The 230,686-nt window shown below is 63.3% G+C and carries 202 protein-coding genes, 3 tRNA genes, 1 other RNA gene, 1 pseudogene and 2 riboswitches (2 of these 209 cut by a window edge); of the genes and pseudogenes, 93 read left to right on the top strand and 114 right to left on the bottom strand.

The annotated features are described in order from the left end of the window. Both lysA and argS read right to left on the bottom strand, forming a co-directional pair. On the bottom strand, positions 1-862 hold the 5' portion of the coding sequence (gene lysA / locus ACSKT0_RS16680) for a diaminopimelate decarboxylase (protein WP_437774060.1). It extends 560 nt beyond the left edge of the window; only the first 862 of its 1,422 coding nucleotides appear in the window; it begins with the start codon at positions 860-862; its stop codon lies beyond the left edge, outside the window. Positions 863-942: 80 nt separating this feature from the next. Next, entirely contained in the window at positions 943-2,592 is a 1,650-nt protein-coding gene (gene argS, locus ACSKT0_RS16685) for an arginine--tRNA ligase (protein ID WP_437770766.1), read from the bottom strand. A 219-nt stretch (positions 2,593-2,811) separates the two neighbouring features. Here argS and ACSKT0_RS16690 point away from each other — a divergent pair, with 219 nt between their 5' ends. From ACSKT0_RS16690 to ACSKT0_RS16715, 6 genes are all read left to right on the top strand, one after another. After that, a complete protein-coding gene (locus tag ACSKT0_RS16690; protein ID WP_437770767.1) occupies positions 2,812-3,231 on the top strand; it encodes an FMN-binding protein in 420 nt (139 codons plus the stop codon). Between the two features lie 4 nt (positions 3,232-3,235). Continuing rightward, a complete protein-coding gene (locus tag ACSKT0_RS16695; protein ID WP_437770768.1) occupies positions 3,236-4,108 on the top strand; it encodes an FAD:protein FMN transferase in 873 nt (290 codons plus the stop codon). Next, positions 4,105-5,628 carry an FAD-dependent oxidoreductase gene (locus tag ACSKT0_RS16700; protein WP_437770769.1) on the top strand — a complete coding sequence of 508 codons (1,524 nt, stop codon included), beginning with the start codon at positions 4,105-4,107 and terminating at the stop codon, positions 5,626-5,628. The genes ACSKT0_RS16695 and ACSKT0_RS16700 overlap by 4 nt, the downstream gene beginning before the upstream one ends. Before the next feature lie 87 nt (positions 5,629-5,715). After that, positions 5,716-5,788: transfer RNA gene (locus tag ACSKT0_RS16705), tRNA-Arg, on the top strand. Between the two features lie 176 nt (positions 5,789-5,964). Then, a complete protein-coding gene (locus tag ACSKT0_RS16710) occupies positions 5,965-6,981 on the top strand; it encodes a M4 family metallopeptidase (RefSeq protein WP_437770770.1) in 1,017 nt (338 codons plus the stop codon). Between the two features lie 33 nt (positions 6,982-7,014). After that, positions 7,015-7,326 (top strand): protealysin inhibitor emfourin, encoded by a 312-nt coding sequence (locus ACSKT0_RS16715; RefSeq protein ID WP_437770771.1) that lies wholly within the window; start codon positions 7,015-7,017, stop codon positions 7,324-7,326. Here ACSKT0_RS16715 and ACSKT0_RS16720 read toward each other — a convergent pair. Then, positions 7,323-8,291: a GlxA family transcriptional regulator gene (locus ACSKT0_RS16720; protein ID WP_437770772.1), complete on the bottom strand. Its 969-nt coding sequence runs from the start codon at positions 8,289-8,291 to the stop codon at positions 7,323-7,325. The genes ACSKT0_RS16715 and ACSKT0_RS16720 overlap by 4 nt on opposite strands. Positions 8,292-8,372: 81 nt before the next feature. Here ACSKT0_RS16720 and ACSKT0_RS16725 point away from each other — a divergent pair, with 81 nt between their 5' ends. The 3 genes from ACSKT0_RS16725 to hrpA are packed head-to-tail and all read left to right on the top strand — an operon-like array spanning position 8,373 to position 13,605. After that, on the top strand, positions 8,373-8,537 hold the full coding sequence (locus ACSKT0_RS16725; RefSeq protein WP_236811764.1) for a hypothetical protein: 165 nt from the start codon (positions 8,373-8,375) through the stop codon (positions 8,535-8,537). Positions 8,538-8,597: 60 nt separating this feature from the next. Then, positions 8,598-9,584 (top strand): helix-turn-helix transcriptional regulator, encoded by a 987-nt coding sequence (locus ACSKT0_RS16730; RefSeq protein ID WP_437770773.1) that lies wholly within the window; start codon positions 8,598-8,600, stop codon positions 9,582-9,584. 13 nt (positions 9,585-9,597) lie between these two features. Further along, positions 9,598-13,605 carry an ATP-dependent RNA helicase HrpA gene (hrpA, locus tag ACSKT0_RS16735; protein ID WP_437770774.1) on the top strand — a complete coding sequence of 1,336 codons (4,008 nt, stop codon included), beginning with the start codon at positions 9,598-9,600 and terminating at the stop codon, positions 13,603-13,605. 248 nt (positions 13,606-13,853) lie between these two features. Here the strand turns inward: hrpA and ACSKT0_RS16740 are convergent, their stop codons facing one another. From ACSKT0_RS16740 to ACSKT0_RS16750, 3 genes are all read right to left on the bottom strand, one after another. After that, a complete protein-coding gene (locus ACSKT0_RS16740; RefSeq protein WP_437770775.1) occupies positions 13,854-14,282 on the bottom strand; it encodes an HIT family protein in 429 nt (142 codons plus the stop codon). Then, the gene (locus ACSKT0_RS16745; protein ID WP_437770776.1) at positions 14,279-15,475 is read right to left on the bottom strand and encodes an NAD(P)-dependent alcohol dehydrogenase; all 1,197 of its coding nucleotides are present in this window, start codon (positions 15,473-15,475) and stop codon (positions 14,279-14,281) included. Before ACSKT0_RS16745 ends, ACSKT0_RS16740 begins: the two co-directional genes overlap by 4 nt. Before the next feature lie 77 nt (positions 15,476-15,552). Then, a complete protein-coding gene (locus ACSKT0_RS16750) occupies positions 15,553-16,407 on the bottom strand; it encodes a sulfurtransferase (RefSeq protein WP_437770777.1) in 855 nt (284 codons plus the stop codon). A 115-nt stretch (positions 16,408-16,522) separates the two neighbouring features. On the opposite strand from ACSKT0_RS16750, the gene ACSKT0_RS16755 reads away from it, so the two are divergent. Beyond that, positions 16,523-17,611 (top strand): PLP-dependent cysteine synthase family protein, encoded by a 1,089-nt coding sequence (locus tag ACSKT0_RS16755; protein ID WP_437770778.1) that lies wholly within the window; start codon positions 16,523-16,525, stop codon positions 17,609-17,611. Between the two features lie 19 nt (positions 17,612-17,630). On the opposite strand, the gene ACSKT0_RS16760 is transcribed toward ACSKT0_RS16755, so the two are convergent. Further along, complete coding sequence (locus ACSKT0_RS16760; RefSeq protein ID WP_437770779.1) at positions 17,631-18,287, bottom strand: MBL fold metallo-hydrolase; 657 nt, start codon at positions 18,285-18,287, stop codon at positions 17,631-17,633. Positions 18,288-18,395: 108 nt separating this feature from the next. On the opposite strand from ACSKT0_RS16760, the gene ACSKT0_RS16765 reads away from it, so the two are divergent. Continuing rightward, positions 18,396-18,878: a Fur family transcriptional regulator gene (locus ACSKT0_RS16765; RefSeq protein WP_437770780.1), complete on the top strand. Its 483-nt coding sequence runs from the start codon at positions 18,396-18,398 to the stop codon at positions 18,876-18,878. Here the strand turns inward: ACSKT0_RS16765 and ACSKT0_RS16770 are convergent. The 5 genes from ACSKT0_RS16770 to ACSKT0_RS16790 all read right to left on the bottom strand — a co-directional run bounded on the left by ACSKT0_RS16770 (position 18,875) and on the right by ACSKT0_RS16790 (position 24,362). Continuing rightward, complete coding sequence (locus tag ACSKT0_RS16770) at positions 18,875-19,792, bottom strand: metal ABC transporter permease (protein ID WP_437770781.1); 918 nt, start codon at positions 19,790-19,792, stop codon at positions 18,875-18,877. The two genes, ACSKT0_RS16765 and ACSKT0_RS16770, sit on opposite strands and share 4 nt — an antisense overlap. After that, entirely contained in the window at positions 19,793-20,626 is an 834-nt protein-coding gene (locus ACSKT0_RS16775; protein ID WP_437770782.1) for a metal ABC transporter ATP-binding protein, read from the bottom strand. A 120-nt stretch (positions 20,627-20,746) separates the two neighbouring features. Next, entirely contained in the window at positions 20,747-21,703 is a 957-nt protein-coding gene (locus tag ACSKT0_RS16780; protein WP_437770783.1) for a metal ABC transporter solute-binding protein, Zn/Mn family, read from the bottom strand. A gap of 125 nt (positions 21,704-21,828) precedes the next feature. Then, complete coding sequence (locus ACSKT0_RS16785; RefSeq protein WP_345452788.1) at positions 21,829-22,899, bottom strand: hemolysin family protein; 1,071 nt, start codon at positions 22,897-22,899, stop codon at positions 21,829-21,831. Beyond that, on the bottom strand, positions 22,896-24,362 hold the full coding sequence (locus ACSKT0_RS16790) for a hemolysin family protein (RefSeq protein ID WP_437770784.1): 1,467 nt from the start codon (positions 24,360-24,362) through the stop codon (positions 22,896-22,898). Before ACSKT0_RS16790 ends, ACSKT0_RS16785 begins: the two co-directional genes overlap by 4 nt. A gap of 541 nt (positions 24,363-24,903) precedes the next feature. On the opposite strand from ACSKT0_RS16790, the gene ACSKT0_RS16795 reads away from it, so the two are divergent. The 5 genes from ACSKT0_RS16795 (at position 24,904) to ACSKT0_RS16815 (ending at position 31,201) form a co-directional block, all read left to right on the top strand. Next, positions 24,904-28,704: a multifunctional oxoglutarate decarboxylase/oxoglutarate dehydrogenase thiamine pyrophosphate-binding subunit/dihydrolipoyllysine-residue succinyltransferase subunit gene (locus ACSKT0_RS16795; RefSeq protein ID WP_437770785.1), complete on the top strand. Its 3,801-nt coding sequence runs from the start codon at positions 24,904-24,906 to the stop codon at positions 28,702-28,704. A gap of 135 nt (positions 28,705-28,839) precedes the next feature. Beyond that, positions 28,840-29,439, top strand: a complete 600-nt coding sequence (locus ACSKT0_RS16800; RefSeq protein WP_236811788.1) for a GDSL-type esterase/lipase family protein — start codon at positions 28,840-28,842, stop codon at positions 29,437-29,439. Between the two features lie 118 nt (positions 29,440-29,557). Next, positions 29,558-30,406, top strand: a complete 849-nt coding sequence (locus tag ACSKT0_RS16805) for a DUF4097 family beta strand repeat-containing protein (protein ID WP_437770786.1) — start codon at positions 29,558-29,560, stop codon at positions 30,404-30,406. Then, complete coding sequence (locus ACSKT0_RS16810) at positions 30,406-31,020, top strand: PadR family transcriptional regulator (protein WP_234747938.1); 615 nt, start codon at positions 30,406-30,408, stop codon at positions 31,018-31,020. The genes ACSKT0_RS16805 and ACSKT0_RS16810 overlap by 1 nt, the downstream gene beginning before the upstream one ends. Positions 31,021-31,126: 106 nt before the next feature. Further along, complete coding sequence (locus ACSKT0_RS16815) at positions 31,127-31,201, top strand: 50S ribosomal protein bL37 (RefSeq protein WP_369299106.1); 75 nt, start codon at positions 31,127-31,129, stop codon at positions 31,199-31,201. A 79-nt stretch (positions 31,202-31,280) separates the two neighbouring features. On the opposite strand, the gene rsrA is transcribed toward ACSKT0_RS16815, so the two are convergent. Then, the gene (gene rsrA / locus ACSKT0_RS16820) at positions 31,281-31,538 is read right to left on the bottom strand and encodes a mycothiol system anti-sigma-R factor (protein ID WP_028264789.1); all 258 of its coding nucleotides are present in this window, start codon (positions 31,536-31,538) and stop codon (positions 31,281-31,283) included. Next, a complete protein-coding gene (locus ACSKT0_RS16825; RefSeq protein WP_437770787.1) occupies positions 31,535-32,374 on the bottom strand; it encodes a sigma-70 family RNA polymerase sigma factor in 840 nt (279 codons plus the stop codon). The genes rsrA and ACSKT0_RS16825 overlap by 4 nt, the downstream gene beginning before the upstream one ends. A gap of 215 nt (positions 32,375-32,589) precedes the next feature. Here ACSKT0_RS16825 and ACSKT0_RS16830 point away from each other — a divergent pair, with 215 nt between their 5' ends. The 7 genes from ACSKT0_RS16830 to ACSKT0_RS16860 all read left to right on the top strand — a co-directional run bounded on the left by ACSKT0_RS16830 (position 32,590) and on the right by ACSKT0_RS16860 (position 39,800). After that, positions 32,590-33,105 carry a DoxX family protein gene (locus tag ACSKT0_RS16830; RefSeq protein WP_437770788.1) on the top strand — a complete coding sequence of 172 codons (516 nt, stop codon included), beginning with the start codon at positions 32,590-32,592 and terminating at the stop codon, positions 33,103-33,105. 6 nt (positions 33,106-33,111) lie between these two features. Further along, positions 33,112-34,506, top strand: a complete 1,395-nt coding sequence (aroA, locus tag ACSKT0_RS16835; RefSeq protein WP_437770789.1) for a 3-phosphoshikimate 1-carboxyvinyltransferase — start codon at positions 33,112-33,114, stop codon at positions 34,504-34,506. Positions 34,507-34,508: 2 nt separating this feature from the next. Beyond that, positions 34,509-35,624, top strand: a complete 1,116-nt coding sequence (gene rsgA, locus ACSKT0_RS16840; RefSeq protein ID WP_437770790.1) for a ribosome small subunit-dependent GTPase A — start codon at positions 34,509-34,511, stop codon at positions 35,622-35,624. Between the two features lie 59 nt (positions 35,625-35,683). Continuing rightward, on the top strand, positions 35,684-36,496 hold the full coding sequence (gene hisN, locus ACSKT0_RS16845) for a histidinol-phosphatase (RefSeq protein ID WP_236811797.1): 813 nt from the start codon (positions 35,684-35,686) through the stop codon (positions 36,494-36,496). Between the two features lie 161 nt (positions 36,497-36,657). Then, positions 36,658-36,770: riboswitch (SAM riboswitch) on the top strand. Positions 36,771-36,805: 35 nt separating this feature from the next. Continuing rightward, positions 36,806-38,230: an aminotransferase class V-fold PLP-dependent enzyme gene (locus tag ACSKT0_RS16850; RefSeq protein ID WP_437770791.1), complete on the top strand. Its 1,425-nt coding sequence runs from the start codon at positions 36,806-36,808 to the stop codon at positions 38,228-38,230. Between the two features lie 50 nt (positions 38,231-38,280). Beyond that, complete coding sequence (locus ACSKT0_RS16855) at positions 38,281-39,057, top strand: class I SAM-dependent methyltransferase (RefSeq protein WP_437770792.1); 777 nt, start codon at positions 38,281-38,283, stop codon at positions 39,055-39,057. Between the two features lie 29 nt (positions 39,058-39,086). Further along, the gene (locus tag ACSKT0_RS16860) at positions 39,087-39,800 is read left to right on the top strand and encodes a metal-dependent transcriptional regulator (protein ID WP_345452761.1); all 714 of its coding nucleotides are present in this window, start codon (positions 39,087-39,089) and stop codon (positions 39,798-39,800) included. Positions 39,801-39,856: 56 nt separating this feature from the next. On the opposite strand, the gene ACSKT0_RS16865 is transcribed toward ACSKT0_RS16860, so the two are convergent. Then, on the bottom strand, positions 39,857-41,308 hold the full coding sequence (locus ACSKT0_RS16865; RefSeq protein ID WP_437770793.1) for an MFS transporter: 1,452 nt from the start codon (positions 41,306-41,308) through the stop codon (positions 39,857-39,859). Positions 41,309-41,382: 74 nt separating this feature from the next. On the opposite strand from ACSKT0_RS16865, the gene ACSKT0_RS16870 reads away from it, so the two are divergent. Together ACSKT0_RS16870 and ACSKT0_RS16875 are read left to right on the top strand one after the other, a co-directional pair. Then, on the top strand, positions 41,383-41,757 hold the full coding sequence (locus tag ACSKT0_RS16870) for a hypothetical protein (protein ID WP_236811805.1): 375 nt from the start codon (positions 41,383-41,385) through the stop codon (positions 41,755-41,757). Positions 41,758-41,878: 121 nt separating this feature from the next. Beyond that, entirely contained in the window at positions 41,879-42,019 is a 141-nt protein-coding gene (locus ACSKT0_RS16875) for a hypothetical protein (protein ID WP_234747959.1), read from the top strand. Between the two features lie 64 nt (positions 42,020-42,083). Here the strand turns inward: ACSKT0_RS16875 and ACSKT0_RS16880 are convergent, their stop codons facing one another. Both ACSKT0_RS16880 and ACSKT0_RS16885 read right to left on the bottom strand, forming a co-directional pair. Beyond that, positions 42,084-43,082 (bottom strand): S1C family serine protease, encoded by a 999-nt coding sequence (locus ACSKT0_RS16880; RefSeq protein WP_437770794.1) that lies wholly within the window; start codon positions 43,080-43,082, stop codon positions 42,084-42,086. Between the two features lie 111 nt (positions 43,083-43,193). Beyond that, positions 43,194-43,664: a MarR family winged helix-turn-helix transcriptional regulator gene (locus ACSKT0_RS16885; RefSeq protein WP_437770795.1), complete on the bottom strand. Its 471-nt coding sequence runs from the start codon at positions 43,662-43,664 to the stop codon at positions 43,194-43,196. Between the two features lie 123 nt (positions 43,665-43,787). On the opposite strand from ACSKT0_RS16885, the gene ACSKT0_RS16890 reads away from it, so the two are divergent. The 6 genes from ACSKT0_RS16890 to ACSKT0_RS16915 are packed head-to-tail and all read left to right on the top strand — an operon-like array spanning position 43,788 to position 50,361. Further along, on the top strand, positions 43,788-44,729 hold the full coding sequence (locus tag ACSKT0_RS16890) for an SDR family NAD(P)-dependent oxidoreductase (protein ID WP_437770796.1): 942 nt from the start codon (positions 43,788-43,790) through the stop codon (positions 44,727-44,729). 1 nt (position 44,730) lies between these two features. Continuing rightward, positions 44,731-45,624, top strand: a complete 894-nt coding sequence (locus tag ACSKT0_RS16895) for an amidohydrolase family protein (protein WP_437770797.1) — start codon at positions 44,731-44,733, stop codon at positions 45,622-45,624. 1 nt (position 45,625) lies between these two features. After that, complete coding sequence (locus ACSKT0_RS16900) at positions 45,626-46,855, top strand: acyl-CoA dehydrogenase family protein (protein WP_437770798.1); 1,230 nt, start codon at positions 45,626-45,628, stop codon at positions 46,853-46,855. Between the two features lie 38 nt (positions 46,856-46,893). Next, the gene (locus tag ACSKT0_RS16905; protein WP_437770799.1) at positions 46,894-47,349 is read left to right on the top strand and encodes a MaoC family dehydratase; all 456 of its coding nucleotides are present in this window, start codon (positions 46,894-46,896) and stop codon (positions 47,347-47,349) included. A gap of 44 nt (positions 47,350-47,393) precedes the next feature. Continuing rightward, a complete protein-coding gene (locus ACSKT0_RS16910) occupies positions 47,394-48,761 on the top strand; it encodes an MFS transporter (RefSeq protein ID WP_437770800.1) in 1,368 nt (455 codons plus the stop codon). A 40-nt stretch (positions 48,762-48,801) separates the two neighbouring features. Then, positions 48,802-50,361 carry an acyl-CoA synthetase gene (locus ACSKT0_RS16915; RefSeq protein ID WP_437770801.1) on the top strand — a complete coding sequence of 520 codons (1,560 nt, stop codon included), beginning with the start codon at positions 48,802-48,804 and terminating at the stop codon, positions 50,359-50,361. A gap of 45 nt (positions 50,362-50,406) precedes the next feature. Here ACSKT0_RS16915 and ACSKT0_RS16920 read toward each other — a convergent pair whose 3' ends face one another. After that, positions 50,407-51,336: a PaaX family transcriptional regulator gene (locus ACSKT0_RS16920; RefSeq protein ID WP_437770802.1), complete on the bottom strand. Its 930-nt coding sequence runs from the start codon at positions 51,334-51,336 to the stop codon at positions 50,407-50,409. Between the two features lie 173 nt (positions 51,337-51,509). Here ACSKT0_RS16920 and ACSKT0_RS16925 point away from each other — a divergent pair, with 173 nt between their 5' ends. The 3 genes from ACSKT0_RS16925 (at position 51,510) to ACSKT0_RS16935 (ending at position 55,174) form a co-directional block, all read left to right on the top strand. Further along, the gene (locus ACSKT0_RS16925; RefSeq protein WP_437770803.1) at positions 51,510-52,880 is read left to right on the top strand and encodes an MFS transporter; all 1,371 of its coding nucleotides are present in this window, start codon (positions 51,510-51,512) and stop codon (positions 52,878-52,880) included. Between the two features lie 72 nt (positions 52,881-52,952). Then, complete coding sequence (locus tag ACSKT0_RS16930) at positions 52,953-54,704, top strand: CocE/NonD family hydrolase (RefSeq protein ID WP_437770804.1); 1,752 nt, start codon at positions 52,953-52,955, stop codon at positions 54,702-54,704. Beyond that, a complete protein-coding gene (locus ACSKT0_RS16935) occupies positions 54,701-55,174 on the top strand; it encodes a DUF3237 domain-containing protein (protein ID WP_437770805.1) in 474 nt (157 codons plus the stop codon). Before ACSKT0_RS16930 ends, ACSKT0_RS16935 begins: the two co-directional genes overlap by 4 nt. Before the next feature lie 345 nt (positions 55,175-55,519). Here ACSKT0_RS16935 and ACSKT0_RS16940 read toward each other — a convergent pair whose 3' ends face one another. Next, positions 55,520-55,843 (bottom strand): hypothetical protein, encoded by a 324-nt coding sequence (locus ACSKT0_RS16940; protein WP_437770806.1) that lies wholly within the window; start codon positions 55,841-55,843, stop codon positions 55,520-55,522. Between the two features lie 230 nt (positions 55,844-56,073). On the opposite strand from ACSKT0_RS16940, the gene ACSKT0_RS16945 reads away from it, so the two are divergent. From ACSKT0_RS16945 to ACSKT0_RS16955, 3 genes are read left to right on the top strand one after another with little or no spacing between them, the layout of a single operon-like run. Then, a complete protein-coding gene (locus tag ACSKT0_RS16945) occupies positions 56,074-57,126 on the top strand; it encodes a permease (protein WP_437774061.1) in 1,053 nt (350 codons plus the stop codon). Then, positions 57,116-57,883 (top strand): TIGR03943 family putative permease subunit, encoded by a 768-nt coding sequence (locus tag ACSKT0_RS16950; RefSeq protein ID WP_437770807.1) that lies wholly within the window; start codon positions 57,116-57,118, stop codon positions 57,881-57,883. Before ACSKT0_RS16945 ends, ACSKT0_RS16950 begins: the two co-directional genes overlap by 11 nt. After that, positions 57,873-59,126 (top strand): hypothetical protein, encoded by a 1,254-nt coding sequence (locus tag ACSKT0_RS16955; protein WP_437770808.1) that lies wholly within the window; start codon positions 57,873-57,875, stop codon positions 59,124-59,126. The genes ACSKT0_RS16950 and ACSKT0_RS16955 overlap by 11 nt, the downstream gene beginning before the upstream one ends. Positions 59,127-59,259: 133 nt before the next feature. Here the strand turns inward: ACSKT0_RS16955 and ssrA are convergent. The 14 genes and pseudogenes from ssrA to ACSKT0_RS17025 all read right to left on the bottom strand — a co-directional run bounded on the left by ssrA (position 59,260) and on the right by ACSKT0_RS17025 (position 71,881). Next, positions 59,260-59,628: a transfer-messenger RNA gene (gene ssrA / locus ACSKT0_RS16960) on the bottom strand. 151 nt (positions 59,629-59,779) lie between these two features. Continuing rightward, positions 59,780-60,250 (bottom strand): SsrA-binding protein SmpB, encoded by a 471-nt coding sequence (smpB, locus tag ACSKT0_RS16965; protein ID WP_028264808.1) that lies wholly within the window; start codon positions 60,248-60,250, stop codon positions 59,780-59,782. A 64-nt stretch (positions 60,251-60,314) separates the two neighbouring features. Further along, positions 60,315-61,706, bottom strand: a complete 1,392-nt coding sequence (locus tag ACSKT0_RS16970; protein WP_437770809.1) for a peptidoglycan DD-metalloendopeptidase family protein — start codon at positions 61,704-61,706, stop codon at positions 60,315-60,317. 38 nt (positions 61,707-61,744) lie between these two features. Then, positions 61,745-62,659 carry a permease-like cell division protein FtsX gene (ftsX, locus tag ACSKT0_RS16975; RefSeq protein ID WP_437770810.1) on the bottom strand — a complete coding sequence of 305 codons (915 nt, stop codon included), beginning with the start codon at positions 62,657-62,659 and terminating at the stop codon, positions 61,745-61,747. Beyond that, positions 62,656-63,420, bottom strand: coding sequence for a cell division ATP-binding protein FtsE (gene ftsE / locus ACSKT0_RS16980; protein WP_059387583.1), 765 nt, complete (start codon positions 63,418-63,420; stop codon positions 62,656-62,658). The genes ftsX and ftsE overlap by 4 nt, the downstream gene beginning before the upstream one ends. A gap of 177 nt (positions 63,421-63,597) precedes the next feature. Then, entirely contained in the window at positions 63,598-65,709 is a 2,112-nt protein-coding gene (locus ACSKT0_RS16985; RefSeq protein WP_437770811.1) for an acyltransferase family protein, read from the bottom strand. A gap of 177 nt (positions 65,710-65,886) precedes the next feature. Then, positions 65,887-67,002 carry a peptide chain release factor 2 gene (prfB, locus tag ACSKT0_RS16990; protein WP_437770812.1) on the bottom strand — a complete coding sequence of 372 codons (1,116 nt, stop codon included), beginning with the start codon at positions 67,000-67,002 and terminating at the stop codon, positions 65,887-65,889. 67 nt (positions 67,003-67,069) lie between these two features. Beyond that, a complete protein-coding gene (locus tag ACSKT0_RS16995) occupies positions 67,070-67,534 on the bottom strand; it encodes a pilus assembly protein TadG-related protein (RefSeq protein WP_437770813.1) in 465 nt (154 codons plus the stop codon). 11 nt (positions 67,535-67,545) lie between these two features. Beyond that, entirely contained in the window at positions 67,546-68,064 is a 519-nt protein-coding gene (locus tag ACSKT0_RS17000; protein WP_437770814.1) for a hypothetical protein, read from the bottom strand. Next, positions 68,045-68,467, bottom strand: coding sequence for a TadE family protein (locus ACSKT0_RS17005; RefSeq protein WP_437770815.1), 423 nt, complete (start codon positions 68,465-68,467; stop codon positions 68,045-68,047). The genes ACSKT0_RS17000 and ACSKT0_RS17005 overlap by 20 nt, the downstream gene beginning before the upstream one ends. Before the next feature lie 4 nt (positions 68,468-68,471). Beyond that, complete coding sequence (locus ACSKT0_RS17010) at positions 68,472-68,735, bottom strand: hypothetical protein (protein WP_437770816.1); 264 nt, start codon at positions 68,733-68,735, stop codon at positions 68,472-68,474. Positions 68,736-68,860: 125 nt separating this feature from the next. Further along, positions 68,861-69,799 (bottom strand): type II secretion system F family protein, encoded by a 939-nt coding sequence (locus ACSKT0_RS17015; protein ID WP_437774062.1) that lies wholly within the window; start codon positions 69,797-69,799, stop codon positions 68,861-68,863. Between the two features lie 5 nt (positions 69,800-69,804). Further along, positions 69,805-70,658 (bottom strand): annotated as a pseudogene (locus tag ACSKT0_RS17020) (type II secretion system F family protein). Beyond that, the gene (locus ACSKT0_RS17025) at positions 70,658-71,881 is read right to left on the bottom strand and encodes a CpaF family protein (protein ID WP_437770817.1); all 1,224 of its coding nucleotides are present in this window, start codon (positions 71,879-71,881) and stop codon (positions 70,658-70,660) included. Before ACSKT0_RS17025 ends, ACSKT0_RS17020 begins: the two are co-directional and overlap by 1 nt. Before the next feature lie 291 nt (positions 71,882-72,172). Here ACSKT0_RS17025 and ACSKT0_RS17030 point away from each other — a divergent pair, with 291 nt between their 5' ends. The 3 genes from ACSKT0_RS17030 (at position 72,173) to ACSKT0_RS17040 (ending at position 77,029) form a co-directional block, all read left to right on the top strand. Continuing rightward, the gene (locus ACSKT0_RS17030) at positions 72,173-74,491 is read left to right on the top strand and encodes a GH25 family lysozyme (RefSeq protein WP_437770818.1); all 2,319 of its coding nucleotides are present in this window, start codon (positions 72,173-72,175) and stop codon (positions 74,489-74,491) included. A 74-nt stretch (positions 74,492-74,565) separates the two neighbouring features. Continuing rightward, complete coding sequence (locus tag ACSKT0_RS17035) at positions 74,566-75,576, top strand: glycosyltransferase family 2 protein (RefSeq protein WP_437770819.1); 1,011 nt, start codon at positions 74,566-74,568, stop codon at positions 75,574-75,576. Position 75,577: 1 nt separating this feature from the next. Beyond that, positions 75,578-77,029 (top strand): oligosaccharide flippase family protein, encoded by a 1,452-nt coding sequence (locus ACSKT0_RS17040; protein ID WP_437770820.1) that lies wholly within the window; start codon positions 75,578-75,580, stop codon positions 77,027-77,029. A gap of 94 nt (positions 77,030-77,123) precedes the next feature. On the opposite strand, the gene ACSKT0_RS17045 is transcribed toward ACSKT0_RS17040, so the two are convergent. The 3 genes from ACSKT0_RS17045 to ACSKT0_RS17055 are packed head-to-tail and all read right to left on the bottom strand — an operon-like array spanning position 77,124 to position 79,231. Then, the gene (locus ACSKT0_RS17045) at positions 77,124-78,020 is read right to left on the bottom strand and encodes a glycosyltransferase family 2 protein (protein ID WP_437770821.1); all 897 of its coding nucleotides are present in this window, start codon (positions 78,018-78,020) and stop codon (positions 77,124-77,126) included. 3 nt (positions 78,021-78,023) lie between these two features. Next, the gene (locus ACSKT0_RS17050; protein ID WP_345453005.1) at positions 78,024-78,443 is read right to left on the bottom strand and encodes a DUF2304 domain-containing protein; all 420 of its coding nucleotides are present in this window, start codon (positions 78,441-78,443) and stop codon (positions 78,024-78,026) included. After that, positions 78,440-79,231, bottom strand: a complete 792-nt coding sequence (locus tag ACSKT0_RS17055) for a glycosyltransferase family 2 protein (protein WP_345453097.1) — start codon at positions 79,229-79,231, stop codon at positions 78,440-78,442. The genes ACSKT0_RS17050 and ACSKT0_RS17055 overlap by 4 nt, the downstream gene beginning before the upstream one ends. 278 nt (positions 79,232-79,509) lie before the next feature. Between ACSKT0_RS17055 and ACSKT0_RS17060 the strand changes: the two genes are divergently transcribed. Then, positions 79,510-81,558: a DUF6541 family protein gene (locus ACSKT0_RS17060; protein ID WP_437770822.1), complete on the top strand. Its 2,049-nt coding sequence runs from the start codon at positions 79,510-79,512 to the stop codon at positions 81,556-81,558. A 178-nt stretch (positions 81,559-81,736) separates the two neighbouring features. Here ACSKT0_RS17060 and ACSKT0_RS17065 read toward each other — a convergent pair whose 3' ends face one another. The 5 genes from ACSKT0_RS17065 to glf all read right to left on the bottom strand — a co-directional run bounded on the left by ACSKT0_RS17065 (position 81,737) and on the right by glf (position 87,690). Further along, complete coding sequence (locus ACSKT0_RS17065) at positions 81,737-82,813, bottom strand: ABC transporter substrate-binding protein (RefSeq protein WP_437770823.1); 1,077 nt, start codon at positions 82,811-82,813, stop codon at positions 81,737-81,739. 94 nt (positions 82,814-82,907) lie between these two features. Further along, positions 82,908-83,642, bottom strand: coding sequence for an ABC transporter ATP-binding protein (locus tag ACSKT0_RS17070; protein WP_437770824.1), 735 nt, complete (start codon positions 83,640-83,642; stop codon positions 82,908-82,910). 19 nt (positions 83,643-83,661) lie between these two features. After that, positions 83,662-84,549 (bottom strand): ABC transporter permease, encoded by an 888-nt coding sequence (locus tag ACSKT0_RS17075; RefSeq protein WP_437770825.1) that lies wholly within the window; start codon positions 84,547-84,549, stop codon positions 83,662-83,664. Further along, complete coding sequence (locus ACSKT0_RS17080) at positions 84,536-86,506, bottom strand: glycosyltransferase (protein WP_437770826.1); 1,971 nt, start codon at positions 86,504-86,506, stop codon at positions 84,536-84,538. The genes ACSKT0_RS17075 and ACSKT0_RS17080 overlap by 14 nt, the downstream gene beginning before the upstream one ends. After that, positions 86,503-87,690, bottom strand: a complete 1,188-nt coding sequence (gene glf / locus ACSKT0_RS17085; protein ID WP_437770827.1) for a UDP-galactopyranose mutase — start codon at positions 87,688-87,690, stop codon at positions 86,503-86,505. Before glf ends, ACSKT0_RS17080 begins: the two co-directional genes overlap by 4 nt. A gap of 211 nt (positions 87,691-87,901) precedes the next feature. Between glf and ACSKT0_RS17090 the strand changes: the two genes are divergently transcribed. After that, positions 87,902-92,023: an FtsK/SpoIIIE domain-containing protein gene (locus ACSKT0_RS17090; RefSeq protein WP_437770828.1), complete on the top strand. Its 4,122-nt coding sequence runs from the start codon at positions 87,902-87,904 to the stop codon at positions 92,021-92,023. Between the two features lie 22 nt (positions 92,024-92,045). Here ACSKT0_RS17090 and ACSKT0_RS17095 read toward each other — a convergent pair whose 3' ends face one another. Then, the gene (locus ACSKT0_RS17095; protein ID WP_437770829.1) at positions 92,046-92,543 is read right to left on the bottom strand and encodes a hypothetical protein; all 498 of its coding nucleotides are present in this window, start codon (positions 92,541-92,543) and stop codon (positions 92,046-92,048) included. Between the two features lie 228 nt (positions 92,544-92,771). On the opposite strand from ACSKT0_RS17095, the gene ACSKT0_RS17100 reads away from it, so the two are divergent. Beyond that, complete coding sequence (locus ACSKT0_RS17100; RefSeq protein ID WP_003804966.1) at positions 92,772-93,020, top strand: WhiB family transcriptional regulator; 249 nt, start codon at positions 92,772-92,774, stop codon at positions 93,018-93,020. Positions 93,021-93,150: 130 nt separating this feature from the next. On the opposite strand, the gene ACSKT0_RS17105 is transcribed toward ACSKT0_RS17100, so the two are convergent. From ACSKT0_RS17105 to ACSKT0_RS17120, 4 genes are read right to left on the bottom strand one after another with little or no spacing between them, the layout of a single operon-like run. Beyond that, positions 93,151-94,620 carry a sensor histidine kinase gene (locus ACSKT0_RS17105; protein WP_236811889.1) on the bottom strand — a complete coding sequence of 490 codons (1,470 nt, stop codon included), beginning with the start codon at positions 94,618-94,620 and terminating at the stop codon, positions 93,151-93,153. Positions 94,621-94,650: 30 nt separating this feature from the next. Further along, the gene (locus tag ACSKT0_RS17110; protein WP_437770830.1) at positions 94,651-99,504 is read right to left on the bottom strand and encodes an NAD-glutamate dehydrogenase; all 4,854 of its coding nucleotides are present in this window, start codon (positions 99,502-99,504) and stop codon (positions 94,651-94,653) included. Positions 99,505-99,561: 57 nt separating this feature from the next. Next, positions 99,562-100,875 carry an AAA family ATPase gene (locus tag ACSKT0_RS17115; protein WP_437770831.1) on the bottom strand — a complete coding sequence of 438 codons (1,314 nt, stop codon included), beginning with the start codon at positions 100,873-100,875 and terminating at the stop codon, positions 99,562-99,564. Continuing rightward, positions 100,872-101,516, bottom strand: coding sequence for an SAF domain-containing protein (locus ACSKT0_RS17120; protein WP_437770832.1), 645 nt, complete (start codon positions 101,514-101,516; stop codon positions 100,872-100,874). Before ACSKT0_RS17120 ends, ACSKT0_RS17115 begins: the two co-directional genes overlap by 4 nt. A 152-nt stretch (positions 101,517-101,668) precedes the next feature. Between ACSKT0_RS17120 and ACSKT0_RS17125 the strand changes: the two genes are divergently transcribed. Then, the gene (locus ACSKT0_RS17125; protein WP_059387549.1) at positions 101,669-101,884 is read left to right on the top strand and encodes a helix-turn-helix domain-containing protein; all 216 of its coding nucleotides are present in this window, start codon (positions 101,669-101,671) and stop codon (positions 101,882-101,884) included. 46 nt (positions 101,885-101,930) lie between these two features. On the opposite strand, the gene ACSKT0_RS17130 is transcribed toward ACSKT0_RS17125, so the two are convergent. After that, the gene (locus ACSKT0_RS17130) at positions 101,931-102,503 is read right to left on the bottom strand and encodes a hypothetical protein (RefSeq protein WP_437770833.1); all 573 of its coding nucleotides are present in this window, start codon (positions 102,501-102,503) and stop codon (positions 101,931-101,933) included. Between the two features lie 144 nt (positions 102,504-102,647). On the opposite strand from ACSKT0_RS17130, the gene ACSKT0_RS17135 reads away from it, so the two are divergent. Beyond that, a complete protein-coding gene (locus ACSKT0_RS17135; RefSeq protein ID WP_437770834.1) occupies positions 102,648-103,433 on the top strand; it encodes a LysM peptidoglycan-binding domain-containing protein in 786 nt (261 codons plus the stop codon). Between the two features lie 69 nt (positions 103,434-103,502). Continuing rightward, on the top strand, positions 103,503-104,015 hold the full coding sequence (locus ACSKT0_RS17140; RefSeq protein ID WP_437770835.1) for an Rv3235 family protein: 513 nt from the start codon (positions 103,503-103,505) through the stop codon (positions 104,013-104,015). A 139-nt stretch (positions 104,016-104,154) separates the two neighbouring features. On the opposite strand, the gene secA is transcribed toward ACSKT0_RS17140, so the two are convergent. The 7 genes from secA to mtrA form a co-directional block, all read right to left on the bottom strand. Continuing rightward, positions 104,155-106,899 (bottom strand): preprotein translocase subunit SecA, encoded by a 2,745-nt coding sequence (gene secA, locus ACSKT0_RS17145; RefSeq protein ID WP_437770836.1) that lies wholly within the window; start codon positions 106,897-106,899, stop codon positions 104,155-104,157. Positions 106,900-107,033: 134 nt separating this feature from the next. Beyond that, positions 107,034-108,275 (bottom strand): winged helix-turn-helix domain-containing protein, encoded by a 1,242-nt coding sequence (locus ACSKT0_RS17150; RefSeq protein WP_437770837.1) that lies wholly within the window; start codon positions 108,273-108,275, stop codon positions 107,034-107,036. 32 nt (positions 108,276-108,307) lie between these two features. Continuing rightward, positions 108,308-109,033: a ribosome hibernation-promoting factor, HPF/YfiA family gene (hpf, locus tag ACSKT0_RS17155; protein ID WP_234748144.1), complete on the bottom strand. Its 726-nt coding sequence runs from the start codon at positions 109,031-109,033 to the stop codon at positions 108,308-108,310. Between the two features lie 125 nt (positions 109,034-109,158). Beyond that, positions 109,159-110,100, bottom strand: a complete 942-nt coding sequence (locus tag ACSKT0_RS17160) for a ComF family protein (protein ID WP_437770838.1) — start codon at positions 110,098-110,100, stop codon at positions 109,159-109,161. A gap of 142 nt (positions 110,101-110,242) precedes the next feature. Beyond that, complete coding sequence (locus tag ACSKT0_RS17165; RefSeq protein ID WP_437774063.1) at positions 110,243-111,904, bottom strand: LpqB family beta-propeller domain-containing protein; 1,662 nt, start codon at positions 111,902-111,904, stop codon at positions 110,243-110,245. Between the two features lie 71 nt (positions 111,905-111,975). After that, entirely contained in the window at positions 111,976-114,006 is a 2,031-nt protein-coding gene (gene mtrB, locus ACSKT0_RS17170; protein WP_437770839.1) for an MtrAB system histidine kinase MtrB, read from the bottom strand. After that, entirely contained in the window at positions 113,978-114,652 is a 675-nt protein-coding gene (gene mtrA / locus ACSKT0_RS17175) for an MtrAB system response regulator MtrA (RefSeq protein WP_236811907.1), read from the bottom strand. The genes mtrB and mtrA overlap by 29 nt, the downstream gene beginning before the upstream one ends. Positions 114,653-115,026: 374 nt before the next feature. Here mtrA and ACSKT0_RS17180 point away from each other — a divergent pair, with 374 nt between their 5' ends. Genes ACSKT0_RS17180 through ACSKT0_RS17205 form a run of 6 tightly spaced genes read left to right on the top strand, consistent with a single transcriptional unit; the run spans position 115,027 to position 121,134 of the window. Then, on the top strand, positions 115,027-116,076 hold the full coding sequence (locus ACSKT0_RS17180; protein WP_437770840.1) for a glycerophosphoryl diester phosphodiesterase membrane domain-containing protein: 1,050 nt from the start codon (positions 115,027-115,029) through the stop codon (positions 116,074-116,076). Continuing rightward, positions 116,073-116,759 (top strand): DUF4129 domain-containing protein, encoded by a 687-nt coding sequence (locus ACSKT0_RS17185; RefSeq protein ID WP_437770841.1) that lies wholly within the window; start codon positions 116,073-116,075, stop codon positions 116,757-116,759. Before ACSKT0_RS17180 ends, ACSKT0_RS17185 begins: the two co-directional genes overlap by 4 nt. Before the next feature lie 59 nt (positions 116,760-116,818). After that, positions 116,819-117,925: a DUF4350 domain-containing protein gene (locus tag ACSKT0_RS17190; protein ID WP_437770842.1), complete on the top strand. Its 1,107-nt coding sequence runs from the start codon at positions 116,819-116,821 to the stop codon at positions 117,923-117,925. A 26-nt stretch (positions 117,926-117,951) separates the two neighbouring features. Beyond that, a complete protein-coding gene (locus tag ACSKT0_RS17195; RefSeq protein WP_437770843.1) occupies positions 117,952-118,995 on the top strand; it encodes an AAA family ATPase in 1,044 nt (347 codons plus the stop codon). A 55-nt stretch (positions 118,996-119,050) separates the two neighbouring features. Beyond that, entirely contained in the window at positions 119,051-120,343 is a 1,293-nt protein-coding gene (locus ACSKT0_RS17200; protein WP_437770844.1) for a DUF58 domain-containing protein, read from the top strand. A gap of 56 nt (positions 120,344-120,399) precedes the next feature. Then, positions 120,400-121,134 (top strand): DUF4166 domain-containing protein, encoded by a 735-nt coding sequence (locus ACSKT0_RS17205; protein ID WP_437770845.1) that lies wholly within the window; start codon positions 120,400-120,402, stop codon positions 121,132-121,134. A gap of 15 nt (positions 121,135-121,149) precedes the next feature. Here the strand turns inward: ACSKT0_RS17205 and ACSKT0_RS17210 are convergent, their stop codons facing one another. Together ACSKT0_RS17210 and ACSKT0_RS17215 are read right to left on the bottom strand one after the other, a co-directional pair. Next, positions 121,150-122,187 carry a hypothetical protein gene (locus tag ACSKT0_RS17210; protein ID WP_437770846.1) on the bottom strand — a complete coding sequence of 346 codons (1,038 nt, stop codon included), beginning with the start codon at positions 122,185-122,187 and terminating at the stop codon, positions 121,150-121,152. 4 nt (positions 122,188-122,191) lie between these two features. Beyond that, positions 122,192-122,578 (bottom strand): chorismate mutase, encoded by a 387-nt coding sequence (locus ACSKT0_RS17215; RefSeq protein WP_059387536.1) that lies wholly within the window; start codon positions 122,576-122,578, stop codon positions 122,192-122,194. A gap of 78 nt (positions 122,579-122,656) precedes the next feature. On the opposite strand from ACSKT0_RS17215, the gene ACSKT0_RS17220 reads away from it, so the two are divergent. After that, a complete protein-coding gene (locus ACSKT0_RS17220; RefSeq protein ID WP_437770847.1) occupies positions 122,657-123,316 on the top strand; it encodes an NADPH-dependent F420 reductase in 660 nt (219 codons plus the stop codon). Positions 123,317-123,396: 80 nt separating this feature from the next. Here ACSKT0_RS17220 and ACSKT0_RS17225 read toward each other — a convergent pair whose 3' ends face one another. The 5 genes from ACSKT0_RS17225 to mnmA form a co-directional block, all read right to left on the bottom strand. Beyond that, a complete protein-coding gene (locus tag ACSKT0_RS17225) occupies positions 123,397-125,106 on the bottom strand; it encodes an ABC transporter ATP-binding protein (protein WP_437770848.1) in 1,710 nt (569 codons plus the stop codon). Next, on the bottom strand, positions 125,103-126,137 hold the full coding sequence (locus ACSKT0_RS17230; protein ID WP_437770849.1) for an ABC transporter permease: 1,035 nt from the start codon (positions 126,135-126,137) through the stop codon (positions 125,103-125,105). Before ACSKT0_RS17230 ends, ACSKT0_RS17225 begins: the two co-directional genes overlap by 4 nt. 1 nt (position 126,138) lies before the next feature. Beyond that, the gene (locus ACSKT0_RS17235) at positions 126,139-127,227 is read right to left on the bottom strand and encodes an ABC transporter permease (RefSeq protein WP_437770850.1); all 1,089 of its coding nucleotides are present in this window, start codon (positions 127,225-127,227) and stop codon (positions 126,139-126,141) included. A 115-nt stretch (positions 127,228-127,342) separates the two neighbouring features. Then, on the bottom strand, positions 127,343-128,971 hold the full coding sequence (locus tag ACSKT0_RS17240; protein WP_437770851.1) for an ABC transporter substrate-binding protein: 1,629 nt from the start codon (positions 128,969-128,971) through the stop codon (positions 127,343-127,345). Between the two features lie 258 nt (positions 128,972-129,229). Continuing rightward, positions 129,230-130,351 carry a tRNA 2-thiouridine(34) synthase MnmA gene (mnmA, locus tag ACSKT0_RS17245; RefSeq protein ID WP_437774064.1) on the bottom strand — a complete coding sequence of 374 codons (1,122 nt, stop codon included), beginning with the start codon at positions 130,349-130,351 and terminating at the stop codon, positions 129,230-129,232. 237 nt (positions 130,352-130,588) lie between these two features. Here mnmA and ACSKT0_RS17250 point away from each other — a divergent pair, with 237 nt between their 5' ends. Beyond that, positions 130,589-131,827, top strand: a complete 1,239-nt coding sequence (locus ACSKT0_RS17250; RefSeq protein ID WP_437770852.1) for an NAD(P)/FAD-dependent oxidoreductase — start codon at positions 130,589-130,591, stop codon at positions 131,825-131,827. On the opposite strand, the gene ACSKT0_RS17255 is transcribed toward ACSKT0_RS17250, so the two are convergent. Together ACSKT0_RS17255 and ACSKT0_RS17260 are read right to left on the bottom strand one after the other, a co-directional pair. After that, positions 131,806-133,074, bottom strand: coding sequence for a cysteine desulfurase family protein (locus tag ACSKT0_RS17255; protein ID WP_437770853.1), 1,269 nt, complete (start codon positions 133,072-133,074; stop codon positions 131,806-131,808). The two genes, ACSKT0_RS17250 and ACSKT0_RS17255, sit on opposite strands and share 22 nt — an antisense overlap. Positions 133,075-133,141: 67 nt before the next feature. Next, positions 133,142-133,807, bottom strand: a complete 666-nt coding sequence (locus ACSKT0_RS17260; protein ID WP_437770854.1) for a helix-turn-helix transcriptional regulator — start codon at positions 133,805-133,807, stop codon at positions 133,142-133,144. A 90-nt stretch (positions 133,808-133,897) separates the two neighbouring features. Here ACSKT0_RS17260 and ACSKT0_RS17265 point away from each other — a divergent pair, with 90 nt between their 5' ends. Continuing rightward, a complete protein-coding gene (locus ACSKT0_RS17265; protein WP_437770855.1) occupies positions 133,898-134,317 on the top strand; it encodes a hypothetical protein in 420 nt (139 codons plus the stop codon). 9 nt (positions 134,318-134,326) lie between these two features. On the opposite strand, the gene ACSKT0_RS17270 is transcribed toward ACSKT0_RS17265, so the two are convergent. Next, complete coding sequence (locus tag ACSKT0_RS17270) at positions 134,327-135,292, bottom strand: diacylglycerol/lipid kinase family protein (RefSeq protein WP_437770856.1); 966 nt, start codon at positions 135,290-135,292, stop codon at positions 134,327-134,329. Between the two features lie 150 nt (positions 135,293-135,442). Between ACSKT0_RS17270 and ACSKT0_RS17275 the strand changes: the two genes are divergently transcribed. The 5 genes from ACSKT0_RS17275 (at position 135,443) to ACSKT0_RS17295 (ending at position 139,455) form a co-directional block, all read left to right on the top strand. Continuing rightward, positions 135,443-136,393: a J domain-containing protein gene (locus tag ACSKT0_RS17275; RefSeq protein WP_437774065.1), complete on the top strand. Its 951-nt coding sequence runs from the start codon at positions 135,443-135,445 to the stop codon at positions 136,391-136,393. 44 nt (positions 136,394-136,437) lie between these two features. After that, positions 136,438-136,905: a tRNA (cytidine(34)-2'-O)-methyltransferase gene (locus ACSKT0_RS17280; protein ID WP_345452900.1), complete on the top strand. Its 468-nt coding sequence runs from the start codon at positions 136,438-136,440 to the stop codon at positions 136,903-136,905. 232 nt (positions 136,906-137,137) lie between these two features. Continuing rightward, a complete protein-coding gene (gene sigK, locus ACSKT0_RS17285; protein ID WP_437774066.1) occupies positions 137,138-137,734 on the top strand; it encodes an ECF RNA polymerase sigma factor SigK in 597 nt (198 codons plus the stop codon). A gap of 1 nt (position 137,735) precedes the next feature. Next, complete coding sequence (locus tag ACSKT0_RS17290) at positions 137,736-138,614, top strand: anti-sigma factor (RefSeq protein ID WP_437770857.1); 879 nt, start codon at positions 137,736-137,738, stop codon at positions 138,612-138,614. Between the two features lie 79 nt (positions 138,615-138,693). Continuing rightward, positions 138,694-139,455: a MerR family transcriptional regulator gene (locus ACSKT0_RS17295; RefSeq protein WP_437770858.1), complete on the top strand. Its 762-nt coding sequence runs from the start codon at positions 138,694-138,696 to the stop codon at positions 139,453-139,455. 90 nt (positions 139,456-139,545) lie between these two features. Here ACSKT0_RS17295 and ACSKT0_RS17300 read toward each other — a convergent pair whose 3' ends face one another. The 6 genes from ACSKT0_RS17300 to ACSKT0_RS17325 form a co-directional block, all read right to left on the bottom strand. Next, positions 139,546-140,919 (bottom strand): GntT/GntP/DsdX family permease, encoded by a 1,374-nt coding sequence (locus ACSKT0_RS17300; RefSeq protein WP_437770859.1) that lies wholly within the window; start codon positions 140,917-140,919, stop codon positions 139,546-139,548. Next, positions 140,916-141,461 carry a gluconokinase gene (locus ACSKT0_RS17305; RefSeq protein WP_437770860.1) on the bottom strand — a complete coding sequence of 182 codons (546 nt, stop codon included), beginning with the start codon at positions 141,459-141,461 and terminating at the stop codon, positions 140,916-140,918. Before ACSKT0_RS17305 ends, ACSKT0_RS17300 begins: the two co-directional genes overlap by 4 nt. 74 nt (positions 141,462-141,535) lie before the next feature. Further along, positions 141,536-142,315, bottom strand: coding sequence for a PIG-L deacetylase family protein (locus tag ACSKT0_RS17310; RefSeq protein WP_437770861.1), 780 nt, complete (start codon positions 142,313-142,315; stop codon positions 141,536-141,538). Positions 142,316-142,319: 4 nt separating this feature from the next. Beyond that, the gene (locus tag ACSKT0_RS17315; protein ID WP_437770862.1) at positions 142,320-143,273 is read right to left on the bottom strand and encodes an electron transfer flavoprotein subunit alpha/FixB family protein; all 954 of its coding nucleotides are present in this window, start codon (positions 143,271-143,273) and stop codon (positions 142,320-142,322) included. 14 nt (positions 143,274-143,287) lie between these two features. After that, the gene (locus ACSKT0_RS17320; RefSeq protein WP_345452890.1) at positions 143,288-144,088 is read right to left on the bottom strand and encodes an electron transfer flavoprotein subunit beta/FixA family protein; all 801 of its coding nucleotides are present in this window, start codon (positions 144,086-144,088) and stop codon (positions 143,288-143,290) included. A gap of 276 nt (positions 144,089-144,364) precedes the next feature. After that, on the bottom strand, positions 144,365-146,020 hold the full coding sequence (locus tag ACSKT0_RS17325; protein WP_437770863.1) for a trypsin-like peptidase domain-containing protein: 1,656 nt from the start codon (positions 146,018-146,020) through the stop codon (positions 144,365-144,367). Between the two features lie 331 nt (positions 146,021-146,351). Here ACSKT0_RS17325 and ACSKT0_RS17330 point away from each other — a divergent pair, with 331 nt between their 5' ends. Both ACSKT0_RS17330 and ACSKT0_RS17335 read left to right on the top strand, forming a co-directional pair. Continuing rightward, on the top strand, positions 146,352-148,436 hold the full coding sequence (locus ACSKT0_RS17330; RefSeq protein ID WP_437770864.1) for a TPM domain-containing protein: 2,085 nt from the start codon (positions 146,352-146,354) through the stop codon (positions 148,434-148,436). A gap of 101 nt (positions 148,437-148,537) precedes the next feature. Next, on the top strand, positions 148,538-149,326 hold the full coding sequence (locus tag ACSKT0_RS17335) for a PspA/IM30 family protein (RefSeq protein ID WP_437770865.1): 789 nt from the start codon (positions 148,538-148,540) through the stop codon (positions 149,324-149,326). Between the two features lie 58 nt (positions 149,327-149,384). Here the strand turns inward: ACSKT0_RS17335 and ACSKT0_RS17340 are convergent, their stop codons facing one another. The 7 genes from ACSKT0_RS17340 to ACSKT0_RS17370 all read right to left on the bottom strand — a co-directional run bounded on the left by ACSKT0_RS17340 (position 149,385) and on the right by ACSKT0_RS17370 (position 155,028). Further along, positions 149,385-150,521: an acyl-CoA dehydrogenase family protein gene (locus ACSKT0_RS17340; protein ID WP_437770866.1), complete on the bottom strand. Its 1,137-nt coding sequence runs from the start codon at positions 150,519-150,521 to the stop codon at positions 149,385-149,387. A 65-nt stretch (positions 150,522-150,586) separates the two neighbouring features. Next, positions 150,587-151,519 carry a cytochrome b/b6 domain-containing protein gene (locus ACSKT0_RS17345; protein WP_437774067.1) on the bottom strand — a complete coding sequence of 311 codons (933 nt, stop codon included), beginning with the start codon at positions 151,517-151,519 and terminating at the stop codon, positions 150,587-150,589. 90 nt (positions 151,520-151,609) lie between these two features. Continuing rightward, positions 151,610-152,581: an electron transfer flavoprotein subunit alpha/FixB family protein gene (locus tag ACSKT0_RS17350; RefSeq protein WP_437770867.1), complete on the bottom strand. Its 972-nt coding sequence runs from the start codon at positions 152,579-152,581 to the stop codon at positions 151,610-151,612. 12 nt (positions 152,582-152,593) lie between these two features. Beyond that, entirely contained in the window at positions 152,594-153,361 is a 768-nt protein-coding gene (locus ACSKT0_RS17355) for an electron transfer flavoprotein subunit beta/FixA family protein (protein WP_437770868.1), read from the bottom strand. A 184-nt stretch (positions 153,362-153,545) separates the two neighbouring features. After that, the gene (locus ACSKT0_RS17360; protein WP_437770869.1) at positions 153,546-153,917 is read right to left on the bottom strand and encodes a VOC family protein; all 372 of its coding nucleotides are present in this window, start codon (positions 153,915-153,917) and stop codon (positions 153,546-153,548) included. A gap of 80 nt (positions 153,918-153,997) precedes the next feature. After that, positions 153,998-154,285 carry a hypothetical protein gene (locus ACSKT0_RS17365; protein WP_437770870.1) on the bottom strand — a complete coding sequence of 96 codons (288 nt, stop codon included), beginning with the start codon at positions 154,283-154,285 and terminating at the stop codon, positions 153,998-154,000. A 666-nt stretch (positions 154,286-154,951) separates the two neighbouring features. Beyond that, positions 154,952-155,028, bottom strand: a tRNA-Met gene (locus ACSKT0_RS17370). An 872-nt stretch (positions 155,029-155,900) separates the two neighbouring features. On the opposite strand from ACSKT0_RS17370, the gene ACSKT0_RS17375 reads away from it, so the two are divergent. Then, complete coding sequence (locus ACSKT0_RS17375) at positions 155,901-157,211, top strand: ISL3 family transposase (protein ID WP_437770871.1); 1,311 nt, start codon at positions 155,901-155,903, stop codon at positions 157,209-157,211. A gap of 242 nt (positions 157,212-157,453) precedes the next feature. Here the strand turns inward: ACSKT0_RS17375 and ACSKT0_RS17380 are convergent. From ACSKT0_RS17380 to ACSKT0_RS17390, 3 genes are all read right to left on the bottom strand, one after another. Continuing rightward, positions 157,454-157,530: transfer RNA gene (locus ACSKT0_RS17380), tRNA-Met, on the bottom strand. Between the two features lie 187 nt (positions 157,531-157,717). Beyond that, positions 157,718-160,714, bottom strand: coding sequence for a UPF0182 family membrane protein (locus ACSKT0_RS17385; RefSeq protein WP_437770872.1), 2,997 nt, complete (start codon positions 160,712-160,714; stop codon positions 157,718-157,720). A gap of 133 nt (positions 160,715-160,847) precedes the next feature. After that, complete coding sequence (locus ACSKT0_RS17390) at positions 160,848-161,876, bottom strand: YlbL family protein (RefSeq protein ID WP_437774068.1); 1,029 nt, start codon at positions 161,874-161,876, stop codon at positions 160,848-160,850. Between the two features lie 418 nt (positions 161,877-162,294). Between ACSKT0_RS17390 and ACSKT0_RS17395 the strand changes: the two genes are divergently transcribed. Further along, positions 162,295-163,740: a zinc-dependent metalloprotease gene (locus tag ACSKT0_RS17395; RefSeq protein WP_437770873.1), complete on the top strand. Its 1,446-nt coding sequence runs from the start codon at positions 162,295-162,297 to the stop codon at positions 163,738-163,740. A 15-nt stretch (positions 163,741-163,755) separates the two neighbouring features. Here the strand turns inward: ACSKT0_RS17395 and ACSKT0_RS17400 are convergent, their stop codons facing one another. From ACSKT0_RS17400 to nudC, 3 genes are read right to left on the bottom strand one after another with little or no spacing between them, the layout of a single operon-like run. Further along, positions 163,756-164,385, bottom strand: a complete 630-nt coding sequence (locus tag ACSKT0_RS17400) for a M48 metallopeptidase family protein (protein ID WP_437770874.1) — start codon at positions 164,383-164,385, stop codon at positions 163,756-163,758. Next, positions 164,385-166,517, bottom strand: a complete 2,133-nt coding sequence (locus tag ACSKT0_RS17405; protein WP_437770875.1) for an ATP-dependent DNA helicase UvrD2 — start codon at positions 166,515-166,517, stop codon at positions 164,385-164,387. Before ACSKT0_RS17405 ends, ACSKT0_RS17400 begins: the two co-directional genes overlap by 1 nt. Then, positions 166,514-167,500 (bottom strand): NAD(+) diphosphatase, encoded by a 987-nt coding sequence (nudC, locus tag ACSKT0_RS17410; protein WP_437770876.1) that lies wholly within the window; start codon positions 167,498-167,500, stop codon positions 166,514-166,516. The genes ACSKT0_RS17405 and nudC overlap by 4 nt, the downstream gene beginning before the upstream one ends. Positions 167,501-167,643: 143 nt before the next feature. Between nudC and ACSKT0_RS17415 the strand changes: the two genes are divergently transcribed. Then, complete coding sequence (locus ACSKT0_RS17415; protein ID WP_437770877.1) at positions 167,644-168,846, top strand: macrolide 2'-phosphotransferase; 1,203 nt, start codon at positions 167,644-167,646, stop codon at positions 168,844-168,846. Between the two features lie 19 nt (positions 168,847-168,865). Here the strand turns inward: ACSKT0_RS17415 and ACSKT0_RS17420 are convergent, their stop codons facing one another. The 3 genes from ACSKT0_RS17420 to ACSKT0_RS17430 form a co-directional block, all read right to left on the bottom strand. Beyond that, positions 168,866-172,393 (bottom strand): ATP-dependent helicase, encoded by a 3,528-nt coding sequence (locus ACSKT0_RS17420; RefSeq protein WP_437770878.1) that lies wholly within the window; start codon positions 172,391-172,393, stop codon positions 168,866-168,868. Further along, the gene (locus ACSKT0_RS17425) at positions 172,390-175,656 is read right to left on the bottom strand and encodes an ATP-dependent helicase (protein WP_437770879.1); all 3,267 of its coding nucleotides are present in this window, start codon (positions 175,654-175,656) and stop codon (positions 172,390-172,392) included. The genes ACSKT0_RS17420 and ACSKT0_RS17425 overlap by 4 nt, the downstream gene beginning before the upstream one ends. An 86-nt stretch (positions 175,657-175,742) precedes the next feature. Then, on the bottom strand, positions 175,743-176,159 hold the full coding sequence (locus ACSKT0_RS17430) for an MGMT family protein (protein ID WP_437770880.1): 417 nt from the start codon (positions 176,157-176,159) through the stop codon (positions 175,743-175,745). A gap of 88 nt (positions 176,160-176,247) precedes the next feature. Here ACSKT0_RS17430 and ACSKT0_RS17435 point away from each other — a divergent pair, with 88 nt between their 5' ends. From ACSKT0_RS17435 to ACSKT0_RS17450, 4 genes are all read left to right on the top strand, one after another. Next, the gene (locus tag ACSKT0_RS17435; RefSeq protein ID WP_437770881.1) at positions 176,248-176,958 is read left to right on the top strand and encodes a 3'-5' exonuclease; all 711 of its coding nucleotides are present in this window, start codon (positions 176,248-176,250) and stop codon (positions 176,956-176,958) included. A gap of 356 nt (positions 176,959-177,314) precedes the next feature. Beyond that, a complete protein-coding gene (locus ACSKT0_RS17440) occupies positions 177,315-178,268 on the top strand; it encodes an ABC transporter substrate-binding protein (RefSeq protein ID WP_437770882.1) in 954 nt (317 codons plus the stop codon). Between the two features lie 12 nt (positions 178,269-178,280). Further along, positions 178,281-179,054 carry an amino acid ABC transporter permease gene (locus ACSKT0_RS17445; RefSeq protein ID WP_437770883.1) on the top strand — a complete coding sequence of 258 codons (774 nt, stop codon included), beginning with the start codon at positions 178,281-178,283 and terminating at the stop codon, positions 179,052-179,054. Next, complete coding sequence (locus ACSKT0_RS17450; protein WP_236811991.1) at positions 179,051-179,788, top strand: amino acid ABC transporter ATP-binding protein; 738 nt, start codon at positions 179,051-179,053, stop codon at positions 179,786-179,788. The genes ACSKT0_RS17445 and ACSKT0_RS17450 overlap by 4 nt, the downstream gene beginning before the upstream one ends. A gap of 101 nt (positions 179,789-179,889) precedes the next feature. Here ACSKT0_RS17450 and ACSKT0_RS17455 read toward each other — a convergent pair whose 3' ends face one another. The 10 genes from ACSKT0_RS17455 to hemE all read right to left on the bottom strand — a co-directional run bounded on the left by ACSKT0_RS17455 (position 179,890) and on the right by hemE (position 191,230). After that, positions 179,890-181,200 (bottom strand): glycoside hydrolase family 3 N-terminal domain-containing protein, encoded by a 1,311-nt coding sequence (locus tag ACSKT0_RS17455; RefSeq protein WP_437770884.1) that lies wholly within the window; start codon positions 181,198-181,200, stop codon positions 179,890-179,892. A gap of 63 nt (positions 181,201-181,263) precedes the next feature. Further along, a complete protein-coding gene (gene hemL, locus ACSKT0_RS17460) occupies positions 181,264-182,586 on the bottom strand; it encodes a glutamate-1-semialdehyde 2,1-aminomutase (RefSeq protein ID WP_437770885.1) in 1,323 nt (440 codons plus the stop codon). Positions 182,587-182,648: 62 nt separating this feature from the next. After that, entirely contained in the window at positions 182,649-183,725 is a 1,077-nt protein-coding gene (locus ACSKT0_RS17465) for an LLM class flavin-dependent oxidoreductase (RefSeq protein ID WP_437770886.1), read from the bottom strand. After that, entirely contained in the window at positions 183,725-184,705 is a 981-nt protein-coding gene (gene hemB, locus ACSKT0_RS17470; RefSeq protein ID WP_284751590.1) for a porphobilinogen synthase, read from the bottom strand. The genes ACSKT0_RS17465 and hemB overlap by 1 nt, the downstream gene beginning before the upstream one ends. After that, on the bottom strand, positions 184,702-185,595 hold the full coding sequence (locus tag ACSKT0_RS17475) for a uroporphyrinogen-III synthase (RefSeq protein WP_437770887.1): 894 nt from the start codon (positions 185,593-185,595) through the stop codon (positions 184,702-184,704). Before ACSKT0_RS17475 ends, hemB begins: the two co-directional genes overlap by 4 nt. Positions 185,596-185,614: 19 nt before the next feature. Beyond that, positions 185,615-186,601 (bottom strand): hydroxymethylbilane synthase, encoded by a 987-nt coding sequence (gene hemC, locus ACSKT0_RS17480; protein WP_437770888.1) that lies wholly within the window; start codon positions 186,599-186,601, stop codon positions 185,615-185,617. Next, a complete protein-coding gene (locus ACSKT0_RS17485) occupies positions 186,598-187,773 on the bottom strand; it encodes a ferrochelatase (RefSeq protein ID WP_437774069.1) in 1,176 nt (391 codons plus the stop codon). The genes hemC and ACSKT0_RS17485 overlap by 4 nt, the downstream gene beginning before the upstream one ends. 65 nt (positions 187,774-187,838) lie before the next feature. After that, the gene (hemQ, locus tag ACSKT0_RS17490) at positions 187,839-188,540 is read right to left on the bottom strand and encodes a hydrogen peroxide-dependent heme synthase (protein ID WP_437770889.1); all 702 of its coding nucleotides are present in this window, start codon (positions 188,538-188,540) and stop codon (positions 187,839-187,841) included. Positions 188,541-188,612: 72 nt separating this feature from the next. Beyond that, entirely contained in the window at positions 188,613-190,097 is a 1,485-nt protein-coding gene (hemG, locus tag ACSKT0_RS17495) for a protoporphyrinogen oxidase (RefSeq protein WP_437770890.1), read from the bottom strand. Between the two features lie 5 nt (positions 190,098-190,102). Further along, entirely contained in the window at positions 190,103-191,230 is a 1,128-nt protein-coding gene (hemE, locus tag ACSKT0_RS17500) for a uroporphyrinogen decarboxylase (protein WP_437770891.1), read from the bottom strand. A gap of 148 nt (positions 191,231-191,378) precedes the next feature. Between hemE and ACSKT0_RS17505 the strand changes: the two genes are divergently transcribed. Next, complete coding sequence (locus tag ACSKT0_RS17505) at positions 191,379-192,707, top strand: glutamyl-tRNA reductase (protein ID WP_437770892.1); 1,329 nt, start codon at positions 191,379-191,381, stop codon at positions 192,705-192,707. Positions 192,708-192,721: 14 nt separating this feature from the next. On the opposite strand, the gene ACSKT0_RS17510 is transcribed toward ACSKT0_RS17505, so the two are convergent. Together ACSKT0_RS17510 and moeB are read right to left on the bottom strand one after the other, a co-directional pair. Beyond that, positions 192,722-193,699, bottom strand: coding sequence for an SDR family NAD(P)-dependent oxidoreductase (locus tag ACSKT0_RS17510; protein ID WP_437770893.1), 978 nt, complete (start codon positions 193,697-193,699; stop codon positions 192,722-192,724). Positions 193,700-193,746: 47 nt separating this feature from the next. After that, positions 193,747-194,946, bottom strand: coding sequence for a molybdopterin-synthase adenylyltransferase MoeB (gene moeB, locus ACSKT0_RS17515; RefSeq protein WP_437770894.1), 1,200 nt, complete (start codon positions 194,944-194,946; stop codon positions 193,747-193,749). Between the two features lie 85 nt (positions 194,947-195,031). Between moeB and ACSKT0_RS17520 the strand changes: the two genes are divergently transcribed. Genes ACSKT0_RS17520 through ACSKT0_RS17530 form a run of 3 tightly spaced genes read left to right on the top strand, consistent with a single transcriptional unit; the run spans position 195,032 to position 196,301 of the window. Next, entirely contained in the window at positions 195,032-195,688 is a 657-nt protein-coding gene (locus ACSKT0_RS17520) for a TetR/AcrR family transcriptional regulator (RefSeq protein WP_415983880.1), read from the top strand. Positions 195,689-195,737: 49 nt separating this feature from the next. Then, positions 195,738-195,962 (top strand): DUF3107 domain-containing protein, encoded by a 225-nt coding sequence (locus ACSKT0_RS17525; RefSeq protein ID WP_059387503.1) that lies wholly within the window; start codon positions 195,738-195,740, stop codon positions 195,960-195,962. A gap of 36 nt (positions 195,963-195,998) precedes the next feature. Beyond that, positions 195,999-196,301 (top strand): hypothetical protein, encoded by a 303-nt coding sequence (locus ACSKT0_RS17530; RefSeq protein WP_437770895.1) that lies wholly within the window; start codon positions 195,999-196,001, stop codon positions 196,299-196,301. A 31-nt stretch (positions 196,302-196,332) separates the two neighbouring features. On the opposite strand, the gene ACSKT0_RS17535 is transcribed toward ACSKT0_RS17530, so the two are convergent. From ACSKT0_RS17535 to thiO, 4 genes are all read right to left on the bottom strand, one after another. Continuing rightward, positions 196,333-196,665: a 4a-hydroxytetrahydrobiopterin dehydratase gene (locus tag ACSKT0_RS17535; protein ID WP_437770896.1), complete on the bottom strand. Its 333-nt coding sequence runs from the start codon at positions 196,663-196,665 to the stop codon at positions 196,333-196,335. A gap of 60 nt (positions 196,666-196,725) precedes the next feature. Further along, positions 196,726-197,532, bottom strand: a complete 807-nt coding sequence (locus ACSKT0_RS17540; RefSeq protein ID WP_345449114.1) for a thiazole synthase — start codon at positions 197,530-197,532, stop codon at positions 196,726-196,728. Between the two features lie 3 nt (positions 197,533-197,535). Further along, complete coding sequence (gene thiS, locus ACSKT0_RS17545) at positions 197,536-197,772, bottom strand: sulfur carrier protein ThiS (protein WP_345449115.1); 237 nt, start codon at positions 197,770-197,772, stop codon at positions 197,536-197,538. Next, positions 197,769-199,073 (bottom strand): glycine oxidase ThiO, encoded by a 1,305-nt coding sequence (gene thiO / locus ACSKT0_RS17550; protein WP_437770897.1) that lies wholly within the window; start codon positions 199,071-199,073, stop codon positions 197,769-197,771. The genes thiS and thiO overlap by 4 nt, the downstream gene beginning before the upstream one ends. Beyond that, positions 199,065-199,184: riboswitch (TPP riboswitch) on the bottom strand. Its footprint overlaps the gene before it by 9 nt. A gap of 26 nt (positions 199,185-199,210) precedes the next feature. On the opposite strand from thiO, the gene thiE reads away from it, so the two are divergent. The 4 genes from thiE to ACSKT0_RS17570 all read left to right on the top strand — a co-directional run bounded on the left by thiE (position 199,211) and on the right by ACSKT0_RS17570 (position 204,319). Further along, positions 199,211-199,900, top strand: coding sequence for a thiamine phosphate synthase (gene thiE, locus ACSKT0_RS17555; RefSeq protein WP_437770898.1), 690 nt, complete (start codon positions 199,211-199,213; stop codon positions 199,898-199,900). A 37-nt stretch (positions 199,901-199,937) separates the two neighbouring features. After that, positions 199,938-201,452 (top strand): RNB domain-containing ribonuclease, encoded by a 1,515-nt coding sequence (locus ACSKT0_RS17560; RefSeq protein WP_437770899.1) that lies wholly within the window; start codon positions 199,938-199,940, stop codon positions 201,450-201,452. Between the two features lie 288 nt (positions 201,453-201,740). Further along, positions 201,741-203,447: a DEAD/DEAH box helicase gene (locus ACSKT0_RS17565; RefSeq protein WP_437770900.1), complete on the top strand. Its 1,707-nt coding sequence runs from the start codon at positions 201,741-201,743 to the stop codon at positions 203,445-203,447. 8 nt (positions 203,448-203,455) lie between these two features. After that, complete coding sequence (locus ACSKT0_RS17570) at positions 203,456-204,319, top strand: DNA-methyltransferase (protein ID WP_437770901.1); 864 nt, start codon at positions 203,456-203,458, stop codon at positions 204,317-204,319. 73 nt (positions 204,320-204,392) lie between these two features. On the opposite strand, the gene ACSKT0_RS17575 is transcribed toward ACSKT0_RS17570, so the two are convergent. Beyond that, on the bottom strand, positions 204,393-205,238 hold the full coding sequence (locus tag ACSKT0_RS17575) for a PHP domain-containing protein (RefSeq protein ID WP_437770902.1): 846 nt from the start codon (positions 205,236-205,238) through the stop codon (positions 204,393-204,395). A gap of 80 nt (positions 205,239-205,318) precedes the next feature. Here ACSKT0_RS17575 and ACSKT0_RS17580 point away from each other — a divergent pair, with 80 nt between their 5' ends. The 5 genes from ACSKT0_RS17580 (at position 205,319) to ACSKT0_RS17600 (ending at position 212,634) form a co-directional block, all read left to right on the top strand. Next, positions 205,319-206,902: an aminopeptidase P family protein gene (locus ACSKT0_RS17580; protein ID WP_437770903.1), complete on the top strand. Its 1,584-nt coding sequence runs from the start codon at positions 205,319-205,321 to the stop codon at positions 206,900-206,902. A gap of 399 nt (positions 206,903-207,301) precedes the next feature. Beyond that, positions 207,302-208,309: a lysophospholipid acyltransferase family protein gene (locus tag ACSKT0_RS17585; RefSeq protein WP_437770904.1), complete on the top strand. Its 1,008-nt coding sequence runs from the start codon at positions 207,302-207,304 to the stop codon at positions 208,307-208,309. Next, complete coding sequence (locus ACSKT0_RS17590; protein ID WP_437770905.1) at positions 208,306-209,088, top strand: ABC transporter ATP-binding protein; 783 nt, start codon at positions 208,306-208,308, stop codon at positions 209,086-209,088. Before ACSKT0_RS17585 ends, ACSKT0_RS17590 begins: the two co-directional genes overlap by 4 nt. Beyond that, entirely contained in the window at positions 209,048-211,528 is a 2,481-nt protein-coding gene (locus ACSKT0_RS17595; RefSeq protein WP_437770906.1) for an FtsX-like permease family protein, read from the top strand. Before ACSKT0_RS17590 ends, ACSKT0_RS17595 begins: the two co-directional genes overlap by 41 nt. 254 nt (positions 211,529-211,782) lie before the next feature. Continuing rightward, entirely contained in the window at positions 211,783-212,634 is an 852-nt protein-coding gene (locus ACSKT0_RS17600) for a HesA/MoeB/ThiF family protein (RefSeq protein WP_437770907.1), read from the top strand. Here the strand turns inward: ACSKT0_RS17600 and ACSKT0_RS17605 are convergent, their stop codons facing one another. Next, a complete protein-coding gene (locus ACSKT0_RS17605) occupies positions 212,635-213,462 on the bottom strand; it encodes a general stress protein (RefSeq protein ID WP_437770908.1) in 828 nt (275 codons plus the stop codon). A gap of 76 nt (positions 213,463-213,538) precedes the next feature. Here ACSKT0_RS17605 and ACSKT0_RS17610 point away from each other — a divergent pair, with 76 nt between their 5' ends. Genes ACSKT0_RS17610 through ACSKT0_RS17620 form a run of 3 tightly spaced genes read left to right on the top strand, consistent with a single transcriptional unit; the run spans position 213,539 to position 216,652 of the window. Next, positions 213,539-214,822, top strand: coding sequence for a magnesium transporter MgtE N-terminal domain-containing protein (locus tag ACSKT0_RS17610; protein WP_236812034.1), 1,284 nt, complete (start codon positions 213,539-213,541; stop codon positions 214,820-214,822). A 49-nt stretch (positions 214,823-214,871) separates the two neighbouring features. Then, positions 214,872-215,513: a DUF1003 domain-containing protein gene (locus ACSKT0_RS17615; protein ID WP_437774070.1), complete on the top strand. Its 642-nt coding sequence runs from the start codon at positions 214,872-214,874 to the stop codon at positions 215,511-215,513. An 11-nt stretch (positions 215,514-215,524) separates the two neighbouring features. Further along, the gene (locus tag ACSKT0_RS17620) at positions 215,525-216,652 is read left to right on the top strand and encodes an Mrp/NBP35 family ATP-binding protein (protein WP_437770909.1); all 1,128 of its coding nucleotides are present in this window, start codon (positions 215,525-215,527) and stop codon (positions 216,650-216,652) included. Positions 216,653-216,656: 4 nt separating this feature from the next. Here the strand turns inward: ACSKT0_RS17620 and ACSKT0_RS17625 are convergent, their stop codons facing one another. From ACSKT0_RS17625 to sigE, 3 genes are read right to left on the bottom strand one after another with little or no spacing between them, the layout of a single operon-like run. Further along, positions 216,657-217,040, bottom strand: a complete 384-nt coding sequence (locus ACSKT0_RS17625; RefSeq protein ID WP_345449128.1) for a twin-arginine translocase TatA/TatE family subunit — start codon at positions 217,038-217,040, stop codon at positions 216,657-216,659. A gap of 31 nt (positions 217,041-217,071) precedes the next feature. Next, the gene (locus ACSKT0_RS17630) at positions 217,072-217,953 is read right to left on the bottom strand and encodes a hypothetical protein (protein ID WP_437770910.1); all 882 of its coding nucleotides are present in this window, start codon (positions 217,951-217,953) and stop codon (positions 217,072-217,074) included. Positions 217,954-217,989: 36 nt separating this feature from the next. Further along, entirely contained in the window at positions 217,990-218,634 is a 645-nt protein-coding gene (gene sigE / locus ACSKT0_RS17635) for an RNA polymerase sigma factor SigE (RefSeq protein ID WP_437770911.1), read from the bottom strand. A gap of 271 nt (positions 218,635-218,905) precedes the next feature. Between sigE and ACSKT0_RS17640 the strand changes: the two genes are divergently transcribed. Continuing rightward, positions 218,906-219,538 (top strand): O-methyltransferase, encoded by a 633-nt coding sequence (locus tag ACSKT0_RS17640; RefSeq protein WP_236812041.1) that lies wholly within the window; start codon positions 218,906-218,908, stop codon positions 219,536-219,538. Between the two features lie 75 nt (positions 219,539-219,613). Here ACSKT0_RS17640 and ACSKT0_RS17645 read toward each other — a convergent pair whose 3' ends face one another. The 4 genes from ACSKT0_RS17645 to ACSKT0_RS17660 all read right to left on the bottom strand — a co-directional run bounded on the left by ACSKT0_RS17645 (position 219,614) and on the right by ACSKT0_RS17660 (position 222,474). Next, complete coding sequence (locus tag ACSKT0_RS17645; protein WP_009357720.1) at positions 219,614-219,781, bottom strand: DUF3117 domain-containing protein; 168 nt, start codon at positions 219,779-219,781, stop codon at positions 219,614-219,616. A 230-nt stretch (positions 219,782-220,011) separates the two neighbouring features. After that, on the bottom strand, positions 220,012-221,304 hold the full coding sequence (locus tag ACSKT0_RS17650) for a hypothetical protein (RefSeq protein ID WP_437770912.1): 1,293 nt from the start codon (positions 221,302-221,304) through the stop codon (positions 220,012-220,014). Further along, entirely contained in the window at positions 221,301-221,636 is a 336-nt protein-coding gene (locus ACSKT0_RS17655; protein WP_437770913.1) for a DivIVA domain-containing protein, read from the bottom strand. Before ACSKT0_RS17655 ends, ACSKT0_RS17650 begins: the two co-directional genes overlap by 4 nt. A gap of 37 nt (positions 221,637-221,673) precedes the next feature. Beyond that, positions 221,674-222,474 (bottom strand): TIGR00730 family Rossman fold protein, encoded by an 801-nt coding sequence (locus tag ACSKT0_RS17660; protein ID WP_059387487.1) that lies wholly within the window; start codon positions 222,472-222,474, stop codon positions 221,674-221,676. 235 nt (positions 222,475-222,709) lie between these two features. On the opposite strand from ACSKT0_RS17660, the gene ACSKT0_RS17665 reads away from it, so the two are divergent. From ACSKT0_RS17665 to ACSKT0_RS17680, 4 genes are all read left to right on the top strand, one after another. Then, complete coding sequence (locus ACSKT0_RS17665; protein ID WP_437770914.1) at positions 222,710-223,465, top strand: amino acid ABC transporter ATP-binding protein; 756 nt, start codon at positions 222,710-222,712, stop codon at positions 223,463-223,465. 50 nt (positions 223,466-223,515) lie between these two features. Beyond that, positions 223,516-224,415: a glutamate ABC transporter substrate-binding protein gene (locus tag ACSKT0_RS17670; RefSeq protein WP_437770915.1), complete on the top strand. Its 900-nt coding sequence runs from the start codon at positions 223,516-223,518 to the stop codon at positions 224,413-224,415. 62 nt (positions 224,416-224,477) lie between these two features. Further along, on the top strand, positions 224,478-225,125 hold the full coding sequence (locus ACSKT0_RS17675) for an amino acid ABC transporter permease (RefSeq protein ID WP_437770916.1): 648 nt from the start codon (positions 224,478-224,480) through the stop codon (positions 225,123-225,125). Next, positions 225,122-225,976 carry an amino acid ABC transporter permease gene (locus ACSKT0_RS17680; RefSeq protein ID WP_437770917.1) on the top strand — a complete coding sequence of 285 codons (855 nt, stop codon included), beginning with the start codon at positions 225,122-225,124 and terminating at the stop codon, positions 225,974-225,976. The genes ACSKT0_RS17675 and ACSKT0_RS17680 overlap by 4 nt, the downstream gene beginning before the upstream one ends. Positions 225,977-226,078: 102 nt before the next feature. On the opposite strand, the gene dapE is transcribed toward ACSKT0_RS17680, so the two are convergent. Next, positions 226,079-227,203 (bottom strand): succinyl-diaminopimelate desuccinylase, encoded by a 1,125-nt coding sequence (dapE, locus tag ACSKT0_RS17685; RefSeq protein ID WP_437770918.1) that lies wholly within the window; start codon positions 227,201-227,203, stop codon positions 226,079-226,081. Positions 227,204-227,288: 85 nt separating this feature from the next. Here dapE and dapD point away from each other — a divergent pair, with 85 nt between their 5' ends. Both dapD and ACSKT0_RS17695 read left to right on the top strand, forming a co-directional pair. Next, positions 227,289-228,314, top strand: coding sequence for a 2,3,4,5-tetrahydropyridine-2,6-dicarboxylate N-succinyltransferase (dapD, locus tag ACSKT0_RS17690; RefSeq protein WP_437770919.1), 1,026 nt, complete (start codon positions 227,289-227,291; stop codon positions 228,312-228,314). 11 nt (positions 228,315-228,325) lie between these two features. Continuing rightward, on the top strand, positions 228,326-229,168 hold the full coding sequence (locus ACSKT0_RS17695) for a hypothetical protein (protein ID WP_437770920.1): 843 nt from the start codon (positions 228,326-228,328) through the stop codon (positions 229,166-229,168). Positions 229,169-229,224: 56 nt separating this feature from the next. Here the strand turns inward: ACSKT0_RS17695 and ACSKT0_RS17700 are convergent, their stop codons facing one another. Then, positions 229,225-229,836, bottom strand: coding sequence for a hypothetical protein (locus ACSKT0_RS17700; RefSeq protein ID WP_437770921.1), 612 nt, complete (start codon positions 229,834-229,836; stop codon positions 229,225-229,227). A gap of 63 nt (positions 229,837-229,899) precedes the next feature. Continuing rightward, complete coding sequence (locus ACSKT0_RS17705) at positions 229,900-230,526, bottom strand: TetR/AcrR family transcriptional regulator (RefSeq protein ID WP_437770922.1); 627 nt, start codon at positions 230,524-230,526, stop codon at positions 229,900-229,902. A 115-nt stretch (positions 230,527-230,641) separates the two neighbouring features. Between ACSKT0_RS17705 and galE the strand changes: the two genes are divergently transcribed. Further along, positions 230,642-230,686, top strand: the start of a protein-coding gene (gene galE / locus ACSKT0_RS17710; protein WP_236812050.1) for a UDP-glucose 4-epimerase GalE. 969 nt of this gene lie beyond the right edge of the window; 45 of the gene's 1,014 nt are visible here — the first part of the coding sequence; its start codon is at positions 230,642-230,644; the stop codon falls past the right edge of the window.

The following is a 230,686-nucleotide window of genomic DNA, read 5'->3' on the forward strand; positions in this document are numbered from 1 at the left end:
CGATTTCGGCCGGCGGACGGGGGGTGTCCACGGGCGTGTAGGCGATGCCGTAGCCGCCACCCAGGTCCAGTTCCGGCAAGACGATGGAGTACTTCGCTTGCATCGCGGCGAGGAATTCCAACAGCTTCACGGCTGCCAGGGCGAAGCCGTCAGGCTCGAAGATCTGGGAACCGATGTGGCAATGCAGGCCCAGGAGTTCCACATTCGAGTACGAGGTGGCGGCAGCGACGGCTTCCTCGGCGGCCGAGAGGCCTGCTGACTCCGTGGTATCCCCGGCCATGGAAAGACCGAATTTTTGGTCCTCGTGGGCCGTGGCGATGAATTCGTGGGTGTGGGCGTGGACGCCGGGAGTCAGCCGCAGCATGACCTTCGCCGTCTCGCCGCGGCCGGAGGCAATCTTGGCAACCCGCTCAAGCTCATCGAGGCTGTCCACCACGATGCGTCCGAGCTTCATGTCCAGCGCCCGGTTGATCTCGGCATCGGACTTGTTGTTGCCGTGCAGCCCCAAGTTGGCGCCGTCGATGCCGGCGCGGGCCGCGACGGCGAGTTCGCCGCCGGAGCACGTGTCCAGGCGCAGGCCTTCCTCCGCCACCCAGCTGGCCACGGCAGTGCACAAGAAGGACTTTCCGGCGTAGTAGACGTCCACTCCCCCGCAGATGTCCTCAAAGGCTGCATCAAAGGCATCCTTGAAGGAGCGGGCGCGGGCACGGAAATCGCCCTCGCTCATGACGAACAGCGGGGTTCCGAACTGCGCCTTGAGCTCACTGACGGGAACGCCGTCAATGGTGAGTTCGCCGTCGTTGTTCCGCCGGACGCCTTCGGCCCACATCGGCGAGTGAAGCGCGTTCACGTCCTCCGGCATTGTGAGCCATTCGGGGGCAAGGGGCGAGGCTGCGGCATTGTTGGGGCTCTGCTGCACGGTATTGGGCTCGCTCACGGGGATCACATCCGTTCCGGGGCTGAAACGCCGAGGAGTTCAAGTCCGTTGGCAAGTACCTGGCTCGTGGCGTCGTTGAGCCACAGCCGTGTGCGGTTGACGTCCTGGACCGGCTCGTCGCCGAGCGGTGAGACGCGGCAGGCGTCGTACCAGCGGTGGTAGGCACCGGCGATGACCTCGAGGTGGCGGGCCACACGATGCGGTTCGCGGAGCTCCGCAGCCTTGGCAACGATGGACGGGTAGCTGCCGAGGTAGGACAGCAGCTCGTTCTCGGTGGCGTGGTCCAACAGGGACGCGTCGAAGGCGCTGTGGTCGACGCCGGCCTCGATCGCGTTGCGTGCCGTGCCGCGGGAGCGGGCGTGCGCGTACTGGACGTAGAACACAGGGTTTTCGTTGCTGTTCTTCTTCAGCAGTTCCGGATCCAGCGTCAGTGGCGAATCGGCGGGGAAGCGCGCGAGCGAGTAACGCACGGCGTCCTTCCCGAGCCACTCGATAAGGTCCTTGAGCTCGATGATGTTGCCGGCACGCTTGGACAGCTTGGCGCCGTTGACGGAGACCAGCTGGCCGATCAGGACCTCGATGTTGACCTCGGGGTCGTCGCCCGCACACGCGGCGATGGCCTTGAGCCGGTTGATGTAGCCGTGGTGGTCGGCCCCGAGCAGGTAGATCTTCTCCGTGAAGCCGCGGTCCTTCTTCGACAGGTAGTACGCGGCGTCGGCGGCGAAATACGTGGGTTCGCCGTTGGCGCGGATCATCACGCGGTCCTTGTCATCGCCGAAGTCCGTGGTGCGCAGCCAGACTGCCCCGCCGTCGTCGAACACGTGGCCCTGCTCCCGGAGGCGGGCAACGGCGGATTCGATCGCACCGCCGTCGTGCAGTTCCTGCTCGGAGAAGAAGACATCGAAAGCCACGCCGAACCCGGCCAAGGTGTCCTTGATGTCCTTCATCTGGGCCTTGTAGGCGGCGGAACGGATCACGGGCAGTGCTGCCTCGTCGGTCAGCTCGCGGATTGCCGGATGGGCCGTGAGGACCTCGTCGCCGAGTTCCCGGATGTACTCACCCGGGTAGCCGCCCTCAGGAACACCGCGTCCGTGCAGGCGGGACAGCACCGAGTTCGCAAAAACGTTCATCTGCGAGCCGGCGTCGTTGATGTAGTACTCCGCGGTGACGTCCGCACCGGAGGCGCGGAGGACGCGGGCAATGGAATCGCCCAGGGCGGCCCAACGCGTGTGGCCGATGTGCAGCGGTCCCGTCGGGTTGGCCGAGACGAATTCCATGTTGACCACATGGCCTGCGAGCGCCTGGTTGGTTCCGTAGGAGCTTCCCGCCTCGACGATGACCTTGGCCAGCGCGCCGGCGGCGGCTGCATCCACGGTGATGTTGAGGAAGCCCGGGCCCGCGATGTCCACGGCTGTGACGCCGTCGATCGCTTCCAGTCGCTTGCCCAGGATCGTCGCGAACTCACGCGGGTTGGTCCCGGCATGCTTGGCAAGCTGCAAGGCAATGTTCGTGGCCCAGTCGCCGTGCTCCCGGTTCTTCGGTCGCTCCACGCGCACATCCTCGGGGAGGGCAGATTCGGAAAGCGCAAGCTCGCCGGCGGCGACAGCGTCTTTCAGGCAGGCGGATATGGCGGCTGAGAGTTCTTCGGGAGTCACCTGTCTAGCCTACCGGTGGGGCTTGCAAGTGGTGGAATTCTTATGCTTAGCAATGCGCACACGCGGGCACCAGCGCGCACCCAGCCGACGCCCAGCTTCGGCCAGTAGAGCTCCCAGACTGAACCGATAGGCTGAAATCAACGTCAATGGTGTGATCGGCCCACGGCCCGGAGCAATGTGCATTGACCCTTTTCGAGTCCAGTTGAAACGAGCAGAACCATGACCACGCCACTCCGCAAGGGCCTCCTGGTGGGCGCCGCCGGCCTCTCCCTGGCCAGTTCGGTGGCAGCTTGCGCCCCCTCGGCCCAAGGCAGCACCCCGCAAAAGACCTCCACGATCTCCGGCCCGTACAAGGACGGTACCTACAGCGCGGACGGTGACTACATTTCACCCAACGGCGGTGAAACCGTGGGCGTCAAGCTGACCTTGGCCGGTAACACCATTTCCGCGGTGGACATCACCGTCCATGCCAACAACACGAACACCAAGGAATTCCAGGGGCAGTTCAAGAACGGCATCGCCGCGCAGGTGGTCGGCAAGAAACTGGACGAGATCAACGTCTCAAAGGTCGCCGGCTCCTCGCTGACGAGCGAAGGGTTCAACAAGGCCGTGGAAACCATCAAGTCCGAGGCCAAGTAGGCGCATGACGCACACGGGCTGGAGCGTTTTCAGCTTCGACGGTATCGGGACCAGATGGGAAATCTCGACGCCGGAGGAACTCCCGGACGCGGTGCGCGCCAGCCTGCTCGGGGTCGTGGAGGACTACGACCGAAGCTATTCGCGTTTCCGGGACGACTCCCTGGTTGCAGCGCTCGCCCGTGAAGCCGGCACTGTCACCCTCCCGGCCGGGGCAGGAGAGCTGGAACAGCTATTCAAAAAACTGTACCGCCTCAGCAACGGCGCCATGACGCCGCTCATCGGCGGCAGCCTCGAGCGCCTGGGCTACGGTGCGGGCTATGCCTTGCGGCCCCTCGGCCACCCGGTGCCAGCGCCGCGTTGGGAAGACGTCCTCGAGTGGAACGGTACAGAGATCTCCGTTTCCGTTCCCGTGGTCCTTGACATCGGCGCTGCCGGGAAAGGCCAGCTGGTGGACCTTGCGGCTGCGGTCCTGCGCTCAGCGGAAATTACGGAGTTCCTTGTCGATGCCAGCGGCGACATGCTCCATTCCGGGGCGGAACCCTTGGGCGTGGCCCTCGAACACCCCTACGACCCCACCCAGGCGATCGGCGTCGTCGAACTCCACGACGGCGCGCTGTGCGCTTCCGCAGCCAACCGCCGGGCGTGGGGCGACGGACTGCACCATGTCCTCGACGGGGCGACCGGTCGCCCGATAGAGACGGTAGTGGCCACGTGGACCATGGCTGTTACCGCAATGGAAGCCGATGCCCTGGCGACCGCGCTTTTCATGGTGGATCCGACGCTGCTTGAGGGAGAATTCGATTTCTCCTGGCTCCAGGTTTATTCGGACGGACATGCCGCCTATTCGGCCGGCTTCGAAGGGACACTGTTCTCATGATTGCCATCAAAGCGCGCGTGGATGCCTGGCTCGGGCGTTTCACGATGTACCGGCTGATCCTCTGGGTCCTTGCCGCGCTCGCGGCGTACAGCCTGGTGTTGGACGCCTTGGGCTGGCTAAGCTTCGGGCTGCCTGAAATGCTGGTCCACCTCGTGCTGTGCCTGGGTCTGACGTACGCATCCAACCGGCTCGTGGCGAGGCTCTTCAAGGTCCAGCCGCATTCGGAGTCCTCGCTCATCACGGGCTTTCTGCTGTACTTCCTGTTCTGGCCCACCGAGCTGATTCCCTCGGTGCAGATCCTCGATCTCGCGGGGGTCGCCGTGGCATGCGTCCTGGCCTCGGCATCCAAATATGTCCTAGCCTTCCGCGGCCGGCACATTTTCAATCCCGCCGCGGCGGGCGCCTTCATCGCCGGGCTCACCGGTTTGAACATCGCCACTTGGTGGGCAGCAACCCCGGCCATGCTGTGGCTCCTGGTCCCCGGCGTGCTGCTGGTGCTCTACCGGACGCTGAAGGTGCTCATGGCCTGCGTTTTCGTCGTGGTTGCGCTGTCGGTGGTTTGCGCCATACTCCTCCGGGGCGGCATGACCTTCGGCTCCGCTGTGTGGCAACCGATCGCGCAGCAGCCGCTTCTCTTTTTCGTCGGCTTCATGCTCACCGAGCCCCTCACCCTGCCTCCCCGCCGATGGCAGCAAGTGGCACTGGCCGCCGTCGTGGCCCTGTTGTTTGCGGTGCCCTACAACCTGGCGGGCGTCGTCGCCAACTCGCCCGAGCTCGCGCTGCTCATCGGGAACCTCCTCGCCTTCCTCGTGGGACAGCGCGGCGGAATCATGCTGACGTACAGGGGTTCGCGTCCGCTGACGCCCTTCACCACCGAATTCCGTTTTGAGCCACGACGGCCCGTCCGTTTCCTCCCGGGGCAGTTCATGGAACTCAACCTTCCGCACTCGCGCTCGGACGGGAAGGGACGGCGACGGGTCTTCAGCATCACCAGCCCGCCGGACTCGCCCGAAATGACATTCGGCGTCGGCACGGCGGAACCAGTCTCCGCCGCCAAGCGCGCGTTGCTCGCGCTTGAGCCTGGAGAGTGCATCAGTGGAACAGCGGTGGGCGGCGACTTTGTGTTACCCCCCGACGCCGGCAAACCCGTGCTGCTCATCGCGGCGGGAATCGGGATTGCACCTTTCCTTTCCCAACTGGCGTCCAGCGACTCCGCACGACGGGACATCGTCGTGCTGTATCTCGCCCCCAGCGTCGCCGAACTTGCCGGGAGCGATGTCCTGGAGGCCTCGGGCGCACGGGTCATCGCCCGTCTTTCGGACGGTTCCCCACCGCCGTCGTTCATGCACGACGCCGGGCGGAGCCGCATCGACGGCGACACCCTGCGGAAGCTCATCCCCGATGTCGCCAAGCGGGACGTGTACGTCTCCGGGTCCCCGGCGAACGTGGACACCCTTCGCTCCGCCGCCCGCCATGCCGGAGCCCGACGAATCCACGTGGACGCTTTCGCGGGCTACTGACGGCTCGCCCCCGCCCGTTTTCCATTGCGGCGCGGTGACCTGCTAAGCTCATGGACGTCCCTCCGGCAACGGACGGGAGCCCCGGATGCCCTCGTAGCTCAGGGGATAGAGCGTCTGCCTCCGGAGCAGAAGGCCGTAGGTTCGAATCCTATCGAGGGCACAAGAGAAAACCCCGCCAGTTCAAGGAACCGGCGGGGTTTTTCCTTGCCTGTCCGCGTTGCCGGGGACATGCCGCACCGGGCCCGCTAAAAAGTCGGTGGCCGCTCCTAAGCTGTTCGTACCCGTCCAACAGGTACGAAAGGGTTCGCCGTGATTTGTTCCATCATTCCTCCCTATATGCTGCGAAGGCTGGCGGCCCAGCACGAGCCCCGCCTGCGCGTGATTGCGCGCGCGGCCAAGGAATCCCTGCTGCACATCAAGAACCTCCAGGCGGTCCGGGCGCTTCCGGTGCCGGTCCCTGTGCCCACGGCGCGCCAGGCGAAGCCCGGCCCGCCCAAGCGGACCATCTACGACGCCGGCTCCACCGAGGCTTTGCCGGGGAAGCTTGTCCGCAAGGAGAAAGGTCCGGCGACGGGCGACGCTGCCGCCGATGAAGCCTACGACGGACTGGGCGAAACCCACGCGCTTTATGCCGAGGCGTTCAGCCGGAATTCGATCGACGGCGCCGGGCTGAAACTCGATGCCACTGTCCACTACGGCGAACTGTACGACAACGCCTTCTGGAACGGCAGCCAAATGGTCTTCGGTGATGGCGACGGCGAGATCTTCCAGAGGTTCACGAAGTCGCTCAGCGTGATAGGGCACGAGCTCGCCCACGGTGTCACCCAGTACACGGCAGCCCTCGCCTACCGGAACCAGGCCGGAGCCCTCAACGAGTCCATGTCGGATGTTTTCGGGGCACTGGTGGAGCAGTATGCCAAAAAGCAGTCTGCAGCCGAGGCCAGCTGGCTGATCGGCGAGGGTTTGTTCACCGACGCCGTCCAAGGCGCCGCCCTCCGATCCATGAAAGCACCAGGGACCGCGTATGACGACGACGTGCTCGGGAAGGATCCGCAACCGGACTCCATGGACAAGTACGTCCGCACCACCGCGGACAACGGCGGGGTCCACATCAACTCAGGCATCCCCAACCGGGCGTTCTCCCTTGTTGCCCAGGAGCTGGGCGGTAATGCCTGGGAGGCGCCGGGACAGATCTGGTACAACACGCTGAGCAGCGGCTCACTGCCTGCGACGTGCACCTTCGGACGCTTCGCAAAAGCCACAGTGGCGTCTGCAGAGGAGCTCTTCGGGGCCGGTTCGAACGAGCATGACGCAGTCCGCGAGGCGTGGGAAACTGTGAAGGTAAAGCTCTAGCAGCACCCTCCGGAGCAGTGGAAGCCGCAGAACATGAAAATCACTGTCCAGCGCAGCGGTGGCGTCGCCGCGATCACACGCGTCTGGACCGTGGATGCCGCCACTTCCGAAGACAAGAGACGCTGGATGCCGATCGTGGAGGCCTGCCCTTGGGACCAGGTGCCATCCCGCGCACTAGCGGCCGCGCAGGCAGCCGGGAGAGCGGCCGGGCAGGCCGACCGGTTCATGTATTCGATCCGCGCCGGACAACGCCGGGCCACGCTTCCGGAAACCGATGTCACCGGGCCATGGCACACCCTCGTGGAGAACGCCAAGGTAGAGGGACACGAGACCCTCCGCCGCTAGCCGACCTCCGCCAACTGGCCACGGAAAGCCCTGCGGTACGACTGCGGGCTCGTGTCCAGGACCTTGGCGAAGTGGTGCCGCAGCAGCACGGAATGTCCGAACCCGGCTTCGCGCGCAACCTCGTCGATGTTCAGCTCCGTGGTTTCCAGGAGTTCCTGTGCCCGGAGCACGCGCTGCGAGTTGAGCCACGCCGCCGGTGTGGCACCTGTTTCGGCCCGGAACCGGCGCGCGAAGGTCCGGGCGGACATGTGCAGCCGGGCGGCCAGTTCGTTGACGCTGTGGTCCCGATCGAGGTTCTCCACCATCCAGCGCAACAATGCCTCCATTGGCGCGGAGCCGCACGTGGGCATGGGCCGGTCGATGAACTGGGCCTGTCCGCCGTCGCGGTGCGGCGGAACCACCATGTCGCGGGCAATGGCAGCAGCAACGTGGGCGCCAAGCTCCACGCGAATCAGATGCAGGCAGGCGTCAATGCCGGCGGCCGTGCCGGCACTTGTGATGATCGTTCCGTCCTGGACGTAGAGCACATTTTCGTCCACGTGAATCTGCGGGTACCTGCTGGCGAGGTCCTGTGAATAATGCCAGTGCGTGGTGCAGCGGCGCCCGTCAAGGAGGCCTGCGCGGGCAAGCGCGTACGCCCCGGAACAAATTGACATGACCCACGCCCCGCGCGCGTGCGCCGCCCGTAGCGCAGCCAATACAGACTCCGGCACGTCCTCATCCCGTCCGTACGGAGCCATGATGACCAGGTCGGCATCGGCCGTGGCTTCCAGGCCCAGGCCGACGTGCATCGACAGCCCGGACTTCATCTTCACGTCTCCGGGGACCGGAGTGCAGACCCTGAAGTCAAAGCCGGGAACGCCGCTCCCACGGTCCGCGCGGTCAATGCCAAAGACCTCGCAGGCGGTCCCGAATTCGAAGATCGAGAAGTTGGGAACAACAATGATTGCCACCGTTTTCAACATAGATCCAGTGTGGCAGAAAATTGCCTAACTGGGTCGTTTCTGCCACTGTTTCTTGAGGTGCACCAGGACCACGATGGAGTCATGGAATTCATCGGAGTCTTGCTCTTCATCATCCTCATCATCACCGCCGCCGCTTCCATCTCCGCTGTCCTTAGGGACGGCCGCGGCCGGCTTCCCGACCGTTCCGAGCCCTGGACGGCGAGGGATCTGCCTAACAACTCATGCTGGACACTGCGCGCGTTCTAAGCACGGTGTGCCCCTGAACACGGACGACTTTTGTCCGCATCTTGGGCTAGATTCAATGCCATGATCCAGACGTCCGCCAGGCTGCTGCAATTGCTGTCCTTGCTGCAGGTCCGGCGTGAATGGACCGGCCCGGCATTGGCCAAGCGGATGGGTGTCACCGAGCGCACCGTCCGCCGGGACATCGACAAGCTCCGGAACCTCGGCTACCCCATCCACGCTTCGCCGGGCATAGCCGGCGGCTACCAGCTGGGCGCCGGGGCGCAGCTCCCGCCGTTGCTGCTCGACGACAATGAAGCACTCGCCGTCGCTCTGGGGCTCAACTCCGTGGCGGCGGGTCCGGTCGCCGGTATCGGCGAAGCGTCGGTTCGAGCCTTGGCCAAGCTCGAGCAGGTGCTGCCCGCGCGTCTCCGCCCGAAGTTCGCGATGCTCAAGGCCGCGGTCACCACGTTGCCCAGCAACGCGGCGTCGGTAGACCCCCAGCAACTCACCGTGGTCTCTGCGGCGATCGCGGACAAGCGACAACTCAGTTTCGACTATGTCAAGGCTGACGGCGACGCTGGCCGGCGTCTAGTGGAGCCATACCGGCTGGTGGACACCGGGCGGCGCTGGTACCTCGTCGCGTGGGATGTGGACCGGGAAGACTGGCGCACGTTCCGTGCCGACCGCATCGCCACGCTTCCGGCGGAACGGAAGAAGTATGTGCCGCGCCCCCTGCCGGCCAAGGACCTCGCGGACTACGTCCAGCGCTCCGTGACCCGCTCGCCGTACCGTTACGACGTCGTCGTGCGCCTCCACGCCCCCATCGGCGAGGTGGCCGCCGTCGTCGGTCCGCAGCTCGCGAGCTTGAGCGACGACGGCGGGAACGCCACCCTGCTCCGTGCCGGCTGGGACAGCCTGGCGCAGCCGGCGGCGCACCTCGCAGCGCTGGACATGGACTTTGAGATCATCTCCCCGGAGGAATTCAAGGAGTACGCCCGCACCATGGCCGGGCGATTGGAAAAAGCCGCCGGGAAGCACGCACTGCAAGGCGACGCGCCGCCACAGTAGACTGTCAGCAGCCATGACACTTCAAATTTCCTACCCCGCAGAGCTGCCCGTCTCCGAGCGCCGCGAGGACTTGATGGCGGCCATCGCCGCAAACCAAGTGACCATCATCGCCGGCGAAACCGGTTCCGGCAAGACAACCCAGATCCCCAAAATGTGCCTGGAACTCGGCCTCGGGGACAAGGGCTTGATCGGCCACACCCAGCCGCGCCGCCTTGCCGCGCGTACCGTTGCCGAACGCATCGCCTTCGAAATGGGCGTGGAGATAGGCCAGGAAGTGGGCTTCCAGGTCCGTTTCACCGGCGAAGTCAGCAGGGCTACCAAAATCAAGCTGATGACCGACGGCATCCTGTTGGCCGAGATCCAGCGGGACAAGCTCCTGCGCAAGTACAGCGCCATCATCATCGACGAGGCACACGAGCGCAGCCTCAACATCGACTTCATCCTGGGCTACCTCAAGCGGATCCTGCCGCAAAGGCCGGACCTGAAGGTCATCATCACCTCGGCCACCATCGATCCCCAGCGTTTCGCGAAGCATTTCGGCAGCGAAGACGAACCTGCGCCTATCATCGAGGTCTCGGGCAGGACCTACCCGGTGGAAATCCGCTACCGTCCGCTGTCCCAACCAGCCGGCGGCAGTGCCTCCGGCGAAGATGAGGACGCTTCCGACGACGAGCTTGAGGAGGACCGCGATCCCCTCGACGCCGTGTGCGACGCCGTCGACGAGCTCGCCCTTGAGGCTCCGGGAGACATCCTGGTGTTCTTCTCCGGCGAGCGCGAAATCCGCGACGCGGCGGAAGCCCTGAACGGCCGGATCCAAGCCAACCGCAGGCTGGCGGGCACGGAGGTCCTCCCGTTGTTTGCCCGTTTGAGCCTGCAGGAGCAGCACAGGGTCTTCAACCCGGGCGGCAAACGGCGGATCATCCTTGCCACCAACGTCGCGGAAACTTCCCTGACGGTGCCGGGCATCAAATACGTCATCGACACCGGCACGGCCCGCATCTCGCGTTACTCGCACCGCACCAAAGTGCAACGGCTGCCGATCGAACGTGTTTCGCAGGCATCGGCAAGCCAGCGTTCCGGCCGCTGCGGTCGCGTGTCCGAGGGTATCGCCATCCGGCTCTATTCCGAGGAAGACTTCGAGTCCCGCCCACCGTTCACTGATCCGGAGATCCTGAGGACCAACCTTGCCGCGGTCATCCTGCAGATGACCGCCATGGGCGTTGCCCGCGGCCCCAAGGACGTCGAGAACTTCCCCTTTGTTGAGCCGCCGGACTCCCGTGCCATCAACGACGGCGTCACGCTGCTGCGCGAACTCGGCGCCCTCAGCGCCGCGCGCACGGGCGACGGCGGCGCTCCCCCGGCCATCGACGGCGGCAACGCGCGCACGGGGGGCGGCGCAGAAAACCGGGGCGGCCTGACCGCCGTCGGGCAGAAATTGGCCCAACTCCCGGTCGACCCCCGGCTCGGCAGGATGATTGTGGAAGCCGGAAAGCGCGGCTGCGTCAAGGAAGTCATGATCCTGGCAGCTGCCTTGACCATCCAGGATCCGCGCGAGCGCCCGAGCGATAAGCAACAGCTTGCCGCCGAGAAGCACGCGCGCTTCCGGGACGAGAACTCGGACTTCACCGGATTCCTGAATCTGTGGAACTACATCCAGGAAAAGCAACAGGAGCTCTCCTCCACGCAGTTCCGCCGGCTGTGCAGGAACGAGTTCATCAACTACCTGCGCGTCCGCGAATGGCAGGATCTCTTCCAACAATTGCGCCAGCTCGCCAAGCCGCTGGGAATCACCATCGACAACAAGCGCGAGGCCGACCCCGTAGGCAACAACGAGGGAATCCACATCAGCCTGCTCTCGGGGCTACTGAGCCACATCGGCATGCTGGATGAACGCAAGCGCGAATACGCCGGAGCACGAGGCAGCCGATTCGCCATCTTCCCGGGCTCGGCGCTGTTCAAGAAGTCGCCCGCTTTCGTGATGGCCGCGGAATTGGTTGAAACAAGCCGGCTCTGGGCCCGGGTCGCGGCGAAATTCGATCCCTTGTGGGCCGAGCAAGTTGCACCCGATCTCGTGAAGCGCTCCTACAGCGAACCCCACTGGTCCACCCGGACGGGCTTGGTCATGGCGCACGAGAAGGTGATGCTCTACGGAGTTCCCATCATCCCGAACCGCCGCATCAACTACGGCAGGATCGACCCCGAGCTCTGCCGCGAACTCTTCATCCGGCATGCCCTGGTAGAAGGCGACTGGAAGACCCACCACAAATTCTTCCACCGCAACCGCGCCTTGCTCCACGAGATCGAGGAACTCGAGACGCGGATGCGCCGCCGGGACATCCTGGTGGATGACCACACGTTGTTCGAGTTCTACGACGCCAGGATCGGCAAGGACGTGGTTTCCGAACGCCACTTCGACAAATGGTGGAAGGAAGCCCGCCAGCAGGACCCCACCTTGTTGGACTTCGACCAATCGCTGCTCATCAGCGAGGACGCCGAAGCGCTGGACGATTCCGCCTACCCGAAAACCTGGCTGCACAAGGGCTTTGAGCTGCCCCTGAGCTACGAGTTCCATCCGGTAGCTCCCGGTTCCCCGCCCAATCCCTCGGACGGCGTCACAGCCGAGGTTCCCGTGCTGTTCCTCAACCAGCTCGACGACGCCGCCTTCCGATGGCAGATACCCGGCCAGCGGGTGGAGCTCGTTACCGCCTTGATCAAGTCGCTGCCCAAACAGATCCGCAAGAACTTCGTGCCGGCCCCGGACGTGGCCCGGCGAGCGGCTGCTGCCTTGGAAACCGACTTCGATCCCGCCACGGACGATCTTGAAACCTCGCTCGAGCTGGTGCTGCGCCGTATCCGGGGACACATCATTCCTCCGGGATCGTGGAATTGGGACGCTGTGCCGGCGCACCTCCGCGTCAGCTTCAAGGTAGTGGACAGCCGCGGCAAGGTGCTCGACGAAGGCAAGGACCTCGCCGCACTCCAGGAACAGCTTGCCCCGGCTACCCGCCGGGCCATCGCCGAATCCCTCGGGGCAACACCGGCGACGACGGCACGCGCCAACGGTCCGAAGGGCGCCCCAAATGCCGGCGGTACCGGATCAAGCGGCGGAAACGGCCGCGGCGGGACGACCCAGCAGTCCGCCGGTTTCCTGTCCGAGCAAACCGGGCTGACCGAGTGGACTTTCGGAGCTATCGAACGCCAAGTGACGCGCACGGTGAAGGGGCACGATGTCACGGGCTTTCCCGCTCTCGTGGATGAGGGAAAATCCGTTGCGTTGCGCGTGTTCCAGACCCGGGCGGAGCAGGAACCGGCAATGCGCGGCGGCGTTATCCGGCTGCTCGCCCTGCGCGTTCCCGCCCCGGACCGCTACGTCCTGGAACATCTGAACAACACGGAGAAGTTGACGTTCAGCCAGAACCCTCACGGCTCGGTGAGCGCCTTGATCGCGGACTGCGTCCTGGCGGCCGTCGACAAGCTGACTCCGGCCGAACTTCCTTGGGACAAGGCGGCGTTCGATGCCCTGTACGAACTGGTCCGCGCGGAACTGATCGACACCGTCTTCACGGTGACCGCCGTCGTCGAACGCATTTTGGGGAGCACCCGGCGGATAGAGAAGCAACTCAAGGGCAGCACGAGCCTCGCCTTGATCAGCGCGCTCAACGACATGAAGAGCCAGCTGGAGCAGCTCGTGTTCCCCGGTTTTGTGGCACGGACGGGCTACGCCCAATTGAGCCAGCTGCCCCGGTATCTGGCCGGAATCGAGAAGCGCCTCGAAAAGCTCCCGAACAATGTCCAGCGCGACGGGCTGAACATGTCGGTAGTTCAGGCGTTGGAAGACGACTACGACGACGCCGTCTCCGCGCTGCTGCCGGGCCGACGGGCAGGAGCTGAGTTAACACGGGTGCGCTGGATGATCGAGGAGCTGCGCGTGAGCCTTTTCGCCGTCGAGCTCGGCACGGCCTACTCCGTCTCGGAAAAGCGCATCCGGACGGTTCTCAACCAGGCGCTGGCACCCGCGTAACCGGGGCGCCGACGCTCGCTCACCTATACACGCCTTCCCCCCGACGCTCGCTCACCTATACACGCCTTCCCCCGACGCTCGCTCACCTATACCGCCGCATTCCTGCCAGAGGTGAGCGAGCGTTTGAGAAAAACACCACATAGGTGAGCGAGCGTTTGAGAAAAACACCACATAGGTGAGCGAGCGTCACCCCGGAACCGGGTCGCCGGACCGCAAGGGTGCTGCCACTTCGGCGGCTTCTCCGGGCCTCAATCCGCCGGAACGAACTCTCGGTGCCCGGCGGCGACGAGGCCGGCGCGGAGTTTCGCCGCGTTCGCGTCGAGCCGCGCAGGGTCCGGGTTGTGCTCTACGGTTCCGAAGTCGAAATCGGCCAGGGAGGTTGCCGGGAAGACGTGCACGTGGAAGTGCTCCACTTCGAATCCCACTACGGAGAGGCCTGCCCGTGGTGCGCCAAACGCCTCCACTTGTGCCTTGCCGATTGTCTGCGCGACGGACATGACTTTGTTGAGGAGCTCAGGGGGGACGTCGGTCCAGCGGTCCACCTCTTGGCGCGGCACCACGAGCGTGTGGCCGTCTGTAAGCGGGGCGATGGTCAGGAAGCCGACGACGTCGTCGTCCTTCCAGACAAAACGTCCGGGAATCTCGCCGTTGATGATCTTGGTAAACAGGGTGCTCATACGTCTGCCTTTTCCGAAGCGGGCTGAAGGGTCTTGGTATCGAGGACGAAACGGTATTTGACGTCGCCGGCAACCATGCGGTCGTAGGCTTCGTTGAGTTGCCGGGCAGTAACGACTTCGACGTCGCTTACTACGCCGTGCTCGGCACAGAAGTCCAGCATTTCCTGGGTCTCGGCAATACCGCCGATCAACGAGCCTGCATAGGAGAGGCGGCGCCGGATCAGCGCGCCGGGGCTGACGGGGGGCATGTCCGTGGGAGGGAGCCCCAATTGGAAGAGGGCCCCGTTCAGCCGCAAGGTGCGAAAGTACGGGTTGAGGTCATGGGGCGCCGCCACAGTGTCGATAATGACGTCGATGGTGCGGTTGGCGCCTTCCATTGCCTCGGGATCCTTCGAGAGGATCACGTCGTCGGCGCCAAGTTCTATTGCCGCCTCGAACTTGGCCTCCGAGGTGGTGAAGACCACTACGTGCGCCCCCATGGCCTTCGCAATCTTGACCGCCATGTGGCCCAGCCCGCCGAGTCCGACGACGCCTACGACGTCACCCTCCTCGACGTCGAAGTAGCGCAGCGGCGAGTAGGTCGTGATACCCGCGCAGAGCAACGGCGCCGCCGCTGCAGGGTCAAGGCCCTCTGGCACCCGGAGCACGAAGCGGCGGTCAACCACCACCGAGGTGGAGTACCCGCCCTGGGTGATGGAGTTGCCGTTCCGCGCGTCCTTCACCCCATAGGTGCCGACGTTTCCGCGTTCGCAATACTGCTCCAGGCCTTCGAGGCAGCTGCCGCACTCGCGGCAGGAGTCCACCATGCAGCCGACGCCCACCAGGTCTCCCGGCGCGAAGTCGTCGACGGCGGAGCCAACGCTGCGGACCCGGCCCACGATTTCGTGGCCGGGGACCAGCGGATAGTCCTGGGCCCCCCATTCGCCCCGTGTCGCGTGGACATCGGAGTGGCAGAGGCCGCAGAAATCGATCTCGATCTCGACGTCGTCTTCCTTGGGAACGCGGCGGGCCACGGTCAGCGGGACAAGACCGCTGTCCGCAGAAGTGGCGCCGTATGCGGCCGCCAGTGTCGGCGTGCCGTGCGCACCGGGTGTTGATGGCGCGCCGGGTGTTGATGAGGCGGCCTCCGCTGTCTCGTCAGCCACGACGAGCGGCTTGCCAAGGGGTGGAGGAACGGGGCGTCCGGGAGTCATGCCTCGACGCTACCCCTGCGGGCTGATTTATTGCCACTCTGCGCTGCCACGCCCTCCGGCTTCGCTTCGGCCATGGTTCACTGACCCGCAGATCCCAGCGGCGCTGCTCCAGTGAGCACCTGGTTGGAGTCGAGCGAGGACCACTGCGAAAAGGAGCCCGGGAAGAGTGCCGCCCTGAATCCGGCGATTTCCAGGGCAGCGATCTCGTGGGCTGCCGTTACGCCGGAGCCGCAGTAAACCGCTACCTTGCTGCCCTCGTCGATGCCCAGGGCCGCAAATCTATTGCGGAGCTGGGCTGCGCGGAGGAACGTGCCGTCCGGTCCGAGGTTTCCGGCTGTGGGGGCGCTCAGCGCGCCGGGAATGTGTCCCGCGCGGGGATCAATGGGTTCGATTTCGCCGCGGTAGCGCTCCCCGGCCCGGGCATCGAGAAGAATTCCGTGGTTGTGCCACTCCGCTGCCTCGTCCATGGTGATCGCATCCATGTGGCCGTGTCCCAGCACCACATCGCCAGGAACCGGCGGCTGCTCGTCCTGCGCCAACGGGTGGCCGGCCGCGCGCCAGGCCCCCAATCCGCCGTCGAGCAGGAAGACGGAGTGGAAACCGGCGTCCCGAAGCAGCCACCACAACCGCGCCGCGGCGGTGCTGCCGCTGTCGTCGTACGCAACCACGGTATCGCCGTCGTTGATGCCCCAGGCCCGGGCGCTCCGCTGCAGCGCAGCGGTGGGCGGCAACGGGTGCCTGCCCCGGCCCTCGGCCGATGGATCGGCGAGTTCGTTGTGCAGGTCCACATAGACCGCGCCGGGAATGTGGGCCTGGCGGAAGTGCGAATGGCCGTGCGGATCGCCCAACACCCACCGAACGTCGAGCAAAACAGTCCGCTTACCCGCGTCCATGCGGTCCTTGAGCGAGGCTACGTCAATGATCGTGGCCATCAAATCTCCTTCGTTTCGCTGTGTCTACCAAACGACGTGGAAGCTGCCGCCGTGCAGCTGCCAACCGGCTACCAGCCTATCCTTGGGCGGCCGTCGCCGCCGGTAGGCTGGATCGGTGAGCACTCTACGCAACCAGGACCGGGCATGGGCCAGCGAGGCAATCCGACGCATCGAAGCCGAGAATAACCGCTCGGCGGACACGCACCTCTACGCGGTGCCACTCCCGGAACACTGGGGTGTCCAGCTCTACCTCAAGGACGAGTCCACGCACCGTTCGGGCAGCCTCAAGCATCGCTTGGCCCGCTCGCTCTTCCTCTACGGCCTGGTCAACGGCTGGATCACGGAAGGGACCACCATTGTTGAGGCTTCCAGCGGGAGTACCGCTGTGTCCGAGGCGTACTTCGCCAGGCTGATCGGGCTTCCGTTCATCGCCGTGATGACCCGCACTACCAGCCCCGAAAAGATCGCCCTCATCGAAGAGTTCGGTGGCGCCTGCCTCCTCGTGGACCACGCCTCGGAGGTCTATGCGATGGCCGAGGAGGTTGCCCGGACTTCCGGCGGTTACTACATGGACCAATTCACTTTTGCTGAGCGCGCCACCGACTGGCGGGGCAACAACAACATCGCGGAATCGATCTTCGAGCAGCTGGCCCTCGAAGAGCATCCGGTGCCCGAGTGGATCGTGGTGGGCGCCGGCACCGGCGGAACCAGCGCCACCATCGGCCGGTACTTGCGGTACCACTGCCACTCGACCCGGCTGGCAGTGGTCGATCCCGAAAATTCCGCGTTCTATCCCGGATGGCGCGACGGCGTCCCGGACTACTCGACGGGCATGCCCTCCAGGATCGAAGGCATCGGACGGCCGCGCATGGAGCCCAGCTTCGTCCCGGCCGTCATCGACACCATGATCCAGGTTCCCGATGCGGCCTCGGTGGCCGCTATGCGGCACCTCCGCAGGCTGGCCGGGCTGCACGCCGGGCCTTCCACGGGAACCAACCTGTGGGGCGTTTGCCAACTGATTGCCGAGATGGTGGCCCAGGGAAAGCGCGGCAGCATTGTGTCGCTCATGTGCGACGCCGGCGATCGCTACGCGGGGAGCTACTACAACCCGGACTGGCTAGCCGAGCGTGGACTGGATCCGGCCCCGTACGAGGCCGTGCTGGCTGACTTCTTCGAGACAGGCATCTGGCCGCCCAGGATGTAGGCGCCCGCGGCGGACTGAGCTAGACCTCCACCGATTCCCGCGGCGACAACCTGGCATAGCTGGTACCGTACTTCGCGCCGATCCTGGTCACATGGGCCTCCACCAATCCGCGTCCCAGTTCGTTGAGCAGGCCATCGTGGACCGGATAGGCCTTGGGCGCGCGGACCGCGATCACGAAGTCAACCACCTCGCCCACTTTTGACCACGGCGCATGGATTGGCACCAGCAGGGTTTGTACGGCGATGCCATCAGGGACAACGAACGAGTCCCCCGGGTGGAAGACGTTTTCGTCCACGAGGTAGCCGATGTTGGCCACGACCGGAATCTGCGGGTGGATGAGGGCATGTTGGCCTCCGAAGGAACGAATCGCGAAGCCCCCCGCTTCAAAGGACGTCCCGGGTTCGACGGCGTGTACCCGATCGCCGCCGTCGCCCGCCTTCACGGCCAGCTGGGAAGCGACTCCCGAGGGTGCGTGCACCTGCAGTCCGGGGTTTCCCTTGAGGGCCCCGACGACGGCGTCCGCGTCAACGTGGTCAGCGTGCTCATGGGTGATCAGCACCGCGTGGGCGCCGGCGAGGGCTTCCTCGGACTCGGAAAAAGTCCCGGGGTCGATCACGAGGACCTGGCTGTCCTTTTGCAGGCGGACACAAGCGTGGGTGAACTTGGTGAGCTTCATGCAGCCAGCCTAGGGCGGGCCTCCAATGGTGTCCACGAACCGACGTCGGAGCGTGGCCTGCTGGTAACGTTGGTATTTGCGAACATCCACATCGAAATGAGTCCACGAATGTCACAGGGCGCCCATGCCGCCACGTCCGGGCCCGCAGCCCGGTCGCTTCCGGATGCGAAGGATCCCGCCGTCAAGGAGCAGCGCGTCACCAAGCAACGCCTTGCGGTCAGCGCCGCCCTGGACGAACTTGACGACTTCGTGAGCACGCAGGAACTGTACCGGCTGCTCCAGAACCAGGGCGTTTCGGTGTCGCTGGCAACGGCGTACCGCATTCTGCAGTCGCTTGCCGACGACGGCCTTATCGATGTGCTGAGAAATGCCGATGGCGAAGCCGTCTACCGCCGCTGTGCCGTCACGGGCCACCACCACCACCTGCTGTGCCGCAATTGCGGCAAGGCCGTCGAAGTGGAAGCTCCAGCCGTCGAGACGTGGGCGGCCCGGGTGGCTGCCGAGAACGGCTACACCGAAGTGGCGCACACGGTGGAGATTTTCGGTCTCTGCCCTGAGTGCACTGCTAAGAAGGCTGCGGGCCTGCTCTAGCCGGCTACCGCCTGGTCCTGGACGGCCTGGCCCACGGCGGCGTGGGGACGGACGATCCTGCCGTTGATTCCCCGTTTGGCCCGTACGTTGCCGATGATCCGGCACACCACATAGATCAGGAACGACAAAGTGGTGACATACGGGCTGATCGGAATCCGGCTGCCGAGCGCCAGGAGAATTCCACCCACTGTGGCGGTAATCGCAAAAACCACGCTCAACAAGACCACGAGCCGCGGCGAAGTAGTCACCCGCAGGGCAGCAGCCGCGGGCGTGATCAACAATGCCAGGACCAGAAGCGCGCCGACTATCTGGATGGACAGGGCAACGCTGACGCCGAGCAACACCATGAAGGCAATCGCCAAGCCACGGACAGGCACTCCCCTGGCTTCCGCCATCTCGGGGTCCACGCTCGCGAAGCTGAGCGGGCGCCAAATTGCGGCCAGTGCGAGCATGACCACCACAGCCGTGCCTGCCAGGACCTGGAGCTGGACAGTATCCACCGAAACGATCTGGCCGGTCAGTAGCCCGAACTTGTTGGCAGCCCGGCCCTGGTAGAGGGCCAGGAACAAGATGCCAAGGCCCAGCCCGAACGGCATGATGACGCCAATGATCGAGTTCTTGTCCCGCGCCCGGACGCCCATGAGTCCCAGAAGCAGCGCAGCCGCGACGGATCCCGCGAGCGAACCTAAAATGATGTCCGCCCCGATGAGCAGGGCGAAGGAGGCACCGGCGAAGGACAACTCCGAAATGCCGTGCACCGCGAAGGCGAGGTCCCGCTTCATGACGAAAGTGCCGATGAGCCCGCCGAGCAGGCCTAGGACTGCACCGGCCCAGATGGAATTCTGGACGAGCGCCAGCAGTTCGCCATAGTTTTCAAAGTTGAAGATGGTGTGCAGGATGCTTCCGAGATCCATTTAGTGACCTTCCTCCACACCCGCGTGGGCGTCATCGTGGTAGTGGGTCGTCGCGTCCGGAAGCCCGACGACGACGATCCTGCCGTTCGCGCGGATGACCTCAACGCGGCTGTTGTACAGCTCGGACAGGACCTCGGTGGTCATGACCTCCTCCGGTGTTCCGACCCGGAACCTGCCGCCTGCAAGGTAGAGAACCCGGTCGACGTAGTCGATGACCGGGTTGATCTCGTGGGTCACGAACACGACGGCGCTGTTCCGCTCGTGGCATTGCTGGTTGATGAGGGCACTCACGGCCTGCTGGTGGTGCAGGTCCAAGGACAGCAGCGGTTCGTCACAGAGCAGGAGTTCAGGCGCCGCGGCAAGGGCTTGCGCAACACGGAGCCGCTGTTGCTCGCCGCCGGACAATTGGCCAAGCGGCACGCGGGCGTAGTCGCTCGCCCCCACCAAGTCCAGGAGCGAGTCGACGCGTTCATTGACGGCTTTGGCCTTGATCCGCAGGCCCCAGCGGTGGCCGTCGACGCCGAGGGCAACCAGGTCCCTGGCACGCAAGGGCGTATCCGGAGCAAAGGACTTCTGCTGCGGAATGTAGCCGATCTTCCGGCTGCCACGTTCCACGGGACGTCCGGCCACGGTCACCGTCCCCGAGTGAAGCTGCTGCAAACCGAGGAGGACTTTGAGGAAGCTGGTCTTGCCGCTGCCGTTGGGGCCGAGCACAGCGAAGAACTCACCCGCCTGGATGTCCACGTCGAGGTCCTTCCAGAGGGCCCGTTGGCCAAACTGGAGGCCCGCGCCGCGAAGGCTCACTACCGGTGTCAAAAAGATTCCTCGATCCATGGGGTTCGCGAAGCGATGGTGCTGGTGGCCTGCTCTTGGATGAATAGAGAGGGCCCCGCAGCCGCCCTGTATATCTTAGGACGATTGCGGGGCCGGTCTGTTCTTATTTTCCGGCGCCGTTTACTTGTTCAGGGCAGCGGCAACGTTGCCCACATTGTCCGTCATCCAGGCGATGTAGTCCTTGCCCTCGGGAAGTGTCTCGGTGAAACCGATCACCGGAACACCGGCGGCGGTTGCGGCGGCCTTCAGCTTTTCCGTCTCGGCGCTTGCAGTCTGTTCGTTGTACGCCACGAAGCGAACGGACTTCGACGAAATCAGATCGCTCGTTTCTTTGACTGCTGCCGGGGGAACGTCCGAGCCGACCTCAATGGCGTGGCTGAATTCCTCCGGCGTCTTGTTCTCCAAGCCTGCAGCTTCAAGCAAATACCCGGGAACAGGCTCCGTGATGGCGACCGGAGCGGAACCCTTGGATGACTTGATTTCAGCGACTTTTGCGCTGAGTCCGGTCAGCGAGGACTTGAACTTGTCGGCGTTGGCAGTAAAGGTCCTGGCATCGGCCGCATTCAGGCTTCCAAGCTTCGCAGCGACGGCGTCGGCCACTTTCGCCATGGCGTCGAAATTATACCAGACGTGCTCGTTGAACCCTTCCGGCACCGCTGAGGCGGATGTGCTGCTCGTCGCCGCGGGAAGGAGCCCCGAAACGTTGACCGCAGTGATCGTCTTGTCCGCAGCCACCTTGCTGTCATCGGCCAGCTTGCTGAAGAAGTCGTCGTAGCCCGCGCCGTTGTCGATCACCAATTGGGCTTTGGAGACGGCCAGTTTGTCCTGGGTGCTTGCCTCGTAGGAGTGCGGATCCTGGCTGGTCTTGTTGATGATGGACGTGACAGACACCTTGTCACCGCCGACGCTCTTGGCGATGTCGCCGTACACGCTGGTGGAGGCGACGACGTCGATCACTCCGGAGGACGACGACGGCGCCGTCGCGGCGGGTGCCGAGCATGCGGCAAGCAGGACGGCAACGGCCGCGCACGCAGCAGGCACTGCGGCAAGGGAAAGACGGGCGGCGGTACGGCGCACGGGAAACCTCGGATCTACCGAATCAAGCACAACAGGGGGACTCAAATGAGTGTACCCACAAATGGGAATGATTCCTATTTAGAATTCCAGCCGGGTCCTGCCGGCCCCTTGGGGCCGGCAGGAGGCTACGCTGACTCGGGTCCGCCCAGCCGCCGGATTCCCCTGGCCTGGGTGGCGTCACGGATCTCGCCCACAAGCTGCTCGATAACGTCCTCCAGGAACAACACTCCCAGGGTCGCGCCGCCGGTCCCCACGACACGGCCCAAGTGCGAGCCGGTCCGCTGCATCACTGCCATGGCATCTTCAATTTCGTCCTCGGGTGCGAGGTTCACGAGGGACCGGATCCGGCTTTCCGCGATCGGATAGCGGCGTCCTTCCTCGGGGATGGACAGCACATCCTTGATGTGCAGGTAACCGGTCAACTCGCCGTCGTCGTCCAACACGGGGAAGCGGGAGAAACCGGTGCGGCTGACCGCCTTCTCGAGTTGCCGCGGCGTAGAGCCGGGCTTGAGCGTTACCAGTTTGTCCAGCGGCACCATGATGTGCGCCGCGGTGTGCTCGGAAAATTCCAAAGCGCCGCTCAGCAAGCCGGCGTCGTCGTCAACGAGCCCGTGGCGGGTCGATTCCTGCACGATCGACTGCACTTCTTCGAGCGTGAAGGAGGAGGTCACCTCGTCCTTGGGCTCGATTTTCATCAGTCGAAGGATGCGGTTTGCCAGCCAGTTCAGAGTCCAGATGACGGGCTTCACGAAACGGGCCACGTGGACCAATGGCGGCGCCAGCAGCAACGCGGCCTTGTCTGCGACCGAAACAGAGATGTTCTTGGGTACCATCTCGCCAAAGGTCACATGCAGGAAGGTGACCGCAAGCAAGGCAACCGCAAAAGCGATAACGTCTGCCAACTCAACAGGGACACCTACGGACTCCAGCGGCGCCCCCAGCAAATGGTGGATGGCAGGCTCGGCCACGAGGAGAATCAGCAAGGAACACACGGTGATGCCGAGCTGGGCACACGCCAACATCAGCGAGACGTGTTCCATCGCGTACAGAGTCGTCTGCGCGCGTTTGGAACCGCGTTGGGCCAAAGGCTCAATCTGGCTGCGGCGTGCGGACATCACGGCAAACTCCGCGCCGACAAAGAAGGCGTTGCCGATCAACAGCACCACGAGCCACAGGATTCCTACCCAGTCGCTCATGCGGCACGTCCTTTGCGACTGGTTTTGGCCATGGGGTTGCCAACGGTATCGCCTGCCGAACCGCCGGAGCCCTTACTCAACCGTTTGCCCGCCTGCTTCCTGCTTTGCCATCCGCTCGAATCGCTTTGGGTAGCGCCTTTATCGTCGTCGCCGTCATCGTCGGTGTCGGGCGCCGTGGGGTGGAAGCAAATGCGGTCGATCCGGCGACCGTCCATACGGGTGACGGCCAAGGTGCCGCCTCCGGCCTCCACGACGTCGCCTACCAACGCGATCCGTCCAAGTTGGCTCATGACGTAACCACCCACGGTCTCGTAGGCGGGGTCGTCGGGAACCGTGAGGCCCGGGATCTGCTCACTGACCTCGTCCGGGCGCAAGAGTCCAGGGAAATACCAGTCCCCCGAGGCGCTCTGCAGCAGTCCAGGACGGACTTTGTCGTGCTCATCCGCAACTTCGCCGACGATTTCCTCCACCAGGTCCTCAAGGGTCGCGATCCCCGCGGTTCCGCCGTACTCGTCAAGCACGACCGCGAGTTGCAGGTTGCCCTCGCGAAGTTCCAAAAGCAGAGCGTCAAGGTGGATGGTCTCGGGAACGCTGAGGACCTCGGACATGATTGCTCCGGCTTCCAGCCGGCTCCTGCGTTCCGACGGGACGGACACGGCTTTCTTGATGTGCACCACGCCCCGGATGTCATCGGCCGATTCGCCGATGACCGGGAAGCGCGAATATCCGGTCCGCCGCGCCGCTTCGATGATGTCCGATACCGGCTGGTCGGCGTCGATGGTTTCCATGCGGATGCGGGGCGTCATGACGTCCGCCGCCGTACGTGCCGAGAAGTTCAGGGTCCGGGCAACAAAGTTGGCCGTGCCGGCGTCGAGGGTTCCCAGCTCTGCTGAACGGCGCACGAGGGAGGCCAGTTCAGAAGGCGAGCGGGCACCCGAGATCTCTTCTTTGGCCTCGAGTCCCACGAGGTTGAGCACCTTGTTCGAGAAACCATTAAGCACAACGATTGCGGGCTTGAACACGGCTGTGAACATCAGTTGCGGGCGGGCCAACGCCCGGCCCAGCGGGAATGCCAAGGCCAGGGCCATGTTCTTCGGGACGAGTTCGCCGATCAGCATCGACAAAACGGTGGCGAAGGTCATGGCCAGGATGAGTGACAAGGACTGCGCAGCGGCCTCAGGCAGCCCGGCCCAAAGCAGCGGTCCGTGCAGGAGGGAGCCGACGGATGGCTCCATGACGAAGCCGGTCAACAAGGTGGTGAGGGTGATCCCCAATTGGCAGCTAGAGAGCTGGGTGGAGAGGGATTTCAGGCATTTGAGCAACGCCGCGGCGGCATGGTCGCCGCCGTCGACCGCTCTTTGGACCGTTGACTGGTCCAGCGCCACGAGCGAAAATTCGACCGCGACAAAGAAGCCGGTACCCAGAATAAGGAGCACGCCGGCCAGAAGGAAAAGCCACTCCATCAGAGGCCGCCGGATGGTGCAAGCGGCTGGAGCAGGGCGCCAGGAAGACTAATGGCTGGTTGACCCGGCGGAGGTTGGTCGGACGCTGCGGAAGAACTATCCGCCGGCCTGCCGGCCTGGAGCTCCGGGGTGCGATGGGCATGTGTACGGGCATTGCCGGCTCTGTGGGCGCGTTGCTCGGAGATAGCCGAACGGCTTCCCCTGCAGCTCCCAGGCCGGCACCTAGAATTACTGTCCATAAGAATTCAAGTCTACAGTCCGGCCGCGGCGCGGCTTCACGCGACTTCACCGGCCGGGTTCGAGATCTGCGGCGCTAAAACGGCAGGAAAAACCCGGGAAAGAAGATGCACCTCGGGGCATGGAAGCCGGGGCATATCGCCATCGGCATGATTTAGATCACCACTATTGGCAGATAGCCGTCGCTCGTCACTAGACTGGCTAGGGTCTGAGTTCGCGGGACCCAGACCCTGGCTCGCCTTTGCACCTCCTGCAGTTCCCGGGCCAGCTGGAAATCAACACTCATGGAAGAGGCGTATTTCAAGTGCCAGAGCAGCCAAGCCACCGTCTACCCGAGGAATTTGGCGGAAACGAGTGGCTCGTTGACGAACTGTACGAGCGGTACCAGCAGGACAAGAATTCGGTCGACGCCAAATGGTGGCCGCTTTTCGAGTCCTTCGACACCGCTGACGGCACTTCCTCCAACGGAACCTCCGCAGCCCCTGCAAACCCTCCCACTCGTGAAATTCCTGTCGTGGCACAGGCCGCCGCAACGGCAATGACGCCGGCCGCGCCTGTGGTTGCCCCGGCAGCCCCCGCACCTGCTCCGGTTGCTCCCGCAGCACCGGCCAAGAAGGCTCCGGCCACTGTCGCCAAGGACGGCGCGCAGAAGCCATCCGACGGCAGCCAGTCCCAGCCGATCCCGGCGCAGCTCCCCAAGAGCACCAAGGCTCCCACTCCCCCGGAAGAGGACGTCGTCTCCGTCCTCCGCGGTCCGGCCAAGGCCATTGCGTCCAACATGGTCTTGAGCCTTGAGGTTCCTACTGCCACGAGCGTCAGGGCCGTTCCAGCCAAACTCCTGATCGACAACCGCGTCGTCATCAATTCCAACCTCGCCCGCGCCCGTGGCGGCAAGGTCTCCTTCACCCACCTCATCGGCTACGCAGTGGTCCGCGCCCTGTCCCAGTTCCCGTCGATGAACGTGTACTACGACGAAGTAGATGGCAAGCCCGTTGCCGTGCAGCCCGCACACGTCAACTTCGGCATCGCCATCGACATGCCCAAGCCCGATGGCACGCGCCTCCTGATGGTTCCCAACATCAAGAAGGCCGAAACCATGAACTTCGCGGAGTTCTGGCACACCTACGAAGACCTCATCAAGCGTGCGCGCAACGGCAAGCTCACGGCGGACGACCACGCGGGGACCACAGTATCCCTGACAAACCCGGGTGGCATCGGTACCGTGCACTCCGTGCCCCGGCTCTCCAAGGGCCAGTCGGCCATCATCGGCGTCGGAGCCCTCGACTACCCGGCTGAGTGGCAGGGCGCCAGCGAGAAGATCATCGCCCAGAACGCCATCAGCAAGATCCTCACGCTGACGTCCACGTACGACCACCGCGTCATCCAAGGCGCCGGAAGCGGCGAGTTCCTCAAGCTCGTCCACCAGCTCCTCCTCGGTGCCCAGAACTTCTACGACGAGATCTTCGAAGCACTCCGCATCCCCTACGAGCCCGTCCGTTGGAGCCCCGACCTCCAAGTCGACCCCGCCGACGAGATCAACAAGGTTGCCCGCATCCAGCAGTTGATCCACTCCTACCGGGTCCGCGGCCACCTCATGGCCGACACGAACCCGCTCGAATACGTCCAGCGCAAGCACCCGGACCTCGACGTGCTGACGTATGGCCTCACCCTGTGGGACCTGGACCGCGAGTGGCCTACCGGCGGATTCGGCGGCAAGCCCATGCTCAAGTTCCGCGACATCCTCGGCGTCCTCCGCGACGCTTATTGCCGCACTACGGGCATTGAGTACATGCACATCCAGGAGCCTGAAGAACGCAAGTGGTTCCAGGACCAGGTGGAGCACCCGTACTCCAAGCCGAGCCGCGAAGAGCAGCTTCGCATCGTCTCCAAGCTCAACGCAGCAGAGGCCTTCGAGACCTTCCTGCAGACCAAGTTCGTGGGCCAGAAGCGGTTCTCCCTCGAAGGCGGCGAATCGCTGATTCCGCTGCTGGACACCATCATTTCCGACGCCGCCGACGACGGACTCGACGAAGTAGCGATCGGCATGGCCCACCGTGGCCGCCTCAACGTGCTCACCAACATCGCGGGCAAGACGTACGCCCAGGTGTTCCGCGAGTTCGAAGGCACCCAGGACCCCCGCTCCGTGCAGGGCTCGGGCGACGTCAAGTACCACCTGGGCACGGAAGGAACGTTCACTTCGGACAACGGCAATGAGACCAAGGTCTACCTCGCCGCCAACCCGTCCCACCTTGAAGCGGTTGACTCTGTGCTTGAAGGCATTGTCCGGGCCAAGCAAGACCGGCTGGACCTTGGCGAAGCGTTCCCCGTGTTGCCGATCATGGTCCACGGCGATGCCGCCTTTGCCGGCCAGGGCGTTGTGGCGGAAACCCTCAACTTGTCCCAACTGCGTGGTTACCGTACCGGTGGAACCATCCACATCATCGTGAATAACCAGGTGGGCTTCACCACCGCACCGTCGTCGTCGCGATCCTCGACGTACTCCACCGACGTGGCCAAGATGATCCAGGCTCCGGTCTTCCATGTGAACGGTGACGACCCCGAGGCCGTCGTGCGCATCGCGCAGTTGGCCTACGAGTTCCGCCAGCGCTTCCACAAGGACGTCATTGTGGACATGGTGTGCTACCGCCGCCGTGGACACAACGAGGGCGACGACCCCTCGATGACGCAGCCGCTCATGTACAACCTCATCGAAGCCAAGCGCTCCGTCCGCAAGCTCTACACGGAATCCCTCATCGGCCGTGGCGACATCACCGAGGACGAAGCCGAACAGTTGCTGCGCGACTACCAGGAACGCCTCGAACGCGTCTTCGCGGAGACCCACGCGGCGCAGACTTCGCCTATCCCGATCATCACGGCGGATTCCGCAGCGGTTTCGGACATCGAGCGTCCCATCGCCCAGCAGGCGGACTTCGGCACCAACGCGCCGGCCACCACCGCCATTTCAGCCGAAATGCTGCAGAGGATCGGCCAGGCGCACCTCGACATTCCGGACGGCTTCACGGTCCACTCCAAGCTCAAGCAACTGCTTGAGAAGCGCGAGCAGATGTCCCGCGAAGGCGGCATCGACTGGGGCTTCGGCGAGATCGCGGCTTTTGGTTCGCTTGTCATGGAAGGCGTACCCGTCCGCCTTGCCGGCCAGGACTCCCGCCGTGGCACGTTCGTGCAGCGTCACGCCGTCTTCCACGACCGCGCCAACGGGCGCGAATGGATGCCGCTGGGCAACCTGAGCGACGAGCAGGCCAAGCTGTGGATCTACGACTCCTTGTTGTCCGAATACGCAGCCATGGGCTTCGAATACGGCTACTCCGTGGAACGCCCAGACGCATTGGTGTTGTGGGAAGCCCAGTTCGGTGACTTCGTCAACGGTGCACAGACCATCATCGACGAATTCATCTCCTCGGCCGAGCAGAAGTGGGGCCAGCGTTCCTCGCTCGTGCTCATGCTGCCTCACGGCTACGAAGGCCAGGGGCCGGACCACTCGTCCGCGCGCATCGAGCGCTTCCTGCAGCTTTGTGCTGAGGACAACATGATCGTGGCGAACCCCACCACTGCCGCCTCGCACTTCCACTTGTTGCGCCGGCAGGCCTACAGTCGTCCGCGCAAGCCGCTCATCATCTTCACCCCGAAGCAGCTTTTGCGCCTCAAGGGTGCGGCTTCTGCGGTGGAGGACTTCACCACGGGCGGCTTCAAGCCGGTTATCGGCGAACATGAGCCCCTTCAGGCACAGAACGTTGACCGCGTGATCCTGGTTTCCGGCCGTCTCTATTACGATCTCCTGTCGAACCGCCAGAAGACCGGCGACACCTCGACGGCAATCATCCGCCTGGAGCAGCTGTACCCGCTGCCCCAGGCCCAGATCGAGGCGGAACTGGCCAAGTACCCGAACGCCGACATCGTCTGGGCGCAGGACGAACCCGCCAACCAAGGTCCATGGCCGTTCATCGGCTTGAACCTGCCGCAGGCACTGGACCGCAAGGTCCGGCTCGTTTCGCGTCCGGCATCGGCCTCCACGGCAGCCGGTTCCATGAAGCGCCACAGCGCCGAACAGGCCACGTTGCTGAAGCAGGCATTCGAACGCAAGTAAGACGGCAGCTGCCCGGCTGGAGGTTCAATACCCGCTTCCAGCCGGGCAGTTCTGTTTAATGGAACAAGTGTCCGGTGATACAGCCGCCCGGCCGGGCACAGTGCAAGGACCGCAACGTTTGGTGAAGAGGTAACTGTGGAAGACAGGAAGCTGCGCATCGCAGCTGTTGGTGATGAACTACTCGCCGGGCTCGGTGATCCCAGGGCCTTGGGCTGGCTCGGACGGGTTCTTGCACGGACTCCACAGGACTCCGTCCTTGTGGAAAGCTACTCTCTTCCCTGCCCCATGGAGGGCACAGAAGGCCTTGCGGCGCGCTGGCTCGACGAAGCCGGGAGACGCTTCAGCAACGTCCACGAAAACCGCTTGGTCATCGGCCTGTCCGGCCGCGACATCGAATTCGGTGTCTCCACAGCACGCAGCCGCCTCAATCTGGCCAATATCCTGGACGGGGCGTCCCAAAGCAACATCGAAGTATTCGTCGTCGGTCCGCCGCCCACGCTGGACCCGGCCAAAAACCGTCGGATCGCGGATCTCAACGCGGCATTTGCGGACGTCACCACCCGCCGCAACCATCACTACGTCGACACGTTCTCGCCCTTGCTCAACCACGAACAATGGCGCACGGACCTCGCCGCGAATGGCGGCACCCCCGGCCAGGCGGGCTATGGACTCATGGCCTGGCTCGTGTTGCACCGCGGTTGGTTCCAGTGGCTGAGGATCGCCCAGCCGGAATAGCCGGGGCCTTAGACAGCCCCTCTCGCGCAGCGCCCATTGCCAACTTCGATATCGCGATATATCGTGTTTACATAAACGCGATATATCGCAATGTCCACAGTGCAGCAATGGAGGGGTCATGTCAGAAGAAAACTGGACCGTTACCGGTCCGCAGACCATCGACGTCGACGGCGTCCGCTCACTCAAGCTGGGGATCGTCAAGGGCCGCTTCGACGTCGTCACCCACGACGAAGCAATCACCAGGATCGAAGTCTCGGAGATCGCCGGCGATCCACTGAGCGTCAGCCTCATTGACGGCCGGCTCGAAGTCCGCCACCAGTTGCACGGCCCCCAGGGCTGGTTCCGCAACCTGATGGGGACCGTCAACAACACCAGCACCAACACGATCGTCATCAGCATCGCGCTGCCAGCCGGCGTCGACGTCGAAGCAGGAACCGTGGGCGGCGACGGCATGGTGTCGGGCGTCAGCGGTCATATCCGACTCAATACAGTTTCCGGGTCAGTCCTCGCGGACGGCACGCGGGGCGAGCTCCACGTCAACACCGTCAGCGGTGAAGTCATCGCCCGGAACCACGACGGCGTCATGACCGCCAAGAGCGTCTCGGGCGAAGTCACGGCTTCGGGCCGCTTCAAGAATATCCGGGCCAATACCGTCAGCGGCGACCTCAGCTTCGACCTTCACGGCTACACCCAGGACTTCGGAGCCAATTCCGTTTCCGGCGACCTCACCATCCGCCTGCCTCATGATGTGGGCGTGGACATCGTGGCCAAAACGGCCGGTGGCACTGTGATGATCGATGACCAGCTCTACGCGCAGTCAGGCGGAAGGGTCCAGACCATCGTTGGCCCCGACGAGCGGCTCATGGTGGCACGTACCAATTCCGTGTCTGGAAAGACCTCCATCATCCATGGCAGTGCGCCAACACCTGGAACAACGCACTCAGTCCCCGGAGAAGAGGAAGCCTGATGCCGCCCGTCTTTGCCCACGGAGCACTTAGGCTCTACCTGCTAGCACTCCTGGAATCTGGTCCCAAGCACGGCTACGAGCTCATCAAGGCCCTCGGCGAACGCTTCGGCGGGACCTACTCCCCCAGTGCAGGAACCATCTACCCGCGCCTTGGCAAACTCGAGGAGGAGGGCCTTGTAGCCACCAGCAGCGACGGGCGCCGCACCAACTATTCGATCACCGCGGCCGGACTGGCGGAGCTCAACAGCCGGCGGCAGGAACTGGCCGACGTCGAGGACAACATTTCCGCCTCGGTGCGGCGGTTGGCCGACAATCTTCGCGACGATATCCGCAGCAACATGCGCGGCTTGCGTGCAGACCTGGCCGCGACTGCCGAAGCCGCGCGAGCCAATGCGAAGTCCGCGGAATTCCAGTCATGGGCCGGAAGCTACTCTCCGGAGGGACACCGCATCCTGAAGGAAGCCGAAATGATGGTCCAGTCCTTCCGCGATGACATACGCGTGGAGCTACGGCAGCACGCCGGCTCCAAGGCCCTGACTCCGATTGCCCTCGAAACCGTGCGCACCGTCCTGGACCAGGCCAGGATCTCCATCCGGAATTCCCTGCGCGGCTGAGTCCGGATTCCCGCCGGCCTGGCCGGCACGGTTCGCGGGGCGGCCCCGTGATGTGGGAGACTGGAGGGCAGCTTTATTGAGTATCAAGAATCTAAGGAGGCCAGCTATGAGCAAGCGTGCACGTAAGCGTCGTGACCGTAAGCGCGGCGGCGCAAACCACGGCAAGCGTCCCAACACCTAAGCCAGCGGCTTAGCGTAAGACTTAATGCGGAGGGCCCCGGAAACCATCAGGTTTCCGGGGCCCTTGCCGTTCAAGCCTCTTAGACGTCCACGGACTTCATAGCGTGGATCCTGTCCAGGATCGAGTTCTTGAGATTCTCAGGAGCCGCTTCCGTACAGGAGCGCTTTACCACGGTGCGGATGACGCACTCAAGGTCGTATTGCTCGGTGCACTCCGGGCAGTCTTCCAGATGCACTTTGATCTCCGCGATGTCCTCGCGGGTCAACGCACCATCGAGGTATTCGTAGATACGCTGCATCCGAGCATCGTCGCAGTCGCCCAATCCTTGGCAGCTCATTTCCTTTTCTCCTGTTTTTTGCTTGTGGCCGCGCCCACGGCCAAGGCCTTTTCTTCCGCGCCGGCGCGGATTCCCCGCTCTGCGGCATAGTCCGCCAGCAGATCGCGCAACATTTTCCTGCCGCGATGAAGCCGGGACATGACCGTCCCGATCGGGATATTCATGATGTCTGATATTTCCTTGTATGCGAATCCTTCGACATCAGCGAAGTACACCGCGAGCCGGAATTCCTCCGGAATGGACTGCAAGGCGCTCTTTACGTCCGAGTCCGGCAAATGGTCCAGTGCCTCCGCCTCCGCAGAGCGCAGCCCCGCGGACGTATGGGATTCCGCCCGCGCCAGCTGCCAGTCCTCGATGGTGTCCGAATTCGACTGCAACGGTTCGCGCTGCCGCTTCCGGTAGAGGTTGATGTACGTGTTGGTCAGGATGCGATACAGCCACGCCTTGAGGTTGGTGCCCGGCTTGTACTGGTGGAAGGCTGAGAAGGCCTTGGTGTAGGCCTCCTGGACCAGGTCCTCGGCGTCGGACGGATTCCTGGCCATGCGCATGGCAGCCGAATAGAGCTGGTCGACATACTGCATGGCGTCGCGTTCGAAGCGCGCCCTCCGTTGCTCGGGGGTCTCGGTTGCGAAGTCCACTGCAATCTCGACGTCGGCCTCAACAGTGGCGTCGCCGTCGGACGTTGCGTCCGTGACGTCGGTCGCTGCTTTGTACATGGCCGCTGCGGCCGGATCCATGGTGCTCATTGCATCCAAGTCTACTGTCACCCTCCGGGAGTCCCTTGGCAGCTCCCGCCCAAGCGCCAAGTGTTCCTCGCGGTCTTTAACCAAGGCCAAAAAACCATCTCCACTCAAACGACATGACCGCGCGGCACAATGCACGCGCCACAATCCAAGGTCCAGCCCATACCGCACCTTCTCTTGACAACGGCAGGCTTCGGGCAAATATTCCGCAAAGATGCAAGACTAGATCCGACTGCACCCCGTGAACACCGCACCACTTGAACGCAACACCACTTGAACACTGTGGCAAGCCATCCAGGAGGCAAAACATGTCCCTCGTCCGTTTTCTCGCCAGGCCAATGTTGGCTTCCAGTTTTGTCGTCGCAGGGCTGGACAAGCTCAAGAACGCGGATGACACTGCCAAACAGCTCTCTCCGCTGCTCCGCCGCGCTTCCGAGTCGCTGCCTTTCCCGGCGGACGAGAAAGTGCTGGCGCGGGTCATCGGCGGCGCGCAAGTGGGCGCCGGCGCCTTGCTGGCCCTCGGCAAATGTTCCCGGTTCTCGGCAAGCCTGCTTGCCGGCATTTCGGTCCTGAATACCTTTGTCGAATGGCGTTCTGCCGACATCAGCACCAAGGAAGGCCGGCTCGCCCGCCGCGCCCAGTTGCTCAAGAACATTTCGCTGACAGGTGGCGTATTCCTTGCCGCCGTCGACACCGCGGGCAAACCGAGCCTCGCATGGCGCGCCGAACACCTTGCCATGGACGCCAAGAAGGCCACGGGCAAGCAGTTCAAGAAGACAGACCGGGCCGTCCGCAAGGCCGTAGACAACGCAGTTGGAGCATAAGGAAGCATGCCAGGAACCCCCTCGACGCAGACAGACGATTCAGGGAGCACCACAGCCTCCGCACTCCCCCTGTGGCCGGCACCCTTCGCCAGCCACCCCGTGGATGCCACGGTCACGGTTCCTGGTTCGAAGTCGCTGACCAACCGCTATCTGGTCCTGGCGGCATTGGCCAACGGCCCAAGCAGGCTGCGGGCACCCTTGCATTCACGGGATTCGGCACTCATGGTCGAGGCCCTCCGCCGGCTTGGCGCCACCATTACCGAGGTTCCCGGCGATGGACACTACGGCCCGGACCTTGAAGTCACTCCGATCGACCCCGTGGCTGTCGCGTCGGAGACCGCCATCGACTGTGGCCTGGCCGGCACGGTCATGCGTTTCGTGCCGCCGCTCGCGGCCCTGCGCAACGGCGCTTCGGTGTTCGACGGCGATCCCCACGCACGCCAACGTCCCATGGGCACCATTATCGAGGCCCTCCGGACACTCGGGCTGGAAGTCAGCGCACTGGACGGGCACGCGGCGAGCTCCCTGCCGTTCAAAGTATCCGGCACGGGCTCTGTCCGCGGTGGCCACCTGGTGATCGATGCGAGCGCCTCGTCGCAGTTCGTCTCCGCCCTGTTGCTGGTCGGTGCCCGGTTCGATGAGGGCCTTCACCTGGAACATGTCGGCAAACCCGTACCGAGCCTTGACCACATCAACATGACCGTCTCGGTCCTGCGCGGCGTCGGAGTGCAGGTGGATGACTCCGTGCCGAACCATTGGCGCGTCGCCCCCGGTACCATCCAGGCGTTCGACGAGAGGATCGAGCAGGATCTCTCTAACGCGGGTCCCTTCCTCGCCGCGGCGTTGGCCACGAAGGGAACTGTCCGGATTCCCAACTGGCCGGCCAACACCACGCAAGTCGGGGACCTCTGGCGGGACATCCTCGCCGCCATGGGTGCCACTGTCACGCTGGACAACGGCACGCTGACAGTCACCGGCGGACCGGAGATCCTTGGCGCGGACTTCGACGAAACCAGCGAACTCGCCCCTACCGTTGCGGCATTGTGCGCCCTGGCAACCAGCCCTTCCCGGCTCACCGGCATCGCTCATTTGCGGGGCCACGAAACGGACAGGCTGGCTGCTTTGGTCGCCGAAATCAACCGGCTTGGCGGCGACGCCGAGGAAACCAGCGACGGCTTGGTGATCCGGCCCGCGGCGCTGCACGCCGGCGTCGTGCGCAGCTATGCCGACCACCGCATGGCTACCGCGGGCGCCATCCTTGGGCTCGCCATCGAGGGTGTCCAGGTCGAAGACATCGCGACGACTTCCAAGACCATGCCCGAATTTCCGCAAATCTGGGCATCGATGCTCAGTTCCGGCCCAGCGGGCGCGGACACCGTTTCAACGGAGACAAGCAACTAACGATGGCCCGCGACGCAAGCTCCTGGGATGAGTCCGATGTCCGGATCCGCCCCAACAAGAAGGGCACACGCCCCCGCACGAAAGACCGCCCGAGCCACGACGACGCCGTGATCGGGCGCATCATCACAGTCGACCGCGGCCGTTACACCGCGATCGTGGGCGAAAGCTCGGACAACGAACGCATTGTGATTGCCGCACGCGCCCGGGAACTGAGGCGCTCCCCCGTGGTTCCCGGAGACTTCGTGGCCCTCGTCGGCGATGTGTCCGGAGCCCCGGACACCCTCGCTCGCCTCGTGCGCGTCCAGGAGCGAAAGACCCTCCTGCGACGAAGCGCCGACGACACGGATCCGATCGAACGGGCCGTCGTCGCCAACGCCGATCAGCTCGTGGTGGTGGTTGCGGCCGCCAATCCGGAGCCGCGCACCGGATTCATCGACCGCGCCTTGGTGGCAGCGTACGACGCCGGAATCGAGCCGTTGCTGCTCGTCACCAAAGCGGACGTCAAGGATCCGACGGAATTGCTCGCCAACTATGTGAGCCTTGGTTTCCCCATCATCATCAGCCGCACGGCCGACGCCGGCGCCTCCGGCATCGATGCCCGTTCAGACGACGGCCTCTCCGCCCGCCTTGATGGCGACGCCGTCGGCCAATTGCGGGACTACCTCGACGGCAAGGTCACTGTGCTCCTGGGCCATTCCGGCGTCGGGAAGTCCACGATGGTGAATGCCCTCACCGGCGCCGAGCGCGCCACGGGCGGGGTCAACGCCGTGACGGGTCGGGGACGGCACACTTCGTCCTCTGCCCTCGCACTGAAGCTCAGCGATGCCCCCGGGGGCAGCTGGATCATCGATACGCCCGGCATCCGCTCCTTCGGCCTCGCCCACGTGAACCCGGACCGCATCCTGCATGCCTTCCCGGATCTGGAACCCGGAACGGAGATGTGCGAGCGAGGCTGCAAGCACGATGCCTCCGCGGTTCGATGCGGACTGGATTCCTGGGTCGCCGACGGCCACGCCGGCGAGGCAGGTCCGGCCCGCTTGGCGTCGTTGCGCCGGCTCCTCGGCGCGGACCCGCGCATGGAAGCCCAGGAGACCAAGGAATTGGGTACGGTCAACTAACTGCGCGCCTGCCGTCCTACCTCCCCGGCTCACCGGCGAACAGACGGTAGTTTGGAACCATGACCCAACCCGATTCGAGCTACAACGACGACCTGCGGCTGGCACACGTCCTGGCCGACTCCGTCGATTCCCTGACAATGGAGCGGTTCAAGGCACTGGACCTCCAGGTCGAGACCAAACCCGACCTGAGCCCCGTCACCGATGCCGACAAAGCAGCAGAGGAAGCAATCCGTGGGCAGCTCTCCCGTTCCCGCCCCCGCGACGCCGTCCTCGGGGAAGAATTCGGCAGCACGGGCCACGGCTCGAGGCGTTGGATCATCGACCCCATTGACGGGACCAAGAACTTCGTGCGTGGCGTACCCGTCTGGGCTACGCTGATCGCCCTCGTGGACGAGGGCGAGGTAGTAGTGGGGCTCGTGAGCGCTCCGGCGCTCGGCAAGCGTTGGTGGGCGGCCAAGGGCTCGGGCGCCTACATGGGCCGGTCGCTGGCCGCAGCCACCCGGTTGAAGGTTTCCAACGTGTCGCGGCTCGAAGACGCCTCGCTTTCCTACTCCGAGCTTTCCGAGTGGAAGCAGCACGATAAGCTGGACAACTTCCTGGGCCTCGAGAACGATGTCTGGCGCAGCCGTGCGTATGGCGATTTCTGGTCCTACTGCCTCGTGGCCGAGGGCGCCGTGGACATCGCTGCCGAGCCGGAACTCCAGGTCTACGACATGGCGGCTTTGGTGCCGATCGTGACGGAAGCCGGCGGGCGCTTCACGTCCCTGGACGGTGCGGATGGTCCCTTCGGCGGAAACGCCGTGGCCACTAACTCGATCCTGCACTCCGAGGTCCTCAAGAGGCTCAACCCCGAGCTCGACGACCTCCTCTAGTCCACTCTCTCCACTGAATAAACGACGGCGGACGCCCACTTTTGGGGGCGTCCGCCGCTTTTTCTTCGGCAGGAGGCACATTTTTCCGGCGGTGTAATAATCCGCTTAACAATCGCCGGTCACATTGGAATGAGCCTTGCCGGTGTCCTACGCTCTTTACAGGTCACGAGTGCCAGCGCGAAACCCCGGTTTGCTGGCCGGCAACCCTCCATCGCGGCGGGGTGCCCCGGGTGACGACCCGGCCGGTCCGGAACGGATGCGGCAAGCGCGGACCCCCTGCACGCAGGGGTCCCTCTTGAGTGAGGTCCCATGAGCACAGCCACATTTACTTCCCAGGCTCTTTCGCTGAACAACGAATCTGCACAGCACCGCGGTGAAACCCTCCCCCGGGCATCGCGCCCACTCGCTGCGGTCACCGGCGCGGAGTTGCAGGCACCCTTGATCCAGGGCGGCCACATCCGCTACGCCAATCTTGACTACGGCGCTTCCGCACCTGCCCTGACGGTGGTTTCCGCGTACCTCAACGAGATCCTGCCGTACTACGCGAGCGTCCACCGCGGCGCAGGCTATGCCTCCCAAATCAGCACCTCGGTCTATGAAAACGCCCGCAACATCGTCCGTGACTTCGTTGGCGGCCGGCCGGACGATTCGGTCATTTTCACGCGCAACACCACTGATTCCCTCAATCTACTGGCCGGCTGCCTGCCAGTTGAGGACGGTCGACACATTGGCGAAGTCCTTTACCTGGACATCGAGCACCACGCCAATCTCCTCCCGTGGCAAAGTGTCCCCCACCGCAGCATCGTTGCCGCGGGAACGTTGTCCGAGACCGTCGCCAACGTCCGCACAGCGCTCTCCCACGGCGGCGTCAGCCTCCTGGCTGTCACCGGCGCGTCAAACGTGACCGGCGAAATCCTGCCCATCAAGGAACTCGCTGCCTTGGCCCACGAATTCGGGGCGCGGATTGTGGTGGACGCGGCGCAACTCGCCCCGCACCGCAGAATCGACATCGCCGCCGCGGATGTCGACTACTTGGTTTTCTCGGGGCATAAGCTTTATGCGCCGTTCGGCGCAGGTGTCCTGGTGGGCCGTCCCGACTGGCTCGACGCCGGTACACCGCACCTGGCCGGAGGCGGCGCCGTCCGAGAAGCGCGCCTCGATTCCGTCAGCTGGGCCACAGGACCGGCCAGGCACGAAGGCGGCTCGCCGAACGTACTCGGCGCGGCCACACTCGCCCGGGCCACACAGGTCATCGCCAGCCTCGACCACGATGAATGGCACGCCCACGAGGCAGCCATCCGCTCGCATCTGGTCGAGGGCCTCAAGCAAATCGACGGCGTGACCGTGCACCAGATCTTCAGCGACACGGATCCCCAGGACACCATCGGCGTCGTGAACTTCTCGCTCCAGGGCTACGACGCCGGACTTGTGGCTGCCTATCTTGCGGCCGAGCACGGCATTGGCCTGCGCGACGGACGCTTTTGCGCCCACCCGCTGCTCAAGCGCCTCGGCCTGCCCTCCGGATCACTTCGAGCCAGTTTCGGCGTGGGCTCGCGCTTGGAAGACGCCACCCGGCTCATTGCGGGCATCCACGCGCTCAAGAGCAACGGCCTCGGCTGGGACTACGTAGTGGATGCCGGCCGCTGGGTGCCGGCGAACGACCACCGCAGCTACCCGGAGTGGGCTCCCAACACTCCCGGGACCGCGGGAGCCGCTCCCTGCAGCACTGACTGATTGCGGTAGATTCGTAGGGTATTTTTCCTGTCCTACGAAGGAGTTCCTGCGTGGCCCCGCGACCCAAAGGCACATCAGCCGGCCCCAAGCTCTATGAGGAACGGCGCCTTGAACTCGGCCGGAGTTTCCAGGACGGCGGAGAACACTATGATCGTGTCCGGCCCGGCTACCCTGCGGATTCGGCCGACTGGCTGCTGCCGGAAGGCGCCCGGGACGCGGCAGACATCGGCGCCGGCACCGGAAAGTTCACCGCGCTCTTCGTCGAGCGCGGGCTCGCGGTGTCCGCAGTGGACCCCTCGATGGACATGCTCACCCAGCTCCGCAAAACGTATCCACAAGTGATCACCCTGGAGGGCACTGCCGAGGCAACTGGACTGGCGGACTCAGCATTCGACGTCGTCAGCGTTGCCCAGGCCTGGCACTGGTGCGATCCCCTCGCCGCGAGCACCGAGATCGCCCGGATCCTTCGACCCCAGGGCACTATCGGCTTGATCTGGAACCAAATGGACACTTCGGTGCCCTGGGTCCATCGATTGACCCGCATCATGCATGCCGGCGATGTCCACAAACCGGACTTCCGGCCTGTGGTGGGCCCGGAGTTCGCGGGTCTCGAAAGTCACGTGACACATTGGGAGGATCCCGTGACTCCGGCCGACATCCTCGAACTTGTGAAGTCGCGCAGCTACTACCTGAGGGCGAATGACGCCAACCGGGCCAAAGTCATGGGCAACCTTCAGTGGTACCTCTTCGAACATCTGGGCCATGCCGAGGGCGAGGTCATCCCGTTGCCTTATCTCACGCAGAGCTGGCGGGCGCGGAAAGTCTGATTCGGCCGGTACGCGATAGGCTTGGAACCGTGAAGACCAGTGCGCCCTCCTCCTCGATCGAGGACTACGTCAAGGTCATCTACTCCTTTACGGAGTGGCAGGACAAACCCATCACGTCCTCACAGCTCGCGCAGCGGCTCGGTGTCGCCAATTCCTCCGTCTCGGAGATGGTCCGCAAGCTCAAGGACCAAGGCCTGGTTGACCACCAGCCCTACAGCGCCATTACTTTGACACCCCAGGGAATGCAGCTTGCCCTGGGCATGGTCCGCCGGCACCGCCTGATCGAGACCTACCTCGTGAGGGAGTTGGGCTACAGCTGGGATGAAGTCCACGACGAGGCCGAGATGCTCGAGCACGCCGTCTCGGACACCTTCATCGATCGCATGGCCGCCAAGCTGGGCAACCCAGGACGCGATCCCCATGGTGACCCCATCCCCGCCGCGGACGGTTCGGTGAGCCTGCCGCATGCGCACCGGATGATCGAGCTCGACGACGGCCATTCAGGAAAGATCACCCGGATCAGCGACGAAAACCCGGAGCTGCTGAGGTACCTGTCTGCCGAGGAAATCGACCTCGATGCCAGCATCGAGGTGATTGGCCGCAAACCGTTCGGCGGTGCGCTGGTGGTGCGGATCGGAAAAGGTCCGGGCAGCCGCGACTACGATCTCGCCGATGAGGTCGCCTCGGCGCTCTGGGTGGCCACGGACGCCGTCCACGAAGGCTGCGTCCTCGCGGAACGCTGACTAAGCTGTGTACTGAAAAGCCTGTGTCTTAGAAAGCGTGTCCTGGAAAGCACTGTTCAGGCGCGCTGGGCGGCCGTCCCGCCGTCGTCGGCGGCTGGACCTTCCGGAGAGTCCATCACTGCAGCACCCAAGACCGGGTTCCGGATCCCGACGGCGGATGCCGCCGCCCCGAGGAAGAACAGCACAGCGGTGACCACCAGGGCGTTCATGAGACCTTGGCGGGTGAAGACCGGGCCGATGATGAGCCCGGCAAACGCGATGCAGATCAGGCCTGCGATACGGGCAACCGCGTTGTTCACTGCGGAACCGATCCCTGCCTCTTCGGTGGGTACCGCGCCGAGGATGGCCGCGGTGAGGGGCGCAACCAAGGTGCTGAGGCCGATCCCGAAGACGATCTGCCCGGGCAGCACTTGGGTCCAGTAGTTCAAGGGCTCCTGGACGGCCAACGTCATGAGAAAACCGACACCGCAGATGAACGGACCGGCTGTCATGAACCACCGTGGGCCGTACTTGCCTGCCAGTCCGCCGAAGAATGAAGCCGTGAGCATCAGGAGGACCGTCGCGGGAAGCAACGCGATACCCGCAGTGGTTGCTTTCATCCCTCCCACTTGCTGCAAGTAGATGCCTACGGCGAAGAAGCCGAGGGACAGGGCGCCGTAGATGGCCAGCGTGGCGATGTTTCCCCAACCGAAATTACGGATTCCGAAGAGCCGCAGGGGCAGCATTGGTTCCGGGGTCCTGGCTTCGTGGATCAGGAAGAGGACCAGGCCAACGGCTCCGACGGCGAGCGGCATCCAGACCACCATGTTGCTCCAGCCCATGCGCCCTTGTTCGATGAAAGCGTAGACCGGGCCACCGAGTCCCACCATGGCCAGGAATGCGCCGAGGTAGTCGATCTTCTTGCTTGTGTCCGTTGCGGCATCGGACTTCCGCAGCCCCGCGAGGATCGGCCAGACGGCAACGGCCGGAACCACATTGATAAAGAAGATGACGCGCCAGGACAGCAGGTCGACCGATACGCCGCCGATCAACGGGGCGACAATAGCGGCCGCGCTCGTCCAACCGGACCATTGGCCGATTGCCTTGGACTGCGCCGGCCCGGAGAAGAAGGTGACGATCATGGCGAGCGAACTCGGGACAAGCAGTGCCCCGGCGATCCCCTGCAGGGCCCGCGACACCACGAGCACTTCCCCGTTCCAGGCGAGACCGCACGTGACGGAGGTGAGGGTGAAGCCGGCGAGTCCCCACTCCAGGATGCGAGCGCGGCCGAAATGGTCCGAGAGGGATCCGGCGACCAGGATCAGCGCGCCGAGGGTCAAAAGGTAGGCATCCACCACCCATTGCTGGATGACGAGGCCACCACCCAGTTCACGGCCGATCGCCGGGAGCGCGAGGTTCACCACGAAGCCATCCAAAATGGCGATGAAGGAAGCCACAATTGCCACAACAAGGACCCGCTTTTGAAGCGGGGTGCTTGGCAGCAGGGCCGCTGCGTCGGTCATGAGCACAGCCTACGCCTGCTTGTCCGCTCCCGTCCGGATTCCTGCCCGATCCTGCCGCGGCGAAAGTCCCGTATCGTTGAATGGTGATTAGCAGACGTGACGCCGCACTGGCCCTTGATATTTCGATGGAAATGGCCCAACGCCACGGCATCCCCTCCAGGCTTTCACAAGCCGAGCTGAGCGAGCTGCAAGACAATCCACCGCAGTGGCTCGTCCAATCCCGCGCCAACCGCACCGGGAAGCGTCCTGTGTGGGTGCACTTGAGCTGCGTCGTCTGCGGGTACACCGAGGCTGCGCGTCCCAAGAAATGGTGGCCGGAGTTCACCTACGTTTTCTGTGGCCACCACCGGAACAGCGAGGTTCCGGGAATCCTTCCCGGAGAGGTCCGCAGCGAATACGAAGGAATCGGCTCGCGGTTCGTGGGCATTGTGGATGTCCCGGCTTCCGAAGCCTAGTTATTCGGGCGTTCGGCCGCCGGTTGCTTTCGCCTGAAACAGGCGTAGTTTACAAGGAGAGGGCCTTTCAGGACCCTCTTTGCTGGATCTTCACGGAAGATCCGTAGTTAGGGAGCATGACATGCCTGACAAAGCGCCGCACCAGCACGAGACGAAAAAGAGTATCAAGACCATCAAGGAGAAACGGGCAGTGAAGCGTGCCAAGCACGAATCCGACGCCGCGGTGGATCCGGTGGCCCATTTGAGGATGCGGAAGAAGTAGCAAAAAGCCGGAGCCATCTTGGCCCCGGCTTTTTAGCGGACCGGTTCCGTCGTGCACCTGCTCCTCATGAATCCGCGTCAGTCATTTCGCTGGGTACGGCGACAACCGCGTGGATTTTGCCGTCGCGCAGGACCGTCAGGAGGAAAGGCTCTCCTATGGCCTGCGAAAACAAGAGTTTTTGAAGGCTCTCTGCACTGGATACGGCCCGCGACTGAGCACTGAGGACCAGGTCGCCGGCGAGCAGTCCTGCCCGCTCCGCCGGAGATCCGGCGATGACTTCCACAACCCGCAGCGCTTCCTTCTGGCCTGTCCGGATCACCGCACTCGCGTCCAACGGAATAGGGGTGCTCACCAAGCCAAGGTATGCCCGGCGGACCCGGCCGTCCTTCAGCAGGGCGGCGATGATCCGTTGGGTGGTGGTGTTGATGGGCACCGCGAGTCCGAGGCCCAAACCGGCCACGGCGGTGTTGATTCCCACAATCCGCCCTTTGGTGTCGGCAAGGGCTCCCCCGGAATTGCCGGGGTTCAACGCTGCGTCGGTCTGGATGACGTCCTCGATGACCCTGCTGTGCCGGCCGGACCTGACGGGGATGGAACGCCCGAGGCCGCTGACGACGCCCGCGGTCACTGATCCTGCCAGTCCCAGCGGGTTACCCACAGCGATCACCAATTGGCCGACGTGCAGTGACTCCGCGTTGCCCAGGATAGCGGGCAGCGGCGTGTGGTGCCCGCGGACAATGGCGAGATCGGACAAGGGATCCGCACCGACGAGTTCGACGTCGGAATGGGTTCCGTCGGCGAAGATTGCCCGCCCGGAGCGCAGGCCGGAGACCACGTGGGCGTTGGTCAGCATATAGCCGTCACCCGTGAATACGACAGCGGATCCACTTCCGATCCTGACCTGGCCGTTTCTGCGGGCGCTGCTCATCTCCAAAGCTGCGACATGCGGCGTGACGGTCTCTGCAACGTGCATCACTGTCCGCGAGTAGGCGTCCAAGGCTTCGTCATCTGACGGGGCGTCAGGGATGTCCTCGGGAAAAACTTGTTCCGGCAACGTACTCATCGTGCACCTCCTGTAACCGGTGGTGTCTATATCAACGAATACACTGCTGCGGTTAGTCCGTTCCGGCCTACGCCGTGGGTGAACTCTGCCACGCGGTAGATGATTGGGAAGCTAACCCCACAACGCTTTTCGCAGCAGCGCCTTGAGCTGGGCGGCTTCCCCCTCGTCCAGCGCGGCCAACACTTCGGATTCCGCGTGGCGGGCCGCAACGGCTGCTTGGCCGAGCAACTGGCTCCCCTTCGCCGTCGCAGTCACCGTCTTGGCCCGGCGATCCTGCTTGCCTGGTGCCCTGGCCACGAGCTTCCGCTTTTCAAGTTCGTCCACCAAAGCGACGATTTGGCTGGGGTCGAGGCTGAGGAAGTCCGCCAATTCCCGCTGGGTGGGCTCCAGCCCGCTGTTGGCCAGGATCAGCACCGAGTACGAACGCTCCTTGAGGTCAAACTCAGCAAGCGCCCGGTTGTTCACGATCGATCCGCCTGCATGGAGCTTGGCCAACAGGAAACCCACGTCCTGGCTGATAGGCGCGGCGACCAGCCGGTCCTTCGTGGCAGCCTGTTGCTCGTCCTGCGCCTCGATCGTCATAACAAACTCCAATAATCTTCAAAATCAATCGTTGACATTTTTAACTATACGTATTTTCATGGATACAGAAAAGCATCCCACGCCGAGGGCTTGGATGCACGGGTATCGAGCAAAGGAGCAGCGATGAGCCTGTCAGGAAAAGTAGCGATTGTCACCGGAAGCGGCCGGGGACTGGGGCTCGCTTACGCCCGGGAACTCGCCCGTCAGGGCGCGGCGGTAGTCATCAACGACGTCGACGCCGACGTGGCCGGCGAAGCGGTCCGGTCCATCGAAGCCGACGGCGGCCGGGCAGTGGCGGTCGTCGCTCCTGTGGGCAGCACAGAGGCAGCGCAGCAGCTGGTGGAGGCAGCCGTCACGGAATTCGGCCGCCTGGACATCCTCGTCACCAACGCAGGCATCCTGCGGGACAAGAGCCTGCTGAAGATGACGGACGAAGACTTCGACCTGGTCATCAACGTCCACCTTCGCGGCACCTTCACGTGCGCCCGCGAAGCCTTCGGCTATTTCAAGGAGAACGGGATTGCGGGCCGCATCATCGCCATCGGCTCCCCCACCGGGCAGCGCGGCAACTTCGGCCAGACCAACTACGCCGCCGCGAAGGCCGGAATCGTCGGCATGGTCCGTACCTGGGCCCTGGAAATGAAGAAAGCCGGCGTCACTGCCAACGCCGTCATCCCCGTGGCCGCGACGGCAATGACCAAGACCATCCCGTACTTCCGCAAAGCGGTGGAGGCCGACGAACGCGGCGAAGCCATGCCGCATTTCTTCCGCCACGAGCTCGGCTTTGGAACGGCCGACGACGTCTCCGGACTCATTGCCTTCCTCGCCTCCGACGAAGCGGCCGGGATTACCGGCCAAGCCATCGGCGCCGGCGGTGACCGCCTCCAGCTCTGGACCCACCCCGAAGCCGCCGCCACCGAATACCGCGAGGGCGGTTGGGGATACCAGGAACTCGTGGAGAACTTCGGCGCGTTGTTCGGCGACAAGCTGCAAAGCGTCGGCGAGGAATTCCTGCCGCTCCCGGCGGAACTGCAGCCCGAAGCCGCCGCCGCACAGGTCCGCTGACATGGACGCACAGCGTTACGAGCCGGGCATCGACGCCGCAAAACTCGACGCGATCGACATGCACGTCCATCTCGAAGTGGACGGCCATGGCCACGAATCGTTGCCCCAGTCGCTGACGGAAGCTTCCGCCAAGTACTTCAAGTCCGAGGACCGCACGCCCTCGCTGGACCGGATCGCCGAGGTCTACCGCGAACTGAACATGGCCGCCGTCGTCTTCACCGTGGACGCCCGCACCCAGCTCAAGCACGAGCCCAACAGCATCCCGGAACTGATCGCGGGAGCCGCAAGGAACAACGACGTGCTGATCCCGTTCGGCAGCGTGGATCCCCGTACCGGCACCGAGGCCATCCAGGGCGCCAAGCACCAAGCGATCGACTTGGGGGCCCGCGGCTTCAAGTTCCATCCGAGCCTGCAGGGCTTCGATCCCTCCAACGAACAGTTCTACCCGCTCTGGGAGACCCTGCAGGAACTGGGCCTCCCCGCCATTTTCCACACCGGCCAAAACGGCATGGGCGCGGGCCTGCCTGGAGGCTACGGCATCAAGCTGGCCTACTCCAACCCGCTCCTTCTCGACGCCGTGGCCGCCGACTTCCCCGGGCTGCAGATCATCATGGCCCACCCCTCGGTGCCCTGGCAGGATGAGGCCAACTCCATCGCCACGCACAAATCCAACGTGTTCATCGATCTCTCCGGCTGGTCCCCCAAATATTTCCCCGAGTCGCTGGTGCGCATGTCCAACTCGGTGCTGCAGGACAAAGTCCTTTTCGGCACGGACTTCCCGCTCATCACGCCGCAGAAATGGCTGGGCGCCTTCGCGGACCTCCCACTCAAGGACGACGTCCGGCCCAAGATCCTCAAGGACAATGCCGTGCGGCTGCTCGGATTGGACGGCTGACATGAGCCTGGAAACCCATGTGGAGACCGCGGTTACAGAACGCCTCTACGACGTCTGCGACTACTACGATGCCGAGTCCCTGCTCACCGAGGACGAGCGCCGGGTGCTGGGCCGACTGCGGGATTTCCTGGACCGCGAAGCGAAGCCGCTGTTGGCCGACTACTGGGAGCGCGGCGAGTTCCCTACGCGGTTGGCCCGGCCGCTCATCGACCTGGACCTGATGGAACCGGCGGAACTGACCGGCACCGGGGCCACGCCCGCCCGCGGGATCTATCAGGGCTTCAGGGTCTTCGAACTCGCGCGCACGGACGCGTCCCTGGCCACCTGGTACACCGCCCAGGCTGGCCTGTTCCGCACCGCCATCCGCGTCGGCGCCTCCGCCGAACAGCAGGCCCGATGGATGCCCAAGGTCATCGACTTCTCCCTCAAAGGCGTCTTCTCCCTGACCGAACCCGAACACGGTTCGGACATCGCGGGCGGGCTCTCCACCACCGCCCGCTTCGAACCAGACCCCGACGGCGGCACCTGGGTTCTGGACGGCGCCAAACGCTGGATCGGCGGCGCCGCCACCGCCGACGTCCTGGCCGTGTTCGCCCGCGACGTCACCGACGGGCAGGTCAAAGCTTTCCTCGTGGACCGCCAGGCAGCCGGGGTGAGGCTGGAGAAGATCCACGGCAAGACCGCGCTGCGGATGATGCAAAACGCACACATCACCCTCGACGGAGTCCGGGTCCCGGAATCTATGCGCCTGCACAACGTGAACTCCTTCAAAGACGTCGCCGCGATGCTGAAGGCCATGCGCTCGGACGTCGCCTGGATCGCGACCGGCATCCAGGCCGGCGCGTTCGAAGCAGCCCTCCGTTACGTCCGCGAGCGCCACCAGTTCGGCCGCCCGCTGGGTTCCTTCCAGCTGGTCCAGGAAAAGCTGGCCCGGATGCTTGGCAACCTCACCGCAAGCTTGTCCCTCGTGGTCAGGTTGACCGAACAACAGGCCCGCGGGGTCTACCGCGACCAGGACTCCGCGCTCGCCAAGATGCAAAGCTGCCTGGCCATGCGGGAAACAGTCGCCCTGGCCCGCGAGCTGGCAGGCGGCAACGGCATCACGCTGGAGAGTGATGTTGCCCGGTTCCAAGCCGACGCTGAAGCCGTCTATTCCTACGAAGGAACTCACGAGATCAACGCCCTGATCGTCGGGCGCGCACTGACCGGCGAGAGCGCCTTTACCCGCTAACCCACACTCTTCATCCATCACAACCACCAGGAGCCAAAGTGCCCAATCTCGTTGTCGACTTCGACAAATTGCTCACCCTCGCCGGAACCGATCTCGGCGTCACCGAATACCGCGAAATCACCCAAGAACAAATCAACAAGTTCGCTGACGCCACCGGAGACGACCAGTGGATCCACGTCGATCCGGAACGCGCCAAGGAGGGCCCGTTCGGCGCCCCGATCGCCCACGGCTTCCTCACGCTCTCGCTCATCATCCCGTTCTGGGGCGAGCTATTCGACGTCGAAGGCGTCACCACGAAAGTGAACTACGGCCTGGACAAGGTCCGTTTCACTTCCCCGGTCAAGGTGGGCGCGCGAATCCGCATGCAAGCCACCATCGCCGAGGTCACCGAGGTCAAGGGCGGAGCCCAGATCAAGGTGTCCAACACCATCGAAATCGAAGGCCAGGAACGCCCGGCAGTCGTGGCCGAATTCCTCGCCCGTTTCTACAAATAGCGGCCGCTAGGCCCTCTCCCCCACCCCTGCTTTAAGTAACAACGATGTCCCAAATATCGCAGCTTCAATCCATGGACGTGGCTACCAGGCGCAAGGAAGCACGCACCGTCATTGCTTCCAGCTACCTGGGCAGCACCATCGAGTACTACGACTTCCTGCTCTACGCCACAGCCGCAGCCGTGGTCTTCCCCAAGGTCTTCTTCTCGGGAATGGACGACTGGGTGGGTGTCGTGGCCGCTTACGGAACATTCGCCGCAGGATATGTGGCCCGTCCGCTGGGTGGAGTCATCTTCGGGCACTTCGGCGACAAGCTGGGACGCAAGGGAATGCTCATCGTCTCCATGTTGGTCATGGGCCTGGCTTCCGCGCTGATCGGATTGGTCCCGGACGCCTCCGTGGCCGGTCCGTGGGGCGCCGTGATGCTTGTTGTACTCCGCGTCTTCCAGGGCATCGCTGTGGGCGGCGAGTGGGGTGGAGCCGCCTTGATGGCGCTGGAGCATTCGGAATCGGGGAAGCGCGGCTTCGCTGCCTCGTTCGTCAATGCCGGAGCGCCCTCGGGCGCCGTGCTGGGCACCCTCATCATGGGCGCTTTCTCGGCCCTGCCAAACTCCCAGTTCCTCGCTTGGGGCTGGCGGGTTCCCTTCCTGCTCTCGTTTGTCTTGCTTGCAGTGGGCATGTTCGTCCGGCTGAAAGTATCGGAGAGCCCCGTCTTCAAAGCCGCCATCGAACAGGAAAGGATGGCAGAGCAGGAAAGAGTGGCCCGGAACCCGGACAATCGCGCCGCCACGAAGCCCGTCATCCCGCTCCTTCAGGTGCTGCGCCGGCCCAAGACCCTGATATTCACCATGCTCGCCGGGGCCGCGGGCTTTGCCCTCCAGGTGGTCCTGGCAACGTTCGCGGTCACCTTCGCGGTGTCCAAGGGCGCCGACCGCCAGGGCGTGCTTTACGCCTTCGCGGCTGCTTCCTTCATTTCCATCGCCTTCGTGATCCTTGGCGGCAGGCTCTCCGACAAATTGGGCCGGAGGCCCGTGATGATCGGCGGACTCATACTCTTCATCGCCTATCTGATCCCGATGTTCCAGCTGTTGTCCTCGAACAACATCCTCCTGGTCTTCGTCGCCTTCACCGTCGGCCTGATGATCCACTCAACGCTCTTCGGGCCATTGGCCGCCTTCGTGTCCGAGCAGTTCGGCACCACCTCCCGCTACACGGGCGCCTCGCTCGGTTATCAGCTCGCGACGCTCCTCGGTGCGGGCTTCACGCCGGGGATCGTGGCCCAGATCTTCAAGGACTCGGGCAAGGACACCGGCTCGGTGGTCTTCTATCTGGCCGCGATGTCCGTCACCTCCATCATCTTCATCCTGTTGACCCGGGAACCGAAGAACAACGATTTGCAGACCGTCCGGCCTTGAAGCCGTTAAGGGTCTAGCTTGGGAACCAGAAAGGACCGTCATGGAGAATTTTGGCATCGGTTCATGGCTGCAGCGCCGCCGCCCGAAGTCCGGAAGCAAGGTTGCGTTGATCTCCGGAGACCGCCGACTCAGCTATGAGGAATTTGCGGAACGATCGGACAGGCTCGCCAACGCCCTCAAAGCCGGGGGCGTTGCCAAGGGCGACAGAGTGGCCTATCTCGGGGAAAACCATCCCGCTTTCCTGGAAACGCTTTTTGCTTGTGGGCAGCTCGGCGCGATCTTCGTGCCCCTCAACACCCGGTTGGCGCCGCCGGAGATCAATTTCCAGCTTGGGGACTGCGGTGCCGTTGCCCTGATCCACTCAGCGAGCCTCAACGGCCTTGCGGCCAGCGGCGCGGAAGGCACCCGCGTGAGCCGGCGCGTCGTCGTCGGCGATTCCCTCCCGGGCGACAGGAGCGCCGCTTCCGGAAGCGAAACCCCTACGTCGGCGGAGAACTATGAGGACGTCGTCGCCTCGGGAGCGCCCCGGCATCTGGACGAAGAAATCGGGCTCGACGACGGGGCCATGATCCTCTACACGTCCGGAACCACTGGACGCCCCAAGGGTGCGTTGCTGACCCACGGCAACATCACCTGGAACTGCATCAACGTAATTGTCGACTTCGATTTCTCTTCCACGGATGTGGCACTCATGATCTCGCCGATGTTCCACGTCGCGTCGCTCGACATGGGAGTGTTGCCGACGCTTCTCAAGGGCGGGACCGTGGTCCTGGAGTCGAGGTTCGATCCCCAACGCACCCTTGAGCTCATCGAACAGCACGGAGCCACCACCATTAGCGGGGTGCCCACCACCTACCAGATGCTCTGCGAGCATCCGGCCTGGCCGACGTCGGACCTTGGCTCCCTCAACAAGCTGACCTGCGGCGGATCGGCAGTTCCCATGCGCGTCCTCGAAGCATACGAGGCGCGCGGACTGCATTTCTCCAACGGCTACGGAATGACCGAGACGGCGCCTGGCGCCACCACGCTGCCCGCTGCCAGATCCCGCGACAAGGCGGGCTCTTCCGGGCTCCCGCACTTCTTCAGCGATGTCCGGATCGCCGACGTCGCGGGCGGCCTTGCCGAGCAGGGCCTGGTGGGCGAAATCCAGATCCAAGGCCCCAACGTCATCCACGAATACTGGAATCGGCCCGATGCCACGGCTGAATCGTATGAAGACCGCGGCTGGTTCAAGTCCGGAGACATGGGCTACAAGGACGAAGAAGGATTCGTCTTCGTCTCGGACAGGCTCAAGGACATGATTATCTCAGGCGGCGAGAATATCTACCCGGCCGAGGTGGAACAAGCGATCAGTGAGCTGGACGCCGTGGGCAGCGTTGCAGTCATCGGCGTGCCCGACGAGAAGTGGGGAGAGGTGCCACGCGCCGTGGTGGTTCTGCGCGAGGGAGCCTTTTTGACCGAGGACGGACTCAAGGAGCACCTGGCCGGCAGGCTGGCCCGCTACAAAATCCCGAAGACTGTGGTGTTCGTGGACGACATGCCGCGAACGGCCAGTGGAAAGATCCGCAAAAGCGAGCTCCGCCGGAGCACCGTTTCCTGAGGAGTTCGCTTCCAAGGTGCGTGACACCTCAGCATTGCTGGCGGGTCAGCGTCCGGTTTCGATCGGGATGCATGACGCGGATCCACCGAGGGATGGTGCGGCGTCGGCAAGGATCGCATCGACGTGGACCAGTGCCGAAGCCGCAAGGCCGTCGTACACCAGTACGAAGATCTTGCGGGCTTCGGCCAATGGCCAATTCTCGGGGAGGAGTTCCGCGGGCAGGTCGGGGTCGTTCCAAGGAAAGGCGCGCCAAGCGTCCATGGCCATCGTGCGGACGCGGAAGGCCTCTGCCGCGGTCACAAGGCCGGCCTCCACCTTCTCCACCCATGGACTGTAGCTCTCGATGAAGGGCGCGTACTGCTCCGCCAGCTCCTCGGGAGACCAGGCGGTGATGAGGTTTTTTCCGCGCAGGGTCTGGTCCGCTGTCCGGAAGATGACGTAGTCCTCGACGCCAAAGGACGCGCAGTTTTCTTCCAGTTCCTCGGCATGGTCCCGCGGCGATACCCACAGTGCCCCGTAAACGGGGGCGAATCCCCGCCACCGAAGCCGCGATCGGAACATATCGCGGATTTCCCTGGAGGACTCGGGAACAGAGAAAGCGATCACCGTCCAGGCACCGTCCCAAGCGTTGCTTTGGCTACCGAACAAGCGCACTTGTTCAAATCCGATGCGCAGCCGCGTCCGGGCCCGCTGGGTGAACCGATACCGCGACGTCCTTCCAGCGCTGGACTGTTCCAACACTCCCCTGCTTGCCAAGCGGCTGAGGCCCGTCGCGCAGGCGGAGGGCGATACACCAAGCGGGGCCGCCAGGGCCGCGATCAATTTGGCGGGAATCCATTCGTCCGTGTTTTGCCAGAAATCGCCGAGCATCGTGGTGAGCAGATGCTGGGTAGAGGAACCCTTCAAGGGGCGCGGAAAATCCACGGGGGCCTCGGGGACCAACCCGGGAGCTGAGGAAGCAGTCGCTGGCGTCACCCATCCATTCTGTCAGTCCTCGCACCGCCACCCTTTATTATGCACTTGCATTGACGGACGTGGATTATGTCGCATACTATTTTTGTACGAGTGATGCAGACCACAATTCTCAGCGGAACTCAGCCCTGCCGCACTGCGAGCCCCAAGCCCCTTTCACACTCAGGAGATCCGCAATGACCGCTGGTCCCACCGTTCCGCCGACAGCACTGACGCCGTCCGCTGACATCGCCCCTTCAACAACCCACGCCGGCACCGGACATGCCCGCCGTGCTGCCGTCGCGAGCTTCATCGGCAGCACGCTCGAGTACTACGATTTCTTCATCTACGGCTCGGCGTCAGCCCTGATCTTCAACAAGATCTTCTTCCCCGGAATCGACCCGGCACTGGGCACCCTTCTTTCCATGGCGACCATCGGAATCGGATATTTCGTCCGTCCGCTGGCCGCGAGTGTCATCGGACACTTCGGCGACCGCATCGGCCGCCGCCAGATGCTGGTGCTCACCTTGGTCATGATGGGGGTTGCCACCTTCCTCATCGGGTGCCTGCCGCCCACTGCAGCCATCGGCGCTGCAGCCCCTGTCCTCCTGGTTCTGCTGCGTGCCCTACAGGGCGCTTCCGCCGCCGGAGAATCGGTTGGCGCGGTCACCATGACGCTGGAGCACGCACCCAGCAACAAGCGGGCGTTCTACGGGAGTTGGGTCAACACCGGCGCCGTCGCCGGAATCATGCTCGCCTCCCTCGCCTTCCTCGCGGTGTCCCTCCTTCCGCAAGCTGAATTGCTGAGCTGGGGCTGGCGCTTGCCATTCCTTGCGAGCATCATTGTCGTGGCCGTGGGCCTGTACATCCGGCTTCGCCTTCCCGAGTCCGAGGTGTTCGAATCGGCAAAGGAATCCGAGAGCTCCAAGGAACTTCCGCTGAAAGTCGTCCTGCGGGACCACTGGACCACTATCATCAAGGTCATCTTCTTTGGTCTATGGAGCGTCGTCTCCTCGATCTTCGCGGCCTTCGCGCTTGCCTACTCTGGAAAGTTCGGGATCCCCGCCGCCCTCATGCTCACCGTCACCATCGTGACTGCGGCCCTCGGGATCGTCGTCCAGCCGTACGCAGGCATCCTCGCCGACAGAATCGGCCGCAAGCCCGTGTTTATTGCCGGCAACATCATCTGCGCCGCATCGGCCTTCGCATTCTTCTGGTCAATCAGCGCCGGCTCGATCGCGCTGATCTTCGTCACGGCCATCATGTTCATGACGGTTGGTTATGGCTTGGTCAATCCGCTCGGCCCCTCGATGACGGCCGAGATGTTCGAAACCCGGATCCGATACACGGGTGCAGCAACAGCCTCGCAGCTCGGGTTGATTGTCACCGGATTCGCGCCGACCATCGCAGCGGCAATTGTGCAACCCGGCCCCAACGGCTGGGTGCCCGTCGCTGCTTTCACCGCGGGCTGCTGCCTCGTCTCCGCCGCAGTGACGGCAATTTGGGTCAAAGAGACCTACAAAGTACCTACCGAAGCGCTGGGCACGAAGACCTCCAGTCCGTCTTAAGCATCCGCGGAGGAGGTACGGCTTCGTGCCTCCTCCGCGGACCGAACTCCCTCAACCTAAAGGACCGCCTACGTGAGCCCGCTTCCCGTACTCATCGAGACCGACGTCGAAACCCGCATGACCGATGGCACAGTCCTGCGGTCAACCGTTTACCGCCCCGCGGACGACGGCGGCGGACGGTTTCCGGTCCTGCTCACCAGAACTCCTTACGGCAGGGACCTCGCGGTGAATTCCGCCTATTTCAACCCCGCAACCGTAGCGGCCCAGGGTTATGGAGTGATTCTCCAGGACTGCCGTGGCCGGTTCGGCTCGGACGGTGTCTTCACTCCCTCAATCAACGAAGCCTCCGACGGCGCGGATACCGTTGCCTGGGCCGCCGGGCTGCCGTGGTCCGACGGCAGCGTCGGAATGTGGGGCCGTTCCTATTTTGCCGAGACCCAATGGCGCGCCGCATCGTTGTCCCCGGGCGCCCTGCGTGCCCTGGCCCTCGGCGTTTCGGCCGGGGGAAACGCCAACAACGGTGCCCTATACCGGGGTGGAGCCCACGAGCTCGGGAGCCGGCTCGGCTGGGGCCACGCCTCAATCTCCGTCAACGAACTGCTCCGCGAGTTCGACGACGACCCCGAGCGACTAGAAAAGGAACTCGAATCCTGGCTCGATCTTGACCGCGGCTTCGCCGATGGATGGCTCTTCGACACACTTCCGCTGCGCAGGCTCTCCCCGAAATTCGGAAGTTTCATGATTTCCCATGTGCTGCCGTCCGCAGGTGAGGATCCGGGCAGCCGCTTCACCAAACTGTGGGACGCCGCATCGGCGGTGCCCGTCCCGCTGCCGACCCTGCACATCGGCGGCTGGTTCGACATCTTCGCGCCCAACACCCTCGAACAGTACGGAAAGCAGCTCGAGCTGAGCCGGGTCCAAGGCTCCCCCGTGCCCCGCCTCATCGTCGGCCCTTGGACCCACACGAACTTCACCGGCGCCTACCCGGACATCAACTTCGGGATCGCCGCGGCGTCAGGGATGATGAACGGTTTGGGGGACTTGTCGCGGATCCACACCGACTGGTTCGACGCCGTCCTCAAGAACCGGCCGGAGCGCCTGCGACGCGTTCCCCCGGTGTTGCTCTACTTCATGGGCGAGAACCAGTGGCGCGGCTTCGAGGAACTCCCGGTTCCAGCCAGCGAACGATCATGGTACTTCGGACGTGACGGCTCCCTCTCCCCCGAGCCCGAAGCAGACGGCATTGCCGAATACGACTACGATCCCCTCCACCCTGTGCCCACGGTGGGAGGAGCCACGATGATCCACGGCACCTTCCCTGCAGGACCCGCCCGGCAGGAAACCGTCGAAGAGCGTGAAGATGTCCTCGTCTTCACCAGCGAAGCCTTCACCGAGACCGTGACCCTGTTCGGGGAAGTGCGGGCCAGTTTTTTCGCCTCCACTTCCGCCGTCGACACGGATTTCGTGGTGCGTCTTTGCCGGGTAGCTGCCGACGGAACATCCATTTCGCTGGCGGACGGAATCGTCCGGGCCTCCTGGCGGGACAGCTATGCGGAGACTGGACGCTACTCTCCTGGCCACGTGCCTTCCCTCGTAGAGCCGGGCAGCATCCACGAATACACGGTGAGCCTGTGGCAGACCGCGTACACTTTCGCACCCGGCGAGCGACTCCGGGTGCAAGTCACCTCCAGCTGCCATCCGCGCTGGGACAGGAACCTGAACACCGACAAGCGCGCCTACGACTCCGACGAGACCATCGTTGCGCGGCAAAGCATCCACTTCGGCGAGCTCCACCCGAGCCGCCTGATCGCGGGCATACTGTGACCACCGACCGGACGGCGTCGCCCGGACTGTCATTCTTCGCCGAAGTCTCTGTCGATGTCGGGCCGCCGGTCGACGTCGGGACCACGCCGGAGGGGCACCGCCGGATCGTGCCGATCACCGGAGGAACTTTCCACGGCTCCCATGTCACCGGCAGGGTCCTCCCCGGCGGTGCCGACTACCAGATACTGCGCAGCCGGGAGCTCACCGAACTGGATGCCCGCTATGCCCTGGAAACGGACACCGGACAACGCATCTACGTCCACAACACGGCGCTCCGCCACGGCACGGAAGAGGACATCGAGCGACTGAACCGCGGCGAGCATGTCGCCCCCGACCGCATCTACTTTCGCTGCTGGCCGCGCCTGACCACTTCTGCGCCCGAACTCGCTTGGCTCAACAACCGTCTGGCTATCGGAACCGGCGAACGCCATCCCGACCAGGTGGTCGTGCGGATCTTTCTGATCGACTAACGGAACCGTCGACGGCGACTGTGAATGCCGCCGTCGTGACCTTCTTTGAGCTGGTTAACAACCCCACTCGACGGACCGGAACAGCGGTCACGTAGGGATCCCCGAAAACAAGTAGGGACTACTCAAGACAGCAATCGCCCGCAGTCCTAGCGTGTCGGACAGCGTCCATGCCACAAGAGATGGGCGGATTGCAACGACTGGGCCCGGACTGGCGAGGGGCCGCAGCCAAAGAAGCAAGGGGGCTTGCTGAATGGACTACCCGCTTTTCAAGAACCGGGGTCGGTGCATCGCCTACGCAAACGATCAGGAGAAGGACCGACTCCTTACCGGGCCCGCCCTCCCAGCCTAGGCAGACGGGGCGAGGGCCTTTCGCAGCACAATGCCGGACCCAGCCGACGGGCTGAGATTGGGGAGAACGTGGACGGGCAACAATGGATATGGGTCGTAATGGTCCTTGTCGGAGCGGCATTGGTAGCCGGCGTGATGGTCTTTGGCCACCAGCGGCGCCGGCTGGTTGATAGCAAACGCGTCGCAAAACATCGCGACCGGGAACCCGGGAGTCCCACGGACAACGTCGACCGCTCGGATGACGAGCCTGCGGCCCGGAGTCCGCACCACTAGGACGGCCCCGGTGCCCGCCACCCACACCCACAGGTGGTCGACCCTCACCAAAATAGTGTCGTTCCCACACAGCTGCTTGAGTGTCCGCTACCTGTCTTTTGGACCGGGCACTCGATTCCTTCCGGGTGTCCCGCTCAGCGAGTAGCGGAGGGATTCCCTGCGCGGAAACCGGTTGGGGTGACAGGCTAGTCGCGAAGGTGACCGACGTGTACAGTCGGTTTTCGCGACCCCTTCCGGCGTCCCCGACCGGGTCCGAGGAGTAAGGAGTGACTGTGACGCTGCCTGCGGTCGACAAACGCGAACAGCCGGAAGGCGAGCGTGAAAGCCCGTCCGGTGCTTTCACGTCGAAGTCTGCCGCCGGTCTGATCGTCGGGCTAGCCCTCGTTGCACTGTTAGCGGTTGTGCGGGTGCTGGCACCATCCACGCCGGAGGTCCTTGCGCTTCCCAACGCCGCCCGCGACTTTGCCACGCTGTCGATCAGCGTTGTCATCGAGTCCCTGCCGTTCGTTTTCCTCGGGATTGTCCTCTCGATCGCCGTCCAGGTCTGGCTGCCGGAGGGCCTGCTGCTCCGCCGCCTGCCCCGGAGCCTGGTGTTGCGGAGGCTGGTCCTCTCGCTCCTGGGAATGCTGCTGCCTGTTTGCGAGTGCGGCAATGTTCCGCTGGCGCGTGGTCTGGTGGTCAACGGCCTCACGGTTGCGGAATCGATGACCTTCCTGTTCGCGGCACCCATCCTGAACCCTGTCACCATCGTCACCACCGCGCAGGCGTTTGGGTGGGACAACGGCATCCTGGCCTCCCGCGTCCTGGGCGGTTTTTTCATCGCCAACCTTGTCGGTTGGATCTACAGCCGGCATCCGCGGCCCGGGGAACTGCTGACCGCCCGGTTCCAGGAAACGTGTTCAGTGGCAGTCCACCACGCCGGCTCTGCCGGGAGGATCAGGCGCAGCGTGCAGATGTTCTCGCAGGAGACGCGCGCAATGATGCCTGCCCTCTTTATTGGTGCAGGCATGGCGGGGCTGATCCAGGTTGCCGTTTCCCGAGAAGTGCTGGTGGCCCTGGGCAGCAACCCGGTCTGGTCTGTCCTGGCGTTGATGTTGCTGGCCTTCGTCGTTGCGATCTGCTCAAACGTGGATGCCTTCTTTATCCTGTCGTTCGGAGCAACCTTCATGCCGGGAGGCATCGTGGCTTTCCTCGTCTTCGGGCCCATGATCGACGTGAAAATGCTCGCCCTGATGCGCACCACGTTCACTGCGAAGACCCTGCTTCAGCTCAGCTTGCTGGTGGCGCTTTGCGCCGCGGTCCTCGGATTGGCGGTCAACTATGGTCATTAGGCGGCTCGTGGGCCGCTGGCAGGGCGTGGTCCTCAGCCTGATCGGCCTCATCGCGACGGTCTGGCTGGGCTTGTCAGGACAGCTTGCCTTGTACATCCATCCACGGTATTTCGTGTTCACGGTCATCATGGCCGTGATCGCAGGAGTGCTTGCCCTGGCGGCCTTCGCCTTTGCTCCCATTACCCACGACGGGCACGCGCACGACAACGAGCACGGCGATGAGGCCGGGTCGCGATGGGGCTGGCTGTGGCCGGTCGGGAGTGTGCTGACCATCAGCGCCGCCGTCGTCGCGTTGCTGATCCTGCCGCCGTCGACCCTTACTACTGCCACTGTCGCACAGCGGGACCTCAACGGCTCAGCATCCGCCCTCACCCTGAAAGCACCCGCGCTGCCGGGCAAGGGAGACTACTCCGCGTTCACGGTGAGGGACTGGGCATCATTGCTTCGGTCCGGCGCTGGGCAGGACTTTTTCGCCGACAAGACTGCCACCGTGACCGGGTTCGTCAGTGCGGACAAGACAGATCCAAACGTCTTTTTCGTGACCCGTTTTGTCGTGACCTGCTGCGCCGTTGATGCCCAGCCGATTGGCGTTCCCGTTTATCACCCCGGGTGGCAAAACGAATACAAAGCCGACAGCTGGGTCACGGTCACCAGCAGCTTTCGTGCCAACCCCAACACGGCCAGTCGCGAGGCAATCGTCCTGATACCGGACTCCATCAAGCCCACCACACAGCCGGCACAGCCCTATGTCTACTAAGCGCCGTCCCGTCTCGGCCAAGCGGGCTGCAGCGATTGCGTCCGCGGCAGAGTTCCTGGCCGGCCGCCGTTTTGCCCGGCGCCTCTACGGCACTATCGCGATCCTCGCCCTGCTTGCCGGCGCACTGACCGCGGCGAATCTTTCGAAACTTCCGCACCCCAACACCTCGGTCTTGGCCAACTCCTCCGCACCCGCGGAATCCGGCCTCTACACGCTGCAGAGGGACACCGGCAAAGACAACACAGGGCGAAAGAAGCCGGACACCATCCTCGCCACAAGCCTCACCGCCAGTGACCAGGGCACGGTCATTGCCAGCGCTCCCCGCATCCAGGAATATGCGGCCCTTCCCTCCGCCCTTGCCGTCGTAACCCTCAACGATGACAACACCAGCTCGCTTGAGATCGTCCCCCTCACCGGCGGCCCGCCCACACTCGTTCCATTGCCGGGCCTGGGGACAGTGGCGAACCTTCACGCGGCAGGATCCAAGCACCTCATTGGTTTCACCTTCACCGCTTCTTCGGGCACCGGCCAGTACTGGAAATCACTCTTCGTGTACGACGTCGACAATCCGTCCTCGGGCCCGCGGGCCATCCAGGGGATCAACGGTCCGGTCTCGGCCGCGGACTGGCGCTTTGTCCCGGGCGGGGCCACCTTGGTGGCGCAAACCGACGACCAGTCCATGTTCATCATTGATGCGCTGGAAACCGGAAAAGTGTCGCCTCTGGGCGCGCATGCCGGGATCCTCGGATTCGTCCCCGGCACCGACGAACTCGCCGTCGCCGACGCAGGGCTGAAAAAGGGCGTAGACCCGCCGCGGTACTCGACCATCAACCTCACCACCGGCACACTCACGACGCTGACCCTTACCGACACTTTCGCGCGCGATGCTGCGACCGGGGTCGGCACCTACGCGAGCCAGCCCATGGTCCTCGACGCTTCTGGCCTATATGCGCAAGTCGTGAGAAAGTACGACGCCGGAAATGAGGCCTCCGTCATCAACCTCGCCGACAAGAACGGCTCGCGCGTGCTCTACCAGCCGGCCGCCGAATGGTCCCGCATCCTGGACATGTGCGTGTCTCCGTCCCGCGACTACCTCGCCGTTGAGACAGCGGCCCCGAAATACGTCGGGGACCAATACCCCGTGCTCCCCGAACCTTCCCCCATGCGGACCGACCTCGTGGACCTGAAATCGGGTACTGTCCTCAAAAGCGTTCCCGGTTTCCTGCCGAGCTGGTGCCGTTGAGCGAACCCGGGCAACGGTTGGCTCCGGAGGTCTGTTGCTCCGCACCCGCACAAAGAAAAACACCCCGGTCCGAAGACCGGGGTGTTACCGATGACCCGACTCATCCATGAAGGATGTCTCGACTCATCACAAAAAGTGGAGATGGGGGGAATTGAACCCCCGTCCGATGTCGTGTTGTCAGGGCTTCTCCGGGCGCAGTTCGCGTCGGACTTTCTCGGCCCCAGCTATCGTGCGAACAAGTAGCTGATCCGGGCCCAGTCATCTAAGAGTCCCGCTTGCCTCGATGACGAAGGCAAACAGCAGTGGCTATCTAAATGACGCCAGGATCCGGGGCAATAGCAACCTCGGGCTGACGGACTGTCTTACTGCTTAGGCAGCAAGAGCGAAGTCAGTGCGCTTTGAATTGGCACTTATTGGTTTGCAGACAGCGTTTACGAGATAATTCTGCATCCTCGGCCCGCTTCACCTGTCGCGACTAACATCGTCGAAACCGATCATCCCCGTATTTTGTTATCAATCCCCGCAGCACGATGATCGCTCGAAAGCTACCACCATGAAAACCTGCCGGGTTAATCAGCATAACGCATCGCGGCACCTGAACATTCCGGGACACGCTTTGGCTGGCGACGCACTGGCAGCGTTTTGCGGACAAGTCAGCGGCGGTTGCGCTCGCGCAGTTCACGCAGCGATTCACGCTTGTCCTGCTGCTCGCGCAAGGTCTGCCGCTTGTCGTAATCCTTCTTGCCTCGAGCCAACGCAATCTCGACCTTGGCGCGTCCATCCAGGAAGTACAGCTGGAGCGGCACGACCGTCAGCCCTGTCTCGCGGATCTTGCCGGAGATTTTGTTGAGTTCCTCGCGGTGAAGCAACAGCTTCCGACGGCGGCGCGCGGCGTGGTTGGTCCAGCTCCCCTGGTTGTACTCAGGGATATGGATGCCCTCCATCCACAACTCGTCATTGTAGAAAGTACAGAAGCCATCCACCATGGAGGCATGGCCCTCACGCAGGGACTTTACTTCGGTTCCCATGAGGGCAATGCCGGCCTCATAGGTATCCAATATGTGGTAGTCATGCCGAGCCTTGCGATTGGTGGCCACTACCTTACGGCCACTTTCCTTGGGCACGGTAGAACTCCTTGGTTGTCGAAGAATCACACTAGTCTACGCCAGCAGGACCTTGTCGTGTGGGCTACAAAAGGTTCATCGGGTCAACGGCCTGCCCGTTCACCCAGGTCTCAAAATGCACGTGGCAACCAGTGGAGTTACCCGTGGTCCCTGAATATGCAATGAGCTGACCTTGGCTCACCTGCTGACCGGAAGAAACCACCACGCTGGTGTTGTGGTAGTAAACCGTGGTCAGGGAATCACCATTGATGACTCCGTGCGATATCTTGACACGGTTGCCACCGCCGTCGTTACCCCAGCCGGCTGAAAATACCGTGCCGGCAGCGGCGGCGTATACCGGGGTTCCACAGGGGGCGCCGAAGTCGATGCCCGTGTGCATGTAGCCCCCCTGGCCGTAAAAATCGATGGTTCCAGGCGGCGTCGCACGCCAACCGAAGCCCGAGGTGATCGGGATGTTCGCAGGTACCGGGTGGATCAGGCCAAAGTTGGAGCGCGGGTTGCTCGCTGGCGGGACGAAAGCTTGCGGGGGTGCCTGGTTTTGCGCCTGGGCAGCTGCCGCAGCGGCTGCGGCCAGTCGCTGCTGTTCGGCCAACCATGCTTCGCGCAGTTTGCGGTCGCGTTCCGAGATTTCCGCAGCGACTGCGTCCTGATTCGCCTTCACTTGTTGGAGCTGGGCCTGGATCCCGGGCTTGGCCGCTTGAAGCTGGCTGTTAAGACGGGTGGTGTCGGAGATGAGCTTGTCCACCGCCGCCTTCTTGGCAGCGGCATCATCGCGGGCTGCCTTTTCGCGCTCAAGCGCCGCGTCCGCTTTCGCCTTGAGGTCGCGGATTTCCTGTTCGACGGCGGTGAGCCGGGCTTGGGAGTTAACGTTCGTGGCGCTCTGCTGCGTCAACTTCGTCATCGTGGCGTTCTGGCTGCGCATCGCCTGGTTGGCGAGGTCCATGGTGTCCGTAAGGTTGCCGCCGTCGTTCGCTCCGAACATCAACGCAACGTTCGTGGGAACGCCACCGGATTTATATGCCTGAGCCGCGATCTGGCCGATGAGCTTCTTGGTGTCGGTGATCTTTTGCTTGTCGTTTTCCAGCTGCTGGGTGATCTGGGCTTTGCTCTGCTGCGCCAGGTCCACGCGGGCCGCCAGGGCGTCCGCCTCCTTTACCGCAGTGGCAACCTTGCCCTGGGCTTCGAGAAGTGCCTGTTGAGCTCCCGGGAGCTGTCCTTGATAGACCACAAGGTCGCCGGCTGCCTTCGCAATGTTGGCATCAACGAATTCCAGGGACTGCTGGACCCGCGCAGATTCTGCGTTGAGGGCGGCCTGTTGGTCATCGAGGTTGTCAGCGTGTGCCATGGGGGCAGTGCCAAGGCTCGCCGCGAGTGCAATGGCCAGCACAGAGCCAGCAACCTTCGCACGGCCACTAACTTTTCGCAGCCGCAACGCAGCCTGGTGCTTCCGTGTCATCGGCTGTCCTGTTCGCCCGGGATCAGTGCTCTTCATGGCTAGACCTTGAGATATCGACGGAGGGTCAGAAGCGAAGATATTCCAGCCAGGCCGCCGCCCAACGCTATCAGGACCGGAGCAATCACGAGTACCTGGGCCGAGGAAATAAACGGAGTATTCAGGAACTGCCGCGACAAGTCACCATTAAGCCAGAACTGGGCAACCAGCCACAGCGTGCCGGAAGCCAGGACTGCACCCACGACCGCGGCGATGACGCCTTCAAGGATGAACGGCAGTTGGATAATGGTCTTCGACGCTCCAACGAGGCGCATGATGCCTGTCTCCCGCCGCCTGCTGAACGCGGACAACCTGATGGTGGTGGTGATGAGCAGGACTGCGCAGAAGATCATGACTCCGGCGACCACCATTGCCGCCACAGAGGCGCCGTTCATCCACTCAAAGATCCGTTCAAGGACCTGGCGCTGATCGCTGACGGTCTCCACCCCGGCCTGGGAGGAGAAGGTCTCGCTGATGATCTGATACTTCTGGGGGTCCTTCATATTGATTCGGAAAGACGAAGGAAGCTGGTCCTGTGTTACCGAGTCAACGATCGGAGAGTTGGAGAACTGTTCCTTGAAGTGCTTGAACGCATCGGCCTGTGATTCGAACTGGTAGTCGGTGATGTACTGCTTGACTGTCGGCGAATCGAGCATCTTGGCCAGGTTGGCCTGCTGCTCTTTGGTGACCGCGCCCGACGCGCATCCCGTCGAAGTCGAGGAGTCGTTGCAGAGGAAGATGGCAACCTGGACTTTGTCGTACCAGTAACCCTTCATCTGGTTGATCTGCATCTGCAGCATGCCGGCCGCGCCGACAAAGGTGAGGGAGACAAACGTCACCAGGACAACGGAAATCACCATGGACAGGTTCCGGCGCAGGCCACTGCCGATCTCGCCCAGGATAAAAGCGAGCCTCACTGCTGGACCCCCTGTGCGCGGTCGATTTCAGCATCGCTCGCGTCCTTCATTCGCCGGGACTCTCCCACCACCGGAATCATCGAGGTGTACAAGGCCCTTGCCTCATCACGGACCACCACTCCGTTCCGAAGCTCCACCACGCGCTTTCGCATCTCGTTCACAATGTCGTCGTCGTGCGTTGCCATGACCACAGTGGTGCCGTTCTGGTTGATCTTGTCGAGCACACCCATGATGCCCATCGAGGTGATGGGGTCCAGGTTTCCGGTGGGTTCGTCCGCCAACAGGATGCCGGGGCGGTTGACGACGGCGCGGGCTATGGCCACGCGCTGTTGCTCGCCACCGGACAGCTCATGGGGCATGCGGCGTTCCTTGCCTTCAAGGCCAACAGTCTTCAGCACTTCCGGAACAGTCTCGCGGATGATGCTGCGGCTTTTGCCGATCACCTGCATGGCGAAGGCCACGTTGGCGAAGACATTCTTCTGCGGCAACAAGCGGAAGTCCTGGAAAACGACGCCGATTCCGCGGCGCAGCTTGGGGACCCGCCAGCTTGAAATGTTGGCTACGTTCTGGCCTGCGACGTAGACCGAACCGGATGTTGCCCGGTCTTCCTTCAGAATGAGTCGCAGGAACGTCGACTTGCCGGAGCCCGAGGCCCCGACCAGGAAGGTGAATTCTCCACGGTCAATCTCAAGGTTGACAGCATCCAGCGCCGGACGGGCATTGGGGTCGTAGACCTTGGTGACATTCTCAAATCGGATCATGACTCTTCAGAACCCCGCCGGACATGCCACGTTCGACCAGTCCAACCGCCAGCGCACGGGCTTTCGTTGGGGGAGGTTGAGCGCCGGCTCTTCGACTATACGCACGCTCCGCGGCGGAATCGCGGGCTTGGTGCGGTGTGTCGCCCAAACAGGCGGCAGGGACGGACGTTCCCGGTCCTAACCCAGGCCGCGTTTGGCCAGCATCTCCTTAAGCGCGGGTTGAATGTGGTAGCCGTAGTACATCGTCATGTGTGTGCCGTCCTGCTTAATCGGTATGTTGCCCACAAACTCAGGGCACATCCCGTCCTGCGTGCAATACAGCTCCCTTGTGTCTACGTAAACACCGCCGGGGACTGCCTCAACCGATTTGCGATCGGCCGCCGAGATGTCGACCCAGAGCTGACTGACGCCGCCCAAGCACGCCTGGGGTCCTTGTACAGGGCTGTAACACTGGCGCGGGTCTTTATCTATCGGCGGCGGGCTCAGCAGGACTTTCTTCTTCGCGTTCGGAATCTTAGACAGGATCGCCGTCATTCCAGCACCCCAGTCTTCGGCTGTAGCAACTTTGCCTGTCGTTGACATGCGCTCCGGGAAGTGTGTGTTGCCAATGAAAACAATGTCCGGAGACATCTCCTGGATGACTCGGACGGCCTCAGCCTTCCGGTCATCGCAAGCCTTCCCCTCTTCAGCGGGCTTGGCGATCGGATAAAGATTGAACGGACATCCATAGCGTCCCAGAACCCGGATATTCCAACCGTTCTCGGAATAGAGTTTGATCAAAGGAGTCGCCCATCGCATGGAGATGGAGTCGCCGACAAGAACGGCGTGCTTTTTGGCGTCTTTGGGCCCCCATGTGCATTGATCGGCCGGGTGTTCACCGGCATCGCCACAAGCGTGGACGCCATCCGGGTAGGGGTCCTTGGCGATGATCTCTTCCAGGGACGGCGAGAAGGTAGGCCATTCAGTGGCCCCCACCGCGGCCTGCAGTTCTGCTTGAATCTTCCTGGATTCGGGCCCGTCCACGGGAAAACCCTTCCCGGCACTGCTGGATTCGATCGTCGAACCGCCTGACGGCGAGGCCATCGGGAAGATTGCCATGCGCGCCCCCGTAGCGCCGACCAGAACGGTTAGGCACATCGCCAATCCCAGAGCGGAACGGACAAAGGTCCGCGTTGATCGTCGCCGTTCCGTATGCGGCCGCTTCTCTGCCTTGGAAAGCCACCGGCTATTCCGGATGGGATCTTCCACAAGCCGGAACGAATAGTGCGCCAGAACCAGCATGAGCAAGCCAGCCAACACGTAGTAGAACAGGTCCGCTTCAAGGAAGGCGCCCAGGAATATCACCACCGGGAAATGCCAGAGGTAGAGGCTGAACGAGATGTCGCCGAGATGTTGGCTCGCTCTGTTGGTCAAGGGCTTCAGGAACTTTTGCTCTCCACCGCATCCGGCCGCGATCACCAATGCCGTTGCCAGTACAGGTATCAATCCAACGGGCGCGGGAAATCCGGAATCGGGAGAAACCAGGAAAACGGACGCGAGGATTCCTAGCAGGCCTAAGTTCGCGGCAACGGGACGCAGCCGATGCGGCAGCTTCTCCAGCCACGGGACAGCGAATGCGAGTATTGCCCCGATCCCGAGTTCCCATACGCGTGAAAAGGTGTCGTAGTAGGCGGCGCCCGGGTTCGTAGACGTTGCGAACAAAGCCCAGGCGAAAGATGCCACGGTGATGCCGGTGATGGTCAGCACGACCGGCTTCATCGACGTCGTTGCCTTCGCGGATAGCTTCCTGGTGAGCAGCAGGACTGCGAGCATTACCCAGGGCCAGATGAAGTAGTACTGCTCCTCCACGGCAAGCGACCAATAGTGGCGCAGGGGCGAAACCGGCCCGTCAGCCTGAAAATAGTCACTTCCAATGACCATGAACCGCCAGTTCGCCGAAAAAAGGGCCGAGAAGACAGCGTCCCACACAGTTGCGTGCCACCGCTGGGCAGCAAAAAGGAACCGGGCCGCGATGACGGTCACCGCGATGACCAGCAGCGAAGCTGGGAGGATCCGCTTGACGCGACGCCTGTAGAAGTCCACAAACGAGATCCGCCCCGCGCGCCGCCATTCACGGATGAGGAGCCCGGTGATGAGGAATCCGGAGATTACGAAGAAGATATCGACCCCCACAAAGCCGCCGCGGGGCCAGTGGAGCAGGTGATCAAGTACTACCGCCGCTACGGCCACGGCCCTAAGACCCTGGATATCCTTGCGAAGTACGGTTTTGGTCGCCCTAGTTTTCTGCATTCCGCCTTGCCTGCCGTCGATGAGTGCCCCGTTAAAGGATGACGTATGCGGCGTCGTGAGTCGAACTGGCCGAATCAGCGTAGCCATGATTACCTGCCAGTGATGCGGCCCGGGCAATCCAGATGCGGTAGTGGCATGCCTCAGTTAAGAGGGCATGACCCATCGGGCCGGTGCCGCCTACCCTTCGGCGTTGCGGTTGCCAGTGCGCCAGCGAATGCCGGCGTCGATGAAGTCGTCGATGTCGCCGTCGAACACCGCTGACGTGTTGCCGACTTCGTGTTCAGTCCGCAAATCCTTGACCATCTGGTACGGATTGAGGACATACGAACGCATCTGGTCCCCCCACGATGCCTTGACGTCTCCTGCGAATGCCTTCTTCTCAGCATCTTCCTGCTCCTTTTTCAAGAGAAGGAGCCGCGATTGGAGCACGCGCATTGCGGCTGCGCGGTTCTGCAGCTGGGATTTCTCGTTCTGCATGGAGACGACAATCCCTGAAGGGATATGGGTCAAACGCACTGCTGAGTCCGTCGTGTTGACGGACTGGCCCCCGGGGCCGGAAGAGCGGAAGACATCGACGCGGATCTCATTGTCGGGAATGTCGATCGAGTCGGTCTGCTCAATAAGCGGGATGACTTCGACGGCGGCAAAGGAGGTTTGCCGGCGGCCCTGGTTGTCGAAGGGGCTGATGCGGACAAGGCGGTGCGTCCCGGCTTCGACACTGAGGGTACCGAAAGCGTACGGCGCTTTGACCTCGAAAGTGGCTGATTTGAGGCCAGCCTCTTCGGCGTACGAAGTATCCATGACGGTAGTAGGGTAGCCGTGGCGTTCCGCCCAGCGAAGGTACATGCGCATGAGCATTTCGGCGAAGTCCGCCGCATCAACACCGCCGGCGCCCGCACGAATCGTGACGACGGCTTCGCGTTCGTCGTACTCGCCCGAGAGCAGGGTTACCACCTCAAGTTCCTTGAGGGCCTTGCGAATTGAATCGAGTTCCGTGGCGGCTTCGACCATGGAAGCGTCGTCGTCCTCGTCCTGGCCGAGTTCGACAAGAACCTCAAGATCGTCGATACGGCCCGCCAGCCTGTTCAACCGTTCAAGTTCGGACTGCCGGTGGGACAACTTCGACGTAATTACCTGCGCGGCAGCTGGATCGTCCCAAAGGTTCGGTTCACCCGCTCGCTCGCTCAGTTCTGCGATCTCTTCCTTGAGCTTCTCGACATCGGAAACCTGTTCGATGGAGCGGTAGGTGGAGCGAAGCGCGCGGATTTCTGCGGGAAAGTCAATCTGAGCCATGGTTGTTCCAGAGTACGCCATCCATTGGTGGCCTTGGCACGGGCACTGAACGTATGACGCTGGGAACTCAGCGGGTCAGCCGGGAACGCGCAGTGGAACGGGCTTCGATCGGAACACCGTCGGGGAGCAGAAAGCTGACCACGGGCGGATAGGCAACCGCGCTCAGCACAACTTCCGCCGTGGTCCTGTCCGGACTTCCAGTACCCGGCGCGACGGCAAGTTGATCGAACCGTGAATGGGCGCCGTTTTGCCTGAGGTACGACACGGTAGCGCTCCGAACCCGCTCACTGTTGAGGACCGCCGAGGGCGTTCCAGCACTATTGTCTACTTGGCCGAGGGCATAGCTGTCAGCGGCTGCCACCGAAGCTCCGTCCGCCACGGAGAGGAGCTTCTTATGTTCGATGTAGATGGCGGAAGCCGCAGCAACGACCGTTGCCAGCAACAGCGCGATCACCACATAGCCGATGGTCAAGACCATCAAATGGCCGTCTTCCCCCTCTGATTTTCGCGACCGCGGCATATCCGCCTTCATAGGAAGGTCCTTCACCGGAACCGCCCGACGATTTGCGTGGCCGACGCGCTCAGATTCGCGGCGTCAAGGTTCAAGGTGTCTCCAAACGGCAGCATGGGCAACGGCACCGTAAGCTTCACCGTCACCGTGACCGCAGCACCGGCCGACAGGCAATCGCCGCGGTCGCACACGACGTCGACAAGTGCCCGCTCCGCGGGATGGCCATAGTCGGCAAGGGTCAGAATGGCCGTCCGTTCAGCGGCGGCACGGCCTTGGGAGGCGTCCTCCTGCGTGACATAGACCTTGGCGGCTTGGTCCGCTGCCCCCACGACGGCGAAGGAACCGCCCTGGATCTGTCCGATAGTGACGATGAAGTAGACCACGGGAACCATAAGCAGAAGGGACAGGAGGATGAACTCGGCCACCGCGCTTCCCCACTCGGAGGCACATGGAGGAACGGTAGATTCCTGGCCCTCGGCCAGTGGCCGGCAGACCACCTCCCGGAAGCGGGAAGTCGCTGCACTGCCAAGGTCAACCGGGAGTCGCAGCATGCCCCCTCACCTCCAGCGCCGCTCGAGGTCCGATCAGCCCGATAACGGGCAAGGGTGCCCGGACTGTCACTACCAAGGTGCGGATTCCCTGGAAGCTGGCCTCCGACGTCGAGATGTCCCGCGCAAAATCCGCGTTCAGCGCCATTCCGATCAGGTCTGCGGTGCGCTCACGTGCATCGGCTGGCGTCCGGTCGGCGAGAGCGCCGTAACGGGCACCGGACGAGGCCGCATCGATGAGTGTATTGCGCACGTGCAACGCGAGGGTCAGTTGAACGACGGCGAGGAAGAACACCGTCAACAGACCCCCGACCAGCACAAAATCCACGACGGCGGAGCCCTGTTCATCGCCGCTGCTGGCACTGGCGCGGCCGCCACGTCCTCTTCCCCGGCTGCGGAACGGCACGGACTTACTTTCCAACCTTGTTCATGGCCTGGTTGAAGAGTCCCTCAAGAGCCGGGCCGGCCAGCGCCAGCAGGCCCGCGACGAGTGCCGCGGACATCAAGGTGATCATGACCCAACCGGGGACATCTCCCCGCTCGGGATGACCATCGTCCGGGACCGAACTTTCATTCGGGGCGGTTCTCAGCGATGGTCTGGACGGCGGGAGCGTCCACAACTGGCACAGCAAAAGTCCTGGAGCCGGCAGGCTTCGGCGTCCGGGCTTATTCATTCTTCCCCAGTTCATTTTTCCCCATTTCGCTGTGCAGGAATCGTTGTGATCCGTGCTGTTTCATGTTTTGGCATTTAGGCGGACGCCCATGTGATGGAGGTGAAAAGGCTTGTCGGAGACGGCCATCAGAAACCAAGTTCCAGCGCGGCCAGGCCCGGATAGACGGCGAAGATCACGGTGAGGGGCAGGACGCCGAAAACCAGCGGCACCATCATGGCGATTTCCTTGCGACCCGCCGCTTCCATCAGCTCCCGTTTGGCTGAATCGCGGACATCCGCAGCTTGGGCCCGCAAAACATCAGCCAAAGGGGTACCACGTTCGACGGCAACGACAATCCCATCCACGAACCGAATAAGCGGGCCGAGCTCGGTTCGTCCCGAAAACTCGTGCAGGGCGTCAACCAGCGGAGTGCCGGCCCGCGTGGCGGCCACTACCAGGGCAAACTCCTTCGCCAGCTCGCCGCGGGCTGTCCGACACACTCGATCGAGTGCACCGCTAGCGCTCTCCCCCGCACCTACCGCCAGGGCCATCAATTCTGCAAGGCTGGGGAATTCCGCCAGCATCCGCCTGTTCCTTCGTTTGATCCGCACCCCCAGCATGTAGTCGCGGAAAAGAAAGCCACCCAGTGCACAAAGCAGGACCGAGGCAACCGCAAGCCCCGGATTGAACCGTCCCCGGGTGGCACTCACGACCACCACAACAACCGCCGTGGCAAAGCCGGCCGCCGCCCAGAGCAGCTGCTCCGCGCGGAAGTCCAGCGCGGACTTGCCGGAACCGGACTTTGCCAGCCTCTTGTTGAGGGACGTGGTACCGAGGTTGAACTTCGTCAGGTAGCGGAGGGCGTCCCGGATCGCTGGCCGCAGAATGCGCTCCAAGGGGCCGAACGGCGCGATGTCCGGGGTTGTGGACAGCAGGCGCGATTCGAGGTTCTGGGACCTGAGCTGCGGCTCGATGCGCTCCGCGAAGGGAGTGGGCCGCATGAATGGCATGCGAACAAGGATGAGCCACAACCCGGCTCCCAAAAGAAGTCCGCAGAATACGGCCAGGGCAGTCAACGCAGTCAACGCAGTCATCGAAGCACCCTTTCATCTTCAGGAAGGGCGGCAATGCGCAGCATTGCCCAGTAACAGAAGCCCGAGACCAACAATCCGCCTCCAAGAACGCTGACTCCCGCGGCCGAGTTGTATGCGGCGACGGCTTCCGGCCTGCTGGCCAGCAGCATCAGGACGATCCACGGGGCGGCAACGGCCAGGCGCGCCCCATTGATGGTCCATGATTGCCGTGCCTCGAGTTCACGGCGGGTCCTCGCGCTCTCGCGAAGGAATTCGGCGAGAGTTCCCAAAAGGCGACCTAGATCGGATCCGCCCACGTCGCGCGTCAGCCTGAGCGCCTCAATGATCCGGTCGGCAACGGGATCGGCCAAACGCTCCTTTAGCTTGCCCAACGCCACATCGAAATGGCCGCCGGAACGGTAATCCGCAGCAAACTCGCGGAAGAGGGCCCGCAACTCTTCGGGGCCCTTGTCGCCAAGTTGGATAAGCGCCTCGGGCAGCGAAAGTCCTGCGCGGATTGCCGAGCGCAAATGGTCGACTACATCGGGCCAGAGCTCCCGGAGCATGGCGGTCCGCTTGCGCGCCCGCCAGCTGACAACGGCCAAGGGAAGCCACGCGCCGAACAAGCCGAAACACGCTGCAATCGAAAAGGACGCTGTCATGACGTAGATCACCAGTGTGGTGAAAGACCCAATCCTAGGCACGATGCGATGAATCCCGCGCCGCTCACCTTTTCGATCCCGGCAGTGAGCAACAAAGACTCAAGGCGTTTCGGTTTGGGCTCCTTGGCGGCAAGGGGGTCTTGTTCCCATGCAGACCACCAGACAAGAAAGACACCCAGGCCGCAGAGAACGCCCAGCAGCGGCGCCATCAGAACTGTTCCAGGAGCGCGGCGACGTCAAAACCTGCCCGGGCGAATTTCTCGACGGCGGGCATGGAATTCGAAATGGCTTGGAGCCTGCCGTCCTGCATCGCGAATACCTTGGACGACTCAATGATGCCGTTCTCCACACGTCGCCCCAGCGAAAGGATCTCAGTGACTTGCCGGCGACCGTCCGGCTGGCGGCTGCAATGGACCACGAGGTCGATGCAGGATGCCACGGTCGGTACGACGAACGCACTCGAGATGTTCCCTCCGGCCAGCAGCGGCAGGGTGCAGATCTTGGTCACGGCGTCATGGGCGGAGTTGGCATGGACGGTACACATGCCCGGCAAGCCCGAATTCAACGCAATAAGCATGTCCAGGCTTTCGGCTTCCCGGACTTCGCCCACCACGAGGCGGTCCGGCCGCATGCGAAGAGCCTCTTTGACGAGCCGGCGCAAGGGAATTTCGCCTTGACCCTCAAGGTTTGGCTGGCGGCACTGGAGTCCCACGACGTCTCGCAGCGGGAAGTGGAGTTCAAAGATCTCTTCGACGGTGATGACCCGCTCCCGGGAGCCGATGTTGGCTGCCAGGCAGTTGAGCATTGTGGTCTTTCCTGCCTGGGTGGCTCCCGAGACGAGAATGTTCAGTCCACTGGCCACCGCGGCCCCCAGGAATCGGGCTGACTCGGGCGTCAACGTACCCAGCTCCACTAGATGTTCGAGCCGGGTCGCCTTGACCACGAATTTGCGGATATTCACAGCCCAATGGCGGCGGGTGACGTCGGGAATGACGACGTGGAGCCGAGAGCCATCGGGCAGGGCCGCGTCCACGAAGGGTGAGGAGAGGTCCAGCCTGCGCCCGGAACTCTTAAGCATCCGCTCAACAAGGTCGCGAACCTGCTGCTCGGTGAGGCTGATCGAGGTAAGTTCGGACTCGCCATTCCGGGCAACGTAAACCTCATTGGGTGCGTTGAGCCAGACCTCTTCGATGGTGGGGTCATCCAAGAGTGGCTGGAGCGGCCCGAAGCCGGCAACGGCGTCGAACACGTACTTGCGGGCAGTGTCCAAGTGCCCCAAAGGAGGCAAGGGGCCCAGGAGCGCCCGCTCATCGTAGTCATTCACGGCGGCCTCGACGAGCCGGTGAACTTCGACGGCTTGGCTCAAAGGATCCAGCCCACGCCGACGAATCAGCTCCCGGACTTCGTCCTCGACGATGCGCAAAGCCTCCATGTTCCCCCCAATGCAGCATGCGCCCAGGCGCTGCGGAAACCTTCAACAGGCTTAAGGCTAGGGGAGGTCGCACTGCAGGGCCAAGTCATTTTTGGGCGGTTGTGGATAACTGTTCACCCACTAGTCACACAGGCATCACATGCAACTCTGTTCACTCCTGCCACCAAATGCTATGGTGTCCCGGTTAGGAGCTGGCTTAATGGTGCACTGCAGAGGCGTTCATTGTTGGAGCTGCAGTCGAAGCTATCACCATGTGCCCTCAGCGGAGCGGCACCCTGCCGGAATTGAATAATGAATCGAACCACGCCTGAAGAGGCCCCCAGAGTGTCCATCGCGCGAGCTGGCGTCGTACTGACCGTTGTGCTCGCGCTGATGCTCTCTGTGGCCGGAGCCGCCCACTCTGAGAATGCTGTAGTGCCTACCGGCCCGGTGCAGGCCCCGGCCGGGGCAACGGCCCCCAAGGCTGCGCCAACACCAAGCGGGATCCCAGCCGTCCCTGCTAGTACAGCGCCATCGGCTGCGCCTAGCCCCGCGCCCTCTCCGGCCATAGATCCTCAGGCGCAGGTCTCCACGCAGGCGATGCCCGGCGGCAATCCCCTTTCTGGCGACCTGATGAAACGCGCCATGCTCCAGGCAATTCCCGCCGGCGGAGCCGAAATGGGCCAACGCTCGCCGCGAGTGCTGGCCAACAAAGTTTCAGTGGCCAGGGCCGCCCCGGCGAAGTCCCAGGCAGTTGCCGGCGCGCTCCCGATGGCACCGGACACCGGACACTGGACACCCTCGTTCGGAGTGGCCGGGCAAGACGTGTCCGCATATCAGGGCAACGTCGACTGGACGTCCCAGTGGAACCAAGGCTCACGGTTCGCCTATGTGAAGGCGTCCGAAGGCAACTACTACCAAAACGAGAACTTCTCTCAGCAATACAACGGCTCGCGCAATGTCGGCATGACCCGCGGGGCTTATCACTTCGCCATTCCCAACTGGTCCTCGGGCGCCGACCAAGCGAGGTACTTCGTTGCGAACGGCGGATCATGGGGCCCGGACGGCTACACGCTTCCGCCTGTCCTGGATATCGAGTACAACCCCTACGAGGGACAGACAATCGGCGGTTTCTATTTCGGCAACGTCTGCTACGGCATGTCGGCGTCGCAAATGGTTAGCTGGATCGCGGACTTCGGAAACACCGTCAAGGCTTTGGTCGGAAGATATCCAGTCATCTATTCGACCACTGACTGGTGGCGCACGTGCACCGGAAATTCGGCAAGTTTCAGCGCCTATCCGCTGTGGATCGCTTCCTATCCCTCGGCTGCAAGCGACTCGCCCGGGACGCTTCCCGCCAGTTGGGGCCAGTTCAGCCTGTGGCAGTACAGCAGCACCGGTCCATTCCAAGGTGATTCCAACATTTGGAATGGTGACTATGCGTCCCTCCAGAGGTTCGCGACGTACGGGGATTCCGATCCAAGTTATTCCTTCGGCGCGGCCTACTCCAGTTACGGCGGCAAGCTCGGCAACCAGACGAGCGGCATCGCTTGTGGTTTGAGCAACGGCGGCTGCTACCAGATGTTCCAGGGCGGAGCCATGAACTGGTCCCCCGGAACAGGCGCCCACACGTCCCTCTACGGCGCCATCCGCAACGCTTGGGCTTCAACCGGCTTCGAAAACGGACCACTCGGATATCCCACCAGCGAACAGATCTGCGGCCAGAAAGACGGCGGCTGCTACCAAATGTTCCAAGGCGGAGCCATGAACTGGTCCCCCGGAACAGGCGCCCACACCTCCCTCTACGGCGCCATCCGCGGCACCTGGGGATCCACCGGCTTCGAAAACGGACCACTCGGATACCCCACCAGCGAACAGATCTGCGGCCAGAAAGACGGCGGCTGCTACCAAATGTTCCAAGGCGGAGCCATCAACTGGTCCCCCGGAACAGGCGCCCACACCTCCCTCTTCGGACCCATCCGCGGCACCTGGGGATCCACCGGCTTCGAAAACGGACCACTCGGATACCCCACCAGCGAACAGATCTGCGGCCAGAAAGACGGCGGCTGCTACCAAATGTTCCAAGGCGGAGCCATCAACTGGTCCCCCGGAACAGGCGCCCACACCTCCCTCTTCGGCCCCATCCGCAACACTTGGGGATCAACCGGCTTCGAAAACGGGCGATTGGGATACCCCACCAGCGAACAGTTCTGCGGCCAAAAAGACGGTGGCTGCTTCCAAATGTTCCAAGGCGGAGCCATCAACTGGTCCCCGGCGACTGGTGGCCAACTGAGCACATGGGGTGCCATCAGGAATTTGTGGGGCTCCCTAGGATACGAGAATGGACGGCTCGGTTATCCGACGTCGTCCGAAATCTGCGGTCAAAAAGACGGTGGCTGCTTCCAAATGTTCCAAGGCGGAGCCATCAACTGGTCTCCTGCCACTGGGGCACACACGAGCCTGTATGGGGGAATCCGTTCTATGTGGGGCTCCCTGGGCTTCGAACGCGGAGCCCTCGGGTATCCGACGTCCGAAGAGACATGTGCCACCAGCGCCTCGTGCTTCCAGGATTTCCAAGGGGGTCGGATTTCCTGGCGCTCAGATACCGGCGCGAGCGTTGCCTATCGCTGAGCGACGGTAGTCTGAGGGGTACCGGGCTTCGTTTCACGGGGCCAGGCTGTTGCGCAGATTACCCTGGAGAATGAATGCCCCCCTCACCCCTTAGCCCGCAAGTCAGCATCGTGGTGCCTCTTTACAATGGCGCGGACCGAATCGAGCGCGCCCTTGACAGTGTGCGGGCACAGACGCATGCCGACTGGGAGCTGTTCGTCGTTGACGATTGCTCAAGCGACGCGGGCCCGGAGATCGTCCGAGACTACATCTCCCGCACGGCGGACCACCGGATCACTCTGGTCGTCCAGGCGGAAAACCGTGGACCCAGCGCCGTCCGGAATGACGGCGTCCGGATGGCCTGCGGACAATTCATCATGTTTCTTGATTGCGATGACGAACTGCTTCCGGGTGCGCTGACCCACCTCCTCGGACTAGCCGCCGGGGGGCCAGTCGACATTGTGGGAGGGGCTCACATTGCTCGCACAGACAGCGGCCGGCTCTCTCCCCGTCCTGACTCCCAAACCGGGTCGATGACGGGGGTGGAAGCTGTCCAAGGACTCTTGCAGGAACGGATCTGGAACTACACGCACGGTAAGATCTACAGCCGCCAGTTGCTTCAATCGGTCAGCTTCAGGGAAGACATCCGCCGCTACGAGGACATCATTTTCAATGCCTGCGCCTTCTCCTATAGCAAGCAGGTGGTTCTCAGCCCCGAACCGGTGCACGTCTATTCCATCAATGGACAGTCAACAACGTGGACTCAGCGGCTGACGGCCGATTTTGTACATGACACCGAGGCATACATTCGCGAGGGCCTGAATCCCGATGTTGCCCCGCAAGTCAGTGGAAAATCTTGGAGGACTATGAGGGCAACCCTGGCGGTCGTTGTCTTGTCCAATGCGATAGCCGGTGATGCGGAACCCGCCGTTCTGCGCGAGCTGCGAAGAGTCCTGCGCCGCAATGTCAAAATGACGGACCTGCCCGATGTAGTCCGAACGGCCCCCCTGATCGGTATTTCAGCCCTGGTGGCCCGCGTGGCGCCTCGGACTTACGCATGGCTATATCGGCGCTACGTCGCCCGTACCTATGAGCTGGGAGCCTAGGATGGCTGCACCTGTCTACGTGGCTAGCAGCAGCTTGACTCCCCCGGGCCACCATCGGTTCCTCTATTTGTTGGCGGCCGTCGCACAGGCTGCCGGCCCTTTGCTTACCCAACCCTTCGTTCAACGAATTCTGAGTCCGGAGCAGTGGGGCCGGGTGTCGTTCGCGATATCTCTGATATCCGTAGGCCTCATCGTGATTCTTGCGGGATTACCGCTCATTATCACCCGGACCTATTTTGAGGCCGGGATCGGGCCAAAGCACGCGCGCTCCCTCGCGGGATTCGGCATCCTGCAGAGCGCTGGACTCGGTGTACTAGCCGTCGGATGTGCAGGCGCAGTCGCCCTTGTCTCGGGGCAGTTCACGGATCAACTGTCTGTCCTGCTCGCGCTGCTATCCGTCGGACTGTTGGGGTGCATCCAGATGTGCCTCGCCGTTCTCCGGGCAGAACATCGCGCCTCGCTTTTCGTCGGAATTACGATCGGGGCGCAGACCCTCGGCCACCTCGCAGGGCTTGGTGCCGTCACATTTTTTTCTCAGACGGCGGCCGGCTATCTCGGGGCATTTTCCATCGTTGTGCTGATCACGGCCCTTTGGAGCGCGGTTGCGGTCCGACCAGGTGCTCCTTTCCAGTTCCCCCGTGTGATCAAAAGCGCGCTCAAGACCTCGATGCCGGTCCTGCCGCACAGTATCGCCCTGGTGCTCATGCTGCAGGGCGAATCGTTCCTTCTTACGACCATGCATGGACCGGCCCTCTACGGAAAATACGGCGCCGTCCTTCCGATGGCACTCGGGCCGCTTGCCGTTGTTCTGGCTCTGTCAAATGTGTGGGACACGCAGGTTCTTTCACAACATGGCAAGGACCCGCATGGAATCGTCAAAAGAACGCAACGAGAAGGTGCCGTGGTGGGTGTGGCATTGGCCCTCGCCGGCAGCTCCGCGGCCGTCTTTGCGACGAACATCCTGGTCAAGTCACCAACCGTCGAACAGTTTCAGTTGGCCAGGCTTCTGCCGTCGATTGCCATGGGTTATGTGGTTTTCCTCATGTCCACAACCCAGATGGTGGCGGTTGGAAAGACGAGGCTACTCGCCGTGATCACGCCTCTCACCGCTGGAGTCGCCCTTCTGGCCATGTCTTGGCCTGCGTCCTCCGAGTCCTTGTTCCTTGTCGGCCTGGTCAAAGTTTCCTGCTTCGCCGCCCTTGGTGCTATCTATCTGCTGGTAGCCCGGCGATATGGGAAAGGGCTGGTCCATGCTCGCCCCCTGCTCATTGGGCTTGCGGCGACTGCGGGCATTACGGCGATCATGCTTTTACTGCCCACTGACTTCGTGACGGGCCTTGTGACATTTGGCCTAGCGGCGCTTCTTATGGCCGGGGCGGCGGCTTTCCTGTTCCTCAAGCGTCGTCAATCCGCCCTTGGCGCGGAGGAGAAGCAACAGTCCGACGTTACGTAGGACGCCGATTCGCTTAAACAGTTGCGCCCGGCCGGATTAACCGGCCGGGCGCAACTCTGTTTCCGCGAACAGGCCCGTAGCGCTGTACTGGCTACTAAGGACGCACGGAATGAGCCAAGAGCTTCTTCAGCCCGGGCCACATCCGCTTCTGAACAACCTTGGGAGTCAATACCAGGGCATTCAAGCGGGACGTGACGTGCAGACGGGCCGCACGGGCAGCTTTTGTCCACCCAAGCGCCGCGAAGTCACGGGCACACTCATCAAAAAATGCGCGTTCCTCGACGAAACGGCGACCATCCAGCGCACGCACGGACGAGTCCGATTCGCGATGGCGACGGTACTGGAAACAAACGGTGTCAGTGACGAGCATCTTGCCGCCGTCCATGATGATATCCATCGCAAGCGCGATGTCCTGGACCACGTTGTACTGCTCGCGGAAGTCGTGCTTGAGGATTGCCTTCGCCCGCCAAGCCACAGAGGGGAAATAGAGCCAGTCACCTGTGATCAAGCTTTCGGCAATCGGTTCGCCCGACAAAATGGCCAGCTCAGAGCCACCGACCACCATGCGGCGCAGGCGATCCTTGACCTTGTCACCGAGTGGAAGGTAGACGGTCCCGTTTTCGTCGATGACCTCGACGCCGGGCTGGACAATTGACACTTCCGGATTATCAAACGCCTTGCGGATGGTTCCGATGTAGTTAGGAAGCATAATGTCGTCGGCGCCCATGACCACGACGACGTCGTGCTCTACGAGCGAGAGGCACTTCTTGTAGTTGCCGTTCGCTCCGAGATTCGTGTCATTGCGGTAGTACCGCACCCGGTCGTCGCTATCGATAAGTCCCTGGAAGTACGTGGGAAGAGATTCGTCGGGATATCCGTCATCCACGATGGTGAGGCGGAAATCCCGGTCCTCTTGCGCCAGAATGGACGAAACGGCGGCTTTCATCATGGCCACATCGCCGTAGTACGGGAACATCACGTCAATGGTCAAGGTCTACCTCTTCGGGGTTTTGAGGCCTTTGGCCTGATAGTCGTTCACATTTTCAGTTTGTTCAAAGGGCACGTTCTCTTGCCGCGAAGACTCAAGCCGCTCTACTGCGTTGCGCAGTATCGCCAGCTCTTCCGCCAACGTGCGTGTTTCATCCTCGAGGATGGTCAATTCGCGCGAGACGTGCAGGCCCACACCCACCAGCAACACGATGGACAAGGCAAAAAGCAGGTTGGCAGGAACCCGGACGCCGGCTAGTCCGGCGGCCCAATCAAGCAGGCTCGGAAAGAACCCGAGGACGATCGTAAGTCCACCGACGACGAGCCAGAGGATGGCATACTTCTCGCGAAGCTTTCCCGCCCGCAGCATGATGAGCACGGCAAGGACCATGCCAATCGAGATGACAATCGAAAACGCCACGCTCATGTGGCCGTTCCTCTCTGCGCCGATCCCTCAGCGGCTTCCTGGAGGACTTCCGGTGCAGGGAATTCCTGGCTCAGTTTGGTCCGAGGCCTGGCCAGCGCGAAGCACAGCACAAGGCCCGACCTAGCTAGGTAGATGGTTGCCTTCCAAGGGCTGTGGCTCGGCGTTCCGGCTTGGCGGACCTTCATTTCCACTGGAACCTGGGTCACCTTGCAGCCGGACTTTATAGCTACGACCAGTGAGTCGATCGTGTCGCCGAGATACTCTGCCGGAAAATGTTCCATGTATTGGTGAAGGGCACGCAGATTGGCGGCACGGAATCCGCTGGTGACATCAGTCAGCGTGGTTTTAGCCACTCCGGAGATTACTTTGGCCAAGGCGTTCATCGCCCATCGACGCGGCCCCTTGGCACTGTAGTTGCCGCGTCCAGCGAACCGGGCACCGATCGAAATATCGGCATGCTCAAGGCCCGCCAGCACTCTGTCGATATCGTGCGGGTCGTGCTGTCCGTCGGCGTCAACCTGAATGGCGCGCGTGTATCCGTGGCGCAGCGCATAGTTGAAGCCGGCCCGCATCGCGCCGCCAACCCCCAGATTAAAGGGCAGAATGACGACGGCGGCCCCGGCCTCTGCCGCGATGCGTGCAGTTTCGTCCTTGGATCCATCGTCGACTACGAGGATGTCGTGATGGGGTACCGCCTCACGCACCTGCCGAATAGTCGCACCAATTGCTTCAGCTTCATTCCAGGAAGGCATGATAATCAGCGCGTCTGAGTGCGTTGTAGTTGCCATGATGGTCAAGTATACCTATTCCACATGGTCGGCACCTTCATCCTCCCGGCTTCTGACAGGCGCACAATCCCCGCGGGCGATGTTCCCGGCAGCCAGCGGTCGCCAAAGGGAGAAGGTTTCGGGCTACAGGAGTACCTCCTCACCGAACCGGCCTGCCGCTTCCAGGATCCATGGATCTTGCCCGCGAGGACTTGCGTGCAGGCCGCTGCTGGACGCGCGTCCATTCCCCACCCTGCATAATTGTTTGGTTGGCTATACCCGATAAGGAGCTTTGATCGATGACTTGGTGGCAGACCATTCCGATTTTCGCCATGGCAGCATTGATCTACGTTCTTCCCGGGTTGTTGGTACTCGGGGCTGCAGGAATCCGGCGCCTGAACCTGGCGGCGCTTGCCGCGCCGGTATCCACGACGATCGCGTCGTGCACCGCCGTCGTCGCACCTTTCCTGCACCTTCCCTACACGCCGGCCGTCTACTTCACGGTTAGCGTGGTTCTCGCCCTCCTGGTTCTCGCCGCCCGGTATTGGTGGACCCGGCGGGGCAAAACCTGGGGGAATCTAGCCAACAATGGGCCCCTGAACGCCCACGACCTTGGCCGCTGGACCGCAATCCTCGCGGTGCCACTGGGCGTTGCGTTCGGGGCAGTTGTGATTGCAGGTCGGTTCATCACCGGCTTTGGAAGTCCCGAAAACTTCTCCCAGACCTTTGACAACGTCTATCACCTCAACGCCGTCCACCACATCGTTCAGACGCAAAACGGTTCGTCCCTCACCCTCGGCAACCTCACGGAAGCCTCACGTTACTTTTACCCCGCCGGCATGCATGACATGATGGCGCTCCTCCAGATGCTGACCGGCGCTTCTGTCCCCGCCAGTGTCAACGTCGGGACGATCGTCATCGGGGCCTTGGTTTGGCCGCTCGGCTGCATGTTCCTTGTGTCGCGGATCGTGGGTTACCGGCCTGTGCCGTTGATCGCCACGGGAGTCCTGGCCGCAGGATTCAGCGCCTTCCCCTACCTGCTGGTTGGATTCGGCGTGCTGTATCCCAACAACGCAGCGATCGCACTGCTACCGGCGGTATTCGGGTTGGTGATCGAGTTGTTTGGTCTCTCGAGGATGCCGGCAACTTCAATCTGGCCTCCGCTGCTGGCTTTGTGCGCTACGTTCCCAGGCATGGTTCTGACCCATCCGAGTGCGATGGTCGCCCTTATTGGATTCACCGCTCCAGTAGTGCTTGGACGTCTTGTGAAACTCTTCCTTGAATGGCGGGAAGGCGCCGGATCCAGACGCGCGGTGATCGTCTGGGCTCTTCTGAGCGTCGCATACTTTGGAGCAGCCGTCGTGACATGGATGATTCTGCGGCCGGGCCTTGGTGCAGCGCCCTGGACCCCCTTCCAGTCCAACTCCCGGGCACTTGGCGAAATCCTGAGTAGCGCGCCCATGGGCACCACGGCGGCCTGGATACTCGCCATATTGACCGTCATAGGCTTGTATGTCATCGCACGCAACCTCCGCCGGACATGGTGGGTCCTGGGTGTGTATCTGGTGGCTGCTGTCCTCTACATGGTGGTCTCCAGCTGGCCGCCCGGCACCTTCAGGACACTGCTCACAGGTGTGTGGTACAACGACAGCTTCCGCTTGGCCGCATTGCTCCCGGTGGCGAGCTTTCCGATTATTGTCTTTGGTGCGGAATGGCTGCTGTGGCGCTTCAGGGCCCTCCTGGAACTTTTCTCGAAACGCCGGATCCGCAAGGAACCATCCGTTGACGGGGCAATGGCCGACGCCGGTCGCGGCCGGGTCCAACTTGGCCGCCGCTATGTTGCAGTGATTTGGGTCGCCCTTGGAGTGCTGGGAGTTGCCTCCCAAGGCGGAACGTTGGCGCCTGTCCAGCAACGGCTTGGCGACGCCTTCCGGGTGTCGGCCACCTCTGATCTCGTGGATAGCGACAAATTGGCGTTGTTGAAGCAAGTCGATGCCATAGTCCCCAAGGATGGAGTCGTCGTCGGCAACCCCCTCACCGGCGCTTCGTTGGTTTACGCTTTGGCCGATCGACAGCCGCTCGCACCACACATTTTCGGCGAACGGACCGAGAAAGAGCAGCTGTTGCTGGATCATTGGGACGAGGCCGCCTTCAATAAGGACGTCTGCCCCGTCATCAAAGAACTCAACGCTTACTGGGCACTCGATTTCGGCACCAAGACGGTAATTCCTACCGAGGATCCGTTCCCCGGTCTTGCTGACCTGACGAGCGGATCGGCACCGGATATCCAGGTGCTCGCGACATCTGGAAAGGTACGCCTGGTGCGTACAACAGCCTGCGACAAGTGACCGGGCCATCGGCTTCGTAACACGCCAGACGACCGCTCATTGACCCAACCTTGGGATTTTGGTACCGAACCCGCAATCCGCGGACCCCAACACATGAAACTGGCCTGCGCCCGGTTGTCCGGGCTCAGGCCAGTTTCGACTCCTGTTGACCGCCGTGTTGGCCGGCCAAGGTCGAGTATCAGGAACCAGCAGCCCCGCTGCCGTGCTTCGCTTGGTAGGCCGCCCGGGCCAGTTCGGGCATGACGGTCCAGAGAACCCACTTGACGCCCAGGGGCGAAGCTTCCAGCAGAGCCAATGCGTCGTCGGAATTCTGAACGACCGCCAGTGAATTCCGCTTGGCCGCCGGCAGGACGTCAAGCACCCCGTTCTTGGCGATGTCCGCCCGTTCGGACATGTTCACGGCGACTACGTCTATGTCGGCTTGCAATTCGCCCCCGCGCCTGGATTCCCACAACAGCGGGCTCACACCGTAACGCACGATCTGCCGCTTTCCCTGGGCTTTGACTTTGTCCAGTGACGGTGAAGGAACAACTCCAAAGTCCTCAAGAATCCGAACTGGATTCGAGTTCTCGTCATAGACTTCAAAGTCCGCGCCGGGCACGGAGCTGGCACCAAGGTAGAGGAAGCTGCTGCCCGCAAGGTCCGAGTAGCTGGACTTCGCCTTCGCAATTTCCTTTTCAATATTCGCTACCAGTTCCTTGGCAGCCTGGGAGCGGCCGATGGCCTTGCCCACGGTGAGTGTCGTAGTCCGCCAGTCAGTTCCAAAGGGAGTCCCGGGGTAAGCGATAACCGGGGCAATTTCACTCAGAGTGTCATACTCGTCCCGTGTGATGCCCGAGTTGACGGCCAGGATGAGGTCAGGTTTCAGCGACTTGAGCGAGTCATATGGTGGCCCGTCCATTTCCCGATATTGAGTCGGCATGACCGCGTTCATTGAAGTAATCGCCTTGCCGAACCACAGACTGGTGCCGAAGCCACGCGCTTCATAGGCCGGAACGCCGACCGGCACGACTCCTAGTTCGACGCAGACATCCTGGCTCGCGAAACCAAGCGTCGCAATTCTGGTCGGTACCTTGCTCACAGTAGTCTCGCCGAACAAATGCGGAATCGTGACGGGGAAATTGCCTGTGTCAGCCGATCCCTGCGACGCCGCTCCACCGAAACAACCTGAGAGCAGGAGCGGCGACACGGCGACGGCCGCCAAGAACCCACGACGACCCAGATGGTCGCCCGAGCCTCCATTTGGTTGCTTCATGTGGTCCCTTCCCGTTCGGCCGTGAGGCCCGTGCTTTAGCCCCGAGGGCAATTTGTCAATAGTCTCGTGCGAGCGGGGTCTCCGCTTCAATGACTCAAGCGGCTTTGGACCGCTGCCTGAGTTCAGCGACAACCTCATGGACTTCACCGTCCATGACGACGTGGCCGTGTTCCAAAAGGACGCCCCGTTCGCAAATGGTCGCCACAAGGTCAAGGTCGTGGCTGACCACAAAGAGGGTCTTGCCCTTGCCGGCCAACTCTTTGATCTTGGCGATGCACTTCCGCTGGAATGGTTCGTCTCCGACAGCGAGGATTTCGTCGATGAGGAACACTTCGGGATCTGTATGCACGGCAATAGAGAAAGCGAGCCGAAGATACATGCCCGACGAATAGAACTTCACCTCGGTGTCGATGAACTCGCCAATTTCGGAGAACTCCACGATCGAGGCGAACTTTTCGTCGATCTCTCGCTCGGTCATTCCAAGAATTGCGCCATTGAGATACACGTTGTCGCGCCCGCTGAGATCGTGATGGAAGCCAGCCCCAACCTCAATCAGGCCGGCTACGCGCCCGCGGGTGAGGACAGTCCCGCCATCCGGTTGGAGGACTCCGGAAATCAGCTTGAGCAGCGTTGATTTTCCGGACCCATTGAGCCCGAGAAGAGCAACGGTCTCCCCATGACGAACGTCAAGGGAGACGTCTTTCAAGGCATCAAATTTTCTCGATAGGTCACCCTTGCGTCCACGAATGAACCAGACGAGGGCTTCCTTCAGGGAACGCGTGTGACGGAGCACGAATTGCTTACGGATACCTACACACGTAATTGCCAACTCGTCAGTTTGAAACAATCTAGAGCTCCTGTGCGAAATGGATGGAGAGCTTGCGGAATACAGACTGGCCCAGGAACAGGATGGCAACGGAAATTGCAATTGCAACCGGCAGCCAGAATCCGAGGAGATCCGGCGGCAAAGGCGCAAGCCCAATCTGGTCCGCCGTCAAAGTCGGATACCAAAACGCCCAGTGGAAGATCTCGACGCCGACAGTCAGTGGATTCATCTGGTAGACCCAGTACCAGGGCCCCATGACTCGTTGCACCATCGTCCAGATGTAGAGAACCGGCGAGGCCCACGTCACAACCATCAGGATCATGTCGACAATGTTCTCGGAATCACGGAAGTACACATTTGCCGCTCCGAAGAGGAGACCGAGTCCAGTTGCAAGAATTGCAACCATAATGAACGCAACAATCACCATCAGCAGCTGGATCAGGGATGGCTGCCAACCTGCGAGCAAGCAGGCACCAACGAGGACTGCCAATTGAGGAAGGAAATGCGCTGCCGACACCAGGACCGTCGCTACGGGAAACAATTCCCTCGGCAGATATATCTTCCGAATCAAGTCCCTATTGTCAAGAATGGAACGGGTCGCATTTCCCAAAGACTCCGTGAAAAAGTTCACGAAGACGATTCCTGCAAACAGATAGATCGAGTAGTTCGGCGTACCATGCTGGAGATTGAGGAAAATCCCCAACGCTACAAAGTAGATAAGAAACTGCATCAGTGGTTTGACATAAGACCAAAGCAGTCCCAATACCGAACCCCGGTATCGTACTTTGATCTCTTTTCGGACCAGCAGCTTCAATAGAAACCGGTTGGAATAAACGTCAAATAGTCCACGGCCATGGCCTGGTTTTATGAGTTGAGTCGACACGCTATTGGGATTCCTACCCGCTGACATCGAAAGTGGCCTTCCAGGACTCCAAGGAAGTGATCTCCGGCAAGGCCGCCTTGTACTCGGCGGAGAGTTGATCCCATCGACGGTACAGTTCGCTCTGGAGCTTGGCCGCTTCCAGCATCTGGCTCCGCAACCGCTTGGGGTCCCGGCGGTACCAGGACACTCCAGTCCCTTCGGCGTTGGAGACAAGGACGCTGTCGAATGAGGACAGCCTCCACCAACGATTTTCCCTGTGCGCCAAATGGGCCTGGGGCCGCTCCAGCGATGAAGGATCCGGCTTCTTGAATATCTGGCGAAGGACCGTCTTCGCTGCCCACTTCACGAGGTCCTTTTTGGGCGGCATCCCCGCGGCGCCTCCTCGGCCTCCCCCATTGAGGCCCACAGCCGGAAACTCGTCCACGTCGGATTTAATTTGCGCCTCTGTGTGGCGGGAACGCAGCTCATTGACTTCGGCCAACTTGCTTGCCAATTCAGCGTGGAGGCTCCCCGGTCCGCGCAGGACGTCCCGCATCGCCATGATGCGTGCTTCCTGAGCGAAGTACTGCATGGAGATCAGATGTTTGACGTTGTTCTGGAACGACTCCCGCAATACCCGCCCCCCTTTGGGGAAAGGGCTGTGAAGAAGGGCCGCGATCAATCGGTTGCGTTCATGGAAGTAGGCCTGCCATCCCAGAGAGTCATCCTTGTCGATCCACGACACATGCCACAGGGCGGCGCCAGGCAGGGAGACGGTCGCGTACCCGGCCTGCTTCGCCCTCAAGCTATATTCGGCGTCATCCCATTTGATGAAGACAGGCAGTGAAAGGCCTATCTCCCGGATGATGTCAGTCGGTATCAGGCACATCCACCAGCCATTGAAATCAACATCGACACGACGGTGCATCCAAGGGGTTTGCCGCAAATTACGGTGTCTGAAGTCGTGGCGATACTCAAGGGCGTCATCCGGGCTTACCCAGCTCAGCCTGTAGGGGTCGACCACTTCACCGAAGGTGTGCAACGTCGTCCGACTGTAAAGATCGAACATGTGACCGCCAACGATTGTCGGCTTCTTGCTGAAGCGCGCAAAAGTGATGAGCCGTTCAATGCTGTCAGGTTCCACCACGACGTCGTCATCGAGAAGTACGACGAAGCTGCTGTCGTTCTGGACAGCCTCCGCCATCCCCCGCGAGAAGCCTCCCGCACCGCCAAGGTTGGCTTGCTCCACGATCCGTAGTTTGCGACCCAACACATCCTTGACGTCATTGAATCCTTCGGCTGCCGAGACCTTGTTCGTGCCCTGGTCCACAATCAACACTTCCTTGACGCTCTCGAGCGCCTTGGAGCTTCCGCCAAGAATACGGGCGTTCGCGATGCAGAAGTCCGGCTTGTTCATGGTGGTGATTTGGACTGTTGCGACTTCTCCCGCAGGAATCCGCGGAGACTCCCGCGTTGCCCATTCAGCGCCGAGCAAGGTCAATTCCGACGCGCCGGCAACCAACTCAAACCAGTACCAGCCGCCGTCGCCGAACGTCTCCAGGGACAGCTCGAGCTCGAGCTCGTTATACCCTTCGACGTGGATTGAGTTCAGACGCTGAGGCATCCCGCGCGCGTTCGAGCGGTAGACCAGCACAGTTCCCGAGCCCTCGGTGCGGACGTGCAGCTGAACCGAGCGGACAGCTGTCCATCGACGCCAGTAGCTGGCAGGAAATGCATTGAAATACGTACCGAATGATACGTGCTGTCCGGCGCGTACCTTCGCGGAAGTGCGCGAGAGGAAGTCCTCATGATGAGCCTCCAGCGGGCTCGAACCAACTAGATGCAGCTTGTTTTCCGGAAGCTTGGGCTGTCGGTAGAGTCCGTCGTCCTCGACGAGTTGGGTGCCAACCGAGCTTCCGGCGTCGACATAGAGTTCAACGGCGTCCAGCTCACCCGGGGAAGGGAAGACGACCCTTTGAAGCTCGGCAGTCGTCGTGGGACTCACGCGTCCACTCCTCCGCTTTCAATTTCCGCGCCGTTTTCGAAATGCGGACGGACCTTGTTATCAAACATGGAGAGAGCCGAACCGATGGCCATGTGCATGTCGAGATACTTGTAGGTGCCAAGGCGACCGCCGAACAGCACGTCTTTTTCAGCGGCTGCGAGATCGCGGTATTTCAGCAGCTTTTCGCGGTCATCCGGGGTGTTGATCGGATAGTACGGCTCATCGCCGCTTTCGGCGAACCGGGAAAACTCGCGCATGATGACGGTCTTCTCCGTCTGGTAGCCACGCTCCGGGTGGAAGTGGCGCGGTTCGATGATCCTGGTGAACGGGACGTCGTCGTCGTTGTAATTGACAACGGACGTTCCCTGGAAGTCTCCCGTGTCCAGGACTTCCTCTTCGAAGTCGATGGTGCGCCAGGACAGATCTCCGGCGACAAAGTCGAAGTAGCGGTCCACGGGTCCTGTGTAGACGACGGGAATCTTGCCGACAACCTTGTTTTTTGAATACTCGTGCGACTCGTCAAAGAAGTCCGTGTTCAGGCGTACCTCGATGTTCGGGTGCTCGGCCATCTTCTCGATCCACGCCGTATACCCGTTGGTCGGCAGGCCTTCGTACTTGTCGTTGAAGTATCGGTTGTCGTAGTTGTACCTGACAGGAAGGCGAGAAATGATTTCCGCTGGGAGGTCCTTGGGGTCGGTCTGCCACTGCTTGCCGGTGTAGTGCTTGATGAATGCCTCGTACAGGGGGCGACCGATCAGCTGGATGCCCTTGTCATTGAGATTCTGCGGATCGGTTCCCGCGAGTTCACCAGCTTGCTCCTTGATCAGGTCCTGCGCCTGGCTAGGAGTCAAGTTGGCCCGGAAGAACTGGTTGATCGTCGCCAGGTTGATGGGGAGGGAATACACCTCACCCTTGTGCACGCCGTACACCTTGTGCACGTAGTTCGTGAAGGTCGTGAACCGGTTGACGTACTCCCACACCCGCTCGTTCGAGGTGTGGAAAAGGTGCGCACCATAACGGTGCACCTCGATTCCGGTCTTCTCTTCCGTTTCGCTGTAGGCGTTGCCGCCGATGTGATGCCGGCGGTCAATGACAACAACCTTCAAGCCCAGCTCAGTGGCGGCCTGTTCTGCGATTGTCAGGCCAAAAAAGCCCGACCCGACGATGACGAGGTCAGCGGTCACAAATACTCCTGGTTCGAATGCGGGCAGCCCAATGATGTGCATTGGCTGCAGGTCAAGCCTACCCGAGATGGCGCGCCGATTTTCGGGCCGGTCCCTGCCAGCCCTGACAGGTGCAGCGTTTTCCACATACGTCAACTGGCGTGGAACACGGGGTAGTCATCACAAATATCGTGGACGAACAGAAGCCTCGCTAACCGAAGGAGCGGACACAGTGGCATTCCATTGCACCCTCGTCTGGGGCCCGTTGGCGTTACGGCAAGGCGGACCCATCGAACTGACCATAGCCGCGGGCAACGGCACCCCTGGCGCCGTCGTCGAGGCCGCCGTCGCGGCGGAGTTCGGATCTGGAAAACTTGCAGTCGAGGGACTGCCGCTCGGCGGTCTCACCGTTGGCTCGGCGCCGCTCATGTCGGGGGCTGTGTTGGTGTGCCGGGCCGATTCGGAGGCGCAAGACACCCGTGATCGCTATCGCAATCCCGCGGCGTTGTCGTTGCTGGTGCACGCAGGTCCGGCCGCGGGCCTGGTCATACCGCTGGAAAGGGGCAAATACAGGATCGGCCGGAGCAATGCCGATGTCTGCCTCCCGGATCCTGATGTTTCGCGGGATCACGCAGTCCTGACGATCTCCGAGACAGCGGTCACCATAAGGGACAACGGGAGCGCGAACGGAACGGTGGTGGATGGACGCAAAGTCCGCTCCGCCCATGTCTCGACCGCCTCCAGGATCCGATGTGGTGGCTCGGTCATGTCAATTGTCTTCGGTGACGAAGAATACGGAGCGGAGTCGCTGGGGGCAGCCGGCCAGGACGTCGCCGAGCCGATCCTGGTCCCGCGGCGCCACGATGCGGGCAGCCGCACGCAACTTCTCCTCACGGCCGGGCTCCCCTTACTGCTGGGAGTTGGAATGGCTCTGGCCACTGGCATGTGGATGTTCCTCGGATTCACGGCAATTTCTGCGATCGCGGTCTTCGCACCTGCAATTTCGGGGAGACGCGGGCGCCGCATTCTGGCTGCCGCGATCGCGGCGGCAGTCGAACAAGACCGGGCCCGACGACGGCGGTGTTCACCGTCCGCCGCTGAGCTCGCCTTCGCCGTCAACTCGGCAGCTTTACCCTCAAAGGAACACGGGCGAATGCGGCTGGCGCTGCCAAGAACCACCACAACGCAAGGATCCGGCACAGCTCAAGGAGCCAGCACGGTGCAAGCCTCGGGCGCAACCAAAGGAACGGCGGGTTGCCGCGATGTGTGGCTCCGGCTCGGCACCTGTCAGCAGAACGCCAGGGTTGCCCTCGATCCCGCAGACCCGGGCTTTCAGCCACCGCAGCTGGGCCCCGTTCCGGTAGTTCTGGATCCCTCCACCCAGGCCGTTTCCCTCACGGGACCGGAAGCCAAGGTGCAAGGAATGTTCAGATTTCTGCTCATGCAGCTGGCAGCTTTTCCCGGCGCAAGCAACGCTCCCGTCCTCATACACGGACCGCTAGCCCACTTGCCGTCAAGCGCCCGGTTCCTCCCCGGCATCACGTTGACCACGGACGCCTCTTCAGCCGCGGCTGCTCTTTCCGCGCTCGCGGATAAACCGGGAGCACTGCTTCTGGTGGGACCCGAACGTGATCCCGCCGTCGACCCACTCCGGCTGGCGGCGATCGAGTCCGGCTGGAGAATCTTCCAAGGCACCGCGAGGGGCGACGAAAGCGGTTCCGCCGTCGAGCTCTGGAACAAGCGCGCAATCCTTCGTTCGTGTCATTCAGAGACGGAATTTGACCCTGACCTTGTGCCGCACCCGGTCTTCGACCGCTACTGCCGCTCATTGGCAAGATTGCCCCGTCTACCGAAAGAAAGGGCGCCGCTTGTCCCCTCTACCTGCCAACTTCCCGAATTGCTTCCCGCTGAGCCCTCGAGCATCGCGGCCCGCTGGAGCGCTTCTTCAGCACGCGGAGGGCTATCCGCGGTTATCGGGCGAGGAGCCGACGGGCCCCGGTCGCTGGACCTGGTTTCGGACGGCCCGCACCTCCTCGTTGCCGGAACTACGGGATCAGGAAAGTCGGAGCTTCTGCGCACGATCGTGGCCGCGACCTCGCTGACCCACAGCCCGGACAAGGTCAACTTCCTGTTTGTTGATTTCAAGGGAGGTTCGGGGCTCGGGCCGTTGGCAGACCTTCCGCACTGCGTCGGGATGCTTACGGACCTCAGTGAACACGAGCTTGAACGTACCCTCTCCTCCCTCCGTGCCGAGGTTCGGATGCGGGAAGGGAGCCTTGCGAAGGCCGGTGTCCCCGATTTGCCCGCGTATTGGGCCAAAGCCGCAGGAACCAGGGGCGGGGGCGCGGCGGGTCGGAGAAGCCACCTTCCGGTACTGCCCCGTCTGGTACTCGTCATCGACGAATTCAGGATGCTCATTGAAGACGCCCCGGATGCCTTGGCCGAATTGATGCGGATCGCCACCGTGGGCCGGTCTCTGGGCATCCACCTGATCATGGCGACACAACGTCCGCAGGGTGCACTCAGTGCGGACATCCGGGCCAACGTCACCACCAGCATTGCACTTCGCGTCCAATCGGAAATGGAATCCCGGGACGTCATCAACTCGCCGGCAGCGGCCTCGATTCCGGTGTCCCTGCCGGGTCGCGCCTTTATGGTTCGCGGAGTGGAAGATGCCGAGCCCTTTCAGTCAGCAACCCTCTCGGGCAGCGAAAAGGCCCAGCCGCACGCAAAGGCCATTTCGTTGCCGGCAGCGGGGTCGCTCCGCTTCAGCGGTTCGTCTGAAACCGCGTTGGCGGAGACTCAAGGTGCGACTGCAACGCCAGCAGAAGCCGCCCGCCCCATTATCAAGGCAATCAAGCGGGTTTGGGACATACAGGCGAGTACACCGCTTAGGAGACCTGTTGCGCATCCGCTTCCAGAGTCCGTCCCGCTTCCCGAATCCCTTGGCATCACAGCAATGATCGGCAGGCACGCGGCAAACGGTACGCCGGCAGGCCCGACTGCCTACCTTGGCTTGGCAGATTTGCCCTCGCAACAACGGGGTGCCGGCCTGTGCTGGACTCCTTTCGTCCACGGGAATCTTGGACTCATTGGCCCTCCTGGAAGCGGAGTTGAAGATACGTGTCGGGCAGCGGCTGCGCAGCTTGTTGGAAGTGCCGAAGAGCTCCATCTCTATGTCCTCGACGGTGACGGTTCATTGGCCGATGTGGCCCCCCAGGGACGCGTGGGGGCCGTTGCCTCCCCCAACGACATCAGAAGGGGCGTTCGCATCCTGGAGAGGCTCGTAGCTGAGATGTCGGCGCGGCAATCCCGGGGAACCGCCGCCGGGCAAGTCCCGCTTTTGCTGGTCATTTCGAACTGGGGTTCGTGGGTCTCCGAGTTACGCGCCGGACCCCTGGCCTGGGCCGAAGACGTTGTCCACGCCATCGTCCGCGACGGACAGAAGGCAGGACTGGCTCTTCTTGTCACGGGCGACCGCGAACTGACTGCCTCGCGCATGTTCGCGTCAATCCCCAACCGCGCATACTTTCCCACCGGGACCACAGAAGAAGGGCGGTTGGCGTGGCCCCGTTTTGCGGCAATGAAGCCCCTGAAGGGTCGGGCGGTCGTAAGTGGCAACTTGCTCGGGGTTGACACTGCAGTTGCGCAGCTTGTCGAGCCGCCGCCAACCTCGGCTTGGCCGTACTGCGTGCCCCCCGAGCCTGCACGGCGCCCAATCCGGGTGGATCCCTTGCCGCAATTCATCCGGGCTTCGGATCTCATTGCGGATGGCCGAAGCGATGCTACTGCCCTTTCCCGTGCCCGGGTCCCCGGGTCGGTGCTCCTTGGAGTTGGAGGGGATGAACAAGAACCTGCTTGGATCACGCTGCCGCGCGCAGGCGTCCTCCTCGCCCTCGGCACCCCCGGTTCCGGCAAGTCGTCGTTTCTGGCTGCTTTGGCCATGCTCAATCCAGGCCATCAATGGTGGACACCACCCAAAGGGGCCGATCATGACGCTTTCTGGGCCGAATTCCACCGGGAAGCAAGCCGCAGGCTCGTCGGAGCAGAAGTCATCCCCCTCGTGGACGACGTCGAACACCTCGCCAGCGAAACCGCCGTCCTCCTGGCTGAACTTCCTGGTATCGGTTTCCCGGTGGTGGCAACTGCGGGCAGTCCTGCCCTACTGCAACGGACGCCCCTTGCTTCCCTGGCCCGAAACCACGGAAGCGGAATTCTCCTGGGCAATGGGCCGCCGGCGGCCGGAGATTTCTTTGGCGTGCGCGCCGACATCGATCAGGCGCCGCCTCCGGGTCGTGCTGTCCTCATCGAGAATGGACGAACACGCACTGTCCAGATCGCCGCTCCGGGCTAGAAGCCGTACCCAAATGAAAGAGTCAAAGGGCGGCGCGGGATCCGCCCGCTCGGGAGGCAAAGGCAATGACCCGCTTGTCGAACAAAAAGACAATTCCGGCCAAAGCAGGCACCACCATGGCCAGGCCGGCAGGAACCAGTCCGCCGGTCATGGTGGGAAACCCGATCGTCAGGGCGAACAGCTGCGCAACCAACGCGGGTGCCCGGGTCCAACGGTAGCCACGGAACAGGAAGTGCCCTACGGCAAACAACAATGCAGAAAAAGCCAGCAAAAGGCCAAGGGTAAACACGGCTCCCCAGAATGAGGCCACCGGAGCCCCGGTCACCAGCTCGTATACATACAGGGCTCCGGCGGTCAACAGTGCGAGGGCTTCCAGCACAACCACAATGGAAATAATAACGATTCCGACAGGGCGCGGCCCTTCGCCGGATGACCTGCCAATGTTGTCGTTGCCGGTCCTCTGGCCGTCGTCGCCGGGCGTTGCTGGGTCATGGTTAGGGTTCAGAGGGGGTCTTGACACATTGGCACAATACCGGACATAGTCGAGTACCTGTGAGTAGACCGGTGGCCAATGTGATGCATCGCTCACGGTTTCAAACGCTAAAACCCCTTGTTTACATGGCGTTAACATGACACGCTTGACTCAGACGACCAAGGGGGCCCAATGGGTCCCCTTTCCTATGAAGCCTCTCGTGAATATTTTCACAAAAGGCTTAACTAGTACTCACGAATGGAGTGACTGATCAGCATGGATTGGCGTAACCGCGCAGCCTGCCTTGACAAGGACCCGGAGCTTTTCTTCCCCGTAGGCAACACCGGCCCTGCGCTTCTCCAGATCGAGGAAGCGAAGAGTGTCTGCCGTCGCTGTCCCGTAGTGGACACATGCCTTCAGTGGGCCCTTGAATCGGGCCAGGACGCTGGCGTCTGGGGCGGCATGAGCGAGGACGAGCGACGCGCACTCAAGCGACGCGCCGCCCGCGCCCGCCGCGCTTCCTAAGTGACCGGGCCCGCGAAGCACAGAGCCTGAGGCAAAGAGAACACACGAAGATGGCCCGGACCGATAGGTCCGGGCCATCTTCGCATTTCTGACCGCGGTCACAGATAGAGCGCGCCGCCAGCGGCCGGCGTCAGCTCCGCACCAAGTTGAGGACGATCTCGACGGCGGTGCCACCGCCGTCGCGCGGCCGCCACTGGATGCTGCCACCCAACTCGCTCGTGACAAGAGTCCGCACAATCTGAAGGCCTAGACCCTCGGTATACGACCCCTCGGGCAGTCCGACGCCATCATCGGCGATCGTCACCGTGAGGAGTTCATCGCCGCGCTCCCCTGTGGAACGATCCGCCATCAGCCAGACCGTTCCGGCCCGTCCTTCAAGGCCGTGTTCCACGGCATTTGTCACGAGCTCATTGATGACCAGCGCAAGGGGCGTGGCAAAGTCGCTCGGCAATTCGCCGAACAGGCCGGCGCGCTCAGTCCGGACGTGTTGCGAAGGGGACGCTACTTCTGCCGAGAGCCGGAACTGACGTCCAATGAGTTCATCGAAATCGACGCTCTGCGTGAGCCCTTGTGAAAGCGTCTCGTGTACCAACGCAATCGTCGCCACCCGCCGCATTGCCTGTTCCAGGCCTTGTTTCGCCTCGTCGCTGACCATCCGTCGCGACTGCATGCGCAGCAAAGCAGCCACCGTCTGCAGGTTGTTTTTGACCCGGTGGTGGATTTCACGAATCGTCGCGTCCTTGGTCACCAGCTCGAGCTCGCGGCGTCGCAGTTCTGACACGTCGCGGCACAGAACCAAGGCTCCGAAGCGATGCTTCTCGTCGCGCAATGGAATCGCGCGCAACGACAAGCTGACACCACGGGACTCGATCTCGCTCCGCCACGGCATCCGACCGGTAACGACCAGCGGCAGCGTCTCGTCCACCATCCGCCGGTCCTTAAGGAGTCCTGCGGTTACTTCCGCGAGGGACCGTCCTTCCAAGGTTTCCACCTCGCCGAGGCGGCGGAATGCGGAGACGCCGTTCGGACTCGCGTACTGCACGATGCCGTCGGCGTCGAGCCTGATCAGGCCGTCACCCACGCGGGGAGCGCCACGGCGCGAACCCGTCGGTGAAGCGAAGTCCGGCCAGAGGCCCAGCGTTCCCATCCGGAGCAGATCGTAGGCGCATTGCCTGTACGTAAGCTCCAGGCGGGAAGGCATCCGTGAACTGGAAAGGTCCATATGCGACGTGACGACGGCAAGGGTCCGTCCGTTCCTGACCATGGGCACCGCTTCAACCCGCAGGGCCATCTCGCTGCTCCAGCTCGTTTCGCTGGAGCGTTCGATGGAACGGCTGGACCACGCTTTGTCGACTATCGGTCGCAGATCCGAGCGGATGCCTTCCCCGACGAAGTCCGCATGAAACACCGTGTGGCTCGTCGACGGCCTCACGTGAGCAAGCGCGATGTAACCGAATTCAGGATGCGGAAACCACAGGGCCAAGTCCGCGAACGCCAGGTCGGCGACCATCTGCCAGTCGCCGACCAGGAGGTGCAGCCATTCGGCATCTCCAGGCCCGAAATCAGCGTGCTCCCTGATGGGGTCTGTAAAGATTGCCACTGCACCTCCATATAACGCCCGGGCTTGTCCCTAGCGTCGAACGATTGACCTCAAGAGCCTCAATGCTACCGACAGAGAAGCCATGTCGTCGGCCTCCAGCGCGTTGACCTCGTCGAACATGCTCTTCGCGCGGCCCAATTGCTCGGCATTGAGGCCTTCCCAGGCCCGCAAACGGGCCTCGGCGTCGAGGCCGGCGTCGGTCGATTCGAGCACCGACGTCGTCATGTCCGCTACGGTCGAGTAGAGGTCGTCGCGCAGGGCCGCCCGGGCAAGCGCCTGCCAGCGGTCATCGCGCGGGAGTGCCGTGATCCGCTCCAGCAACGAATCGACGTGGAAGCGGTCGAATACCGTGTAGTAGACGTGGCTGACCTCTTCCACACGGGCGTCGCGGCTGTGAGTGATCTTGGCGATGTCCAAGAGCACGAAGCTCTCGAATAGCTCGGCCCAGCGATGGGCGAGCGTGTCGGGAAGGCCCCACGAGCGCGCCTTTTCAAGCCAGCCGGTAACCCGCTCTTTGTCGCTGCCGCGCAAGTAGTCGAGCACCCTGGCCCGCATCGGATCCATCATCGGCTTGAATTCCGCGACGATCTCCGAGATCGGCTTCGAGGCGTTGCCCTGGCTGAGCAACCAGCGAACGGCACGGTCAAGAAGCCTTCGGATGTCGAGGTGGACGGTGCTCCAGTGTTCCGTGGGGAACGAAGCAGGCAGGGCGTTGAGCTCCCGCACCATCGAATCGAGTTCGTAGATCTCACGGAGGGCTACGAACGCCTTCGCGACGGCGACCTCGGTAGCCGAAGTCTCCTCCATGGTGCGGAAAGCGAAGGTGATGCCACCCAGGTTGATCATGTCGTTGGCCACCACGGTCGCGATGATCTCGCGACGCAAGGGATGCGTGTCAAGTTCGGCGTCGAACCGTTCTCGGAGCTGCTTCGGGAAGTAGGAGCGAATCGTCTTACGGAACCAAGGATCGTCAGCCAGATCGCTGTCCCGCAAGGCCGAGCCCAATTCGATCTTGGCGTAAGCGGCGAGGACGGACAGTTCCGGTGACGTCAGGCCCTGGCCCTGCTCCAGCCGCTCGCGAAGCGTCTCGGTGGTCGGCAGCGCTTCGAGGTCCCGTTTGAGGTCGGCGGACTTCTCGAGCCAGTCCATCAGGCGCTCGTAGCTCGGGCTCCATTCGGCGACGCGTGTGCGGTCGTTGAGCAACAGGATGTTCTGATCGATATTGTCTTCGAGCACGAGGCGTCCAACCTCGTCGGTCATGTCGGCGAGGAAGGATGTGCGCTCGGAAGCATCCAGTTTTCCTGCGGCAACCATCCGGTCGACGAAGATCTTGATGTTGACTTCATGGTCGGAGCAATCGACGCCGGCAGAGTTGTCGATTGCATCGGTATTCAGGATGACGCCCTGCAGGGCAGCTTCGATGCGTCCGCGCTGCGTCATTCCGAGGTTTCCACCTTCGCCAACGACCTTGACACGGAGCTCCCGTCCGTTCACGCGGATGACGTCGTTCGCCTTGTCTCCCACCTCGGCGTGGGACTCGGTGCTGGCCTTGACGTACGTTCCGATCCCGCCGTTGTAAAGGAGATCGGCCGGAGCCAGGAGTATTGCACGCAGGAGTTCAGGAGGACTCAGCTGAACCGTTCCGTCCGGCAGGCCGAGGGCACGGCGGACTTCCGGCGAGATCGGGATGACCTTGGCCTGGCGGGGGTAGACCCCGCCACCTGCGCTGATGAGCGAGCGGTCGTAGTCGTCCCAGGAGGAGCGGGGAAGCTCGAAGAGACGCTGCCGCTCGCCGAAGGACGAAGCCGCATCCGGCGTCGGGTCCAGGAAGATGTGGCGGTGATCGAAGGCGGCAAGCAGGCGGATGTGCCGGGAAAGCAGCATTCCGTTGCCGAACACGTCGCCGGACATGTCGCCGACGCCGACCACGGTGAATTCCTCAGTCTGGGTGTCAAGGTCCAGCTCACTGAAGTGGCGCTTGACCGACTCCCATGCACCGCGGGCCGTAATGGCCATGGCCTTGTGGTCGTATCCTACCGAGCCACCGGAAGCGAATGCGTCCCCCAGCCAGAATCCATACTCGGCTGCCAGGCCGTTCGCGGTGTCCGAGAAAGTTGCCGTGCCCTTGTCCGCGGCCACCACCAGGTACGAATCGTCGTCGTCCTGACGGACAACGTCCGACGGCGGCACAATCTTCTCGCCGTCTGCCGTGGTCACGAGGTTGTCGGTGAGGTCGAGCAGTCCGCGGATGAAGGTCTTGTAGCTTTCGATGCCTTCGGCCATCCAAGCGGCACGGTCAAGTGCCGGATCCGGAAGCTGCTTCGCGAAGAATCCGCCCTTTGCACCGGTCGGCACAATCACGGCGTTCTTCACCGTCTGTGCCTTGACGAGCCCGAGAATCTCGGTCCGGAAATCTTCGCGGCGGTCGGACCACCGCAAACCGCCACGGGCCACCTTGCCGAAGCGCAAGTGCACGCCTTCAACGCGAGGCGAGTACACCCAGATCTCGTACTTTGGCCGCGGGAAGGGCAGTCCGTCGATCGTCGTCGGATCGAGCTTGAAGCTCACATACGACTTGCCTTGGAAGTAGTTAGTGCGCAGCGTCGACTCAATGAGGTTAACGAAAGTCCGCAGTACCCGGTCGGCGTCGAGCGTGGCCACCTGGTCGATTGCTTCGGCCAGTGTGGCGCGCGCGTCCTCCTGGCGGCCCGGACGGGCGGCATCAGGCGAAGAAGGATCGAAACGGGCCCCAAAGAGGTCAATCAGGCCGCGGGCAACCTCAGGGTTGGCGAGAAGAGTGTCCGCAATGAACTCGAAGGAGTTGGTGTTCCCCATCTGGCGCATGTACTTCGCATAGGCGCGGAGCATGACAACCTGCCGCCAGTGGATACCTTCCCGGAGCACGAGCCGGTCGAAACTGTCGGATTCCACCGCACCGGTCACCGCGGCGCTGAAGGAGTCCGCCAAGAGCTGGCCGGTAGCCACGGGATCGACACCGGTGGGGTATTTCAGGCCAAGGTCGTAGAGGAAGAAGTCCCGGTGGTCGGCAGTTTCAATTTCGAAAGGCCGCTCATCGAGAACCTCAAGGCCAAGATTGTGGAAGTAGGGCAGGATCTGGCTCAGGCTCTTCGGTTCCAAAAGGTAGAGCTTGACGCGGGCATCCTCTTCGAGCAGCTCACCGGCGCCGTTGGGCAAGTAGACATGCACTCCGGGGACCGTCTGGACTGCGACGGCGTCGCGGTCGGTTGTGGCGGCATACTTCTCAAAACGCTCAATGTCCTTGAGGGCGTCCTCGACTTCGTAGTCGACTCGGTAGCCGGCGGGGAACGCATCCGCCCACAGGGCTGACAATCGCTCGGCATCCAAACCGCTGGTGTTCTCGCGGAGCACCTCCGCAATACCTTCAGCCCATGACCGCGAGGCCCGGACAAGCCGCTTTTCGAGTTCACCGGCGTCGACGTCGCGGAGCTCAGCTTCGCGCGGCAGCCGGATCCGGAAGAACACCCTTGAGAGTGCGGACTCCGTGATCCGGGCCTCGTAGTCAATGCTCTCGGCTTCGAAGGTCTCGCGGAGTTCCTGCTCAATTCGTTGCCGGACGTTGGTGGTGTAGCGGTCACGGGGCAGGTAGACCAGTGCCGACATGAACCGTCCGTAGATGTCCGGGCGCAGGAAGAGCTTCGTGCGGCGCCGCTCCTGCAGACGCTGGATGCCCAAAGCCGTCGCTGCCAGGTCCTCGGTCTCGATCTGGAAGAGTTCGTCACGCGGGTAGGTCTCGAGAATACCGACGAGGTCCTTGCCGGAGTGGGAGTCCTGCGGGAACCCGGCCGAGCGGAGCACGGCGTCGACCTTTTCCCGAACGATGGGGATGTTCCTTACGGAACCGGTGTACGCGCTCGTGGCGAACAGGCCGATGAAGCGGCGCTCACCGTTGACGTTGCCCGCAACATCGAAGCTCTTGACACCGATGTAGTCCAGATACGCGGGGCGGTGCACGGTGGACCGTGAGTTGGCTTTGGTGATCACCAGGGCACGCTTCTCGCGAGCCTTACGGCGTCCGGCGTCGGTAAGGTGCTGGATTTGGTGGGGGTGGTCCCCCGCCCTCAAGAGTCCCAGACCGCTCGCTTCGCGCAACTCAAGGACGTCTTCACCGTTCTCGGTGATGAGGTCGTATTCCCTGTAACCGAGGAACGTGAAGTTGCCGTTGTCCAACCAGCGCAGGAGGTCCTGCGCTTGCTTGAGCTCCGCGATGTCTTCCGGGTGGGCCACCTTGTCCAGGGACGATGCCAGCTCGAGCGCCTTCGTGCGCATTTTGGGCCAGTCTTCGACGGCGGCCCGGACGTCGTTCAGGACGCGGTGGATTCCGTCAACGAGCTCCTTCTGGAAGTCGTCGGCCACCCTGTCAACTTCGACGGCGATCCACGACTCCATGTGGGAGACGTTGTCACCTTGCGAGATCAGATGGGCGATATTCGGCATCGCCGCGGTGTCACCGCTTGAGATGCCGATGTTCGACGGCACCCGGGCAATGCCGGACAGATCGCCGGTGACGTGATCACGCGAAACCACGAAGAGCGGGTGCATGACGAGCCGGATAGCGCAGTTCTGACGAACGAGTTCGGCGTTCACCGAGTCCACGAGGAACGGCATGTCATCCGTGACGATGTACAGAACGCTGCGATCACCCTCGTTGGCAATCCTGACATTGGCAGTGCCCGGCTTGCGGCTCTGCCCCGCTTCGCGGTGTGCCGCTGCCCTGGAGGTCAATTGCTCGGCAGCGTATCCGCGGGCGTCCTCCTCTGCGAGATGCTCGTAGTAGTCCCCGAAGAACCCTTCCCGGACTACTGCAGGTTTAGAACGATCCTCCACGCTGGATCCTGACGACATCGACAAACGCCTCCATCACATCTCAATTGCTGCGTCCTTGCAGCCCACATGGCGAGCCTAACGCTTTAGACGATGCCTTGCTCTGGAATAAATGACAGAGGATTTGTCATTTTGCTGGACGGGTGCACAGACCATTTTTGCGATTGCGAGCCGCAACGCAGACTCGGGCGCAGCTTCGAAGAGGACAGCGCCGGACAACAAGGCAGCGTCGCAAGCTTCAGGATCGGATGGAAGGAATACCTCGATGCCATGACCGGGGCCGTACCGCTCCCATGCCTCGCGGAGTTCACGTTCGGGTGAGCGGCCAGCCGATGCTGCCCGGACCTTGTTCAAGACCACGCGGGGAGCCGCATGCGGGACTGCCCGTTCAAGCTCAGCGAGGCCCCGTACGAGGCGCGGAACCCCGACGGCATCGGCCGCGCCGACGGCGTAAACGGTGTCCGCCAGTTCGATGCTGCGGAGCGTTGCTGCATTGCGTCGAGGGGCCATGGTGTCGAAGCTGAGTTCCTCGTCCGCTTCAAGGCAGAAACCTGCATCAACCACGACGACGTCCGCGATCGCCTTGGAGAGTTCAAGTACCGACGAAAGCGCGGCGGCCCGGAGCTCCGGCCACCGGTCCGCGCGGGTAATGCCGGTAAGAACCCTGAAACTCGTGGCTTTGGCGAAGACCGGCGCGGCGATCCGCTTGAGGGATTCAGCATCCAGCAATCCCTGGTCCGCCAATCGACAAGATTGCGCCAGTCCGGCGGATTCGTCCAGCAAACCAAGCGATGCTGCGACGCTGGCTCCGTAGCTGTCTGCATCGAGAAGGATCACTGATTTGCCTTCGGCCGCCAGCTCTGCGGCAATGTTGACAGCCACAAGAGTCCTGCCCGGCGCCCCGGTGGGCCCCCAGACTGCGATGATCCGGCCAGCCCCGGCCGGGGCCTGCTCCGGTTCTTCCGGCGCATCGGTGGGACGGAGTTCTGCGGCAGTGTCCGCAAACCCGGAATCCCGGGACTCCGAGCGTCGCCGTCCATGTCCGGGCATCTGGCCTACTGCATCGGAGATTCTGGAAGCCAGCGTTGCCGAATCTACATCCAGCGACGCGGTCACGACGCCGATGCTCCACAGGCGGCCCGACTCCTCGGGGTCGTCGCTCAGTGCAACAACGGAGACTCCGACAGCCGCCAGCCGGTCGACCAGCGACGCCGTCAGTTCCTGAGCGCCTTCGGCGATGACCGCCGCGCGCGCGAGACCGCTTTGGCAAGCGGCCAGGAGTTCCGCGAGTTCGCCACACCGACGCACCACAGTCACCGGTCCGTGGAGCCGCTCGAGTCCCCCGACCAAATCCTCCCGGGACTGCCCGACCGTGACAACCGGGATACTCACTTGCCCGCACCGCCCGGGTTCCAAACCACAGCAATCTTCGCTTTGTTCGCCTGCGCTCCGAGAAGTTTCGGCATCTGCTCATCGGTCACCAGGACAAGAACCACCTTCTCCTTGGACGCTCCGAGGGTGGAGGCGCCCTCCGTGACCTGGGCGATCTCCGCACCCGGCAACAATAGCTGCGGCGTGCCGAAACCGTTGCGCGCGTCGGGGGGTGCTACCCAGACGTCAACCCGGGATCCTGCCACAGCCTGCGAAGGCAGTGATTCCTGGATCGCGATCGCCACCGGTTTACGGTCCAGGGAATCGGCGGCCCCCAGGCTCTCCCGGGGGACGAGTTGGTTCTTGGCGATTCTCTGAACGGCGACTTTTCCTTCGGGCAGACCGTCAGCCAGAGTCACGTAACTGGACTCAACGTCGTCGAGCCGGACTTTGACGACCGCAAGATCGTCCTTGCTGACTCTCTGGCCCACGGCAATCGACTCGCGCGCCGCATAGACCTGAGTGGTACGGTCCGCGGTTCCAACGAGGGCGATGACTCCGGCCAGCGATGCCAAGACGAGGAGAATCCCCACCAATAGTCGCGGATCCCTCCATGACGGTTTCCTGAGCCGCGCTGCAGCGGCCGCGGTAGTTGCACCCATCCTTGCTCCCCCGTTTGCATAGTTTGTCCGCGTCGACGTTCGGTGGCCTTTATTCTGACCGGAAGGGCGTCCCTTCCGAAAGCTAAATGCCCAAATTGCGTCAAGCTGTGGATAACACCGGCAAGTGGGTCGAACAGTGGCAAAATGGATGCATGCCCCGATTCCTCACCCTCGCTGATGTCGCCGAACAGCTTCAGATCAACTCGCCGCAGGCATACGCTCTCGTGCGAAGCGGAGAGCTCAAGGCGATCCAAGTGGGTGGCAGGGGCCAGTGGCGCGTCGAAGAGAAGATGCTGGAGCAGTACATCGAGGAACGCTACGCCGAGGCGAGCAGGATCATCCAAGAGGCCAAGTCCAAGTCCTCCTGATCTTTGCCCACCGCCCCAGGCTGCGCCGGCGGGGAGGTTGGCCGGGCTAGAAGTCCTGGCCCCGCAATGAGCGCAGCGCTGCTAGGGCCTGGAACGGAATTGTCGCCACAAACACGACGTTTCGCGACCTGCGGACTTCCCCCGGCAACATGACGGCGAGATCAAAGTGGTCCTTGCCCACGCGATCAATGACGCCGCTCATGGTCCGTTCCTCCCGCGCCGACTCAAGCAGATGAACCGCCAGTTCTGCCCTGTCGCGGGCCAGCATTCGGAGAGCACTGGCCAAGCCGAGCCGCAGTGACGCCTTCGATTGACCTTGCCGCACGTGCCGGCCCAGGCCCTGATACGCCAATGCGGCCGTGACAGGCACCAACCACTGGTGGCGACCTTCGTCAAGGACCAACGATTCGCCGCCGACATGGCTGAGCGTCCCGGACACCCGCGTGCCGGACCGGAGCGTCACATCAATCTTCTGGCCGATTGCTCCACGCAGCCTGTCGGAGACCTCGATTCCGGCCAGCTCCACCCGGGCTCGCTCTGAAATTTCGGATTCAAGTCCCAGCAATCGTTCAGAGGCCAGTTGTGCCTCCATGTCTTCAAACAGAGCATCCCAACGCATTGCGTCAGCGTAAGCGGGCACCCCTCGATGGTCAATCTTTCTTCATCGGCACCAGACTGCTAGACAAATGCCACTGTTTGTGGTCAAAATAGATCAATCGTTGTCAAACAGCATCAAATGGTATCAACTGGGTAAGGGGAACCCATGGAACAGACGAACAGACCCGTTCGGAACGATGTTGCGATGGCGGCGACCATCCTTGTGCTCGCTCTCTTGCTCGCTGTCGCTGGACTGATCTTGATCGACCGATGGCACTCCGCAGCAGGACGACTCCAGGAACCCACGTTCGAAGACCTCCTGGGATTCATCGCAACCGCCGCCGGTCTGGGGATCGGAGCCTGGTGGATCGCGACGTTCCTCCTGGCAATGGCGGCCGCGCTTCTTCGGCAAGCGGGAAAGGACCGCTGCGCGAGTGCCACCGCCAAACTCAGCCCTGCCTTCATGTGCCGGCTGGCCGTTGCGATTCTGGGCGTGAATCTCGTGGGAATCCCCCTGGCGAATGCGTCACCGGCACAGCTTGAACCAGCGTGGAGCCCGGCAAACGGCGCACTCTTGTCGAGCGACATATCTGTCCAATGGACACCCGCCTCGAGCCGTTCTCCCCATCTCCCAGTCATGCCCTCGCTTGAGTCAGGTTCGTCGGAGATCGACCCCCGTTGGCAACCCCGCGCATTTGTCGCCGAGCCGGGGCTTCTGGGTACAGGGCCACAGCGCGCCGCGGAACAGTCTGCGTCGCCAAATCAAGGCGAAGTGGTGGTGAAGCGGGGAGATTCACTATGGTCGATTGCCGCCCGGCAGCTAGGCCCTATGGCCAGCGATGTCGACGTCGCCCTCCACTGGCCGAAGTGGTATGCCGCAAATAGGCATGTGATCGGAAACGACCCGGGTTTCCTTGTCCCGGGTCAGATCCTGCAACCACCGCCCAACTAGCACTCGAGCCTCCACCATCCGAACCACCACCACCCGCCGCCCACCAGCGATTCGTCACCGAGGAAGCACATGAGCGCATCACCAGCCGTCCAAAGCCTGCCCAATGCAGTCGTCCAGGCGACTTCGTCGATTGCCTCACGTTCAATCGTGGCTTCACCCCCGGCCAAATCCCGAACGGACGGGCCGTCCGGAAGGGGGCCGTCTTCTGCCCGCAAAGCGGCCCAGATCCGCAGCCTCGACGGCGAAATCCGCGCACTGGCACGCAGCATCGCCCAAGCCGCGGTCGAAGTCCTTGCCGGCACCCGGCCGGCGCAACAGCTCTCACGAACTCTGGACCCCGGATGCCTCGTCGCGCTGCAACACCGGGCAGCACTGACGCGAGCCCATGCTGCCAAGTCCCAAGGCGGGCAATCCCGCGTTCACCGAAGTCCGATGGTCCGCTCCGTGCGTGTCTGCGCTGTAAACGACGGAGTGTACGAGGCCAGCTTGGTTGTCTCGGAAGAACTCCGCTCCCGGGCAGTAGCCATGAGGCTTGAAGAGAGCAACGGCGCGTGGAAAGTCACCGCCCTCGAAATCGGCTGACGGCGGGGTTCAAAAGCAGCAAAACGGAGAGGGACCAGAACTGGTGTTCTGGTCCCTCTCCGTTTTCGCTGCAGGCATCCGTTCGTTTGACATGTCCGGCGGTTGCGGCGTCAGCTACATGCGTCAGGCAATCGCGATGTCAGCGGCGTTTCTTCTTGTTGGATCCGCGCTGCTTGTCATCGGCGGCGGCCTTGGCGGGTTTGCCTGAGCGACCCGAGGCCCGACCCTCAACGCGGGTCTGGCTCGCTCCGTCTTCACCCGGCGCCGTGTACTGCAGCTGAACAGGCTTTTCCGGGGCTTCGAGCCCGGCCGCGCGGATCTGTGGATCGTGATGTTCCACGTGACCGCCTTCAGGGCTGCCGTCCACCACCACCACGTCTTCGGCTGGCGTTACTTCCACTTCCAGGTTGTAGAGGAAGCCAACGCTCTCCTCGCGGATGGCTTCCATCATGCTCTGGAACATCGTGAATCCTTCACGCTGGTACTCGACCAGGGGATCCCTTTGGGCCATGGCGCGCAGGCCAATGCCCTCTTTGAGGTAGTCCATCTCATAGAGGTGTTCCTGCCACTTGCGGCCAAGGACCGAGAGGACAACCCTGCGCTCAAGCTCGCGCATGTTCTCGGCGCCAATGGCTTCTTCCCGCTCCTTGTATACGAGCTGCGCGTCCGAAAGGATCTCGTTTTTGAGGAATTCAACGGACACGCGGGCCTTGCCGCCGGCTTCGTCAATGATGTCCTGGGCTGTGACGGTTACCGGGTAGAGCGTCTTGAGGTTGGTCCACAGTTGGTGGAAGTCCCAATCATCGCCGGTTCCCTCCGCCGTCGCGGCGTCGATCAGGGCGTTGATGGTGTCTTCCAGGAAGAACTGGACCTTTTCGTGCAGATCGTCGCCTTCAAGGATCCTGCGACGGTCGCCATAGATGGCTTCACGCTGGCGGTTCAGGACGTCGTCGTACTTGAGGACGTTCTTGCGCTGCTCAGCGTTCCGCCCTTCGACCTGGCCCTGGGCCGAAGCGATAGCACGGGACACGAGCTTGGATTCGAGGGCAATGTCGTCCGGCACGGAGCTGTTCATCAGGCGCTCGGCGGCACCGGAGTTGAAGAGCCTCATGAGGTCATCGGTCAGCGACAGGTAGAAGCGGGACTCGCCCGGGTCGCCCTGGCGGCCCGAGCGGCCACGGAGCTGGTTGTCGATTCGACGGGATTCGTGGCGTTCCGTGCCCAGTACGTAAAGCCCGCCAAGTTCAAGCACTTCCTCATGCTCGTCCTTGACTGCCTGCTTGGCGGCTTCGAGTGCTTCCGGCCACGCGGACTCGTACTCCTCGGAGTTTTCTTCAGGGTCCAGGCCCCGTTTTGCCAGATCGGCGATGGCCGTGAACTCGGCGTTTCCGCCCAGCATGATGTCAGTACCACGGCCGGCCATGTTGGTAGCAACCGTGACGGCGCCCTTGCGTCCGGCTTGCGCGACAATGGCGGCCTCACGTGCGTGGTTTTTTGCGTTCAGGACCTCGTGCCGAATGCCTTCCTTGGCAAGCAGCTTGGCCAAGTATTCGCTCTTCTCCACGCTGGTGGTACCGACGAGCACGGGTTGCCCTTTTTCGTGCCGTTCCGCGATGTCTTTCACGACGGCTTCGAACTTCACGATTTCGTTTTTGTACACGAGGTCCGACTGGTCGATGCGCTGCATGTCCCGGTTGGTGGGAATGGGCACCACGCCAAGCTTGTAGGTGCTCATGAACTCAGCTGCTTCAGTTTCAGCGGTACCGGTCATGCCCGAGAGCTTGGAGTACATGCGGAAGTAGTTCTGCAGGGTGACAGTGGCGAGAGTCTGGTTCTCAGCCTTGATCTCGACGTTTTCCTTGGCCTCGATCGCCTGGTGCATGCCTTCGTTGTAACGCCGTCCGGCAAGGATACGGCCGGTGTGTTCGTCAACGATGAGGACTTCGCCGTCCAGGATGACGTAGTCCTTGTCCCGCTTGAAGAGCTCTTTGGCTTTGATGGCGTTGTTCAAGAAGCCGATAAGCGGGGTGTTGGCAGATTCATACAGGTTCTGGATGCCGAGGTAGTCCTCGACCTTCTCGATACCGGCTTCGAGAACACCGACCGTCCGCTTCTTTTCGTCGACTTCGTAGTCGATTTCAGTCTGGAGACGCTGCACGACCTTGGCGAATTCGCTGTACCAGCGGTTGGTGTCGCCCTGGGCCGGACCGGAAATAATGAGCGGGGTACGGGCTTCGTCGATGAGGATGGAGTCCACTTCGTCGACAATCGCGTAGTTGTGGCCGCGCTGCACGAGCTCGGATTTGTCCCACGCCATGTTGTCGCGCAAGTAATCGAAGCCGAATTCGTTGTTGGTGCCATAGGTGATGTCTGCCGCGTACATCTGACGGCGCACTTCGGGATCCTGGTTCGAAAGGATGCAACCGCTGCTCAGGCCAAGGAAGCGATAGACGCGGCCCATGAGTTCGGACTGGTATTCGGCGAGGTAGTCGTTGACTGTAACGACGTGCACGCCTTTGCCGGTCAGTGCGTTGAGGAAGGCCGGAGCGGTGGCCACAAGGGTCTTTCCTTCACCGGTCTTCATTTCGGCGATATTGCCGAGGTGAAGAGCGGCCCCACCCATGAGCTGGACATCGAAGTGGCGCATCCCCAAGGTGCGGGAGGAAGCTTCACGCACGGCTGCGAATGCCTCCGGCAAGAGATCGTCCAGCTTCTCGCCGTCCTCGTGACGGGCGCGCAGCCTGTCCGTCTCCTCGCGCAATTCTGCGTCGGAGAAGGTCTTGAAGGAGTCTTCGAGGGCGTTGATGGAATCGGCGTAGGTCCGCAGTTGCCTCAGGGTTTTTTTGTCACCCGTGCGGAGAAGTTTTTCGATAAGTGATGCCACGTAAAGTTGCTCCCAGTCTCAAGCTGCCGAATTCTGGCGGTTTCAGTCTACGGGAGAGACCAACGCCACGCGGCCCCGTTTCCCTGAGAGCGGAGCGCCGGCGCCTGCGGGCCGCTGCCTGAGGCCGCTGGACCTCAGCTGCGGGCCACTGCCGCGGCAAGCGCCGACGAGAGATCGCCCATCGGTGACACGACGACGTCGTCGAGCCCCAGCCACTCGGCCATAAGCCGCAGCTCTGCGGAAAGCTCGACGGCGGTGTCGGCCGGGGCGTCCGGCTCGGCGTGGGCGGCACGCACCAGAAGCTGCTTGGCCGAGCGGTCGGCCTTGAGATCCACGCGCGCGACCACGGCGTCCCGGAGGAGGAAAGGCAGCACGTAGTAGCCGAACTTGCGCTTCTGCGCGGGCGTGTAGATTTCGATCCGGTAATGGAAGCCGAACAACTCCTCAAGCCTTCTACGCTCGAAGACCAGTGAATCAAACGGGCTGAGCAGCGCGCGGCCCGTGGCGGACCGGGGAAGCCGGGCGTCCTCATGCCGGTACAAAGCCCGGTCCCATCCACGCACCGTGACCGGTTCCAGGCGGCCGGCGGCAACGAGCCTGTCGATCGATGCCGCAGCGGCCTTCACTGGAGTCCGAAAGTAATCGGCGAAGCATCGGATTGTTCCGATGCCATGAGCCTGGGCTGCCGCGTCGATCAGCCGGTCCATGGCCGCGATCGACTCCTCGGAGCCGCCATCCGGGAGTGCTCCTGAGCGAGCGATCACCGCAGGCGATCCCGGCGGCAGAAGCCGCGATGTCAGCGTATACCGGCGCTCGAACTGCTCTGTCCGCGACGCGGCCGTCACTAGCCCCTCTTCAAACAAGTGCTCCAAAACCCTTTTGACCAGGTTCCAGTTCCAGCCCCAGTTATCGTGCTGCCGGTCCTCCTGGTGCCCCAGGTGCGCCGTCAATTGCGCGGCAGTCATGGGCCGCCCGGTTGCGAGGGCGTCGAGGATCCGGTGAGCCATGTCCTCCCGGATTCCGCGTTCCAAGTGGGCCGCGCCTACCCACGCACGGTTTTGCCACAGCAGCAGATCCTGGAAGTGTTCCGGGCGGATGAAGCTCGCCTCGTGCGCCCAGTATTCCATCATGCGCCGCGGACTCCGCCCGGCCATCGCATGAAGGATGCTTCGGTCGTAGTTGCCAAGCCTTGAGAAGAATGGAAGGTAATGACTGCGTGAGAGGACATTGACGGAGTCGATCTGCACCACCTGTAGGCGGGCAAAGGTACGGCCCACCGTCCGTGAAGTCACGGGGCCGGTGGGCCGTTCCTTGTCCAGTCCTTGGGCTGCCAATGCAATCCGCCGTGCCTGCAACAGGCTCAGCGAAGCGGCCATGCCAGTCCTTTCAGGGGGATGACGAATGCGGCCTATGCTGTGGCGGCTTGGTCATTCGAACGGTAAGCGTGGATCTTTTCCTCCACGGGTTCGTCTCCTGGTTCGCATGTGGAGTCCAGAGTGATTACTCCATATGTCCAGCCACGGCGGCGGTAGACGACCGACGGCGTGTTGGTTTCCTTGTCCACGAACAGGTAGAAATTGTGGCCCACCAATTCCATGTTGTCCACCGCATCATCAAGGGTGAGCGAAGCGGCGGGGAAAACCTTGCGACGAATCAGGACCGGGGAATCACCGGCCGGAATGTCGTTGTCGACGTCGTAGGGCGAGGTCTCAACCGGTGGCGTCGTTGGCTCCTGGTGGTTGCTGGCCTCTACGTAAATGGGTTCGCTCGCGCTGGCAGGCTCAAGCGTCGCAGTAGCCTCACGAACGGCTTTGGGGGTGTGGCGGCCGTGGTGGACCTTCTTGCGGTCCTTGGCCCTGCGGAGCCGCTCCAGCAGCTTGCTATAGGCGAGATCAAAGGCGGCAAACTTGTCAGCGGCGCTCGCTTCGGCCCGGATCACAGGGCCCCGGCCCAGAACTGTCACTTCCACCGTGAGCTGGCCCGGTGTCTGGCGCGGGTTGGTTTCCTTTGAAACCTTCGCGTCAACCCTCTGGACCTTGTCCCCAAGCGATTCAATCTTTGATATCTTCTCGCCGGCATACTCGCGGAAGCGATCCGAAACGGTCAGATTACGGCCGCTGATCATGAACTCCATGGTGCCCTCCAAACAACTCAGGTGACACGATAAGGGCGCTTCTCGGGGCTGGTCTGACGGACAGTCGAGCCCCTTTCCGAGCCGCTATCGACAGGTACATCTGTTCTTGGTACCCATAACCGACGTTAGTTCATCGCCACTGGTAATTCATCCTTTCGTAACTTATTTTTTGTTTGAGTCGGTGCTGGCGGCGCGTCCGGCCCGTCCTCAGGAAGATCGCTACCGGCCGGCGGCCGGGTGGCCGCAAGGACCACCGCGCCACACACCACGCCTCCGGCCGCCGCTACTGCCCGGGCGGCTTCGGCGAGGGTTGCACCCGTAGTGAGGACGTCGTCGACGATGACGCATGCTTTACCCTCCAAAGAACCTTTGTGTAAGAGGCGGACGGTCATAGAGTCGCGGACACGGCGCGCACGCTCTCCGCGGCCCAAGCCCTTTTGCCCGTTTCCCGGACCCCGGTTTCCGGAGCCTCGGATTCCAAACCCGGGCGCCTTCTTCAACGCATCCGTCATGTGCAGACCAGGCAAGGCGTCCAGGCCCCGCAGTCGGCCGAGCAAGAGATGGACCGGACTGAAGCCGCGGCGCCGGAAGGCCGCGTTGCTGCTGGGAACGGGTACGAGGCAGATGTCTGCCCTGTCTCCTACGGCAGACCGGATGGCCCTGCCCAGTGCAGGCGCGAGCACCGAGGCCAGCCGTCCCTGGCCTAGGTGCTTGAAAGAAAGCAGGGCTTGGGCCAGCTCGTCCCGATAGTGTCCTCCCGCGACGACGGGCAGTATCACGTCCCCTTGCACCGTGAGCAAGGCTGGCGCCTGTCCTTCAGCACGGAATGGACTGTTGCACAGCAGGCGTAGGCGCCGTGCACAGGTGCCGCAGAGCGCCGAATCCTCGGAACCACAGCAGACACATTCCACCGGGGCCAGAACGGCCAGCAACTCGACGAAGGCCTCGCCAGCGCCCTGCGCGAGCCTCGCCAGCCGGGCAGGATGGACTCCCCGATGGCGCGCGCCGTCACCGGGGAGGACAGCCAGGTCAGGGTCACGCATGCCGCGACGGCTCTCAGTACCCATACTTCAAGCATCCGGCTCCTCGCCTGCGGCCAACACTCCCAACCGCGCTATGTGGAGAACAAATGGCGACGTTGTCGGAACTTGGGCCCACGCCGCCAGGGTTCCCTGGCCGAGCGAAGCGAGGTTAGGGAGGCGGTGGGGACTAGCCCGGAAAGGAAGGGTCCACCGGGCCCTTGAGTTGCAATTCCCAGCCGTTGCCCACTCGTTGGAACACGCCTGCGCCCGACTGTCCGAAAATCTGCTCCGGCCCATTGCCCGCGCTGATAGTGGTCAGGTTCGGCCATGCAGGCAACAGCTGCGGCTGGCTTGAGGTCAAGGACAACAGCTCGGGAACCACATTCTCGGTTGACGAGGCTTTCATCACCGCGACTGTCGTGGAATTGACCCAAACCCCTTGATCAACAGGAGCGGAAGCGAACAAGGTTATCGGTGCAGTCAGATCCTTGGGGGTGCCGTCAGGATTGCGGACAATACCGGTCACCTGCACCGATGACTTGCCGTTCATCTCGGAAATCACCAGCGCGCGCGTCCCTTCACGGGATATCCGGAAGTCCCTCACCACCCGCCCTGCCAACCACGGCGGCGTCATCGTCACCGTGGGGACGGGCTGGCCTTGAGGAACGTTTGACGGTTTGAACGCCGCGACCTCGGTGGCGCCGTTGGCTCCCGGACCTGCGGTCCAGACCCAGTCCTGCGGGCTGAAGGAGGGATGGCTCAGCGTGGTCCGGGTTGTCAGTTGGCGGGCGGGTTGGCCCGGAATCATCGAATACAGGGTAGTTCCGGCGCCGTTGAGGAAAGCCACGGCCTGGGACGTCGGGGACTCCGCGGGAGCGCTCGGGTTCAGTCCGGCTACCGGCTGCATGTCCGGGAGGGCCGAGACCCTGTTGTTCTCGTAGCGCACGAGTTCTTCGTTGCTGACGGCGATTTGGCGCGCAGGAGCATTCTTTTCAAGCACGGGCGGCAGGACCGAACCGTTGTCCTCCACCCGGACAAGATCCTGGTCAGCCCGCAACTGGACGTTCACCACGTCCGGCTGGCTTCTGAAGGTCAGGGTCAGTTGGTTTTGCATGCGCTGCCGGTCCTCGGCAGAAGCATCCACGAGCTCCTTCGCGGAAAGGTCCACTTGGGCTGCTCCTGACACTACCGGCACCGACTCCCGGGCCAGCTTCATGCCCGAAGGAAAAGCACTGACGACCGCACCCTGGAGGTAGGGCGCAGGACCGTCAAGCAACGCGCTTGTCATCGCTTTGACAGTGTTCTTCTTGATGAACCACCGGACATCCGGAACCGCATACGCGAACGAGGGGTCATAGAAATAGATGGGCTGGGCCGCGTAAATGACTTTGAACGTCTCTTCCGGGATCGCGGTGCCGTCCGGGACGGCCGAGATCCGCCATTCGCCGTCAACCTGTTCCAGGGTCACCGGAATTGTCTCGGTGGTTCCTTCCGGGAACTGCGTCGCAACGCCGTCGGCGTCGACCGAGTAGGCGAGGTCCAGCTGGTACTTGAACTCGTTTTCCACACCGGTCTTGACGACGGTCGCCTTCCGGAAAACGAGCGTGCGTTTGTCGGACTTCCAGCTGACGGACAGCGCCTGAGTGAGGTACTGCCGGGCCACGGCGTAGTCGCCCTCGTAACCGCTGCCTGCACCATAGAAGTCTTCGATGATGGACTCCGGGGTGGCGCCGGAGTGTGGCGGCGGAGGGAAGAAGACGGGAGCGTTCGGGTTGCCCGCGCTTTCGTCCTTGCTCTTTCCCACCGGACCGGACCTCGGGATCTGCGCGCAGGAACTCAGGACCACCATGAGGACGGCAAGAACGGCGATCACTGCCCTTAACAGGTTGCGGCGCCGGGACAGGTACGGGCGTTGGGAACTCAAGGTGCCGTCCCCCCTTGGGTTTTGTCGGCGTCGTCGTTTCCGGCTGAAGGCAGTACGGCGGGCAGCACGGGAGGCAGTGCAGGCGGGTGCGCCGGAGGCAGTGCCGGAGCGCCTTCAGGCCTCGGGTCCTCAGCCGAATCGCGCTCGAGTTGCGGCTCGCCCGCATCCAAAACGAGCATCTGGCGCTCAGGAGCTGCGCCCGGTAGATGGATGTCTGCGGGTTCAAGCTGCAACGGCGACTTCACGATGGTGCCCCCCTTCTTGAGAGGCAGCGTCAGCCGGAAGTTGGAACCGGATCCCTTGCGCCCCCAAGCCTGCAACCAACCGTTGTGGAGCTTGGTGTCCTCCGCGGCGATGGAAAGTCCCAGTCCGCTGCCGCCCGTGGTCCGCGCACGCGCGGGATCGGCGCGCCAGAAACGATCAAAGACCCGCGCGGTTTCTGCCGCGGTCATCCCTATGCCGAAGTCACGCACAGAGATGGCGACTGCCTCCTGGTTGGCAGCAACGGAAACGTGGACAGGTTTCCCTTCGCCGTGTTCGACGGCGTTGAGCAGCAGGTTTCGCAGGATGCGGTCGATCCTGCGGGCGTCCATTTCCACGATGATGCGCTTGTGGCGTGAGGCAAGGCGCACTTCGGAGCCATACTCGGCGGCAACGGGCGAGGCGCCGTCGATGACATGCGAAACCACCTGGAAGATGTCCGTCGGTTCCGAGTCCAACACCGCGGCCCCGGCGTCGAAGCGCGAAATCTCCAGCAGGTCCGAAAGCAACGATTGGAAACGTTCCACCTGGTTGTAAAGCAGTTCGGCGGAACGCTTGTTGATGGGGTCGAAGTCATCGCGGGCATCGAACAACACTTCGGCTGCCATCCGAACGGTCGTGAGCGGTGTCCGCAGTTCATGTGACACATCGGAGACGAACCGCTGCTGCATCTGGGACAACGTGGCGAGCTGGGTAATCTGTTCCTGCAGGCTCGCGGCCATGTGGTTGAAGGAGGCGCCCAGCCTGGCCACCTCGTCTTCGCCCTTGACCACCATCCGCTCCTGCAACTGGCCTGCGGCCAGCTTTTCGGAGACGACGGCGGCGTGGCTCACCGGACTCACGACATTCCTGGTCACATACCAGGCAATACCGCCGATCATCAGGATGAGTGCGGCACCGCCCGCCCACAGCACGTTCTGGATTTCGTCCAGGGTTTGTTGGGCGGTATCCAGGTCATAGAGGAGATAGAGCTCGTAGACCGTGCCGTTGAACGTGACCTTGTTTCCGACGGCGATGCCGGGGTGGTCCTGGTTGCCGACGGGAAACTCAGTTGAAGCCCAGTACTGGTCCTTGCCGGATTCCTGCACCGACTTGCGGAGTGCCGGAGGAATGACGCGGACCGTCAACTGATCCGAGGCGCGCGATTCCACCCAGCGGTTGCGCGGCTTGGTTTGTTCGGGCATCGCTTCGAAGACGTATCGCCGCTGGATGACCGAGCCGTTGCCCTCCACCGCTTTGAGCGTGTCGTAGACGAGGGTGATGACGCTTGACTGGTCGTTGGCCTGTGAACCGTCGAAGGTGTCCTGGACTTGCTTGACGTAGTAGCGGCTCTCGGATTCGGCTTGCTTCAAACGCTCCTGGAACAAGTTGTTCGCGATTTGGTTCGAGAGGTACGCGCCGACCACCGCAAATGACACCATCGACAGCACAATCGTCACCGCGACGGTCCTGAATTCGAGCGAGCGCCGCCAACGGCGCAGCAGTGCGCGCCACAAGTACCGGATTCCCGGCCGGATGTGGCGAAGTCCGGTCACCACAAGGCGGGAGACACGCAGTGCCAGGATCAGGGCGCGGCGCGTCCAGATGCGGGCACGCTCCAGGATCCATGGGAGGTTCAATGCCCGGGCGTCCGTGTGTTCCGGGACAGGATGTCCTGAGACGGGATGTTTGACCTTGGCCGCCGGGGCCTCTTGGGCCGGGGCCTCTTGGTCAGTGCCGGGCTCGCCGGTGGAAGACTCAGGCGCCTGCTTTATATCCGACACCACGAACCGTCAATACAACTTCGGGAGCTTCCGGGTCACGCTCGATCTTGGACCGCAGGCGCTGGACATGGACATTGACCAGCCGGGTGTCGGCAGCGTGGCGGTAGCCCCATACCTGCTCAAGGAGCAGTTCGCGGGTGAAGACCTGCCAGGGCTTTCGCGCCAGCGCGACCAAGAGATCGAATTCCAGCGGCGTCAATGAAATCCGCTCTCCGCCACGGGTCACCAGGTGGCCCGCCACGTCGATAGTGACGTCGGCGATCCGCAGGGTCTCGGGCGCCTTCTGGTCTCCCGGGCGCAGCCGGGCGCGGACCCGCGCAACGAGCTCGGCCGGCTTGAAAGGCTTGGGCACGTAGTCGTCGGCACCGGATTCAAGGCCGCGTACGACGTCGGAGGTATCGGATTTGGCGGTAAGCATGACGATGGGGACGTCCGACTCCCCGCGGATCTGGCGGCACACTTCGATGCCGTCCGATCCGGGCAGCATCACGTCAAGCAGTACCAGATCTGGCTTTGAGGACCGGAAGACCTCCAGCGCTTGCCCGCCGTCCGCGCAAAAAACCGGGTCGAAGCCGTCGTTCCGCAGCACGATGCCGATCATTTCGGCCAGCGCTTCGTCGTCGTCTACCACCAGGATGCGTGCCTTCATAGTTATATATTCCCTTATCCCCAAGCCTTTGTCCCGTTGAGCCCAATCACGGCATGGCGCGCTGCAGCCGGCAAGCAAATGGGCTATGAGGCACGACGGCGGAACTATAGGCTGGTGCGAACGGCCCCTTTTGGGGTCCGTGCATTGCCGCGGACGTATCTTTTGGGGAGGAAAACGTGTCACAACCCGATCCGGGTTACCGGCCTGAACAAGGACCGCGGCCACCATGGGGCGCACCGCAACCCGGCTCCCAGCCACAATGGGGCAGCCAGCCGCAATGGGGCGCGCCACAGTATCCGGGGCAATCGTGGGGCGCGCCGGTCGATCCGCGCTGGCAGGCAGGCGGTCCGCCGCCCTATGGGCAGCCCCGCTATGTGGCTCCCCCGAAACCCGGAATCGTGCCCCTCCGGCCGCTCTTCTTCGGTGAAATCATGGACGGCGCCTTCCAGACCATCCGCCGGAACACCAAAACCATGTTCGGGTCCGCCCTCATTGTCCAGGCCATCAGCGGCGCATTGAGCGAGGTGGCCGCACTGGGCATGCTCGGCATGGCCCAACCTCCCGTGGGAGGATTCACGAGCCAAGCCGAGGCGATGCGGTATCTTAGCCCGGTCGTTGGCGCCCTTGCAGGGATTATGGGAGTTTCCTTGCTCGCCTTGGCTCTCGCGTCCATCCTGCAGGGCGTCATGGCCATCCCCGTCGCCAGGTCCGCGTTGAACCGGCCCACCGGGTTCAAGCAAATGTGGTCCCTGGCCCGCTCACGTCTCTGGCCCCTTGTGGGCTTTGCCTTCCTCCTCATCGCCGGATCTTTGCTGTTCTTTGCGGTCCTGTTCCTGCTGGCTGCCCTCATTCTGACCGGGTTGGGACCGATGGGAGTACTTTTGCTTTTCCCGCTGGGACTCGGTGGCGTCGCCGTATATGCCTGGATTTACACGAAGCTTCTGGTGGCCCCTGCCGCCATCACCATAGAAGAACTCGGCCTCTTCGCCGGTCTTCGACGCTCGTGGACCCTGACGAGCCGGAATTGGTGGCGGATCTTCGGAATCACGCTTTTTGTGTCATTCATAATAGGTGTCATCGGACAGGTCATCCAGATTCCCCTGGGTTTGGCCGCCGGCGGAATCACCTCTGTGTTCGCACCCCATGCCGGCGCCTCGCAAGTGACGACGACGGCGATTGTCCTGGCGGTGGTTTCGCTGGTGGTAGGGGTCCTCGTCAGTGCAGTTGGCTTCGCCTTCCAAACCTCCGTAGCATCCCTGATCTACTTGGACCTGCGGATGCGGCGTGACGGACTGGACGTGGAGCTCCTGCGGCTTCTGGAGACCGGAGAGGATCCCGATGGCGTTCCTGGCCGGCGCAGAGCACGTCAAGCCGGTGCCCAACCATGGCCGCCGAACACCACACAGGGTTCCCCCACAGGATGATCCCGGTCTCCGCGTCCCTCGCTCTTCTCCTCCCTGCCTTCGAGCCTCCGGTTGATCCGGACCGCGGCGAGGCCCAGCGGTGGGCGGCCGAGGAACTGTCCAAGCCGCAGTACGCATCGGCCAAACCCAGTTGGATCGATGAGATCTGGAATCAGTTTGTCGACTGGCTCCGCTCCCTGAACGGCGATTCCATCAGCGGAGCAAATATCGGAGTGCCGCTGATCGGTGCCCTGGCCGTTGTCCTCATTGTGGTTGCCGTGATAGTTGTCAGGCCGAGGCTCAACGCACGGAAGAAGACGTCAGCGAAGGTTTTCGACGGCGAGCCGACAGTTGATGCCGACGCGTTCCGCGCCCGGGCATCTGCCGCGGCAAGCCGCGAGGACTGGCAAACGGCTGTCGTCGAACAGTTCCGCGCCGTGGTTCGCTCTGCGGAGGACCGGGCAGTCATTGATATCCAGGCCGGCCGGACGGCGGACGAGGCGGCTGCTCAGTTGGGGCGCGCGTTCGGGGCAGCCAGCTCGCGGCTAGAGGAAGCGGCCAGGATGTTCGATGGCGTGAAATACGGGAAGGCCGCCGCCACCGCTTCCGACCATGCTGCCGTGCTCGTATTGGACAACGAACTATTGGCCACGAGACCTGATTTCGCCGGGCAGTCAGCCAGCGGTTTGGCGGTGCCGCGGTGACGGCGGACACTCAAACAGTCCGGTGGTCCGCGCAGTTGCTGGGTTGGTTGCACCGCCATATGGCCTGGATCATCATCGGGGCCATCGTGGTGGTACTCGGCTCTGTCACCCTGGTCAAGTCCCCCACGAACACGGACACGGCACCCCTCTCTGCCCGCAATGCCGCTCCGGATGGCGGCATGGCCGCGGCCGAAATCCTCCGGCGGCACGGAGTCGCGGTCACGGAGTCCGATTCGTTCGCGACGACAACCTCGTTGCTGGCCGGGAAACCACGCGCCACCGTCTTGTTGTATGACCGCAATGGCTATCTCGATTCCGCCCAGTTGCACAGCCTGCAGCAATCGGCCACGCGCGTGGTGGTCGTGGCTCCCGGCTTCCGAACCCTGACCGGGCTGGGCCGCGGGATCCATAACGCCGGGGTGGTTCCCAACGGGACGTCGACGTTGGAACCGGGGTGCAGGCAAGCGGATCCACTTGTTGCGGGGCGTGTCTCCGGCAAGGACGCGTTGCTCTACACAGGAGCCGAGGTGACGTGCTACCGGCCCAGCAGCAACGACGGCGGCATGTACGCTGCCAGCGCGGACGGTCGGCTGGTGGTTCTCGGCAGCACAGCCCTTCTCAGCAACGATCTCCTGCAGGTGGAGGGCAACGCCGCATTGGCCCTCCGGACCCTCGGGCCAACATCGGATCTCGTCTGGTATCTCCCGGGCCTCGGTGACGTAACGAATAATGGCACACCGCCGACGCTGGATGAATTGGCGCCACCGTGGGTTGGTTTCCTGGGATTGTGGTTGGCGGTGGTCGCGTTGCTCGCTGTGCTGTGGCGGGGCAGGCGGCTTGGGCCACTCGTGTTCGAGCCGCTGCCAGTAGTGGTCAAGGCTGTAGAGACCGCCGAAGGCCGCGCCCGTCTCTACCAGGATTCACGCGCTGTCGGCCAGGCGGCCGACAATCTCCGGGCCGGCACTTTGAGCAGGCTTGCCAAGCATTTCCGGCTCGGCCCCGAGGCCGGCGCAGATGCCATCCTCGATGCCTTGTCCCGAAAGATGAAACGGCCGGCACAGGAACTGCGGACGCTACTGCTGGACCACCGGCCACGCACCGAACCAGAGCTTGTCCAATGGGCACAAAGCATCGAAAAACTCGAGCAGGAGGCAACAGCCCCATGAGCAATCAAGCACGGAGCAATCAGGCAATGAGCAATCAAGCAGACAGCTACACCGACGGCAGCTATGGCTACTCGGGGGGCCCGGCGTCGCAGGTGCAGCCAGCCCAGGCAGCTACGCGGTCCGACCCTGCCCGCAAAGCCTTGTTGGACGTCCGTCACGAAGTGGGCAAGGCCGTCGTCGGGCAGGATGCAACGGTGACCGGCATGCTCATCGCGCTGCTCTGCGGGGGCCACGTACTGCTTGAGGGTGTTCCGGGCGTCGCCAAAACCCTGCTGGTACGGGCTTTGTCCACTGCGTTGAGCCTGGATACGAAGCGCATCCAGTTCACTCCGGACCTCATGCCGGGTGACGTCACCGGCTCCCTGGTCTACGACTCGCACACCTCGGAATTCACCTTCCGCGAAGGACCGGTATTCACCAACATCATGCTGGCGGACGAGATCAACCGAACGCCGCCCAAGACCCAGGCGTCGTTGCTGGAAGCCATGGAGGAGCGCCAGGTATCGGTGGACGGAGTCTCCCGGCCCTTGCCGTCGCCGTTCATTGTTGCCGCCACGCAGAACCCTGTCGAGTATGAGGGCACCTATCCCCTGCCCGAGGCGCAGCTGGACCGCTTCCTGCTCAAACTCTCCATGCCGCTGCCCGGACGTGCCGAAGAGATCGAAGTGGTCCGCAGGCATTCGGAAGGTTTTGATCCGCGGAATTTGCTGGCTGCGGGAGTCCGGCCAGTAGCGGGCGTCGCCGAACTCCAGAATGCCCGTGACGCGGTGGCCGAAGTGACAGTGGCCCCCGAGATCCTCGGCTACATTGTGGATGTCGTGCGAGCGACGCGGGCGGCGCCGTCGTTCCAGCTGGGAGTCTCCCCGCGTGGCGCCACAGCGCTGCTCAACACCTCGCGTGCCTGGGCATGGTTGTCCGGACGCAACTTCGTCACCCCCGACGACGTCAAAGCACTCTCTCTGCCGTGTTTGAGGCACCGTGTAGGTCTTCGACCCGAAGCCCAAATGGACGGTGTGAACGTCGATGATGTCCTTGGCAGCATCCTGGCCTCTGTTCCCGTGCCGCGCTGATTGGCCTCGCCTCATGACTATCCACCTCAGGACTTTCTACTTCAGGCGGTACTGAATGGCGATCACAGGCCGCTTCGTGCTGTTGGTTTTCGCCGCGTTGGCCCCCTTGCTGCTATTTCCCGCGTGGGCGACAGTCCTTCTCACCAGCGCCGTGCTGCTGGCCCTGGTGTTGTCCGACGTTCTGCTGGCCGCGTCCCCGGCCAAAATCGCCCTGCAGCGGAAGGATCCCGGCAATGTCACCCTGCACGCGGAGACGGAATCCGTTCTGACGTTGGAAAACGGCAACCGGCGGACCTTCCGCGGAATGGTGCGTGACGCCTGGCAGCCCTCCGCGGGGACCGTCGCCCCCGTCCAACGCATCGAGATCCCGGCTGGTGAGCGACGGCGGATGTCAGTGCAGCTGAGACCCACTCGGCGCGGCGACCTGACGGCACCGCACATAACGCTGCGGTCCTTCGGCCCGCTTGGCCTGGCCGCCAGGCAACGCACTGTGGCCCTCCCCGGCCGTCTTCGAGTCCTGCCGCCGTTCCGTTCCAAGCGGCATTTGCCGTCCAAGCTGCGCAAACTTCGGGAGCTCGACGGCAAAGCGGCCGTGCAGATCCGCGGGGCCGGCACGGAATTCGATTCCCTCCGCGACTACGTGCGCGGCGACGACGTGCGCTCCATCGACTGGCGGGCAACCGCCCGGCGCACCGCCGTCGTCGTCCGGACCTGGCGACCCGAACGGGACCGCCGCGTCGTGATCATGCTCGACACATCGCGCACGGCGGCAGCCCGAATCGAGGACGAACCCCGCCTGGACACCGGGATGGAAGCGGCTCTCCTGCTGGCAGTGTTGGCGGAGCGAGGCGGAGACCGCGTGGACTTCTTCGCCTTCGACAGGCGCGTCCGTGGGCGTGTCGATTCCGCGGCCAAAGGCAATCTCCTTGGCTCCTTGGTCCAGACCATGGCTCCGCTTGAGGCGGAACTGATCGAGATGGACTGGGCCCAGGTCCCCGCGCAAATACGGGCCATTTCCGCGCACCGCTCCCTCGTGGTCCTGTTGACCTCGCTCGACGGGGGTGCCCCCGAGGAAGGGCTCATTCCCTTGGTGGCGCAACTGGTGCGGCAGCACGTGGTGCTGCTTGGATCGGTCCGGGACCCTTTGCTGGGCCGAATGAAGGAAGAACGCACGACGGCGAGCCAGGTCTTCCGTGCCTCGGCCGCCGAACGTGCCCTGCTGGACCGTGAGGCCGTCAGCACCCAATTGCGCCAGCTTGGCGCGGAGGTAGTCGACGCCGAGCCGTTGGAACTGCCGCCGCTCCTGGCGGATGCGTACATTCGACTGAAGGCAGCGGGCCGCTTGTAGCAGCCTGGCGAGGAGCCGAGTCCAGATATCAACAACCCCGAATCCGAGGAAAGCACATGAGCACACCCATTTACGAGTTGGCGCTGGGCAGCAAGTTCCGGCGGTTGCAGCCTGAACTCCAGGACTATTTCTCCCTTGCCCCAGGCTCCGGATCCTACGGAATCGGCGAGGGCGTCTTCGACGTGGTCGGTTGCCGGCAGAAATGGCTCCGCCCCCTCCTTGCCACGGTTGCAGGAGAAGAGGCCTTCTTCCCCGAGTACGGCGAGCGGATCCCGTTCCGCATCGAAAATCATGCGCACCTTGATCCCTTCGGACGGTCCAGCCTCACGGCCCGGCGTGAAATTTTCTTTCCCGGGCACACCCGACTCTTCCATGACACCACTGTTGCGGAGGCCGCCAACGACGGCGGCACCCGTCTGGTCGACTATTTGGGCCGGTACCGCAGGCTGGCCACGGCATTGGATTTGGATGTCACAGCGGAAGGGCGTCTTCGCGGCGTCTCGGGAGCCTCGCGTTTGTTCCTGGGTCCGCTGAGGCTCAGCTTGCCGGCTTCCGTTGATGCGAAGGCCTACGCGGAGCAGTGGTGGGATCCGGCAGAAGGCAAGCATCGGATCCAGGTGAAGGTGCTTCAGCCACAAGTCGGCTTGGTCCTGGTCTACGCCGGTTCCTTCGACTATCGTTTGGCACCTTCACTGCCCGCGACGGATGGTGCCGCGCCCGCGCTGACCGCCACTGCCGCCGTCGGGCTCCCCCGCTATGCCGAGCCGGACCGTTGGGAACGGCGCGTCTAGAAGGCCCGCAGCAGGCTAGCCGAGCGCGAGCTGGTTCAGCCCGTCCGCAATCTGGGTCAAGCGGTTCAGAACCTCTTTGGCTCCCGACGGCGAGAATCCGGCCAGCCCGTCCGAGGGCGTGACACGCACGGCCCCCAGGCTCGACGCCGGTAGGCCGAGTTGGCGCCAAGGCCGCCATACGGTGTCCACAAGTTCAGCGGTACGTGGCAGGGTTGCCCGCGGAATGTCTACGGGCAAAGCGCCGGCCCATAGGCGTTTGCCGGCTTCCACCGCGGTGGCTATCTGTTCCCATTGGCGCGTGGTGAGCGCTTTGAGCGGCAGGGCGATGCCGTCGGCTCCGGCGGAGAGGATCTGCTGGATCGGGGCTTCGATTTCCGGAACGGAAACCACGGTCTCCGCCACTCCTGCGGCCCGCAGCGAGTCGATTACCAACCGCCAGGCTCCCGTGACTTCCTCGCCCGGGATGGAGCGCAGGGTGCGGTAGCCGCTCGCCGTGGGAATTGTGCCGGCCAACACGGAGGAGATGTCCGGTTCGTCAAGCTGGACCACTATCCCGGCGCCCGGCACCGCAGCACGGACGCGGGATATGTGCTCAGCGACGCCGGCGGCCAAGGACTCCGCAATGTCCCTCCGGGCACCATAATCAAGAAGAGCACGTTCCCCGTTGTGCAAGTAAAGGCCCGCCGCAAGGCTCAGCGGTCCGCGCAACTGGATCTTCAGTTCCTCGGCGGAGGATTCTTCCGAGCCGGCGACGTCGGCCAGGACGTTGATGTCCATAGCAAGGGCGGACTTCGCACGCCGGAGGTCTTTACCCGGCCGGTCTACCAGGCGCCAGCCGTGCGGCTGCACATCGATGGCCAACTCAACCAGAAGGGATGCCGTCCGGCCGAGGGCGTCCGAGCCGACCCCACGGTCCGGAAGCTCGGCCAGGAACGGCAGGTGCGGGCTGCCCAGCTCGCCTCGGATGATCCGGGCGGCCTCAGCAGGATCCGTTCCGGGCCAAGGACCCAATGCTGTGGCGGTGACCTGGTTCTGCGCGGTTTCGGCGGCCACGTGTTCAGGCCTGCGCGATGGAAGCCTGGTGGCCTTCGGCGATTGCCTCGTGGTGCCGGATGACCTCACTGATGATGAAATTCAGGAACTTCTCGGCGAAGGCAGGATCGAGGTGCGCCTCTTCGGCGAGCCGGCGGAGCCGCGCAATCTGGGCGGACTCACGTCCGGGGTCCCCGGCGGGAAGCTTGTGCGTCGCCTTGAGGACGCCCACTTTCTGGGTGGCCTTGAATCGTTCCGCGAGGAGGAAGACGAGGGTGGCGTCGATGTTGTCGATGCTGGAGCGGATGGAGAGCAACTCGTCCATGACGGCCTGGTCCACGCGGCCGGCGAGGGAGCTGGCGGAAGGATCGAAGGAGTCGGCGTCAGGGAGGGCGTGGTTCTGCTCGGTCATTCCTCCAGTCTAGGGTGTGCCGGCCGGGCCTTGAGGGGCAGAATGGGCATGTCCGCGCCGATGATAAGGAGAGCACGCATGAAAATCGCAGTTCTTGGCACCGGAATGGTAGGGCACACTCTGGCCGGAAAATTGGTGGCGATAGGCCACGAGGTCATGATGGGTTCGCGGGAGGCCGGCAATCCCAAGGGGATGGAGTGGGCGGCGCAGGCAGGTCCGGGAGCAAGCTCCGGTTCCTTCGCGCAGGCCGCAGCCATGGCCGAGATCGTGGTCAACGCAACCCCCGGGATGGTGTCCCTGGCCGCGTTGAGTGAAGCCGGGGCTGCGAACCTGGCGGGCAAGGTCCTGGTGGATGTGTCCAACCCGCTGGACTTTTCCGCCGGCTTCCCGCCGTCGCTCTCCGTCTGCAATACCGACAGCATTGCCGAAACCATCCAGCGTTCCTTCCCCAAGGCCCGCGTGGTCAAGGCCCTCAACACCTTGGAGGCTCCGCTGATGGTTGACCCACTCAGGCTCGCCGATGGCGCCCACGATGTCTTCGTGGCCGGTAACGACGACGACGCGAAAGCCACCGTCGTCGCGCTCCTGCAGGAGTTCGGCTGGCTCCCGGAACACATCCACGACCTGGGCGGGCTCGACGTCGCCCGCGGCCTCGAAATGTGGATGCCGCTATGGCTCCGGATCTTCATGCGCCAGCCGAAGGACAAGCTCTTCAACATCAGCATCGTGTCCGAATAGCCGCAGCCAAAGGGACATGCCCGCCCTTCGCGGAGAAGGGCGGGCATGTCCGTGCTTGTGGATCGTGCTTGGATGGCGGGCTAGATGCCCAGCAGCGCGCGGTTCTCCTCCCGGCGTCGGGCCTGTTCGTCAGGATCCGGCACCGGCAGCGAGGCGATGAGCTTGCGGGTGTAGTCGTGCTGGGGATTGCCCATGATCTGGCTGCCGATCCCCTGCTCTACGAGCTCGCCCTTGTACAACACGCCCACCCAGTGGGAGAGAATGTCCACGACGGCGAGGTCGTGGCTGATGAACAGCGCGGCGAAACCGAACTCTTCCTGGATGTCCTTGAACAGTTCCAGGACCTTTGCCTGCACGGATACGTCGAGGGCCGAGGTCGGCTCGTCGGCGATCAGGAGGCGCGGGTTGAGCGCGAGTGAACGCGCCAGCGAAGCTCGCTGGCGCTGCCCGCCGGAGAGCTCGTGCGGGAAGCGTTCAGCGTACGACGCCGGCAGCTGCACCGATTCGAGCAACTGCGCCACGCGCAGGCGTGCTTGAGCCGGGCTCGGGTGGGTATGGATGAGCAGCGGTTCCGCCACGCACTCACCGATGGTCAGGTGAGGGTTGAACGAAGCGGCCGGGTCCTGGAAGACGAAGCCGATGTCCTTGCGCAGCGGCTTGAACGTGTGCTCCTTGAAGCCCAGCATTTCGTAGCCAAGGACCTTGAGGCTGCCGCCGGTTGCCCTGTTCAGACCTGCGATGGCGCGACCGATGGTGGACTTGCCCGAACCGGACTCGCCAACCAGGCCAAAGACCTCGTTCTCGGAGACCGTGAAGCTGACGTTGTCCACGGCTTTGAACCCTGGCTTGCCGAGGCGGCCCGGATACTCGATGGTGAGGTTCTTTGCCTCAACCAGGATCTTTCCGGTTTGGTGCAACCGTTCGGTGGCCCCTTCGGACGCTGAGTTGCGGCCGAGGTGCGGCACGGCGGCCAGCAGCTTCTTGGTGTAGTCCTGCTTCGGCTCGGCGAAAAGGACCCTGGCGGTGGCCTCTTCGACGACGTCGCCTTGGTACATGACCACGACGCGGTCGGCCAGGTCGGCCACGACACCCATATTGTGCGTAATGAGCACAATCGAGGTGCCGTACTTGTCCCGCAAGTCCCGGAGCAACTGAAGGATCTCGGCCTGGACAGTGACGTCCAGGGCCGTCGTCGGCTCGTCCGCCACGATCAAACCCGGGTTCAGGGCGAGCGCAGCCGCAATGACGACGCGTTGCTTCTGGCCACCGGAAAGCTGGTGGGGATAGTAGTTGACGCGGTTTTCAGGATCGGGTATGCCGACCTTCCGCAGGGCTTCGGTGGCCCGCTTCTTGGCCTCCTTGGCCGAGATGCGGTGTCCGTCCGAGGCGTGGGCCCGGATGCCTTCGGCGATCTGCCAGCCGACCGTGAACACCGGGTTCAGGGCCGTTGACGGTTCCTGGAAGACCATGGCCACGTCGCGGCCGCGGATCTTGCGCAGTTTGGCCGCACTGACGCTGATGACGTTGTTGCCGTTGATCAGCACGGCTCCCGAGCTGATGGCCGTTTCAGGGAGCAGGCCGAGGATGGTCTTGGCCGTGACGGTCTTGCCGGAACCTGACTCCCCGACGATCGCCAGCACTTCGCCGGCTTTGACCTCGAGGCTGACGTCCTTGACCGCGTAGACGTCGCCGCTGTCGGTGGCAAACGTGACTTTGAGCCGTTCGATGTCCAGGACGGGCCGCCCGGATGGCAGCGGCTGGTCCGAGATGTTTCCGATATTGGTGGTCATGCCTTACCTGCTTCTGGTTCAGGAGCAGTTGTGGCCCCTGTGTTCGTGCCGTCGGTTCCTGCCGCGGCCTTGGAGCGGGAGGCCTTGCCTCCAGCACGCTTGCGGCCGCGTAGGCGGGGATCGTTGAGATCGTTGATGCTTTCGCCGACCAAGGTCAGCCCCAGCACTGTGAGGACGATCGCGATACCGGGGAAGACGCCGGTCCACCAAATGCCGGAGGAAGCGTCCGCCATGGCCTTGTTGAGGTCGAAACCCCACTCTGCGGCCGAGGACGGTTCAATGCCGAAACCCAGGAAACCAAGGCCGGCAAGGGTCAGGATCGCTTCGGAGGCGTTCAGGGTGAACATCAGCGGAAGCGTCCTAGTGGCGTTCTTGAAGATGTGCCGGGTGATGATCCGAAGGCTGGACGCACCCAGGACCATGGCCGATTCCACGAACGGTTCAGCCTTGAGCCTGATGGTTTCGGCCCGGATCACGCGGAAGTACTGCGGAACGAACACCACGGTGATCGAGAAGGAGCAGGCGAGGATGCCGCCCCAGAAGCTCGACTGGCCACGGCTGATGACGATCGACATGACGATCGCCAAGAGCAGGGAAGGAAAGGCATAAATGGCATCGGCGATGACTACCAGCACCCGGTCCAGCCAGCCACCGAAGTAGCCGCTGAGCAGGCCCAGCGCCACGCCGAGGAAGATGGACATCACCACGGCGACGACGATCACGGTCACAGCGGTCTGTGAACCCCACAGGACGCGGGAGAGAACGTCATAGCCGCCGACTGTGGTGCCGAGCAGGTGCTTGCTGCCGGGGGCTTCCTGGGTGGGGAACGAACCGGAAGCATCACTCAGCTGGGAATAGCCGTATGGCGCGATGAACGGCGCGAGAACGGTCGAGAGCAGGAATATTCCGGTCAGCACAAGCCCGGTGATGAGCATGCCCCGCTGGAGGCCAACGCTCTTGTTGACGTGGGAAATGACAGGAAGCCCGGAAAGGAAGGACTTCTTCCGTCCTGAAATTGTTGCAGTGCTCATGTCAGTACCTCACTCGCGGGTCGATCAGCGCGGCGACGACGTCCACGACGAAGTTGGTGAATGCGACGATGACGGCCAGCAGCACCACGATGCCCTGGACCGCCACGAAGTCCCTGGCGTTCAGGTATTGGACCAGCTGGTAGCCAAGGCCCTTCCATTCGAAGGTGGTCTCGGTGAGCACGGCTCCGCCAAGCATCAGGGCGATCTGCAGACCCATGACGGTGATGATGGGGATGAGCGCCGGCTTGTAGGCGTGTTTCGTCACGAGACGGAACTCGCTGACGCCGCGGGAACGGCCGGCCTCGACGTAATCCTTGCCCAGCGTTCCGATGACGTTGGTCCGGACGAGTCGCAGGAAGACACCGGCGGTCAGGAGGCCCAGGGCGATGGCAGGCAGCACTGCGTGGGACACGACGTCGCCGAGTGCGGTGAGATTGCCGCTGCGCAGGGCGTCGAGCCAGTAAATGCCGGTGGGAGCGGCAAGTTGGCCCATGGTCAGCTCAGTGCGGGTGGACACTCGACCGGCCACTGGGAGCCAGCCGAGCCAAACGGAGAACGTCAGCTTGAGCAGGAGTCCGGAGAAGAAGACCGGAGTGGCGTAGCAGAGGATGGCAAAGCAGCGAAGGAAGGCGTCAGTGGCCTTGTCGCGCCGTTGCGCGGCGATCATGCCCAGCGGGATGCCGACCGCGAGCGCCACGATCAGTGCGTTGATCGTCAGCTCAAGGGTGGCCGCACCGAACGTCGACAGCATTTCGACGACGGGGCGCCGGTCCGTAATGGTGGTGCCGAAGTTCCCGGTGACCAACTGGCCCAGGTATTCGAAGTACTGGATGATGATCGGCCGGTCGTAACCGGCGTCGTGGATTCGCTGTGCGAGGACATCCGGGGGAAGCCGGCCGCCCTGCGCTGCGGTGATGGGGTCTCCGATGACCCGCATGAGGAAGAAAACCAGCGTCACGAGGATGAAGATCGTGGGAATGATCAGGAAGAACCTGACCACGATGTACCTGCCGAGACCCCCGCCCGCTGATTTACTCTTGGGAGCGACCGCGTCCGGTTCGACGTCGGGCACCTCTATAAGTGTTGTCATTGCTACCTAAAGTTCATTGCCCGCGGATCGCGCGGGGTTTTGCTCAAAATGTGAGGCAATCAGCAATAAGGGGAGGCAAAGCACCTGTTGGCACCCGCCTCCCCCTACCGGCTGCTTACTTTGAAATAGTTCCCAATCGGAACTTGAAGGAAGCGTCAAGCGTCTTGTCGACGCCGTTCACGCCCTTCGCCGAGATGGCAACCTGGGCACCCTGGAGCAGCGGCAAAGTGGAAATGTCCTTTGCCAGAGCGTTCTGGGCGTCCTTGATGGTGGATTCGCGAGCCGACTTGTCCGTGGTGGTCAGCTGCTTGTTGATCAGGTCGGTCACGGCCTGGTCGTTGAAGTGGTTCTTCAGGAAGCCACCGTTCGGGAAGAACGGGGTCAGGTAGTTGTCGGGGTCGCTGAAGTCAGGGAACCAGCCGAACTGGAACAGCGGGTACTCGTCGGCGCGGCTGGCCTTGCTGTAGGTCACCCATTCGGTGGACTGCAGGTTCACCTTGAAGAGGCCCGACTTCTCAAGCTGGTCCTTGATCATGGCGTACTCGTCGCCCGAGGACTTGCCGTAGTGGTCCGGGTTGTACTGGAGGTTCAGCGTGACGACGTCCTTGACACCGGCATCGGAAAGAACCTTCTTGGCTTTGTCCAGGCTCGGCTTTCCGTTGTCGCCATAGGCATCCTTGAACGACTCGTTGGCGCCGAGGAAACCGCTGGGGACGTTGGAGTACAGCGGCAGGTATGTGCCCTTGTAGACCTGGTCCGCGACTGCCTGGCGGTCAACGAGGTTGGCGATCGCCTGGCGGACGGCAAGTGCCTTGGCCGGGTCGGCTCCGGCTGCCTTGGCTCCGAACGGCATGGTGTTGAAGTTGAACGTGATGTAGCGGATCTCGCCGCCGGGACCAACGTTGACCTTGACCTTGGAATCCTTCTTGAGGTCGTCGACGTCGGTGGCGCTGAGGCTTCGGTTCGCAACGTCGATGTTGCCCTGCTGGATGTCCAGCTTCATGTTGGTCGGCTCGGCGTAGTACTTGATCGTGGCGGCGTCGTTGGCCGGCTTGCCCAGGACACCCTGGTAGTCAGGGTAGGCCTTGAGGCTGATGAGCTCGTTCTTCTTGTAGCTGTCGATCGTGTACTGGCCATAGAACGCCTTGGCCTTGATGATGTCGTCATCCGAAAGAAGTTTGTCGGCCGGGAAGACCTGGTGGTCCACAATCGGCGCGGCCGGGCTGCTGAGGATCTGCGGGAAGGTCTGGTCGTTCGCGAGCTTCAGCTTGAAAACGGCGGTGTTGGCGTCCGGGGTGGTGACGCTGTCCAGGTTTTCGAGCAGGCTTGCGGGACCAGCGGGGTCGTTGATCTTGAGCTGCCGGTCAAACGAAAACTTGACGTCCGTGGAGTCCAGCGTGTGGCCGTTGGCCCACTTGAGTCCGGGCTTCAGCTTGACGGTGTACTCGGTGGGCGACGTGAACGACGCCGACGCTGCCAGGTCCGGAACGGGGTCGGCGCTTCCTGGCTTCGAGTTGAGGAGGAAGGAATAGACCTGGTTCATCACCATGAAGGAACCGTTGTCGTACGAGCCTGCGGGATCGAGTGCGGTCACCTTATCGGTGGTGCCATAAGCGATCGGACCGCTGGCAGCTGAGGAAGCTGAACCGCCGCCGCCCGCCGGGCCCGTGCAGGCCGTCAAAGCGAATACGGAGATGCCCGCGAACGCGATAGCGCTTCGCAAGGCTTTTTTGTTCAATGCCATCAGTGAACTTTCTGTTCGATGGATACGGCGAACCGCCGTCGGTAATTTCTTAGGAGCGCATACTCCTGACTCCACGATTCAATCAGAAGCTTTTCTGGTGAAACGTTTGATTTTGTGAGTTGAGACACAAAATTTACTTTTCTTTTGGCGCGAAGTCGGCTAGGCGGACCGCCACATGCCGCTCCTGATATTGGAAGTACCAATGGTTAGCGCTCACAATATTGTCGGCGCATTTCCCACTGCAGGGCGTTACGAGGTCTAGAGCTCCGCGCGCTGAAGGGACCGGGCGGCGTCGATGGTTGCCTGGCCCAGGACGCGGGTGCCTTGGTACAGCACGATGGTCTGACCGGGGGCCACCCCTCGGAGGGGATCGACGAGAGTCACCACGAGGCCTTCGCGCTCGATGCCGGCGTCGTCGACATGCCGCTCGACAGAGGCCTTCGCAGGAACCGGATCGCCATGGGCGCGGACCTGGGCATAGCAGTCGAACTCGGCGCCGGTAGCCACCTCGGCGATGGGCAGGCCCGCCCAGGACACCTTGATCCCACGGATCTCGTCGATCGCCAACAGGGCTTCGGGCCCAACGACCACCTTGTTTTCCTTGGGCCGGATTTCCAGCACGAAGCGCGGCTTGCCGTCAGCGGCGGGGGTGCCCAGCTTGAGGCCGCGGCGCTGGCCTACGGTGAAGGCGTTGGCTCCGGGGTGCTCCCCCACCTTGGTTCCGGCTTCGTCCACGATGTCGCCGGTGGTCATCTCGATCTTCTCGGCGAGCCAGCCGGCAGTATCGCCGTCCGGGATGAAGCAGATGTCATGGCTGTCCGGCTTGTTCGCCACGGAGAGGCCGCGGCGTTCGGCCTCTGCGCGGACCTCGGCCTTGGAAGGAGTCTCCGCCAGCGGGAACATGGAGTGCTTGAGCTGTTCGTGGGTCAGGACGCCGAGTACGTAGCTTTGGTCCTTGGCCCAATCGGCGGCACGGTGGAGTTCGGGATTGCCGTCGGCGTCCTGGATGACCTTGGCGTAGTGTCCAGTGCAGACCGCGTCGAAGCCCAGGGCGATTGCCTTCTCCAGCAAGGCGGCGAACTTGATCCGCTCGTTGCAGCGCATGCAGGGATTAGGAGTTCGGCCCGCGGCGTATTCATCGATGAAGTCCTGGACAACGTCTTCCTTGAAGCGCTCCGAGAAATCCCAAACATAATAGGGAATCCCCAGTACGTCGCAGGCGCGCCAGGCGTCGCGGGAGTCTTCAATGGTGCAGCAGCCGCGGCTGCCCGTGCGCAGTGTTCCGGGCATGCGGGACAGCGCCAAGTGGACGCCGACGACGTCGTGCCCCGCCTCGACGGCGCGGGCGGCGGCAACGGCGGAGTCGACTCCGCCGCTCATGGCTGCAAGAACTCGCATGCTGGCTTTCTGTTGATGTGTGGGGAGAAGAATTGCGCCAAAGAGAGGAAGCGCGCCCAACTATTCTAGCGCCCGCGGGAATCCGCCCCAAAAATGCCTTGACCACCGTCGCGGACGATTCTAAAGTCAAAACTAGCAGTTTTAGATGAGGCTGTTCGCGCGTTCACGCGCACCCGGGCTGCCCACGCTAACCGCCCACGCCCCGCGAATCGAGTCACCATGGACACTGAACACATCGTTATTGCAGGCGGCGGGCTGGCCGGCGCCACGGCGGCCAAGACCCTCCGGTCCGAAGGCTTCGAGGGCCGCATCACCGTGGTCTGCGCCGAGAATGAACAGCCCTACTTGCGGCCTCCCCTCTCCAAGGAGTTCCTCCTGGGCAAAGCGGGCGAGGATGCCGTTCCGGTGCTGGCAGCCGGCTGGTACGGGGAAAACGACGTCGAACTCCTCCTTGGCGACCCTGTTGCGGCTGCCGATCCTGCCGCCCACACAGTACAACTGGAATCAGGAACCGAGCTTCGGTTCAGCAAGCTCCTGATCGCCACAGGGGCGCAGCCGCGCCGGATTCCGCTCCCCGGTTCCGATCTTGCCGGTGTCATGACGTTCCGGACGTTCAATGATTCGCGCCGGCTCAAGGAAGAGCTGGCCGGCGGAGGCCGGAATGTGGTGATGATCGGCTCCGGTTGGATCGGCATGGAGCTTGCCGCCGCGGCGAGCAGCTACGGGAACACAGTAACCCTGCTGGGACTGGAAGACGTGCCGCTCAGCATGGCCATCGGCCCGGAACTGGGCGGTTTCTTCCGCAGCCTCCACGAAAAGCACGGCGTACAGTTCCGGCTCCCCGCGAGCGCGGCGGAAATCATGGGCACCGGGGGCAAAGCGATCGCCGTCGTCACCAACTCCGCCGAAGTCCTTCCCGCTGACCTCGTGGTGGTGGCCGTCGGCGTCGTTCCGGACACGGGCCTGGCCGAAGCCGCAGGGCTTGATATCCGCAACGGGATCCTGGTGGATTCTTCGCTCCGGTCCAGCAGTCCGGACGTGTTCGCGGCCGGAGACGTTGCCAATGCCCTCCACCCTTTCACCGGCGATCATCACCGCAGCGAGCACTGGTCCAACGCCCTCAACGGCGGGAAGGTCGCGGCCAAAGCGATGCTGGGACAGGACTCGATGCTGGACGTGGTCCCGTATTTCTATACTGACCAGTTCGACGTCTCGATGGAGTACTGGGGATATCCCACGCTCGCGGCGGGTTCCGCACCTGTCATCCGCGGCGCGTTTGAGGACAACAGCTTCCTCGCCTTCTGGCTAAAGGGTGGCGCCGTCGTGGCGGCCATGAGTGTCAACCAGCAACGGGTACAGAAGCCGGTCAAGGCACTCATTTCGGGGCGCATTCCGGTAGACGTGGACCGCCTGACTGATCCGGTCGTTCCGCTTGATCAGTTGTTGCCCGGAACCTGATGGCCCCCCGAACCGCCGGCAGAGCCGCTGTCGTAGCCCCGGGCCACAGTGGCTGCAGTCTGGATGCTGGACTCATGCCCTGCCATTCCGGCAAGCTTCGCCCGGGCATACGCGTCCGGAAGGGCCTTGAGCAGGGCGTCGACGTCGGCGTCATTTGAAGAGTGGCCCAAGCTGAACCGTTGTGCCCCGCGGGCGGTGTCCTCGTCCAAACCCATGGCAAGCAAGACGTGCGAGGGCCTGGGGACTCCCGCGGTGCAGGCGGATCCGGTGGATGATTCGATGCCCGCGAGGTCCAGGAGGAACAGCAAGGAATCGCCTTCACAGCCAGGGAACGTGAAATGCGCGTTGCCGGGGAGCCGGGCGTCTCCGGGCGCTCCACGCAAGACCGCCTCGGGAATTGCAGCCCGGACACCGTCGATGATCCGGTCCCGCAAGGCGCTGATCCGCTCGCGCTCTGCTGCCAGGTTTTGAGCCACAGACTCCGCCGCGGCGGCGAATGCCGCGATCGACGCCGTGTCCAGGGTTCCCGAGCGGACGTCGCGTTCCTGCCCTCCCCCGTGCTGGACTGGAGTGACCTTGGTGGACCGCCCCAGGAAGAGGGCACCCACGCCCACGGGCCCTCCGATTTTGTGGCTGGAGACCGACATTGCGGCGAGCCCTGAGTCGCGGAAGCTCAGGGGAATCGAGCCGAAAGCCTGGACTGCGTCCGAGTGCACCGGGATGCCGTGGGTGGCGGCGATTTCCACGATCTCCTTGACCGGCTGGATGCTGCCCACCTCGTTATTTGCCCACATGACGGTGACCAGGGCTACCGATCCCGGATCACGCTCGATCTCTGCCCGTACAGCTTCCATCCGCACGACGCCCCGGGAATCGACGGGGAGCCACACCGCTTCCGCCCCTTCGTGCCGTTCTAGCCATTCGACCGTGTCCTGCACCGCGTGGTGCTCGACGGCGGAGCAAAGGATCCGCTTGCGGCGGCCATCTTCGTCGTGGCGGGCCCAGTACATCCCCTTGACGGCGAGGTTGTCTGCTTCGGTGCCTCCCGATGTGAAGATGAGCTCTGAGGGATGCGCCCCGGCCGCTGCCGCAATCGCTTCCCGCGCGTCTTCCACGGATCGCCGGGCACGCCGTCCGGAAGCGTGCAACGATGACGGATTGCCGGTCCGTGCCAGCTCGCGGGTCATGGCGGTGAGGGCGACGGCGGCAAGGGGCGTGGTGGCGGCATGGTCCAGGTAAACAGGCACCACCCAAGTCTATCGAGGCAGGCGGATCCGGGCTTCGCCGACGGAGGGTGCCTTCAGTGCCGCTTCCCTAATCCGCGGGGAGGATCCTTGCGCAGCAATGGCCTTCGCGGTTGTCGTCAGCGATCCGGGCCTCGGCAATTCCGCAGGCGGCCGCCGCTCCGCTCAGGAAGGCGCCGTTCATGGCGCAGACGACGCTCGTGTGGCTTTCGGCCAGCCGGTGGAACGGGCAATTGACCAGCGAGTACCCGCCGTCGTCGTCAACTTCCGGCCTGTAACCGTAGTTCGCCAAGACATCCTCGAAACGGGGCTCCGCGCTGCCGGCCTCGAGGCCCCGGGCGTAGGCGGTTTCGAGGAGAGCTTCGCGGGGGGAACCACCCTTCGCCATCAGGTCCTGGATGGCAGAGGCCATCACTTCCCCGGCGAGGTCATAGTGGCGCTCCGGAACCGAGACGCCGATCTCTTCAATGACGGGCGTGTACAGCTTCGCAGGCCGTCCGGAACCCGGGCCGACCTTGCCGCCGAGTTTGCGGAACTCAACACTAAGGAGCCCGTCACGGACCAGCCGGTCGAGGTGGAAGGAGGCCGTGCTGCGGGGAAGCCCCAGGGCCATCGCGGCGTCGTCGCGACTGACTGCATCACTTGCGCTGCAGACGTGCTCGTACAAGCGACGACGGTTGCCGTCGTCGAGGGATGCCAAAGCGGAGAGCCGACGCAGCCACGGAAGTCCGGTCATGGATCCAGCTTAACTCTAAAATCAACACTCATTGCTTAATCCTTCGGATTTTTCTAAAATCAAATTATCCATTTTTAGAAAGAAGGCATCATGAACACCGCATCATCCCCAGCCCAGGCGAAAACCCGATCGCTGATGTCCATGGATCCGCAACGGCAGGCTTTCCTGCTCCTTCGGACCGTGTTCACCGTGGCGCCGATCCTTTTCGGTCTGGACAAGTTCACCAACCTGCTCACCCACTGGACGATGTATTTGGCGCCCGTGGCCACCTCGGTGATTCCGATCCCGGCCCAGACCTTCATGTACATCGTGGGCGTTGTGGAGATCGTGGCCGGCATCGCGGTGGCGGCCCGTCCGCGCTTTGGCTCGCTCCTGGTGGCCGTGTGGCTCCTGGGCATCATCGTGAACCTGCTGGTGCTCGGCAACTTCTTCGACGTCGCCCTCCGCGACTTCGGACTGCTCGTGGGCGCACTCGCGCTCAACCGCTTGGCCGTCGCCTCGCGTCGCTGAGCGGCCAGGTTAGGCCAATACCCGCAGGGCGCCCGGAACCACCTCGATGTCCAGTGGAAGGAGACCGATCCGCTCGCCGTCGGCGTAGGCCACCACGTCCTCGGCGGCAAGGCGCACCGAGCGCACCCGGCGGATTTCCACGGCCGGGTGCGAGGTGTGCCGTCCGGAGAAGACCTTCGGGAAGACCGCAAGGAGGGCCAGCCGGGACAGGGGCCTGACGATAAACAGATCCAGCAATCCGTCGTCGGGCGGGGCATCCGGGACGATGCGCATGCCGCCGCCGATCGACTGGGCGTTTGCCACGGAGATCAGCATGGCGCCATCGTGCGATGCCACGCCATCGGCAGTCACGGTGTAGTTGATGGCCCGGAACGATCCGAGCTCCCGGAGCATCGCAAGGGTGTAGCGGAGGGCGCCGCGGGGCCATCTCCAGGAGTTGGCCCGTTCATTGACAGCGGCGTCGAACCCCGCAGATACGGCTCCGGCAAACCAAATGGTCCGCCCGCCAGTGGTGATGCGGCCTGCATCGAGCACCCGGCCACCGTCGGCGAGCGCCGAAATCACGCGGGCACAGGAGCCCTCGACATCCTGCAAAGGCAGCCCCAGCATCCGGGCAACGTCGTTTCCCGTACCCACGGGAACAATCCCGAGCGGCACCCCGGTCCCGCTCAGTGAGTTGACGCCCAAATGGACCATGCCGTCGCCGCCCACCACTACCAAGGCTTCGGCGCCTTCGCGAAGCGCTTCGCCTACAGCTTCCCGCAGGGCGTCCATGCTGTCGCGCCGAAGCATGACGACGTCGAGACCCGCCGCGCGGAGGCAGCGGGCGGCGCCGTCCCCGGCAGGGGCATGCCGTCCAAACGCTGCGGTTGGATTGACCGCCAGCACGATCCTTCGGCGGGCAGACCCGTTAATCCCATCCGTGCCGGCACTTGGTTGGTCAATGGGATGATCGGGGCCGGCCGGGGAGTTCACAGCATGAATCATGCCACCGGCAGGGGCGGGATCCGGGGAACTAAAGCCCGGGCCGCCGTCGTTCTCATGGTGGGCTGGCTAGACTTGCCAAGATCGCCGCTCCGCACCGGGACGGCGGGAACCTTCAGAATCCCAGAGAAAGGCCCGTGGTTGGCTCAGGGCAGCAGTTCCCACTATCAGATCCTCCGGGTTCCCGTCACGGCGACGGACAAGGAGATCAAAGTGGCCTACCGGAAGGCCGCGAGGAACGCCCACCCGGACCATGGCGGGGATCCTGAGGTCTTTCGACAGGTCACGCTCGCATACGAGACCCTGATTGACCCCAAACGACGCGCGGAGTACGACCGCCGCTACGCGAGCGGCACTTCGGGCAGGGCGAGCCCCTTCCCGACGGAAAGGCCGGACTACGGCGCTCCCGGACCGGAACCCCGCACCACCGCCGGTGTCCACCGGCCGAATGCGCCGCGGAACACAGCCGGTGACGCCCCCGTCTACGTCCCGCCCTTCGATGATCCCCACGAGGTGCCCCTGCTCTCCAAGGGCGAGGCCGCCCTGCAGATCCACGGGATTCCCCGGAAGCGTGGAATCTTCGGCGCCGAAGCCCGCATTCAGCGCGAAATGCGGACAGTCCAGCTCATCAGCCGCCAGATTCTGCCTGCCATCCCGTCAGCACGGCTCGTCAACGGGCTCCGCTCCCCCTCGGACGACAGCCACATCGATCATGCCCTGCTTGCCGGCTACCGCCTGGCGCTCATCGGTTCCATGCTGCTGCCCAAAGGCGCCTATGCCTGGGACGGGGTTGCGCTCAAGCACGGCGGGCGTTCGGTGCCTCCGCCGCAGCTCGAGCTGATCGTTCGCCACATGCAGGAGATCTTCCCGGAACTGAATGTGACCGGTTGGGTAGTCGTCCACAGCCCGGACGGCAACCCGCACGAACCGGTCATCGACCACTACCGGCGTACGGACGGAGACTTCGGGTCGGTGCAAATCGTCAACGCTTCCGGGCTGGCCCGCGGCCTCAAGCAGTTCCTTAGTTCTGGTCCGTTGCCAAACACGGTGGTTGTCCCGGTCCTGGCCCGGCTGCTGCGCGGCATGCACTGAGCCTGCAGGAACAACCCCGTATTTTCGCTAGCTAGGATTGATACGTGTTCCGCATCCTCTTCCATACCCCTGAAATCCCGGGCAACACGGGAAACGCCATCCGGCTCGCCGCGATCACCGGCGCTGAGCTCCACCTCGTGGAGCCGCTGGGCTTCGACTTCTCCGACGCCAAGCTGCGCCGCGCGGGACTGGACTACCACGACCTCGCGGTGGTCACGGTCCACAAGGACATCGAGGCTGCATGGGCGGCTTTGCAGCCCGAGCGCGTCTTCGCTTTCACCTCCGACGGCGAATCCTCCTATACGGACGTTGCCTACCAGGAGGGCGATGTGCTGATGTTCGGCCCCGAGTCCGTCGGGCTTCCGGACTGGCTTAAGCAGGACCCGCACGTCACGGCCCGCGTCCGGCTCCCCATGCTGCCGTCCCTCCGCTCCCTGAACCTTGCCAATGCCGCCTCCATCGCGGTGTACGAGGCCTGGCGCCAACACGGTTTTGCGGGGGCGAAACTCTAGCCTGCCGGCCTGGCCGCCCGGACAATCGCAAAGTCGCGTCGGCGGGTCACCCATCCAAAGCTCCCCCTGCGCCGAATACCCTGTGCAGGCACCAACAGCCTGGGCAGGCAGCTGGCCTGCGTGGCAAGGTGCCGGTGAAGCGACGGCCGCGGAAGGGGCGCAGGTGACTACCCTCAAGACCCGCAGTGCTTCCGGTACTGCCAGGGCCACGAGCAATCTATGCTGGACGGTGATGGATACACCGAATGTGCGAGGCCCCGAGGCCCCCAGCGTGATTGCCGGCTCGAATGCGCAGCTTGCGGAATTGCTGGGGTTGATGGCCGACGGCGACCGGGCCGCCTTCAGCGAGTTCTACCGCCTTACTGCGCGGAGGGTCTTCGGCATGGCCAAGCGCGTCTTGGTGGATGCGGGCCTGAGCGAAGATACAACCCAGGAAGTCTTCATCCAGGTCTGGCAGAACGCGGGCAAGTTCAATCCCGAGGCAGGCAGTCCCCTCGCGTGGCTCATGACCATCACACACCGGCGCGCCATCGACCGTGTCCGCTCGGCCCAGTCCGCCACGGACCGCGAAGCGAAATATGGTGCCGCGAGCCAACTCCTTGACCACGATTCAGTGGAGGAAGAAGCGAGCAGCCGGCTTGAAGCCGAGGCCGTCACCCGTTGCCTCGGCACCCTGACGGAAACGCAATTGGAATCCGTGCGGCTCGCCTACTATGGCGGGCTCACGTACCGGGAGGTCGCTGAACAACTCGGTGCCGCGATTCCGACCATCAAGTCCCGCATCCGCGATGGACTTCTCCGACTCAAGACTTGCCTGGGGGTGAGCTGACATGACCGAACACGATGACAACAATCAGAATGACGGGAAAGAAGGCCTCCGCAGGATGTTCGCCAGCGATATAGCCACTGATCTTGCCGAAGGCCGAGTCCTGGAGCTTGCCGAGATCTATGCCCTCGACGCCTTGAGCGACGCCGAGCGGGCGGAAATCGACAACTACATTGCCACAGCCCCTGTTCGCTCAGCGTTCCTAGAGCGCGTCCGGCAGTCACGCGAAACCCTCGCGGCCTCTTTCGCGGACGAGGCCGAACCCCGGCCCGGGCTCTTGGAGGACATTCTGCGGCAGCTCCCGCAACAACCACGCACTGCACAAACCGGCACAGCTTCCGCGCCGTCGTCGGTTCCCGAAGTGCCGGCTGGCCCCGCAGCGCACGTTTCCCCCGACGTCGTCGACCTCGCCGCCGCCCGGGTCCGGCGTGATCGCCGACGCTTCGGCGGCGTCCGTGGTTGGGTTGCAGCCGCTGTGGCGGCCGCGGTTATTGCGCTTGGCGGTATCGGCGTTGGCGTCTACGTGGCCGGGCAGAACGATCCCGTGAACCAAGTACTGCGGGCCGGCGACGTCCGTCAAGCCACGGTCGACGTCAACGGCGGCGGCACGGCGACCGTGTCCATCTCCAGCTCGAAGAACGCCGTGGTGGTCCGGATGAACGGAGTTCCCGCTCCCCCGGCCGGCAAGGTTTATCAGATGTGGCTTATTCCCAAGGATGGCTCCGACCCTGTCTCCCAGGGACTGATGGACGCCCAAGCCTTGAGCCATCCGGCGGTTGTCTCGGGCATTGCCAGCGCGGCGTCCATCGGCATCACAGTTGAGCCCGTGGGCGGCTCCAAGAAGCCGACACTCCCGACGGTCGCAGCAGCGCCCCTCACCTAAAGCGAGGGGCCCTGCCCCGCCGTGGGCTCTTAACGGCGGGGCTTGACCTTGACGTAGCGTCAACTTCTACGCTGGACACATGAAGCAGGACAAGGCAGGTACCTGGACCATTTCCGAACTGGCCAAGGCCAGCAAAGTTTCCTCGCGGACCCTGCGCCACTATGACCAACTCGGACTATTGGAACCTGCCCACACGGGACACAACGGCTACCGGTACTACGGCCAGCCTGAGCTGTTACGACTGCAGCGGATCCTCCTGCTTCGTGAACTTGGCCTTGGGCTCGAGACCATCGGCGAAGTTCTGGATGGCCAGGCCGATCCCGTGGAGGCACTTGCCGTGCACAGGAACTGGCTGCTGGCCGAGCGTGACCGGCTGGACCGGATGTCCCGGACGGTCGACGCCACTATCGCAGCACTACGTCAAGGAGAAACCATGACCGCGGAGAACATCTTCAAGGATTTCGACAACAACCCCTACGAAGCCGAGGCGCGCGAGCGCTGGGGCGATCGCGCCGTCGACGCGAGCAAGGCCCGGCACTCGGCAATGACAACGGCCCAGAAACAGGCCTTCATGGAGGAGTACGCGGCGCTGAACCAGGATCTCGCCCGCTGTTTCGACGCCGCCCTTCCGGCGGATCACCCGGACGTCCAGGCAGCCGTCGGCCGGCACTACAAATGGATCTGCGAGAGTTGGACCCCCAACGCGGAATCCTATGTAGGCCTGGGACAGATGTATGTGGACGACCCCCGGTTCACCGCCAATTACGACAAGGTCCGGGTCGGCCTGGCACCCTATCTACTGGAAGGCATCAAGGTCTACGCGGCAGAAATGCTCAGTTAGGGCATTCCTCAAGAAAAGCACGACGGCGGCCCGTCTCCCTTGGAAACACAGGGGACGGGCCGCCGTCGTACTGGCTGCCAAGCAGCCCCGTTAAATGATCAGCGAGAGCACCATGATGAAGCCGAAGCCGACCACCGAGATGAGCGTCTCCATCACCGACCACGTCTTGAACGTCTGCCCGACCGTCAGGCCGAAGAGTTCCTTCACGAGCCAGAACCCTGCGTCGTTGACGTGGGACAGGAAGAGCGAGCCTGCACCGATGGCCAAGGCAAGGAGCGCGGCATGCGTCGGACTCAGGCTGCTTGCCAAAGGAGCCACGATGCCTGCAGCCGTCACGGTGGCAACTGTCGCCGAGCCCGTTGCCAGGCGAAGCGCCACAGCCACGAGGAAGCCCAGGACCAGCACGGACATGTTGGCGCCTTCGGCCCATTTCTTGACCGCGTCACCGACGCCGGCACCGATGAGGGTCTGCTTGAAACCGCCGCCTGCGCCCACGATCAGCAGGATCGCGGCAATGGGTCCGAGGCTGTTGCCGAGCTTGGTTGTGATCTTGCTTCCGTTGAAGCCGACGGCGTAGCCGAAGGTCACCATGGCGGCGAGCACAGCCAGGGTCATCGCCACGAGGGGCTGGCCAATGAAGTCAAGGACGGTGCGGATCATCGGGGCATGGGCGGCGTCGGGCCAGACAATGTCCGCAACGGCCTTCAGGAGCATGAGCACCACCGGGAAAATGATCGTCAGCAAAGTAACAAGGAAAGTCGGCTGGCGCTTGACGTCGCTGAGATCGACGGCGTGCTTGGTGTCGATACCGCCCGCCACCGCGGGAGCATCCACGGGAACCCAGCGCGCGGCCAATCGGGAAAACAACGGTCCACAAATGATCACCGTGGGGACGGCCACCAGGAGCCCGAGAGCCAAGGTGGTTCCCAGTTCAGCCTTCACCGCGCTGATGGCGATGAGTGGGCCGGGGTGGGGCGGGACAAGGCCGTGCAACACGGACAAACCGGCGAGCGCAGGAATGGCAATGCGCATGAGCTTCATCTGCGAGCGCTGGGTGACCAGGACGATCACCGGAAGGAGCAGGACGAGGCCAATCTCGAAGAACATCGGGAGGCCGATGATGACAGCAACCAAGGTGATCATCCAGACCACCTTGTTCCCGCTGGCTTTCTCCAGCAAGGTGTCCACCACGCGGTTTGCGCCGCCGGAGTCCGCGAGGAGCTTGCCCAGCATGGCGCCGAGGGCAATCAGGAGGCCGACCTCCTTAAGGACGCCGCCCACGCCGTCTTCGAAGTTGCTGACCACCTTGTCGAGGCCGACTCCCGATGCCAGGCCGACGAAGGCCGAACCCAGCACGAGGGACAAGAAGGGGTGGACCTTGAATTTGGCGATCAGCAGGACAATCAGCGCAATGCCGATCGCCGCGACCACGAGAAGTTGGGTATCGTGCCCGGTCCAGTTCACGCTGCGTCTCCAGTTGTGTGTGCCGGCTGAGCCGAAAGGCCGAGCCGTTCGATGATTTCGTCGGCTTCTTCAGCCGGAGAAGCCGAGACGCAAAGCGAGATGTGGTTCTCGTCCTCGGTCGGAGCTTCCAGTGCTTCGAACTGGGATTCCAGCAGAGAGGCAGGCATGAAGTGCCCGTGGCGCGAAGCCAGCCTGTCGGAAATCCTGTCCTTGCTCCCTTGGAGGAAAACGAACACGACGCCCTCGCCGCGCAGGACATCCCGGTACTGCTTCTTCAAGGCCGAGCACGTAATGATGCCCGGCTTTCCTGCTGCCGTACGTTCCTTGATCCAATCGGCAATGATGCCCAGCCAAGGCCAACGGTCCTCATCGCTGAGTGCGTGCCCCGCCTGCATCTTTGCCACGTTCGCTTCCGGGTGCAGGTCGTCGCCTTCGGCGAGGTCCCACCCCAGCCGGCCGGCCAATACGCCTGCCACTGTCGATTTACCGGAACCGGAGACGCCCATGATCACCAATACCGGCTGTTGTGCAGTCTTCGCCATCAAAGTCTGCCTCTCTCAATTAAATATGATTTAAACGAGACTAAGCATATGACACAGGTTACACATCAGCAATTTCAGAAACCGGCGATGGTTTGGGACCCGTTGACTTCCACCACATGGAACGCCTCGGCGCTGCGCCCGCCGGCCATTCCGGCGCGCGAGGCATTGTGCCGGAGCATGCCCCGGACACCCAGTTCCATGCCCTCCAGATCGGGGTGCTGGCTCGCGTGGATCCGGATCGCCGCCAGTTTCGCGTCGATGTGGTCGGTGACATCCACGAAATAGTTCTCACGGGATTCGGGACCGGCGAAGAGCCACAGCCATGGCAGTTTGAAGGCCTCGAGGCCGGCTTCCGCCAGCTCCGGGTAGGCGAAGGGGTTCTCCACCGCGGGGTACACCGCCCGCGTCACGATCTCTCCCACGGCGAGGTGGTCGGGATGGCTCTTCTGGATCCTGTCCCAATTGCGTTCCGGGTGCATGGCAAGGACCACGTCGGGGCGGATTTCGCGGATGAGCTTCACCACTTGCTTGATGACCCCATGCGTGGGTTCCAGGTAGCCATCGCGCTCATGGAGGTAGTGCACATCCGTCACGCCGACGAGGGCAGCGGCTTGTCTCTGTTCCTCTGCGCGCATGGAGATGATCTCTTCGCGGTGGGCAGGATCGAAGCCTCCGGCATCGCCGTCGGTCATGACGCAGTAGCTGACCTCGACGCCGGCAGCGGTCCAGGCAGCGATGGTGCCGGCCGCGCCGAAGTCAATGTCGTCCGGATGGGCGGTAAAACAAAGCACCCGCTCGACGCGCTCCGTGGAGGCGTCGAACGGGCTCTTTGCTGACGTGGCGTCAGAAGACAAGGGATCAGCCTTTCCGCTTTTTGATCTCTTCGGTGGCCTGCGGAACAACCTTGAAGAGGTCACCGATGATGCCGAAGTCCGCGATTTCGAAGATCGGCGATTCAGCATCCTTGTTGATCGCGACGATGACCTTGGAGGTCTGCATCCCGGCCTTCTGCTGGATCGCTCCGGAGATGCCCGCCGAAATGTAGAGCTGCGGGGACACGGTCTTGCCCGTCTGGCCAACCTGGTAGTCATGGCCGATCCAGCCTGCATCCGTGGCGGCGCGGGAAGCCCCGAGTGCGCCGCCCAGCGCGTCGGCCAGTTCTTCCAAAGGACCGAAGTCGCCGTCGACGCCGCGTCCGCCGGCAACAACGATCCGTGCTTCGGTGAGCTCGGGACGGCCGCTGACGGGCTTTTCTGCACGCCCGGTGACCCGTGCGGCATTCGCGGTGGCATCGGCCGGGACGTCGATAGTGACGGTTTCGGGCGTGCTTGCCGCGGCCGGGACCCCGACGTCGACGCTGTTCGGCTTGACTGTGAGCACCGCGACGGCAGTGCGCGCCTTGGCCGTGGTGGTGTACGAGCCTGCCAGGACCGACTTGTGGGCCGTGCCGTCGGCGTCGACGCCCACAACGTCGGTGATGACCCCGGCGTTGAGCTTCACCCCGAGACGGGCCGCGATCTCCTTGCCATCGGCGGTGTTCTCGAGCAGGACGGTCCCGGCCCCGGAGGCCGCAACGACTGCGGCAAGATATGCGGCTTTCGGCGCAACCAGGTAATCGTCCAGGTCCGTGGCGGACGGGCGGTAGAGAGCCGAGGCTCCTTGAGCACCCAGGGCGGCCGCGACGTCGTCGTGCAGTTCCCCGTTGACGGCCACCACAGTTTCCCCAAGGGAACGCGCGATCGTTAGGAGTTCCAGGCTGCTCTTCTTGAGCGCCGCGCCCGGGTTGTCAATGAATACAAGTGCTTTTGCCATGTGTCGGAATCCTCTTAGAGCAGCTTCTGGGCGGCCAGGAACTCAACCAGCTTGATGCCGGCGTCGCCTTCGTCGGTGATGATGGTGCCGGCAGTGCGCGGCGGCCGCGCCTCAGCGGTCTCGACGGCGGTCAGTGAACCCGCGGCGCCCACCTGCGCTGCATCGACGCCGATATCGGCCAGCGTGAGTGCGGTGATTTTCTTCTTCTTCGCTGCAAGGATGCCCTTGAAGTTGGGGTATCGCGGCTCGTTGATCTGGTCCGTCACGGACACCAGTGCGGGCAAGCTTGCCTCCACGGTGTCCGCGTGGGCGTCACCGTCACGGCGCGCTACGATGCGTTCGCCGTTGACCTCCAGGGAGGAAGCGAAAGTGACCTGCGGGAGTCCGAGCCGCTCAGCGAGCTGGGCCGGAACCAAGGACGTTTCGCCGTCGGTAGAGGCCATGCCCGTCAGGACGAGGTCCACGGGCGAATCGGCGCCGAGATACCGGATCGCCGCGGCGAGAGCCAGCGAGGTGGCGGCGGCATCGGAACCGGCCAACGCGTCATCGCTCAAATGCGCTCCCGAGGAGGCACCGATCTGCAAGGACTTCTTGACGGCGTTCACGGCACCGGCGGGACCCATGCTCAAGGCGATCACCTCGTTGCCGGCCTTGGCGCCTCCGCGCGCTTCGCTCAGCTGCAGCGCGGCTTCAAGCGCATATTCGTCCAGTTCGGACAGAATGCTCTCGTCGCGGTCCGTGGTGTTGCCTGGGCCGGTGAGGTGTCGGTCGAACTGCGCGTCCGGGACGTGCTTGACCAGAACAACAATCTTCAATGTATCTCCCACTGTGTTCGAGGCAGCCTTCCATACTCGGGGATGGCCCGCAACTAGGCGCATGGCCAAGAGTGCCCGGCGTACGGGCTCGTCCTAGCTAAGCATATTGCGGAACAAGTCGGACAACGGCGCCGCGTTAACTCCTGTTTCGTGGATGGCCCCGCCTACGGCGGCAAGCGCACACCAGGACGGCGGGCCGCACCGCTTGTGGTGCCGCCCGCCGTCGTCGACTGATTGTTGGTTTCCGTGCTGGAATCCGCTGCTACAGCGCAGCTGTTACGGTGCAGCATCCAGTGTCACGTCGAGCTCCTGGGACTGGCCGCTGCGCTGGACGGTCACCTTGACCGTTGCGCCTGCCGGCTGCTCCCGGACGGCCGCAGTGAGCTGCTCTGGATCGGTGATGTCTATACCGGCGAACTTTGTCACGACGTCGCCCACCTTGAGTCCGGCCTTCTCAGCTGCCGAGCCCTTGGTAACAGCCGCAACCTGCGCGCCGACCGAGAACCCGGAGCTGCTGCCTGTTGCCGACTTAGGCTGCACGCTCACGCCGAACTGACCGTGGGTGGCTTTGCCGTTCTTGATGAGTTCCTGCGCAATACGCTTCGCGTTGTTGATCGGGATGCTGAAGCCCACACCAATGTTGCCGCTGGACGAAGACGAAGAACTGCTGCTGCCGGCAGAAGCGATCGCCACGTTGACGCCGATGATCTCACCCTTGGTGTTGACGAGCGCTCCACCGGAGTTGCCCGGGTTGATCGGCGCGTCGGTCTGGATCACGTTGAGCGAAACGGTGCCCTGGCCCGCACTGCTCTGGCTCTGGCCACCGCCTGGAGGGGCGAATTGGAATCCGCCCTGGCCGCCGTTTTGCGAATTGTCCGAGCCACCGTTGGGAACAGCCGAGGACGCCACGCTGATGGTGCGGTTGAGCGTGGACACGATGCCGTCGGTGACCGTGCCGGGCAGGCCGAGCGGAGCGCCGATGGCGATGGCGTTGTCTCCGACGTTGATCTTGCTGGAATCACCCAGGGTAGCCGGCACAAGGCCGGAGGCGTTGTCCACCTTGATGATGGCGAGGTCCGAAAGCGGGTCCGTACCCACTACCGTCGCCTTCAGCACGCGTCCATCGCTCAGCCGCACTTCAATGGCGGCGTTGGCGCTGGCGCCGTCAAGGGTCACCACGTGGGTGTTCGTCAGGATATGGCCCTGGTCGTCGAGGATGATGCCCGAACCGGTGCCGCCCGTGCTTCCGCTCGAAGCCATGATGGTCACGACGCTCGGTGAAGCCTTGGCCGCCGCTGCGGTGATGGCGTTGACGTTGTCCGTGTTGTTGACTATCACGGTTCCCGTCTGGCCGCTAGTGGCCGCCGCCGGCGTCCGGCTGCTTAGCAATTGATCACTGGCGGCCACCACGCCTCCGCCCACGAGACCGGCTGCCAGGATGCAGGCCACCAAGGTCCCGACGCCGAAGACCGGCTTCCGTTTCGGGCTAGCCGCCGGACCGCCGGGGTGGACCGGGAACTGCTGCGTGGGATAGTGCTGCGCTGGGTTCGGTCCGCCATAGAAAGGCTGGTGCTGCGGGTACGGGTGCTGCGGTCCCGCGCTGTGCTGTGGCGCTTCGTGTTGGGGCGCTCCGTGTTGGAGCGCTCCGTTCTGAGCCTGGATCTGCTCGGTGGCGTTTTCGGCCGGCCCCTGGGCCCAGGGTGCCGGAGCTACCGGAGTCTGCGCTGTGTGTTCGGGCTGCGCGGGGTATTCGGGCTGCGCGGGGTATTCGGGCTTCGCAGTGAAATCCTGACCCGGCTGGTATGCCGGCAGCGGGGCCGTAGGCTGGGAATTGGCTTGCTTGTCCGCCTCCGCCTGGCCGGCGCCCTCAGGACCATGGTTCTCGGGGCCATTGTTCTCAGGCGCGGCGCCCTGTGCTGGGTTCTCCGTCATGGGACTTCCTTTCTTCCTCGTCCCCTTAACTATCGTCGCTCTTGCTGGATCAAGAGTCGACGTTCGCTGGGAGCTTGCTGAACGCCGTCATCGGAATGGCCCTGTGCACTCGAATGGCGCCGACTAGCCCCTCAACGTTGGAGAAGGAAGGATCTCTCCCCGTTTCGCTGGCGGCATATTTGCCGCTGTGGACGCTCCAAAAGGTGCACCATAGTATCAAGTGGAATTGCCACAGCGACCTGCCGCTTGACAACCATGCGTGGGGGCGCTGACGCATTCTGTTTCGATTGCTCCGGCCCGGACCAATCGCAGACGTGCTGAAGGGTTGCACATGCGGTCAATGTTGAAACGTGTACTCGCCATCATCGGCCTGGCTGGAATGCTGGTCCTCCCGGCAACCGCAGCCTGGGCAGAGGGTCCAGTGACAATCCCCTCCGGCCAGAACATCGTGGACAACGCGAATGTTCTGGGCAACCGCAAGGGCGAGGTCCAGGACGCCATCCAGAAGCTCCTGAAGGACCACAAATACAACTTGTACGTGGTCACTGTGAATTCCTTCGACAACCCCTCATCGCCCGCAGACTGGGCCGCGGCAGTGGCCACCAAGAAGGGTATGGGCAAGTCTGACGTCATTCTGGCCATCTCCACGGCCGGTCAGTACTATTTCGCACCCAACTCTGCAAGTGCGATCTATTCCAAGAGGTCAACCATTTCGTCCAATGCCATCGCGGCCAACCTGGGCGCAGGCAAGCGGGACTTTGCCCAGGCAGCCATCGACACCGCAGCCGCCGTCGGCGACGCCGCCGGTGGGGGCAGCGGCACGGTTCCGAGCGGCAACTCGGGTGCAGCCGTATTGATCGGCGCGGGTGTTGTTGCGGCGGGCGGTGTGGGCACGTACTTGTACTTCCGTAACCGCCGCAAGAAGGGCCAGGCATCCGGAACGAGCTACGGCCCGCAAGGAGAACAGCTCGATCCCCTGGCCTCCTTGAGCATCCCGGACTTGCGGCGAAAAGCCGGCTCCCTGCTCATCGAAGCGGATGACACCATCAAATCCAGCGAACAGGAACTCGGCTTCGCCCAGGCGCAATATGGCGATGCCGCCGTCGGGAACTTCACCAAGGCATTGCTGGAAGCCAAGAACCACATGACCGAATCCTTCAAGCTGCAGCAACAGCTCGATGACCACATCCCGGACACCGAAGAGCAGCAGCGCAGTTGGCTCGGCGAAATCATCCGACGCTCGGAGGCTGCCCTCGAGTCGTTGCGCGAACAGAAGGCCGATTTCGACTCCCTGCGCGAACTCGAGAAGAACGCGCCGCAGGCTTTGGCCACTGTTGCCGCAGGCGCCAACGAAGCCGAGGCAAAAATCAGCAGCGCGGAGGAATCGCTCAACGGACTGCGCGAGAAGTACGCAGACAGCGCACTTGGCCACGTGAGCGACAACATCACCCAGGCCAAGGACCGGCTCGCCTTCGTCCACAACGCGACAACAACGGCGCAGGAAAAGCTCGCCGCCGGTGAGAGCAGCCTTGCCGCAGTAGCAGTCCGCGCTGCGGAAGAGGGCCTGCACCAAACCAACGTGCTGATCGACGCGATCTCCAAGGTAGCGGGCAGCCTCGACGAAGCCCGGAACTCGCTGGAGGGCGCCGTCGTGGAGACCAGCCAGGACCTGGCACAGGCCAAAGCGATGATCCAGTCCGGCGAACACCCTGAACTGGCTGGCCCGGTTGCCGGTGTCGAAGCCGCACTGGCGCAGGTCAAAATCGAAATCCAGGGCGGAAAAATCGACCCCATCGCCACTCTGGACCGCGTGGAGAAGGCCCATCAGGCCTTGGACCAGTCCCTCTCAGGCATCCGCGACCAGCAGGAACAGGCAAGGCGTGCACAGGCCGCGCTCCAGCAGACCATCATGGCTGCCCAGTCCCAGATCAGCGCCACCTCGGACTACATCGCGGCGCGACGCGGCGGCGTGGGCACCGAGGCCCGTACCCGCCTGGCCGAAGCCCAACGGAATCTCGACTACGCCCTGTCCATTTCCCACAACGACCCGGTCACCGCACTGACGTACGCCCAGCAGGCCCAGTCGCTCGCTGCACAAGCCGCGCAACTGGCCCAGTCCGACGTCGATCAGTTCGGCGGCTTCGCCAACCAAGGCTACGGCCGCGGCGGCATGTTCGGCGGAGGCGGCAACGGTGGTGGCCTCGGCGGAGCGATCCTCGGCGGCATCCTCATCAACTCCATCCTCCACGGCGGCGGAGGCGGCTGGGGCGGTGGAAACAACGACGGCGGAGGCGGAGGCTTCTTCGGCGGCGACGGCGGTGGGGGCGGAGGCTTCTTCGGCGGCGACGGCGGAGGTGGAGGCGACTTCGGCGGCGGCGGAGGCGACTTCGGCGGCGGCGACTCCGGCAGCTTCTAGCTCCCAAAGACTAGGTGGGGGGCCGGTCCCCCACGTAGAGCGGTACAAAAACTGATCACTGGATTCAGTGGGCACCACTGAGCAGGACGAAAGGCAACACCATGGTTAAGCAGTCCATTTTCGGGCGGATCGCACAGCTCGCCAAGGCGAATATCAATGCCTTGCTTGACCAGGCTGAGGACCCGCAGAAGATGCTGGACCAGATGGTCCGCGACTACTCGAACAACATCGCCGAGGCCGAGTCCGCGGTGGCGCAGACCATCGGCAACCTCCGCATGCTGCAGGCCGACTACAACGAGGACATCAAGAACGCCCAGGACTGGGGCAACAAGGCCCTCGCAGCCTCGCGTAAGGCGGACGAGTACCGCGCGGCCGGCAACGCCGCCGACGCCGTGAAGTTCGACAACCTTGCCAAGGTGGCCATCCAGCGCCAGATGTCGGCCGAGAACGAGGCCAAGGCCGCCGAGCCCAACATCTCGTCCCAGTCGGAGGTCGTGGACAAGCTCAAGAGCGGTCTCGACCAGATGAAGGGCAAGCTCAACGAGCTCACCAGCAAGCGCAATGAACTGATTGCCCGCTCCAAGACGGTTGCTGCCCAGACCCAGGTACACGACGCCCTCAAGAGCATCGACATCATGGACCCCACCAGCGAGGTGGGCCGCTTCGAAGAGAAGATCCGCCGCGAAGAGGCCAAAGTCCTGGGCCAGCAGGAACTTGCGGCCTCCAGCCTGGACGCACAGTTCAACCAGCTTGAGGACCTCGGAGAGCAGACGGAAATCGAGGCCCGCCTGGCGGCGTTGAAGTCGGGCGGTTCGAAGGCTGCGATCGGAGCCGGCGCCACCGCTCCGGCAGATGACACAGTGGACGAAGCCGACTTCGACAAGCTCTAGTCCCACCAAACGAAGCGCCGGACCTCGCGGGGTCCGGCCCTTCGTGCTTGCTGCGTGCTTATGCCCCTACAGCGAGCCGTCCAACGATGAGTCTCATGATTTCGTTGCTGCCTTCCAGGATCTGGTGGACGCGCAGGTCCCTGGCAATCTTCTCGAGGCCGTATTCCGACAGGTATCCGTAACCGCCGTGCAGTTGGATGGCCTTGTTTGCGACATTGAACCCGGCGTCCGTGGCGACGCGCTTCGCCATTGCGCACAACCTCACGGTGTCCGGGGCGCCGCGGTCCAAGGCGTCTGCGGCACGGAGGATCAAGGTCCTGGCGGTTTCGAGTTCAGTATCCATGTCGGCGATGTCAAACAGCAGGGACTGCTGGTTGATGAGCGGGCCACCGAAAGCCGAGCGTGACTTGAGGTAGGCGATGGACTTCTCCAGGGCCGCCTGGCCGCCTCCCAGGGAACAAGCGCCCATATTGACCCGGCCTCCGTTGAGGCCCTTCATCGCGATGCCGAATCCGCTGCCTTCCTCGCCAAGCCGGTTCGCTACCGGAACCCGCACGTCCTCGAAGATGACCTGACGGGTGGGCTGGGCATTCCATCCCATTTTCTTTTCATTCGGGCCGAAGGACAGGCCCGGCGCGTCCGAGGGCACAACGATCGCGGTGATGCCCTGGCTCCCCGTGTCGGCAGTCCGTGCCATGACCACATAGACGCTGGAAACTCCTGCGCCCGAAATGAACTGTTTGGTGCCGTTAAGAACGTAACTGTCGCCGTCGAGCACTGCTTTGGTGCTCAGGGCAGCGGCGTCCGAGCCTGCTCCAGGCTCCGTGAGGCAATAGCTGCCCAGTGCTTCCATGGACGCAAGCTGCGGCACCCATTGGGCCCGCTGCTCATCGTTGCCGAAAGCATCGATCATCCACACCACCATGTTGTGGATCGAGATATAGGCCGCGATGGTGGGGTCCGCCTTGGAAAGCTCCTCAAAGATCAGCGCAGCATCCGTGCGGGAAAGCCCCGAGCCGCCGAACTCTTCCCGGACATAGATGCCTCCCATGCCGAGGGTGCCCGCTTCGCGCAGGACATCCACAGGGAAATGCTTGGTCTCGTCCCATTCCGCGGCGTGCGGCGCAATGGCCGTTGTGGCGAAGTCGCGCACCATCTCCACCACCGCTTGCTGGTCCTCTGTGAGCTCAAACATTGGCACTCCTTTGCAGTTCTTCCCAGTTCTCCGGGTTGTCCGGTATTTCTGGCTATTCGGTGCGTTTACTTGCTGACTTTGCCCATCAGCGAAGCGACAGGGCGAAGGAACAGCGGCCTCGCGAGGAACCACGCGCCCACAATCACCAGGAGGGATACGGCGAAAATGCCGAAACCAACCCAGTTGATATCGTCGCTGCCGCCATACATGTGGTTCAGGTTGCGCAGCGCCCCGGTGGCAAGGACCAGGGTGACATGCACGATGGTGAAGAGCACGAAGTACACCATCACCGGGAAATGCACCGCCCGGGCCAGTTCGATGGGATAGATCTTGTTCACCGTGCCGGCCTTCTTCGGCCATGCAGAGGACGTCCGTAGGCCGGTGATGATGGCAAGCGGGGCGGCGATGAATACCGTGACGAAGTAGGTCAGCAATTGAAGGGCGTTGTAGTTCACCCAGCCGTCCTCAGTGGGCCAGTTCAACGATGCGTACTGTAGGGCGGCGGAGAGGGCGTTCGGGAATACATCCCAGCTGGTGGGGATGATCCGCATCCATTGCCCGGTGGCAAAGATCACGATGATGAAGACGATGCCGTTCAACACCCATAGGGCATCCAGGGTCAGGTGGAACCACAGGTCCAGGCTGATCTTGGTTGGCGCGTTCCTGGTCCGGATGAATCCTTTGTTGTTTCGGGTCCATTGGGCCGGAGGCCTCTTGGCTGTGCGGACCTGCCAACCGGATCGAACGATGAGCACCATGAAGAAGACGTTCAGGAAGTGCTGCCATCCGAGCCATGCGGGGAAACCCACAGGAGCGTTCGCCGGGAGGCTGGACGCGCCTGGGAACTCGTGCAAGAACGACTGCACACCCGACAGGCCCGTCAACCATTTGGCAAACAAGACGATGAGCAAAAGTACGAGCAGCACGCCTGGAACCACCCAGAGGGGTTGGGACCATTTGCTTTTGGCTGCTGTCGACTTTTTGGCGGGGGTGGACATCTTCTCAGGCACCTCTCGGAAGAACTTTGCAATCAGGGACGCATCAAGCTAACAGGCTTTGGACCGAAGCGGCCAACGCCTGTTACGCCGTCAGTTTGAACGGGCCTTGACGGCCTCGATGAGTTTCGGAACGACCGTGAAAATATCGCCCACGATTCCGAAGTCGGCCACCTCGAAAATGGGCGCGTCCTCGTCTTTGTTGATGGCCACAATGGTCTTGGCGGTCTGCATGCCTGCGCGGTGCTGGATGGCTCCGGAGATTCCCAATGCGATGTACAGCTGCGGGGACACGCTCACACCGGTTTGGCCCACCTGGGCCGTCTGGGCGATGTACCCGGCGTCGACGGCTGCGCGTGACGCACCGATCGCCGCGCCCAAGGTGTCGGCGAGTTGTTCCACCAGCACGAAGTTCTCGGACGAGCCCAAACCCCGTCCCCCGGAAACCACCGTCGACGCAGTCCGAAGCTCGGGCCGGGCCGAGACGGCGGCATCGTCGTTGAACCGGTCAATGATGGCGGCGCCTTCTGTTCCGGCATCGAGGGACACCGTCTGCAGGTCTGCCGTGGCTGCCGGAGCCTGGCCTTCGATCGCCCCCTGCCGGATGGTGAGGATGGGCAGCCCGCCTTCCACCACGGACTCGACGGTGTAGGCCCCGCCAAACACCGAATGCTGTGCAACAACGGTTCCGTTGTCGCTGCGCACCTGCACGACGTCGGCGAGCACGCTCCCGCCGACCCGCACCGCAAGCCGGGCGGCAGCTTCGCGGCCGTCCACCGAATTCGCGGTGAGGACGGCAGCCGGTCCGTAGGCATCGACGGCCCCGCTCAGGGCATCCACGGCGGGTGCCACCAGAACAGTGCCGGCGGCAGCTGTAACAGCCGAGTAGATCCTGGCCGCGCCGAGTCCACCCAGGCGCGCAACGTCGTCGTCCGCCAGCGGTGCCGAGGACACGACGACGGCGACTGGCGAGCCCAGCGTGGCTGCGGCAGCCAGCAGCCCGCGGGCGGATGCGGCAATCCCGCCGCGGTGGGAAATTTCAATGAGCACCAAGACGTTCGACATTTCTTTTCCTCCTCAGACCAGGCGGTTCGCAACGAGGAACTCGGCGAGCTCGTCGGCCGCGGTCCCGTCATCGATGAGTTTTCGTCCGGCCGCACGCGGCGGCCGCTCAACGGTGGAGACCACTACGGTGCGGCTGGCGCCCGTCGGGACGCCAAGCTCGGCGGCGGACAACGTGGTGACGGGTTTGCGCTTCGCCGTCAAGATGCCCTTGAAGTTGGGAAACCGGGCCTCCGGGAAACGCTCGGTCACAGTGATGATGGCGGGCAGTCCGGCACGGACATTGAGGGTTCCGTCCTCGCCCTGGCGAACGCCGCTCACGCCGTCGTCGGCGATTTCCGCGGAGATCAATGAACCCAACAGTGGCAACTGGAGATGTTCGGCAACCATGGCGGGCACGACGCCGGCGCGGCCATCCGTCGATTCGTTGCCGGCCATCACCACGTCGAACCCGGTAGACCTCAGTGCAGCCGCGAGCGTTGCGGCCGTTCGCCCGGTGTCGGCGCCCGCCAGGGAATCATCCACAATGTGAACCCCTGAATCGGCGCCCATAGAGAGGGCCTTGCGCAAGGACTGGGTGGCGTCATCAGGACCCATGGTCATTGCCACTACTTCGGTGCCTTTGTTGGCATCCTTGATGCGCAACGCGGCTTCGAGGGCGCGCTCGTTGATTTCATCGACCACGGAGTCGGCAGCCTCCCGGTCGAGCTGGCCCGTTGCCAGGTCGAGCTTCCGTTCCTCGGCCGTATCCGGCACTTGTTTGACGAGCACGACGATCTTCATTCAACAGCTCCCTCGATGCAAATGGCTGACGCTTGGAATCGAGAATACTAGGAACTCCTAGTATTTACCATGGAGCGAAGGAAGGAATGATTGGAACTCCTATCGATTCTGCCTGGATTTTTCGCGCCGGGCATGGGGATTCGGTCCGGCGGCAGCTTGCAGGCCTTCTTTCGAAGCGATCGATCTAGCCCTGGCGAAGGCCGAGGGTGTTCCCGTCGGGATCACGGAACCATGCGCCACGGGCGGGGCCGAGCTGGGCAATGTGCCCTGTTGTGGCAAGGGGACCCTCTGTGTAGTCGAGGAACTCCACGCCCTTGGCGGCCAAGTCGCCGACGACAGCCTCGATGTCGTCCACTTCGAAGTGGGCAAGGGTGTGCTCTGTAGCGGTAGGCGGACGCTTGAAGACTGAGATCTCGCTGACGGATCCGCAACGGTACCGGACGCCGACCGGAGTTTCCCAGAGGAAGGTCAACCCCAGGATGCCGCCGTAGAATTCCTTCGCGCGCTCCAGATCCGTGACCGGAATTGTCGCCACGACCATCGTTGCACTGATCATCTAGGACCTCCTCAGGGCGGCCCGTTCCGTCGGGATGAACGGGCCGTTCGGCCCAGTGTCTTCCTCCAGGAGCTGGACTGTCAACGAGGATCGGGAGCTTCAGCGTTGCTGCGCCGCACGGCCATCACCACGCTGACAAGTACCGACATCGCTATGACCACGACGATTCCGGCGAAGTTGGGCTTGAATTCCAAGACCAGTGCCCCGTTTTCGGTTCCGGCGGTCGCGGTGAAAAGACCCGGCAGGGTCGCCGGGGAGTCTGTCGAAATGGCGATCACGCTCGTTGCCACGCACAGAATGAACGCCAGAGCCAATCCACCGACCACGCCGTCCAGGGCAGCGCCAACTATTCTCGACGTCTTTTTCATTGGGGTCCCTCCTCGAGCCGGCCAACGCGCGCTGCGGGGGAAATCCAGTGATGAAGCTTTGTCCCCCCGCCCAAGAAACTAGCCCGATATTTCGCCTCTCAGGGGTCGAAGTGGTCAAAATCCGTACAGATTTGCCAAAAATCAGTGTGTTTTTGGGCAATCTCAGTGTGGATCTCGGCGCTTCTACGTGTGGAAAAACGATTCAGCCGGATCGGCCCGCATAGCCGACCAAGACCGCGTCCAGGACGTCATTGGGGCAGTGGGAGCGGATGTCTCCACTGCGCCTACTTCACGATCGACAAGGCTGCAAATAGCGGATCAAACGAAGCCACCGTCGGATTCTGCTGGATCATTCTCTTTGCCAACGTTGCCGGTCTCGTGATTCCGCGGGCCCGGAATTTGTCTATTCGAATGATTGAGCAGAATCCGACATCCCAGCGGAGGCGATCCCGGGACGGACATGACCAAGCCCAGGGCCGAGCGCTACAGCAAAAGCTGGGCGACACGCCAAATCCACGTCGACACCCGTAGTCAGGTGTCGATAGGGATCTAGCGCATCCCCGGGTAATTTGCGCGTCGACAGGTCGCCCATAACCCTCGACAAGGGGGGGTTATAGGGGGTTAAACGAAAGAGTCCGCCCAGACGGGCGGACTCTTTCGTTTATTTGGTTGCGGGGACAGGATTTGAACCTGTGACCTCTGGGTTATGAGCCCAGCGAGCTACCGAACTGCTCCACCCCGCGTCGCAGAATCAACTCTACCGCACATTCAGGGGCGCCCCTGACCATTCAGGTGTGCGCTGCGGCACGATGGGGAACTCAGGATCCAAAGGGAGCCTTCGGGCCGGCGCAACAGCACCTCAGAGGCGGGCCTGTTCTCGCCGGGACCCGGCGCCGTCCTGAACTTCTTTGATTTGGGAAAGCGCTTGCGACACGGCGAGTCGCGTTATTTTGGGTGTCGAGACGGCTCAAAGAAGGTCAGGGCGGAGCGAACACGGCCGCACCGGGCACACGTCTAACCCTTGCCCGCTCCCCCACCCGCAAATCGGTGGCAAAATCGAGTAGGTGGGTCGGGTTTCCTGACCCACCTCTCACACCACCGTACGTGCGGGCCTCGCATACGGAGGTTCGCTAGGCCGTTTGAAAGCGATCCCCTGCAGGGCGTAAGTGGATGAGGCCTTGACCTTCCCAGTACTCAGTTGGGCGGGCCCTGTGGAGGATGGGTGATTTCGCGATCCGCCAGCAGGCTCGACTGCTGTTGCCCCATTGATAGGCCAGATCCGGCCTGGTCCCAAGGCTCAAGGCAGTTCTGGTTCGAGCGCTGCGTGTAGCCATCGCGCGGGGATGCCAGCACTGGCGACCTCTTCACGGGGCTGCTTGAAGCGAATCAGGCAGTAACTACAATGGCACACGATGCCGGAATCGCTCCGGCAAACGTCGCCAAACTTGCCTAGGCGCACGACACCCACCTCATCGGCTAATCCGCGAGGACGCGTGCCGTAAAGCGGCTCATCGCATTTGAGGGTGTAGCAGGGGTGGGCGCGTCGGTGGCCGGATAGAGGTCGAGGTCTTCCGATGATGGAAGTTCCTACACTGCCCATCCGGAAGACCTCGACGTGTCCCACGCTACCTTCCTGCCTCCTGACCTGACTACGTTCTGCCGGCTCGATGAGCTTGGGCTCGAAGCTGCCGGGCAGCGTCTCGCCCCTGGCCGGGCGGTGTTGGAATGCCGTGCCGTTGATCCGGACGACTGGTGCCGTTCGTGTGGGGGCCAGGGCATCGCCCGCGGCACGGTCACACGGCCGCTCGCGCACGAACCATTGGGATGGCGGCCGACGACGCTGCTGGTGCGGGTCCGCCGCTACAAGTGCACCGGGTGCGGTCGGGTGTGGCGGCAGGACATCTCCAAAGCCGCGCAGCCGAGGGCGAAGATCTCCCGTCGCGGGCTGCGCTGGGTGCTGGAGGGCATCGTGTGCCAGCACCTCACCGTCGCCCGCGTCGCGGAAGGCCTGGGCGTGTCCTGGCATACGGCGAACAGCGCGATCCTTGCCGAGGGCAAGCGGGTGTTGATCGAGGACCCGGCCCGGTTCAACGGGGTGGCCGTGATCGGCGTCGATGAGCATGTCTGGCGGCACACCCGGCGCGGGGACAAGTACGTCACCGTGATTATCGACCTCACCCCGGTCCGTGACAGGACCGGGCCGGCACGGTTGCTGGACATGGTCGAGGGCCGCTCGAAACAGGTCTTCAAGGCCTGGCTTGCCGAGCGGCCGAAAGCGTGGCGGGACGGGATCGAGGTCGTTGCGATGGACGGGTTCACCGGGTTCAAGACCGCAGCCGCCGAGGAGCTCCCGGACGCGGTCGAGGTCATGGACCCGTTTCATGTCGTCCGGCTTGCCGGCGATGCCCTGGACAGGTGCCGCCAGCGTGTCCAGCAGCAGACCATTGGTCACCGTGGACGGTCCGGGGATCCGCTCTACGCCGCCCGCCGGACCCTGCACACCGGGCACGATCTGCTCACCGAGAAGCAGAAGGACAGGTTGGAGGCCCTGTTCGCCGCGGACAACCATGCCGAAGTCGAAGCGACCTGGGGCATCTACCAGCGCGTCATCGCCGCGTACCGCGAACCTGACGGCACCCGAGGCAAAGAGCTCATGCAAGCACTGATCGGCGCGATCAGTGCCGGCGTTCCCGCTGCGCTGACCGAGGTCATTACGCTGGGCCGGACGCTGAAACGCCGCGCAGGGGACGTGCTCGCGTACTTCGACCGGCCCGGCACCAGCAACGGCCCCACGGAAGCACTCAATGGCAGGCTCGAACACCTCCGCGGCTCCGCCCTCGGCTTCCGGAACCTTGCCAACTACATCGCCCGATCACTCCTCGAGACCGGCGGATTCAGACCCCGGCTACACCCTCAAATGCGATGAGCCGTTAAACGAAGGCACCGTCGGATTCTGCTGGATCATTCTCTTCGCCTAAGTTGCCGGTCCCGGGATTCCGCGGGCCCGCAATTTGTCCGTTCGAATCCGACATCCGAGCGAAGACGACCCCGGGCCGGACATGACGCGCCCGGGATTTACACACGTTTTGTCCTATAACCCCGACAAGGCCGCAAAATAGGGGGTTAAACGAAAGAGTCCGCCCTGACGGGCGGACTCTTTCGTTTATTTGGTTGCGGGGACAGGATTTGAACCTGTGACCTCTGGGTTATGAGCCCAGCGAGCTACCGAACTGCTCCACCCCGCGTCGCAAGAACTACTTTACCTGCAGGTGAATGTCAGGCCAAATCGAAACGACGTGACCTCCGTCTCCCCTGCCCCGCGGCCACCCATTCGGGCCGCCAGATCAAAAGGAAGACCGGGCCAGCCCTGGTCAGGGCTGGCCCGGTCGTGCAAAACCCCCAGCTAAGCCGGAATCGGCCAGCCAGAGTCAGCTATTTGCTTGGCGAAGGCGACGGCGAGGCTGACGGGCTCGCCGAGGGGCTGGCACTTGCCGACGGAGCCGGGGTGACACCAAGCCGGGACTCGGCGTCGAGCGCTTTCTGTATTGCCGCGGACAGGAGGCTCTGCTGGGCACCGTACCCCGCGAAGTCGCCCTTGGCCAGCGCAGCCTGGCCATCCTGGATGGCCTTGTTGGCCTGGTCCAGCGCAGCCTTCAGCTGGGCCTGTGCATCTGCAGAGGCCGGTGGCGTAGTAGTCCCCGGCGGAGTGGGGGTCTGGCCGTTATTTGCCGAGTCTCCCGCCGAGGCCCCCGAGTCGCCCCCGAAGAGGATCTTCAACGCACCATCAAGCGTGGGCGCAAAGCCCACCTTGTCGCCAAAGGCCACGAGCACGCGCTGAAGCGTCGGATAAGACGTCTCACCAGTCGACTTCAGATAGACCGGTTGGACATAGAGCAGGCCTCCGCCCACCGGCAAGGTCAAAAGGTTGCCATTGAGCACATCGGATGCTCCCTGCCTGAGCAGGTTGAGTTCCCGCGACACTTCAGGATCGGAGTTGAACTTGTTCTGGGCCTGGCCGGGTCCTGGAACCTGGGTATCCGTTGGCAATTGGAGTAATCGCAACTGGCCGTACGTGTCCGCCTTCACCCCCTTCTGGCTACCGGCGTCGGAATCGGCTGCGAGGAACCCGTACAGGATGTTCCGGGCAGCGCCGTTGACCACCTGTGGAATGAAGGAAGACGTCAGCTGGAAGGCCGGCTTGGTCTGGTCGGGCATCTGCAGGGACATGTAGAACGGAGGCTGCCGGACGGGATCCGTGACCGTAGGGTCGTTCGGAACGCTCCACGCGTCGTTGTTCTGGTAGAAGTTGTCCGCATTGGTCACGTGGTAACGCCCAAGCAACTCACGCTGGACCTTGAACAGGTCCTCCGGGTAGCGGACGTGGCTCATGAGCTGTCCCGACATCTCCGAGTACGGCTTGACCGTGGTCGGGAAAATCTTCTCCCACGCCTTGAGGATGGGGTCCTGGTCATCCCAGGCGTACAGCGTGACCGAGCCGTCATAGGCGTCAACAGTGGCCTTGACCGAGTTCCTGATGTAGTTGACCGCGCTGTTCGGCAGGGCCGCCGTGCGCCCGGAGGTCGTTTGCGAATCGGCCGTAGCGTTTCCCAGTTGCTGCTGCTGGGAGTAGGGGAAGTACTGGCTGGTGGTGTAACCGTCCACGATCCACTTCACCCGGCCGTCTACCACTGCGGGATAGGCGCTTCCGTCCACCGTCAGGTAGGGAGCAACCTTTTGCACCCGCTCACGCGGAGTGCGGTCGTAAAGGATCTGGGACTTCTCGTTGACGCCGTCGGACAGAAGCAGGTCCGAGGACTGGAACTTGATCGAGTACAAGAGGCGGTTGAACCAGTTGCCCACGTTGGGGCCGCCGTTGCCGGTAAAGGTGTACTGCGTTTCGGTGGAAGTGTCCTTGCCGGCGGGACGGTCCTGCTCGCGGTGCGCGGCGCCGTCCGGGGCGCCGACCACCGAGTAGTCCGGTGAATCTTCACCGAAGTAGATGCGGGGTTGGTAGCTCGCATCGCTGCCAAGGGTACCCATGGATGGAATTCCGGACAGCAGGAAGTCCGGCTTGCCATCAACCGTGAAGGTATTGCCCTTGGCGGCCACGACGCCGTAACCGTGGGTGTAGACGATATGCCGGTTGACCCAGGTCTGCTGGCTGGCGTTCAGGCCGTCCTGGTTCAACTCACGGACAGCGATCACGGTGTCCTGGGTCTTGCCGTTCACTGTGTAACGGTCGACGTTCAGAGCCTTGGGGAACTGGTAATACGGACGGTACTGCTCCAGTTGGGAGAACGCCGAGGAAACCAGGTTCGGGTCCAGCAGCCGGATGTTGGCGGCAGTCTGCGCATCCTTGGCAAGCGCCCCGGTCTTGGCGTCCGTGGTGGCGTTGTAGGGAGAAACCTTGATCTTGTCCAAACCGTAGGCGGACCGGGTCATGGCAATGTTGCGGTCAATGTACTTGTTTTCCAGCGTCTGCTCCGAGGGGCGGACTTGGAACTGCTGAATGACCCAGGGATAGACACCGCCCGCAAGGATGGACGTGATGATCAGCATGGCCGTGCCGATCACGGGCAAGCGCCAACGGCCAATCACGGCGGCCACAATGAAGAGGATGGCCACCAGACCTGCGGCAACGGCCAGGATGGTCTTCGTCGGGATCACGGCGTTGACGTCCGTGTAGAGGGCACCTGCCCAGTGGCCCCCGTTGTTCTGGACGGTGCTGTAGACGTCAAGCCAGAAGTTGGCACCGAGCAGCAGCAGGAAAACGGCCCCGGTCACGGCCAAGTGGATTTGGGCGGCACGGCTGGTGAAGATGCCGCGTTCCATGAGCCGGATGCTGCCATAGAGGTAGTGGGTGAGGATTCCCGCGATTCCGGCAATCACCACAACGCTCATGAGGAAACCCGTGACAAAGCCAAGGAACGGCAAAGTCATGAGATAGAAGCTGATGTCCAGGCCAAACTGGGGATCGGTCTGGCCGAAGGGTACCTGGTTGAAGAACAAAAGCACCGATTGCCACTGGCTCGCGGCCGCGCTGCCTGCAAAGAGGCCGAACAGCACGGGGATGCCGATCATGACCACGCGTCGCACGGGTTCGAGTTGGGCCTGGTACCGGTTCAGATTGTCCCTGACCTCGGAGTCCGGAGCGTAAACGGGCCGTGCGTGGTACGCGACGCGGATTGCATAGAAGACCGGCACGAACATCAGGACGAAGCCCGCGAGGAAGATCAGGATCCGGGCCAGGTTCTCCCTGAAATACACTTCGAAGAAGCCCAACTGCTGATACCAGAGGACGTCTGTCCACACATTGGCGAAGAAAATGAATCCCACCACGGCGACGGCGACGATGATCAGAGTTGGAGTGAGTGCACCCCGTCTCCGCTGCGGTCTTCCGGGCGGGCTGGTGCTGGCTGGACGGGACAAACTCGATACCTCATCGCTGGTCGTCAGTAAACGGTCATCAGTGCGTGTGTTCGTCGGCCCCGGTGCCGGGTGCTAATGGCGGAGGCCGTCATTAGTGCCACGAGTGGCAGTGGAGCTAAGTTCCATCATCAGTCTAGTTGTTGGAGCATGTCGGGAGGCGGGACACATTCTGGCCCGAGGCGAGTCGCTCGACAGCTGATTTTGCGTCCGCCAGAGTGTCCACTTTGACTACCTGCAGCCCGTCCGGAACGTGCCCCACGACCTCGTCGCAATTGGCGGCAGGCGCGAGGAAAAGCGTGGCGCCGCCGTTGCGGGCTCCGCGCATTTTCTGGGCGATTCCACCAATGGGTCCCACGGTGCCGTCCGGCGAAATGGTGCCGGTGCCGGCCACATGCTTGCCCCCCGTGAGGTCGCCGGGGGTGATGCTGTCGATGATGCCCAGCGCGAACATCATGCCGGCGCTCGGTCCGCCCACCTGGTCCAGGGAGATCTTGACGTCGAACGGGAAGGTGAACTTGTACTGAAGCAGTACGCCCAGGATGTACTTGCCGTTCGAGCCCTTGCCCGGAGTGATGCTCACCGTCACAGGCTTGCCATTCCGATCGACGACGACGGCGGCGGGCGCGCCCGCGCCGTCGGCCAGTGCGGTTTGGACGACGTTCAGGGACGTGACCGCCTTGCCGTTGATCGACGTGAAGACATCCCCTGTTTGGAGCTTTCCTGCCGAGGCCGAGCCATCGGACAACCCTGCGACTGCAAGTTTCTGCCCGTACGGAATGTTCTCTTCCCTGAGTGCCGAGGCAACTGCGTTCTCTTGGGAGGTAGTCATGGCGAGCGCGCTTTCCTGTTCGGATTGCTGCTTGGTGACGCCCTTGGGATAGAGAAGTTCTTCGGGGTATACGGCCTTGGAACCATCCAGCCATGCTTGGAAGGCCTCGAAAATGTTGACGGGTCCGTTGGGGCCGCCGTTGATGTAGACGGTGGTCAGGTCCAGATTTCCTTTGGCAGGATAGGTCGCGTGCCCGGAGATACTAATGACCGGCTTGTCGTGGTCCGTGCCCAAGGTGTTGAACGTCGGTCCGGGAGATTCCACGACATATGGAACAGGGAGGACAGCCGCGGCGATTCCCAACACAATGGTCAGTGCGCCGGAGACGAGCATCGCGACGTACCGGCCGTCACGGCGCCGTGCCGGTTGGGGTGCATTGGGCGGTTCCTCCCCCGGGTCCTGGCTTGGCTCCTGCGTTTGTGCAGGCTCCGGCTCCGGGGAATGGCCTTGCGACGTCGGGATGTCCGGCGAGTTGGAGGGGTCGAGAGGCTGTCCGGGTTCCCCGGCAGCTCCGGGGCTCGGCAAACTAGTCAATGGAAGACCTCTCCGCGCCGGGAACCGCGTGCCCGGCACTACCGTTTCGACCCCCTCATGGTGGAGGCCAGTAAACATACCAACGATCCACCCTACTTTGCTGTGCCCGCCTGAGGTGCTTTGCCTAGAGCGAACGACGCGTTCCTGAGGCAGACAGCCCCGGGGCATCGCGGTACCTTGAAAGTGATCACCAGTCACACCGACGATCGGCGGCACCATGACCTCCAACCCAAATACCCCTCCCAACGGAGACGATTCACCCGTGGATCCCTTGGCAGAAATGCTGAAGAACCTCATGGGCGGGCAAGGCATGGGCAATATCGACCCCGCCGAATTGGCAAAGGCCGCAGGGCTGCCGAACGACCCCAACATGCTGCAGCAAATGTTCGCCCAGGTGCAGGCCATGATGAGCTCCACTTCGGATGGTCCCGTCAATTGGCAGCTCGCCCACGAGAATGCACGCCGGGTTGCCGCTGCCGGCACGGATCCGTCGGTGAATGCCGTGCAGACACGCGAAGTCGACGAGGCGCTCCGGCTCGCGGAACTCTGGTTGGATCCAGTCACCGATCTTCAGGCAACGGGCCTCATCGGCCGCGCGTGGTCCCGCGCTGAATGGGTGGAAGCTACCCTCGCTACGTGGAAACGGCTCACGGAGCCGGTGGCCAACAGCATCGCCAACGCCCTGTCGGACGCCCTGACCCAGCAAATGCCGGAAGAAATGAAGGCCATGATGGGTGGCACCTCGTCCATGTTGCAGAACATGGGCGGAGCCATCTTCGGTATGCAGCTGGGCCAGGCGATCGGCGCCCTGTCAGCCGAGGTGGTCAGCTCCACCGACATCGGCGTTCCACTAGCTGATCTCGAGATGGCATTGCTCCCGGCCAATGTGGCGAAATTCGGCGAAGGCCTGAGCGTCCCTGAGAATGACGTCCGGTTGTTCCTCGCCGTCCGCGAAGCCGCGCATTCCCGCCTCTTCGTGCAGGTTCCATGGCTGCGCGGCCATCTCCTCGGCGCGATCGAAGCTTATGCCCGAGGCATCCACATCGACCTGTCCCGCGTCGAGGACCTCGCCCGGGACCTGGATCCCGGCAACCCCGAGGGCATTCAAGAAGCCCTCTCCCAAGGGGTGTTCACGCCTGAGCGCACTCCTGAACAATCGGCTGCATTGGAGAAACTCGAAACCGCACTGGCGCTGGTTGAGGGCTGGGTGGACGAACTCACGGCTGCGGCCACCGAGAACGTGCTGCCATCCGCCGTCGCACTCCGTGAGACGGTGCGGAGGCGCCGCGCCACGGGAGGACCCGCTGAACACGCGTTCTCGTCGCTGGTGGGACTCGAGCTGCGTCCGCGACGCCTGCGCGAAGCCGCCACGCTGTGGGCTGCCCTGAAGGACGAGCGGGGAATCGCCGGGCGCGATGCCATCTGGCAGCACCCCGATTTGCTCCCCACGGCGCATGACCTCGACGACCCGGCGGGCTTCACCGAACGGCGCCGCCTGGCCGAAGCCAGCGACACCGAAGTGGACGATGCCCTGCAGAAGCTCCTTGAAGGTGGCTACGACGCTCCGAAGGATGAGGAGAACACAGAGGGGAGCCCGGAGGCTCCGAAGCCTGAAGACGGAGACTCCCCTGACAACACGGAGCCGGGCGAACCGAAAGCTTAGCCGCTCCTTGAACGCCTAGTCGGCGTCGGCGTCCCAGCTTCCGGCTGGAGCGCCGGCGCCTTCTTCATCCGGTCCAAGCCCACGGGACGTCGCAAAGGCGACGCCCTCCAGGAAGGCCTTCGCCCGCTGTGTTTCGGGGTAAGCCTCCAGCAAGCGCCAAAACGCGGCGTTGTGCCCGGCCACCAGCAAATGCGCGAGTTCGTGGAGCAACACGTAGTCGATCACCCATTGCGGCATCGACTGGAGCTTGTCGGAAAGCCGGATAGTCCCGTCCGCCGGAGTTGCCGAGCCCCACCGCGACTTCTGGTTGCTGACCCAGCGGACCGACGTCGGGATGGCTCGCCCGCCCAGAAACTTTGAAGACAGTTCCGCGGCATGACCGGCAAGGGCTGCATCGCTCGCGGGTTTCCGCCTGCCGGCGCCCTGGGCGCCTCTCTGCCCTTGGCGCTTGAGCTTGTCCAGCATCCGCCGGACCCATTCGCCTTCTTGCGCCTTCGTGAAGTGGGCAGGGATCGCCACAACGGCGTTCCCGTCCTCCCAGAAAGCCGCCACGGTACGACGCCGGCGGGCAGAGCGGCGAACGACGACGGGTATGCCGTCATCGGTGGTCAGCGGCAGATCGGGCTGGCCTGCTACCCGGCGCACTAGGCAGACCCGTTCTCGACCAGAACTGCCAGCACGGCTTCGCCGTACTTTTCCAGTTTGGAAGGTCCGACGCCGGCGAGTTTCGCCAGTTCCTCAAGGGACTCCGGCCGGGCCTCGGCGATGGCCGTCAATGTCGCGTCGGTGAAGACCACATAAGCGGGAACTTCGTTGCTCAGGGCCTCCTCCTTGCGCCATTGCCGCAAAGCCTCAAAGGTCTGGTCCTCGTAGGTGGGCGGGCACTGGCTACAGCGCCCCACTTTGCGTTCGGCGCCAGTGGCGAGCATCGTGCCACAGACCCTGCACGACGCCGGTGCTGCCGCCTTGCGCCGTGGCGTGGGGCGGCTGCGCGCGCTGGCTCCGAGCACCGAGTCGGGGCGGAGCCCGTCGAGGAAGCGCGAAGGCTTGCGGTTGGCACGGCCACCCGGCGTGCGGGCCGTGGACCAGGACAGGTTCAAGTGCTCGCGTGCCCGCGTGATCCCGACGTAGAGGAGGCGGCGTTCCTCGTCCACGCTCTCGGGGGTGTCGGCGAAGGAAATGGGCATAAGTCCCTCGCTCAAGCCCACCAGGAACACGGCGTCCCATTCCAGGCCCTTCGCTGCGTGCAGCGATGCGAGCGTCACGCCCTGGACCGTCGGGGCGTGCTGGGCCACGGAGCGTTCCTGGAGTTCGTTGACGAATTCCATCAAGGTGAATTCCGGCCCGCGGCTAACGGCGAGTTCGTCCGCGAGGGCCACCAGGGCGGCCAGCGACTCCCAGCGTTCACGGAGTGCGCCGCCGCTATGCGGGGCTGCATCGGTGTAGCCGAGCGAAGCCACGATGTCCCGGACCAGTTGGCCGAGAGGCTCCTTGGCGGAATCCTCGGCTACCGCCCGCGTGGCGGCGCGCAACTGCAGGATGGCGTCCCGGACTTCCTTGCGCGCGAAGAACCGCTCACCGCCCCGCAGCTGATAGCCGATACCCGCCGAAGCAAGGGCTTGTTCGTACGCTTCCGATTGGCCGTTGGTGCGGAACAGCACGGCAATCTCGCTCGCCTTGGTGCCGGCGTCGATCAATTCCCGGATCCTGCCTGCGACCACCGCCGCCTCGGCCTCGTCGTCGGGGCATTCCATGAACCGCGGCTCCGGTCCGGCCGGGCGCTGGGCTACCAACTGCAGGGGTTTGGCCCAGGCTGCGTCGGCAACCGTTCCACCACTGCGGCGCGATCCAAGGAGGTCGTTGGCGAGCTTCACCACTTGAGGCGTGGAACGGTAGTCGCGAACGAGTTTGACGACCGTCGCTGAAGGGTAATGGCCCTTGAATCCAAGGAGGTGCTTGGGAGAGGCTCCCGTGAAGGAGTAGATGGTCTGGCTGGAGTCGCCCACCACGCAGAGTTCGTCGCGGCCGCCAAGCCACAGCTCAAGAAGCCTCTGCTGCAGCGGGGAAACGTCCTGGTATTCGTCCACCACAAAGTGCCGGTACTGCTCGCGGACCGTGGCTGCCACTTTCGGGTCCTCCTGAAGGATGCCCACCGTGATCAACAAGACGTCCTCGAAGTCGATCACGTTGCGGTCCGTCTTCACGTCCTCGTACGACTGGAAAACCCGCGCGACGGCGGTGAGGTCGAAACCTCCCGGAGTGCCGCGGCCGTGCGCGTTCTCAAGGTAGTTGGCCGGCGTCAGCATGGAAACCTTGGCCCACTCGATCTCCGCCGCAAGGTCGCGGATTGAAGCTCGATCCGTACCCAGCCGGAGCCGCCGCGCGGCTTCGGCGATCATGTTCGCCTTGTGGTCCAGCAAGTTTGGCAGGACGCCACCGACCGCCTGCGGCCAGAAGAACTGCAATTGCCTGAGTGCAGCGGCGTGGAAGGTGCGGGCTTGGACGTTGCCGACGCCAAGATCCCGCAGCCGGCTGCGCATCTCGGCGGCGGCCCGGGAGGTGAAGGTGACGGCCAGGAGGCGCTGAGGGCTGTAAACGCCGGAGTGGACACCATAGGCGATGCGGTGCGTAATGGCCCGGGTTTTTCCCGTACCCGCTCCTGCGAGGACGCACATGGGACCAGTAAGGTTGCTGGCGACTTCCCGTTGCTCGGCGTCAAGGCCGCCGAGAACCCGGTCCTCGAGTGAAACGGTGTCGCTGAAAATACCCTCTGTCACTGCTGGAGGTCCTCGATGACGCCGCCGTACCAGTGCTCGATCAGGGAACGCGCTATCGAAAGCCTCGTGGAGATCGTGATCTCGCCGCTGAGCACGGCTGCCTGGAGTTCCGCACGGCTGAACCAGCGCGCCCGGGTGACTTCGACGCCGTCGGGCCGGGCCTCGACGTCGTCCGTTGTTGCGGTGAACCCGAGCATCAGCGAGGCCGGAAACGGCCACGACTGCGAGCCAAGGTACTGGCAGGCCGTGACCCGCACCCCCACTTCTTCCCCGATTTCGCGAACCACTGCCTGTTCAAGCGATTCCCCCGGCTCAACGAAGCCGGCCAGCGTGGAGTAGTTCTTGGCGTCAAGCGGCCCTCCTCCGCCGAGGAGCAGCCTGCCGTCGGAACCGACCACGGTGACGATGATGGCCGGATCGGTCCTCGGATAGTGTTCCGATTTGTCCCGCGGGCACCTGCGAACCCAGCCGCCGGCTTCGATTTCCGTGGGAGTTCCACACTGCGGGCAGTGTGTATGGGTGGCATGCCAATTGGAAATGGCGCTGGCCTCAACGAACAAGGCTGTGTCCATGGCACCGAGGCGCGCGGCGACCTCCCGGAATCCCGCCCAGGAGCCGTCGGCCGGAAGGCCCGCGGCCCCAGGCGAAACCGGCTCGGTGGGCACAAAGAGGACGATTGGTGTTTGCTCCGGGACAGGGGAAGCAGCGAGCGTCCGGCCGAGATAAATGGCAGTGAGCGGTCCGCCGGCGGATTTAAGGTTTTCGAAGAGCGGCGCGGCGTCGCCCAGCCACAGCTTGTCACCCACCACGAGGGCCTGACGCTGCGACACCACCACGGCCTTGGCCGATCCTGAGGAGATCACTTCGTCAAGCATGCCTGGCCTCAGGCGCTCGGCAGATCCGCGGTCAACCATGGCAGGGCGCACTGGAAGAACGGTATCGATAAGGTGGTTTGCCGGCGCCTGGAACTCGGTGAAACTCATGTACCTACCGTACTGACTCGCACCGACAATTGACATTTGGATCTTTCAGCGATCCAGGCCCCCGGAAGCTGTTTTCCAGCGGATCTCAAGACTCGCCGCACTGCATCGCTGCCAGAAGCGCTTGTCAATCTACCGTGGAAGGCGTGAGAAGAACACCGTTCGAACTGGCCGCTGTAGCTACTGCGGCGGTGCCCGGCCTGACGCCGATGGCTGCCGCCACCGCCCCGGATGATGCTGCCGATTTCGATTCGGCGCTTCTGCTGGACTCCGAGGGCAAACGGTGGCGTGTCCGTTCGCCGCGCCATCCGGAAGCCAGCACCCGGCTTGAAACCGAATTCATGATTCTGCGGGCTTTCGCTCCGGCGATCCGGGCCGAGCTGCCCTTTCTGATGCCCACTGTGGCCGGAACCGTCCGCCAAGGTGCGCTGAGCACATTTGTGTACGCCCACTTGGCTGGTGCCACGCGCAGCATCGAAGAGTTGTCGACCTGCAGTGATGCCTTGGCCAAGGAGATCGGTGTGGCACTGGCCGCCGTCCACGATCTCCCCCAATCGCTCGTCAACAACGCCGATCTTCCCAGCTACACGGCCAACGAATTCCGCCAGCGCAAGTTGAACGAGCTGGACCAGGCCGCCACCACGGGCAAGATTCCGCCCGCGCTGTTGCGTCGCTGGGAGCACGCACTCGAGGACGTGGCGCTGTGGCGCTTCAACCCGTGCGTCGTGCACGGCGATCTCCATGAAGACAATCTGCTGGTCGACGGCGACAGCGTGACGGCCGTGACGGGGTGGACCGATCTGCGCATCGGCGATCCCGCCGATGACTTCGCCTGGCTCGTGGCCTCAAACGAACAGCGCTTCGTGGAGTCCGTATTGCGGCACTACACGGAAGCCCGGCGGGACACGCCGGATGGCCACTTGCTGCGACGCTCGGCACTTCTCGCCGAATTCGCCCTGGCCCAGTATCTCGTCAAGGCCTTGGCAGCCGGTCACAGCGAGATGACGGCAGAGGCCGAGGCGATGCTCAAATCCCTCGCCGACGACATCGAGGAGCAGAACGCCTTGGCAGCCGAGGAGGCAGATGCCGCGGCGGAACTTGCAGCTGCGGAACGGGCCGCCGCGGAAGGGCCGGCAGCACCGGCAGTCGTTATGGCTTCGGAAGAGAAGGCCCCGGAGGGCGACTCCGCGAAGCCCACGGTGAGCGTTACAGCTATCCCGGAGCCTTCGGGAGATTCAGCAGACGGGACCGACCCGACGCCGGAGGCGCCGTCCGAAGCTGACGACACCTCGACGACGGCCCTCCAGATAGTGGAGCCCGCGCCGCTCCAGGACGCCAAGGACCACTAGTCCTTCCCGGCTTGGCTACCTATCGGTTTCGGCTACCCAGCGCGGAAGCGATGATCCTCTCCAGTTCCGCGGCCGTGCCCAGGTCATGTGGCCTCACGACAGCGTCATCGGCAACGTAGTAGAACGCTGCACTGACCTGCTCCAAGGGCACACCCTTGAGGCGCGCCCATGCCAGCCGGTAGACGGCCAGTTGCACCGCACGCGTCTTGAGTTGACTGCCGGCCGGGCGCTTGCCCGTTTTCCAGTCCACCAGTTCCCATACACCGTCCGCGCCGCGGAAAACTGCGTCAATCCGTCCGCGAACCACGACGTCCCCGATCCTTGTTTCCACGGGAACTTCAACAAAGGCCGGGGACCGGTGTGCCCATTCTGAATTGCTGAACGTCGCCACCATGTCGTCAAGTCCATAGGCTTCGTCAATGTGGGAGTCAGAGCCGGGGGCTTCGTCGATATCCAGCATGCCGGTGGTTCCGTAGTATTCCTCCACCCAGGAATGGAAAGCGGTGCCTTTGCGTGCCGAGATCCCGGGTTGCCGGGGCACCGGGCGCCGGAGCTGGGCCAGGACCGCGCTGGGGTCGTCTCCCAGGTCAACGAACATCGATGCCGAGATGTGTCCGGGCAAATAGACGTCCTGGACGGGCTTCCGCCGCAACTGCCGTTCCAACAACAACTCCGCTTCGGCGGCCCAGCCCGCTGCGGCACCGCGGAGGGAGGTCCGCGAGGCATCGACGACCAGCGGCGAATCCGTCCGCAGTCCCTCGATGGCCTCCCTGACCCGGGTTGCTGCCGCCTCCATGGCGGTCCGCCGCCCCGGTACCAAGCGGAGCCGTTCCCCTGTGCGAGGGTCGCTGGGACCTTCCAGCGGATCATAGGGGAAGATCGCCACCTCGGTGCCGACTGTCAAGGGACTCTCAGCGGGCAGAGCGTCTTCGCTGAGGGACTGCGGGTGAATGGCAGCCGATGCTCCGCCCCCGTTGTCTCCTGCCTCACCGGCAAGGCCGGCCAGCTCTGCAAGGAAAGGTGACGTTTCGGCAATGCCTGCCCGGGAACCATTCCACGCGGCGCTCGATGCCCAAAGGACGAACTTTGCGCGGGTATAGGCAACGTAGGCGAGTCGCCGCTCTTCGGCTTCGCCGTGGTGCTGGACTTCCGATTTGAAGTCCTTTTCGGCGTCCAACCAGCCCTTTTGGTCCGGCTGGTCCAGATCCCATTGAGGGAGATCCGCCCGGTCGCCACGAAGGGGCCATGGCAAGGCAGCGGTACCGCTGCTCCACCGGGAGTCCCGGTTGCTCGGAAAGGCTCCGGCGTTGAGACCGGGGACGAAAACAACGTCCCATTCCAATCCTTTGGAGGCGTGGACTGTCAGCAATTGCACGGCTTCGTGGTTCACCTCGGCGTCGGCCATGTCCAGTCCGCCTTCTTCCGATGCGGCCGCTTCGAGCCAGCCCAGGAAAGCCAGGAGGTCCACGCGCTGCGAAGTCTGCAGGAAACCCGCCGCGGCATCATGGAATGCGTCCAGGTTCCGCCGGGCCTGGTGGATGCTCATCCCGGGCTTGGCAGCAACCTCAATGTCCAGCAGCATGGCACGTTCCACCTCGCCGATCAGCGTGGTCAGATCGTCTCCGATGAACCCCCGCAGGTTCCGAAGTTCCGCAGACAGCCGGCCAAGACGGTCCAAAGCCTCCGCGCTGAGCGAGCGTCCGTGGCCGGAAGTCCACCCCGGGCGTGGCAGGAAGTCCAGCGCTTCCACGAGACTGGCCGCATCGGTAATGTCGCTCTCTACGACCGTCTCCATCGGGCTTTCGTCCGCGATTGACGCATCGCCTGCGGCGCCGCGGTCCCCCGCACCGCCGTGGGATCGCCGCCTGGCGAGGAACTGGGACCAGTCGCGGAATGCCATCAGATCAGCAGTTCCGATCCTCCACCGGGCGCCTGCCAGCAAACGCATCAGGGCATCGGAACGGCCGGGATCGGCGAGGACCCGGAGCGCGGCAACGAGGTCCACTACTTCAGGGGTGTCGAGGAGCCCGCCGAGGCCGACTATTTCGTACGGGATCCCCTGGACCTCGAATTCCCGCCGCAAGCACTCCATCTGTGCCCGGCGGCGGCATAGCACCGCAATAGTGGGAGAAACCGGCGTACCGTCGGCCGCGGTTTCAAAGACTGTGCGCCGGTAGCGCCGGACGTCCCGCCCAATCGCTGCGGCTTCGTCTTCGTCGGTGGCAAATCGTCCGAGAACGACGTTACCCTCCACGGCTGCCGGGCTCGGCTGCAGCGCAGGCACTGCGACGGAACCGTCGTCGGCCCTGGAGCCCGGGGCTCCGTCATTCGCGGCGGCCTTGTTCAGAGGGGCGGAAATGACGTTGGCGGCGGCCAGGATGCTGCGCCCGTTCCGCCACGCAGTGGTCAGGTACGAGGTGGGTGCAGTTGTCAGGGATGCCGTTCCAAAACCGTCTTCCACCCGGACGGGAAATTCCTGGACAAAGTGGAACAGTTGGCCGGCGGAAGCACCCCTGAACCCGTAGATGGACTGGTTCGGATCCCCTACCGCCGTCACAGCGTGCCCTCCCCCGAACAGGCGGGAGAACAGGACCAGTTGCGCGTGCGAGGTGTCCTGGAATTCATCCAACAGCACCACCCTGTAGCGGGCCCGTTCGGTGGCAGCCGCCAAGGGTATGTCCTGGGCGATCTTCGCGGCGAGCGCAACGAGGTCGCCGAAGTCGAGGACGCCGCGATTCCTTTTGGCCTCTTGGTAGCGTCCCACCATGTCCGCGACGCTGGCCCTTGTGCGCAACATGGCGCCGAGATCACCGGCAGCTTGGCTCGGGTTCTTTTTCGCCGCGGACACATAGGGCAATTGCGCGAATTCGGACACCCGGTCCATCAACCAGCGCTGAACCTCGGCTGGTTCTCGCAAGTGTTCGGCGCACTCGCCGGCCAACTGCATCACGGCGTTGACCAGCGTGGACTTGGCAGCGGTGAAGTGCTCATAGTCGCCGTCGTACGCTTCGACCACTTCACTCGCGAGCTGCCAGGCCTGGGCGCCGCCGAGCAGCACCACATCGCGCTCGATGCCCAGGCGCAGGCCGTAGTCCGACACGATCCCGCTGGCGTAGGAATGGTACGTGGACACTTTGGGTTCAAGCTCATCGGAGCCTGCAACGCCCTCCGGGAAGCCGTACTGCCCGTTGTCCGAGGACGCGATGCGCTGCAGGGTGGCCAATTTCGCACGGATACGGCTGGCCAGCTCCCCTGCGGCTTTACGGGTGAAGGTGACGCCAAGGACCTCTTCTGGGCGAACCCATCCGTTCGCGACGAGCCACACCACACGGTCCGCCATGGTTGCGGTTTTCCCCGATCCGGCGCCGGCGATGACCAGCCGGGGGGTCAACGGTGACGCAATAATCGCGGATTGTTCGTCCGTGGGACGGTTCCGTTCGCCGAGGATATCGGCCAATTCGCCGGGCGAAAATCGAGGTTCCGGCAGGACCGCGGCATCTTCGGCGGCGTCTCCGGCCTCAATTCCCGCGAGTGTCTGGACGGTCATTCCGTGACCTGCTTTCCCCTGGCGCACAACGGGCAAATATCGGGCAGTCGGCAGCCGTGGCCTCCATGGCTGCCTTTCGAGGGATCGTGACGTGCTTCGAAGCTTGCTCCGGCCATGAGCACGGCAGCCTCGCTGACAAGGTCCTGTGCCCAGTTATCTCCCGGGTCCAGGGGCTCCTGCACTTGGACCGCAGGCGTTTTTGTCTTGGTCCCCAGCTGTGCCAGCACGGCACCGCCGGGAACAAGCCCCGGAACAGGCAGATCCTGGAATGCCCCGTGCAGTACCGCCGCCTGATACGCACCGAGCTGGGGGTGCCTGGCGAGTTCGGCTTTGCCAGGCTGACGTTTGCCCGTCTTAAGGTCGACAATCACCAACCTGCCCTCAGCATCTATTTCCAAACGATCCACTTGCCCCCGGAGCACGGCGTTCCGGACAACATCGGAATCTTCGGCAACGTGGCCCAGACGCACCTCCGGAAGGGGAACCTCGAAGTCCACTTCGACCCCGGCCAGGCTTCGGCCTTCGCTCCGCATGACAAGGACGTATTGGGCGAGTTTCCGGACCATCTGCTCTGCCCGTTGGAAGTCCAGCCTGCCCTCCCAGTTGTCCTTCATGCCCAGGGTCGGCCAGCGACGCACGAGCTCCGCGACATATTCAGCGCCGGAAGCATCGGGCAACTCCTGGGCAATCGTATGGACCAAGGTGCCCAGGCTGCGGGCAAAGTCGGTAGCGGCTTCGCCCCCGGCCGCCTGGACAAACCAATCCAACGGCGATTTGTGCACAGTTTCCACCTTCGAGGGAGAAACGAACACCGTGCCTTCCCCCGGTACTACCGGCGCCTCGCTGCTGAGCGGTGCCAGTCCCCACCAGGAATCCGGATGCGCGCCCGGCACTGCGGGCTCTGCGGTGGCAAGGTGTGCCAGCACGCGAGCAGCTTCCGCGGCGTCCTCTGCCACGCCCGGGCGGGCGAGCGCGGCGTCGTCCGGCTGAACGCGCTGCCTCAGCTCTGCCACCAAGGCACGCAGCGTCATGGGCCGGCCAACCGGTGTGTACTCACGTTGGTACTGTCCCGGTTCCAAAGGGGCTACATAGTCGAGAAAGGCAGACTGCTGCTCGTCTTCGGAAGAAACCGCGGTGCAGATGAGGACTTCCCGGGCCCGCGAAACGGCTGTGGAGAAGCTGCGCAGTTCGTCGTAGCGGATATCCCGCAGCCTGCTGAGGGGCCCGCGTTGCAAGGCATGTTCGACTCCATGCTCCACGGCATCGGCGAACAAAGTACTCCCAAGGAGTTCACCACGGAGCCTTGTATTGGGCCAGACGCCCTCCTGCAGACCCGCCATGATGACCACGGCCCACTCCCGCCCGGCCGCGCTGGCCGGCGTCATGAGCTCCACTGCTTCCTCCAACTGTGCCCTGGCGGCAAGGGTGTCCATGGGGAGTTCCTGGCTGAGCAGATACTCGAGGAACTGTTCGGGACCGGAGCCGGGGAGTTGGTCGACATAGCGCTCGGCGGTGTGGAACAGTGCCATCATCGCGTCAAGGTCCCGGTCCGCCCGGGCGCCGGCCGCGCCGCCGTCGAGCGCCATTTCCGTCCAGCGCGAAGCCAGGCCGGTGGCTTGCCACAACGCCCACAACACCGTCTCCGCGTTAGCTCCGGGTTCGGCGGCCGCCGAACGTCCCGCCGCGATCATGCGGGCCAGGCGCCGGGCCGAACTACCCTCGATGCCCAAAGAACCCAGTGCCCCAGGCTCCAGCAACGTTTCAACCAGCAACGCATCGCTGGACCGTCCACCACCGCCCAACAGTTCCTCCCGGCGCAGGGATTGCCGCAGGCGGCGCAACTCGATGGCGGTAGCCCCGCCGATCCTCGACGTGAGAAGCGAGACGGCAGACTCAGGCGTCAGCTTGGCAGCATCCAGCACCACGCCGTACACCTCAAGCAGGGGACGGACAGCCACTTCGTCGCGGACAGCCGAGTCCGCGACGGGGACGCGGACCGGGATTCCCTGACCGCTCAGATAGCGCTGGAGCTGCGCCAATTGCCCACCGTTGCGCACAATCACTGCGATGTCGCCGAACTCGTGGTTTTCGCGCAGCTGTGCTTCAAGGATGCGTTGTGCCACGTAGCGCAATTCGTGGACTGTGGACGGAAGCACATGTGCTTCCACCCGGCCCATGGCCTGGCTACCTCCGGAACGAGTCTCCTCTGCCGAAGCAGGAAGTGGGTCCAGACGCCGGGCCAACTGGCCTCCCGCACGCTGCGAGATGCGCGCAGCTACCCCCGTCCACGCTTTTGCGACGTCGGGGAGGTGCCGGTGAGTGTGCCATAGCGGAAGCTCCCGCACGATACCCGCAAGGCCTCCGAGAAGCCGCGGCAGTTCTGAAACAAGGTCCGGTCGTGCGCCGCGGAACCCCTGGACGACGGTGTCCGGGGAGGACGCCACCAAAACGTCCTTTCCTTCCGCGATGTCCGCGAGCAGTTCAAACACGGCGGGGTTTGCCTCTTGGACGTCGTCCACCAGGATCAACTGCAGCCGCTCGCGCTCTGCCGCCAGGAATCCGGGCGAGTCCTGGAAGATTTGGCGCGCGGCGGTAATGATTCCTGCCGGGTCAAAGGCCTCCGGCATGCGCAGGTCCAGGACATCCCGGTACTCCGAATAGAGGTCTGCGGCAGCGATCCAGTCCGGTCTGCCGCATTCATAGGCAAGCGACGTGAGGTCATCCGCAGTCCGGCCGGATTCGATGATCCGGTCGAAGAGTTGCCGGATCTCCTGGCGGAAACCCCGGGTTGGCAACGCGGCCGACAAGTCCTGCGGCCAGGGAAGTTCGAAGCCCGGCCGGGCGTGCCCCTCCAGCAGTTCCTTGATGATGAGGTCCTGTTCCGGCCCCGAGAGCAATTTGGGCGGCCGCTGCAGCGGCAGCACGCCCTCGGCCTTGGCTCGGCGGATCAGATCGAAAGCGTATGACGCCCAGGTGCGCGCCGGCGTCGTACTCAAGCTGCGGTCCAGCCGCCCTGTAAAGGTGTCCCGCAACGCCGACGCCGCATGCCGGCCGGGTGCGAGAATCAGGATCCGTTCCGGATCCACGCCGTCACGCTGAACCCGGCGGACGGCGGTTTCCACCAGTACAGTGGATTTTCCGGTGCCCGGCGCCCCCGGTATCAGGACCGGCCCGGATCCGTGCGGGAGCCCCACGACGGCGGCCTGGTCGGCCGACAACTCCGGCGCTGCGTAGTGGACCTCGCGCGGGGGAAGCAGGCGCAACCGGGCGGGCGCTTGCCGCGACTGTATCTGCCGCGGTTGTGCCCGTGTTGCTTCCTGCGTTGTTGCTTGAGGTGTTCGTGTTGGACTCACACGGTCATTTCATCATCGGGTACCGACAATTTATGGAGCTGACGCTCGAGTTGGCCTGAGATCGCATCGATACTGTCGAAATCCTGGTCCGTCGGAGCCCACCGGGCCAGGGACAGGTCAACCCGCCAGCGGCCCTCGCCGGTCCGCAGATACTCCGCGTAGGCGCCGTGCAGCGGCGTTCCCTCATCCAAGTAGTGATGTAGCGCTTCCGACTCAAGTCCCGGGGGCGCTTCCCCGCTTGCACGCAGTACGCGCCACCAAGCCACTGTGCTCCCATGGTGGCTCATGACCGATCCGATCTGCCGGGGACCGCCTGAGCCCAGAAGCTCGGCAACATCCCCATACGACACGGCAACGCCGGGCGGCATGAGATCCACGACGGCCAGTACCGCCGTCACAAACTCCATCCGCATGCCACCAGCCTATCGGCATGCGCCGCCGGATCGGAGCAGAAGGAGTGTCGCTCCGGTTCTTGTCGTAGGGCGCCGGTAGCGTTGAAGCATGAACTCCTGGAACACCCTCCCCCGCGCCGCGTTCGACCTTGAGACCACGGGACGGAACTCCCGTTCCGCGAGGATCGTCACCGCTTCCGTCACGGTAGTGGACGACGACGGCGGCATCGTCAAGGAACTCGAATGGTTGGCGGACCCTGGAGTGGAGATCCCCCTGGAGGCCAGCGAGATCCACGGCATCACGACGGAAAAGGCGAGGGCCGAGGGCCGTCCGGCGGCAGAAGTGACGCGAGAACTCGCGGCAGCGCTCCAGGAACTATTCGACGACGGCGTGCCGGTCATTGCATTCAACGCCAGCTATGACTTCACGGTCCTGGCGGCCGAATCCGCCCGCTACGGTGTGCCGCAACTTAGCCGTTTCCCCGTGCTTGACCCCTACGTCATGAACAAGCAGGTCGACCGGTACCGCAAGGGCAAGCGGACCCTGACCGCTTTGTGCGAGGAGTACGGTGTGAACCTCGATAACGCCCACACCTCCGCTGCGGACGCCCTCGCCACGCTGCGCGTCCTCGATGCCATGGCCGGCAAGTTCCCGAAACTGCAAATGCCCGCTTCCAAGCTGCATCACCTCCAGGTCGATTGGGCGGCCGCACAGGCCGCCGATTTCCAGAGCTACCTGCGCAAGACCAAACCGACAGCCGTCATCGAAGGCAATTGGCCGGTCCTTCCTCCGGAAGATGCCAGCCGGGGAGACTTCTAAAGCGGCCGGACTTCCATAGCGGCCGTCCACGTACCGGACGCTTTTCCAGAGTCCGCATGATGGGACGCACGTCACATGGCCCTTACTGCCTGAAAGCCAGCTGGACGTCAGTCACGAATTCCTCTCGAGGCCTGAGGGGCGCGGCACTTCAAGCACAATTTCCATTCGATCTTGAATTTAATTCGGAGTTTCCGGGAATCCCACGTCTTATCGCCGTCAATTTATCGCTGAATGGGCGGATGACATAATTAAGTTTGGCGGGTCGAGTCCTGATATTGCGGCCCAAACCTGCTTTGGCTGCGTTCCCCGCCCGTCTCGATACGAACGCGTGTTCCCCGATGAAAGTGATTTGCTTGATGAAAATCAAAGCCCTGAAGTGGTTCTCTGCTGTCCCCGTGGCTGCAATCCTGGCCGTCTCCCTGGCCGCGTGCGGTGGCGGAGCGGGCAGCACCAGCAGCGCCTCGCCGACCGATGCCCTCCAAGGCAGCGACCAGAAGACTCTGGACAAGTACACCACCAAGGACGTCACCCCGCTGGACAAGATCGACAAGTCCAAGCTGGGCCTCATCACCGACGGCACCCTGCGCGTCGGCACCCTCTCGGACGCCCCGCCGAACATCTTCATCGATCCCTCGGGCAAGTTCACCGGCTATGACAACGAGCTGCTGCGCGCAGTTGGAGCCAAGCTGGGCCTCAAGGTCGAGTTCGCCTCCACTGACTTCTCCGCACTGCTCTCCCAGGTCAAGAACAAGCAGTTCGACGTCGGATCCTCCTCGATCTCCACCACGGACAAGCGCCGCGAGTCGGTCGGGTTCACGAATGGCTACGACTTCGGCTACATGGCTGTCGTGACCAAGTCCGACTCCAAGATCAAGGGCTTCGCGGACCTCAAGTCCGACGTCCGCATCGGCGTCGTTCAAGGCACCGTCCAGGACGACTACGTCACCAACACGCTCAAGCTTGAGCCCGTCCGCTTCCCGGACTACAACACGGTTTACGCCAACGTGAAGAGCGGCCAGGTTGATGCCTGGGTCGCCCCGTCGCAGCAGGCAACCGGCCAGGTCAAGGACGGCGACAACACCAAGATCGCCGAAAAGGTCGTCAACACCCAGAACTTCACCGCCTGGGCCGTGAACAAGGACAACCAGCCTCTGCTCGATGCCCTCAACTCCGGCCTTGACGCCGTGATCGCAGACGGTACCTGGACCAAGCTGACGGCCGAGTGGTACAAGGACCGCCCGACGACGGCGGAGCAGACCCCGCAGGGCTGGAAGCCGGGCAGCAAGGCCGTCCAGATCCCGGCCAAGTAACCCAGGCATTCCATGGATCTCCAGGAAATCCTCAAACAGCTCGGCGAGACCTTCCTCGACTGGAAGGCGATGGGCGAAGTCATCCCCAAGATGTTCGCGGTCGGCTTGCCGAACACGCTTGTCCTCGCCGTCACCTCCGGCATCATCGGAACGCTGCTCGGGATGTTGCTCGCCCTCATGGGGATCTCCCGGAATCCTGTCGCCCGGTGGATTGCCAGGATTTACACGGATGTCCTCCGCGGGCTCCCGGCAGTGCTCACGATCCTCGTGATCGGCCTCGGTTTCGGACCCATCATCCGGCACTTGACGGGCTCAACAAGCCCGTACCCGTTGGCTGTCGCGGCTCTGTCCCTGATGTCGGCGGCGTACATCGGCGAGATCTTCCGCTCGGGCATCCAGAGCGTCGACAGGGGGCAGCTCGAGGCAACACGAGCACTGGGGTTCGGCTACGGCCCTGCCATGCGGCTTGTGGTGGTTCCCCAGGGTGTACGCCGCGTGCTGCCCGCGCTCGTGAACCAGTTCATTGCGCTGATCAAGGAGTCCTCCCTCGTGTTCGTCCTGGGTCTCCTCGCCTCTGAACGGGAAGTCTTCCAGATCGGCAAGGACTTTGCGTCTACGAGCGGCAATCTGTCCCCCTACGTGGCGGCGGGCCTGTTCTACCTGGTCATGACGATTCCGCTCACGCATTTCGTGAACTGGCTGGACCGCCGCCTGCGTTCGGGGCGACCGGAAAAGAAAGAACCGGACGAGGCGGCTGCAGTCGTCGGGAAGGGAGCCCAGGCATGAGCGAGTTCGCTTCAGGAACACTGACGGCTAAAAACATCCATTTGTCCTTCGGTTCCAACCATGTCCTGCGCGGCATCGACCTGCACGTCGAGAAGGGCACCACGGCTTCCGTGATCGGTCCTTCCGGCTCGGGGAAATCCACGCTCCTGCGGGTCATGAACCGGCTCATCGAACCCGAGCAGGGTGACATTTTGCTCGATGGCCGTTCGGTGCTCAAGGACAACCCGGATGAACTGCGCCGGCGGATCGGCATGGTTTTCCAACAGTTCAACCTGTTCCCGCACAAGACCGTGGCGGAAAATGTCTCCCTCGCACTGCGGAAGCTCCGTGGCATGTCCAAGGAGCAGGCACGGGAGGATGCCCTGGCCCAACTGGACCTCGTAGGACTCAAGCACAAGGCCGACGCCCGGCCAGCCAACCTCTCCGGCGGGCAACAGCAGCGAGTGGCCATTGCCCGGGCGCTCGCCATGAAGCCCGAGGTGATGTTCTTCGACGAAGCAACATCGGCCCTGGACCCTGAATTGGTCAAGGGCGTTCTCGCGCTCATGACCGATCTGGCCAAGGGCGGCATGACCATGGTGGTGGTAACCCACGAAATGGGCTTCTCAAGGAACGTGTCCGACACCGTGACGTTCATGGACGCAGGCGTCGTCGTAGAGACCGGATCGCCGGAACAACTCTTCACCGAGCCGCGGACCGATCGCCTGAAGGGCTTCCTTTCGGACGTGCTCTAGGCCTTAGCAACGAAGATCCCCGGTTTCCGGACGAACCACCATCGTGGTGAATCGTCCGGAAACCGGGGATTTTTCACGTCCGCCCCGGCCCGTAACCGGGGCTACTGCCCTGCCTTGACTTGAAGAACAGTCAAAGCAGCGGCATCGACTGATTTGCGGAATTCAGGATCGGCCTGCGCACGTTGCAGGACCTGGGCGTACATCGCCGGAACTGAAGCCGTGTCTGCGCACAGAACCATGGTGCCGCCCGCCCCGATGAAGTTCGTTGCCCTATCCCCCATGCTCCACGGCGACAGCTGCACGGCGTTGCAAAGGTCATCGGACACAATGATGCCGGTGAACCCCGCGTCCGTCCGCAACATGGTGCGCATGATCACCGACGAAAACGGGGCCACATGGTCGGGATCGATCTTGTCGTAGTAGGCGTTCGAAATCATGACCCACCGGAGTCCGCTGTCGATCGCGGCTTTGAACGGCATCAGGTACGGATCCGTCCGGGTGGTTTCGGCGTCGTGGACGTTCGCGCTGACGTCAGTGTTAAGGCTGACGCGCCCCATTCCTGGGAAATGCTTGACCACGGGGGCCACCCCCGCGTCCCGCAGTCCGGCCGCCATCGCGTTCCCGTGCTCGGACACCGCGGCCGGGGTGAAGCCGTATTCACGCTTGAACGCCCCAATGGGCTTGTTCGAGGGCGCAAATTCGGGGCTGGGAACCGTATCAAGTACCGGCGCCAAGTCAACATTCACCCCGGCCTGCAAGAGTTCGGCCCCCCAGTTCCGGGCGTCGGCACGTAGTTGTTCAGGGCTCGAGTTGCCTTGGTCCAAGGCTGCGGGAATAGGCAGGAATCCAGGTCCCCGGAGGACTTGGACGGAGCCGCCCTCCTGGTCCGTCGCGACGGACAGAGGCAAGCCACGGCTTGAGGCCGGCGAAATCGCCGCCCTCAGCTTTTCCACAACTGATGCCGTCGCCGCGACGCCGGCCTGGCTGCGTCCGGCCAAATAGATATTGCCGACGTGGTTGTTCAGGAGATCGGCCACTGCGCCTGAATCGCTTCCGTCGGCCTTGGCCGCCACCATGAACAATTGCCCTACCCTTTGTTCCAGGGTCAGGCCCGCGAGCCGCTGTTCCGGCGTCGGGTGCGGTGGCGGCGGCAGCTCAGTAGGACCGGCCGGCGTTGCAGAAACGCTCGGCGATCCCGTCGACGGAGAGCTGGAAAACCGAGGCGTTGGGGCGGCCTGGGGGGTGCCCGGCGGCGGGGGCGGGTCTCCGACGGCCGGGAACCCGCGGTCAGGGGCGTCGGCATGGGCAATGCCGGCAAATGCCCCGACCATCAGGGCGAAGAGGATGAGCACTGAAATTCTGGACGGCTTGAGCACAAGAATCATCGCCTTGTAGATTCGATCGTTGCCCACAGCCTGCTCCCGGCCCGGCGGGGCGTGCAAGGAGCAGGCTGCGCAGCATCGGGAAAAGTGGCGTTACAGGGCGGTGGCCTCCGCGGCCGCTTTGGCTGCTGCAGGGAGCGCGTCAAAGATCCGGTTCATGGCGACGTCGTCGTGGGCAGCGGACAGGAACCATGCCTCAAAGACCGAGGGCGGCAGGTAGACGCCGGAGTCCAGCATGGAGTGGAAGAACGGTGCGTAGCGGAAGACATCTTGGGCCTGGGCGTCGGCGTAGTTGTGGACGCCGTTGGCCGAAGTGCCGAAGGCCACGGAGAAGAGGTTCCCTGCGCGCTGGATCGAGTGGTCCACGCCGGCAGTGTCCAGCGCCGACGAGAGTGCCGCCGAAAGTTCCAGCGAGCGGGCATCCACGAAGCTGTAGACCTCCGGGGTCGCGAGCGTCAGGGTGGCGACGCCTGCGGCCATTGCCACCGGGTTCCCGGACAAGGTTCCTGCCTGATACACCGGACCAAGGGGCGCAAGGTAATCCATGACGTCGGCACGCCCGCCGAGGGCCGCCGTCGGCATGCCGCCGCCGATGACCTTGCCGAAGGTCAGCAGGTCCGGCATCCAGCCTTCCTGGCGGCCGGTGAGGCCCCAGTAGCCCGCGTAGCCCGTGCGGAAGCCGGTGAGCACCTCGTCCAGGATCAACAGGGCGCCGTGTTCGCGGGTGATGCGGGACAGCCCTGCGTTGAACCCTTCGTCCGGGGTGACGACGCCCATGTTGGCGGGAGCGGCTTCGGTGATGACGGCAGCGATGTTGTTGCCGTGCGCAGCGAAAGCGGCTTCCACCGCGCCGAGGTCGTTGTACGGCAGGACGAGGGTTTCAGCGGCGGCAGCTTCGGTGACACCGGCCGAACCGGGCAGTGCCATGGTCGCAAGGCCCGAGCCAGCGGCGGCGAGCAGTCCATCGAGGTGGCCGTGGTAGCAGCCGGCGAACTTCACGATCAGGTTGCGGCCAGTGAACCCGCGAGCCAAGCGTACGGCGGTCATGGTGGCCTCGGTGCCCGTGGACACCATGCGGATGCGTTCGACGGCGGAGACGCGTTCCTTGACGATCGCGGCGAGGTTTGCCTCATCGGGCGTAGAGGCGCCGAAGGACAAGCCGCGGTCGACGGCGGCGTGGACGGCTTCGAGGACGGCCGGGTGCGCGTGACCCAGCAGCGCAGGGCCCCATGAGCAGACGAGGTCTACGTATTCGCGGCCATCCGCGTCGGTCAGGTACGGACCCTGCGCCGAAACCATGAACTTCGGGGTCCCGCCGACGGAACCGAAGGCGCGCACCGGAGAGTTGACGCCGCCAGGCATCAGGGAACGGGCGCGGTCGAACAGCTGGTCGGAGACAGGGGTGTTTGAAGTCATGGTGTCCATTCTTTCAGGGATTCGGGACGGCTCAGGCGCCGGCAAAGACGGTTCAGCCGCGTTCAGGCGTCGGCAAGCTCCTTGGCCACCAGTGGGGCCACCACGGTGCCGAAGAGTTCTATGCAGCGCATCATGGATTCGTGGGGCAGGGTTCCGTTGCTGTATTTGAGGTCGAAACGGTCGACGCCGAGGTTCCGCTTCAGCAAAACGATCTTCCGGGCGACCGTTTCCGGGGAACCCACGTAAAGTGCTCCCTCAGGTCCGCACATGGCGTCGAACTCGCCCCTGCTCGCCGGTCCCCAGCCGCGTTCCGCGCCGATGCGGTTGCGCTGGGCCAGCCAATGCGGGAACAGTTCCTCCCGGGCCTGCTCGTCGGTGGGAGCGACGTAGCCGGGCGAGTGGGTGGCAATCTGCTGCATGGGGTGCCCATATTTTTCCATTGCCTCGCGGTACAGGTCCACCAAGGGGGCAAAACGGCGCGGCTCCCCGCCGATGATGGCGAAGATAATCGGATAGCCGTATTGGGCGCAGCGCAGCACCGACTCGGGGGTTCCACCCACACCGATCCACGTTGGCAGCAAGTGGTGTTCCAGCGGCGGAAAAACGCTCATTCCGTTCACGTTCGGCCGGGTACGGCCTTCCCAATACACGGGCTTCTGCGCCCGGACCTTGTCGAAGAGTTCCAGCTTCTCCTCGAACAGGACTTCGTAGTCCGCCAGGTCCAGCCCGAATAGGGGGAACGATTCCACGAAGGAGCCGCGGCCCAGCATCACCTCCGCACGACCGTTTGAGATCGCGTCAACGGTCGAGAAGCGCTGGAAGACCCTGATGGGGTCGTCTGAGCTGAGCACGGTGACCGCCGAACCGAGTTTGATCTGCGATGTCCGGGCGGCGGCGGCCGCCAGGAACACTTCGGGCGCCGAGACAGCGAAGTCGCGGCGATGGTGCTCCCCAACCCCGAATGCATGAAGCCCCACGGCGTCCGCCAGATCCGCTTCCGCCAGCAGCTCCCGCAAAACCTGTGCATGCGGTTTCGGGTTGCCGCCGGCGTCCACCCCGGCGTCACCGAAAGTATTCAGTCCGAGGAGGATCTCCGTAGCTCCAACAGGGGCCGTGGGAGTGGAAGCGTTATCTGTCATCAGGACTCCTTAAGCCAGCCGGCAAGCTCGGAGGCCCAGTACGTCAGCACCATGTCGGCGCCGGCCCGCTTGATGCCGAGCACGGATTCTGTGATGGCGCCGCGGCGATCGATCCAGCCGTTCGCGGCAGCCGCTTCGATCATGGCGTACTCGCCGGAGATTTGGTAGGCCGCCACGGGAACCGGGCTCATGGCGGCGACGTCGGCGAGGATGTCGAGGTAGCTCATGGCCGGCTTGACCATCACCATGTCGGCGCCCTCTTCGAGGTCGAGTTCCACCTCGATGATGGCTTCGCGGCGGTTGGCGGCATCCATCTGGTACGTCCGACGGTCACCCTTGAGCTGCGAGTCCACGGCTTCGCGGAATGGGCCGTAGAAGGCGGAGGCGTACTTCGCCGCGTAGGCCAGAAGCGCGGTGTTCTGGTGTCCGGCCTCTTCAAGGGCCTGGCGAATCACGGCGATCTGGCCATCCATCATCCCGGACGGCCCCAGGACGTGGGCACCGGCGTCGGCCTGGGCTACGGCCATTTGAGCGTAGATTTCGAGGGTGGCGTCGTTGTCAACGTAGCCGTTGGCGTCCAGAACGCCGCAGTGGCCGTGGTCGGTGAATTCGTCGAGGCACACGTCGCCCATGACAACCAGGTCATCGCCAACTTCCGCCCGGACGTCGCGGATGGCTTTGTTCAGCACGCCGTCCGGATCCAGGGAGGCAGTTCCCCGGGCATCTCGGACGGCCGGGACACCGAACAGCATGATGCCGCTGACACCGAGTTCCACGGCTTCCGCAGCGGCGCGCTTGAGCGAGTCGGTGGTGTGCTGCACAACACCGGGCATGGAGCTGATCGGAGCCGGTTCGCTGAGCCCTTCACGAATGAAGGCCGGCAGGATGAGGTCGGCGGGGGCCAGACGGTGTTCTGCGGTCATCCGGCGCATGGCTGGGGTGGTGCGGAGCCGGCGGGGCCGGTGGTTTGGAAAGCTCAACTTTCGTTCCCTTCGGTGGCGAATACGGTGCGTAGGGCGGTCACGATGCCGTCGGGTGTGGGTTCCTTGGCGGTTGCCGCGACCGGGATGCCGAGAGCGGCGGCCTCTGCCGCCGTCGAGCGCCCGATCGCAATAAAGCGGCAATCCTGCAGAGGCCCCAGCGAGGCGTGGATGCGGCGTGCCGCACTGGGTGAAGCTGCGACGACGGCGTGGAGCCGGCCTCCGGAAAGTTCGGCCTTGGCGGCTTCGGGGGTGAGCTCCGGCGCCCCGGATCCCGCCCCTGTTTTCCAGCCGTTCGCCGCTACCAAGGCAGCAGTCAGCCTGCGTTCGGGGGCCGCCGGGTAGTCCACGGTGTGGTATGCCGTCACTGACTGGACCGCGGCTCCCTTGGCTACGATCCCCTCCGCCAACATCGCGTCGGCGATGTCCGCTTGGGGCAACAGCACACTGGCCGGGCCTGTAGGCCAGACGGCCACGAGTCCCGCGGCAGACTGGACGGCTTCCGGCGCGAGGTCCACGGGAATGCCCTCCGCTTCGAGGACCCGCCGGCTCGACGGACCAATCGTCGCGATCCGGACGGAAGCCGGAATCAGGTCCTTCAACTCCAAGCGACGCTCGGCCGCTTTTTCCTTCAGGGCGCGCACCGTGGTGATGCTGCTGACCACCAGCCAGCCGTACGCTCCCGCGAGGAGGGCGTCCAAGGCGACCTCGAGGGAATGCTGGTCGCGGGCACGCTCAAAGTCGATCAAGGGCAACAAGAGCGGCTCGGCGCCGGCTTCCCGCAGGGCGCTGACGAGCGGGGCGGCACGATCAGGGCTGCGCGTCACAAGAACCCGGGCGCCTTCAAGGACCCGGGCCTCCCCCGACTTCACCGCGCTGTGCCGCCCCATGGTCTCCTGTTGGCTCCGGTTATCGGGACGCTGCAAGATCTGCGATGTCCGCAGCACCTGCGGCAAGCAGGAGCTCGGCGACTTCGATGCCCAGCAACGTGGCGCCCACCTCAGTGAGTCCGTCGGTGGCCTTTTTCTCGCGCACCGATTTGCTCCCGTCCACGGCGCAGACAATGGCTTCAAGGTACAGCATGCTGCCCTTGCGGTAAGCGTATGCGCCTACGGGCGCAGCACAGCCGGCTTCGAGGCGGGCCAGGACGGCCCGCTCCGCGGTGACGGCCAGCCGGGTGTCTTCATCATTGAGTGCGGCCAGGGCCTGGGCTAGGGCGCCCTGGGAACTTTCGGCGGAGCCGGATTGTCCTGGAGCGTCGACGGTGCGGCACTCGATCGCAAGTGAGCCCTGTCCGGGGGCGGGAAGCATGACGTCGGTCTCAAAGAACTCCGTCACGACGTCGAGCCTGCTGATCCGTTCCAGTCCCGCCGCGGCGAGGACGACGGCGTCGAGATCGCCGGGTGAATCTTCCGCATTGCCGGCGAGCCCCGGAACGCGGCCCAGCCGGGTGTCCACGTTGCCGCGGATGTCCACGACGTCGAGATCCGGGCGGGCGGCGCGCAGCTGCGCAGCGCGGCGCGGCGAGCCGGTACCGACCCGTGCGCCGGCCGGAAGATCCGCCAACTTGAGACCGTCACGGGCGCACAAGGCGTCCCGGACGTCGACGCGCTTGGGCGTTGCGGCAATCGTGAGTCCCGGTGCCGCACCCGTGGGGAGATCCTTCAGGGAGTGCACCGCGACGTCGCACGCGTTCTCCAACAGCGCTTCGCGAAGGGCTGCGACGAATACTCCGGTGCCGCCCATCTGGGACAGCGAGCCCGTCCGGACATCGCCTTCGGTCTTGATGCGCACCAGTTCAACGGGAAAGCCACCGACGGCGGCCAGCTGGTCCGCGGCCTGCTGGCTCTGGGTGAGCGCGAGCTTGCTCGCGCGGGTGCCGATCCGTACGGTCATTTCGCGCTTTCTCCTATGGGGTAGGCATCATGTCCGGTGCCTACTGTGGTGTCCGCACCCGCAATCGTGGGCTTCTCTCCACGGAAGTTGGCGCAGCAGCCGGGACGGCAGATGTCGTACCACGGTCCCAGCCCGGTCATGGCAGGGCGATCGGCGATGTTGTTGGCTGCGGTCCGCTCGCAAATGAGGTCCACCAAGCCGGAAACGAACTTGCGGTGGGTTCCCGGCGTGGGGACGCGGGTCGCGGTGAGCCCGAGGTTCTTGCACGTTTCCAAGGCCTCGGTGTCCAGGTCCCAGGCCACTTCCATGTGGTCGGAGACGAAACCGAGCGGAACGATCACGACGCCCTTGATCCCTTGGCCGGCCAGTTCCTCGATGGCATCGTTGATGTCCGGCTCAAGCCATGGAACACTCGGCGCGCCCGAACGGGACTGGTACACCAAGGACCATGGCGCGGTGAGTCCGGATTCGGCTTCAACCCGCCGAACAACCTCGGCGCCGGCGGCCAGGTGTTGGGCCACATAAGCCGAGTCCTGCTCGAACTCGCGGGGCTCGGCGTCCGAACGCCCGGCGGCCTCGGCGTCGCGGGTAGGAATGGAGTGCGTTGCAAACAGGATGTGGACCGGAGCGTCCTGGAGACCGGCCGCGGCCAATTTCTCCTTGACCTCGGCAAGTCCGGCAGCCGTTCCTTCCACGAATGGTTCGACGAAGCCAGGGTGGTCGAAGTACTGGCGGACCTTGTCCACCTCGAGTTTGCCGTCAAGGCCGGTCTCCGTCAGCGCAATGCCGATGTCCTCGCGGTATTGGCGGCAGCTGGAGTAACAGGAGTAAGCACTGGTGGTGACCATCAACAGCTTGCGGTGGCCGGCGTCGTAGGCTTCCTGGAGCGTTTGCGGGATGTAGGGATCCCAGTTGCGGTTGCCCCACAGCACAGGCAGGCTGATGCCGCGTGCCGCAAGCTCTGCCTCGAGGGCGGCCTTGAGGTTCCTGTTTTGCTGGTTGATGGGGCTGATCCCGCCAAAGGCGCGGTAGTGGTGGGACACCTCTTCCAGACGCTCATCCGGGATGCCGCGGCCACGGGTCACATTGCGCAGGAAGGGAATGACGTCGTCCTGGCCTTCGGGCCCGCCGAACGAGGCGAGGAGGACGGCGTCGTACTCTTTGGGGGCCATGCGTCCGGCCTCGGTGACGTCATTGACCTCGGTGAGGCTGGCCGGACCGGCGGAGTGGCGGCCGCTCACGCGAGGACCTCGGCGATCTCCGCGGCGGTGATGCGGCGACCGGTGTAGAACGGGATTTCCTCGCGGACGTGGTTGCGGGCGTCTGTGGCCCGCAGGTGGCGCATGAGGTCGACCAGGTCAACGAGTTCGGGTGCTTCCAGGCCAAGGATCCACTCCCAGTCGCCCAAGGCGAACGAGGACACGGTGTTGGAGATGACCTGGGGGAAGTCGCGGCCCAGCATGCCGTGGTCGCGCAGCATCTTTCCACGCTCTTCGGCCGGCAGGATGTACCACTCGTAGGAGCGCACGAACGGGTAGACGCAGAGCCAGGTGCTGGGCTCGACGCCGCGGGCATAGGCAGGAACGTGGTTTTTGGCGAATTCGGCTTCGCGGTGGACGCCCATGGCGGACCAGACGATCTCTGTGCCGGCGAACAGCGCGCTGCGGCGGATGTCACGGACGGCCTGTTGCAGGGCCTCGGGCTTGGCTCCGTGGAGCCACACCATGATGTCGGCGTCGGAACGCATGGCGGATACGTCGTAGCTTCCGCGGAGGACAACGCCGTCCTCGGCGAGCTTGGCAGCCAGCTGCTCGAAATCCTGGACAGCATCGGCGCTGCGCAGGACATCGTCCGACCGCTTGAAGACGGTCCACAGCGTAAAGAACTGCTCTTCGGATTCGGCAGTTTTAGTGACAGATTCGGCAGAAGTGTGGCTCATGGTACAAGTCTGCCCCGTGGATGCCACTAAGTCGAAATGCACCACTTCTACAATGCGTAGAAGTGGTGCATTTCACAAAATTGCGTCGATTTGCGCGGAGGTGTCGGATACCACGGCAGCCAGGCCGTTTCCGGCAAGCCAGCCGCCCACAACCGACAGACCCTCTGCTTCGGCGCAGATGCGCCGCACCTCGGCAACGCGCTGTTTATGACCGACGGCGGCGAACGGCAAGGCACCGGCCCAGCGGACAATGTCCCAATCGAGCACGTCTTCGCGGACAATGGGCACCGTCAGCAAGGCCGAGGCGTCGCGGAGCGCAGCCTCAAACAGGGCATCGTCATCCAGCGCGGCCGCCGATCCAGGGGGGTCCGCTCCCTCGCCCCGCCCATAGGACAGGCGCAGCACGTGCGTGCCGGGGCCGGCTTCTTCCGCCAGCCAGTCCCACTTTGCCGTGGCATGCGTGAGCGCTTTCGCCTCGATCCCCTCGGTTTGCGGAGCGACGAGAATGCCGGTGCCGCGGGGACGGCGGTCCAGTTCAGGCACGTCGACCACCAAGGTCACGAGGCTCACCAAGGGGCCCGCGGCCGGACGCAGCGCGGACAGCTCCGGAAGCGCCTCCTCCAGCAGCCCGACGGCGGCCGGACCGTCGAGCGCCACCACGAGCCGCCCGGCGTCGTACGTTGTGCCCGCCGCGGTGGCCTGCCAACCGCTTTCAGTGCGGGTGATTGAATCCACCCGGGCGCCGGAGACGAGGGCGACTCCCTCCGAACGCAGCTCCGCCACGAGGGCGGAAACCAAGGTGCTCATTCCGCCTTTCAAGCCGCCGACGGCGGATCCGGCCTTCGCCGCTCCGCTCCCGTTTCGCTTTGAACCGGCTGCGCGCTGGCTGGCCACCGCAGCGGCCAACGAACGGTGCTCGCGCAGTGCCGCGCGTAGTCCCGGGGCCACCATGTCGACGTCGAGCAGTGCGGGATCCGCGGAGTGCACTCCCCCGACGACGGGTGCCACGAGCCGATCGAGCACCCGTTTGCCCATCCGTGCCCGGACCAACGAGGAGACGCTGGTGACCTCGTCGGAGGTGCCTATTGATGCGGGCAGGTAGCGGTCGAGCGAGGCCCGCAAGGAGCCTGCGAAGCCCAAGGAACGCCGGACTTCGGGGTCCCAGGGGTTCGCCGGAATTCCGAGCACTCCGGTCTTGGGCAGTTCCTGCGGACCGTCGGGCAACTGCACCCAGGCCCCTCCCGGATGGGGCGCCACGATGTTGTCGCCAAGCCCGAGATCGCGGGCGAGATCGGCCACGGCAGTGGAGCGCGTGGCGAAGGACTCCGCTCCACTGTCCAGCTCAAGGCCGCCAACCTCGTGGCTTCCCACGCAGCCGCCCCACGAGTCGCCCGCTTCGAGCACGGTGACAGCGATGCCCGCCTTGGCCAGTACACGGGCGGCGAGCAGGCCGGAAATGCCGCCGCCCACGACGACGGCCGTCAAGCCAGCTGCTGAACCGCCGGGAAGCGCGTGTTCGGGCCTGGTGTGTTCGGGCTGTGGGTGACCGCCGCGCATGCCGGCTACCCTGCCGGGATCGAGTGGATGAGTTCCACTACCCGGGTCAGGACCGCGGGGTCCGTCTCCGGAGGCACACCGTGGCCGAGGTTGAGGACGTGGCCTGGGGCTGCGGAACCGGCGGCGATTACCTCGCGGACGTGGGCTTCCAGGACTTCCCACGGCGCCGAAAGCAGCGCGGGGTCAATGTTGCCCTGCAGGGGCACGGTTCCACCTAGGCGCCGGTTTGCCTCGTCAAGCGGCAGCCGGTAGTCCACCCCTACGACGTCCACGCCGACGTCGCGCATCGCGACGAGCAACTCGGACGTTCCCGTACCGAAGTGGACCAGCGGCGCACCGAGGTGGCGGACATGGTCAAGGGCGCGTGTGGAGGCGGGAGCAACGTACTTGGCGTAGTCGGCCAGGCCAAGGGAACCGGCCCAGGAGTCGAACAGTTGCCCCGCAGAGGCGCCCGCTTCCAGTTGGGCCCGCAGGAACATGCCGGAAGCGTCGGCTGCCCAGTTGGCCAGCGCGGTCCAGGTTTCCGGATCGGCGTGCATCATGGTGCGCGGACCGAGGTGGTCACGGGAAGGCTTGCCTTCCACCATGTACGCGGCGAGCGTGAACGGCGCACCGGCGAAGCCGATCAGGGGTGTGGTGCCGAGCTCCGCCACCGTCAGGCGCACGGCCTCGCGGATCGGCTCGAGGGCTTCCCACGTCAGCTGCGGCAAGGCGGCCACGTCAGCGACCGTGCGGACGGGCTTGTCCAGGACAGGACCGACGCCGGGAACGATGTCCACGCCGACGCCCGCCAGCTTGAGGGGAATGACGATATCCGAGAAGAAGATGGCTGCATCAACATCATGGCGGCGGACCGGCTGCAAAGTGATCTCGGAGGCGAGCTCGGGACGCAGGCAGGAGTCCAGCATCGCCACCCCTTCACGGACTTTGAGGTACTCCGGCAACGAGCGGCCGGCCTGTCGCATGAACCACACGGGACGGCGGGACGGCTTGCCTCCACGGTATGCCTGGATCAGCGGGGAGTCTGCGGTGCGGCCATCCATGAGCGGGTGGCTTGCATCAAGGCTCGAGGCGGCGGTGCCGGAAACGCCGTTGGCCGACACAGAATGAGGCAGTGCGGAACTGGAAGTCATGCCTTCGATTGTGCCGAAGATCGGGATCAAAAGATAACGACAGCCTGTCCCGCACATTGCGAGGTGACGGGCGTCACTCCGGACAGTGCGGAGAACCACTCGCGAGCGTTGTTCTACATGGCGCCGAAAAAGCTATGATTGCTTTGCTGTGGTTCTTTTCTCATTGGTGGCTACACACGCCGACATCGATCTTGAAACCGTCGCTCAGTTGAGCAACGGTTCATCCGAGGTTGCCTCGTCCGCTTTGGCCGATTCCCAACTTGTCTCCGGCGCCGTGGTCCTGGCCACCTGCAACCGCTACGAAATCTACGGCGAAACGCCGCATGTCGAGAACCTTGAGGCTGCCCGCTCGGCGCTCGTCACGCAGATCAGTGGCTTGAGCGGACTCAACGAGCAGCTCGTCTCGCGCGCCTTCAGCACCCGCACCGGCCCTGAGGTCAGCAGGCACCTCTTCGCCGTCAGCGCCGGACTGGACTCCGCCGTCGTCGGCGAACGCGAAATCGCCGGCCAAGTGCGCCGCGCCCTCATCACTGCCCAGCACGAAGGAACCGCGAGTTCCGGGCTGGTCCGCTTGTTCCAGGCTGCCTCCAAGACGGCAAAGGACGTCGGGGCCCAGACCGCCCTCGGTTCGCGGGGCTTGTCCATAGTTTCAGTTGCCCTGGACCTCGCTACGGACCTCTCAGAGAACGCCGACTGGAGCACCAAGAAGGTAGTTGTCTTCGGGACCGGGGCCTACGCAGGGGCCACTATGTCGCTGCTTCGCGATCGCGGCTGCACCGACGTCTCCGTTTACTCGTCTTCCGGCCGGGCCGAGGCTTTCGTGGCGACCCGCGGCGGAACCGCGCTCGACGCCGAAACCCTTCCTGCCGCCGTCGCTGCCGCCGATGTCATGATCGGTTGCAGCGGATCGGACACCCGCGTTGAGGCCGAAGAGCTCGCCAAGGTCCGTGCACTTTCTACCCAGACGCTCATCGCGATCGACCTCGCGCTCACTCACGACTTCGACCCCGCGGTGGGCGAGCTCGACGGCGTCGAGCTCCTGACGCTCGAATCCGTGCGGCTCGCGGCGCCCCAGGAACAAGCGGAGTCGCTGGCGCAAGCGAGCACCATTGTTTCCGGTGCGGCAGACGCCTTCGAGCAGGAGCGCGAAGCGCGGTCAGTCGACTCGGCCATTGTGGCACTGCGCCGCCACACCATGAACGTGCTCGACGCCGAGATGGAAAAAGTCCGGGCCCGGCACGGCTGCACCGCTGCGGCTGAAGAAGTCGAGTTCGCGCTCCGCCGCATGGTCAAGCAACTGCTCCACATCCCCACGGTCCGCGCGCGTGAACTTGCCGCCAACGGGCAGCAAGACGATTATGTCGCAGCCCTTGAGGCCTTATATGGCATCCAGGTGGAGCAGCCGATTGCCGCGGCTCCAGCAGCTGAATGCCCCGTAGACCACGAACAGGCATCCCAGCAGGCTGAAAGCGCCTAGCCCCCGCCCGGGTCCTATGCGAAGGCGTTGACGCCCGTCATTTCTGCAGACACAGCCCACAGCCTTGTTGCGGCTTCCGGATCCACTGCGTGCGCATCCACTCCTTGGTAACGCGCGAGCGGCGAGGCCGGGTCCGTGGGCTTGGCGATGTCGCAGTCTTCGCAATACACCCCGCCCATGCCCGCCAGGGCCGAGGACGTGGCTGCCCACGTGGACGTGGCAGCCCCCTGCTCCGGAGTCTTGAAACCCTCCCGGACGTTGCCTGCGTCGTCCATCCAACCCGCCGCGACCATCTCTTCACGCGGAAGGTAGCGCTGGAGCTCGGTCATGATGCCGCCGGGATGGACCGCGAAGGCCCGCACCCCGGCGGATTTACCCAGGCGGTCCAGCTCCACGGCGAATAGCGCATTTGCGGTCTTTGCCTGGCCGTAGGCCTTCCATTTGTCGTAACCGGTCTCGAAATTGATGTCCTCAAAACGGATCGGCGAGAGTTTGTGTCCCGTGGAGGACAAGGAGACCACACGTGCCGAACCGGCAGCCGCCAGCGCTGGCCACAAAGTGTTGAGAAGGGTGAAGTGGCCCAAGTGGTTGGTGGCGAATTGGGATTCCCAGCCGGGGCCCACGCGTTGTTCCGGGCTCGCCATGATGGCGGCGTTGTTGATCAGGATGTCCAGGGTTGGGTTCGACGCCAGGAAGCGTGCCGCGAAATCCTTCACGGCCTGCTGATCGGCCAGATCCAAGGCTTCCACGGTCACTTGCTCCCGGGCCAGGCCGGCCGCGGCGAGGACTTCCCTGGCGTGTTCCGGACGGCGGGCCGGAACCGTGACCGTGGCGCCAGCGAAGGACAAGGCCCGCACCGTTTCCAGACCGAGCCCGGAATAGCCTCCCGTGACGATTGCCGTCTTGCCGCGGAGGTCCACTCCCGCCACAACCTCCGATGCCTTGGAGCCGTGGCCGAATCCCGATCCGATGGGGTGTTGCGGTGTGGTCATGGATTCCTCGCTCATATCGGACCTTTCGTGTTCACCAGCGTCTGGGTTCAGTAAACCGGTTTGCCCGGCTCGACGTCGCGCACCCACGCAAGGATCCCGCCGTCGAGGTGGCTCACGCGCGTGTAGCCAGCGCGCTGTGCGGCCGCGAGCACCGCAGCGGAACGGGTACCGCCCTTGCAGTGGAACACGATCTCTTTGTCTTGCGGCAGTTCCGTCCAGGCCTCTCCCGCCAGGATGCGTCCCTGCGGGATAAGCACCGAACCGTCGATGTTCACAATCTCGTGTTCACCGATCTCGCGGACATCCACCAGTTCAAAGTCGCTTTCCCCCGCCGCGCGGGCCTCGAGCATCCCGGAAAGTTCGGTGGCCGTGACAGTCCGAACCGAGTCGCCTGCGGGCGCCGGGGTGATGCCGCAGAAAGCTTCGTAGTCGGTCAATTCGGTGATCGGCTCGGCCTCCGGGTCTTTCGAAACCTTGATTTCGCGCCAGCTGCCGCCGAGGGCGTCGAAGAGCGCTACGCGTCCCAGCATGGAGCGCCCGACGCCGGTGATCAGCTTGACTGCCTCCGTCACCATGAGCGAGCCGACAGCAGCGCACAGCATGCCGAACACGCCGCCTTCGCCGCAGGACGGGACGGAGCCTGCAGGAGGGGCCTCGGGATAGAGATCGCGGTAGCTGGGTCCATGCTTCTCCCAGAACACGCTGACCTGGCCGTCGAAGCGGAAAATGGATCCCCAGACGTATGGTTTGCCGAGGATCGCGGCAGCATCGTTGACCAGGTATCGGGTGGCGAAATTGTCTGCGCCATCCAGGATGAGGTCGTAGCCGGAGAAAATCTCCAAAGCGTTGGAGGAGTCCAGGCGCACGTTGTGAAGCTGCACGTTGACCAGCGGATTGAGTTCCTTGATGGCGTCACGTGCCGATTCGATCTTCGGCCGACCCACATCGCCCACGCCGTGGATGATCTGGCGTTGCAGGTTGCTGAGGTCGACGTCGTCGTCGTCCACGATTCCGAGCGTCCCCACGCCGGCGGCGGCCAGGTACAGCAACGCCGGAGAGCCCAGTCCGCCTGCACCGATCACGAGTACTTTTGCGTTCTTGAGCCGGCGCTGACCGGCCGCTCCGATTTCGGGAATAATGAGGTGGCGCGAGTACCGTTCGACCTCTTCGGTGGTCAGCTCCGCGGCCGGTTCCACAAGTGGCGGCAGCGAAGACGGCAATGTTTGGGCAGCAAGAATAGTGGCCATACTCCAAAGTATGCCTGCCGCTGCCGCCCGGTCATATTACTGCGCAGTATTGTGGTCATAACTGCAAAGGAAAGGCGGCAGACAAGTGGCTGAGAGTGCACGTATCAAACAGGAGGCACAGGTCAGACAAGATCGGACCGGTTCCCCACGCTCGGCGAGGCTGCCACGCGATGAGCGCCGGGCCCAGCTCTTGAACGCCGCCTTGGAAGTCTTCGTTGCCAACGGCTTCCATGGTGCAGCGATGGACGAAATCGCCGAGACCGCCCATGTCAGCAAGCCGGTGCTGTACCAGCACTTCCCGTCAAAGCGGGAGCTTTACATGGCCCTCCTCGACAGCCACCTGGCCATGCTCACGGACCAGATGCTCACGGCGCTGAATTCGACGTCGGACAACAAGGAACGCGTCCAGGCCGTCATGCGCGCCTACTACCGTTTCATCGCGGGCGATGACCAAGCCCACCGGCTCGTCTTCGAATCCGATCTCATCAATGACCCGGATGTCAGCTCGCGACTGGAGACTTTCAACCGCACCTTCGCCGACGCCGTCGCCAAGGTCATCGCCGAAGACACCAAGCTGCCCCCGCTGGAGGCCCAGCTGCTCGGCCGGGGCTTGGCCGGAATGGCGCAGGTCAGCGCCCGGTATTGGCTCGAAACCGACGGCGATCTGGACCTCGATGTCGCCAGCGATCTGATCTACCGTTTAGCTTGGCGCGGAATCAGTCGCTTCCCGAAAGAGTCCTAGACTACAAATAGAGGACTGAGTAATTTTTGATTGGCTGGGAGGCCCCGCTGTGGAAGTAAAGATCGGCATTCAGAATGTTGGCCGTGAGATCGCGCTTGAGTCCGCTCTCGACGCCGAGGCTGTTGCCAAGATCGTAAGCGAGGCCATTGCCAACGGCACGGACCTGCGCCTGACCGACGAAAAGGGCCGCCAGGTCATCGTTCCCGGCAATGTCCTCGGATACGTGGAGATCGGCGCCGAGGAAGTGCGCCGGGTCGGCTTCGGCGCCCTCTAAGCGATACGCAAGAACACCAGCGAGCCAGGAGTCCGCATGCTCTCACTTGTCATCGTGGCGCTAGCCACCATCGCCTCAGGCTTCATCGTCTGGGGAACTGACAAACACCGTGGCACGTACGGAATCACCCTGCCCGCTGGTGTTTCCGTTGCCGTCGCCATGCTGAGTTGGATGATTTTCATCCAACTTGGCTTTGGCTACCAGCCTGGCGTGACGTGGATCCCGTGGGTCCTGCCGGTCATTCTTGGAACCGTGGCGGCCGCGGTGGCCTCCTACTTCCTGGGCCGTCATCGGACCCGGCACGACACCACCCAGCTGACCGCGGCGCTGCGACTCTAGCTGGCGCTGCGACTCTAGCTCCAGATCCGGCTCAAGGGGTTGCTTCCGGTTTGGCCACTGCCCCCACTTCCGCGGCTGCTTCGCTGGCGCTCGTGGCCGCCCGGATGTCGCGTTGGGTCACCTCGCTCCCGGCGTCATGGGAGGTGTAGCGGATGAACACCCGGTTGTACCGCCAGTCCAGGTCCGGGTGATGGTTCTGCTGTTCGGCGATGCGCCCGACGGCGGCAATCAGCTCGAGTGCGGCAGCCGACGTCGGGCATTTGTAGACGGTGGCGAGTCCGCCCAGGCGGTACCGCCAGTCCGGCAGTTCCGCCAGGGCGTCGTCGATCGCGGACTTGCTGAGGATGTCATCTTTGCCGGCCATCCGGGGCTCCTTCGCTGACGTGGAATTCGCAGGAATCCCCGGAGCGGCCAGCGTAGGCCTCTAGAGGAACTCGGCCCGGCCTTCCATCGCCGAGGACGCCAGGGCGTGTTCCCGGCGCGGGATGCGGCCGGCCTGCTTCGCCAGCCTACCGGCGATGACAGCGTGTTTGAAGGCTTCGCCCATCTGCACCGGGTTCTGCGCACGGGTCACCGCGGTTGCCAGCAGCACGGCGTCGCAACCGAGCTCCATGGCGAGTGCGGCGTCGGACGCGGTTCCGATGCCGGCGTCGAGTACTACCGGCACAGAAGCCCGGGACACAATGAGTTCGATGTTGTGGGGATTCAGGATGCCCAGTCCGGTGCCGATAGGCGCGCCCAAGGGCATCACCGCTGTGGCTCCGAGGTTTTCCAATCGAAGCGCCAGCACGGGGTCGTCGTTGGTGTAGGCGAAGACCTTGAAGCCGCGGTCCACCAGCTTCTCCGTTGCGTCCACGAGCTCCACTGCGTCAGGCAGCAGCGTCTGTTCGTCGGCGATGACCTCGAGCTTCACCCAATCCGTTTCCAGCGCCTCCCGTGCAAGCTCGGCTGTCATGACAGCATCCTTGGCGGTAAAACAGCCGGCCGTGTTGGGCAGGACACGGATGCCATGGTCCACGAGCAACTGGAAGAGCGAACCTGTTTCGGTCGGCGAGTATCTCCGCATGGCAACGGTGGTGAGTTCGGTGCCCGAGGCCAGCAACGCCGCCCCCAGGCCGTCCAGGCTCGGGGCTCCGCCGGTGCCCATGATGAGGCGAGAGCCGAACTCGACACCGTCGATCACCAGGGCGTCGGTTCGGGTGCTTGCTTCGTGTGTGCTTGCTGTCGTCATGGTTCAGCCTCCCTGTACTGCGGTAACGATTTCGAGTTCGTCGCCCTCTGCGAGCGCGGTGGCAGCCCACTGGCTGCGCGGGACCACTTCGGAATTGCGTGCGACGGCGACGCCGATCTTGCGTCCGTCAGCCGCCTGGCCGCTGGAGTCCACAACACGTCCGGTGACGTGGCTGACGAGGGTGGTGACAGACGCGTCGTCGCTCAGTGTGTGGTCTGCGCCGTTCAATTTGATGTTCATGCGTGGTCCTTCGGAAGGGGATTTGAGGTACCGGCCGATGGGCCGTCTGTTGAGGCCCGTGCCGCTGAAAGCTGGTGGGAGAAGCGGTCCGGGCGGAATTTGTTCCACCGGGGATCCGCGGTGCCGTCCATGAGCCCGACGCAGATCTTCGCCGCTGCCGGAGTGAGGAGTACGCCGTGGCGGAAGAAGCCGCTGGCCACGATGAGGCCGGGCACGGTTCTTTCGCGACCTTCCACGCGGCCCAGCAGCGGTGCATTGTCCGGAGTGCCCGGGCGCGCTCGGGCAGTTGCTTCCAGAAGTTCCAGTTCGGCCACAGCCGGGACAAGTACCTGGGCGTCGCGGAGCAATTGGTACACACCACCGGCTGACACCGGGTTGGCCGATCCCCCGGACGCCGACAAGCCGTCTTCACGTTGCGTCGCGCCGATCACCACCGTCCCGTCGTCGCGGGGCACGATATAGACGGGCACTCCGCGCACCATTCCCCGGACCGTGGCGGTGACCAGGGGTTGCAGGTGCTCCGGGACGCGCAACCGCAGTATGTCGCCATAGACCGGACGCAGCGGGAGTGACAATCCCTCCGGCAGGCCGTTCAAGCGGGCGGCATCCAGTCCGTTGGCTACCACTGTTTCCGTGGCGAGCACTTCGATTCCTGAGCCGAGCACGGCCCCGACGACGCGCCCGTCCTCCCACAGGAGGCCCGCCGCAGTGTCGTGGATCGCAAAACCGTCATCGGCCCCCGGAATCCAGCTGGAATCGCCGGGCTGGTGGTCTGCCAGCGCGCCCAGAATCGCGGCCGAAAGCCGGCGTGGATCCACTTGGTGGTCGCCCGGGATGTCGAAGGCGCAGGAAATCTGCGGGCTCAGCAGCGGCTCACGCTCCCGCGCCTCGCGCAACCGCACGGATTCCACCACCAGGCCATTGGCCAGCTGGACATCCCGGAGATCGGCGAGCGCCCGGCGGTCCGCAGCGTCCGCGCCGACGGCGAGGGTCGGCGTCGTACGGTAACCCGTGCTGCGGCCGATGCTCGAGCCGGTCACATTGCGTTCGAAGTCCGGCCACAATACCGACGATTCGAGCATTAGCTCCAGGAGGTCCTCTTCCTGGTAGTGCAATTCGCTGACCGGCGCCAGCATTCCCGCCGCCGCGAACGTAGCGCCGCTGGCTGGTGCGGGATCGATGAGGGCAACCGAACGGCCGGATCTGCGGGCTTCCCACGCGATGCCGAGGCCAATGACACCGCCCCCGATCACCGCGACATCCGCGCGCAGGGGTTCGTGCTGGCTGTTCACTTCGTCCATGGAGTCCTTCCCTACGCCGGTATTAGCCGGATCAGGTCAAGCGGTCGGCGCTGAAGCCCTCTCAGCCGCGCGGCGATTGTGACTGCCGCCGCGGCTCCCGCGGTACCTGCCCAGTTTAGAGGAACTACTCTGTTTCCATGACCCAGCACGATGTCCACACCACCGCCCGCCTGTACCTCTGCACCGACGCCCGCAAACCACAGGGTGATTTTGAGCAGTTTGTCGATGCCGCATTCGAAGGCGGCGTGGACATCATCCAGCTGCGCGACAAGACGATTGAAGCGGCGGAAGAACTCGAACTCCTGGAGATCCTGCAATCCGTGGCCCATCGTCACGGCCGTCTCTGGGCAGTCAACGACCGCGCGGACGTAGCATCCCTCTCCGGCGCGCCGGTGTTCCATATCGGCCAAAAGGACATTCCGCTGCGCTCTGCCCGGAAATTGCTCCACGACCCCACCATCATCGGCCTCTCCACGCACACGCCGGAACAGATTGACGCCGCCATCGCCGCGTCGCCTGGCCGCAGCGGCCTGGACTACTTCTGCGTCGGGCCGGTGTGGGCCACCCCCACGAAGCCGGGACGCTCCGCCGTCGGGCTCGATCTGGTGAAGTACGCTGCCAACGCGGTGAAGCAGGCAGACGAAGAGACCGTCGGGGGCGTCGTGCTCCCCTGGTTTGCGATCGGCGGGATCGATCTCGGCAACGTGGAAGAGGTAGTTAGGGCCGGCGCCAGCCGCATCGTGGTGGTGCGGGCAATCACCGAAGCGCAGGATCCGACGGCAGCTGCCCAGGCGCTCCTGGCTGCCCTGGACGCAGCGGCGGCCTAGCGAGACGCCGCGAGATTTTGGAGTTACCCTGACTTTCGTGTCACACCAGCGGATAGCCCCGAATGTCAGCGAAACGTCGAACCAGCTTGCGGAAGCGCTGGCGGCGCTGCGGACTGAACTCGAGCTGCCCGCAGGTTATCCCGCTGAAGCGCTGCGCGACGCTGAAGCCGCGGTTTCCGGACACGCCCTGCCGGCGCAGGACTTCACGGATGTTCCATTCATCACGATCGACCCGGCTTCTTCCACGGATCTCGACCAGGCCCTCTTTATAGACAGGTCCGGCGATGGTTACAGGGTTTTCTACGCCATCTCCGATGTGCCCTCCTTTGTACCCCCGGGAGGAGCGCTCGACGCCGAGACCCGCCACCGCGGGCAAACGTACTATGCCCCGGACGGCCGCATACCGCTGCACCCCGAGATCATCAGCGAGCATGCCGGAAGCCTGTTGGCCGGCCAGACGTGCGGCGCGTTCGTGTGGGACTTCGAACTCGATGCCGAGGCAGAGTTCCGCACCGTCTCCGTGCGTCGGGCAAGCGTACGCAGCCGCGCCAAACTCAGCTACAAGGGTGTGCAGGCGGAGATCGATTCCGGAAGGGCTGATCCCATCCTGCAGCTGCTCAAGGAGGTCGGGCTCAAGCGGGTGGAACTCGAACGCCGCCGCGGCGGCGCAAGCCTGAACATGCCTGAACAGGAAATCGTCCAACTGCCCGACGGCGGGGGGTACAGGATCGTCGCAGCCCCCTCGCTGCCGGTTGAGGACTGGAACGCCCAGATTTCGCTCATGACCGGGATGGCCGCCGCCCAGCTGATGCTCGATGGCAAAGTGGGGATTTTGCGCACCATGCCGGCCCCCGATGAGCGCTCGCTGCTCCATTTCAAACGGCAAACGGGGGCGCTCGGCAAGCCCTGGACCGAGGGGACGAGCTATGGAGCGTACCTGCGGACCCTCGATGCCAAGGACCCCCGGCAACTGGCCATCCTCCATTCAGCAGGGCTGCTTTTCCGTGGTGCCGGCTACACACCCTTCGACGGCGAGGTACCGGGCAGCGTCATGCAGTCAGCCATCGGGGCACCCTATGCCCACACCACCGCGCCGTTGCGCCGGCTTGTCGATCGTTTTGTGCTGGTCATCTGCGAAGCTCTGAGTAATGGAACAGAGATCCCTGCATGGGCCCGGAATGCTTTGCCGACCCTGCCGGTGATCATGGCGTCTTCCGACCAGCTTGCCGCCAAAATGGAACGCCTGGCCTTGGACACGGTGGAGGCAGCGCTCCTGGTGAACCACATCGGACAGGAATTCGACGCCGTAGTGATTTCCGGATCGAAGCCCGCCAAGAACAACGGAAACGGTAACGGGAACAGCGCCAATGGCAACAACGGTAATGGCAATGGGAACGGAGCCCCGCACGGCCCCTACGGCATCGTCCAGATCGCCGAGCCGGCAGTCACCGCTCGTTGCGACGGCGAAATGGAGTCGGGCACTAAGGTCCGTGTGAAACTGCTGGACGCGGACATTGCAACCCGCCAAATCACCTTCGAACTGATCCCGTAGCGCACTCCGTTCGCAGGCCCGGGACCGGGATCCGGGGATTATCGCGCCCAGACGTTAGACTGAGTGAGTAGTAATGGATGCCCGGTCGTTGATTCAGTTAATTTTTTGACATCAACAAGCCCGCCCCTACGCGATCTTGAGATACACCAACTGGTCCCCAGTGCCAGTATTTAGATAGCCCGCGATCGGCTTCCACTGGATTTGCTTGCGCCCATCCGTGCTCCGGAACGGCCCTGCCACAACCGTTGAGCACGCAGCGCAGCCCAAATGAATAAGGAAAACTCCACTGTGAGTGAATTGCACACCCATGAAGTTCTGACCGACGGAACCGAAACAATCGAACCCGAGGAAACCATTTCCTCGGACGAAACACCCCACGAGATCGCAGAAAAGACCTTCGCCGACTACAACGTCCGCGCCGACATCGTTGAGTCCCTCGCCGACGCCGGAATCACCCACCCGTTCCCCATCCAGTCCATGACGCTCCCGGTCGCCCTAGGCGGTCACGACATCATCGGCCAGGCTAAGACCGGTACTGGAAAGACTCTCGGATTCGGCATTCCGGCACTGCAGCGGGTCGTCGGACCGGACGACGCCGGGCACGACAAGCTCGCTGTCCCGGGTGCACCCCAGGCCCTCGTGATTGTTCCTACTCGCGAACTCGCCGTTCAGGTGGCCAACGATCTCCAGACGGCGTCCCGGAAGCGCAACGCCCGCATCGCCACCATCTATGGCGGCCGCGCATATGAGCCCCAGATCGAAGCCCTGCAAAAGGGCGTCGAGGTTGTTGTCGGCACTCCCGGCCGTCTGATCGACCTCTACAAGCAGAAGCACCTGAACCTCAAGAACGTTCGCATGGTGATTCTCGACGAAGCAGACGAGATGCTTGACCTCGGCTTCCTTCCGGACGTCGAGACCCTGATTGCCGGCACACCCGCCGTCCGCCAGACCCTGCTCTTCTCGGCCACCATGCCTGGCCCGGTCATCGCCATGGCGCGCCGCTACATGACGCAGCCCACGCACATCCGTGCCGCCGACCCGGACGACGAAGGCCTGACCAAGCGCGACATCCGCCAGCTCATCTACCGTGCCCACAGCATGGACAAGGTCGAGGTCGTCGCCCGCATTCTGCAGGCCCGCGGCCGCGGCCGGACCATCATCTTCACCAAGACCAAGCGCACCGCAGCCAAGGTTGCCGAGGAACTCGTGGACCGCGGCTTCGCAGCCGCCGCCATCCACGGTGACCTGGGCCAGGGCGCCCGCGAGCAGGCTCTCCGCGCCTTCCGCAACAACAAGGTGGACGTCCTCGTGGCCACCGACGTCGCCGCCCGCGGCATCGACGTCGATGACGTCACGCACGTGATCAACTACCAATGCGTCGAAGACGAAAAGATCTACTTGCACCGCGTTGGCCGCACCGGCCGCGCAGGCAACAAGGGCACGGCCGTGACGTTCGTCGATTGGGACGACATGCCGCGCTGGGGCCTGATCAACAAGGCGCTGGGCCTGAGCTACCCGGAACCCGTGGAAACCTACTCGTCGTCGCCGCACCTTTTCGAGGAACTGGACATCCCCGCGGGCACCAAGGGCCGCCTGCCCCGCGACAAGCGCACCCTCGCCGGCGTCGACGCTGAGGTTCTGGAAGACCTGGGCGAGACCGGCAAGAAGAACTCCCGTTCAGGCGGCGATTCCGGGCGTGGACGCACGGGACGCGACGCCGGGCGTGATGGTGGCCGTGAAGGTGCACGCCGCGGTACCAAGTCCAGCGATGCTCCGTCCCGCGAAGGAGACGGTGAGGGCGGACGCAACCGCACCCGCCGCCGTCGTACGTCCGAAGGCGAAGCAGCCCCCGTTGAGGCAACGGCCCAGTCTGCCGAGCCGCAGTCCGGCGAGGGCTCGGACAAGCCTTCCCGCGCACGCCGTTCCCGCACCCGCCGCCGCAACGGCGAAGTGGTCTCGGCTTCGGGTGCGTCCGGCGAGAGCACCGAGGCTTAACGGCCTCAATGACTGACATTGTTTGGGCGCCGGACGGCAGCAATTTGGTGGTTCACGCGGACAACGCGGATTTCCTCCCGACGCTGCCGGACGGCGCCTTCACACTGATTTACGTGGACCCGCCCTTCAATACGGGCCGGGTCCAGAGCCGCCAGGAAACGCGCATGGTCCGCAACGCCGACGGCGACGGCGACCGCGTCGGCTTCAAGGGACGCTCCTATGACACCATCAAGGGCGCCCTGCACCGCTACGACGACGCGTTCAGCGACTACTGGTCCTTCCTGGAACCCCGGCTCGTGGAGGCCTGGCGCCTGCTCGCCGACGACGGCACCCTGTACCTGCATCTCGACTACCGCGAAGTGCACTACGCCAAAGTCATGCTGGACTCGATCTTCGGCCGCGAGTGCTTCCTGAACGAGATCATCTGGGCCTACGACTACGGCGCACGCGCCAAGAACCGCTGGCCCACCAAGCACGACAACATCCTCGTGTACGTCAAAAATCCTGCAAAGTACCACTTCGACAACGCCGAGGTCGACCGTGAGCCGTACATGGCGCCGGGCCTTGTAACGCCGGCCAAACGCGAACTTGGGAAGCTTCCCACGGACGTCTGGTGGCACACCATCGTTTCCCCGACAGGCAAGGAAAAGACCGGCTACCCGACGCAAAAGCCGGAAGGCCTGGTCCGGCGCATCGTCACGGCATCGAGCCGGCCAGGAGACTGGTGCCTCGACTTCTTCGCGGGCTCAGGAACCCTTGGTTCAGTCGCGGCGAAGCTCGAGCGCAGGTTCGTGTGCGTGGACCAGAACGCCCCGGCCATCGACGTGATGCGCAAGCGACTAGACGGCAAGGCCACCTTCTACCCCAACTGACTCGCAGTTGTTGTCGTTTTGACGCCTGTAAACGACAACAACTGCGAGTCAGTTGGGCCACGCGGGGCTTCCGTCAGCGGACCACTGAACTTCCGGTGCCCAGCTCCTCGATGCGGGCCAGCACATCGGGTGACGTCAGGTTCTCCCCGAGCAGATTGGGCTTGCCGGTTCCGTGGTAGTCGGACGATCCGGTCATGAACAACCCGTGTTCGGCAGCCATGCGCCGCAGGAACACGCGGCCTTCCTCGGGATTGTCGCGGTGCTCCACTTCCAGCCCCAGAAGGCCGGCGTCGATCATTTCCCGGTAAGTCCGCTCCCCGACCACCCGGCCGCGGGCCGAGGCCACCGGATGCGCGAAAACGGGGACACCGCCCGCCGACCGGACGAGCTCGACGGCGAGCGCCGGATCCGGTGCGTAGTGCTGCACGAAATAGCGCGAGTGCGAAGTCAGGATCGCCGTGAACGCCTCGGAGCGGCTCGCCACCGCACCGGCCGCCACGAGGGCGTCGGCGATGTGGGGCCGGCCCACAGTGGCACCCGGAGCCACATGATGGATGACATCGTCCCAGCTCAAGGGGTAGTCCTCGGCCAGGAGCGTGACCATCCGTTTAGCGCGGGTGAGCCTCGCGTCTTTCGCCTTGGTGATTTCCTCGAGCAGGCCGGGATGTGCGGGATCGTGGAGATAGCTGAGCAGATGGACGCTGATCCCCTCGCGGGTGCGGCACGAGATCTCTATCCCGGGCACGAAAGCCACTCCGAATTCGAGGGCCGCGACGGAGGCCTGCTCCCATCCGTCAGTGGAATCGTGGTCGGTCAAGGCCACAACATCCAGACCCGCAGCAGATGCGGAAGCGATCACTCCCGCGGGAGCCTCGGTCCCGTCGGAAACATTGGAGTGCGCGTGCAGGTCGATCTTCACTTTCCAAGCGTATTTGATTCGGGACGGCTTGGACCGATTCTGCGTTGGCCTAGTGTCGGCCTTGATGGGACGATGGGACGGTGAACGATGCAGAAAACACCCAAAACGGTGAAACCACAGCCTCCCAGCCCCTGGAGGAGCGCGTCAACAACCGCTCCCAGCGGCCCACGTCCGATGCCTTCAAGGCATTCATGGCCAGCAATTGGGCACCAGCGCCGCAGGTGACCCCTGCGCGTGACGCCGTCGCCGACCATGCCGCCACGCGTCGTCGGGCCATCTCCGACAAGTTCGCAGGCCTGCGCCTCGTCGTACCGGCCGGCCCGCTCAAGGTCCGCTCGAACGATTGCGACTACCGCTTCCGCCCCCACTCCGGCTTTGCCCACCTCACAGGCTTGGGCCTGGACCACGAGCCCGATGCCGTGCTGGTCCTGGAACCTGTGGAGGAGGGAACCGGCGACGACGGCGGCCACCACCTCGCGACGCTCTACTTCCGTCCGCTCGCCGGCCGGGACACTGAACAGTTCTACGCCGACTCGCGTTCCGGCGAGTTCTGGATCGGCGCGCGTCCGACGCTCGCCGAATTCGAAGCGCGCCTCGGGCTCAGGACGGCGCATCTCGACGAACTAGAGATGGCCATCACCAAGAACGTGGGTGCCCCGGAAATCGGCGGCATCTCCATCCGCCTGGTCCGCAAAGTCGACGAGAACATCGATGCCCTCGTGGATACGGCCCGCTACAACACAGCCAAGGATCCGGAGAACCTGGACCTCGGCGAGCTCGATGCCTTGGACGAACTGCTCAGCGAGGCGCTCTCCGAGTTGCGCTTGCTCAAGGACAACTGGGAAATCGAGCAGATGAAGACCGCTTTAGCGGCCACCGTCGAGGGTTTCGCAGAGGTGGTCCGCGCCCTCCCCCGCGCCATGACCCACCACCGCGGCGAACGCGTCATCGAAGGCGCCTTCTTCGCGCGTGCCCGTGAGGAAGGGAACGAGCTCGGCTACGACACCATCGCTGCCGCCGGAAACAACGCCACGGTACTGCACTGGACCCGGAACACCGGCAAGGTCAACGCCGGGGAACTCGTGCTGCTCGACGCCGGTGTGGAGGCAGATTCCCTCTACACGGCCGACGTCACGCGTACCATTCCGGCCAACGGAAAGTTCTCGGACATCCAGCGCAAGGTCTATGAAGCCGTCCTTGACGCCGCCGACGCCGGATTCGCCGCAGCGCAGCCGGGCGTGAAGTTCCGCGACATCCACACCGCCGCCACCACGGTCCTCGCCGAACGCCTTGCCGAATGGGGCCTGCTGCCGGTTTCCGTGGAAGAAGCGGTCAGCGCCGAAGGCCAGCAGCACCGCCGCTGGATGCCGCACGGCACCAGCCACCACCTTGGCCTGGACGTCCACGACTGTGCCCAGGCCAAGCGTGATCTCTACCTGGACGGCGTACTCACCGAGGGCATGGTGTTCACCATCGAACCCGGGCTCTACTTCAAGGACGAGGACCTTGCTATTCCGGAGGAATACCGCGGAATCGGCGTCCGGATCGAGGACGACATCCTGATGACGGCTGACGGTCCCGTCAACCTCAGCGCCGCCCTCCCCCGCAAGGCCGACGACGTCGAGTCCTGGATGGCGGGGATCTACCAGGACGCCGACGCGTAACCACTGAGGCAGAACGCACGAGGAGGGCTGCCGGATCTTGATGATCCGGTGGCCCTCCTCTTTTGTTAAAACACGGAGACGCCGGCTTCCGTCCACTTAATTTCGGGTTTTTTACACTGAGATTTGCCCTTTTGACCACTGAGATTGGCGAAATCCACACGGAGACGCCCCTCGGCACTTGTACCCTCCTCCTAGGCGCAGCACCGATAGTCGATCCCCCGTTTGGTGCTGTTGCCATGCTTGAGATGGCATTTTCTCCATCTTCGAATCGGCCAAAGCGAGGAGGTGAACACACATGGAGATGATCTCAGAAGATGTGCTGGAGGCGGGAGCCACCCTGGCCTGTAACAGCGGGTGCCTGTGCACCTGATCTAGCGCTCGGTTCGTTGGTGGCGAGGCTTGCGTATCGCCACCAACGAACCAAGTGAGATACCAAGGATACGAACAACACTGATTTGGGGGAACAGCGTGCGCTTGCCACTGTTCAATATTTTCGACTTTCCGAAGCACAAGCATTTCTATGAGGCGATCCATGCTGCGGGGCCAGCTGGCGCGTGGAACCTTATGAAAAAGCTAGACGCCCTCGACCGGCCCATCTACCGGGCAAACCAACCAGACTTAGACAATTTCGAGGTCTTGAAGGCCCGAGCCCTGGATTTCATGAATGCGGTCCCTGGGCTTGATGGCTTTGACCTGGAATTGCACGCCACGAGCTTTGCTGAGTACGGACCGAAGCTGCAGTTTGAATCGACTTTCATCAATCTGTGGATGAAAGACCCTGAGACCCTGTTTCGGGATGTTGTGGACGTCGATGGACGCGAGCACCTTCACGAGGCGGCATCCAGAGGTCGAGGGGTAATCGCGCTCCCGCTGCATTTGGGACCCTCATACGTTGCCATTCCCATGCTCGCTTATGAAATGCCGACGACGACTCTCTACAATCGAATGAATTTTGACGAGATCCGCGCAGCGTCCTTTCCTGACTTGGACTTCCGCGGGATCCGGCTCGGGAGTACATCGGCGATACGCTCCGCCATGGAGGCCTTGAGCGAGGGCAGGATCTTTTCCATGTTCCCTGAACTGGACCCTCGTGGAGTAGATGAGCACCATGCCCGAATTCCATTCTTGGGGACGACCATCATGGTTCCGACAGGTCCGATACTTCTGAGCTATGCTTCCGGTGCCCCTATGGTCCCACTTACGCTCAGGGGTATCGGCGACGGCCGCTTTCGCCTCAAATACCATCCTGCAATACCACCGCCGGCATCTCCAGATGACCGTCGCCGCTCCGTGCTGGCCGTTTGGGATGTCATTGAGTCGGAGCTTCTCGCCGGAGACCTTGGAGAATGGGAAATGTGGTTCGAATTTGACCGGATGCTCCCCCAGGTCTGGACCGTCGAGACATGACCGTTGTCCAACTTCCCGCCATTTCCCTCAAAAGCGTTCGTCGCCACTATCGCGACGGTGCCGGACAAGAGAAGGCTGCACTAGATATCGCTGAACTAGAGATCCGACCAGGTGAACTTGTTGCCGTCATTGGCCCATCCGGATCCGGCAAGTCAACTCTGCTCCAACTGGTCGGTGGAATCGATTCGCCGACTGCGGGGAGTATCGACGTAGCAGGACTCGAGGTCTCCGGGATGGACGAAAAACAGAGGACAATCTTCCGGCGGGAGAATATTGGATTCATTTTCCAGGCATTTCATCTTGTTCCGAGCATGACGGTGGTGGAGAACGTCGCGTTGTCATCGATTGTTTCCGGTCAAAGAGGCTCTTGTTGGCGAGCAGATGCTCTGGTTCTTCTCGATCAGCTGGGACTGTTTGAATATGCTGATAGATTTCCCGATCAGTTGTCAGGCGGGCAACGTCAGCGGGTCGCCGTAGCTCGAGCGCTCTTCGGGGGTCCCAGCGTCGTCCTCGCCGATGAACCGACGGGAAGCCTCGACTCGAGGAACAGAGATATTGTTCTCCGTCTGATTCGCGACGCGATTGGCGACGATCGTCGTACCAGCGGACTGATGGTCACCCATGATCCATATGCTGCGAGTTATGCCGACCGGATCATCGCGCTGCAGGACGGAAAGATCATTGATCAACTTGACCTGACCCTCAACGGGCCACACCGGGAGGGGAATTCTCACCATGATGAGCGCGTTCGCTCGTGGTTTGCGGCAACTTCGCTTTGATTTTCCCCGATATGGAGTCGCAGCGGTTGCGCTGGTGTTCGGCGTTGCACTCATTTTCGGCACTCTGCTCACATCGAAGAGCATCAACGACCAGCTGTCGGAAGGAGCCGGCTCGCTGTCAGGCATAGGCGACGTCGCGGTCGTGCCTGCCATTCCCGGAACCACAGTCCCGGAGAGCGCAGTAAAGGGCGTGGCGGATCTCCCTGGCGTTGCGACGGCGATCCCGACTCTGGCACGAAATTCAAGCGTCCGGCCTGCAGGAACCATCGGAACAGGCCGCCCGCTGACGGTTACGGGCTACCCCGCTACGTTCAACACTGAGCTTCAACTTATGAGGCTTGAGCTACGGGGCGGGCTCCCTACGGTAAACAAGCCTGAGGCACTGGTTCCGTCCGACGTGGCTTTGCGCTTGGGCGTGGACATAGGCGATTCGCTCGTGGTCGCGTCGAGCGACGCTACCACGCAACTGCGCGTCGTAGGCGTGTTCAATGGCAAGGTTCTTGGTCCGTTGGCGTACGACAACATTTTTGTCGACTTGTCCTACGCCCAGATGATATTCAACCAGCAGGGCCAACTATCAAGGGTTGACATCCAGCTGGCGGCCGGGAACTCCGCTGAACGCTGGCAGAGCGACTATTCGTCCAGCCTGCCTCCTCAGTTCAAAGTACAGGACACTTCTGCCCTCAATTCGACCCTCGGTCCCCTCATCGCGGTTGTTTCACTCATCTTGATGATCGCCTCCGGCACCGTACTGGGCATCTCGTTCCTCCTATCAGCGACGGCCTTCCAGTCCGTCGTGAATTCCCGCCGGCTGACTTATGGCGTCATGCGCACTGTCGGCGCCCGCGGATCCTGGCTGGCAAGCGCCGTCTTGTGTGAGGCACTGATGCTCGCGTTCGCGTGCTCGGTGGTCGGGTTGGGGCTTGGGTTTGGCGTCAGCTGGATCCTCAACCAAGTCCTTTCATCGATCGGCAACATACCTCCGGCAACCGTGGCGGTCGAACTTTGGCAAGTTCTGCTTGCCATCCTGAGCGGGGTCGCTGCGGGATGCGCCGGGGCCGCCCGGGCCATCGTGAAAGTGCTACGCCAGGCCCCTCTTACGGCCATCTCACCTGAAGTCGCGGAGCGCAGGTCTGGGCAGAGACTCCGTGCCGCTGTCGGCAGCATGCTCCTCGTATTCGGAGCCGGCAGCTACTGGCTTGACTCCGTCGTCGTGAAGCTCGCCGGATTCGTCGTATCGCTGGCCGCCGTGGGATTCCTTGCTCCGTTAATTCTCGAAGCCACCAGCAGGCTACAGATCTTCAAAGGGTGGACAGGCAAGGCCGCGGCCCAGCGTCTCCGCAAACACGCATCGCTCGACACTACGACGGCCATCATGGGCATTGTCGTCTGCCTGGGTGCGGCCCTCGTGATCGGAGTCGGATCTGTGAGGAGCGCCATGGTGGAGCAAATTGCTCGTCAATTCGGGGCCGACATTCAAATATCGTCCACAACGCCAATCACTGGGAAATTAGACGAACGCCTGGGGTCAATTCAAATGATCAACAGGGTTTCGGACACTGTTTGGGACCGCGCAGCATTGCAGTTCCAAGGGACCTCAAGCCAGGTTGCAATCCTTGCTGTAGATCCAAACAGCTATTTTGCCACAGCCCAGCTTCCATGGCGCCAGGGAAGTGACGGGACCGCGCCACTTGCCCTGGAAAAGGGAGGCGCGATCATCGTTCCTGAAGCTCTCGCCGTGAGCCGCGATATTTCCTTGGGCGATACCGTCAGATTAGACCGGGCTGGCAAGACCCTCTCACTTCGCGTTGTCGGGACGTTTGCGTCGTTGGCAACAGGGAACCAAGTGGTGATGAGTCGTGACACGGCTGCCGAGCTCGGAATCACTGGATCCAACGGCTGGAATGTAGAAGCGAAGCCGGGTGTCGACGTCACAGCGCTCCGGGACCAGATCGCCTATTCAGTTGCCGACATCCCTGGGGTCTCGGTGATCACAGCCGCCAAAATGAAGGAGCGCGCAGAATCAGAGCTCGGCTCATACGCCGGAGCTGCCTTCGGCATCGTGGTGCTTGCACTCAGCCTCGGTGCGGTCGGCGCCGCCGGCCTGTTCTCAGTCTGCGTCGCTCGTCGCGAGAAAGAGTTCGGGATGCTGCGCGCGATTGGTGCCACCCGCGGCGACATAACGAGGCTAGTCGCTGCTGACGCGATTTTGCTCGGAATTGCAGCCCTTGCAGGCGGTCTTCTCGTTGGCCAGTTGGCTGGGTGGGTCCTGACCCAGCTTGTCGCCGGAGCACTCGGCGTAACGCTGAGCCCTACTTTTACCGTCCTGGCATTCAGTGGAATCGCAATTGTCACCTTGACGGCGTTATGCCTTGCGGCGATAGGACCAAGCCGCAGGGCGGATCGAATAGAGCCGTTGGCTGCCCTGAGGGCTGAGTAATGGCCGATGGAACAGGAGCGAAGATGGGTTTTCGTCCCTTGAGATTGCGGGACAGCGTGCTGATATTCAACCGCGATTGTCGAATGCAGTTCATTTGCACCATGGAACTCAGGGTCCTTGAATTCGACGTATCCCCGTTTGTGATCGACTTGATCCCCTTGCTTGACGGGTCGAATTCCGTCGAAAGGATCGAATCGGTCCTCGAAGGAAGTGCCGGGTTCAGTCGGAAATCGCTTGAGAACGTCCTGGCCATCATGGACACCGAGCGCCTTTTTGATGCATACCCGCAGCCGGAGCATTCGAGCGCAAACAGGTTCGAACGTCAAGAGAGGCTGTTTCAGGAGTTCGCATCTACGTTTGGGCTTGCCGACTCGCCATTTGAGTTGCAGGAGAAACTCAATACTTCAAAAGTGGTGGTCGTGGGAGTCGGCGGGACCGGGACAGTGCTTTTGCAATCCCTCGTCGCGGCAGGTATCGGCAGAATTGAGATTTTCGATCCGGACATTGTAGAACTCACAAACCTGAATCGACAGGTCCTATACCAGCCCGGCGATCTAGGCCTGGCTAAGGTGGATGCCGCGGCCCTACGGTTCAAGTCGATCAACGAGAACATTCAAGTCATCACGAACCGTTTTCGAGTAGTTGCCGCGGCTGACCTCAAATCGGCGTTGAAAGACGCGAGCCTCGTGATCGGATGCGCGGATGAGCCGGACGTCGTCGTCATCTCGGATTTCATCGCTGAAGCCGCGACGGAAGCGTGCGTTCCCCACATCATTGGTGGCGCGTACGGCGGAAACCTAGGCGTGCCAGGCACCAGCATCATCCCTGGACAGACAGTGTGCTGGCAATGCATCCGTTCACAGACCATGAACGATCACAAACGCTCCGACTTCCTTCCGCTCAAGGGTAGAACGAGGAGCGGGGGAAGCATCGCGGCGATTTCGGGATTGGTGGCGAATCTGACGGCGTGGGAGGCCACGCGGATCCTGCTCGGGTTGCCGCTTGCGCTGTCCGGGCAGGTGCGGGAACTCGACCTATTCACCTTGGACTGGCGCGTCCGAAAGCTCGCAGGCCTTCCAGATTGCAGGTGTGCGGCCCAACAATAGCTACTGCTTGGCCGGATCCTCACCGTTGGCGGCTTGCTCGCCGGTTCCGGGTTCATTCACCCGCACACCGTACTGCGGACGGCCGTCGGGAAGATCCGGGTAGCGGACGCCGGCGGTCGGGCGCGCGGCCGCGGCTGGGGCCGGGGCATCCGCAACAGGTTGGGCGGGCTCGCCGGCCGTGCCCTGTCCGCCTTCGGGTCCGCGCTGGCCATAGGGGTCCTGCCACGACGCCGGACGTTCCGGGCCCGGGCCTTGGGGTGCACCTGGATGGACCGGCGGGTTCCGGTAGTCCTGCGGCGTGTATGCCTGCGGCGGCCGGCCGAAGGCTGCCTCTGAAGGGTTCATCGGCAACTGGTGGAGGAGACGGCGGGCTTCGTTGGCTGCCTCAAGCGCGACAATCACGTCATAGTTGGTCGCCACTACCTGGCTGGTGGAGGTGAAGTCCCGCTTCCCGCGCTGAGCAGCGTAGGTGACGATCCCGAAGAGCATGAAGAATGCCGCACCCATGAGGACCGAGGTCACAATCGAGAAGGGTCCCCCGGCAGGGGTAAAGAACGAAAGCATGACGCCCACGAACAGGCCGAACCACATACCGCTCAGGGCCCCGGACAAAGCGACCCGCGGGTAGCTGAGCCGTCCCGTTACCCGCTCCACCATTTTGAGGTCGTTTCCGACAATGGAGACATGCTGGACGGGGAACTGCTGGTCGGCAAGATAATCCACCGCCTTCTGGGCATCGAGATAGGAAGTGTAAGAGCCCACGGTGTCGCCCTTGGGGACGCTGCGGGATTCCTCCGTGGCCTTAGGGGCACCGAAAATGTTCGCCATACCCCCATTCTGTCCCATACACATGTGAACCGGCTGAAATTCAGCTAAAAGAGAGCAGACTCGGTAGCCTGTAAGGGTGAGCACAAATCCTTCACGCATCTTTGTTGCGCGCTTGCTCGGCCTCGACGTTTTCGACCCCCTCGGCGATCGCCTGGGCCGGCTGCGTGACGTCGTGGTGCTCTCGCGCGGCCTGCGCGGGGCCCCGCATGCAGTGGGTATCGTCGTCGAAGTCCCCGGCAAGAAGCGCGTCTTCGTTCCCATGACCAGGCTGACGTCCATGGACCAGAGCCAGATCATCTGCACCGGACTGGTAAATCTGCGCCGATTCCAGCAACGCGGTGCCGAGCAGCTGGTGGTCGGCGAGCTGTTTGACCGCAAGGTGACCCTCAAGGACGGCAGCGGCGACGCCATTATCGAAGACATCGCTATGGACCAGCAGCGCAACGGTGACTGGCTGGTATCCAAGCTTTTCATTCGACGCGGCACGTCTACCTCCAGGCTCCGGGGGCTGCGCCGCGGTCACACCCTCCTGGTGGACTGGGCGGACACGCTGCAGGGTTCCGAGAACGATCCCCAGGGTGCCAGCCATTTCGTTGCCACCCACGAGGACCTCAAACCGGCCGATTTTGCCGACGCACTCCAGGAGATGTCGGACAAGCGACGGATCGAAGTGGCCAGCGAGCTCCAGGACGAACGCCTCGCCGACGTGCTCCAGGAATTGCCGGAAGAGGACCAAGTGACGCTCCTGTCCGCCCTGGACAACGAACGCGCAGCCGACGTACTGGAAGAGATGGACCCGGACGACGCGGCAGACCTGTTGGCAGACCTTCCTTCCGCGAAGGCCGAGGAACTGCTGCTCCTGATGGAGCCCGACGAGGCCGACGACGTGCGCCGGCTCCTGCAGTATGACGAAGACACTGCCGGCGGCCTCATGACCCCGGTTCCCGTCATCCTTCCCCCCGAAGCCACCGTCGCTGAGGCTCTGGCCCACGTGCGCAGCGAGGAACTCTCCCCCGCCCTGGCCTCTGCCATCTTTATCTGCCGCCCGCCGCTGGAGACCCCCACGGGACGCTTCCTCGGCGTCGTGCATATCCAGCAATTGCTCCGCAGCGCCCCGCCTGAACAACTGGGCAGCATCGTGGACAAGAACCTGGAGCCGGTTTCCGATCACGCCAGCGTCAGCGAGGTCAGCCACACCATGGCCTCCTACAACCTAAACTCCCTCCCGGTCGTGAATAGCGCCGGTCGCCTCGTAGGGGCGGTGACTGTTGACGACCTCTTGGACCATTTGCTCCCGGACGACTGGCGAACCCACGAAGACGGAGCCCCGATCAGGAAACTAGGAGGCCGAATTGGCTGAGAAGCCCACCAGCGGAGGACTTGACACCCCGCTCGAGCTACGTTCCCGCATGCTGCCGAACTTCGGCAGCGATCCCGATGCCTTCGGCCGATTTGCCGAGCGCTTCGCCCGCTACATGGGTACGGCGAATTTCCTGTTTTATATGACGATCTTCGTGATCGTCTGGATTGCGTTCAACGTTATTGGCTTGTTCGGCTTCCAGTGGGATCCGTACCCGTTCATCCTCCTGAATCTTTTCTTCTCCACGCAGGCCTCCTACGCCGCACCCCTGATCCTGTTGGCCCAGAACCGCCAGGACGACAGGGACCGCGTGACAATCGAGCAGGACCGCGCCCGAGACGAGCGCAATCTGGCCGACACCGAATACCTGACCCGCGAGGTCGCGGCTCTTCGCATCGCCTTGCGCGAGGTCGCTACCAGGGACTACGTGCGTGCAGAACTCCGCTCGCTGCTGTCGGATCTTCTCGAAGCGCAGGAGGAATTGGGTCCGAACAATTCCGGCGGCTCCAGCAACGGCGAGAAAGCCAAAGACAAGATCAAGGACAAGCGCAATAAACAGCGCAATCCCCCCACGCAACAAATCCCCAAGGTCCATCCGGCGCATTCCAGCGCTGACCAACCTGCCCCCGACCTCTCGGCCGTCGGCTCGCCGGCGCCACACTCAGGTCCTCCCGCCCAGCCCGAAAGCTGAACATCCACCCCATGAGCACACCATCCGTCGAGGCTCTCAACGCTGCCTTGGCAACCGTCATCGATCCCGAACTCCGCCGGCCCATCACTGAGTTGGGGATGCTGGATTCGGTAGAGGCCAGTCCGGACGGAACCGTCCGGGTTGTGGTGCTGCTGACCATCGCCGGCTGCCCCCTGCGTGAGACGATCACGGCGGACGCCACGGCTGCCCTTAAGAGGGTTCCGGGCGTGACGGGCGTCGAAGTCGAGCTCAAGGTCATGACACAAGCGCAGCGCGACGCACTCAAGGAACAGTTGAGAGGCGCAGGGGGGCAACGCGGAATCCCCTTCAACGAACCGGGCTCCCTGACGAAAGTCTTTGCCGTGGCCAGCGGCAAGGGCGGTGTGGGAAAGTCCTCGGTGACGGTCAACCTTGCGTGCGCCCTTGCGGCACAGGGGCTGCGCGTGGGAATCGTCGACGCCGACGTCCACGGCTTCTCCGTCCCGGCGCTCATGGGAATCACGCAGCAGCCCACACGGGTGGACGACATGATCCTCCCGCCCGTGGCCTTCGGCGTTAAAGTGATCTCCATTGGCATGTTTGTTTCCGGGAACAAGGCGGTGGCCTGGCGGGGACCCATGCTGCACCGTGCCCTGGAGCAATTCCTCACGGATGTCTATTTCGGCGATCTGGATGCCCTGTTCCTGGATCTTCCGCCAGGCACGGGCGATATCGCCATCTCGGTGGCACAGTTGCTTCCCAACGCGGAAATCCTCGTGGTGACCACCCCGCAGGCCGCAGCGGCGGATGTTGCCGAGAGAGCCGGAACCATCGCAACGCAGACCGGCCAGAAGCTTGCCGGAGTCGTCGAGAACATGTCCTTCCTCGAAATGCCCGACGGCGGCAGGATGGAATTGTTCGGAAGCGGCGGCGGGCGGGTGCTGGCTGAGCGGTTGAGCGCCGCCGTCGGGACCGACGTTCCGCTGTTGGGACAGATCCCCTTGGACATCCGTCTGCGCGAAGGCGGAGACGCGGGCCGTCCCTTGGTGTTGACGGCTCCGGAGACGGCCGCCGCACAGGCACTTCAGGGCATCGCCGGAAAGCTCAACGCCAAGCCGCGCGGCCTCGCCGGAATGTCCCTCGGGATCCAGCCGAAATAGCTTTTTAGGTGGCCTCGGCGTCGAAGGGCGCCTTTTCACCAATGGAAAGCCGTTCAACAACGCGCTCGGGAACCTTCGTGGGGGTGTCCACGGCGGCCACGGCGACAGGCGCACCGTCGCTGACAGGCTTCGTGTCGTCGTCGAGCAGTGCTTCCTTGATGATCCGGCGCGGATCGTACTGGCGCGGGTCATACTTCTTCCAGTCGACTTCATCGATGTCGATGCCGACTTCTTCCTTGATCTGCTCGCGGGCACCGGACGCCATGCGCCGCAGCTCCTTGACCAGGTTCGTCAGCTTCCGCGTGTATTCAGGCAAACGGCTGGGGCCGATCACGATGACGCCGATGATCAGCAGGATGAGAAACTCCGAGCCATTGATTCCAAACACGTATCGAAGATTACCTTGTCCGTTGGTCCGCTCAGAAACCTGCGAGGCCCGCCAGGGCATGGAGTCCCCGTTGCAGCCGTTCGTTCCAGGTCTCGGCGCTGTTCTCGGCGGGCCGGGCCACCACCAGCGAATCGCCCGCCTTCACGAGCTCAGGAACGGCTCCCGCAGCCTGATTGGCAGGCATGTCGGAGGAATATCGCAGCACGGCCACCGGCGAGGAATAGACGGCCTGCCACGGGGCCCCTTGGGTGATGGACAGTTGGGTTCCTGAAGTGCCGGTGCCCTCCAAGTGCTGCTCCACGAGGGTGGCCTGGTGGTCACCGTCGCTGAGGTGCAGCTCGACGGCGGGATGCCCGTCCTGCATCAAGGCCCGGGCGGAAACCACGTGGTATCCCATGCTCGCCATTTCGGGACATGCCCAGCCGTCTCGCCGCAGTTCGGACAACTGCTGCTCGCTCAGGCTCACCGTCCCGGCCACGCTCGCGGGCAGACTCAACTGCGCACCAGTCACGGGAAGCTGCTCTCCGACGTTTGCGGGCACGGTTGAACTGACCAGCGTCCGGACTTCCTGCTCTCCGCGGTTGGAGGCCTGCGGCGTAACTTCACCGCCGACCGCGTAGGCTGCAACCGCCAGGATTCCGGCGCTCACGGCGAGTCCGCCGGCCGCGGCGCTGGCAAGCCGGATACCGTGCCACACGCTTCGCTGGGGCACAGGGCGCGCAGGAAAATCGGATTGCGCCAACCGCTGGGTGTGTTCGATCAGCCTGTTGGTGAAATCCTGGCTCGCCTCCGGAACCGCGGCACGGCGAAGCCGTTCCAGGTACTGGCGCTCCCGCAGGACCGCGGCGTGGCATTCAGAGCATTCCTGCAGGTGCCCCGGGGCGCGGCTGTGCCGGATACTTCCCCGGGGCAAACCACCGCGTCGTCCTTTCAGCAGACCCATCGGCGACTAAAGGAGACCGGCGATGCGCGGCATCTTGAGCCGCGGCTTGCGGGCTTGGACGGGCCGCGGATCCCTATGCGCCAGCTTTTCACGAAGCATTGTCCGTCCGCGGTGGATGCGGGACCTGACGGTTCCGAGCTTCACGTCAAGTGCTTCGGCAACTTCGTCGTACGAAAGGCCTTCCAGATCGCAAAGCACGACGGCGGCGCGGAAGTCCGGGGGGAGTTCTTCCAGGGCGCGCTGGACGTCGAGATCGAGGTTGTTCAGCTCGAAGCTCTGCTCGGGCCCGGGTTCATGCCCCGGCAACCGGGATTCGGCGTCTTCGGCCAAGGCATCGAAGCGTATGCGGCTCTTCCGACGCGCCGTATCAAGGAAGAGGTTGGTGGTGATGCGGTGCAGCCAGCCGTCGAGTGTGCCTGGCTTGAAGTTTTCGAGCGAACGGAAGACCCTGACGAAGACTTCCTGGGTGAGGTCTTCGGCGTCGAACTTGTTTCCAGTGAGCCGGTAGGCAAGGCGGAAGACCTTGGCGGAGTGGTTCTCCACCACTTCTTCCCAACTTGGCCTGACCCACTCTTCGGCCGGAGGGGCCGTGTCGGTGGAACCCAGGACTGCTGCCGTTGTCTGGACTGGCGCAGCACTTGATGCCCGCATCGTCCGCTCCCCTCAAACTGTTTGTCATCCTGCCGGTCACTCAGGAGTTCGTTGCCGGCCCTCGCTTGGATGGCTGGATATACATCATCCCAGTCTTGCCTGAGATTTTGCTGATCACAGGCAGGCTTTTCCCGCAGAGCGAACATTGTCCGGAGGACACGCGGGAGGACACCCGGAAAGACACAGAATTGCGGGCCGCGGGCGTCCGGGCCGGACGCCCCGTAGCCAGTAGTCTGGAAGCAATACCCCTCTGCCTGGAAAGCGAACCCCCATGAGTGCCGACAAGTCAACCAGCTGGTCCTACGCAGAAGATCTGCCTGCCGAGGACGACGTGTTGCTTCGCGCCCGTGAACGCTCGTTCGAGCTGGGCGTTACTCCCGTGAGCCCAGGCGTTGGAGCTGTCCTGACAGTCCTCGCCGCGGCATCGAAGGCCCAGACGGTTGTAGAGGTCGGATCCGGAGCTGGCGTCTCCGGCGTTTGCCTGCTGCGCGGCCTCAGCCCGCAGGCTGTGCTGACCACTATCGACGTCGACGTCGAGCACCTCAAGGCCGCCCGTGAGGCCTTCCTGGAATCCGGCAGCCCCGCGAACCGGACCCGGACCATCTCCGGCCGTGCAGCCGACGTCTTGCCGCGGCTCACCGACTCCGCTTACGACCTCGTGTTCATCGACGCAGACAAGCCCAACTTCCCCCGTTACGTCGAGCAGGCCATCAGGCTGCTCAAGTCGGGCGGAACACTGGTCATCAATGACGCCCTGGACAAGGACAAGGTTTCCAACCCGGCTGCCAGGGACAGCACCACCGTGGTGTTGCGCCAGATCGGCAAAGCCATCCGCGACGACGAGCGACTCTCTTCGGCGATGCTTCCCACCGGCGACGGCTTGCTCGTAGCGGTCAAGAAGTAACCGGCCAGCCTTCGCTTTCAGCCTTAAACATGAAAGCAGGGCGCCGGCTCTTCTGCCGGGCCCTGCCCAGTGAATCTATTCGGTAACGCCTACGAGGCATTCCTTGAGGTTCGCCGCCTCTGCTGCGTTGAGCTCGACCACCAGCCGTCCTCCGCCTTCGAGCGGCACACGCATGATCAGGCTGCGGCCCTCTTTGGTTACTTCCATAGGGCCGTCGCCAGTACGTGGTTTCATAGCCGCCATTAGGAAAATCCCCTCCAGTTGTCCCAAATCCCGCCAACCCGGCCGGGTTGGCTCCGCGTGGAATATACGGCGTCGACAGTCATGGCAGTTCAGTCGTCGTCGCCGGGCACCCGAGAGTGCCTTTGTCCTTGCTTGTGTCCATTATCTCGTAATTACCCGCCCGTAGCTAATTGATGGACTTTTCCCGGCCGGCCGTGATCGCGCTTGAACAGGCGAAACGACGCGTAGCGTCACGGAGGGTAGTCGCCGCCGCCCGGCAACTGCGCCCACGCCCACAGCCAGACGATCCATACGATCTGGAGGAGGAAGAACATGACCACCACGGTGCCGCGGTAGGCCTTCGAGCGGGACAACCAGGCTGCACTGAGCGCCAAGGGGAACAAGGGCAAGAGCATCCGGAACGTGCTCGTCTGGGGGTGCAGGAAGACCAGGAGGTAGCCCACGTAGCAGGCGCACCACAGCCTCAGTTCGGTGCCCAGTGCCCGGACCGGTTTGCTCAACATCAGCAGGGCAAAGAGCGCCACGAAGACAAACGGCGCCAGAATACCGAGTACCGGTCCGAAGAGCATTTGACCGGTCTCGAACCACGGCTTGAACGGAACGAGGTCAGCGCCGCGCCAAACAGTTTCGGTCTTGGTGTAGGCCAGCGGATCCCCCGTGACCGCCCAGGCAATGGCCGGCCACGCGAAAGCCCCTGCCACGCTGACGACCACGAGCGCGGCCAGCGATATGAGTTCCCGGAGCGTCAGTACGGCGGCTGTTGGCACGGCGGCTGTTGGCACGGAAACCGGAATGGACCCGGCGCCCGAGCGGCGTCCGAACCTCTTCCACAGGTGGTGGAGCAGCAACAGGCCCGCCATGGCCGCGAAGGGCACTCCGGTGGGCCGTGATAGGCACATGAGCAAGACCACGGGCATCGCGCCAAGATACTTGCGTCGCACCACAAGCAGGAGCGAACCCGCCAAGAGAAGGGTATTGAGGGATTCCGCATAGGGGACCTGCAGGATGGCCGAGACGGGGAACATCGAAAAGAAGGTCAGCGCCCACAGCGCTGTTGTTCGCCCGGCGAATTCCCGGAACAGTTTGTAGACCACCAGGGCCGCCCCAAGCCCGGCAGCCATGGCGACGACCGTCAGGGCCGGCAGCGTCGCCAATCCGGTGAGTGCACCGAGGGCGCGGGAAAGGTACGGAAACAGTGGATAGAACGCCCAGGAATTTTCCGCGACGCCGCCGTCCGCATTGACCGGCAAAACAGACGGGTAACCGTTGTTTGCGGCTTCGGAGTACCAGCGCCCATCCCAGATCGTGATGAAGTTCCAGTAGTCGGGTGCTGGCGGAAACCACGGATTGACACCTTGCTGCAATGCGGCAGCCATGAAAATGCAAGCGCTGACGAGCCTCGAGGCGATGTAGATGAGGGCGACCTGGATCCACCACGGCCAGCTCGCTGCGTGGGCTCCGGCGCGGCTCAGTCTTCGGGCCAGGATTCCTGTCGAGGACCGCGATTCGACTGACGGGGTCACTCTTTTGGTGCTTCCTGGGTCCCGGCTGCTTCAAGGGCCAGTTTCAGCCGTTCGATTTCCCTCTCCTGCCAGGTGAGCTGGTCCCTCAGCTCATCGAGGACCTCATCCACTTGGTCCATCCGGTAGCCCCGCAGCCCGAGGGCAAAGCGCACGCGGTCGACGTCGGACGCCTTGGCTCCGGCCGGTAACAGAACGGGCGGCAGGTTCGGAACGGGTTCATCCAACCCGGCGCCGGGGTCGCGGCTGGATTTCGCCATTCCGGCGCCGAGGAACAACACGGCACCGATAATGACAATGGCGAGAAAGACCAGAAAAAAGCTCACAACAACCATCGTGCCAGACTCAGCTGAGAGCTCAGTTCCGGCAAGGCTACTCCGGGCGCTGGTCTCCGTTGGTCGAGGGTGGCCGCGGGATTCCGTGCAGGACGCGGTGAACGGCGTCCGCAGGATCGTCCACAAGCTGGATGAGGTCCAGGTCCTTGGCGGAGACCATTCCTTCGGCCACGAGGGTCCCCTTGATCCATTCGATCATCGGGCTCCAGAAATCGACCCCCAGAAGAACGATGGGGAACGATGTCACCTTGCGGGTCTGCACCAGGACCATGGCTTCAAACAGTTCGTCAAGGGTTCCCAGGCCGCCCGGAAGGACGATGAACCCTTGCGCGTACTTGACGAACATGGTCTTGCGGGCGAAGAAGTACCTGAAGTTGATGCCAAGGTCCACCCAGCGGTTGAGGCCTTGTTCGAAGGGCAGCTCGATTCCCAGTCCCACGGAAACGCCGTTGCCTTCAACGGCCCCCCGGTTGGCGGCTTCCATGGATCCCGGCCCACCGCCGGTGATGACGGCGACGCCGGCTTCCGCGAGGTGTCGGCCGACTTGCACGCCCATATCGTAGTAGCCGGTGCCCGGCTTGGTGCGGGCGGAGCCAAAGACACTGACGGCGGGGCCGAGCTCGGCAAGCGCACCGAATCCTTCAACGAATTCACTCTGGATCCGCAGGACCCGCCAAGGATCGGTGTGAATGAAGTGGTCGGCTCCCCTGGTGTCCAGGAGCCGCTGGTCCGACATCGGCATGGCGGCCTGTTTGCGCCGAAGCTCCAAGGGTCCTTTGTGCTTGGCTGGCGGCTCCGCGGCTACGGCCGGAGCTGACGCTGCCGATCCGTTGCTCATCGCCTTGCCATTGGCGTCTGGACTTGGAACTTGGGGCTGGCTGGTACTCATTGACCTAGGCTAGCGCGGATGGCGGCTGCAGCCGTTCCAGCGTGGCTCTGTTGTTTGCGGTGTTGGGTTCCCCGCCCACCATTTGCTGTCAGATAGCTGCAAGGCAGGTATCTGTTGAATCACGATCCACGGAAGTAACTGTGACCTGGCTCAACTTGAATCATTTGTTCGATAGATTCGTCTCATGACTATTCAAGCCGCCAGCGATGCCCTCGTCTCCCTGAATGGCGTCAATAAGCACTTTGGTCAACTGCATGTCCTGAAGGACATCAACCTCCAAGTGAAAAAGGGTGAAGTCGTGGTTGTCATTGGGCCGTCGGGCTCGGGCAAGTCCACGCTGTGCCGCGCCATCAACCGCTTGGAGACCATCGATACGGGCGAGATCTCGATCGATGGCAAGAAACTGCCCGAGGAAGGCAAGGAACTTGCACTCCTCCGGGCCGACGTCGGTATGGTCTTCCAATCCTTCAACTTGTTCGCCCACAAGACGATCCTCGAAAACGTCACGCTGGGACCGATCAAGGTGAAGAAGCAGGACAAAGCAACCGCGGACAAGGACGCCATGGCGTTGTTGGAGCGGGTCGGCGTCGGGCAACAGGCACCCAAGATGCCTGCACAGCTGTCCGGTGGCCAACAACAGCGTGTGGCAATTGCCCGGGCGCTCGCGATGAAGCCGAAGGTCATGCTGTTCGATGAGCCGACCTCGGCACTCGATCCGGAAATGATCAACGAGGTCCTGGATGTCATGGTCCAGCTGGCCAAGGAAGGCATGACCATGATCGTGGTCACCCATGAGATGGGCTTTGCGCGCAAAGCTGCCGACCGCGTTGTCTTCATGGCCGACGGCCAGATCGTGGAAGACGCCAAGCCGGAGGAATTCTTCACCAACCCCAAGAGCAACCGCGCCAAGGATTTCCTCTCTAAACTCCTGACTCACTGACACTCACCGCACCCTGGCCGCGGGGGTGGCCGCACAATGAAAGGAATATTATGAAGACTTTTATCACCCGGAGGAAATCCCTCCTGGTCGCTGCAAGCGCGGCGCTCGCCCTTTCGCTGAGCGCATGCGGTGGCGGCGGGGGTTCCACAACCGCGCCAAGCACCGAGTCGGCGCCGTTCACGGTGGCCCAGAACGTGTCCATTACGGGCAGCCCCACGTTCGACACGATCAAATCGAATGGAAAGATCAGGATCGGCGTCAAGCAGGACCAGCCTGGCCTGGGCTTCAAGGACGCCGCGACCGGCGAGTACAGCGGTTTCGACATCCAGGTTGCCCAATGGATTGCGGCTTCCCTCGGTTACTCCAAGGACAAGATCGAGTACAAGCCCATTCCTTCGGCCAACCGCGAGTCTGCCATTACCAATGGCGACATCGACTATTACGTCGGGACCTACTCCATTACCGACAAGCGCAAGCAGCTGATTGATTTCGCCGGCCCCTACTTCGTGACGGGTCAAGGCCTGCTGGTCAAGAAGGACAACAAGACCATCAACAGCGAGAAGGACCTGAGCGGGAAGAACGTCTGTTCAGCCACGGGTTCAACCCCCATCCAGAACATCAAGGCAAACTTCCCCGGCACCAAGACCACTGAGTTCGACACGTACTCACAGTGTGTCGAGGCCCTCAAGAGCGGCCAGGTCGATGCAGTGACTACCGACCAGGCAATCCTGATCGGCTACGCGTCCCAGGACACCGACAACCTCAAGGTGGTCGGCCAGCCGTTTACCACTGAGAAGTACGGTGTGGGCTTGAAGAAGGGCGACACCGCCTTCCGCAAGTTCGTGAACAAGATGTTCACCGACGGCGGCTCCGTGTGGCAGAAGATCTACGACTCCACGCTGGGACAGTCCGGCACCAAGGTCACCCAGCCCGCAGTGGACAACTACTAAACCCATGTTGAGGGGGCGGCCATTGGCCGCCCCCTCGGATATCGGCTGAAAGCGACCATTCTGTGAATACGCTGCTGAATAATTCGGACCTGTTCATCACAGGGTTCCGGAACACCCTCATACTTTTCGTTGTTGCCGGCATCTTTGCGCTGATCCTGGGCACCATCGTGGCGACACTCCGTGTCTCCCCGATCCCTGCGATGCGCGCCGCCGCGACGTTGTATATCAACGTTGTGCGCAACACCCCGTTGACGTTGGTCCTGTTCTTTTTTGCTTTGGGCTACCCGAAGCTCGGCCTCGTGGAAATTGATTTCATGACCGCCGCAACCGTCGGCCTCAGCCTGTACACCGCTACTTATGTGGCGGAAGCCGTGCGCTCCGGCATCAACACAGTGCCTGTCGGTCAGGCCGAGGCCGCGCGGGCCATCGGGCTGCCGTTCACGCAAACCCTGACGCTGGTGATCCTCCCCCAGGCATTCCGCGCTGTCATCCCGCCCATGTTCAGCGTGTTCATTGCATTGCTCAAGAACACCACAGTGGCTGCAGGCTTCTCGGTCGCCGAAGCCGGAGCGATCAGATCGAATCTTTCCGAGCGCGGCGAGCCGGCCATGGCCGGGCTGCTCTGGATCGCACTGATCTTCGTTCTGCTCGTTTTCATTCTTTCCTTTGTCCAGCGGAAGCTTGAAAAGAAATGGAAGGTGGCCCGATGAGCTCGGTCCTTTTTGACGCTGCGGGCCCGAAGGCCCGCGCGCGCTACCGGATTCTCGGCGTCGTGACTGCCCTGGTCATTATCGCCATCGTCGGATTCATCGTCCTTCGCTTCGCCCAAAGCGGGCAGTTCGATGAGAAGAAGTGGCACTTGTTCACGTTCCCGCTGGTCCAGCAGACCATCGTCCAATCGGTGGGTGCCACGCTTTCAGCTTTTGCGACGGCAGCCGTGTTCAGCCTGGTGCTGGGTGTCTTCCTGGCCTTCGGCAGGCTCTCCGACCGTAAGTGGATCAGCTTGCCCTGCTATGGATTCACGGAACTCTTCCGTGCCATTCCTTTGCTGATCCTCATGATGATCTTCTACTACGGGCTTCCTCCGCTCGGTGTCCAGGGGATCACGCCCTTCACGGCAGTCGTTGCGGGCCTGGTGCTCTACAACGGATCCGTGCTCGCGGAAGTCTTCCGTGCCGGCATCGAATCGCTTCCCCGTGGCCAGAGCGAGGCCGGTTATGCGATCGGCTTGCCGAAGAGTGCGGTCATGACGAACATCCTGCTTCCGCAGGCGGTCCGCTCGATGCTCCCGGTGATCATTTCCCAGCTCGTGGTCATCCTCAAGGACACGGCGTTGGGCTTCATCGTGACCTACAACGAGATCCTCTTCCAGGCGAAGTACTTCGGAAGCCAGGCCCAGTACGGTTCGCCCATCATTCCTTCCGCGATCATCGCCGGTGTCCTGTACGTCGGAATGTGCCTGATTCTGGCTGGAATCGCCAAATGGCTTGAAAGCCGGATGCGCCGCAGCGTCAAAGTGGCAAAGGTTGTCAAGTCGGAAATTGTGGCAATCGAGGGCTAGTCGCAAGAACGCCGGAAACGCGGGTGTGGCCCGTGGGCTTGGTTCTGGAACCAAGCCCACGGGCCACACCCATGTTCTCAAGCAAAAATAAGGTCACTCCACCTAGTCAGCCAGCCACGACCGCAGCGCACGGAGGCACTCACGGATGGCGTCGGCGTCGACGTGTTCGTTGTCTTTGTGCGCCAGAAGCGGATCGCCCGGCCCGAAGTTGACCGCGGGAACACCCAGCTCGCTGAAGCGCGCGACGTCGGTCCAACCGTATTTGGGTTTGGGCTCAGCACCGACGGCGGCAACGAAGGACGCCGCAGCCGGGTGATTGAGGCCTGGCCGCGCTCCTGCGGCAGCATCGGTGCGGACGACGTCGAAGCCGTCCAACAGTTCGCGGACATGGGCTTCGGCCTGGTCCGGGGTCTTGTCCGGCGCGAAGCGGTAGTTGATCTCCACGACGCAGCGGTCCGGGATCACGTTGCCCGCGGTGCCGCCGTTGATCTTCACGGCATTGAGGCTTTCCCTGTAGTCCAGCCCGTCCACGTTGACTGTGCGCGGTTCGTAGGCTGCCAAGCGACCCAGGATGGGTGCGGCTGCGTGAATGGCGTTGCTGCCCATCCATGCCCGGGCGGAGTGCGCCGCTTCACCGGTGGTTGTGGCCTCGAAGCGGCTCGTGCCGTTGCACCCGCCTTCCACCGTACCGTCGGTGGGTTCGAGCAGGATCGCGAAGTCCCCCTCCAGGAGATGTCCATGGTTCCGGACCAATCGGCCGAGGCCGCTCTTGACCGCTTCAACTTCCTCGTGGTCGTAGAAGACGAAGGTGACGTCTTTGCCCGGCTCGGCGCCGCCGTCGAACATTGTCGCGGCGAGCGCAAGCTGAACCGCGACCCCACCCTTCATGTCCGTGGCTCCGCGTCCGAAGAGGTTTCCCGTCCCGGGGACGCCGGACTCCCATGTGGACGGCACGGTGCCGAGTGAACCTTCCCCAGTGGGCAACGGCACGGTGTCGAGGTGGCCGGCCAGGATCACCCGCTCCGGGCGTCCCAGCTCGGTCCGGGCAATGATGGCGTCCCCGTCCCGCACAAAGTGCAGGCCCGGGATCGTGCGAAGGGCGGATTCAACGGCGTCTGCAAGCGCGGCTTCGTTGCCGGACACGCTGTTGATGTCCATCAGCGCGGCGGTCAGCAGCGCAACGTCTTGCCTGATGTCAAGAAGGATTGGAGTAGTTTCAACGGTCACCTCTCCACTGTATCCCGAGCGAATTGCGACCCCTCGGTCCACACACGGTTTCAAGGGAAGCAGTGGCTCTCGATAGACTTGCGCCATGACTGAAACCGCTGCCTCTGCCGCTCTCGATAGCGCTTCTGACAACGATCGCTCCGCCTATGGCTTTGGCCTGGCCACCATCGCCACCTCCGACGCCGGAGAAGCGACAGTGCTGGACGTATGGTTTCCGGCGCCGGCGCTGGGCGAAAGGGCCGCATCCCTGCGGGCCGTGGAGCACGCCGACGAGTCGCTGACCGCCCTCGCCGCAGACAGCCACGACGCCGACCGCCGGACCGAGCAGAAGGTGGTCTTTGCCCAGATCAACCTGGACGAGGCCCCCGCGGACACCGTGGACGCCTACCTGCGCCTGCACTTGCTCTCGCACCGGCTGGTCAAGCCCAACAGCATCAACCTGGACGGCATCTTCGGCAAGCTCCCCAACGTTGTGTGGACGAACTTCGGCCCCGCCGCAGTGGACGGCTTCGAATTGACCCGTGCCCGCCTGCGCAAGCGCGGCGCCGTCACGGTCTACGGAGTGGACAAGTTCCCGCGCATGGTGGACTACGTCGTCCCCACCGGCGTCAGGATCGCCGACGCCGACCGGGTCCGCCTGGGCGCCTACCTGTCCGAAGGCACCACGGTCATGCACGAGGGCTTCGTGAACTTCAACGCCGGCACGCTCGGCACCTCCATGGTGGAAGGCCGCATCTCGGCCGGGGTCGTTGCCGGTGACGGCACCGACGTCGGTGGCGGCGCCTCCATCATGGGGACCCTCTCCGGTGGCGGCAAGGAAAAGATCGCCCTCGGTGAGCGCGTGCTCCTTGGCGCCAACTCCGGCGTGGGCATCAGCATCGGCGACGACTCCGTGGTTGAAGCAGGTCTCTATGTCACGGCTGGAACCCGCGTGCGCATCCCGGGCCCGAAGGACAACAACGGCGAGGACACCAGCAGCATCATCAAGGCTGTTGAACTCTCCGGCGTGCCGAACCTGCTGTTCCGCCGCAACTCCACCACTGGTGAAGTCGAGGTCCTCCCCCGCAAGGGCCAGACGGTGGAACTCAACGAAGCCCTCCACGCCAACTAGCTGATACCTGGATGCGCCGTCTCCGACGCACCATCATCTTGTTGCTGGCGCTTGCCTTGGTGGGCGGCGCAATCTACGCCGTGGTGACTGTACTGCAGCGCTCCGAAACCTTGGTTACGGAGCGCTGCGTCGCCGTCGTCGGCTCCGACTCCTACGAGCTGGCGACGGACCAGGCCACGAACGCCGCCCTCATCACCGCCATTGCGGTACAGCGGGGGCTGCCTCCGCGCGCGGCCACGATCGCTGTGGCCACCGCCATGCAGGAATCCAAGCTTCGCAATATCGGCCACGGTGACGAAGTCGGCCCCGATTCGAGGGGACTGTTCCAGCAGCGTCCCTCCCAGGGCTGGGGCACCGAAGCCGAGGTCATGGATCCCGTCTACGCGACAAACGCTTTCTATGACCACCTGGTGAAAATACCCGGCTACGAAACCATGGCGATCACTGATGCGGCGCAAGCGGTCCAGCATTCCGCATACCCGCAGGCATACGCGCAGCAGGAACCCATGGGCCGGGCGTATGCCTCGGCGCTGACGGGACATTCCGAACGGGCACTCGAGTGCACGCTCCGGGCCGCGGACACTGCCGGTGACCCGAACGCCGTTGTAGCGGCCATGACGACGGCGTTCGGGTCCCTGCCGGCCGCGGCGCAGGGACGCGCGGTCCAGTTGAACACGACGGGTGCGCAGGCGTGGGCTGTAGCCCAGTGGGCCGTGGCGAATGCCAAGGACCTCTCCGTGACGCAGGTCGACGTGGCCGGCGCCACCTGGAACCGGCAGGACCACAAGGGCTGGCAGGATTCAGCGGCGGCATCGGGAACCGTGACCATTACTGTTTCGGCTCCGAAGACGTAGTCCCTGGCTGGGGTTCAGACCTGCGGCGTCAGCCTGCGGGCCGCATACCGCGTGCGTCAGACCAGTAGTTCAACCACCGGCTGGACGTAGCTGCGGAATATCTCCGGCTCGGACAAGAGCCTGTGGCTCATGATCATCTTGTCCGGCTCGAGGTACCAGGCTCGTGGCTCGTTGAGGGGCAATTCGATGATGCTCAGCTGGAAGTCCCGGGAGCTCCGTCCGACTTCCAATAGCCGGTCCTCCACCATGTCCCCCAGAAGCAACGTGGCGCCGCTCGCTTCGCGTTCAGCCTCCAGTTTTTCGTACTCTTCGAGGCGTTCACGGGCCCACGTGAGGGCGGCCCCGAAGTGGGCCTGGAGTACCCGCCGGAGGGCAGGCGAGTTGCCGAAGGCATTGAATCCCGGGGGTGAAAGCTCCGGAGCGGAATCCGGATATGCCCTCAACAGCTGCTCCCACCATGCCTCCCACTCTGTCTTGAGGGCCGGCACCCCGCCTACCTCGGCGGTGAGGTGCGTGTGGTCCGCCTGTCTGACTTTGGGTGTGGCGTGGGACAACGTCGGCGTACCGGCTCCGTCCAATCCAGCAACGTCTCTCAGATACAAGGCAATGAGCATCGGTCCGGAGGTGTCCATTGTGATCCGCCACCCCTGACCGCCTGTGTCATGCATCCGATTGCCTCCCTTGGCAGGTGCCCACTCAGGGTTCCAGTCTATTCCCGATGAGCCTTGACGTTAACGGCTGGACGGGAGCGCAACAAGAGTATCCAGATGCGCGGTCAGAACGTCGCGGCAGACCTCGGCCGTCATCCACTCGGGCTGCAGGAGGGCATGCATGCACAGCCCGTCGAGGGTCGCCAGGAGGCGCTCGGCTTCGGTCACCAGACGCTCCTGGCCGGATCCGCCGTCGGGCATCAGCCGCATCACCAGGCGGCCGACGACGGCGGCCACGGCCCGGTGGCTGCGTGCGGCTTCTTGTTCGAGCACGGGCCTGATCCGGGCCGCGTGCCGGAAGGCCATCCACACGCAGGCGTCAACGGCCAGTTCCTCGTCGAGCGGCAGGAATTGGCCCAGCAGGGTTAACACGGCTGCGTGGTGTTCCGCAGAGTCCGGATCCAAGGATTCGACGGTGGCGAACGCTTCCTCAAGCCGCCCGGCGATCCTGTCGATGACCACCGCAAAGGAATGGACCAGCAGTTCGTCGCTACTGGCAAAGTAGTGGCGGACCGAGCCAACGGCGAGAGCGGCTTCGTCGGCCACCTCCCGCAAGGAGGCGCGTTCCAGTCCATCCGAGGCGATGATCCTGAAGACGGCTTCGACCACTTCCTGGCGCCGGGCTTCGGCATCAACAATCTTGGGCACATGTCTTTTTAGCACAAACGTGCTTGAACCGTTCCGTCCGGCGCACGGGAACCACGGGACTGTGGCGTACGCAACACTGAGCGGGCAGGGACCAAGTTCGGATAGCGTTGCTTGCATGAGAATTCTTGTCACGGGTGGCACCGGCTACATCGGATCGCAC

It is taken from the genome of Arthrobacter sp. KNU40 (assembly GCF_051515115.1).
GTDB lineage: Bacteria > Actinomycetota > Actinomycetes > Actinomycetales > Micrococcaceae > Arthrobacter.

What these genes read in the sequence shown, in the direction of transcription:
- ACSKT0_RS17055 (WP_345453097.1), bottom strand. Translation starts at nt 79,231, where the DNA reads ATGGCAACTACAACGCACTCAGACGCGCTGATTATCATGCCTTCCTGG.
- ACSKT0_RS16805 (WP_437770786.1), top strand. Translation starts at nt 29,558, where the DNA reads ATGTCAGAAGAAAACTGGACCGTTACCGGTCCGCAGACCATCGACGTC.
- ACSKT0_RS17075 (WP_437770825.1), bottom strand. Translation starts at nt 84,549, where the DNA reads ATGTCAGCGGGTAGGAATCCCAATAGCGTGTCGACTCAACTCATAAAA.
- ACSKT0_RS17595 (WP_437770906.1), top strand. Translation starts at nt 209,048, where the DNA reads ATGAGCGCGTTCGCTCGTGGTTTGCGGCAACTTCGCTTTGATTTTCCC.
- ACSKT0_RS17165 (WP_437774063.1), bottom strand. Translation starts at nt 111,904, where the DNA reads ATGGTGGTCCTGAGTTCCTGCGCGCAGATCCCGAGGTCCGGTCCGGTG.
- ACSKT0_RS16775 (WP_437770782.1), bottom strand. Translation starts at nt 20,626, where the DNA reads ATGGATCGAGGAATCTTTTTGACACCGGTAGTGAGCCTTCGCGGCGCG.
- ACSKT0_RS16900 (WP_437770798.1), top strand. Translation starts at nt 45,626, where the DNA reads ATGAGCCTGGAAACCCATGTGGAGACCGCGGTTACAGAACGCCTCTAC.
- ftsE (WP_059387583.1), bottom strand. Translation starts at nt 63,420, where the DNA reads ATGATCCGATTTGAGAATGTCACCAAGGTCTACGACCCCAATGCCCGT.
- prfB (WP_437770812.1), bottom strand. Translation starts at nt 67,002, where the DNA reads ATGGCTCAGATTGACTTTCCCGCAGAAATCCGCGCGCTTCGCTCCACC.
- rsgA (WP_437770790.1), top strand. Translation starts at nt 34,509, where the DNA reads ATGGCCCGCGACGCAAGCTCCTGGGATGAGTCCGATGTCCGGATCCGC.
- thiS (WP_345449115.1), bottom strand. Translation starts at nt 197,772, where the DNA reads ATGAACATCAAATTGAACGGCGCAGACCACACACTGAGCGACGACGCG.
- ACSKT0_RS16950 (WP_437770807.1), top strand. Translation starts at nt 57,116, where the DNA reads ATGGTCATTAGGCGGCTCGTGGGCCGCTGGCAGGGCGTGGTCCTCAGC.
- ACSKT0_RS16910 (WP_437770800.1), top strand. Translation starts at nt 47,394, where the DNA reads ATGTCCCAAATATCGCAGCTTCAATCCATGGACGTGGCTACCAGGCGC.
- hemG (WP_437770890.1), bottom strand. Translation starts at nt 190,097, where the DNA reads ATGCGCGGCGGTCACCCACAGCCCGAACACACCAGGCCCGAACACGCG.
- ACSKT0_RS17605 (WP_437770908.1), bottom strand. Translation starts at nt 213,462, where the DNA reads ATGGCGAACATTTTCGGTGCCCCTAAGGCCACGGAGGAATCCCGCAGC.
- ACSKT0_RS16730 (WP_437770773.1), top strand. Translation starts at nt 8,598, where the DNA reads ATGATCCAGACGTCCGCCAGGCTGCTGCAATTGCTGTCCTTGCTGCAG.
- ACSKT0_RS16880 (WP_437770794.1), bottom strand. Translation starts at nt 43,082, where the DNA reads ATGAGTACGTTGCCGGAACAAGTTTTTCCCGAGGACATCCCTGACGCC.
- ACSKT0_RS16890 (WP_437770796.1), top strand. Translation starts at nt 43,788, where the DNA reads ATGAGCCTGTCAGGAAAAGTAGCGATTGTCACCGGAAGCGGCCGGGGA.
- ACSKT0_RS17125 (WP_059387549.1), top strand. Translation starts at nt 101,669, where the DNA reads ATGCCCCGATTCCTCACCCTCGCTGATGTCGCCGAACAGCTTCAGATC.
- ACSKT0_RS17700 (WP_437770921.1), bottom strand. Translation starts at nt 229,836, where the DNA reads ATGCATGACACAGGCGGTCAGGGGTGGCGGATCACAATGGACACCTCC.
- ACSKT0_RS17350 (WP_437770867.1), bottom strand. Translation starts at nt 152,581, where the DNA reads ATGTCGAACGTCTTGGTGCTCATTGAAATTTCCCACCGCGGCGGGATT.
- ACSKT0_RS16725 (WP_236811764.1), top strand. Translation starts at nt 8,373, where the DNA reads ATGGAATTCATCGGAGTCTTGCTCTTCATCATCCTCATCATCACCGCC.
- ACSKT0_RS16750 (WP_437770777.1), bottom strand. Translation starts at nt 16,407, where the DNA reads ATGGCCACGATCATTGACGTAGCCTCGCTCAAGGACCGCATGGACGCG.
- ACSKT0_RS17315 (WP_437770862.1), bottom strand. Translation starts at nt 143,273, where the DNA reads ATGGCAAAAGCACTTGTATTCATTGACAACCCGGGCGCGGCGCTCAAG.
- ACSKT0_RS17050 (WP_345453005.1), bottom strand. Translation starts at nt 78,443, where the DNA reads ATGAGCGTGGCGTTTTCGATTGTCATCTCGATTGGCATGGTCCTTGCC.
- ACSKT0_RS17135 (WP_437770834.1), top strand. Translation starts at nt 102,648, where the DNA reads ATGGAACAGACGAACAGACCCGTTCGGAACGATGTTGCGATGGCGGCG.
- ACSKT0_RS16690 (WP_437770767.1), top strand. Translation starts at nt 2,812, where the DNA reads ATGACCACGCCACTCCGCAAGGGCCTCCTGGTGGGCGCCGCCGGCCTC.
- ACSKT0_RS17010 (WP_437770816.1), bottom strand. Translation starts at nt 68,735, where the DNA reads ATGAATAAGCCCGGACGCCGAAGCCTGCCGGCTCCAGGACTTTTGCTG.
- ACSKT0_RS16970 (WP_437770809.1), bottom strand. Translation starts at nt 61,706, where the DNA reads ATGACACGGAAGCACCAGGCTGCGTTGCGGCTGCGAAAAGTTAGTGGC.
- ACSKT0_RS17250 (WP_437770852.1), top strand. Translation starts at nt 130,589, where the DNA reads ATGGACACTGAACACATCGTTATTGCAGGCGGCGGGCTGGCCGGCGCC.
- ACSKT0_RS17340 (WP_437770866.1), bottom strand. Translation starts at nt 150,521, where the DNA reads ATGTTTGAGCTCACAGAGGACCAGCAAGCGGTGGTGGAGATGGTGCGC.
- ACSKT0_RS17395 (WP_437770873.1), top strand. Translation starts at nt 162,295, where the DNA reads ATGACCTCCAACCCAAATACCCCTCCCAACGGAGACGATTCACCCGTG.
- ACSKT0_RS17195 (WP_437770843.1), top strand. Translation starts at nt 117,952, where the DNA reads ATGAGCAATCAAGCAGACAGCTACACCGACGGCAGCTATGGCTACTCG.
- moeB (WP_437770894.1), bottom strand. Translation starts at nt 194,946, where the DNA reads ATGGCCACTATTCTTGCTGCCCAAACATTGCCGTCTTCGCTGCCGCCA.
- ACSKT0_RS17600 (WP_437770907.1), top strand. Translation starts at nt 211,783, where the DNA reads ATGGACACCGAGCGCCTTTTTGATGCATACCCGCAGCCGGAGCATTCG.
- thiE (WP_437770898.1), top strand. Translation starts at nt 199,211, where the DNA reads ATGACCCAGCACGATGTCCACACCACCGCCCGCCTGTACCTCTGCACC.
- ACSKT0_RS17305 (WP_437770860.1), bottom strand. Translation starts at nt 141,461, where the DNA reads ATGGCGAAGACTGCACAACAGCCGGTATTGGTGATCATGGGCGTCTCC.
- ACSKT0_RS17140 (WP_437770835.1), top strand. Translation starts at nt 103,503, where the DNA reads ATGAGCGCATCACCAGCCGTCCAAAGCCTGCCCAATGCAGTCGTCCAG.
- ACSKT0_RS17215 (WP_059387536.1), bottom strand. Translation starts at nt 122,578, where the DNA reads ATGACCGAGCAGAACCACGCCCTCCCTGACGCCGACTCCTTCGATCCT.
- ACSKT0_RS17485 (WP_437774069.1), bottom strand. Translation starts at nt 187,773, where the DNA reads ATGGCCCCCAAAGAGTACGACGCCGTCCTCCTCGCCTCGTTCGGCGGG.
- ACSKT0_RS17355 (WP_437770868.1), bottom strand. Translation starts at nt 153,361, where the DNA reads ATGAAGATCGTCGTGCTCGTCAAACAAGTGCCGGATACGGCCGAGGAA.
- ACSKT0_RS16695 (WP_437770768.1), top strand. Translation starts at nt 3,236, where the DNA reads ATGACGCACACGGGCTGGAGCGTTTTCAGCTTCGACGGTATCGGGACC.
- ACSKT0_RS17390 (WP_437774068.1), bottom strand. Translation starts at nt 161,876, where the DNA reads ATGCTCGTCTCCGGCGCACTGACCATTGTGTTGGGAATCGCCGCGGCT.
- ACSKT0_RS17265 (WP_437770855.1), top strand. Translation starts at nt 133,898, where the DNA reads ATGAACACCGCATCATCCCCAGCCCAGGCGAAAACCCGATCGCTGATG.
- dapD (WP_437770919.1), top strand. Translation starts at nt 227,289, where the DNA reads ATGACTGAAACCGCTGCCTCTGCCGCTCTCGATAGCGCTTCTGACAAC.
- ACSKT0_RS17185 (WP_437770841.1), top strand. Translation starts at nt 116,073, where the DNA reads ATGATCCCGGTCTCCGCGTCCCTCGCTCTTCTCCTCCCTGCCTTCGAG.
- hemC (WP_437770888.1), bottom strand. Translation starts at nt 186,601, where the DNA reads ATGACCGTACGGATCGGCACCCGCGCGAGCAAGCTCGCGCTCACCCAG.
- ACSKT0_RS17030 (WP_437770818.1), top strand. Translation starts at nt 72,173, where the DNA reads ATGAATCGAACCACGCCTGAAGAGGCCCCCAGAGTGTCCATCGCGCGA.
- ACSKT0_RS16850 (WP_437770791.1), top strand. Translation starts at nt 36,806, where the DNA reads ATGAGCACAGCCACATTTACTTCCCAGGCTCTTTCGCTGAACAACGAA.
- ACSKT0_RS17035 (WP_437770819.1), top strand. Translation starts at nt 74,566, where the DNA reads ATGCCCCCCTCACCCCTTAGCCCGCAAGTCAGCATCGTGGTGCCTCTT.
- ACSKT0_RS17100 (WP_003804966.1), top strand. Translation starts at nt 92,772, where the DNA reads ATGGATTGGCGTAACCGCGCAGCCTGCCTTGACAAGGACCCGGAGCTT.
- ACSKT0_RS17420 (WP_437770878.1), bottom strand. Translation starts at nt 172,393, where the DNA reads ATGACCGTCCAGACACTCGCGGGAATTGAGGCCGGAGACGCCGCCGAA.
- ACSKT0_RS17465 (WP_437770886.1), bottom strand. Translation starts at nt 183,725, where the DNA reads ATGACAGATAACGCTTCCACTCCCACGGCCCCTGTTGGAGCTACGGAG.
- ACSKT0_RS17570 (WP_437770901.1), top strand. Translation starts at nt 203,456, where the DNA reads ATGACTGACATTGTTTGGGCGCCGGACGGCAGCAATTTGGTGGTTCAC.
- mtrA (WP_236811907.1), bottom strand. Translation starts at nt 114,652, where the DNA reads ATGAAGGCACGCATCCTGGTGGTAGACGACGACGAAGCGCTGGCCGAA.
- sigE (WP_437770911.1), bottom strand. Translation starts at nt 218,634, where the DNA reads ATGCGGGCATCAAGTGCTGCGCCAGTCCAGACAACGGCAGCAGTCCTG.
- ACSKT0_RS16915 (WP_437770801.1), top strand. Translation starts at nt 48,802, where the DNA reads ATGGAGAATTTTGGCATCGGTTCATGGCTGCAGCGCCGCCGCCCGAAG.
- ACSKT0_RS16760 (WP_437770779.1), bottom strand. Translation starts at nt 18,287, where the DNA reads ATGAAGCTCACCAAGTTCACCCACGCTTGTGTCCGCCTGCAAAAGGAC.
- ACSKT0_RS16720 (WP_437770772.1), bottom strand. Translation starts at nt 8,291, where the DNA reads ATGTTGAAAACGGTGGCAATCATTGTTGTTCCCAACTTCTCGATCTTC.
- ACSKT0_RS16740 (WP_437770775.1), bottom strand. Translation starts at nt 14,282, where the DNA reads ATGAGCACCCTGTTTACCAAGATCATCAACGGCGAGATTCCCGGACGT.
- ACSKT0_RS16895 (WP_437770797.1), top strand. Translation starts at nt 44,731, where the DNA reads ATGGACGCACAGCGTTACGAGCCGGGCATCGACGCCGCAAAACTCGAC.
- hemL (WP_437770885.1), bottom strand. Translation starts at nt 182,586, where the DNA reads ATGACTTCAAACACCCCTGTCTCCGACCAGCTGTTCGACCGCGCCCGT.
- ACSKT0_RS17260 (WP_437770854.1), bottom strand. Translation starts at nt 133,807, where the DNA reads ATGACCGGACTTCCGTGGCTGCGTCGGCTCTCCGCTTTGGCATCCCTC.
- ACSKT0_RS17330 (WP_437770864.1), top strand. Translation starts at nt 146,352, where the DNA reads ATGCGGTCAATGTTGAAACGTGTACTCGCCATCATCGGCCTGGCTGGA.
- ACSKT0_RS17160 (WP_437770838.1), bottom strand. Translation starts at nt 110,100, where the DNA reads ATGGGTACTGAGAGCCGTCGCGGCATGCGTGACCCTGACCTGGCTGTC.
- ACSKT0_RS17670 (WP_437770915.1), top strand. Translation starts at nt 223,516, where the DNA reads ATGAAGACTTTTATCACCCGGAGGAAATCCCTCCTGGTCGCTGCAAGC.
- ACSKT0_RS16955 (WP_437770808.1), top strand. Translation starts at nt 57,873, where the DNA reads ATGTCTACTAAGCGCCGTCCCGTCTCGGCCAAGCGGGCTGCAGCGATT.
- ACSKT0_RS17325 (WP_437770863.1), bottom strand. Translation starts at nt 146,020, where the DNA reads ATGACGGAGAACCCAGCACAGGGCGCCGCGCCTGAGAACAATGGCCCC.
- ACSKT0_RS17590 (WP_437770905.1), top strand. Translation starts at nt 208,306, where the DNA reads ATGACCGTTGTCCAACTTCCCGCCATTTCCCTCAAAAGCGTTCGTCGC.
- ACSKT0_RS17695 (WP_437770920.1), top strand. Translation starts at nt 228,326, where the DNA reads ATGCGCCGTCTCCGACGCACCATCATCTTGTTGCTGGCGCTTGCCTTG.
- ACSKT0_RS16875 (WP_234747959.1), top strand. Translation starts at nt 41,879, where the DNA reads ATGCCTGACAAAGCGCCGCACCAGCACGAGACGAAAAAGAGTATCAAG.
- ACSKT0_RS16870 (WP_236811805.1), top strand. Translation starts at nt 41,383, where the DNA reads ATGGTGATTAGCAGACGTGACGCCGCACTGGCCCTTGATATTTCGATG.
- ACSKT0_RS17360 (WP_437770869.1), bottom strand. Translation starts at nt 153,917, where the DNA reads ATGATCAGTGCAACGATGGTCGTGGCGACAATTCCGGTCACGGATCTG.
- ACSKT0_RS17510 (WP_437770893.1), bottom strand. Translation starts at nt 193,699, where the DNA reads ATGACCACACCGCAACACCCCATCGGATCGGGATTCGGCCACGGCTCC.
- ACSKT0_RS17060 (WP_437770822.1), top strand. Translation starts at nt 79,510, where the DNA reads ATGACTTGGTGGCAGACCATTCCGATTTTCGCCATGGCAGCATTGATC.
- ACSKT0_RS17110 (WP_437770830.1), bottom strand. Translation starts at nt 99,504, where the DNA reads ATGTCGTCAGGATCCAGCGTGGAGGATCGTTCTAAACCTGCAGTAGTC.
- ACSKT0_RS16790 (WP_437770784.1), bottom strand. Translation starts at nt 24,362, where the DNA reads ATGGAGTGGCTTTTCCTTCTGGCCGGCGTGCTCCTTATTCTGGGTACC.
- ACSKT0_RS17295 (WP_437770858.1), top strand. Translation starts at nt 138,694, where the DNA reads ATGAAGCAGGACAAGGCAGGTACCTGGACCATTTCCGAACTGGCCAAG.
- ACSKT0_RS17620 (WP_437770909.1), top strand. Translation starts at nt 215,525, where the DNA reads ATGAGCACACCATCCGTCGAGGCTCTCAACGCTGCCTTGGCAACCGTC.
- ACSKT0_RS17475 (WP_437770887.1), bottom strand. Translation starts at nt 185,595, where the DNA reads ATGGGGCGGCACAGCGCGGTGAAGTCGGGGGAGGCCCGGGTCCTTGAA.
- ACSKT0_RS17040 (WP_437770820.1), top strand. Translation starts at nt 75,578, where the DNA reads ATGGCTGCACCTGTCTACGTGGCTAGCAGCAGCTTGACTCCCCCGGGC.
- hpf (WP_234748144.1), bottom strand. Translation starts at nt 109,033, where the DNA reads ATGGAGTTCATGATCAGCGGCCGTAATCTGACCGTTTCGGATCGCTTC.
- ACSKT0_RS17190 (WP_437770842.1), top strand. Translation starts at nt 116,819, where the DNA reads ATGGCCTGGATCATCATCGGGGCCATCGTGGTGGTACTCGGCTCTGTC.
- hemQ (WP_437770889.1), bottom strand. Translation starts at nt 188,540, where the DNA reads ATGAGCCACACTTCTGCCGAATCTGTCACTAAAACTGCCGAATCCGAA.
- ACSKT0_RS17225 (WP_437770848.1), bottom strand. Translation starts at nt 125,106, where the DNA reads ATGACCACCAATATCGGAAACATCTCGGACCAGCCGCTGCCATCCGGG.
- ACSKT0_RS16765 (WP_437770780.1), top strand. Translation starts at nt 18,396, where the DNA reads ATGTCACAGGGCGCCCATGCCGCCACGTCCGGGCCCGCAGCCCGGTCG.
- hisN (WP_236811797.1), top strand. Translation starts at nt 35,684, where the DNA reads ATGACCCAACCCGATTCGAGCTACAACGACGACCTGCGGCTGGCACAC.
- ACSKT0_RS17615 (WP_437774070.1), top strand. Translation starts at nt 214,872, where the DNA reads ATGCTGCCGAACTTCGGCAGCGATCCCGATGCCTTCGGCCGATTTGCC.
- ACSKT0_RS16885 (WP_437770795.1), bottom strand. Translation starts at nt 43,664, where the DNA reads ATGACGATCGAGGCGCAGGACGAGCAACAGGCTGCCACGAAGGACCGG.
- ACSKT0_RS17230 (WP_437770849.1), bottom strand. Translation starts at nt 126,137, where the DNA reads ATGAGCACTGCAACAATTTCAGGACGGAAGAAGTCCTTCCTTTCCGGG.
- ACSKT0_RS16710 (WP_437770770.1), top strand. Translation starts at nt 5,965, where the DNA reads ATGCTGCGAAGGCTGGCGGCCCAGCACGAGCCCCGCCTGCGCGTGATT.
- hrpA (WP_437770774.1), top strand. Translation starts at nt 9,598, where the DNA reads ATGACACTTCAAATTTCCTACCCCGCAGAGCTGCCCGTCTCCGAGCGC.
- ACSKT0_RS17130 (WP_437770833.1), bottom strand. Translation starts at nt 102,503, where the DNA reads ATGCGTTGGGATGCTCTGTTTGAAGACATGGAGGCACAACTGGCCTCT.
- ACSKT0_RS17655 (WP_437770913.1), bottom strand. Translation starts at nt 221,636, where the DNA reads ATGGTTGTTGTGAGCTTTTTTCTGGTCTTTCTCGCCATTGTCATTATC.
- ACSKT0_RS16985 (WP_437770811.1), bottom strand. Translation starts at nt 65,709, where the DNA reads ATGCAGAAAACTAGGGCGACCAAAACCGTACTTCGCAAGGATATCCAG.
- ACSKT0_RS17665 (WP_437770914.1), top strand. Translation starts at nt 222,710, where the DNA reads ATGACTATTCAAGCCGCCAGCGATGCCCTCGTCTCCCTGAATGGCGTC.
- sigK (WP_437774066.1), top strand. Translation starts at nt 137,138, where the DNA reads ATGGATACACCGAATGTGCGAGGCCCCGAGGCCCCCAGCGTGATTGCC.
- ACSKT0_RS17290 (WP_437770857.1), top strand. Translation starts at nt 137,736, where the DNA reads ATGACCGAACACGATGACAACAATCAGAATGACGGGAAAGAAGGCCTC.
- ACSKT0_RS17430 (WP_437770880.1), bottom strand. Translation starts at nt 176,159, where the DNA reads ATGCGGATGGAGTTTGTGACGGCGGTACTGGCCGTCGTGGATCTCATG.
- rsrA (WP_028264789.1), bottom strand. Translation starts at nt 31,538, where the DNA reads ATGAGCTGCCAAGGATTGGGCGACTGCGACGATGCTCGGATGCAGCGT.
- ACSKT0_RS17205 (WP_437770845.1), top strand. Translation starts at nt 120,400, where the DNA reads ATGAGCACACCCATTTACGAGTTGGCGCTGGGCAGCAAGTTCCGGCGG.
- ACSKT0_RS17335 (WP_437770865.1), top strand. Translation starts at nt 148,538, where the DNA reads ATGGTTAAGCAGTCCATTTTCGGGCGGATCGCACAGCTCGCCAAGGCG.
- ACSKT0_RS17535 (WP_437770896.1), bottom strand. Translation starts at nt 196,665, where the DNA reads ATGGCCGGCAAAGATGACATCCTCAGCAAGTCCGCGATCGACGACGCC.
- hemE (WP_437770891.1), bottom strand. Translation starts at nt 191,230, where the DNA reads ATGACTTCCAGTTCCGCACTGCCTCATTCTGTGTCGGCCAACGGCGTT.
- ACSKT0_RS17200 (WP_437770844.1), top strand. Translation starts at nt 119,051, where the DNA reads ATGGCGATCACAGGCCGCTTCGTGCTGTTGGTTTTCGCCGCGTTGGCC.
- ACSKT0_RS16745 (WP_437770776.1), bottom strand. Translation starts at nt 15,475, where the DNA reads ATGACTCCCGGACGCCCCGTTCCTCCACCCCTTGGCAAGCCGCTCGTC.
- ACSKT0_RS17450 (WP_236811991.1), top strand. Translation starts at nt 179,051, where the DNA reads ATGAGCGAGTTCGCTTCAGGAACACTGACGGCTAAAAACATCCATTTG.
- ACSKT0_RS17640 (WP_236812041.1), top strand. Translation starts at nt 218,906, where the DNA reads ATGAGTGCCGACAAGTCAACCAGCTGGTCCTACGCAGAAGATCTGCCT.
- ACSKT0_RS17540 (WP_345449114.1), bottom strand. Translation starts at nt 197,532, where the DNA reads ATGACGACAGCAAGCACACACGAAGCAAGCACCCGAACCGACGCCCTG.
- ACSKT0_RS17065 (WP_437770823.1), bottom strand. Translation starts at nt 82,813, where the DNA reads ATGAAGCAACCAAATGGAGGCTCGGGCGACCATCTGGGTCGTCGTGGG.
- mnmA (WP_437774064.1), bottom strand. Translation starts at nt 130,351, where the DNA reads ATGAGCGGCGGAGTCGACTCCGCCGTTGCCGCCGCCCGCGCCGTCGAG.
- ACSKT0_RS17645 (WP_009357720.1), bottom strand. Translation starts at nt 219,781, where the DNA reads ATGGCGGCTATGAAACCACGTACTGGCGACGGCCCTATGGAAGTAACC.
- ACSKT0_RS17365 (WP_437770870.1), bottom strand. Translation starts at nt 154,285, where the DNA reads ATGAAAAAGACGTCGAGAATAGTTGGCGCTGCCCTGGACGGCGTGGTC.
- ACSKT0_RS17150 (WP_437770837.1), bottom strand. Translation starts at nt 108,275, where the DNA reads ATGGCCGCTTCGCTGAGCCTGTTGCAGGCACGGCGGATTGCATTGGCA.
- ACSKT0_RS16810 (WP_234747938.1), top strand. Translation starts at nt 30,406, where the DNA reads ATGCCGCCCGTCTTTGCCCACGGAGCACTTAGGCTCTACCTGCTAGCA.
- nudC (WP_437770876.1), bottom strand. Translation starts at nt 167,500, where the DNA reads ATGAGTTTCACCGAGTTCCAGGCGCCGGCAAACCACCTTATCGATACC.
- ACSKT0_RS17025 (WP_437770817.1), bottom strand. Translation starts at nt 71,881, where the DNA reads ATGGAGGCTTTGCGCATCGTCGAGGACGAAGTCCGGGAGCTGATTCGT.
- ACSKT0_RS17445 (WP_437770883.1), top strand. Translation starts at nt 178,281, where the DNA reads ATGGATCTCCAGGAAATCCTCAAACAGCTCGGCGAGACCTTCCTCGAC.
- ACSKT0_RS16925 (WP_437770803.1), top strand. Translation starts at nt 51,510, where the DNA reads ATGACCGCTGGTCCCACCGTTCCGCCGACAGCACTGACGCCGTCCGCT.
- ACSKT0_RS17120 (WP_437770832.1), bottom strand. Translation starts at nt 101,516, where the DNA reads ATGGGTGCAACTACCGCGGCCGCTGCAGCGCGGCTCAGGAAACCGTCA.
- ACSKT0_RS17435 (WP_437770881.1), top strand. Translation starts at nt 176,248, where the DNA reads ATGAACTCCTGGAACACCCTCCCCCGCGCCGCGTTCGACCTTGAGACC.
- aroA (WP_437770789.1), top strand. Translation starts at nt 33,112, where the DNA reads ATGCCAGGAACCCCCTCGACGCAGACAGACGATTCAGGGAGCACCACA.
- ACSKT0_RS16995 (WP_437770813.1), bottom strand. Translation starts at nt 67,534, where the DNA reads ATGAAGGCGGATATGCCGCGGTCGCGAAAATCAGAGGGGGAAGACGGC.
- ACSKT0_RS17235 (WP_437770850.1), bottom strand. Translation starts at nt 127,227, where the DNA reads ATGACAACACTTATAGAGGTGCCCGACGTCGAACCGGACGCGGTCGCT.
- ACSKT0_RS17660 (WP_059387487.1), bottom strand. Translation starts at nt 222,474, where the DNA reads ATGAGCAACGGATCGGCAGCGTCAGCTCCGGCCGTAGCCGCGGAGCCG.
- ACSKT0_RS16715 (WP_437770771.1), top strand. Translation starts at nt 7,015, where the DNA reads ATGAAAATCACTGTCCAGCGCAGCGGTGGCGTCGCCGCGATCACACGC.
- ACSKT0_RS16830 (WP_437770788.1), top strand. Translation starts at nt 32,590, where the DNA reads ATGTCCCTCGTCCGTTTTCTCGCCAGGCCAATGTTGGCTTCCAGTTTT.
- ACSKT0_RS16770 (WP_437770781.1), bottom strand. Translation starts at nt 19,792, where the DNA reads ATGGATCTCGGAAGCATCCTGCACACCATCTTCAACTTTGAAAACTAT.
- thiO (WP_437770897.1), bottom strand. Translation starts at nt 199,073, where the DNA reads ATGGACGAAGTGAACAGCCAGCACGAACCCCTGCGCGCGGATGTCGCG.
- ACSKT0_RS17000 (WP_437770814.1), bottom strand. Translation starts at nt 68,064, where the DNA reads ATGCTGCGACTCCCGGTTGACCTTGGCAGTGCAGCGACTTCCCGCTTC.
- ACSKT0_RS17530 (WP_437770895.1), top strand. Translation starts at nt 195,999, where the DNA reads ATGCTCTCACTTGTCATCGTGGCGCTAGCCACCATCGCCTCAGGCTTC.
- ACSKT0_RS16785 (WP_345452788.1), bottom strand. Translation starts at nt 22,899, where the DNA reads ATGAGCGACTGGGTAGGAATCCTGTGGCTCGTGGTGCTGTTGATCGGC.
- ACSKT0_RS17220 (WP_437770847.1), top strand. Translation starts at nt 122,657, where the DNA reads ATGAAAATCGCAGTTCTTGGCACCGGAATGGTAGGGCACACTCTGGCC.
- ACSKT0_RS16700 (WP_437770769.1), top strand. Translation starts at nt 4,105, where the DNA reads ATGATTGCCATCAAAGCGCGCGTGGATGCCTGGCTCGGGCGTTTCACG.
- ACSKT0_RS17240 (WP_437770851.1), bottom strand. Translation starts at nt 128,971, where the DNA reads ATGGCATTGAACAAAAAAGCCTTGCGAAGCGCTATCGCGTTCGCGGGC.
- ACSKT0_RS17345 (WP_437774067.1), bottom strand. Translation starts at nt 151,519, where the DNA reads ATGTCCACCCCCGCCAAAAAGTCGACAGCAGCCAAAAGCAAATGGTCC.
- ACSKT0_RS17440 (WP_437770882.1), top strand. Translation starts at nt 177,315, where the DNA reads ATGAAAATCAAAGCCCTGAAGTGGTTCTCTGCTGTCCCCGTGGCTGCA.
- ACSKT0_RS17680 (WP_437770917.1), top strand. Translation starts at nt 225,122, where the DNA reads ATGAGCTCGGTCCTTTTTGACGCTGCGGGCCCGAAGGCCCGCGCGCGC.